This window comes from Granulicatella elegans, assembly GCF_020735385.1.
In the GTDB taxonomy this organism is placed as follows: Bacteria; Bacillota; Bacilli; order Lactobacillales; family Aerococcaceae; genus Granulicatella; species Granulicatella elegans_B.
On sequence record NZ_CP085953.1, the window covers coordinates 1,555,285 to 1,785,970 of the forward strand.

The window sequence follows — 230,686 nt, forward strand, 5'->3', positions numbered from 1 at the left end:
TAAATCCTAATTGTTCTAACGTATCCTTAGCAGCCCTATTTGCTTCAAATCCGCCAATTCGTTCAATTGACGAAGATGGACTTAGTACACGAATATGCATTCCTTTTTGTAATTTTTTCATTCAATGACCTTATTTTCTATAACTCAATCACGTGAGGTTCAGATCCAATTGCTTTTAAGAAGGTAAACAAATCTTCCGTATTGACAAAAATCGTCTTATCATTTGTATTTGGATGAAAGCTCATTCGTTCTTCAGATACAATTTCTTGGTCAAAATATACTTGAATATCTTTGTCTTCATTATTTAATAAGCCAAATGGAGAGACAACTCCTGGTGGGAGCATCATTTTGTCATTTAGCGTTTCTGCTGAAGCCATTTTAATTTGTTTTTCTTCTACAATTTCTTTAAAGACATCCATATCTAATCGTTTCGTATCATCCATAATGACTAAATAAAAATTACGTTTCTTCTTATTTGTTAAAAACAACGTCTTTGTACGAACACCTTCAATTCCTTCGATAAAACGATCTGCTTGTTCTGTTGTTAGCGCTGGTTCATGTTCCACCATTTGAAATGGAATGCCTAATTCATTTAATTGATCTACTACTTTTTGATACATGTCAAAAGCCCCTTATAGTTTGTTTTCTTTATTATAAACACTTTGTATACTGTTTTCAATGGCTTCTACTAGTCAGATAGTATTAAAAATGTTATGATGAAAAAAATTCACATAGGAAAGTGATTATATGACAAAAAAAGCAATTTTACTCATGACATTTGGGTCACCTGAAGGATATACTTTTGAAGATATTGCAAGATTTTTTACAAATATTCGACGTGGCGTTCGTCCAACGGATCAAGAAATCCAACACTTGTATGATAATTATCGAAAAATTGGCGGAAGTCCTCTACAAGAAATTTCAAAACAACAAGCAGCAAAATTACAAGAACGAATACAAGAAGAATATACAGTCTATTTTGCCAATAAATTCTCCTCACCATTCATTCCAGAAGTCGTTAAACAAATGGAACAAGACGGAATTGAAGAATGCTTGTGCTTAGCTCTTGAACCTCACTACTCTTACTACTCCATTTACGGATATGAAAAATTTATCGAAAGCAAAACGATTCGCTTCCACGTTGTAAAAGATTGGTATCATAATATAAACCTACTACAATTCTGGGAACAAGAAATTCAAAAGATTTTGACTAAAGACATCAAAAAAGATAGTTTTAAAGTCGTTTTCTCAGCACATAGCGTACCCGTAATTGCATTGGAATTCGAAGATCCTTATATCGACCAAATTTATAAAAATGGACAAATCATTGCAGAAAGATTAGGATTAGAAAAACATCAGTACACTCATACATGGCAAAGTGAAAGTGATATTGGACTACCTTGGATGAAACCAGACGTTCTAGAATACTTACGAGAACAAACGGAACACCCTGAACATTATATCTTCATTCCAATTAGCTTTATTAGTGAACATATCGAAGTTCTATACGACAATGATATCGAATGTAAGGACTTATGTGATGAGTTTGGTGTACACTATCACAGACCACCAATGCCGAATGCTCATCTACTACTAGTCGAAGCCTTACACGAAACTGTTCGAGCTCACGAAACAGAAACATTCACTCTTAAAACAAACGAAGAAGAAACACTAGATGAAATGGTTCCACCAGAAACATCAAAAGACATTCTAGACCATGAATCTGATATTCAAATGCCAGAATTTGTGAAGAAGTTAATCGCTAAAAAAGGCAGAGAGAATGTAAAAATGCCGGAGTTCGTCAAACGTATGTTAGAACAACGTGCGAAACAAAAGAAACGATAAGGGTTCTATAATTTATAGGGTTGATGGAGAAAATCCACCAACCCTATTTTAGTGTATACAAAAAGGGCTTCATCCCTTATATTAAAAGCGTCTAAACTATTTAAGAGGAGATGAAACCCTATGACTACTATACAAGAAGTTGTGCTACAAATCAAAGATAAAAATGTAAAATGGGAAGATAATGTAGAAGAAGGGTATTTTAAGAAGAAAAAAAGCTTGTTTTTCTTCGCTACCTATACCTATTGCCCAGACGCTTGCCCTAACTGTAGTTGTGTAAATCGTGATTTTTCTATTGTTAAAAACGGTACTCGTACTTCTAGAATTACGCTTAATCCGGTTTCTGGATTACCTGCTTTTCTTAAATTAAGAAAACAGCGTTTCTTCTGCCGTGAATGCTCTCATAGTTTTACTGCTGATACAACTAGTATCGTAGACCTTAATGCTTTTATTTCTAAAAATGTAAAAAATGAAATGAAAGTCAAAGCTTGCGAAACAGTTTCTGAATCTCATATCGCTAAAGAAATGAATGTTTCTGTTCATACTGTTCGCAGAGTTGTCAATGAAACTGCTGAATCTCTTAGAATTAAGCCTTTAAATGAGTTACCTGAACATATGTGTTGGGATGAATTTAAGTCTGTAGCTTCCGCTGAATCTAGTATGAGTTTTGCTTATTGTGACGCTATTACTCATCAACTTGTTGATGTTGTTCAAGATAGAAAAATGGGGAATTTAGTTCGTTATTTCAACCGATTTCCTTTACAAACTCGCTTAAATGTTAAAACAATTTCGATTGATATGTATGCTCCATACATTAAAGTGATGAAACATTTATTCCCTAAGGCTAAAATTATTATTGATTCATTCCATATTATTCAAGCTTTAAATAGAGAATTAAACAAGACAAGAACAAGAAAAATGAATCAAGTACGTTATAAAGACAGACGTCTTTATAATAAATTAAAACGTTACTGGAAACTAATCTTAAAAAATCGAGATAACCTTCAATCCTATCACTACAGCTATTACCGATTATTCGATTGGTTAACGCATTCTCAAGGAATTGTAGATTATTTATTACAAGAAGTACCTTCACTTAAACTAGAATATGAAACAGTACATCAATTAAGAGAAGCTTTTAAAGAGAGAAATTTCATTGAATTTAAAGAAGAATTGATGAGTGTACAACCAAAACTTCTGTCTGATGGATTAAATCGTGTTCTCCAAACATTTAAGAAATTTTTACCGTATTTACAAAATTCTTGTGAGTATCCAACACTTTCAAATGGACCTATTGAAGGGATTAACAACAAGATAAAAGTACTTAAAAGAAATGCATATGGCTACAGCAGTTTTACTCATTTTAGAAATAGAATTCTACTAATGTCTAAACTATTTACTCCAACAACTAAAAAAGGAATTAAGCAACCTGACGCTGCTTAATTCCTTCACTAAAATTGTTTCATCAACCCTATTTGACAAAGAGCCACTTTTTTTAACCTTATCTCAATGTGCAAAAAAACAATGCCTACCAAGGATTTCTCCCTAGTAGGCATTATCTAATATTTTGTTGATTACTACGCTAGCTTATTTCGCGTGTTTTTTTCTGAAGTATCCTGTGATAGCAAATACAAGTCCGGATATTCCTAGTATCATTCCATTCAGGAATGAATTTGAACCCTCTCCGGTCTTTGGTAGATTTGTGTTTTGCACAGGCTTCTGTAGATTATTTTGAGCATCTGTTTTATTATTCTGTGCTTGTGCCATTTTCACAACCAAATCGCTAACATTAATTGTATCTTTAGAATTATCTGGATATGTTATTGTTACATTTCCGTTTTCATCTACTTCTACTTGTGTATTTTTCGGGAAATTATTTTTGTTTAATTCTTTTATTTTATTTTCGATTTCCTCTTTTCCTTTTTCTGTTAATTTTTCTAAATTTTTAACTTTTAGTTTATTTTTTGGAAGAATAGGATTAATTGTTTCAGCAATTGGTTTTTCTTCTAAACTAGCCAATAGTAATTTTTTCTTTGCAATCTCATCTCTTAGATTTTTAATTTCTATATCTAATTTTTTGATTTTTTCATCGATAGATTTTAGTTTTTCTTCAAGGTCTTTTTTCTCTGATTTTACTTGGTCTAGTGATGCTGACCTTAGCTTAAATCTTTCAAGTCCCTTTTTTTCTTCTTCTAGTTTTGAAAGTTTTTCTTTAAGAGTTTTTATCTCATTTGCTGTATTTTCACTTAAAGCCTTGCTAGCATTTTTTTCTTTTTCTAATTCTTCTATTTTTTTATTATTTGCGTCAATTTCTTTTTGAATTTCTGCTTTTTCTTTTTCAAGATCTTTAATTGCTTGGTCTTTGTTACCTACAGCCTTTAATTTATTTTGGTTTTCTTTAATAGTATTTTGAATATTTTTAAGATTTTCTTCTTCTGCTTGCAATTCATTTTTTGCGTTTTCAAAAATATGTTCTTGTTCTTCTTTTGCCTTCTTAAGTTCTTCAACTCTTGTTTGAGTTTCTTTTTTAGCCTCTTTTGTACTTTCAATCTGTTTTTCTAAATACTTTATTTTTTTATCAAGTTCATCTAAAGCTATAAAATCTTTTATTAATTCCTTGTTTTCTTTTAAACCTTTTTCAAATTTCTCTTTTAATTGTTCTGAAATTCTAATAGCAGTTTCTCCACCCACAATTTTATTTTCAAGCGTTTTTATTTCTTTTTGTAATTCTTCAATATCTGGCTTATAGCCTGGATTTCCATCCATAATTTTTTTGAGTTCAGCTTTTTTTATTTCCAAATCAGCCTTAGCCTTATTATATTTTTTTTCGGCATCTTTTTTGGTTATATCATTGATTGCATTATTCTTTTCTATTTCTGCAATATTTTCTTCAATTTTTGCCCTATCTATCTTAGAGTTGTTCGTTTTTTCTTTAAGTTTTTCTTTTTCTTCTTTTAACTTAGACAAGTCTTTTTCAGCATTAACTAAATCCAAATCATATCTTTCAATAAGGGCATTTTCCTTATTATAATCCTTTGTTTTCTTAGTTAAATTTTCATTTTTCTTATCTACATTCGCCTTTAAAGCTTTTGTTTTTTCCAAAAATTCTTTTTCTTTTTCCTTATCTTCTTCTATACTTTTTTCAAGACCCTCTTTATCCTTTGCTGGATTAAAGTTTTTTACATCCTCAATTTCTTTTTCCTTTTGTTCAAGTTCTTTTCTTAAATTTTCTTTTTTCTCATTAGCTTTTGCTAATTTTTCATCAAAAGTTTTAAGTTTTTTTTGGTTTTCAGCTTCTTTATCCTCAAGTTCCTTGATTTTATTTTTTAATTCATCAATTTCCTTAGCTAAATTGTCATTTTTCTTGGATAATTTACCAGAAATTTCAGATTTTTCTTTAAGCAATCTTTCTCTTTCATTTATTTTTTCTGATAATTCTTTTTCCATTTGTGCTATTTCTTTTTTTATAATCTCAATTTTATTTTCAATCTTAGCCTTGTAGTCAATTTTTGTAGGATTTACCTCAGCATTTTCTTTAGCCTTTACCAAATCTACTTTTGAAATAAGTATGCTTGATGACAGGGCCGCAACCATTGCGTATTTTGCTATTTTTTGTTTTTTCATGTTTTATACCTCTTTTTTTATATTGTTTTTGTTGTGTTTTATATATTGCTTTTTGATATTAGCAAACTGAAACTAAACTGTCAACAAAATCCAAAACAAACTATATAAAGTACAAAAATAATTCATAATTCTGCTTTTTATGAATTATTTTTTAATTTTTATAAATTTTATATATTTTTAAAAATTAAGATAATAAAAAATTTTACTCTTAAATTTCTAGTAATAAAATTAAGCTACGTACCATCTCGAGAGCAGTTGATACATCTGTATTATTAAGTTGAGCAAACTTTATGAACTTACCGGATAAGGTTTCAAGTTTTTGACCAGTAAGACAAAACCTAGTATTTACTTCACCAATAGCAGCACCCATCGCTACGATAGGTGCTGTAACATGAGTAGATAAATCTTTACCAACTTCTTTAATTTTATCTCCTACCTCTTTCATAGAAACAGATAATGCTGATGGTACTTACTTTGCTTCTTCCTGAAGGGATTTCAGATTATTTTCTATTTCGATGATTTCTCTTTGAAGGGCATCATGCTTATCTTGACCAAGTTCTCCATTTTCAAATTCCTGAATGTGTGCATTGTTATAGTAGCACTTATAGTCTGTTTATACTCATCGTATTTTGCTTGCAGATTTCCAAATAAAAAGAAGTGATTTCTTTTATCTTGTTCTTGATGGTTTTTACTAAAGAATTATGCTTTTTAATTTCTCTGTTGATATTTCCTTTGTCGGTTTCAAATCTTTTTTTCTCTAAGGTACTGGCACTTGCTCCTAAATGAATGGATGGATGGGATTTCTTCTATCCCTTGTCTTTTCTAGGAGCGATAATCCGCTCTCTTTTCCTGATGATTTTTTCTAAATACTGATTACAAAGGTTTGCAAAATTCTCTCGTCATTTCTCTTCGTTTCCCTTATCGTTCCAGTCCGTCAGTTCTACTTTTCTTGTTTTGTAGTTACCGCTTTTTAGTTTTATCTTTTCTCCCTTTTCTAATTTTGTTCTTCTTTTTTCATTTTAGACAAATAAAAACAGTAAACCTTTTTTTGATTTACTGTTCTTATGGTATCTCTTATCTAATTATTAAATTGTTTATGCAACTCTAAATTTATCTTCCTAAAAAGCCAACAACCAAAGCTTGAATTGTAGCTATAATTGGTATAAGAAAAAATGGAACTAATAAAAAATGTTCTTTAACTGCTAAATGTTTCATCCAATTATTAAACTCATAATCTTTGTGTCCCTCTGTTCCCGGAATAACTATCTTTTCTTTATATTTTCCTTGAAATAAGAGACAATCCAATAACAAAAAATCTCCTATATTTAATATACTCCAATGAATGTATCCCATCCAAAATATATTCCAAAAGCCAACAACTCCTGAATATAAAATACTTATTGTTGAATAAATAAAACAAACTCCCACAATAATGATAGTAAGTGTCATATTTATCTTTTTCTCTTGCTTTGTCATTTGTTTCGGAGCTGTTTTCTGGATAGCCTTTGGATAAGAATCCAAAAAGAATCTTGGATTAATAAGTACTAGAGAAGCCACTGTACCGTTAAAAATAGCTGCTATAGCAATTCCGACAAGAATTGCTTGAAATAAATCCATAAAATCAACCTCCTTCATATAATCCTAATTGTTCACATTTGATTCTTAGTCTTATCTCCAACAATCCAATAATCACATATTTCTCCCCCGGATGCTAATGTCTGTTTTCTATGAAGCACTGCTTTCCTTTTCTCAAACACAATGTGATCAACATCACAGCACAAAGGCAATAAATCAAGATAACCATTTTCTCTAGAAAATTTTTCCATAGGACACCTTGTAAAGTAATAATAGAACCATCCTTAAGAAGATTTTTATCAAAATTAAAATCCCATGTATTATTCTTATATTTCTGATGTTTATCGGTCCATTCTCTCATTCATCACCATAACAAGCAATAATGTTAAAATCAAAATTTTCCCTCCTTCCTCTTAAGTAAGAATCCTAAAATTAGTATTATTTTTATAACGTGCTTGTCCTGTTTCGGTAAAATATTCCTTGTAATAAATGATCTTTCAGTTTTGATTTTCATTTGTGTAACAGTTCCACATTTTAATTCACGACTAATCGTAGAACGATTTCTACCAAGTTTTCATGCGATTTCTGATTGAGATTTTCCTTATTTATAAAGTACCTCGATTTTTCCTCTTTCGATGCTGAAAGATAATTGTAAGATTATTTTGTGGTACTATTTTCTTTAAATATCACTATCACTCCTATACTTTGTTTTCTTCGACTTAAGTCTATCAGATAGTTATGTCTTTTTGTTGCACTTCATTTTACAATTCAGCAAATCTTTTTTATTATTTGCTAATTTTATACGAATACACTGCAGTAATACCAATCGTTAGCACCAAACCGATACTCACAAGAACCAATGCTAATTTGTTTCCCACAAATAATGAGATTAAAATAAAGATGATTCCACTAATCATACTCGCAAATCCAAAGAATCGTTGTGTTTTACGGAAAGCTTCATCATTGTCCATAATCCATGGCACACGGAATCCAAAGTGCTTATTCGTTTCTTTAATTTTAGGACTAACATTTCCAATCACTATCGTAAATCCCCCAATAAGAAATGCCATCAAACGTCCCATTTGAGAACCCATACTAACTCCTGTCAAAATTAAGACAAATTGGAAAAAGGCGATTGCGTTAAAGAATAGTAATGAAACTCTGAAAATATAACGACTAATTTCTTTATTTCGACTTCCGACCAATTCTTTATAATCAATCCATTTGAACAAACCAGAAAAACATAAAATAAAGATTGGTAATATGACAATCGTCCAACGTGAAGCAGTTGCAATTACATTTCCTTCTAAATCAAAACGAGAGGGGATTGTCTCGGGTGCATACCAAACAACGCATAAAGCAAGTAATATAGGTAAAAAAGTCAAAATGACATCTAATAAATAAATTTTTCTTTGTTCAACTAACATATTATTTTCCCCCAATAATTGAATTCATCCAAACAATTGCCTCTTCTAAAACGGTTAAATTTAATTCATAAAAAATGAAGTTCTTTTCTTTTGTTTCATAAATTAAATCCGCCTGTTTTAACTTTTTTAAATGGTACGACAATGCTTGCGGTGTGATTTGTAATCTATTTGCTAAGTCACCTGTATTCGTTCTTCCCTGTCGTAAAATCTCTAAAATCTTGCGACGGTTTTCATCCGATAAGGCTGACAAAATTTCATTAACAGACATACCCTCATCTCTTTCTATTTAAAATTTCCTTTAAATAGATAATACTCCTTCTGAAATCAAAAAGCAAGAGTTATTTAAAAATATTTTTAAATAGGTGGTTCGATTTTTTCGCATAAAAAACACCGGTACTTTAAGTCCGGTGTTTTAGATAAGTTCCAAAAAACTTTATCGCTATTAGTGTATTTATATGATCACTCATGAATTCTAAGATCACGATTGGATAACGGATAATTCTCATTCAACAATAAATTTTTAAGAAATAACTCTAGATACTCCGTCGTTTCATGAATTCCTTTTGGTAAATTCGTATAATTCGCACGAAGAAGTGCATTTCTAAAATACCAAGAATGCTCTGCAAAACTCTTATTTGTCACAGTAAATCCAAGAGTTCTTAAATATTTAATAAAAAATACGGCAGTCGTTATTGTATTTCCTTCTCCAAAAATATGAATTTGCCATAATCTGGAAATAAACACCGCTAAATGATGAATGATTTCCTCCATTGTCAACCCTTTATAACTAAACTCTCTTTCTCTAGAAAAATCATAGTCAAGGGTTGCTTCTAATTCAGAAGCACTTCCGTACAAAATGGTGTCTCCATCTAGTACCCATTCTTTTTTAGTAATATTATATACTCTTATCTTACCCGCATGTGGATAAATTCCTTGAAATAATTTTCGATGAATAGAAATATACTCCTGTGGTGTAAATGAAAATGCTGTTTCAGAAAGAAGTTGAGCAATTCGAGAAGCTACTTTATCGGCTTCTTCTGTACGTTCACTTTCAGGTGAGTGTACTTCTTTTTCTTCATAATAAGAATCAATTCGGTCTAATGCTTCTTCAATCGTAATGTACCCTTCAATATTCTGAGTAGCTGTTTCGATTAAATATTGAGATGGTTTTAATCCATCGACATCTTGTAAACCAATAGCTGTACGCCATGCATAAACTTTTTTCTGTTTATCTGGCTCTGATTCTTTTAAGTATTCTTTAAATGGATCAATTTCCACCCCATCATACTCCTTTCCTAGAACTTTTACTTATTAGTATAACATTTTTTAAACCATTTATCATCTGTAGGAACGTTAATGCATGAAAACAAAAAATTTTCACAGTAGCATGAGTAAAATAAGACATTCAAACGCCAATCCATAAAAGAATGACACAATACAAATGACTTTTTACCGTAGTAGAAGTAATATAAGGCTGAATGTCTTATATTACAGGAAAACTTGAGACCTTAGGCTCAAGTTTTAGCAATGAGATTCGCTTTAGCGAAGCTGCTTGCGTCCTTTACTACAGTAAAAAGTCATTTAAAAAACTACTTTTCTTCCTCGTTAAGGTTAAGTACTGACATAAACGCTTCTTGTGGTACTTCAACGGATCCCACTTGTTTCATACGTTTCTTACCTTCTTTTTGTTTCTCTAATAACTTACGCTTACGAGAAACGTCTCCACCATAACATTTTGCCAATACGTTCTTACGTAACGCTTTAATGTTTGTACGAGATAAAATTTTGTTTCCAATTGCTGCTTGAATTGGCACTTCAAATTGTTGACGAGGAATTAATGTTCTTAATTTTTCAGTAATAGCTTTACCACGATTATAAGCAAAGTCTTTATGAACGATAATACTTAAGGCATCGACTACTTCGCCATTTAACATAATATCCATCTTCACTAGTTTGCTTTCACGATAGCCGATTAAATCATAGTCTAGTGATGCATATCCTTTTGTACTTGATTTCAATGAATCGAAGAAATCAAAAATAATTTCAGATAGAGGCATTTCATAAATCACATTAACACGATATTCATCCAAGTAATCCATTGTTACAAAAGTACCACGTTTACGTTGGCAAATATCCATTACACTTCCCACATACTCATTCGGTACCATAATAGACGCTTTTACATAAGGTTCTTGAATCGATTGAACACTTGATTGGTCTGGCATTTCAGCAGGGTTTGAAACCACTACTTCTGTTCCATCTGTTTTTTGAACATGGTAAATTACCGATGGAGCTGTTGTAATTAAGTCTAAATCAAATTCACGTTCTAAACGTTCTTGAATAACATCCATATGTAGTAATCCTAAGAAACCACAACGGAAACCAAATCCTAATGCCTGAGAAGTTTCAGCTTCAAATTGTAATGCAGCATCATTTAATTGTAATTTTTCCAATGCATCACGTAAATCATTATATTTAGAAGAATCAATTGGATACAAACCACAGTACACCATTGGATTCATTTTACGATAACCTGATAAAGGTTCGCTTGCTGGATTGTTCGCTAATGTAACCGTATCCCCTACACGCGTATCTTGAATAGTTTTAATAGAAGCGGTAATATACCCTACATCTCCAACCATTAAATAGTCACGACTTATTGGTTTTGGAGAGAAAATACCAACATCCACAACATCAAAAGTTTTCCCATTACTCATTAATTGAATTTTGTCCCCTGGTCTAACAATCCCGTTTTGAATTCGAACATTTAAGACTACCCCACGGTAAGCATCATACACTGAGTCGAAAATCAAAGCTTGTAATGGCGCTTCTAAGTCTCCAGTAGGTGCTGGAATTTTATGAACAATTTGTTCTAAAATTTCTGGAATTCCAATTCCCACTTTAGCACTGGCAAGAACGGCTTCACTTGCGTCAATCCCAATCACATCTTCAATTTCCGTGCGCACACGTTCAGGATCTGCAGCAGGTAGGTCAATTTTATTAATAACTGGAACAATTTCTAAGTCATTATCAATCGCTAAATACACATTCGCTAATGTTTGAGCTTCAATCCCTTGAGCAGCATCAACTACAAGAATTGCTCCTTCACAAGCTGCCAAGCTACGGCTCACTTCATACGTAAAGTCCACGTGCCCTGGAGTATCAATTAAGTGGAAAATATACTCTGTTCCATCATTGGCATCATACGTTAATTCCACCGCATTTAATTTAATCGTAATACCACGTTCACGTTCTAAATCCATAGAGTCTAATAATTGATCCTGCATTTCACGATCAGCAACGGTATCTGTTGCTTGTAAAATACGGTCAGCTAAAGTTGACTTTCCATGGTCAATATGCGCAATAATTGAGAAGTTTCTGATGCGCTCTTGTCGTTTTCTCATTTCTTCTAAATTCATTCATAATCTCCTTCATGTCTAAATTAATAACGGTAAAAAGACTTGTGCAATGCCTAGGAAAAAGAAAAATCCTAGAACGTCTGTTGCCGTTGTTACAAAGATGGTTGATGAAATGGCCGGGTCTAATTTCATAGCTTTTAATACTAAAGGTACAAAGAACCCAAAAATCGCTCCCACCATTAAATTCATTGCCATCGCTAAAACTACAATAATTGATAAATAAAAGTTTTGATAAGGAATATATAGCGCTAGCGCAGCTACAACTCCAGTAATAAGTCCATTCATACAGCCCAGAACAATTTCATTCCAAACATACTTTTTATCTTTTTCCAATGATAATTGTCCTAATGCAATTTCTTGAATTGCTAGAGCAAGAGTTTGAGAAGCTGAGTTTCCTCCCATTCCAGTAATAATCGGCATAGCAACCGCAAGTACAACCACTTGTTCAATCGTTGATTGGAACATACCAACAACCGCTGAAGCCATAAAGGCTGTAATTAAATTAATTAATAACCAAGGTGTCCGTTTCTTAATAGACTCAATAAATGGGCCACCAATTCTTTCTGACCCTTCAACCCCGCTAATTAAAAGCATATCTTCATGATGCTCTTCTTGAAGAACGTGGACGATATCATCAATGGTAATAATCCCAATTAAAACGCCCTTTGTACTTACTACGGGAACAACTGATAAGTCATATTTTGAAGATAGACGAGCTACTTCCTCTTGGTCTTCTTCAGGTACAACAGAAATAATATTTGTATGCATTAAATCGTGTAAACTGACATCTAATTCATTCGTAAATAAGTCACGAATATCAATCCAACCAATTAATTGATTTTGGAATGTTGTGACAAAAATCGTATGAATGACTTCTGTATTTGGAGAAATTTCTCTTAACTTCGATAAAGTTTCTTCAACGGTTAAATGTTCCTTCACAGAAATAAATTCTGTCGTCATAATCCCTCCGGCAGAATCTTGAGGATATTTTAACATCGTTTGAATTTCATCTTGAGAAGAACCCTTCATCATATTCAAATATTTTTTACGAATTCCAATTGGCAGATTTCCTAAAATATCCACGATATCGTCATTAGACATTTGTTGAAATAATAATCCTACACGTCGGAACGGTAGTTTTTCTAACATTCGAATTTGAAGTTCAGGGTCACTCACTTCCAAAATGGAAGCTAATCGTGTATTGGAAATGGTATACATGAAGTTTTTAAGCACTTCATCAGTTACTTCTTCCAATCCTAGAGCAATATCGATTGGATAATTCTGGTTGAATAATTCCCTAATTCTTTTGACATCTTTCGATTCAACCATTTGTTCAATGACTTTGGACATATCCATCATTTATCACTCCATTCTGTAAACATACTATTAGTAGTATACCATATTTTAACAATATAAAAAAAGAGATACCCTCAAGATATCTCTGTTGTTTGATAGATTATTTTACATGAAAAAGCACACGAAGAACAAAAAAGACTTCCTAAAGTAGTATGAGCAATGAGACACCAAAGGTGGCTACTGGCGTCCTATTGCTACAACGGAAAAGTCTATTCTTTACTTAAAACTGTCCTTAAACGCATCCTTCATTTTATCGAAGAAAGTTCCTTCACCCTCAACATGAGTACCCGCTTCTTTTGCGAAAATCTGCATCGCCTCACGTTGCTTATCCGTTAAATGCTTAGGCGTTACAACACGGACCGTAACATGCTGATCACCCATGCCGCCACCATGAAGTCTAGGCGCACCTTTTCCTCTTAAACGAAGAACCGTACCAGATTGAGTACCCGCAGGAACTTTTAATTTTACCTTGCCGTGAACAGTTGGTACATCCACTTCATCTCCTAATGCAGCTTGAGCAAAGTTGATTGGAAGTTCGTAGAAAATATCCGCCCCTTCACGTTCAAATGTATCACTCTTAGCAACACGGAAAATTACATATAAGTCGCCATAAGGGCCGCCATTAACTCCAGCTTCTCCTTGTCCACGTAATGGCATTTGGTTTCCATTTTCAACACCGGCTGGGACTTTCACTTTCACTTTATGCGTTTCTTCTACATGTTTGTGCCCATGACAAGTTTCACATTTTTCTTTGATTTCTTGACCAGTACCACCACAGACATCACACGTTGTTTGAGACATCATTCTACCAAATGGTGTTGCTCTTTCAACATTAATCACACCTGCGCCATGACATTTCGAACAAGTTACTGGATCTGTACCAGGTTTTGCACCCGAACCATGACAAGTTTCACATTCTGCATTACGATGGTAATGGATCACTTCTTCCTTACCAAAAATCGCTTCTTCAAATGTTAAGTCCATGACATATTGTAAATCTGCGCCTTGACGTGGCATATTGGCACGATTTCCACGACGAGCACCGCCGCCACCAAAGAAAGTATCGAAAATATCTTCGAATCCACCTGTGTAACTTCCAGAGAATCCTTGACCTCCGAATCCACCAAAGCCTCCAAAACCTCCACCAGAAAATCCAGAGTTTGGATCATAGGAAGCATGCCCATATTGATCATACGCAGCACGTTTTTGACTATCACTTAAAATTTCATAAGCTTCTGCTATTTCTTTAAATTTTTCTTCCGCTCCAGCTTCTTTATTAATATCTGGATGGTATTGTTTGGATAATTTACGATAAGCTCGTTTTATATCTGCATCAGAGGCATCTTTGGAGACTCCGAGTACTTCATATAAATCACGTTTTGCCACCATCATCCCTCCTTATCATATCATTCTACAAAAGAGCGAGTGGAAGAATTTCTCCCACTCTTATTTGCTCTATATTGCTATATTAGTCTTTTACTTCTTCAAAGTCAGCATCTACTACGCCATCTTGTGATTGAGAGCTTGCTTGTTCAGCACCTGCTCCTTGAGCTGCTTGGCTAGCTGCTGCTGCTTGTTCATATAATTTTACTGATAAGTTTTGAACAACTTCATTTAAAGCGTCACGTTTAGCTTTCATTGCTTCTAAGTCATTTGCTTCTACAGCTGCTTTTAATTCATCACGAGCTGTTTCAGCTTTCTTAACATCTTCAGCATCTACTTTGCCTTCTAAGTCTTTCAATGTTTTATCTACAGTGAAGATTAATTGATCCACTTCATTACGTAAATCTACTTCTTCTTTACGTTTTTTATCTGCTTCAGCATTAGCTTCAGCATCTTTTACCATGCGTTCGATTTCTTCGTCTGATAAACCTGATGAAGATTTAATTGTGATTGTTTGTTCTTTTCCAGTACCTAAGTCTTTTGCACGAACATTTACAATACCGTTTTTATCAATATCAAATGTTACTTCGATTTGTGGCACACCACGAGGTGCAGCTGGGATATCTGTTAATTGGAAGCGACCTAAAGTTTTATTGTCTGCCGCCATTGGACGTTCCCCTTGTAATACGTGAACATCTACTGCTGGTTGGTTATCTGCTGCTGTTGAGAACACTTGTGATTTGCTTGTTGGAATTGTTGTATTACGATCGATTAATTTAGTAAATACACCACCCATTGTTTCAATTCCTAATGATAATGGAGTTACGTCTAATAATACGATATCTTTCACATCACCTGAGATAACTCCACCTTGGATTGCAGCACCCATAGCTACTACTTCGTCAGGATTTACTGATTTGTTTGGTTCTTTACCAGTTTCTTTACGAACAGCTTCTACAACTGCTGGAATACGAGTTGATCCACCAACTAAGATTACTTGGTCGATTTCACTTGCTGATAATCCAGCATCGCTTAATGCACGACGAACTGGTTCTTTTGTACGTTCTACTAAATCTAATGTTAATTGGTCAAATTTAGCACGTGTTAATGTTACTTCTAAGTGTAATGGTCCAGCTTCACCAGCAGTGATGAATGGTAAGCTGATTTGTGTTGAAGTAACACCTGATAAATCTTTTTTAGCTTTTTCAGCTGCATCTTTCAAACGTTGCATTGCCATTTTATCTTGTGATAAATCAATTCCATTATCACGTTTAAATTCAGCAACTAAGAATTCAATAATTTTATTATCGAAATCATCTCCACCTAAGTGGTTGTCTCCTGCTGTTGATAATACGTCGAATACGCCGTCTCCTAATTCTAAGATAGATACGTCAAATGTACCACCACCAAGGTCAAATACTAAGATTTTTTCTTCGTGGTCTACTTTATCTAAACCATATGCTAAAGCTGCTGCAGTTGGTTCGTTAACGATACGTTCTACTTCTAAACCAGCGATACGTCCTGCATCTTTAGTGGCTTGACGTTGAGCATCATTGAAGTAAGCTGGTACAGTAATAACTGCTTTTTCAACTTTTTCTCCTAAATATTCTTCAGCATAGCCTTTTAAGTATTGTAAGATCATTGCTGAAATTTCTTGTGGTGTATATTGTTTTCCTTCGATTTCAACTTTATGAGAAGCATCTCCCATATAACGTTTAATAGAGGAAATTGTATTTAAATTTGTTACAGCTTGACGTTTTGCAACTTCCCCTACTTGAATTTCACCATTTTTGAACGCTACAACTGATGGTGTTGTACGATTTCCTTCTGGATTTGGAATAATTTTAGCTTCATTTCCTTCTAATACAGCAACTGCTGAGTTTGTAGTTCCTAAGTCAATACCAATAATTTTACTCATAATTGTTACACTCCTATAATTTATAATTTTTTACTTGGCTTATTGAGAGACGATAACCATCGCTGGTCTTAATACACGATCTTTCAATACATAGCCTTTTTGAAACACTTGAACAACGACATCACTTTCTTGTCCTTCTTCAGCTGGAACAGCTTGAACAGCGTGATGTTTATTTGGGTCAAATGGTTGATTTAATGCTTCGATTTCTTCAATGCCTTCTTCTTTTAGGGCATATAAGAAACCTTCATATACCATTTCGACTCCTTTTTTCAGATTTTTCGCTTCTTCTGATTCACTAGGTGAAGCAATCGCTCTTTCTAGATTATCAATCACATTCAATAAGTTTTGTGCTAAAGATTGACTACGATACTTTGCTGCATCTTGTCGCTCTTTTGCATTTCGCTTTTGAATATTCGCAATTTCTGCAGATAAGCGATATACTTGGTCATTTAATTGAGAAATTTCTTGTTGTAATTTTTCTTCAACAGAAAGTTCAACTTCTTCGGTTTCTTCGACAGTTTCTTCAAACTCTTCTACTTCAGGAGATTTCTCTTCTTCTACTTCTTGAGTTTGTTGAACGTCTTTTTCTTCATTTGTTTCCAAGCTTCCATCTCCTTTTATAAGTTTCTATAATATTGCTCCATTGTTGTTGTGAGCTCTTCTTGTAATCCTTTGACAATTGATAGAACATTCGAATACGGCATATTTTTAGGTCCTAATAAAGCGATGATTCCTTTATCGTGTTTTGGAGTTTCATAGCTTGCTGTAATAATACTAAATTCTCCTAATAATGGGTCGTTCATCTCAGATCCTAAACGAATTTGGATATCTCGGTTAGAAGGCATCACTAATTCGTGCATCTTTGATTGGTCATCCATTAATCGATAAATTTCTTTTAAATGATGGACATCGGCATGTGAGTCGAAGTAATTTAATAAATATCTTCTTCCTGCAACATGGAGTCTATCTTGTTCAAATTGGTTCATCATATCTTGAATCACTTTGACAATTTGAATTTGAGAATTCATATATCGATTCATTAAAGCTGGTAAATCAGTCTTCAAACGTTGGAGAACAGTTTCTAGTGGCAAGCCAATCAATTCCTCATTGATCATTCGAACGACTTTATCTAAGTCGGAATCATCAATCGCACTTGGAATCGAGTACACTTTATTTTCAACTAAACCATTGCTCATGACTAAAATTGCCATTACTTGGTTTAACCCTAGTCGAACGAGTCGAAATCCAGATAATGTAGCACTCCTTACTGCGGGTCCGATGGAAATCGTTGTGTAATTCGTCAGCGTCGACAATATATCTGCCGAAACTTTAAAGACATCTTGAATTTCCATGGTCGATTGCTGGAAAGTTTCACGGATTTGATTTCGAATGCTTAATGAAACAGGACTGTTCTGAACAGGTAAAATATTATCTAAATAATATCGATACCCTTGATTCGATGGAACTCGTCCTGAAGAGGAATGATTTTTTTCAAGGTATCCCATCTCTTCTAGCTTCATCATTTCATTTCGAATGGTTGCAGAACTTACTGCTAAACCCGTATGCTGCATCAACTTTTTTGATCCAACTGGTTCTAATGTTTCCGTATATAGTTGAATAATCGATTGTAAGATTAGCAATTGTCTATCGGTTAACATTTTGGTCACCTCTCTTTAGCACTTGACTAAGACGAGTGCTAACCACATGTATAATTTATCATATTGGTCAAAGTAAGTCAATAATAAAACACTCGGTCTTTAGTCTGATTTTAAAAATATTTTTGTTATAGAAAAAAGGCTATGTATCGGGATTTCTCCTTTACATAACCTAAAAATATTAAAAATTTTGACTAATAGATGTAGTAGCAAGGTCGCAAGAAGCCAGCTAAAGCTGTCTCATTGATAAAAAACTTATTTTCTACTACATATCCTAATCTTGAATCAACAAGCGTTCCACCCTTTACTGCAATTTTCATCTCTATCACCTCTTGTTCACTTTTTGCTAGTGTAACATAGGATGGTAGAAATGGAAACAAAAGCGTATCAAAAAAACAGTTTGCTCTCGCAAACTGTTTCTTCTCTTTATTCATTATTTAGTTGCACGACGTACGTATGTACCTTCTGAAGTGTTTACTTCTAAGTACTCGCCAGCTTCGATGAAGTCTGGAACGTTTACGACTAATCCTGTTTCCATTGTTGCTGGTTTACCAGAACCTGTAACAGTAGCACCTTTAATTGATGGTTGAGTTTCAGTTACTTGTAATACAACTGTTGAAGGTAATGAAACCCCAATTACTTCTGTTCCGTAGAATTGGATTTTAACTTCCATGTTTTCCAAAATGTATTTCAATTCGTTTTCGATTGTTTCTTCTGGAATTTCATACTGTTCATAGCTTTCTAAGTCCATGAATACACCAACATTATCTTGGCTGTATAAGTATTGAACGTCTTTTGTATCGATGTGAGCACGTTCTACTTTTTCATCAGGTCTCATTGTAGTATCAACTGTTGATCCATTACGAACGTCACGGATTTTCATACGCATTACAGTATTTCCTTTACCTGGTTTGTGGTGGCTGATTTCCAACACTTTAATTAATTTTCCATCAAGAATGAAAGTCATTCCTGCTTTTAAATCACTTACGTTAATCATGTTAACTCTCCTTCGTATTTTGTTTACTATACGTTTATACCATATTTTTTAGAAAAATGCACTAGTCAAGTCCAACTCTGTGGAAAATTTCATCAACTTGTCGAATATGATAGTGATAATCAAAGGCCTCATTCAATTCTTCAGCTGTTAAATGGGACATTATTTCTTCGTGGTTTTCAATAATTTCTCTAAATGAACGTTGTTCATCCCACGCTAAGGCTGTACATGGTTGTACTAAGTCATAAGCTTTTTCACGGCTTAATCCTTTATCAATTAATTTTAATAGAACACGTTGGCTATAAATTAATCCAAATGTTGCATCCATGTTTTTAAGCATACGATCAGGGAATACCGTTAAGTTTTTTACAATATTACCAAAACGATTTAACATATAATTTAATAAAATCGTGCTATCTGGAATAATGATACGTTCTGCAGAAGAATGCGAAATATCTCGTTCATGCCATAAGTTGACATTTTCATACGCTGTTATCATATGTCCACGAATCACTCTTGATAAGCCAGCCATATTTTCTGAACCGATTGGGTTTCTCTTATGAGGCATTGCAGAAGAACCTTTTTGACCTTTTGCGAAAAATTCTTCAACTTCACGTGTTTCTGATTTTTGCAAGCCACGAATTTCTGTAGCGAATTTTTCAATACTCGTTGCAATTAAAGCGATTGTTGAAATATAGTCCGCATGTAAATCTCTCGATAAAATTTGTGTTGAAATTTCTTGTGGCCGAATTTGTAACTTCTCACAAACATATGCTTCTACTGAAGTTGGAATATTGGCAAAAGTTCCAACGGCTCCACTAATTTTACCAGCTTCTACGCCCTGAGCAGCACGTTCAAATCGTTCGATATTCCGTTTCATTTCTGAATACCATAATGCAAGCTTCAACCCAAAAGTCGTTGGCTCTGCATGTACCCCATGCGTTCTTCCCATACATACAGTATATTTATGTTCAAGCGCTTTTTGTTGGACAATCTCTAAGAAACGTCTTAAGTCTTTTCGTAAAATATCATTCGTTTGCTTTAATTGATAGCCATAGGCAGTATCGACAACATCTGTACTTGTTAGACCATAATGAACCCATTTACGTTCTTCCCCTAACGTTTCACTCACAGCACGAGTAAAGGCTACAACGTCGTGTCTTGTTTCTTCTTCAATTTCTAAAATTCTTTCCACTGAAAAACTAGCATTATCACGAATTTTTTGAACATCTTCTTTAGGAATCTCTCCTAACTCTGCCCATGCTTCGCAAGCTAAAATCTCAACTTCTAACCAACAACGATAACGATTTTCATCTGACCAAATATTGGCCATTTCCGGTCTTGTGTAACGAGTAATCATACAAATGCCTCCTATTTTAAAATCATATCTATATGTTCAATTCCAACTAGCTGATAAGGTGGTGACCAAACTTCAAAGCCTAATGATTCGTAAAACTGTTGTAAATACGTTTGTGCATGAATCATAATCGGCTGATCAACATACCATTCCTGACAAATTTCTATCGCTCTTTCTATCAGAGCTCTTCCTTTTCCTTGTTTACGATGAGCTTCATCCACAATGACACGTCCAACATGAGCTCCATCTACTTCTTGGAAGATTCGTAAATAAGCAATTACTTTACCAGTTTCATCTGTTTCGAATAAATGCCACGCTCGTTTATCAATCTCATCTATTTCTTGATAATTTAATTGTTGTTCAACCATAAAGGTTTGAATTCTTGCTTTATAAATTTCAATAACTTCATTTTTCGATAATTCGTCAAAATTTTTCAAGTACCACATATTTAACCTCATTATTTTTCAAAATATTTTTTAGTATTTACTTCATCTTCTTTTAATTGTGCAATAAGTGCTTCTAATCCATCGAATTTTAATTCGTCTCGTAAATAATGCAACCATTTTACTCTTACTGAGAATTCATAAATATCTCTTTGGAAATCTAAAATATAAACTTCAATTGTAATTTTCGTTACATCATTAAACGTTGGATTCACTCCAATCGAAGCCATCGCAGGATACCACTTATCTTCTACTTGAATTTCTACTATGTAAACTCCCTTTTTTAATAAATAAGTGTCCGTTGAAACATCAATATTCGCTGTTGGAAATCCTAATAAGGCACTCCCACGTCCAAAACCATGAACCACTTTTCCAATCATCGTATATTCATAGCCTAATAGTGCATTTGCTTCTTCGATTTGACCGGTTTCTAAATATTGTCGAATAGCGGTTGAACCAATCTTTTGCTCTTCAGTTTGTTGTTCTGAGATTGTTACAATCGAGAATCTTTCTTTTGCATATGTCGGTAATAATTCCATATTGGCAATATCTTTTTTCCCATAAGTATAATCAAATCCAGCTACAACTGCTACAGCATTTAGCCCAACTATGTATTGATCAACAAATTCTTGAGGACTTAATGAAGCAAATTCTTTTGTAAAATCAATAACGTAAAAAATATCTACACCAAATTCTTCTAATAACTCTACCTTTCTTTCAAAGGGTGATAGATATTGTAATTCGTCTGGATCTGCTCCTTGGACGATAATGGAAGGATGATGGTCAAATGACATTAATGCTAATTTAACGCCTAGTTCTTGAGCTTGTTCCTTTGCTTGTTGAATCACTTTCTGATGCCCTAAATGAATCCCATCAAAAAATCCAAGTGCTAACACAATCGGTTCTTGAACAATTTGAGAAGACTGATAAGGATGGGTGATTTTTATAATTTGCATGTTATCTCTCTTTCTTTAAAACATTTTAATCGGTTTTAATAGTCCTTTTTTCTCAGGATGAGGTCCGTATAAGGCTATTAATTCACCTTCAATATAAAAAGTTGAAGGTTCTATCACTTGAGGTAATTCTGCTGTTGTTAAAATGGCTCCATTTTTCACTTTTGTAACGAATTCTTCACTCACATCCACTCTAGGATATGTTTCAAATACTTCTTCTAAAGGTCGAAGGATGGATGAAGCTTGATGTTGTTCTACTAAAGCCTCTAATTGTGATAATGTCACACATTGTTCTGACATAAATGGGCCACTTTTAATACGAGTTAATTGCGACATATGAGAAGGTACTCCTAATTTTTCTCCTAAATCAACAGCTAATGTACGAACATAAGTCCCTTTACTACAGCTAACTTCAAAGGTCCATTTTTGTGTTTTCGTCGCTTCATCATATTCAGGAGTCGAAGTACGTTTAAACTCGTATATATTCACTTTTCTTTCTGGACGTTCAACGGATTCTCCTTTTCGAGCATATTCGTATAGTCTTTTACCATTAACTTTCACAGCAGAATACATTGGAGGAATTTGAGTAATTTCTCCTTGAAAAGTTTCCATCATAGCATCAATTTGATTAATGGTAAATGGAGTCATTATCGCTTCTTGTTTCACAATTTCTCCATGAGCATCTTCTGTTGCAGTAGCAATCCCTAAACAAATCTCTCCTTGATAGACTTTATTAGATTCTAATAAATACTCTACCACTTTTGTTGCTTTTCCAACACAAATTGGCAAAACACCATCTACTTCTGGATCTAAAGTACCTGAATGACCTACTTTTTTCGTTTGTAATAAGCGTCTCACTTTAAAGACACAGTCGAATGAAGTCATCCCTTTTTCTTTCCATAATGGTAAAATTCCGTCCATTGTTTTCTTCCTTTTTCCATAAATTTTACTTAATAACTTATCATATTTTATCATAGATTTTCTTAAAAAAAAACAAATCCTATGCTGGAACGCATCTCTTATCTTAGTAAAAAATATTATGCTAGGTGTTTTGTAAAAAATATGCTATGATAGAAATATATTAAGTTAAAAGGAGTGACAACATGTCTCGTATAATCATAGTGACAGATTCAACTGCTGATTTAACCGAACAAGAAATCCAAGATTTCAATATCCATGTAGTTCCATTAAATATTACCATTCAAGAAGAACATTATTTAGACGGTGAAACTATTACAAAAGAAGAATTCAAAAATAAAATGATTGCAAGTTCTGAATTACCAATGACTGCTCAACCTTCCATTGGTCGTTTTGTAGAACTGTATGACAAATTAGGAAAAGACGGTTCTGAAATTATTTCTATTCACTTAATGAATTCGATTAGTGGAACTGTTAATGCTGCAAGACAAGCAGCAGATCTTACGGAATCAACTGTAACGGTTGTTGATTCAGACTTCACTTCTCGTTCAATGGGAATCATTGTTCGTGAAGCTGCGAAAGCTGCCAAAGAAGGCAAAAGTGTTGAAGAAATTTTAGAAGTTATTGAAAGTACTCGTCAACGTACAAAATTATATTTAACCGTTTTAAACCTAGATAATTTAATTAAAGGTGGTCGTATTAGTCGTGTCATGGGAGCTTTCTCTAATTTATTAAACATCAAACTATTTTTAGAAGTAATTAATGGTAAAATTGAGATTGTTCAAAAAGGGAGAGGTTTAAAGTCTCTTCAGAAGAAATATGATGAAGTTTTTGAGGAAATGAAAGCTTGCCCTAATGGTATCCAAGAAATTGGCATTATGCATGCTGGATTGAATGAGTTTAATCAATCTCAAATTGATACATTACGTGAGTTATTCCCTGATGCTAAACTTACAATTGTAATGACTTCACCAATTATTATGAGCCATACAGGTGTAGATGCAATGGCGGTTACTTACCTAGAGAAAAAATAAATCTTTAATAGACTTCCTTAATAGTAGTATTAGGACCTTACAGGTCTCTTGCCTGCTACTATAGGAAGTCTTTTTCAATAAAATAAGACAAACATCTTCTTAGGTCTTCTTTCTAAATTGATGTTTGTCTTTTCTTTTACATTAGTAAGTTTCCTGCTAATATTCCAATATAGGTTCCTAGTATATAGCCTAATGTTCCTACTAACATGGTTGGTGCTACGAAGCGATGCCAGCCTTTTGATACTGCCATGGCTGCTGCCGTTGTTGGTCCTCCAATATTTGCATTTGATGCTAAAATAGCTTCTTCAATTGTAAAGCCAAATACTTTTGCCCCTAAGAATGTCACGAACATATTTACAAAGACCATAATGGCACAGAACACTAAAAGTAATGGAGATTTCGCAATAATCGCCTCAATTGAAGCAGGAATCCCAATAACTACGAAGAATAAGTAAATTAAGAAAGTTCCAATTTCATTTGCTCCATGAATTTTCTTAAAAAATGAAGAAAAAAATGTCGAAGCTGCAACGGTTAAAGTGGTTAGAATTAAATACTTATTCGAGATAAATTGAATCACACTATTTTGTCCAAGAGTAGCAATCCCTTTTGATAAACTAAAGCTTACCGTTACAATCACTACTGCAATCGCAAATACAAAAGCAATATCTTGTAATGTAACGACTGTTTTAGAACGATACTCTTTAGAGTCTTCTAACTCTTTATTTGAATAAGCAAATTTAAAATGCTTCTTGAAAAATGCCATAGATGGAATCATTAATAAAATTAAGAAATAAAATACCATTAATAAATTATCCGCTACAGTAGCGGCAGAAATTAATTCTTTTGGAATATCAAATGCAGAAGCAACTGCCACAAAGTTAACTCCACCACCGATATAACTTCCAACCATCATTCCGGCAATATGATTCAATACAGGAATCATTTTGACTAAGAAAGCATATCCTACTAAAGCCCCTAATATAGTTCCGACAGAACTAATTAAGAAAATCAATAATAGACGTCCACTTTCTTTCCAAATTTGTTTTAAATCACATGTAAATAATAACATCGGAATCGCTAATGGAACTACAACACCCCATACTTGATCATAAACAGGAGATTCAACAGGAATGATGCCAACATTGCTTAATGTAGCTGCTGCTAATAAACCAATAATCGGACCACTAATTTTCGATGCCCATTCATAATGATTTTCTAAATAAATACTTGCTGTTGCAATGACAATAATAATAGACCAAAGAATCCAAGTCTCATTTGCAGAAATCATAACACACCTCTTTTATTCATAGTGTGTCCATTATACCACAGTAATTTAATTTTTTATAAATAAAAATAGACTTCTCTGTAGTTGCTAGGGACGCAAGCAGCCTCGCTTTTGCGAGTCTCATTGCTTTAGCTACTACGGAGAGTTTTTTTATTTGTTATAAAATAAAAGACTATCCAAAGTAGTAAGCAGTCAATTAAACCTATTTTACGTTTCCTACTAAAAAAGTAATAGTTCTTAAAGGTAAATACAAATAAAAAATTCTATAGTAATATGCGTAAAAGTAGCCATTTGGCTACTTTTACTAGGGAAATTTGAGACCATGGCTCAAATTTTAGCCAAGAGACCCCATAGGGGGCTACTGGCGTCCTTTATTACTATAGAAAAACTTTTTTTATTTGTATTTAACGTTCCTCATCCTCTTGTTGGATACTCTTCAACAATTCTTCGATATGGTTTCCATAATCAACAGACTCATCACGTTTAAAAATTAATTCAGGCGTTTTATAGAGAGATAAACGTTTCCCTAATTCACGACGAATTAAACCTTTAGATTTTTCCAATCCACGTTCAGTTGCTTGGCGTTCACTCGCTAAAGTTTGCAAAGTTGTATAATAAACCGTCGCAATTTGCAAATCGCCCGTTACATCGACCTCGGTAATAGTAATTTCTTGCACACGAGGATCACGAACTTTTTTTGACAAAATATCATTCACTTCTCTCAAAATTTCTTGAGAAACACGACCAACACGGAAATTCGCCATTTGATACTCTCCTCTCTTCATTCCATCATTTCAGACTATTTTCTTTTAATTTCAACCATTTCAAATGCTTCGATAATATCATCTACTTTAATATCATTGTAGCCTTCAATCATAATTCCACATTCAAATCCTAATTTCACTTCTTTAGCATCATCTTTGAAACGTTTCAAGCTTGCTAATTCACCTTCGTAAATAACAATGTTATCACGGATTAAACGAACTTGACTAGAACGTTTTACAACCCCTTCAGTAACATATGAACCAGCAATTGTACCTAATTTAGAAACTGTATACGTTTCACGAACGATAGCAGAACCTGTAATTTTCTCTTCAAATTCAGGATCTAACATACCTTTCATCGCTGTTTCAATTTCATCAATAACATTATAAATAATACGGTGTAAACGAATATCTACTTGATCAGATTCAGCTTGAATCTTCGCTTGAGGTGTAGGTCTTACGTTGAAACCAATAATAATCGCATTACTTGCTGTTGCTAAAGTAATATCACTTTCATTAATTGCCCCAACAGCTGTATGAATAATTTTCACACGTACGCCTTCAACTTCAATTTTTTGTAAACTTGAAGCTAAAGCTTCAACAGAACCTTGTACGTCAGCTTTAATAATCACGTTAACTTCTTTCATTTCTCCATCTTTTAATGTTGAGAATAAGTTATCTAATGTAATACGGCTTGATGCATTACGTTGTTCAATTAAAGCACGTTTCGCACGTTCTTCACCTGCAGCACGAGCCGATTTTTCATCTTCAAATACTACGAAGCGATCTCCTGCTTGTGGTGATGCATTTAACCCTGTAATTTCTACTGGAGTTGCTGGAACAGCTGTTTTCACACGGCGTCCTTGGTCATTCACCATTACACGAACACGTCCGAATGTATTACCAACAACGATTGGGTCTCCAACTTTAAGAGTTCCTTCTTGAACTAATAATGTTGCGATAGGTCCTTTTGTTTTATCTAAACGAGCTTCAATAACTGTACCTAATGCTAAACGATTAGCATTTGCACTTAATTCTTGCATTTCAGCTACTAATAAAATCATTTCTAATAATTCTTCGATATTTTGATTAAATTTAGCAGAGATTTCAACGAAGATTGTATCTCCACCCCATGCTTCAGGAACTAAACCTAAATCAGATAATTCTTGCATCACACGACCTGGATTAGCAGCTGGTTTATCAATTTTGTTTACAGCAACAATAATTGGAACATCTGCTGCTTTAGCATGGTTAATTGCTTCAATTGTTTGTGGCATTACACCGTCATCCGCAGCAACTACAATAATTGTAATATCTGTGATATCCGCACCACGAGCACGCATTGTTGTAAACGCCGCGTGACCTGGTGTATCTAAGAATGTAATTGGTTTGCCATCAATTTTAATTTGGTAAGCACCAATATGTTGTGTAATTCCTCCAGCTTCTCCAGCTACTACAGAAGAATTTCTTAATTGGTCAAGTAAAGTTGTTTTACCATGGTCAACGTGTCCCATGATTGTAACAACTGGAGGACGAACTGCATGTGAGTCGATCTCAGCAGCTGCTTCTTCAAAGTATACATCTAAATCAGAAATGTCTTTTTCGATTTTTTCTTCAGCATCCATACCATAGTCTGCTGCTAATAATTCAATCGCATCTTTTGATAATCCTTGGTTTAATGTTGCCATTACACCTAATAAGAATAATTTTTTAATAATTTCTGCTGGTTCACGTTTAATCTTTTTCGCTAATTCAGCTACTGTCATTCCATCTGTATACACTAATACATCTGGTAATTCATGGAATTTACGTGCTGGAACTGCTGGTTTTTTTTCAGCATTCTTTTGTTGTTTACGGTTATTTTTTTGATGACGATTTTTCTTATTGAAGTTTTCTTGTGGATTACGTTCGCCACCACGTTTTTGATTTCCACGTTTGAAATCATTATTCTTTTTAGATTCACGATGATTTGAATATGATTCTGCATCACGTGACTGATGTTTTGGTCCTTTGTTTACTACTTTTTCTTGTTTTTGCATAGATTCCTTCTTATGTCCATGTTTATTTTGATTTTGGTTTGGTTGATGATTTTTATCCTGTTGTTTTGGTGAATGTGTTGGTTTTTGTTCAGCTTTTTTCACTTTTTCTTTTTTTCCAGTTTCCTTTTTAGGTTGCGCTGCATCTTTTTTTGGCTCTACTTTTTTAGGCGCAGGAGTTTCTTTCTTTTCAACAACTTTCTTTGACTTTTCTTTCTTTGTAGAAATAGAAGCTTTAATTGTTATTACTTCTCCATCTTCCATTGTTGACATATGACTGTTATAAGTAATGCCTAATTGTTTTGCTTTTTCGATAATGTCCTTACTAGGTAGTTTTAATTCTTTTGCAAGTTCATATACACGTGTTTTTGACATACGTTCACCTTCCTATTCGTTCATATCGTTAAATCCTTTCATCTTCATCAGACTTTTTGTAAAACCTTGATCAGCAATTGCGATAATCGAACGTTGTTTTCCAATCGCCTGCGAAACTTCTTCCGTTGTAAATTGCTGAATAAAAGGGATTTCATAATATTCACATTTATTTTTGATTTTCTTTACGGTATTCTCACTACTATTTGTTGTACAAATAACGAGATTCACTTTTTCTTTTTGAATACTTTGCAGTACTTGCTCTTCTCCAGATATTAGTTTACGAGCTCTTGTTGCCATTCCTAATAAATTGAGAGCTTTCTTTTTATCAATGTTTTCCATCACTAAATAACTCTTTTCTAGCTTTTTGGTGATCCACATATTGCAATAGTTCTTCATAGAAACTATCTGGGATTTCAATTTCTAATTGACGTTCAAATAAATGATTCTTCCACGCTTTTTCAACAAGAGTCGGTTCTAATGTAATATAAGCTCCTCTTCCATTGACTTTTCCAGTAGGATCAATTTGAGCGACACCTTCACTGTTACGAACAATCCGTACCAATTCTTTCTTAGGCATCATTTCTCCAGAAGCTATACAACGACGCATTGGAATTTTTCTTTTTTTCATAAGATGCCTCCTTCTTGATTATTCTTCAGTTTGGACTTCTTCATTTGCAGTTTCTTCAACTGTCGGTAATTCTGAATCTAATTGGTTTAAATATTCTTGATAAGCTGATTCTGATTTAATATCAATACGGAAACCAGTTAATTTAGCTGCTAAACGAGCATTTTGTCCACGTTTCCCAATCGCTAATGATAATTGATGATCTGGAACTACAACGATGCAGCTATTACGATCTGAATCAAAATCTACTTTCACAACTTGTGCAGGATTTAATGCATTCGCAATGTATACAGATGGATCTTCGTTCCATTCAACGATATCCATATTTTCACCATTTAATTCATTTACGATATTTTGAACACGTTGACCACGTGGCCCTACGCAAGTACCAACTGGATCTAAGTTTGTATCTCTAGAACGTACTGCAACTTTAGCACGATCTCCTGCTTCACGAGCAATCGAAACGATTTCTACAACTCCTTCATAAATTTCAGGAACTTCTTGTTCAAATAAACGTTTTAATAAATCTGGATGTGTACGACTTACGAAAATTAATGGACCTTTAGTTGTATTATCCACTTTAGATACTAATACTTTAATACGTTGATCTGGTAAATATTCTTCAGTAGGAATTTGATCTTGTTTTGTCATTCCTGCAACAATTTTACCTAAATTCACATATACATAACGGAAATCTTGACGGTCAACTACACCTGTCATAATTTCATTTTCGTATTCGATAAATTCATTATAAATATTTGTACGTTCAGCATCTCTTAAACGTTGCATAATCACTTGTTTGGCTGTTTGTGCAGCAATACGTCCAAAATCTTTTGGAGTTACTTCAAAACGAATTTTATCTCCAACTTCATAAGCTTTATGTAATTCATGAGCTTCTTCGATACTCACTTCAAGCGTTGAATCAAATACATATTCCACAACTTCTTTCACTGCATATACATGCATTTTTCCTTTTTTAGCATCAAATTCAACTTCAACATTTTGTGCTTGTCCATAGTTTTTCTTATAAGCAGAAACAAGAGCCGCTTCTAAAGCTGTAATCACAACTTCTTTAGAAATCCCTTTTTCTTCTTCAAGAATATTTAATGCTTTAATCATTTCTTTACTCATAATGTGACTCCTTTGTCAAAAATGTTTCTCATTGATTCCTAGAATTGAATCGCTAATCTAGCTTTTGCAATATTTTCACGTACAATCGTAACTGATTTTTTACGTGTTTTAATTTTCACTTCTAAAGTCACTGACTCATCAGTTACTTCCGTTAAAAATCCTTCTAAAAACTTCTCGCCTTCGATTTGTTGATAGAATGATAAATGAACATATTGTCCAATCGCTTCTTTCAAATCTTTCTCAGTTTTCAGAGGACGTTCAGCACCAGGAGAAGATACTTCAAGGAAATACGCTTGAGGAATCGGATCTGGATCTTGTGCATCTAATAATTCACTAAATTTTTCACTCATAAACGCACAATCATCTAAATCAATTCCACCTGGTTTGTCAAGGTAAAAACGTAAAAACCAATTTTTCCCTTCTTTTACAAACTCTAAATCGACTAATTCAAACCCTTCCGCTTCAATAACTGGCAAAGCGAGTGTTGAAACTAATTCTGCTACTTTACTCATAGATAACCTCCTTTACATCACTGCGTAAAAAGAGTGAGCATTCCTGCTCACTCTCCTTTCCACATCACCTTAATTCATAAATAGTATAGCACAGATAAAATTATCAATCAAACAAAACGCTCAGAACCAATAAGAGACACCAAACTAGTTCTAACAACTAACCCAAAATAGCCAAAAAATAGGCAGACAGCGAAGCGCCTCTGCCTCACGTCAGCACGTAAAAGGCATTTCCGTACCCCAGATCCTAAACGTACCCTCATGTTATGACCGAAGCACCTGGGATTGGGCGCCGTTGTGAAAATGAAAGTACTCTGTTTCCAGAGTACTTTCATAGGCAATTTTTGAGACCTTAGGCTCAAAAATTAGCCATGAGACTCCGCAGGAGGCTGCTGGCGGCCTCACAACATCAGCCCAATCCCTATATATATCACATTCTCGTTTGGTACATAAGTACCCCACTAGCAATGGCAACATTCAACGATTCCGCTTGACCAAACATAGGAATCTGAATGATACAATCCGCAGAATCAATCAATTCTTGACGAACTCCATTTCCTTCATTTCCCACCACAATCGCAACAGAATCTCTACCCGTTAACCATTGAAAATCTTTTGCTTCACGATGCAAAGCCGTTACTGCAATTGGAATATTATTTTTCTTTAATTTTGTATATACATCCATTAAATTCTCATGATAAATCGCTACGTGAAATTGGCTTCCTTGCATGGAGCGAATCACTTTATCATTATATAAATCTACACAGCCTTCCCCTAAAACAACTGCATCAAATCCTGCAGCATCAGCAGTACGAATAATCGTGCCTAAATTACCTGGGTCTTGAACCGCATCTACTAAAAGATAACGCCCCTTAGAAACTTCGACCAATGTTTTCTTTTCTAAAGGAACAATTGCTAAAATACCTTGATTCGTTTGCGTCATCGATAACTTTTCAAACACCTCTTTTGAAACAAACATTGTTAGATAGCTTTTTGTCCATTTTTCATAAAAATGAATCGTGTCCTCACTGACAACTAAACGTTGAATAGAAACATTTGATTGAATGGCTTCTTCCACTAAATGTTCCCCTTCAATCATATACGCTTCGGCCTTTTTTCTACCTTTGGAAGTTTGTAATTTTTGATAATTTTTAACCATTGCATTTTGGTGCGAACGAATAATTTCCATGTCCGTCTCCTTTATTGTTCCATCAACTGACGGAACAGTTTTAATTGTTCTTTTTGATTTGAAAAATATTTAGAACGATGAGGAATTTCAAATTGAAACTTTTCTCCTTCAACTTCAAAACTTAATTCATCATTTGATAAAAATTTCTTTTGATACTGCACTTTCTCTACTCGTTCAACCGGAAATAGTAACGGTCTTATATCAGAAAAAGTCGTATCATCTTTTAACCAAAAAAATACACATCCCATTGAAGACCAATAACAAATCGCATGTTCTTCGTGGATTAATCTTTTTACTTGAAACAACACAGCTTTGTCTTCATAGGGTAAATGGTATTCTGCTAAATGATTTTTTAAAAACTCCAATGTAAGCATCTAAGAATCTCCTTTTTACTTTTTCTTTCCTGATGATTTTTTAGCTTTAAAGGATTTTTTATCTTTTGATGGATAAGCTTTTTTAGCTGTTCCTTTTTTCTCTTTTGCTTTATAGAGTTTCTTTTCTACAAGCTTTTTCTTTTCTGCAACTTGTAGTTGGCTCGAATGAATTTGGAACGCTTCTAGTTTTGCATCAGCTGGTATGAGTTTTTTCAAGTCTCTCACTTCTTTTTCTGTTACAAAACTAATGACTAAACCATCTTTTCCCATTCTTCCCGTTCTTCCTGAACGATGCGTGTATACCTCTTTATTTTCAGGTAAATCATAATGAATCACGACTGGTAAATCTTCAATATCTAATCCACGTGCTGCCACATCTGTCGTTAATAAAATAGGAACTTCGCCTTTTTTAAAGGCTTGAATGGCTGCTTTACGATTGATTTGATTTTCTTGGCTTGTTAATAGGGCACATGGGATATTATGGTATTGTAATTTTTCTGCTAAAATCCCTGCATTTGCCAATGAATTAACAAATACTAATGCTTGATATTGCTTCATATTTGCAAATTTTCTTAACAATTCATCTTTTTTACGAACCGGAGATTCAATATACACATGTTTTACATTCCCTTTTCCTGACATTTTCTGTTCATTTTCAACCCAATTTGGTGTCATATTAATCCATTGATGGATCGATTCTAATATTTCATTTTTAGTGGCTGAAAAACAAATCATTTGTCGTTGTGATGGACATTTTTTAATAAAGGAACGAGTTTGTTCTAAATGTTCTTGTGCTAATAAATAATCAGCTTCGTCTAAAACAAGCGTTTGAACTTGATGAAGTTTTAATTTTCTTTGATTCGCTAATTCTGTTAATCGTCCTGGTGTTCCAACAACTAATTCTGGTTTTTTCTTTAAGTTTTCAATTTGACGCTTTACATTAGCTCCTCCTGCTAACACTAACATGGTTAGTTCTGGCAATTTCCATTCACGAATAACTTCACCAATTTGTTGTGCTAATTCTTGACTAGGTACTAAAATGACTGCTTGTAGTTCATGATTGATTTCAATTTTTTCTAATAAAGGTAACAGATAAGCTAATGTTTTCCCTGTTCCAGTTGGAGAGACGGCTACTACATCTTCCCCTTTTTGAATCAATTCCTTTGTTGCTTCTTGAATCGGGGTTAAGTCTTTAAACCCTTTTTCATTCCATTTGTTTTGAATATATTCTTTCATGATTTCTCCTTAATTAAATGTAATTCCTGCTGAATTTCTTAATGCTTCAATCACTTCTAAAACATTTCGACTTATTTTTTTACTTTGTTCATATTGTTTTAGGGATTCTGGTGTGCGTTCTAATATTTTTGCGAAAGCAACGGCTTCCCATTCTAATGGATTATTACGAAGTTTGTATTTCTTTGTTTCTCCAACTTCACTCATATATAGTGTTTTGACTTCTTTAATTTCTTGACAGTCATTGATTTGCAATGTTTCTTTACCAAAGTAAATTTCTTGAGGTAGACATACGTTTAACACTTTCCCAACAAAAATCGTTACATCAAATGTTGGATACTCCAATGATATGATTCCTTGTCCATCTGCTTGATTTTGTAATTTACGTGCTTGATAATGAGCCTTCTCCGGCATTCCGAACCAACTAATCGCATTGTAAATTGGATAAACTCCTAAATCCATTAAAGCTCCACCACCAGAAGCTAATGAAAATGAATTCGCAATCTCGCCTCTTAAAAATGCATCATATTTTGAAGAGTATTTTGCATACGATAGAACAGCTCCTTTTACTTCATCCATTTTAGAAGCAATCATTTTTCCAACTTCATGAAAGGCTGGTTCATAATAATGACGAATAGCTTCAATCACTAATAAATTTTTTTCCATCGCTAATTGATGAACTTCATCCCATTCTTCAACAGATAAAAAGGATGGTTTTTCAACAATAATATTTTTCTGATGCTCTAATAATTGTTTTGAATAGTCCCCATGTGTATGGTTTGGTGCTCCGATATAGACAACATCCCAGTTATTTTCTAATAAAAATTCACTCCATTGATTTGTCCAAGAAGGAATTTGGTGTTTTTCAGCAAATTCTTCTGCTTTTTCTAGTGTTCTACTGTATACAGATACTACTTCAAAACTCAACGTTTCTTTAACGGCTTCCACAAAAGAAGAAGATATCCACCCTGTGCCTATAATCGCTAATTTTTTCATCATCACCACTCCTTTTCTTCCTGGATAGTCTATCATATTTTCCTTAAAATCTCTAGCAATCCTCGTTGCATACAAAAAAGAGGCTGGAATTCCAACCTCTACATTTCTAATATAATGATAAACTTTTTTCTAAAATTTTCTGACCTTGTTCAAACACTAAACAGATACTCCAGTAAATTAATGCGACTAAAATATACATCGTCATATAATCGAATTCTCGACCTCCAACAATTTTAGCGTTTTGAAAAATATCAGGAACCGTAATCATCGCTACCAACGACGTTCCTTTTATCATATCTAATAAAACATTACTTAAAGGAGGTACTGAAATTCTAACTGCTTGAGGAACAATAACTCTTCTTAATGTTTGGAAATAATTCAATCCCAAGGAAGTAGAAGCTTCCCATTGTCCATAGTCCACTGCATCAATAGAAGATCGTAAAACTTCACAAATATATGCACTACTTGCAATACTGAAGCATAAGATTGCACAGACTATAGCTGGGAGTTGAATTTTTAAATAAGGTAATCCAAAATATAATAAGAATAAAAATACTAATGTAGGAGTTCCTCTCATAAAAGAAACATGGAAATTAGCAATCATTCTTAAAACTCTTATGTCCGATCGTTTCATTAATACAAGCATGAACCCTAAGATCGTTCCAAAAATAAAACTTACTCCAGCAATTCCTAATGTATATTGTAAACCACTTAATACAAAGGAAAGACTATGAATCGCTAACTTAAGATTAAACAATCGTCATCGCCTCTTATTCTACATCAGAAAAATCAATTTTTTCTAATTTCAAGTCTTTTGGTTGAGTTACATCTTCCCCAGCAAAGAATGTTTTAGAAATTTCTGTTAAAGTTCCATCTTCTTTCATTGATTTTAATGCTTCATTGAATTTTTGTTGGATAACGTCATTTCCTAATTTTATAGAGAAGCTTACGCTATATGGGTTTGCGAAAACACCTTCGTTAATTTTAATTGGGAAAGTATCTTTACCGAATGCTACAGCAATTTTTTGTAAGTAATAGTCATTGATAATAACATCTGTACGACCATTTACTAAATCAGACATATAAACATCATTTGTAACATTGTCATAGATGACTAATTCTGCACCTAATTTTTTAGCAAGTTTCATATAGTTTGTACTTGCAGCACCTGCAGCTTTTTTCCCTTTTACATCAGCCCAAGAAGAAATTCCTGAATTGTCGCTTTCACGAACTACCATTGATGTAAATGAATATTTATGAGGTTCAGTACGTAAATATTTATCAATATTTTTTGCCCCATCTTCAATTGAATAATTGGCAATATCCACTTGACCGCTATCTAAAGCAGTTAACATACCGTCAACACCCATTTCAGTGAATTCAACTTCTAATTTTAATCGTTTAGCTACTTCTTTTACAATCTCAACATCATAACCCGTTAAAGAGTTGTCTTTATCTGTATGGAATGATTGTGGATATAAAGTACCTGCTGTTGCAACTTTAATCTTTCCTGCTTTTTCAATTGCATTCCAATTTTTTTGAGCTTGTGATACAGTACCCTTGCTTGTAGTAGTACTTGTTGAAGTTGAGCAAGCTCCTAACAATAATGTTGCAGCAACTGCACCTAGTTTAAGCCATGTATTCATGATTTCGCCTGCCTTTTTTTCATATATTTTTGACTAACCTAACATAGCACGCCCTGAGAAATAAATCAATCATTTTTTACTTTTTTATAAAAAAATATAACAGATTAAAAAATCTGTTATACAAACAATTAAACAATACTAAAACCTTTTATAACAATTAAAGATACAGAAGTGAATATGAATTAACACTAATTCTCCCCCCTCATGTACACTAATAGGCAAACAGCGCAACGCGCGCATTTACCACATGATAGAACATATATGAGTTTAACGTAAAAATATCTTATACGAAATATCCGTTAATGAATGACACACATGCTCTTTCACACCGGTGTGAAAGAGCACGAGCCTCACCCCCATATGAGAAATCCCTATACACATACCTAAACTGATTCTTTGATACGCTTCGCCACTTTCTCAGAAATCCCCAGTTTTTGAATCTCCTCGACTGTCGCCTCCTTAATTCCCTTCATCGTTTTAAAATGCTGTAATAATTTCGTACGAGTCTTCGGTCCAACTCCTTCAATCTCATCAAGTATCGAAGAAAAAGCATGTTTACTTCGTACCTGACGATGAAACGTAATCGCATATCGATGGACTTCCTCTTGAATTCGTTGCAATAAATGAAAAGCATGACTCGTTGGATCTAGTTCGATTTGTTCATACTCTTCTCCGTAAAGCAAATGAGCGGTCTTATGTTTCTCATCCTTTACCATTCCTGCAATCGGAATTGATAAGCCAAGTTCATCTTTTAAAACTTCCAGGGCAGCTCTCATCTGAACTTTTCCACCATCCATCAAAATTAAATCCGGTAAAGGTTTCTGTTCTTTTAATAATCTTGAATATCGTCTTCTAACGACTTCTTGTGTCGTTAAAAATTCATGACTCCCTTCTACCGTTTTTATGTTGAATTTTCGATAACTTTTCTTCTCCGGTTTCCCGTCTCGATAAACGACCATTGCTGATACAGGATTTGTCCCTTGAATATTCGAGTGGTCAAATGACTCAATCACGCTTAAACGGCTTAAATCAAGTGCTTGTCGTAATTGTTCCACCGCACCTAAAGTTTTTTGCTGACTATTCTCATCAATCTTGAATTTTTCAAATAAAGCTACTTCACTATTTTGTGTCGCTAAATCAAGCATTCGCTTCTTCGATCCTCTTTGAGGGGTTAATACTTTGACTTCTAATACTTCAGATAATAATTCCTTATCAATTTCTTCTGGAACTAATATTTCTTTAGGTAAAATATGATTTTGTTCTTGATAAAACTGAACAATAAATGACGTTAATTCCTCTTCAGCCGCATTGTAAATTGGAAATAATGCTGCTTCTCTCTTGATAATTGTGGATTGTCTAAGTAAAAAGACTTGAATAGAAATCCAACCTCTATCCATATGGAATGAGAATACATCCCGATTTGTAAAGTCTTGAGACATAATATGCTGTTTTTCTACTGTTGTTTCAATATATTGAATTTGATTTCTGTAATCAATGGCTCGTTCAAACTCTAATTGTTCTGAAGCTTCATCCATTTTCTTTTGCAAATCTTGCTTAATTTCTTTTACATTACCTTCAAGAAAACGTTGAATTTTTTTCTTTTGTTGTTGATAAATTTCTGGTGAAACTTCATGGTCACAACAACCAATACATTGTCCTAAATGGTAATAGAAACAAGCACGTGTTTCATTTTTTCCACATTTTCTTAATGGATAAATTTTTTGAATGAGCTGTTGCGTTTCTGTTGCAGCATAAACATTCGGATAAGGTCCAAAATACATGCCCCCATCTTTTTCAACATTACTTGTAATCACTAGTTGAGGATCTCGCTCATTTGTAATTTTTAAATAAGGATACATCGTTCCTTGTTTTAATTTAATATTGTAATAAGGTTGGTATTTCTTAATTAAATTAATTTCTAATAATAACGATTCTTTATTAGTTTTTGTGACAATAAATTCAAAATGATGAATTTCACTCACTAATTTTTCAGTTTTAGTATTATGTGCTCCACGGAAATAGGAGCGTACTCGATTTTTTAAGTTTTTTGCCTTACCAATATAAATAATTTCATCCTCTTGATTCTTCATCAAGTAACATCCTGGTAAATCAGGCAATTGTTTTAACTTTTCTTCAATTAATTCACTTGCCATCTTTTCGCTCCTTTCCCCCACTATAATGCAGTATGATAAATGATTCTTGCATCTTCTAATTCTAAATTATGATGCTCTGATAAATGAATTTTCTCGTGACGACCTAATCCTTCCACTAATGCCTCAATAACTGATTCATCTAATGAAACATCTTTAAATCGAATCGGTGCACCTAATGATGCAAAGAATTCTTCTGTTTTTTCAATCGCTCTATTTACAATTTCTTCTGGTGTTCCTGATAAATCCCACACTCGTTTTCCATATTGAATGAGTTTGTCCCATTTTTGTTCTTTACGAACTTTCATCATTGCTGGTAACACAATCGATAATGTACGTCCATGGTCAATTCCATGATTTAATGTAATTTCATGTCCTAATGCATGAGTTGCCCAGTCTGTCGGTACTCCTGCAGAAATGGTTCCATTTAATGCATTTGTAGCACACCACATAAAGTTCGCTCTTGCAGCAAAGTCATGATTATCCTCATCAATGACAGTTGGGGCAATTTCAATTAATGTTTGTAAAATCCCTTCTGCATAACGATCTTGTAATTTTGCATCTACAGGATAAGTTAAATAATTTTCCATCGTATGAATAAATGTATCTAATACGCCATTAACTAATTGACGTTTTGGTAATGTATACGTTAATTCAGGTTCTAGTACTGAAAACTGAGGGAATGTAACATCTGGTCTAAAACTAACTTTTGCTTTTAATGCTACAAAGGTAATCACTGCACCACTATTCATTTCTGAAGCAGTTGCAGGTAATGTTAAAATCGTTCCAAATGGAACAGCTTTCGTAACAGGAAGTCCTTTCCCAAATCCACCTCTAAACATATCTAATGGATTTCCATCAAAAACACTTGCTGCAGCTACAAACTTTGTTCCATCAATGACAGAACCACCACCAATCGCTAGTAAGTATGTAAACCCTTCTTCTTTTACACGTGCAACAGCCTTAATTAATGTTTCGTATGTTGGGTTTGCTTCGATTCCTCCAAACTCATCCCATTTGCGATTCCCTAACGCTTGTACAGCACGGTCAAAAGCTCCATTTTGTTTAACAGAACCTCCACCGTATAAAATTAATACTTTTGCATCTTTTGGAATTTCTCCATCAATATCCTTAATACGATTTTTTCCAAATAAAATTTTTGTTGGGTTTCTAAATGTAAAATTACGAATTCCTAATTCCATAGTATCTCCTACTTTTCTATTTGATGATATCAAGCTCTAACTCTTGAGGCAAATCACACGACTTAAAAAGAAAAAAACTCCTGAAGGGAATTCCAACAGGAGTTGATATAGATTATACTTCATCCATTTCTCAAAAATATCTTAATTAAAATAAATTTCTAAATATTTATCCAATCTCTCGGCTGAAATTTCTTTTTCTAATTTTGATATTTCAGTTGGACTTAAACTAATCTCACCATGACATACACCAGCTTCATCATATGCTACAATTACTTCGCCAATATCTTCCCGTTGTTCTCGTTGAACTTTCGCAAAGTGCTGTAATAAAGTTTGTTCTACTTCTGTTGCACAATGCTTACGTAATAGGCAAAAATGCTCTGCAATTGCTGTTGGAATGTAATAACAATCCACTAATGTCATAGATTCTTTTAAATTTTTAGACGCTTTACCTTTAGGTTTATTTTTCTGACGCTTCATGAATAACCTCTCTTGATTTCTCTTCATCTAGTATACAAAAAAATTACCCATAAGGCAAAAAGTTATCTTTGAATTTTCAAATCTTTCTTAAGATTTTACTAGCTATTTTCCAAATGGTTCATTTCATGGTAAAATAGTAAACGAAATTGTTTCTTAAAGGAGTCAATATGTTAACGATCAATATGCTTACACGAGCAGATAGTGTAAAAGGACAAGGTGTTCTATCTGCTACAGAAGAACAAATTAATCTCGTAACAGAAGGTTTAAAAGACTATCAAGTCGTTGTGAATCAATTAAAAACTTACGATATTACTCATATTCATACAATTAATCCAGATTTTTTAATTAAATCTGTTATCACAAGACAAAATCGTCCAATGATTGCTTCTGTTCATTTTTTACCGGAAACTTTAGAAAAAAGTATTTCCTTGCCTCGTCCCTTAAAAGAATTGTTTTATAAATATGTTCTTCAATTTTATAAACAAGCAGATTATTTAGTAACCGTTAATCCACGTTTTATTGAAGATTTAGAACATTATGGTATTTCAAAAGAAAAAATCACTTATATTCCAAATTTTGTATCACGTGATACTTTTTATAAAATTACTGATCGTTCAAAAGCAGCTCTTCGAGAATCTTTTGGATTAGATCCAAATAAATTTACCGTTGTATCTGCTGGACAATTACAGATGAGAAAAGGTGTTTTAGAATTTATTGATTTAGCGAAAAAAATGCCTGATATCCAATTTGTTTGGGCAGGTGACTTTGCATTCAAAGGGATTTCTGAAGGTCGAAAAGAAATTATGGAACATATGGATGAATTACCAGGTAATGTTCATTTCTTAGGACTTGTAGAAAGAGAACGAATGAATGAATTCTTTAATATGGGAGATGTGATGTTGCAACTTTCGTTTGAAGAGTTATTCCCTATGACGATTTTGGAATCTATGAACGCCAATATTCCCTTATTATTAAGAGATTTAAGAGAATATCGCCCTATTTTATTCGATTATTATTTAAAAGGAAATTCTCAAGTACAATTCCAAGAGATTTTACGTCAATTACAGCAAGATGAGGCTTTCTATCAAGAAGCTTGCGAAAAATCTAGAAAAGGAGAGCAATTTTACTCTAAAGAAAATGTACTCCAACAATGGCAAGCGTTTTATGATAAAGTAGCTGTTGAAAATCATTTAAAATAAAGGAGAATTTATGACTGAAACACATATTAAACAAGGTAAGCCTTTATCTCCCTTTGCACAAAAATTGCTGCATGCTTCTTCTATTGCTGGAGCAATTGCTACTGTTATCTTTTGTATTTGGGCGTATCAAAAAGGTTTATTTACTTCCCAAGAAGCACTTAGCGAATATATGCAACGTGCAGGCATTTGGGGACCACCTGTTTTCATCCTATTACAAGTTTTGCAAACCGTTATTCCGATTATCCCGGGTGCTTTAACAAGTATTGCTGGTGTCTATATTTATGGAATGTTTATAGGAAATCTCTACAACTATATCGGCATTATCATTGGTTCCATTATAGCTTTCCATTTAGCTCGAATTTACGGACAACTCTTTGTAAAATCAATGGTCAATGATAGTACGTATCATCGTTATATTGGATGGATAAATCGTGGAAATAAATTTGATTACTTTTTTACTTTCATGATGGCTTTTCCTGTTTCACCTGATGATTTCCTATGTATGCTTGCAGGTTTAACAAAAATGAGTTATAAAAAGTTCATCATCATTATTTTAATTTGTAAACCTATTACTTTAGCGGCATATACTTATGGATTAACTGCGATTATCGATTATATTTGGGCTTTTTTCAAATAATTATTGAATTAAGGCTTATCGATTCGTTAAAATAAAAATATTTTTAAATTTATTTATTGCTGTAGCAAGGACGCCAGCAACCCCTTCGGGTTTATGGCTAAAAAAGCTTAAAATCATTCATTGTCGATGATTTTAAGCTTTTTTTATTTTTTTAAAATAAATACAATACAAACAATAATGGCACTAATAACACAAGCTAATCCAATAATAATTGCACCTAATAAAATTGGCTGATCAGAAAGGCTTAATAAAAATTTTTCAAAATTAATCGTTAATTCTGATTTAGCTTCCACAGTTGTATTTTGTTTACTTTCTTTATTCTCTTTTACTTCTTCTGGAATAATTGTAACAGGATAAGTTAATGGTTCTATTTTTGAAGTAATACGAGGAAGGTCTGTATCAATAACAATCTTATCCTCCTTCAAATGATATTTAGGAGTTTCACCAATTCGAACTAATGTCTTAATATCTTTATCTAGTTGAACTTTCACTCCATCAATCGTATGTTCTCCTGCTTTAAGAATTGTTTGAGTCTCATATTCAGAAAAAGCTTTTCTCAGTAATCCATTTCCGATTTGGCTCTTGAAGAAAGAACTATTCTCCTTATCTTCCCAAGATCCTACTCCTAAAATAACTTGAATAAAACGTGTTTCTTCTTGTTTAGCAGTTAGTAAATGGTTAAATGCTGCACTAGGACTTGAACCTGTTTTAAACCCATCTACTCCTGGAAAGCCTTGAGTCATTCCTGGAATCGAACTGTTATAAGTGTAAAATGATTCTTCATAAGGTGTTCCCACCATAACCGTAATTAAAGGATTTTTCGTAAAATTTGTAATTTCTGGAAAATCTTTTAAGAAATGATACGCTAAAATAGCTAAATCTCTTGCTGTAGTTTGATTATAATGATTGTTATTATATCCCTCTGGTGCATAGTATCCTCTAAATGCAGAAGCAACTGCCCCACTAGCATTATTGAATTTTGTATTCTCCATGCCCCATTCTTTAAATTTAGCGTTCATCTTATCTAAAAATTCTGTGTCCGTTAAACCTGTCGCTCTTGCCACCATTAATGTAGCAACATTTGAAGACGGATAAAACATCATATACAATAATTCTTCAATTGGATAATCTACTCCAGCAACAATAATATTATTACTAATATCTCCAATCGTGGAAATTGCTCGATCTTCTTCTGTTGCAGTGACAATTGTATTTAAAGATAACTTGCCTTCTTTCATCGCTTCAAACGCCATATAAGCCGTCATCATTTTTGAAATACTAGCTGGATCCCATGGTTGGTCAATATTACTGCCAAAAACAATCTCTCCCGTATCAGCATCCACCATAATGGTACTTTCTGGTCTATAATATTCATCGACACCATAGCCTTGTTCTGCTATAGCATCCATTACATCTTCCCTAAATGGAATTGCAACAGTTGTTTGTTCAATTTTTTCAGCTTCTTGAGTTTTTTCTGATTCTACGGTAGTTTCTTGCGTAGCTTCTTTTGTAGTAGAAACATTTTCCTCCGCTAAAATAGCACTTGTACAAAATAATGAAGCCATAAGGAAACTAAATCCCAAAATATGTTTAATTTTCACAAATGATCCTCCTCTATAACTCTATTATTCTACTCTTTTTTGCGGAATTTAGCAAAAATTCTTACTAAAGCATAAAAATTGCCGATTCAATTTTACTCGAATCGGCATTGAATCTTTTTTTAATTTTAAATAGAATCTCCATTAAAAATTGAATTTTTAACAATAACGTAATCCACTTTACGAATTGATTCTAAGTCTGAACCTCCCGCATAAGAAATAGAAGATTGTAAATCTTGTTGCATTTCTACTAAAGTATCCTTTAATGAACCTTTATAAGGAACAATGATTTTTTTACCTTCAACATTTTTGCGTTCGCCTTTTTGGAATTCTGATGCACTACCGAAATATTCTTTGAAACGTTCTCCATTAATTTCAACTGTTTTACCTGGTGATTCTTCATGGCCAGCAAATAATGAACCAATCATGACCATTGTAGCTCCAAAACGAATTGATTTGGCAATATCCCCGTGAGTACGAATTCCTCCATCCGCAATAATTGGTTTACGGGCTGCTTTTGAGCACCAACGAAGGGCTGCTAATTGCCAACCACCAGTACCAAATCCTGTTTTAATTTTTGTAATACATACTTTACCAGGTCCAATACCCACTTTTGTCGCATCTGCTCCTGCATTTTCTAATTCACGAACGGCTTCTGGTGTACCAACATTTCCAGCAATGACAAAAGTATCTGGTAAATGTTTTTTAATATGTCCAATCATATTAATAACTGAATTAGCATGTCCATGGGCAATATCAATGGTAATATAATCCGGAATTAAATTTTTCTCTTTTAATTCTTCAATAAATTCATATTCATGAGGTTTTACACCCACACTAATTGAAGCAATAAGATTTTTTTTATGCATTTTTTTAATAAATGGAATTCTTCCTTCTTCATCAAACCGATGCATAATATAAAAATATCCATTTTCTGCTAGAAATTCTGCAACTGATTCATCAATAATCGTTTGCATATTAGCAGGTACTACAGGGATTTTAAAAGTGTGTTTTCCTAATTGAACACTTGTATTGCATTCTGAACGACTATTTACAATACATTTATTCGGTACTAATTGAATATCTTCATAGTCAAAAACTTTCATTTCAAACATGAGGTAACCTCCTTAAATAAGCATTTGTTCCATATCTGTTACCACGAATTATTTTAACTTATTTCGACCAAAATGTAAACTAAAATCTATATTTTCTTGAACATTAATTCGTACAACGTTTGTATTATATAGTAAAACACGAACAAAAAGGTTAAGGAAAATAAAAAAAGACTTTCTAAAGTAGCAGTTTTAGCCATGAGATTCAATTGAGAACCTACTACCGTCCTTGCTACATTTAAAAAGTCATAAAAAATAAATAATACTATTTTAACGAATCCTTCACTAATCCGAAGATAAACTGTGTTGAGTCAAATGGTTGTAAATCGTCCATTTTTTCCCCTAATCCAATAAATTTAACAGGAATATTCATTTCATGACGAATCGATAAAATTACGCCACCTTTTGCAGTGCCATCTAATTTTGTTAAAATCAAACCTGTCACGTCAATCGTTTCTTTAAATTGTTTTGCTTGAACTAAAGCATTTTGTCCAGTTGTCGCATCTAATACTAATAAAGTTTCATCTGCTCCCTTTTCGATTTCTCTAGAAATAATACGGTTCATTTTTTCTAATTCTTTCATTAAGTTTACTTTATTTTGTAGACGACCAGCTGTATCAATTAATAAATAATCGATATTTTCTGCTTTCGCTTTTTTAATGGCATCATACACAACAGAAGAAGGATCTCCACCTTCTTTACCACTAACTACTGGAACACCTACACGTTCGCCCCAAATTTCTAATTGTTGAATGGCTCCAGCACGGAATGTATCGCCCGCTGCTAATAATACAGAATGACCTTCTTGTTTTAATCTCCAAGCAATTTTACCAATCGTAGTTGTTTTACCAACACCATTTACTCCGACAAATAGTAATACCGTTGGTCTACCTTCAGCTTTTGCTAAAGTTGCTAAATTGTCTTCACCTTTTTCATAAATATCTACCATTTTTTCAATAATAACTTGTTTGACATCATGAGCATTTTTAGCATTTTGTAAACGAACTTCATCTCTTAAAGCATCCGTAATCGCTAACGTCATTTCAAAGCCTACATCTGAAGAAATAAATGTTTCTTCTAAATCATCGAAAAAATCTTCATCAATTGTTCTAAAATCAGCTAAAAATTCATTTAAATGATCCGAAAAACTTTTACGAGTTTTTTGCATTCCTTGGTCATATTTATCAATAATAATCGAAGTTTCTTGTTCCTGCTGTTTAATGACAGCATCTTCACCGGTAAAGGCACGTTTAATACGATCAAATAATCCCATTATTTCACTCCTTCTCTTTCACGTTTATTTTGTTCTAAAATGTGATAAATAGCATGAGCTACCCCAGATTCTTCATTTGTCTTCGTAATGAATTTCGCCACTTCTTTTACTTTTGGAGAACCATTTCCCATTGCTACTGGGAATCCAACAGTTGTTAGCATTGATAAATCATTTTCTTCGTCTCCACAAGCTGCAATTTCCTCTACTGTAATTCCTAAAATTTCAGCTAAATGCGTTAACCCTGTTCCTTTAGAAACTTCTTTTGGAACTACTTCTAATAAGAAAGTACGTGACTTCATACAATTGAATTTTTCAAAGAAAGCTTCTGGTAATTGACGAATTCCTTCATCTAATAGTGATTCTTCAATACATAGCACTGCCTTATAAAACACATGGATTTCTTCAAATTCCGATGGATTTTTTGTAATGAACTCAATTGGATGAGGTAAGCCTGGATAAATAGAAGGTCTTCCTTCCGGATAAGTTCTTTCATAAGCTCTTTCTAAATCAATCATAACAAGAGGTAAGCCAACTTTATACGCTTCTTCATAGCAGTATTGCATATCATCTTTTGAATGACCTTGTTTAAATAAAATTTCTTGTGATTTTGTTTTTTGAATAATTCCACCATTGTAATTGATAGAAAAATCATCATCACCTAATAATTCTAATTCTTCTAATAAATGATATATACTCATTAAAGGACGACCTGTACAAAGAACAATTTTTACTCCTTGTTCTTTCGCCAGTTGAATGGCTTTTTTATTTTCAGGTGTTACTTTTTTATCATCTGTTAGTAATGTTCCATCTAAGTCTAGTGCAATGACTTTTATCATACAATCTCTCCTTTTTTTACTCTAGGGGGGTGCATTTTGCATCAGGGGGGTGCATTTCCTAGAGCTCGTCATTCTTTTGATTTCATTCTTGTATTATACCAAATTTTTAGGTTTGTGACTATTCCTAAAGAAAAAGCCATATCACAGGGATATAGCTTCTTTGTTTTTATTGAATGAATCATTTAATTAATCACTAATGAAGTTTATACAAAATTATTGGCACTTTTATTTTACCTATAATCGATATGATAAAATCTTACAAATTATATCCACCAACAAGATTTGTCGAACAACCGAAAAAAACAGGGTGTCATTTCCATTTTTGTATTTTTTGTTTTTTTATAAAAAAATACACTTAAAGGCTCTTTTTTGTCCTCCAAGTGTATATTTTTCTTTTTCTTTTTACTAAGTTTTCATTTCAAAGGTTATTCTTAATTAAATTAAACACCATTAGGTTTTATAATTTTCTCTATAAGTGTATTTTCTTCCTTTATCCTAATGTATAATACAATAGCATATAACGGAAGAACAATGATACTTGTAATCTTACTATGGCAAATCAGTCCTATTCCAATAAGTTCTGGAACTATGTTCAAAAAATAATTAGGGTGTTTCACTTTTTTAAATAGCCAATGGTTATTAAATTTATGATTTTTAGCTATCATAAGTTTTACTGTCCATATTCCATCTAATAAATGTACTACTATGTATAACATAAACATTGAAAAGGTTAATAGAAAAAGTCCAATTAGGCTTATTTTGTCAAACTCAGCTTTTGTTATTATTGCCTCTGCCAAGCTACCAAAATAGAATATAATATGAAGTATGGTAATTCTTTTTGAGTTTTTTACTCCATACTCCTCTCCGCCATTTTCAAGAATAGCTTTTTCATTTCTTTTAGAAATTTTCAAAAATGCCAACCTTATTGCAAAAACCAATAACACAATTACATAAATAATGTATTTCTCCATCACTTATAAAATCTCCTCCTTAAATTATTATTCCTACTTTTGTCATTTTTTGATGGGTAAAATTTGTCTTATTATAGCAAAAAACAGTCTTTCTTTCAACTATTTGAACTACTTAATAATATATATTTTACATAAAAATGTTTTATGTTTTCTTAAATCAAAAAAATAGCTCAGACTATGCAAAGCTATTACATACATAATCTGAACTATTTATTTTTGGGAAATTCAAAATACCTTTCATATCCTTCTGATGTTACTACTGCTTTATCTACAACATTTATAACACACGACATTTTATCATCACTTTTGGGATTTCTAATTCCTATGTGCCAAGCCTTAACTAAGAGATAAATAGTTATATCCAATAATCCGTTTGTACTTTTGCATAACTGTAGGGCTTCTTATCCTTACCATCTTTTCTCCTTTACTTTCTGTAACATATTTAAGGGAACTAGCATTTTGTCGTGTATATATTAGTGAGAGGCATTTGAAATACTAGTTAACAACTCTTGCGAGTTTTCCCTATTTATTTATCGCAATATAAATTGAAAATAGGCATGAAAAAAGACGATAGATTTTTTCTTTCTATCGTCTTTAATATCTTATATTCAGTTCGACAAACTGGGATTTATTTATGATACTCCTCTATTTTATCTCCATATTCGTTTAGGAGTTGTCTCGAATAAATTTTTTCATTTTTTGAGTCTCTAACTTCTTTCCATATAACAGCAACTTTTAACTTGTTAGAATAATAGTCGCTAAATTCATCTGAGCAAAAGTCCTTTAGGAATTGATTCCATTGACAAGCTGAATTATCATACTTAGCGTAATCTGACTCGCCATAATATACTTTGAGCATATCTTGAATTGTAAAATTTAAGTCATTTTCTGTTTTCACTTTTCTCCATGCCGTTGCCATATCGGCATGGAACTTAAATGGATTAACACCCGTTACTGCAGAAAAATAGTCCCTAAATTTTTGATTAAAGGAAAAAGCACATTCAAGTAATGGTGTACATAATGTTACAACTTCTATTTGATTTTTGTTTCCATTTCTCTGTGACTGCTCTATTCTATTTCCCATAAAATATTGTTCTATGATATGATTCAGTTCTTGCTTTGTACTTCTATATTCTAATCCAAGTGACTGGCAAATTTTTGAAAGTTCCTCTCTGTACCAATAATATCTAGAAAATTCTTCAAATGACTTTATATCTCTGAAATCAGGTCTAGCGTTCTTCAAATAGCCACATCCCATAAATTCAAATTTATTTACTCAATTACAAACTAACAGTTATTATTACTTTCCTTCTAATCTTTTAATGCCACTATCACCAAGTTTTTGCAGTGACATTAATTGTGTTCTCGCAAGCTTTCTCAGTTCTATCATTCTTTCTTTTTGTTCCATACCTTTACCGATAAGAACCGCATTATAGCTTTCCATATTGGCGAGTACAAGTAACTCATTCAGACTTGCATAGTCTCTCATATTACCTTTCAAATCTGGATTTCCTTCACGCCACTGTTTTGCTCTTTTGTTAAACAAGGCAACATTAATCATATCTGCTTCACTTGCGTACTTATAGGATAGCTGTTCGTTGGTAAGATCCTTTAAGAGATATTCTTTGATTGCATCTGTATGAATTTTGTAGTTAATCTTAGAAATTTCTCTATTCAGATTCCATCCCAGTGACAATCTTGAATTTTCATCTGATTTAAGTCTCTTATAATCTTGAATAATGTAAAGCTTAAATTCTGGTGAAATCCATGAAGCGAATTCCATTGCTATATCACTATGAGCAAATGTACCTCCATATCTTCCAGACTTTGAAATTATGCCAATAGCATTTGTAGAATCAATCCATTTTTGTGGTGTCATTGTAAATCTATTAAGTCCTGCCTCATTTCTAAACGTGTCGAATTGCACACGGTTAAAATTTGCATTGTTCAGAATTTCCCATAGTCCGATAAATTCCAACGTATTTCTGTTTCTCATCCAGTTCTGAATAACAAACCTCGGATCATCAGTATTTTTATACTTAGCAATATCCGTTAGACTTATATAGTCGTTTTTAAAGTCTTCAGTATAAATTTGAATAGCAAAACCTTTTGCTTCAATCATCTCTTTTTTCACCCTAGACATATGAGTTCCTCCTTTATGCTGATGTACTGTTTACAACATTTATTTTCATAATAACTGCTCTAAACAGCACACCAACGATTCATTTTTTTGATTTTAAACTTTGGTAGAAGTCTTGAACTCCATGTATTTACATAACCATTTGCCTCTATCACTATTATGACTGATGAATCAATTAGTTCCTAAGCTTCAACAACGAGAACACCTTCTATGCCAGCTGGAATTTCACTTTCTATCTTCCCCTGACTAAATAATGCTGCACCTCCCCTGGCTATACCTTGACTATTTTGGTCTAGACAATATGAGTTGACATATAGTATATTATTCCCACATTTCTCCGCTTGTTCAGCATATTCGTGTTTCATACTTTCATTCCATTCTTGAGAGTCAAAATCTGTATATACTGGCCAAAGAACTATATCAGAGTCCAAATTCTTCATTTGAATGCAGTTGTCTTCATACCATAGGTCTCCACACAATGCGACTGACACAGTTTTATCTAAATAAGTAAATTGTCCAAATCCTTTACCTTCAACATAATGGAAATCTGCAATTGGCTCTTTCCATCCAATAGAAACACGCCTGAAATTATCTACTGTTTCCCCATTCTTATCTATAGTTAATTGGCTACTATATAGATTATCTTCATCTTTTTCAATATATCCAAAAGAAACTGATACCCTATTAATTTCACACATAGCTCTAATATCATTTATTAATTCTGAATCTTGGTGCACAGCTATATTTACATCTTTTGCATAGTCCCAACTTAAGCATTCAAAGCCTTGTAGAAAGCTTTCACCAAACAAAATAAGATCAACTTCAGAAGCATATTTTTCTATTAGAGTCTTTATTTTTTCTACATTATAAGCTGTATCATTTGTTATAAAACCTACTGCTGCTAAAGCTATTTTCATAGAAAGCACCTCCTTTTATTTTTACTAGAGAGTCTGAAATCTAATATCCATCGTTACTATCTGCCGTTGTCACAATTATAACAAGAGACTATTCAGAAAAAATCTTATAGTATTCTCAATACTTTTAGCCACTAAAATTTCTATCTATTCAAGTGGACTGTTAATCAAATTATCGGAAATTTATGCTGTTGGATTTTTTTATATACTTTTCACCATCGTTATATTCTTGTATCATGTGCCATCCTTCAAAATAAAGGCATTAGGCATTTCTCCCACTTTGACAAATCCTAGTTTCTCATAAAGAATCTGTCCTCTTTCATTTCCTGAGAAATAATCCAGTTCGAGTTGAGAAAGATCCCATTCTTTAGCAAAGTCTTCAAGACAAAGGAGCATCTTCTTTCCTATTCCTAAGTTCCAAAATTCTTTCAGAACTGTAACAGCAACATTTCCTCTATGACGCATTTTCATTTTTTTGATCTTGAAATCTGAGCACTTGCAATCAATCTTCCATCAAACTCAGCTATAATCATAAGAATATCTTCAGATTCATTAAAACTTTTTATCATCTTTTCTTCCTGTTCAACAGTCAAAGTTATTTCTTCTGGATAAGAGTATAAAAAATTAGATTCTCCAATAACGATTTTCAAATATTCAATAGTTTTTGAAGCGTTTTAAATATTTTTTCAAAAACCTTTTTATAGACATCGTCAATATTGTGGTCAAAATCCGACAAAGCATCTCTTACATTCTTTATATCAAAATCATTGCCCTTATCTAACCAAGTAGAAAAAAGATTATCATAGGCAATAAAATATCCCAATGTCTCCCTTACGAGCTTTGCATACTGGAAATCAGTTTCATCAATCTTTTTGATTTCTTCGTCACTCAACTTTTCTTTGCGAAACAATTCGAGTTCACGATCCGATAAATATGTATAAAATATAAAACCAAGAATAAAATCCATATACTCATTTGCTTCTATTTTGGAACGCATCTGATTTGCAGACTCCCAACTTGTCGATGCAAGTTGGTGCTTGTTCATAAATCAATCCTCCTATAACGCCATGTTTGACGTGTCTTTTATTCGTCAGCCGCTCTGCCACTACGGGCTCATTCCTCTAACTCAGAATACTTAAACTTTCATACTTTTCCGATTTTACGTCTTAGAATATCTTTTCCTTTGCGTATCAAATCACGAATAGTAGCGGGTTTAACTTCAAGGAACTCTGCAGCCTCATTTATCCCTATCAAATTTTCTTTTTTGATTATTGCACTCATAGAAATCTCCTTTTACATGACTCTGTTCTGCATATAATACTTCACTGAACATTATACCCGTTCGATATTAAGTTTTCGATGGTTTGATATAATTTCTGTCTGTTTTCGTGATGGTTTGAGTAAAAAAAAGTTCCGAGCATTCACAAAAATATAGAGCCAAAAAGAAAAGCTTTCCAGCAACCAATCGTACTCAATAACGATAGCTCTCTGAAAAGCCTTTTATTTACTACATTATTTTTACTTCTTAGAGTTCACATTTGACAGCAAGACTACCGTCTCCACATGGAACGATTCGTCTGTATGAATAAAGTTGCATATTTCTCAAAAGCCTCGTATGTGGGAAGCTATCAATCAATAAACATTTTATAATTTATTATATTATTCCGGAGCAAAGAAAAAGCAGCCCATAAAAGATCTGTTTGAGTTATGTACTGACCTCCAAAGGTTGGATTTCTTGGTTCAACTTTTGGAGGCCAGTGCAAAGTGGTCAAATCTTAAGCCCTTTTTTAATGCAAATCAGTTATTATTTAGCCAGTTGACAACGGCTGTAAGCATTAGCCCCAGCCCAATTGGCATCATATTCTCGTCAAAATTCACTCCGGGATTGTGGTGGCTAAAGTTGTTGCCCGGCAATTTGCAGTTTACATTGAAATAGGCGGTTGGAACTTTTTCAGCCACAAGAGCCATATCTTCGCTTGCCATTATTTTTGTGTCCGGAATGAGTTCGCCATCAAAATCACTATTTTTTATATAGTCCACAATTTCTCTTGTGAATTCCGGGTCTGAATAAAGGCTTGGAACTCCGGTGAAGAAGTCAAGATCGATTTCAGCTTTTGTTGAAATCTTTAATCCTTCAATAATATCCAGCATTCTTGATTTTAATTTATTTCTAACCTCCGGATTGTATGTACGAAGTGTTCCTTGCATTTCTGCAAGATCCGGAATAATATTTGAGTTTGAACCGGCACTTAGCATTCCAAAGGTCAATGTACTCGTTTCTTGAGGTGGACATTCGCGAGCGATTAGCTCTAAGAAATTTGTGTAAATATTGACAGCTACATGTATCGGATCAATGGTAGTGTGAGGATATGCGCCATGGCCGCCTTTACCTTTAATTGTAATTTTAAAGTTATCTGAGCTTGTAGCAACATAGCCTTCATTGTAACAAATTGAACCTGTTTCTCTGTCAAGAGCTGTGTGAAGTGCAAGAGCACTATCCACTTGAGGATTTTCTAATAGTCCGTTTTCAATCATCATTTTAGATCCTGCAAAAATTTCTTCAGCCGGTTGAAACATAAATTTCACTGTGCCTTTGAAATTTGCCTTTTCTTTTAATAGAGCTTTTGCAGCAGTTAGGGCAATAGAAGAGTGGAGATCGTGGCCACAAGTGTGGGCAGTATTTCCGGTTGAAGCAAAGGGCAAACCACTTTCTTCATTCATTGGAAGGGCATCCATATCTGCCCTAATCATAATGCATTTTCCTTCACCTTTTTCACCTTGAATAAGGGTAGATAAACCGGATGTACCATATTCTTTTACTTCAAGGCCAAGTCCTTCGAGCTCACCCTTTACATATGCCTTTGTTTTTGGTAAATCCAGTCCAACTTCCGGAATTTGGTGCAAAGCTCTTCTTTTTTCAATTAGCTCATCTTTGTATTCTAAAGCTTCTTTAAAATAATTAGTCATAATTCATTCCTCCTTACATGTTTAAACTTCTCTTTTACATCTTGCGTTTCCTTGCATATTTTTCAGTTAATATTGGAGTGATAATGCTCGTTAGCACCACGCCAAATGCAATTGGTGCAACCGCAACCCTTGTAATTTCAGATACACTCGGGTCAGCTGCGGCGATTATCGTAGGCACAGAAACTTTCTCATATCCATCCTTTTCAAAAAGTCTAAATGGCAGGCAAAAACAGTATGAATAACAAGTCATAGTGTCCGTTCGTGGAAACGTATCAATCATACTTTTTAACGATAAGAGAAGGCTATCGTTAAAAGGTTTAAGCTGGCTTGGGAACGGGTATTTACTAACATCTTTATTTCTTCTTAATTTCCTTCGGTGCAAACTTGTTGGAATTTTCAACAGATTGAATTTTATTCAAGATCTTCCTCTGATATTAGCATTCCTATAAATTCTTCAAATTTATTTGCAAGGACTTGAATTTCATAATCATATTCTTGAAAACAAACGGATACTTTGAATTCTCCATCTTTTCCACATTCACGATAATCTAAATAGATTATATCATATCCACCAGATTCTGTACCTGCAATAATAATTCCTATATTTCGTGGATATTCCCATATTTTCCAAATAAAGAGTTGTGCTTGTTACCCCCTATTCCAAAAAATCCTTTAAATCATTATTTTCAAACATTGTTAGTTCCTCTTCTTCCTTGCTCTCCCTCCTTGTCTGCTTAATAAATATATACCTATCCAACAATAGTTGCTTCTTTGACAATCAGATTTTCAAAATCCATGGTAATCAGTTGTTCAGCAGCTTTTGGGGAACACATAAACCAAGTAGTCTCTCCCCAAGCATCCATTCTTGTAGCGGTAAAAAAATCCGTCTGAATTGGGACAGGGTTTCGAGCGTCAATATAGCAGTCAGAGTAGAGGTACACTAAATCCACCTCACGCTCCGGCAGCCACTTGACCCTGCGCATGCGAGGGTTTCCATTTTTCAGTGTTTTTTCTCTGGGGTTCTCAAACCACTCCAATTCCTTGATTTTCAAACCGGAGAAAGTTTCAGCTAAGTACTGGGCAATTCCCCTACGGGCAAATATCCCACAATTAAGACGCTCACTCCCCATCAACCAAGTCATAATAAAATCTCCGACTTTACAACCGGGGGCGGGCGGTCCGTAGACACTTTCGTCCGCCCACATAACCTCCATCTTTTCGCACTGCTCTGGTCTTGGGCAGTTCTTCTTGTTACCATAGCGATACATGATATTCACATAGCCATAATCATCACTTTTTCGGTCATGTCCATGTGCTTCAACCGTATAACCACTTACTGACATGGTTGTTTCCTCCCTACACAAATTTTTCTAAATTTTGAAATGAGCGGGAAGCCATTTTAGGTTTTCCCACCTTGATTGACCACTAGCAAAGACGGGCGGGGCTGTAAACGGTGGCGCATTTATGCGCCATTTATCTTGACCCTTGACTGGCTCGTGACTGGCTCGGCTGGCTTTGCTATTTCCGCAACAGTTGAAATTGTACAGTTAATAGATTGACACTAAAACGGCGCTCTCTTGTGCTGCCATTTTCTCATAAAATTTTTTCATTCTTTCAAATTTGATTCTTAAATCATCTTTAATTTCATCAGCTTCTTCTTCGTATTCCCAAATATCAGGGTAAATATCGTTTTGGCGAAACGCACTCATATCGAATTTATCAATATATGTTTCAAAATCAATCTCTTGCAACGCTTTTGCAATTTCTTTCACTCTATCAGTTTTCGTTCCAGATATAAATTCTTCGATTTCTTCCCCGGAAATATTAAACTGTCCTACAATCGCTTCGCTGATTAAATTATCTTCAATCGGTTCGTTGGCAGATTTTCCTGTCAACAAAAAATGAAGTGCGTCCCACGTTTTATCTATATCACAAATTTCTAAGTTCTCATTTTCCTGTGCTTCTTCCACATCATCAAGACACATAAATTTTTCTAACTCAATGTCAGTAGTTGACTGATAATTTGCAATCAATCCCATTTATTTTTCCTCCATATTTGTCTTTACCTGCTCAGATACCTAGATAATTTCTTCTCAAGAAATTCATTCATATCATTGCAAAGCTTCTTTACTTTATTCTGTTCATGGGCATAGTACCAAATTGTTTCTTCATCATGACAAAGCAATAGCTGATCTCCGTCTGCCTCTTTCCAAAACTCTCCAAGAACCAAATATTGCTTCTCTTTTATTTCCATTGAAAACATTTCGTTTAGCACAACTTTTATGCCAGTTGAAAGATCAATGCCGCTTGTGATTAAGAAAAACCTTTGTACTTGTTCAGGAAAGGCAAAACTTAATTTTTCTTCTGCTTTCCGAATTTCCTCTTGTGTAGCACCTTATTTTATAACGTCATTTTCATCAAGAGATTTCACTAAAGCATTTGTAAACTTTGGATAATGCTCAAACAAATTTGGATGCTCTTCTTTAACCTTCTTTTTCTTTTCTTGCTCTCTTTTTTTCTTATCCTTACAATAGATATCCAGCTCCTCTAAATATTTCTCTTGATACAGATTGCTTTTAGAAAAAGGTAGCCCTTTCCTCTCCAGTATGGCTATGGCTCCTTTTTGGCTTGTTAAAATCGGCACCCAGAGGAAATCATGGTCTTTTGGCTTAAGTCTTAAAAATTCTCCCCTATTTAAAACCCTCTCTAATTCATGTTCGTGTTTTAGCCACCAATTTTGATAGCTTTCAGGGGTTTCTCTGCCCTCTACCAAGGAAAGTAGCTTCTCATTTATAGTTTTCTCATTCAAATCATCCATGAAAACCATCCTCCTCAGGTCATCTCTCATTAAAATTAAATTTCGCTGTTTCGAGCTTGTCTTTTGATTTTCACCATTCTCTTTCACGAATTGCTTCTTCAACATCATTAGGAATTTCAAACCACTTTAAAATATGAGTCACATCACCACCGATACACTCACGTGCATTAGAAATTGTCTTTGTTTCAAACGATTTATCAGTCGCTCTATTTCTATGCTTCGTAGCTCTTTACGAAAGTTATCTACTCCCAATTTTTTTATAATATCTAAATATATATTGCTCTCTAAAAATTCTTTTATAGTTTCCATCATCATATCCCCTCACAAATTCAAATTTGTTTCCACCTCACAATAAACTGAAATTATCACTTGAGTACTTAAGTATATAAAATCCCCATACATTACTACTAAATTCACCAGCAGCAAATTTATGAAGTTCATCGTTAATATACACAACATAAATAGGAAACCTACAACTCTGATGATATAGTGGCTCCGTTACTGATACGTATTCCCCTGTTTCATGCCAGTCATACTCAAAAATATTTGTATCAAACAGAATTACATTCCCTTCTACACCTGCAATTTCAAATTGCCATGTCATTTGTTTGTATCTTTTCAATTTTATTCACTCCTCTTAAAACTGGGAGTTATTTGCGATGAGATTGCATTCTTTCTATATCTTCTGCATATTCTAAAAGCTTAACAATTAGTGGATTATCAAGCTCCCATTGGTCAATTATATATCTTGGATAAGAAAGTACATATGTAGGATTTTTTTCTAACTGCTTAAGTTCAAACAAAATTTGTTTAAGATTATTAATTCTCCATTCATCCAAATCCATCATATTATTTTTTATCTCATTTTGTACAAGTTCCTGTATTTCTTTATTTTTCATTAAGTCCTCTAAATTCAAATTTTTATAACCCAATAGTCTCTTAATCCTCGTATCTAAATTTATAATATCCCATTTGGTATATTTAATTCTTCATAACACCTAATCAATTTATCAAACCATTCATCCCTATAATTTAAAATAATACTATCGAAAATTAAACCGAAATCATCAGAAACATAAGCTGCTAAATCATCTGAATTTGAGTTCTCATACACTATTAAATAAGCCAATTCTCTGATGTGCGTATTGTCAGTTATTTTCACACTATTTTTTAATTCTTTAATTTCATCAAATACTCTTATCCATTCGCTATCAAAGGTTTTGTTATCTCTTCCGGTCAAGACCTCATCAAGATTAAGATTTTCATAATTTATTTTTCTTAAATTATTTATCAACTGTTCCATTTTAATACCTCTACTCAAATTCAAATTTATTCAAATGTTGTAAATACGCATTTTTATTAAATTTAATATTGTTATTTTATAAATCCAATGCAGCTTCATCTAAAAGAAAGTCCTCTACACCAATATATAAAATACCATCATCATCATATCTTGGCACAATATTATTTCTAACTATAACAACCTTCTTAAAGGAATCTCTGGTTCTCCTCAAAGATTCTGTTTCTTGTATTCGCTTTTCTTCTGTATCAACATTAAGTGCCGATTGAATATAATATCTGTTACTTCCCCTATTTATAACAAAGTCGACTTCTAAGTTCTTTTTGACAGTTTTTTTACTCTTATCTTTATAGTTGTATTCCACAACACCAACATCTACATTTAATCCCCTCATTCGAAGTTCATTATATATTACATTCTCCATGATATGTGATTGCTCATTCTGCCTGAAATTCAACCTTGCATTTCTAAGTCCAATATCTGAAAAATAGTATTTGTACGGAGATGATATATATTTTCTCCCTTTCACATCATATCTTCTGGCTTTCTCAATTAAAAAAGCATCTATAAAATAATTTAGGTAAGTGCTTACTGTAAACTGAGATATCTTTATATTTTTTTCTGACATAAAAGTATTAGCTAATTTTGTTGGATTAGACAAAGAGCCAATAGATGAAGATATAATATCTAGCAAATCATCCAATATAGATGTGTCTTTTAAGATTTTATTACGCTCTATTACATCTTTAATATAGGTACTTGTAAAAATATTCTTCAAATACTCACTCTTTTTTTCATGATTACTAAACTGTACAGACATTGGCATTCCGCCATATAGACAATACTCGTCAAAAGCCTTTCTTTTATCCCCTTCATAACATGAATAAAACTCTGCAAATGAAAATGGGTATACCCTTATTTCATCACCACGATCTCGAAAATGCGTCAATACATCTGATGAAAGCATTTTGGAATTACTCCCTGTAATATACACATCAACATTTGGTATTTTCATTAATCCTAGTACCAAATCGACAAATGTAATTTTTGAACAACTTCCTTCCAAATATGGATTGGGAATTTCTTCTACAAACTGAATCTCATCTATAAAAATATAGTGCTTAATTCCATTATCTTCAATTTTACCTCTTAAAAAGTTATCCAGCTCAATTGGATTCCTATACTTAATATTCTGTAGACTGTCAAGTGCAATCATTATCATTTGATTTTCACTTACTCCACAAGAAAGTAGGTGCTTTTTATATAATTCAAATAAAAGATATGATTTCCCACATCTTCTAATGCCTGTAATAATCTTTACTCTTCCGTTATCTTTTTTATCTATAAGTTGGTTTAAGTATCTTGGTCTTTGCACTTCCATCTATACACCTCATTTAAAACTATGTTGTAAATACGCATTTTCATTAAATCTATTTATAATATTATAGCATCCTTCAGCGAAGATTCCAATGCATACTTTTAAAATAAATGCGTATTTACAACTTTTATTAAATCAGAGTTAGAATCTATCAAACTCCTCTTGTCCTGCCACCTGCTTATACACTTCACGCTATCATTGGCTTTTTCTGTCCAAATATCAATCAAAAAAGCCCAAGCTAGTTAAAGCTCAGGCCATTCTTACATTCTCTCAATTTTTATTTCTATTCCAGACTTGAAGGTAATTTCAAATTTATCATCAAATATTTTTATCTGTTTGATGTATTTCCTCACAAGTTCTTCATCATATTCTGTTATCTCTCTGCTCTGACTTTTGAGAAATTCTTCCATATCCTTGATGCGTCTTTTGGTATCTTCATCTAGTGCCTTTTTTACTAGCATTTTGTGTTTCTTGCCTTTTAGCGTCTCAACTTCATTAGCGATATCCGTATAATCTTTCTTCGTTCTTACCTGTTCAAGCAATTACCCCATCAATGATTTCGATTTCTTTTGTGTTATTACCTGCAATCACTTCTTCAATGTTTTTCATGAGTTTGACATAAGTTTCTTCAGAGGTTTTAAGTGTCATGTTCATCGCTTTAACGACAACTTCTTGCAATTCTTCTTCCTTTATAGTTGAAGCGTTGCAGGCTTTTGGCCCATGTTCAACTCTGGTGCAACATCTCCAAACTACCGAGCGTTCACCTCGATTGCTCCAGACAATACGCCTGTAAATATCACCACACTTTGAACACACACAAAGGCTGGATAGGGCATACTTGCTTGAATAAACTCGCTTTTTTCTTTTCCCTTCACCACTAAACATATTGGCACGTCTTAACATTTCTTCTTGCACTTGTATAAAAATATCTTTAGATATTATCGCCTCATGGATGTCTTTGACATCTTCCATCGTGTTGATGTTTTCCTTTTCAAATATGATAGATATATTCTTTTCTCTTAGCTGTCTTATATACTTTAGGCAGTCGATGGTATTTCTTGCAAATCGGCTGATAGATTTTGTAATGACCATATCTAGCACATATAATAAATGACTCGTACATCTCCTATTTGGGTTGTTCGACAAATCTTGTCGGTGATTTCTCACCAACAGGATTTGTCGAACAACCATAATAATATAAGGGATGACGTCTGTCATCCCTTAATTTTTACCCCTAAAATTATTGATTTTTTCAGTTGCCCCCTAAAGTACTCCTAAAAAGTTCTCGGGGAAACCCAAAAACTTATTGGATACCCTGCTTTTGCATAAGAGCGGTTATTTTTGTTTTTGAATATATGGTTTGCTTTTGTTTAATAGATCTTATTTTTCTTTTCTATAGACTCTATTTATAACTAGTACACCGCATGCTACGAATGCAAGTCCAAAAGCATAGTGCATATTCATTCCATTATCACCAGTGTCTGGTAATCTGTTATTTTTTGAGTTCAAACTTGAAGTTCCACGAGACTGTGTTCCATTTTTATCCTTTGATTCTGGTTCACTAGGGTTGACATCAGGTGTACCCGGTTTTTTATTATTTGATCCCGGTTCACTAGGGTTGACATCAGGAGTGCCTGGTTTTTTATTCTCTTCCCAAACAGCTATGAAAGTATGATCTTCAAGTGCCGTATAGTTATCTCCTGGCTGATACTCTGAACCCTTCCAATACTTGAATTTGAATCCATCCTTTACAGGAGCTTCCATAATCATAATTGTAGTTCCCTTTTTGACTTCTATTGTCTTATTTGCACTGTCATTATTCCAGTTACCACCATTAGGATTATATATGATTTTAATCATAATATCTTTCCAGATGGCTTTTACTTCTGTATCTTTTTCTATAGTGATTTCTGTTCCTGGTGCTACTTCTTTACCATCTACTTCCCATGTTTTGAATTCTTGGTTTTCTGATGGTGCTCCGAAAGCATTTTCTGGTAATTTGTATTTTTCACCTTTTTTAACGGCTGCAGAATCCATTGAACCTGTTCCAGTATTTCCGTTAAATGTTACTTTGTATTTAATGTCTTTGTGTTCAATGTCTTTCCAGGTAGCTTTTACTTCTGTATCTTTTTCTATAGTGATTTCTGTTCCTGGTGCTACTTCTTTACCATCTACTTCCCATGTTTTGAATTCTTGGTTTTCTGATGGTGCTCCGAAAGCATTTTCTGGTAATTTGTATTTTTCACCTTTTTTAACGGTTGCAGAATCCATTGAACCTGTTCCAGTATTTCCGTTAAATGTTACTTTGTACTTAATGTCTTTGTGTTCAATGTCTTTCCAGATGGCTTTTACTTCTGTATCTTTTTCTATAGTGATTTCTGTTCCTGGTGCTACTTCTTTACCATCTACTTCCCATGTTTTGAATTCTTGGTTTTCTGATGGTGCTCCGAAAGCATTTTCTGGTAATTTGTATTTTTCACCTTTTTTAACGGTTGCAGAATCCATTGAACCTGTTCCAGTATTTCCGTTGAATGTTACTTTGTATTTAATGTCTTTGTGTTCAATGTCTTTCCAGATGGCTTTTACTGTTGTATCACCAGTAATTTTTATTTTTTCTCCTGGTTGTTTTAGATTTGTAGAGTCATCTCCAATTTGCCAACCAGAAAATTCTTTGTTAGCTGGTGGGGTAAATGTGTTAGATGCTGGTAATTCATACTCTGTATTTGCTTTTTGAGTTACTTTGTCTTTCGTTCCACCACCAGTATTTGCATCAAAAGTTATATCATATGTCTTTGTTGCTGTTGCTGTAAAAACATTATTGCCAGCAGTTGCCACGAAGTTATTTGTGTTCCATGTTGGATCAGTATATCCATCTTGCGCTGATAATGTTATAGAATCAACAACAGATGCATTAACAACAGGAAGTTTATAATCTTTTAAATTAGTATTTGGTTTAACTTTATATTTTTGATAACTTACAGGATTATCTTTATTTCCTTCAATTGCTCCAGATCCAGTATTATCAACTTTTGTTCCTTCACCTAATTTAAATTCAACCACTCAAGCATCATCAGGAGTGTTTTCTCTTTTTTCTGATGTTACAAGATCGCTGACGTATAGTGTTTGTTCAACCTCTAAGGAAGAACCGTCATCAAATGTTACTTTAATCTTACCTTTGTAGTCTCCTTGTATATCTGTATTTCTTCCTGGAGTTGCCTCATCAATAAATTTTGTTCCTGCTTCATCTAAGAACTCTTTTATTTTTGCTTTGTTATCATCTGATGCATCGTCTTTAGCTTTTACACCGTCTTTCCAGTCAACTTTATCTCCAACCCATTTTTTTATATCTACCGGGTCGAGACCGCCTAGTTTTTTAACTTTTTCAGCTTTTGTTTCTTCTTTTGTTTCTTCTACAGTTAAAGTTCCAAAATCTGATGTAAGTGGTGTTTTATCGTCATCCGCTACTCCACCCTTATCTGTTACTTTAGCTTTTACATCTGTTTTGCCTTTTACCTTGTCTTTAGAAAGAGTTATAACGCCATTTACTACTGTTCCTTCGCCAGCAATAGACCAAGTTCCATCATCAGCTTTTGTAGCTTTAGTTGTTTGAACTTTACCGTCTTTATCTGTATAAGAAACAGTAATAATATTCGCATCTGTATCTTTTTCATTTGGAGTGATTATGATGTTTTTCTTATCATCACTTAATGCAACTGTTGGTGCTTCTGGTTTGATATTTTTTAGAAGGTCTTTGGCCGGAATTGTTATTTTTGGATTAGCTCCTTCTTTTACCTTTAATGAACCATCTGCGTTTTTTCCCGGAACATAATGCCCATTGTCCCAAGTACCTGCTACATCATTACCACTAAATATTTTGGCATTGCCACTGTCATCAAATTGTATAACTGCCGGTACTTCATTCCAATCTCCGGTTCCGTTTGGTAATTTAGATGTGCCATCTGGTGCTTTATATGCTTCTTTAATAGCATTAATTATAGTTGTTTTATCCTCTGCTGTTAATTTTCTAGGGTCTTTAACTTCTGTCTTTTCAGGTATTACTGGTTTTACAGTAGTTGTAGAACAAGATACAAATTTATGGGGTTCTTTTACTGTAACACCAACTATTTGGTCGAGAGTTAAACTTTCCTTATTTTGTTCTTGTAAAGTATAGGAAAAAGTTCCATCATTTTCTAAAGTTACTCCTACCGGATTAGATGAGTCTTTGTCAATTCTACATCCTTTGTCAGTACAAAAGTCTCCTGATTTCTCCTTTTTAACATTAATGATTAATTGTACTTTTATGCCGTCAAAAGGTCCTTCACCCTCTAGTTTTCCCTTAATTACATTGTCTACAATTGTAATTTCATTAAGATTAGCTCCTCTTGAATTTTCTGTAACTGTTTTTATTTGTAAATTTTTAGCTTCAACTATCCCTGATGTCGAACCATCAGTATAAGTTACTTCATAATAAGCATGGTTAGTACCATCAATAGTAAACTTAACTGATTTCATATCACCAGCTACTGCAGTATTTGCATCTTTCAACATTTTAACAGCTTCTGCTTGTTCGTCTTCATTAACTATGTTAGAACTTGTTTGTTCTATCCAAATTTCGCCTTCCGGCATTTTAAGAGTAACTGTAGATGCCTTAGATGGTTGAGCAATCGCAGTTACCTCTGGTGATTTATTTTCACCTATTTGTTGGTAAACAGTAACAGTATCGCCTTTTTCAACTTTAACTTCTCCAGGTAATTTTACTGACCATGTTGTTCCACTTGTAGGTGTAACAGAAAGAGTAGCTTTTACAGTACCATCTTCACCCTTTAATGTTACATGGACTGTTGCTATTACAGTCTTTTTATTAACTTTATCTCTATATTTAGCTAGATTGCCTCCTGAAATAGTTGTGGCATCGTATAATACAGGGTTAACGGTCGGCTCCTTAACCTTGATCTGCGTATCCATTTTTGTTGTAACAGAATTAGGCTGGAAGCCATTTGCATTTGCGAAAGGTGCCAGTGATGACAACATAATCATAAATGAAAGTAGCCCAACTGAAATTTTCTTGGAGATATTAACATTCTCCCTGAATAAATTCATAAATTTTGATTTTAAATTCATTTTTTCCATCCCCTCATATTTTTTTATATTAACAGCGCTTTAAAAATTTTCTGTTTTATCTTATAACTATGAATAGTATACCACAGTTTCAAGCATTCGTTAATCTTTTTTGATATTAAAATACCCCCGAGTTGTAAAATAAATGGAAAGACATTTAAAAAAGAATCAGATGTCAGATTATGAAATTTATACAAAACTAGGGATTTCTAAGGCAACTTTTTATCGTGAAGTAAAACGTGGTGAAGTGGAACAATTAGCTAGTGATTTAGTAGCTTATACGATCTATTCTTCTCAAAAAGCACAAAAAGAATATGAATTTAACGCTACTGCAAAAGGTTCCCAATTAAAAATAGGATTCTCACTTTCTTTATATGCCAGATCAACAATCGCTCCGGCAATTCTATCTGCCACCTTATCCAGATGGCTCGGATTTACTTTTTCAATCATTTTTTCTTTCTCTCCTTAGTAACTGTTCCATAGAATCATCACTTTCCTCTTCAAAAAACTCTGTACAATTTTGTTTGACAATATCATATATTTCATACCAAATTAGATTCGCTGTCTTTTGAAACTGAGATGACATCTGTATAAATGGTGAACTAACTACACCTCCTGTTGTAGGATGCTAACCAATCATACCGTATTTACTAATGGCATCTTCACACTGTATATATCTGGCAAAATCCTGTGAATATGCTTCTATCAGTCTTTTGTTTACCAGCTTTTCACCTTTTCTTTCTTTTAACCACAAGCATATCTCTTTATATATTTCATCCGCACCCAGCGGAATTCCATTTTTTTGTTTTTTCTGATAAGTACTCACTTGGCTTTGGCATATCATATGCTTCAAGGTTGACTTTGTCCGGTAGGTCTACCGCTTCCAACTCTATATATTCCAGTTCCTAAACTATTTACTCCAACAACTAAAAAAGGAATTAAGCAACCTGACGCTGCTTAATTCCTTCACTAAATTTGTTTCATCAACCCTATTTGACAAAGAGCCGTAATTCTTTATATAGATTTGGAGGTGAATTTTTCACCCACCTCCAGCACTATCATTTTGGTTACAGTTCCATTGTCAATTGGTTTTGTACCTACTATTCTTCGGATTCTGACTCAAATTTTTACTTAAATATTTCAAAGTAATTTATACTTGTTCATCTTCCTTTTTTCCTTTTTTGAAACCAATAAGGGCTAGTAAGCTTCCTGCCATACCCATAATTCCTGCAAACATGCTTAGATTATTAGTAGCGCCTGTCTTTGGTAAGTTCTTAGATGGTTTGTCTTGTTTGTCATCTGTTGGTTTAACTGGTTTCTTACCGTTTTCGTCAACTGATGTTTTTCCATCTTCTGGTTTTTTGTCAGAACCGTTGTCGTCTTGACCCTTCTTGTGACCTTCAACTTCAACTACAACTTCGACTTTTCCACCTGGTAGGTCTGGATTTTCTACTGTTACTGTAATTGGTCCATCTACGTTCTTACCTGGTGTTACTACGATATTACCATTTCCGTCGATTTCTACTGGTACATCTTTACCATCTTCGTCTTTGGCTGATACTTTTGTATCTTTATCAGGGTTTATAACTTTAACGCCAGTGTCTTGTTTGTCATCTGTTGGTTTAACTGGTTTCTTACCTGTTTCGTCAACTGATGTTTTCTTGTCTTCTGGTGTTGTGTCAGAACCGTTGTCGTCTTTGCCTTTCTTGTGACCTTCTACTGGTACTTCAAATGTTTTGTCTTTATCAAAGTCACCGTCTTTTACTGTTACTGTGATTGGTCCATCTACATTTGTGCCTGGAGTTACTTTGATCTTTCCATCTGCACCAATTTCTACTGGAACTTTGTTTCCATCTTCATCAACTGCTTCTACAGTTGTTGGTGTTTTGTCATCTTTGTTGGTTACAGTTAGACCTGTGTCTTGTTTTGTTCCATCTGGTTTTACTGTTGTTGGTGTGCCTGTTACGTCTGTTTTTGCACCTGTGCCTGGTTTACCATCGTTGTTGTCGTCAACACCTTTTGTATGACCTTCTACTGGTACTTCAAATGTTTTGTCTTTATCAAAGTCACCGTCTTTTACTGTTACTGTGATTGGTCCATCTACATTTGTGCCTGGAGTTACTTTGATCTTTCCATCTGCACCAATTTCTACTGGAACTTTGTTTCCATCTTCATCAACTGCTTCTACAGTTGTTGGTGTTTTGTCATCTTTGTTGGTTACAGTTAGACCTGTGTCTTGTTTTGTTCCATCTGGTTTTACTGTTGTTGGTGTGCCTGTTACGTCTGTTTTTGCACCTGTGCCTGGTTTGCCATCGTTGTTGTCGTCAACACCTTTTGTATGACCTTCTACTGGTACTTCAAATGTTTTGTCTTTATCAAAGTCACCGTCTTTTACTGTTACTGTGATTGGTCCATCTACATTTGTGCCTGGAGTTACTTTGATCTTTCCATCTGCACCAATTTCTACTGGAACTTTGTTTCCATCTTCATCAACTGCTTCTACAGTTGTTGGTGTTTTGTCATCTTTGTTGGTTACAGTTAGACCTGTGTCTTGTTTTGTTCCATCTGGTTTTACTGTTGTTGGTGTGCCTGTTACGTCTGTTTTTGCACCTGTGCCTGGTTTACCATCGTTGTTGTCGTCAACACCTTTTGTATGACCTTCTACTGGTACTTCAAATGTTTTGTCTTTATCAAAGTCACCGTCTTTTACTGTTACTGTGATTGGTCCATCTACATTTGTGCCTGGAGTTACTTTGATCTTTCCATCTGCACCAATTTCTACTGGAACTTTGTTTCCATCTTCATCAACTGCTTCTACAGTTGTTGGTGTTTTGTCATCTTTGTTGGTTACAGTTAGACCTGTGTCTTGTTTTGTTCCATCTGGTTTTACTGTTGTTGGTGTGCCTGTTACGTCTGTTTTTGCACCTGTGCCTGGTTTACCATCGTTATTGTCGTCAACACCTTTTGTATGACCTTCTACTGGTACTTCAAATGTTTTGTCTTTATCAAAGTCACCGTCTTTTACTGTTACTGTGATTGGTCCATCTACATTTGTGCCTGGAGTTACTTTGATCTTTCCATCTGCACCAATTTCTACTGGAACTTTATTTCCATCTTCATCAACTGCTTCTACAGTTGTTGGTGTTTTGTCATCTTTGTTGGTTACAGTTAGACCTGTGTCTTGTTTTGTTCCATCTGGTTTTACTGTTGTTGGTGTGCCTGTTACGTCTGTTTTGTCAGTTGCACTTACAGTTTTGCTAGCTTCGTCTGATGGTTGTTTTCCATCTTCTTGTTGGATAGCTTTTATTGTGTCGCCTTCACCAATTCTAACATTATCTGGTACTGCTACTTCCCATGTCCCGTCGTCATTTATTGTTGCTTCGCCTATGATATCTTCGCCATTTGTTACAAATAATGTTGCGCCTTTGACGCCACCCGTACCTGTAATCTTTGTAGCACCAGCTTTTGTATCATCAATTACTGGAGTAGCACTCTTTTCTTTTGGAGCAACTTTTATTGGAGCATTTACTTCATCTGTTGTTCCATCTGAGTATTTTACTACTACTGGAATATTTACAGTTTTTCCAGCATCTCCGTCAACTGGTGTATATGTTACACTTCCATCAGTATTCACTTTTGCACCTTGAGGAGCGCCTTGTCCTAATTCGTATGTTACGTTCTCTGGTGTTGCAGCTTGTCCATCTTTGTCTGTAAATGTTGGAGCAGCTACTGTTGCTGGTGTGCCTACTTTACCTTCTACTTCTGTATATTTTGGTTGTACTTTATCAGCTATTTTTTCTGCAACTTTTATTGGAGCATTTACTTCATCTGTTGTTCCATCTGAGTATTTTACTACTACTGGAATATTTACAGTTTTTCCAGCATCTCCGTCAACTGGTGTGTATGTTACACTTCCATCAGTATTCACTTTTGCACCTTGAGGAGCGCCTTTTCCTAATTCGTATGTTACGTTCTCTGGTGTTGCAGCTTGTCCATCTTTGTCTGTAAATGTTGGAGCAGCTACTGTTGCTGGTGTGCCTACTTTACCTTCTACTTCTGTATATTTTGGTTGTACTTTGTCAGCTATTTTTTCTGCAACTTTTATTGGAGCATTTACTTCATCTGTTGTTCCATCTGAGTATTTTACTACTACTGGAATATTTATTGTTTTTCCAGCATCTCCGTCAACTGGTGTGTATGTTACACTTCCATCAGTATTCACTTTTGCACCTTGAGGAGCGCCTTTTCCTAATTCGTATGTTACGTTCTCTGGTGTTGCAGCTTGTCCATCTTTGTCTGTAAATGTTGGAGCAGCTACTGTTGCTGGTGTGCCTACTTTACCTTCTACTTCTGTATATTTTGGTTGTACTTTGTCAGCTATTTTTTCTGCAACTTTTATTGGAGCATTTACTTCATCTGTTGTTCCATCTGAGTATTTTACTACTACTGGAATATTTATTGTTTTGCCTTCTTCACCAGCTTTTGGTGTGTAAGTTACACTACCGTCCGCATTTACTACTGCGCCTGTTGGAGCATCTTTACCCAAAGCAAATGTCATGCCTGTTGGTTGTGGATTTGCTTTCGGTTTTGGATCTGTTGTACTCTTTTGGTCTAGGAATGTTGGAGCAGCTACTGTTGCTGGTGTGCCTACTTTACCTTCTACTTCTGTGTATTTTGGTTCGTACTTAGTCGCTTCACTATCTTTAATGGATAGAGGAACCTTGTCTACATGGCCTTTTTTCAATAAGAATTTATTACCATCAGGTCTTAATTGATAAATGTCATATGTTACTTCCACATTGGGATTTTCTTGAGTTGCATCAACGTTTGATTTTGGTGTACCGGAAATCTTATCATCTGTAATTGTTAGACCTGCAATTTCTTTACCATTTATAAATTTAGCCTTTACATTTTCAAAGACATAACCGTCAATAGGAGTTGGTGCAATTGTTGCGTCATAGGCAATATCAACTGAACCATCCTTTAGTGGTGAGTCTGTGATTATATATTCGTCTTTCTTGTTTATGGTGATAGGTCCTGCTTCGTCTTTTTGGGAAGCTGTTACAGTTACGTCAAACTTTCCAGCTTTAGTTGGAGTTCCTGATACCTTACCTGTTGATGAGTCAATAGTAAGTCCTTCGGGAAGACCTTTCGCTTTATAAGTTGCATCTTTAATTGCTTTGTTTTTAAATTCAACTTTTTCATAAAGAGAACCGATTTTGTCATTAACTTTAACTGTAAATGAATCTTGAGCTAGCAATTCTGCATTATTACCTAAGCTATCTACCCTATATAGCTTAGCTGTATAATTAGTTGTCTTTGTTACTTTGCTTGTGTCAAATTCTGCTGATTCTAGCGATCCTGTGCTTGATGGTTTTTGAGCTGATGATTCATGAACTTGATTTCCCTCTTCGTCATACCAAACTATTCTAAATTTCTCACTTGATTCTCCATGGTATGGTAGGCCTTCTGTTGATGTTTTAGCAACATCTCCTGGTAGGGCTTTGTTGGCACCTGAGTCATAATTTGTTATATTAAATTTAATTTCTCCTGGAGCAACCGCAAAGTCTGCACGTAAAATTTGTGGTACAGCATTAGTTACACCAACTCCAAATCCAGTTCCAGACCAACTACCATTGATACCAAATACATTACTCATTTGTGTATATTGATTATTATTATATGGTGTCATAACACGGAGATGGTCAGCATTTTCTACAGATACAAATAACCAGTCATAGTTTACGTGTTTTACTTTGTTTGTTGGGGTTCCTGCATAATTAAAGCTTCCATTGTTTGCCTTATCTGCAACTTTACCAAGTCTGTCAATTTGTTCTTTAGTCCACCTATTCCAAACTTGTCCACTATAAGGCTGGCCTGCCTTATAAGTATAATTTTTTAATCCAGCATCTCTATTCTTTAAATCTCCCCAAGTTCCCTTAAATTGGATAATATATTTTCCATCAGCATTTGTTTTTGCAGATACTGTTTCAGCTATCCACTTGTCTGGATCTTTTTTAACTTGTTCTTTTATCCAATCTTGTAATTTCTTTTCTTGCTCAGCTGTCCAGCCAGCTCCACGAATATCTGAAGGTTTCGCAACGCCCATCATAACAGCAGTAGATTCGCTATAAATTTCTTTTAGCGCATCATCTGATAGATATGAAGCTTTTATGGTTATATCTTTAGCTGGAGTACCCGTATCAGCTACTGTATTCCATTGGATTCCACCAACTCCTGATTTGTAATCCCAACCAACAGTACCTGTAAGATATCCACCATCATGTTGTTTTTCTGTTGGTGTAGCTTTTTTATGCATTTGTTCAAGTGGTTTTTGCATTAATAATATTTTCCAATTACCATGAATATTTCTTGCAGTGTTTGATCCTGCACCACCTTGTGTTATTGGTAAATCTTGATTAGGGAATATTACAGATTCACCTGTTATATATTGAAGTTGGTAGCCTTCTGGAATAGTTGACTCATCAATCCAGAATCTATATCTTTCACGACCAGCAGATACTGTTGGATCTGCATCAAATTTAATTAAGCTTCCATCTTCGGCAACATATGGTTTTATTCCCATGTGTATTTGACCATCTGCTCCTGATGTAGCTGTATAAACTGGTGATGAATATCGTTTATTTCCCCATGTTTCAAACCATTGGAAATAAGCCTTAACACCTGCAATTGGCTTAAATTGATGATCACTTGCCTTAGATAGGTCTGCATCAATATTTAGTCCATTAACCACGCCAACATAGGCATGCACAGCATTGTTTGCATCTTTCCCTACAGTTGTATCTTCAGGCTCAGATGCATCTCTAACTCTAGTGTTTTCATTTTCAGATGCATTGACAGGTTGAATCTTATCTATCTCTGCGATTCTTTCTTCTATGAATTTTGGTATGTCAAAATCCTTGTTCTTCGCTAATTCAGCCTTGATTTCATTGACAATAACTTGTATTTGTTCTGAATCAAATCCAGCATCTTCAAGTTGTTTTTTTGTTCATCTGTTAATTTGAACTCAGTGGCTTTTTCATTTGTTTCAGATGCAGCTTCAGTAGTTGTTGTTGATTTTGGTTGAACTGCTGATTCTTTTGCAACAGAGGAAGATTTTGCTAGGTCAGTAGCTTTTGTTTCTGTTGGTTTAACAACTTCCTTGTTAGGTTGTTCTACTTCTTCACCAGCGTTGGCTTTAGTTGATTCAACATTCGCTTCTACAGCTTGTGGTGCATCCACATTTTCAGCAAATGTTACATTAGGTGCCATGAACATCATGTAACCTAATAGACAAGAAACCATTCCTACTGTTAATTTCCTTAGACCATATTTTGGTCTTTCGTTAGAGCTTTTTGCTCTTTTTTCAGTAATGATTTTTTTAAATAAATTTTTGTTATTCATTACTACTTCTCCTTTTCTTAAAAATAAATTCTACGCCGTTAATTTTGATCAATAAATAAAGGAATAATTAAAATGCCTTTAATTTTTAATTACTGATTAATACAATTCATAAATTCACACACATTAACATAAGTGTTATTTTAATTTTAACTATAATTTAGCGGTGTGCAAGATATGATTTTTCACAATATTAAAGCATAGATAATATATATAATTCTATCACATCGAATGAATAATGCAAGTAATTTAGAATCAGAATCATTTACGCTATCTAAGAAACACAAACATTTGTGACACGAACCAGTGTCAATACAACTTGTGGGACAATTGGCTTAGCCACAAAATCCTTGTTTTACGGGATTTCATGGTGTCGATTTTTATTTTAGCACTACTTCTAAAGTATTGATTTCATTGGCTTTATTTAACTACGAAAATAATTCCATATATATTACCATATTTTCTTGTTTTTTTCAATCAGCTCCAAAATTACTGAAATCTACGAAGAATGATTAATTATTTTAGACTGTTTTGAAGATATTTTTTTGTGAAAAATCCATTGAAAGTGTGCTTTTACGCACACTCTCAATAAATATTGTAAAATTCTTTCTACAGAAACAGCTTCCCATGAACTCATCTTTTAACTCTTATTCTAAAAAATCCTCATCTGCACATTTCTCGATGCCATCATTTTTATTTACAAACTTTAATAGCTTTTGAGCTTCACTTAGATGTGTTAAATCGCCACTTACTAATGGCAGAAAGACTTGGTTTTTCTTTTTCAAGTTCTTCTAATGATATTAGCATTCCTATAAACTCTTCAAAATTATTTGCAAGTACTTGAATTTCAAAATCATATTCTTGAAAACATTGGGTTCTCCATCTTTTCCACATTCACGATAATCTAAATAGATGATATCATGTCCACCAGATTCTGTATCTGCAATAATACTTCCTATATCTCGTGGATATTCCCATTCATTAAACCAAAATTCATTTTCAAATTTTCCAAATATTAGCCCCCTAAGTCCGCTAAATACCTTAATGATTGAGAGTCATCCCATAATCACCCGTTCATTACCTTCAGCTCCTTAACCATATCAATTTTTGAAAGCTTTATATGCTGGCTAAGCTGGATAGTGATAAATATTATGATGCTGTATAGGATGGACTTTAAGTACATCATTAGCGGTATATCAGCAATTATATAGGCATCAAGTTTTGTCATTGATACATAGATAAGGTACTTCATAAGCATGTCCAAGACAGGGATCATAATAAATTGTAAGGCAATAAGTAGAATGAAAATACTGCTTACATAGGTTCTTATGATCTCCCCGTCACTAAAGCCAAAAACCTTTAGGTAGCTTATATTTATCCTAGACCTGTCAAAAATAGTGTTCATAACTATAAAGCATATTATTAAGTAGAAACCTATCCCCACATAGAAAAGCATATCAAATACAGCCCCGAAGCCGTCCAGAAAATGCTCGGTTGTCTTTGACATCTCCTGTCCATTGATTTCTGTAATGAGCTTATCTTTTGAAATACTTAACTGATTGTCTGATAAGTAGCTGTTAAAATAACCTTCTTCCTTATCCAGCACCTTATTTAAATGTTCTTTAGGTATAAAAAGCTGGAAAAAGTTATTTTCCTTATCGATATCCTTTATCCTTAGGCTGATTGTCCGGGCCTTATAGGGTTCCTTTATCCTTATTTCATCACCAACATTGATTGAAAACCTTTTAACGAAGCCTTGGCTGGCCACAATTTCATTATCCTTTAGGCTATCATAGTCCCTTATATTAAATTTCGATTCCCTCTCAAGTCCGAAGACCTTGACTTTCTTATCCTCATGGTCAATAAGCTGACCCTCTATAATGTGGGCCATTTCAGCCTTTACCCCCTCCTGCGGCATCTTTACCAGGTAGGTGTAATTGTATTTCATAGAATCGCTCATCTTTTTTGCATAATCATGTATGATTGGCTTTATTGAAAGACCGAATATTAGGAGGATATTGGCCAATAAGATACCGAAGATAAGGGCAAATATATTTAATTTATTATCCAGGACCATCCTTATTTTAAGTCTACTTATAAAGCTAATGCCTTGAAGTTTCAACTTGCTCTTTCTCTTTTCCTCTACCAACTTCCCTCTTAAAAAGTCCAGAGGACTAAAACGCAGGGACATTGAAATAACGAAAAAGTTAACAAGAAGGTATATTAAAAGGGGTATCATAGTTGTAAGTAGGAAAGACCTAAAGCTAATTTTTGCTTCAAAATTAGGGAGGTCAAAGCTATTATAGTAGAGGGCCACATACTTCCTAAAGGCATATATGTAAGCTACTATATTCCCAAGAATTCCGGCAAGTAGGGTTAGGAAGATGGGCATCTTCATATAATTAACCAGAAGCTCATTTTTCTTGTAGCCAGAGGCTAGGAGGGTCCCTATGACAGGGGCTTCACTTTCAATTAGGCTCTTTACCTGAACTGCACTTATAAAGGCTAATGCTATAAAGAGGATGCACATGAAGGTGGTCATGGTCGGTACATCACCCTCCATATCATCCATTAAATAGCTTATGCAATGGTTGTTGGCCCTTATTACCCCATCTATTACCATATTTTCATTATTAATGACCTTTGCTATTTCTCTAAGTTGGTCTAAAGCCTCTTCTTCCCCCAACTTGCTGTCATTATGGTAACTATAGTTATATTTAACTGGTAATTCATCAAAACTTTCGAACCCCTCCCTTGTAAGTAAACAGATCCCGAAATAGCCAGTATCCATAACAAGGTCATCCCTGTTGCGAAGGAGGCTTGAATAATCTGGCAGGGAGACCAGGCCGACTATCTTAAAAGTCCTGTCCTGAACCTTAATTTGATCATTTATTTTAAGCTTGTTAGCCCGGGCATAGTTTCCTGAAATAGCCAGCTCATCCCTACTTAAAGCCAGCCTGCCCTCAAGGATCTGTGGAAGGTTGATTTCCTCCCTATTTTCAAAGGCCCTAATCTTCTTCCCCTGGCCCTGGTCCCCTTCAATATAGAAGTTTTTGTAGACCTTTATATTTTTCTCTTCCAATTTTTTTATTAATTTGTCAGTCAGGGGATTAATTGTAGTGAATTGTCCATCTTCTACCTTACCCTCTTGAAGCTGCTTGTAATAGAGAGACTTGACAGAGTCCTGAGAGGTGAAAAAGGCGGATGAAAATACTATAACAAATAACATGGCTAGGAAGATCGCTATTATCCTTACAGGCCTGTCATATATCTGCCTAAAAACTCTTTTATTTATGGGGTTTTTCATTACCAGTTTACCTCCCTTGCTGTGATCTTATCCTTGTTTTCTTCGTAGCTTTTGATCTTACCGTCATGGAGGGATAGGACAAAGTCGCACATCCTTGCTATTTGATTATTGTGAGTGGCGATGATGACTGTAGTCCCATAGGTGCTATTAAGTTTTTCAATTAATTTTAAAACATCTTTGGCACTTTCATAGTCAAGGGCTCCAGTGGGCTCATCGCAGATTAAAAGCTTTGGTCTCTTTACTATAGCCCTGCCTATGGATGTCCTCTGGGCCTGGCCGCCTGAAATCTCATTTGGGTACTTGTAAACCTGATCCCTTAAACCCAAATCATCAATTAGTGTTTCAATATCTAGTGGATCCTTAGATAGGTACTTACCCACCTCAATATTTTCCTTAACATTTAAATTACTAACCAGGTTGTAAAATTGAAAGACAAAACCCAAGTAGTTTCGGCGGTATAGTTCAAGATCCTTCTTATTCATTGACCCCAGGTCATTGCCAAAGACATCCACCTTGCCCTCATCAATAGACTCGATCCCACCAAGAATATTCAAAAGAGTTGACTTGCCCGACCCTGAAGGTCCTAGGACACATATAATTTTATGATCCTCCAAGTCCAGATTAATCCCCTTTAGGACTTCAATCCTCTCTTTTTTGAAACTATAATATTTATGTAAATTTTCTATCTTAATCATTTTATTCCTCCATTTCTAATTAAATAAGGGTCTACTTACAGGGCAGCTATTTTGATGGTCAGACCTCTAATCTCAGACTGGAAGCTTCGTTAGCCACTCCTAATCAATTTCATATTATTACTCATATATATAGATGTCAAAGAATAATGATTGTCTAGGGGTTAAATTCACCTGTTCATAATAAGGATAGTATGGCCAAGGACACTATTAAACAATAAGGCATTGATTTTCTTATAAAAAATTTTTTTAAAATTGCTATTTTCCAATAGATAGCTTTCCATTTCTTCAGACTCGTCTGCTTCATGTAGCTCTTTCATTAGATTGATTTTCTCATCTTCTGTTAGTAAATTAAATTCTTTAATCGTTATTCCTTTGTTCATAAGTGAAAATCCTCTCTTACACATAACATTCTATTTTTCATTTCTTTTTACATATGTTATCTCTATATCATAGCCCAAAGCTTCCAGCATAGAAACGAAGGTCTTGTTCATTACAGAATCCGATTTTTTTACGATACGATTCACATACTGCCCTGTAGATCCTATGCTTTCTCCAAGTTGTGCTTGAGTCATACCGGCCTCAATACACTTTATTTTTACATCGACTTCAATATTATTTTTTATCATTATACCCCAATCACTTTTCTGTTGTAATATTATCCTATTAGGATTATTGATTGCATATTAGCGTTATATAATACATAGTGTTATTAAGCAATTAAAAACAGCATACATAAAATTGTTGTTGCATCTTGCTAACTATTCCAAAAGAAAAAGCCATATCTCAGGGATATAGCTTCTTTGCTTATAATGAAGTTTATACAAAATTATTGTAATTTTTATTTCATCTATAATCGTTATGATAGAAACTTACAAATTAGATTTACCAGCAAGATTTGTCGAACAACCTAAATGACTTCATTATTTATTCACTTAAATGGACTCCAAGAATTTCTTTAATGTCTTCCACAGTTAGATTATTCTTACTTTCTTGGCCCTCTAGAACTGTATTCACTAATTCTTTTTTACTCTCTTATAATTGCTGAATTTTTTCTTCAATTGTACCAAGAGTTACTAAGCAATAAACATCTACCTGTTTCGTTTGTCCAATACGATGGCTTCGTCCGATAGCTTGCATTTCTACTGAAGGATTCCACCATAAATCACATAAAATAACTGTATCAACACCCGTTAAATTCAACCCAGTTCCCCCAGCTTTTAATGAAATTAAGAAACAATCCTTTTCACCTGCATTAAAGGCATTCACCATTTCTTGACGTTCATCTGATGGCGTTTGACCGGTTAATTTAAAGTAAGTCCTTGTTTTTCTAATTCCAACTCAATGAGTTCTAACATCTTTGTAAATTGTGAGAAAATTAATGGACGAGCACCTTTTTCACGAAGTGTTGTTAACAATTCCATTAAGCTATCCATTTTTCCACTTTCTCCTGAGTAGTCATCAAGGAATAAGGATGGTGTATTACAAATTTGACGTAATCGTGTTAATCCCGGTAATAATTCTATTTTTCTCTTTTGTAATTCATCATCTGAATGAGATTCTACGATATCTTGCATTCGTTGAACTTGAGCGATATACAATGATTTTTGAGGAGAAGTTCATTCATTACTATATAAATATTCATTTAATGGGGGGAATTCTAAAACAGCTTCTTCTTTTTTCCTTCTTAAAATAAATGGTTGAATTAATTTTGCGACCATTTCTGGTGTTAACTTGCTAAATTCTTTTTTACTTGGTAATAATCCAGGAAGAACAAATTGAAAAATCGACCAAATTTCTTCTAATCGGTTTTCAATGGGTGTTCCGGATAAAGCAAAACATGTTTCAACATCAAACTCTCTTAATGCGTGTGCAATTTTCGTTTGGCTATTTTTCACCATTTGTGCTTCATCTAAAATTAAATAACGATAATGATATTTTTGATATTCTTGTTTCAATTGTCTAAATAAATATAAACCTACTAAATCTATATTTTTAGCATACGGAAAACTCCTCTTGACTTCCTCCTCTTACTATGTGTTTACATTCATACATTTTCTACTCCATACCATCAAAGTCTTCGAATTTTACTGAGGCTAGTTTTGAAACTCCAGATTCTTGCATTGTTACTCCATATAATACATCTGCTTCTTCCATTGTTCCTCTTCTATGAGTAATAACAATAAACTGTGTATTTTTAGTAAATTCTTTCAAATATCGACCATATCTAGCGACATTTGCCTCATCTAAGGCTGCTTCTACCTCATCTAGTAAGCAGAATGGCACAGGCTTCACTTCTAAAATTGCAAATAATAATGCAATGGCTGTAAAGGCACGTTCTCCCCCAGATAATAGACTTAAGGATTGCAATTTCTTACCAGGTGGTTGAGCAATAATCTCAATTCCTGTTTCTAATAAATTCGTAGGATCTGTTAATTCAAGAGATGCACGTCCTCCTCCAAACAATCTTGGGAATGTTTGTTGGAATTGACTTGAAATTGCATCGAAAGTTTGTTTGAATCGACTCGTCACTTCCGTATCCATTTCTGTAATCGTGTCTTCTAGATTTTTCTTTGCATCTAGTAAATCTTGTTGTTGGATGGTTAAAAATTCAAATCTTTCTTGAACTTTATCATATTCCTCAATCGCCATTAAATTTACTGCACCCATTTGTTCGATTTGTTGTTTTAAGATGCGAACCGTTTTTGAAGCATCTTCAATGGACATCGTTAATTCTGTTTTTTCGATTGCTGCTTCAAATGTTAATTCATATTCTTCACTTAAATATTGTAGTTTTTGATCAATTGCTAATTCAAATCGATTGGCTTTTGTTTCAACTTTTGATTGCAGTTTCAAATACTCTTGTAATTGATGTTGCGCTTGATTTCGACCGACTTCTGTTTCTTTATTCAATACTTCCAATTGAATTCTTTCTTCTTTTAGTCTATCTAAATCTGCTTCTAATGCTGTAACAGTTTCTTTAATCGCTTCGTAATCTTTTACAATTTGGTTGTAATCTGCTTCATTTTTCTCTTTTAAGTCCTTCTGTTCATCTTTTTTCGATTCCAATAAATGAACTTGTTCTTCTAAACGTTTTAATGACAGTTTTTCTTGCTTGAATTCTTTCTTTTGATGTTGGACTTGCTCTTGAATACGAGCTTTTTGTGTCCCCACTTCTTGTAATTCTTGTTGTTTTTCTTGAAGCTGTTGTGTACGGTCTTCTTGAGACAATTGTAAATAATCCAATTCTTTTTTAACCGTTTGATTCTCTTTTGTAATCCTTCTTAACGCTTCATGAGTTTCCACATATTGCTGTTCTAATTGTTCATATTGCTCAATTGATTCATCTAATTCATATTGTTGACTTAATGTTTGACGACTAATTTTATTAAATTCATCTTTTGAGAATTGTAATTCTAATCTTACTTCTTGTAATTGTTGTTTTAAAAAGGTTTCTTCTTCTTGAATTGCTGTTCCTTTTTGAACAATTTCGTTCCATTTGGTTTCCAACTGATTCCATTTTTCTAAAAACTGCTTCTCATATTCTTTCAACTGATGCAATTGTTGTTCTAACGTTTCTAATTGACTATTCCGTTTTACAAGAGATTGTTGTTGATGATTTTTAGAAGCTCCACCGGTCATCGAACCACCAGCATTAACAACATCTCCCTCTAAAGAAACGATACGATAACGGTATTGCAAGACTTTAGCAATTATCATAGCATCATCCAATGTTTTGGTAACGACAGTTGTTCCTAAAATATTTCTAACAATGGATTGATACGTTTTTTCTACATGAACTAAATCACTGGCAATTCCGACATAGCCTTGTAAAGAGAATAATTGTTGTTGAACCGCATCTGGCATTCTTTTCTCTTTAATAATCGTTAATGGTAAAAATGTTGCTCGTCCTAAACGGTTCATTTTTAAATAGTCAATCGCTTTTGCAGCAGCTTGTTCATGTTCTACTACAACATGTTGACTACATGCTCCTAAAGCAATATCGATGGCTAATGTCACCTCATCATCTACTCGAATTAATTCAGCAACTGAACCAATGACACCTGCGATTTGTTTCTTTTGTTTTAAGATTTCACGAACCCCTTGATAGTAACCGGCATAATCTTCAGAAACTTGTTTCAAACTATGATAGTTAGCTTGTGTTTGTTGTAATTGTCGTTCAATTTTTTGTTTTTGTTCTTGCATGGTTTGACGTTCTTGACGCAAACTGTCTACTTGTTGACGATGACTACTTAAGTCTTCTTGTTTAGAATTTGCTTGTTGAGCTAAATTTTCTTCTTTTTCCACTAACTGGGCAATCTTTTGATCTAATTGTTTCGACTGTTCTTCAAATAATTCTTGTTTTTCTAGTAATTTATCATGTTGATTTTGATTTTGTTCCATCGAACGTTCCAAGTGTTTTTCTTGGTTCGTTAATTTTGAAATTTCTTGTAATTGCTCGATATAGTCACTTTGTAATTGCTTTTGTCGCTCTTCATTTCCTTGACTTAATTGTTCTAATTCTTCTACTAATTTAGACCATTGAGCCTCGATTTCATTCAGTTCCACTTCTTTAATGGCAACTACTCTCTCTAATTCAGCCACAGTTTTTTCTGTTGATTCTAACTGACGTATCACTTCTACTAATGCTAATTGATTTTCTTCATTGGTACGATTCGCAAACTCTTGTTTTTGTTGATAAACTTTACGTTCCCCATCTAATTGTTCCATTTTTTGAATCATATCCACGTATAACACTTGTTTTTCATCTAACTCAGTATTTTTTACAGCAAGTAATTCTTGTTGATCAGACACTTTCTTCTCTAGCTCTACTAATCTTTGTTCTGTTTTCGTTACAGTTTCTTGTAACTGTGCCACTTCTCGTTTAGCAACCGTCCATTGAGTGTTTAATGTTTCAATTTCAACGGCTAATAAGGCTGTTTCAATGCCTTGTAATTCTTCTTTTTTAGATAAATAAACAATCGCTTTTTCTTTTTGTTCTAATAAAGGAGTTAATTGACTGTTAATTTCATGTAAAATATCTTCTACACGATTTAAATGTTCTTGTGTTTGGTCTAATTTTCTTTGCGCTTGCGTTTTACGATCTTTATATTTTAATACCCCTGCAGCTTCTTCGATAATCATACGACGATCTTCAGGTTTATCATTGAAAATTTGTTCGACTTTCCCTTGAGAAATTAACGCAAATGAATCCTTCCCTAAACCAGAATCCATCATTAAACTTGTAATATCTTTTAAGCGACAGGCTTTCTTATTAATAAAGAAGTCACTATCCCCATTACGGTTCAACCGACGAGTTAATACAACTTGAGAATGCTCAATTGCCAATTTTCCATCTTCATTGTTAATATGCAAATTTACTTCAGCAATATTGACCGGTTTACGAGTTTGAGAACCTGCAAAAATAACATCATCCATTTTTTTACCACGTAAACTTTTAGCGGATTGTTCTCCTAAAACCCATTTAATTGCTTCTGACAAATTAGATTTCCCACTTCCGTTTGGACCTACAACTGCTGTAACACCTTTATCAAATTCGATAACGGTTTTATCCGCAAAGGACTTAAATCCAGACATTTCAATTTTCTCTAACTGCATCCTTGACTCCTTTTTAAAAAATAACGTTTAATTTTTCTAATGTTCTTCTAGCAGATAATTGTTCTGCTGCTTTCTTCGTCTTACCTTCACCAATTTCATAGCCTTTATCATTAACATGAACTTGTACTGTATAAAAACGTGCATGAGAAGGGCCTTCTTCTTTTAGTAATTCATAACGAATGTTCACATTACCATTTCTTTGGAAATATTCTTGTAATTCTGTTTTAAAATCACCAACTAAAGTAAATCTTCCATCTTTCATTTTTGAGATAATAACTTTTGTTAGAAATTGACTAGCACCTTCAAACCCTTGGTCTAAATAAATAGCACCCACAAAAGCTTCAAAAACGTCACAGAGAACTGCTGGATTTTCATGTCCTTTTGATGCTCGTTCTCCTTTTCCTAATAAAAGATATTTATCTAACTCACACTCTTTTGCAAGTGTCGACAAACTTTCTTCGCAAACGATTTGCGCTCTTAATTTTGTTAACTCGCCTTCTTTTTTCGTTGGCATTTGACGGTATAACCAGTTAGAAATGAATAATTCTAAAACAGCATCGCCTAAAAACTCGATACGTTCATTATAAATTCCTTTGCAAGCTTTATGTTCATTTGCATAGGATGAATGAGTTAATGCTTCTTTTAGATAGTTTTCATTTTTAAATTGTATTTGAAATTCTTTTGCTATTTTTTCTTTAAATTGTTCAATTGAATACATGCCATTCGGCTCCTTATTATTTCTCTATCTTTTTATTATAAAAGGTTTACCATCACATTACAAACGATTTTGAAAAAATGAGCGTATTCTAAGACGTAAAGCAATAGAAAAGACTTTTACATATTGTAGTAAGGTCGACAGCAGCCTCGCTTTGCGAGTCTCATGTCTAAACTTTGAGCCTTGGTCTCAAAGTTTCCCTGTAATATTATCCAAAATCGGATAATATTACTACTACAATAACAAGTCTTTTCTATTGCTTCACTTTTTGTCTCCCATTCATTATGTAATCATACCTAAACACACGAAAAATGTATTATCCTTCAAAAATAATTATAATTTATTTCACATAAAGTTTCAAAGTAACTTCTAGTTAAGTATCAAAACTAGAAGTTAATCTGGAACTGAAATTTATGGTAGAATTAAGTATGAGAAAAATGATGGTATGGAACGATGAAACATAAACATTTAATTTTATCTGATCATAAGGACAAAGAGAAAATCGCCAATGCCCTTCAACTACCCTATTCCAACGCAAAATTAGAAGCAACGAATAATCTCATCAAACTTATCAAACGAAATGCCTTTGGATTTCGGAACTTTGAAAACTTCAAAAAACAGATTTTTATCACTCTGAATATCAAAAAAGAAAGGACGAAATTTGTCCTTTCTCGATTTTAGCTTTTCTTCAACCCACTACAGTTGACTATATTATGTGTTTTATTGTGTAAAGAGTTACTTGATTTTTCCACGAATCAAGTATTGTTTTGTCTCACCTTTATTATATTTTTTCAAGCAATTCTTGTATCATTCTATTTATTTCTTCTATCTTCTCAGATTGTTTCTCTAGTAATAATCTTTGACTAGATAATTCGTCTTTGAGTTTATCAAGTTTTATCTGTTCATCTGGATTATCTTTTACAAAAAAGTGTGTCAAGGCACTTGTTAGCATTCCTATTGTACCAATCCCTACCAACATTAATAAAACAGCTATCCATTTCCCAAAAAGAGAAACTGGTACAATATCACCATAACCAACAGTGGTTACTGTCACAAGAGCCCACCAAAGACTATCTGAAAAGGATTTTTCTTCAACTACAGATAAAATTGAACTTCCTACTAGCACGATAAAGATATTAACATACAAGATATAAATCAGGCCATTTGTCCGTAAGAATCTACTAATTTTTCTTTCTATTTTACTTGTAAGTTCAATTATTCTACGTAAACGTTTCAGTTTCAGAAATTTTGTCATCCTTGCTAAGCGGAAGATACGCCCTAACCGAAATACTGTAAAAATAGCATTTAAAGGGGGAATAGCCAATAAATTAAAAATATTTTCTAGAATAAAACTCCATATTTTCTTCAAATTTTTACTTTCCTTCTTTCTATACTATTATTACTCAGCTTTAATTCAATAAATATCTCTGCGATGACCAACTTCTAGAGTAGCAACGACTAATTCATTGTCTAAAATTTGTACGATAACTCGATAATTACCAATTCTATAGCGCCATTGACCAACGCGATTACCAACCAAAGCCTTTCCGTGTCGTCTTGGGTCTTCCAAAACATTGGTTTGTAAATAGTTTGTAATTAGCTTCTGCGTAAAACGGTCCAATTTTTTCAATTGCTTGATGAAACGTCTTGTTGGAACTAATTTATACAAATTATTCTTCCTCCAAGCCTAAATCATGCATCATTTCTTCCCAAGTAATGGGTTCAACTCCTTTTCCCAAGTCGTCTAAATACTCTTGATAGGCTAAATCTGCCACACGAGCGTCGTATTCGTCTTCTAGAGCTTCAAGAGTTTTGGTGCGAATAAGTTCCGACAGGGAAACTCCTTCAAACTTAGCCATTGCTTTCATAAATGTTTTATCAGCTTCAGAAACTTTTAATGTAATAGTAGTCATCTTTTGTACTCCCTCCTCTAATAGTAACACCATTGTATTACTTTTTAGGTGTTCAGTCAATATAAAAAGAACACCTTCTCAGCGTTCTTTTTTTCTCATAAAGTTACTCTAAGACTACATTTTACGGTAGAATTAAGTATGGAACAAATGATGATATAGAACCATGAAACAAAAACATTTAAGAAGTTTTTACCGTATTTACAAAATACTTGTGATTTCAAATGGATCTATTGAAAGGATTAACAACAAGATTTAAGTACTTAAAAGAAACGCTTATGGCTACACTAAAATTGTTTCATCAACCCTATTTGACAAAGTGCCAACATTCTAACACGAAAAACAATAGAAAAAATTTTTTATTGCTTTACTTTTTGTCTTTAAAATCGAACCTTTATCATAATTATTGCCGATTACTAAAATATTCTGCCCAATAAGGATTTTCAGAATTAAAAATTTCCACTTCAACATCTGTCATATTATGAGGATAATCTTGAAAGAGATTATAAATGTGCTTTTTATCAAATGAAAAAAGATGTTCACCAAATGATTCTAAATTATCAATCCACCAAATTGTATCAGTTTTATTTTTCTTATAAAAATCACTTAACATCTCAAAAATTCCTTTCAATTATTTATTCGTTTTATATAGATTAAAACCACTATAATTTAAACTCCATAATTTTTTCGTAACAAATTTAGGCATGAGACCGAAGGGCTGCTGACGTCCTGGCTACTTTTAGAAGAGTTCTTTTTACTTTAAATGCCCTTAATGATTTCTGAAAAGTCCTACATCCCTTTTTTACGATAGCCTTTTACATAATATTGGTTTTTCTCTTCATTAAACTCCAAAATTTCTACTAATGTATTTTGTTGGAGTTGTGAAATTTTTTGTGCTTCGTAAACTTCTACCCATTCTTCATAATGGTCCATTTCTGCTTTCATTTGAACTTCAAGAAATTCTCTTAATCGTTCAATATCTGCTGAATTTTCAGCAGATATCACTAACGAAGGATAAGCATTCGGTTGAAACTCCCCAACGATTAAATCTGATTTATTATAAATCGTCACCATCGGAATAGTTTCCATCTCTAATTCCTCAACTAAATCACGAACCGTTTTTTCATGCATTAAGAAATTCGGAGATGATGCATCTACTACATTCACTAGTAAATCAACATCCGCACTTTCTTCTAAAGTTGACTCAAAAGCATGAATTAAAGTTGTTGGTAAATCTTGAATAAATCCAACTGTATCCGTTAATGTTACATCATATTGATCGGCTAAATCAACTTTTCTTGTTAATGGATCTAATGTTGCGAATAATTGATCCATCTGATACGTTCCAGCATCTGTTAATTGGTTTAGAATTGTCGATTTTCCAGCATTCGTATAGCCAATTAATCCCATTCTAAAACCATTCGAACGATTTCTCTTCATTCTTGAACGTTGACGATGTAACTTCGTTTGCTCTAATTGCGCTTCAATATCTGAAATTTGTTTACGAATATGTCGTTTATCCGTTTCTAATTGAGTTTCCCCTGGTCCTCTTGTTCCAATTCCCCCACCTTGTCTCGATAAGGCTGTACCTTGTCCTGATAAACGTGGTAATAAATAATTTAATTGGGCCAGTTGTACTTGAAGTTTTCCTTCTTTTGAACGAGCACGCATCGCAAAAATATCTAAAATTAATTGAACACGGTCAATAATACGTGCCTTAATCATTTCATTTAGATTTTTCGTTTGAGAACCCGTTAGAGATTGGTAGAATACAATTAAATCAATTTCTAATTCATCGACTAAATGACTAATTTCTTCTACTTTCCCTTTTCCAATCATTGTACGACCACTATAAGTTTCTCTTTTTTGAGTAACTGTTACAACAACTTCCCCTTGAGCAGTATCTACTAATTGCTTCATTTCTTCTAAAGCATATTGAAATTGCTCATCTGATTGTGTTGTTTGAACAGCAACAATCATTACTCTTTCTTTTGTGTTTTCCATTTATTCACTTCCCAGTAAAAACTGCTGACAATCTAAAACAACTTGAGAAATTGTATTAGGATTTTCTACTAAATCATACCAATGTACAGCTTCGAATCGGTTTCTAAACCAAGTTAATTGTCGTTTGGCATATCGTCTAGAGTTTTGTTGAATTTTTTGAATCGTGGCTTCTTTTGATAATTGACCTTCAAAATACTCCCCCCATTCTTTATACCCAATACCTCGAATCGATTGAACATCTAATCCTTTTACAGCATCATATAAATGTCTAGCTTCTTCTTCTAAACCATTTTGCATCATCATGTCTACTCTTGTATCAATTCTTTCATAAAGGACTGCTCTATCCGTTGATAATCCGATCATATAGACATCAAAAATAGCTTCTTTTTGTTGTTGGTCATTAGCTGAAAATGGTTTCCCACTTGCATGTGTCACTTCTAATGCTCGAATGACCCTTCTTGTATTATTGGGATGAATATTTTCAGCACTGATAGGATCGACTGCTTTTAACTGTTCCCACATAGCTTGAGGTCCAATTTCATCTAATTCTCTTTCCTTTTCTAGACGATAAGTTGGATTGTTAGAATCTTCACCACTAAAATGAAAATCAAATAATAACCCTTCAATATAAAGTCCAGTTCCTCCAACAACAATTGGAATCTTTCCACGACTTGCAATCTCTTGAATCGCTTTTCTTGCCATTTGTTTGAAATCACTAGCAGTATACTCTTCTTTCACATCACAGATGTCTAATAAGTAATGAGGAATCCCAAGTGATTCTTCGGGCGTTACTTTAGCTGTTCCAATATCCAATGTTTTATAAACTTGCATGGAATCCCCATTAATGATTTCTCCATTTAATTGTTGTGCTAATTTGATACTGAGAGCTGTTTTTCCAACACCAGTTGGTCCAACAATGACAATGATTTTTTGTTTTTCTACCATATTACTCCTTTATTTCCGAACGTAGCTCTAGTGCTTTTTGTGGATAATCTGTAAAAATCGCTTCTACATGAAGCTCAAAACAATGGTTCATCTCTTCTTCTCGATTCACTGTCCATACACGTTTTGAATATTGTGAATGAATCTCAAAAGCTTCTTTTAATAAACGATAGTCCGGATGAACCGCTTCAAAATTTACTTCTTTAAATTCAAAATTTGCCATTTCTACACTTTCATATAAAAAGGCAATTTCTTGATTCGGTCGTAATTGTTTCATTTGAATAATGCTTCTTGGATTAAAACTAGAATAAATAATTGCAAAATTTGGTTGCATTTTTTCTTGTAATGCCACACATTTTTCAACAATCCCTGCATATTCAATTTGATCCGTTTTTAATTCAATATTTAATTCACCTTTAAAATTCAGTTCCTTTAACAACTGGAAAACTTCTTCCAATGTAGGAATTTTTTCTCCGGTAAATGATTCATGAAACCAACTTCCTGCATCTAATGCTTGAATTTCTTCTACTGTTAAGTCTTGAATAGAACCACTACCATTCGTCGTACGATCAACTGTTTCATCATGAATCACGACTAATTCTCCATCTTTTGAAACATGAACATCTAATTCAATCCCATCACTTTGAACACGTACTGCTTCTTGAAAAGCAGCTAATGTATTTTCTGGATGAGTTCCTCTACTGCCTCTATGCGCAAAAATTTTAGTCATTTGCAATCACCTGTTTCTTTTGAACTTTATTTTGTTGACGAATTTTTTGAGATAATGCAATCAGTTCTGCTGCATGTTGTTTCGTTAATTCAGTCATTTCTTCTCCAGACAACATACGACCAATTTCTTCGATACGCTTGTCTTCTTCTAATGTTGTAAGAGTCGTACGAGTACGATCATCTTTTTCCATTTTTTCAATGAAAATATGAACTCCCGCAATACTTGCCACCTGTGGTAAGTGAGTGATACATAATACTTGAGCAAATTCTGAAATATAATGCATTTTATTCGCAATCGCTTGTGCTACTCGTCCACTAACTCCTGTATCTACCTCGTCAAATACAATTGTTCCCACTCCACGCTTACGAACGAAAATAGTTTTCATGGCAAGGGTAATTCTAGATAATTCCCCACCAGATACAATCTTTTGTAATGGTTTAACCGGTTCACCTTTGTTTGTTGAAATATAGAAGTATACTTCATCCATCCCCGTTTCAAGTAGTTGTTCACTAGGTAGGACACGAATTTCAAAAATAGCTTGTTCCATATATAATTCATGCAATTGTGTTTCAATTTTTTCAGCTAATTCAAGGGCAATTGCCTGTCTTTGTTTCGTCAATTCAAGCGCTACTTCTTTTGCTTTTTGTTCGATTTGTGCTTTTTCTTGGATTAATGTTTCAATAATACTTTCTTTATTTTCAATTTGATTTAATTGAGCTTGTGCTTGTGCTTGAAATTCTAATATTTCTTCTGCATTATCTCCATATTTACGTTTTAACTGATAATAAACATCTAGCCGTTCTTCAATATAGGCTAATCTTTCTTCATCATATTCTGCATGATCTAATTCATGACTCATATGAGAAACAGCATCTTGTAATTGATAATAAGATTCTTGTAATTGCTGATACAATTGTTGGTAATTCTCACCAATTCCTTGTAAAAATCCTATTTCTTGAGAAGCTTGACTAATGGCATCTACTGCAGCATATTCTTCTGTTTGTAAAACCGATAAAGCAGACATTAAGTGTTCTTGAATTTTTTGGAAATGAGTAAAATATTCTTTTTCTTGAACTAATTCTTCCTCTTCTCCAATATAAATATTTGATAATTCAATTTCTTCTACTTGGAATTTTAACAAATCAATTTTTTGCGCATCTTCTTTTTCAGCAGTTTGTAATTTTCGTAGTTGCTCTTGAATACTACAAAAATGTTCATAATACTTACTATATTCGTCTTTTAACGCTTGCAATTTTTGCCCAGCATAGACATCTAAAAGACTTAAATGATGCTCTTCATTTAATAATAAGAAATGTTCATTTTGCCCATGAATATCAATCAAATACGGTCCAACTTGTTTTAATAACGAAACGGTAACCATTTGTCCATTAATGCGACAAGTAGATTTACCTGTTTGATATAATTCACGTTGAATCATCATTTCATCATTTTCGATTTCAATGCCTAATTCTTCGATTTTTCTTTTTGTCTCTTCTGAGTCAATGGTAAAAACTGCTTGAATTGTCGCTTTTTCGCTGCCATATCGAATCATTTCTAAACTAGCACGTTCTCCAGCGAGTAATCCGACTGCATCGATAATAATTGATTTACCTGCACCTGTTTCCCCAGTTAATACCGTCATGCCTTTTTCAAATTGACAGCGAACTTCTTCAATAATTGCAAAATTTTTAATAAACAATTCTTGAATCATCGTTCCACCTCTATTTTAGATTTTTTAATTGTTGATGAGCTTCTTTCACGACTGCTTGAATACCGTTTTTCCAATCATAAGAAGAAGTAACGGTTTCATGTAATTGTAGATGTGCTAAAAACTCGATATTGCCACTTCCTCCCGTAATTGGAGAGAAAGTAAGTTGTTGAACAGAAAAACCAATTTGTTCGCAATATTCTAAAATTTCTTCTAATACATCTTGATGCACTTTTGGATCACTAACAATCCCTTTTTTCCCAATACGTTCTCTTCCAGCTTCAAACTGTGGTTTAATGAGTACAAGAACGTCACCATCCATCTCTAAAATATCTTTTAATGGTGGTAGAATTAATTTTAACGAAATAAATGAAACATCAATCGATGCTACTTGAGGTTTTCCTTTTGTAAAATCTTCAGGCTTACTAAAGCGGAAATTCACTCTTTCCATAACTTCCACTCGTTCATCTTGTCTTAGTTTATAATCTAATTGATTATATCCAACATCTAGTGCATAACTTAATACAGCCCCATGTTGCAGAGCTGCATCCGTAAACCCACCTGTTGAAGCACCAATATCTAATAAAATTTTACCTTCTACACTTACATCAAATGTTTCAAGAGCTTTTTCTAATTTCAAGCCACCTCTTGAAACATAGCGAAGTGTTTCTCCTTTAATATAAAGTTCAGTTGTGATTGGAATTTTTTCTCCTGGTTTATCATAGCGAATATGTTTCACTGCGTCGACAATTTGTCCTGCCATGACAAGTCTTTTCGCTTTTTCCCTAGAATCCGTCAATCCTTGTTGTACGACTAGAAGGTCTACTCGTTCTTTTTCCATTCTTTCTCCTTTAAATCTCTACATATGAGAGAATTTTCATAAATATTTCTTGTACTTGTCTTTGAACCGTTGTTTCATTTTGAATAGATAGAATCGCTTGTTTTGCCTGGTTAATTTCTTGTTCTAAGGCAAGTTTTGCTCCATCAATTCCTAAAATGCTAGGATAAGTATTTTTTTCTAATGCTGCATCTTGTCCAGTAATTTTACCTGTTTTTTCAGAATCCCAGCAAACATCTTGTAAGTCATTTTGAATTTGAAAGGCTAAGCCAAAATGAACTCCGAATTTTAAAAGAGCTTCTTCATAAGGTGTCGCATCCTCTAATACTAATAATCCTAAACGAATGGCAGCTAATAATAATTGTCCTGTTTTATCTGCATGAATTTGTTTTAATTGCTCTAATGTAATTTCTTGATGTTCACTAGCAATATCTCTCATTTGACCTGTGATCATACCGCTAGCTCCAGAAGCAGATCCTAATATTTGGATAACACGAACTTTTTTCGCATCAGATAATTGACATTGTGCTAATTCTTCAAATGCAAGGTTTAATAATGCATCGCCTGCTAAAATGGCAGTTGCTTCATCAAATTGCTTATGAAGTGTTAACTTGCCACGACGATAATCATCATTATCCATCCCTGGTAAGTCATCATGAATCAATGAATACGTATGAATCATTTCTAGAGAAGCTGCTACTGGTAATACTTTTTGAAGCTCAACTTCTTCTAAATGACTAATTAAAAGGACGAATAATGGACGAATTCTCTTTCCTCCACTACTACACGCATACAGCATGGCTTCTTTCAATCTTGTTGAAATATTTGGAATCTCTTCTATTCGAATGAATAAATAGTTTTCTATTTCTTGTTGCCAATATGAAATCATTTCACTCATGAGTTACTCCATTAATCTTCTTTTACAACAATCATTTTGCTGACTGTTTCTTCTGCTTTTGTTAATGTTTCATTACAATATTGACTTAGAGCCATTCCTTCTTGAAACTTAGCAATGGCTTCGTCCAAAGGAACATCTCCTCTTTCCAATTGCTGTACAATTAGTTCTAATTCACTCATTGCTTCTTCAAATTTTTTCTCTTTCTTTACCATAATTGATTTCCTTTCTCTACAGAAGTCACTTTAGAACGAACCGTTCCATCGACTAATTGAATCGTTAATTCTTGTTCTACTTTTAACTGATCAACACTTTTAATGATTGTTTCCTCTTGTTGTAAAATCCCATACCCTCGATTCATAATCTTTAATGGACTTAATAAGTCTAATTGCTGAATCACTCTTTGGAATTGTTGTTTTTTATCTTTCATCAATTGAACTTGTGCTTGTTCTAAACGTTTTGCTAAATATTGGAGTGCTTGTTTTTCCGTTTGCACTCTTCTACTAGGCGAACATAATTCTAAACGATGTTGACTTTTTACTAATTGCTGACGTTTTTGCTGAACATTTTGCTGCATCATTTGCTGCAATCTCATTTCTAATTGGTCCACTCGCTGTTGATATACTTGATAAATCCGTTCTGGATTTTGGAAAATACTTGCATTAGCTAATGCTTGCATTCTTTCTCGTTTAATTTGTAATTGACGAGTTAATGATTGTTCCAGACGTGTTTGCAAATTTCTCAATTGTTGATGAATCTCCATTAAAACAGGCGTTGCAATTTCTGCTGCAGCCGTTGGAGTGGCAGCTCTCATATCAGATACAAAGTCAATTAAAGTCGTATCTGTTTCATGCCCTACACTTGAAATAACTGGAATCGACAATTCAGCAACTCTTCTTACTACTGGCTCTTCATTGAATGACCATAAGTCCTCAATCGATCCCCCACCACGTCCAATAATGACGACATCATAATCTTCTTGTTCTACTAAGTCTAAATTTTTCAAAATACTATTAACAGCATGCACTCCTTGGACAACTGTTGGATATAAAACTAATTGAACAATAGGGAATCTTCTAGCCACTGTTGTTTGAATATCTTGAATAACCGCACCGGATTCGCTCGTTAAAATCGCAATTTTTTTAGGAAATTGTGGGATTGGTTTTTTAGGAAGAGAAAATAACCCTTCAGCTTCTAATTTCTTTTTCAATTGTTCATAGGCTAAATAAAGAGCCCCAACTCCATCCGGTTCCATATGTTCAATATTAATTTGGTATTGTCCTGATTTTTCAAAAACGGAAACTTTACCAATCACTAATACTTTCATCCCTTCTTCAGGACGGAATTGAATCTTTTTAAAGGCAGATTGAAACATCGCTGCAGAAATAATCGCCTGTTCATCTTTTAAATTAAAATATTGGTGAGTCGGACGTAAACGAAAATTTGAAATTTCCCCCGTCAAATATACTCTTCCAAGATGAGGGTCTTTATCAAATTTATATTTTATATATTTCGTTAATGCCGAGACTGTTACATATTCTTCACTCATGATTTATTTCCCTCTTACATGCATTAAGATACGTTTGTTCTAATAACATCGCAATGGTCATTGGACCAACTCCCCCTGGTACTGGAGTAATGGCACTGACTTGATCTTTAACTCCTTCAAAATCTACATCTCCAACGAGTTTGCCAGATTCTAATCGGTTAATGCCCACATCAATAATGACAGCATCTTTTTTAACATGTTCTTTTAAAACTAAATTTGGTTTCCCAACCGCACTAATAATAATATCGGCACGAGCGATTTGTTTCTCTAAATCCTTTGTTCGACTATGACAAACGGTTACCGTTGCTCCACGATTTAAGCCTAACAAAGCCATTGGACGACCAACAATTGTACTTTGCCCAATGACAACCATTTCTTTTCCTACAAGGTCGATTTTGTACTCTTCTAATAATCGAATAATTCCTTTTGGGGTACATGGAACAATACTTTCATCTTTTTGAAGTAATTTCCCTAAATTCACAGGATGGAAGCCGTCTACATCTTTTTCAGGAATAATGGCTTCTAATACCGCCTGGCTATCAATCTGTTTTGGTAATGGTAATTGAACTAAGATTCCATGAATAGCTTCATCATTATTTAATACTTCAATTTTACGCAATAATTCTTCTTGAGAAATGGTTTCAGGTAGTCTTTCTACAACAGAATGAAAGCCTACTTCATTTGCGGCACGTTCTTTATTTCGTACATAAATTTGACTAGCAGGATCTTCTCCTACTAATAATACGACTAAACCGGGTTTTACTGCCTGTTCTTCTACTTTTTGTTTCAATTCTTGACGGATTTTTAAAGCTAAACTTTTCCCATCTAATACAATCGCCATTTACTCACTCCTTTAAATAAAAAATTGAGCAAAAAGTGTTCCTGGAAGCAAATCATTGCTTCGGAGCGCCTTCTTGCTCAACCTCCTATACTGACTTACCCTTCAACAAAGTTTGATAAGACACCATTAATAAATTTCGCTGATTTTTCATCACTATATAATTTTGCAATTTCAATTGCTTCATTCAATGCAACTGTTTGAGGAACTTCCAATTCAGGTGAACGCATTTCGCAAACTGCTACACGCATAATCATTAAATCTAAGCGAACGATTCGATTTAATTTCCATCCTTTTAAATGTGAGGAAATTAAAGCATCAATCTCTTCTAATTGATTTTGAACCCCTTGGATTAAATCTAATGAATAATGAATTTCTGGAAACTCATCTAATAATGCTTCATTAGAATAGACTTCTTCATCAAATGATTGTTCATCATGCAATACGTCTAACGCTAAGCGAACAGCATCAAATGAGTTTAAATCTTTACAAATATCCATTTGATACAAAGCTTGAATAGCAATAACACGTAGTGCACGTCTTTTCAATGGGTTACGACTCACTCTTCATCCCCCAATTCGAAAAATTCTGAATCAACATTTTTTGCTGGAATAATTGTTTGAACATGAATATTTACTTGGGAAATTTCTAATTCACAACTAAATAATAATTGTTCTTTAATTTTATTTTGTAATAATAATGCTAATTTTGGAATAGATACTCCATAATCTACATTCCCATATACATCAAGAATAAATTTCCCTTGTTCTTGTGTTAAATAAGCACCTTTTGCTAATTCTTCACGTCCAAAAAGTGTATTTACACTTGTTTTAATAATTCCTGATAAAGGATGGAATCCTTCCACTTTAGAAGCAACAATTCCTGCAATGCTCTCAATCACTTCAGGGGCAATTTCAATAGCACCTAAAACGGCTGTTTGATTTGAATATTTTTCCATAATGAACCTCCTTTTACAAAGATTCTGAATCGCTATCTGTCTCAATGAGCATCACGAATCATGATCTTCACTCTCTTTTACAGTTTACCATGATTTTTGTTCTATCACAACTCACAAGGTAATTTCTTATAAAATAATCAATTCACGTGGAACTTGTTGAATCACTTCTCCACCAGTTGGCGTAATAATAATATCATCTTCAATACGAACACCACCAACACCTGGAATATAAATACCTGGTTCATTTGTAATGACATTTCCTGGAACAAATGCTTGAGTCGCTAAACGACTTACATTTGGAGCTTCATGAATTTCTAATCCAATTCCGTGTCCAGTTGAATGAGTGAAGTATTTTCCATATCCTTTACTTGCAATATAGTCACGAGCAATTTTATCTAATTCTACTCCGGTTTTACCAGGTCCTGCTGCTGCACTTACTAATAATTGAGCTTGTAATACAACATCATGAATTTCTTTTAATTGATCTGTTGGTTCACCTACAGCAATTGTACGAGTCATATCGGAAACATAACCTTGATAGTAACATCCAAAGTCTAATGTTACTAAATCACCAGTTTCAATTAATTTTTCACTAGCAACACCATGTGGCATTGAAGATCGAACACCACTAGCAATAATCGTATCAAATGAAACTCCAGTTGCTCCTTGTTTTCTCATAAAGAAATCTAATTCATTTGCCACTTCAATTTCACTCATGCCTGCTTTTAGCACATTTAAAATATGTAAAAAGGCTGCATCAGAAATCGAACAAGCTTTACGAATCGTTTGAATTTCTGCTTCATCTTTAATTTCACGAATTTTTTCTACTAATCCTTGAGTTGGAACTAAATCTGTATCAAATTCATCTTCAAAAACTTCTAGCATAGAAACAGATAAGTGATCCGCTTCAAAACCAACATGTTTTAATCCATGTTTTTCAATTAATTCACGGAATACACCTAACCAACCTGTTTTATGTTCAATAACAGTAAATCCTTGTGCTTGTTTTTGAGCTTGTTGAGTATAACGAGCATCTGTTACAAAATATGCCTCATTTAATGTAATTAATGAAAAACCTGTTGTACCTGTAAAATTCGCTAAGTAACGTAAATTATATGGACTATAAACAATCAATCCATCAATTTCTAAATCTTTCATCGCATTTCTTACTTTTTCAACTCTAATCATATAATCACCTTCCAAAATCTTTTGTATCTACTAGTATAACAAAAAAAGTACAAAATATATATGATTTTCAAGAAAAAACTCAAAAAGTTAGGCGTGCCGAAATGGTGTTTCATTAGTAGTAAGAACCATTCTATACGTTATAAAAAATTCGACACTCTAATTTGCCACAAGAGTGTCGAATTTGTTTCATAGTATTTTTGAATTTAAGCCATCATATAAGCAGGTAAAGCTTCTAATAATTCTTGCGTACTTGAGAAGACTTCCCCTCTTAACTTAATGAGCCCTACTGTATATAAATTTGCATATGGGAATTGAGATTCAGCAACTTCTTGTAGTGCTACTAATTTTTCTGCATTTTCAGCCCCATATTGACGACTATCACTATATAAAGCCAAAATTGGAATACCCGCTTGATACGCAATTCCAATCTCACTAGCAACTCCTGCATCAATAATAGCTCCATCTAAAATGGCAATGACTAATTCTGCATCTAATAAAGCATCTGTATCATATCTAGCAATCATTGTTGAATCTGCAAAAGAATTTTTATCATTAATCGCCATTTGTTCTTGCGGAAGATAAACTTCCAATTGCGGATATTCTTCTCGAATTCGTTTGACAAAACTTTCGTTAAAAGCTAATTCCATTTCTGAAAATAATGGACTGGCAAAATAAATTTTTTTCATAGCGCTTCTCTCCTATAGCAAATTAAAGTCTATCTTATTGATATAAAGCATCTACACGTGCTTGAACTTCATCATTTTCTAAGAATTCATCATATGTTGATTCTAGACGATCCACAACACCTTTAGGTCCGATTTCAATAATACGGTTTGCTGTTGTTTGAATAAACTCATGGTCATGACTTGAGAATAATAATGAACCTTTGAAGGCAATTAACCCATCATTTAATGCTGTAATGGATTCTAAGTCTAAGTGGTTTGTTGGGTCATCTAATAATAAGACATTTGCTTTTGATAGCATTAATTTAGATAACATACAACGAACTTTTTCTCCACCTGAAAGAACTGTTACTTGTTTCATAACATCGTCTCCAGAGAATAACATACGACCTAAGAAGCTACGTAAGAATGTATTATCTTGTTCTTCAACCGGTGCATATTGACGTAACCATTCTAAAATATTTAATTGAGGATTTGAGAATTCTTCCGTCATATCTTTTGGTAAGTATGCTTGGCTAGTTGTTACTCCCCATTTGAATGTACCGCTATCTGCTTCCATTTCTCCTGTTAAAATTTTGAATAATGTTGTCATCGCAATATCCGAACGACTTAAGAAAGCAACTTTATCATCTTTTTTCAATTGGAAGCTAACATTTTCAAAAATCACTTCGCCATCAATAGTTTTTGATAACCCTTCAACCATTAATAAATCATTTCCAATTTCTCTTGCAGGAGTAAATCCAACGAATGGATATTTACGGCTAGATGGTTGAATATCATCTAATGTAATTTTATCTAACATTTTTTTACGAGATGTCGCTTGTTTTGATTTAGAAGCATTCGCAGAGAAACGAGCGATAAACTCTTGTAATTCTTTAATTTTTTCTTCTTTTTTAGCATTTTGGTCTGCCATTAATTTAGCTGCTAATTGACTTGAATGTAACCAGAAATCATAGTTCCCTACGAATAATTTAATTTTACCAAAGTCAACGTCAGCCATATGAGTACATACTTTGTTTAAGAAGTGACGGTCATGAGAAACAACGATAACAGTATTTTCAAAATTAATTAAAAATTCTTCTAACCATGCGATTGATTTAGCATCTAAACCGTTTGTAGGCTCGTCTAGTAGTAATACATCAGGTTTACCAAATAATGCTTGAGCTAATAATACCTTAACTTTTTCAGCTTCCACTAATTCACTCATCAATTTGTAGTGTAAGTCTTCTGTAATTCCTAAACCTTGTAATAATTGTGAAGCATCACTTTCCGCTTCCCAACCATTTAATTCTGCGAACTCTCCTTCAAGTTCAGCCGCACGAATTCCATCTTCATCAGAAAAATCTTCTTTCATGTAGATGGCATCTTTTTCTTTCATAATATCAAATAATTGTTTATGCCCCATAATAACAGTATCGATAACCCGTTCATCTTCAAAAGCGAAGTGATCTTGTTTTAAGACTGTTAAACGTTCATGAGGATCTAAAATAACTTCTCCTGTTGTTGGTTGTAATTCACCAGACAAGATTTTTAAAAATGTAGATTTACCCGCACCATTTGCACCAATAACTCCGTAACAGTTGCCAGGTGTGAATGTAATATTTACTTCGTCAAATAATTTACGATCTGAAAATAATAAACTTACGTTTGAAACTTTTAACATGAAATTCTCCTTTTAATAACAGTTTTATCCTTATTGATTGTACTATAATTGTCTATAAATAACAATGAATCACTAAAAAAGATGACACCAAGGCATCATCTTCTCATCAGTTTATTCTGTCACGACCACGGGACGTGCTAATTTTTGAACAGTCTCACCAATATTTCTAAAGTGGTCACTAATACGCTCTAAGTTACTTAATAAATCCATGACGAAAATACCTGAATCGGCACTCGCAATACCCTTGTTCATACGTTTCATATATTTATCACGAATTTCAATTTTCAATCGGTCAATTTCTCGCTCAATGGTAATGACTTCTTTAACTTTTTCAATATTACCTGTCGATAAAGTATCAATCGACATCATAAATCCTTTTTGAACTAATTCAAATACATGTTCTAATTCTGATAATGTCTTTTTATCCAATACAATATCACGTTCCAATACCGCTTTTGCAAAGTCTGCAATATTTTCAGCATGGTCACTAATACGTTCCACGTCATTTACAGTACTAAATAATTCATCGATAGTTTCTTGGTCAGCAATTGAAACATTTTGTTGAGAAATTTCTACTAAATATTCAATAATTGCTTTTTGGAACTGATTTACTTTTTGTTCTGAAACAAAAGCTTTTTCAATTTTTTCTTGACTACGTAAACGAATGGCATCAATCGCATACGTTAAAGTTTTTTCTGCCGCATGAGACATCATTGCAAATTCATACATTGTATTTTGTAAGGCAATCGATGGTGTTACTAAAATACGTTTGTCTAAATAAGATACGAGTTGTTCTTCCTCTTCCATTGTTTCAGCTTGTGGTTCTGGAATAATGAAGTCCGCTAATTTCACTAATAGATTTGCGAATGGGAATAATACAATCACATTAACAATATTAAAAATAGTATGAGCATTTGCAATTTGTCTTGCTATATCAGTAGCATTCATAGAAGTAACTATATTTGTTAAAATTCCCGTCAAAAACAACATGAAATAGATAGTACCAATAATATTAATAGTTAGATGAATCACAGCAACTTGTTTTCCACGTCTTGAAGTACCTAAACTACTAATTAACGCTGTTGTACATGTACCAATGTTGTCTCCAAAAATAATATATAGAGCTGTAGCAAATGGTAAAACGCCTTGTGAAGCTAAGGCAATTAATACCCCAATCGTTGCGGATGAACTTTGTAGAGCTAATGTCATAATAAATCCAAGCGCTATCCCAAATAATGGATTATGTCCATAATTGATAATCCATTCTGTAAAGGCTGGTAAATCTTTTAGTGGCGCTAAAGCGTCTTTTAAATAGTTCATACCGATGAACAAAATTCCAAACCCTACTAAGATTTCAGCAAATTCTTTTACTTTAGGATTCTTTGCCATTGCTCCCATTAAAATTCCTGTACCAATTGCAATAGGTGCCCATTGAGAAAGATTAAAGGAAACCATTTGTCCTGTAATTGTCGTACCAATGTTGGCCCCAAAAATTACACCAACTGCTTGTTGAATCGTCATAATACTAGCATTCACAAATCCGACTACCATTACTGATGTAGCACTTGAACTTTGAATTACCATTGTGACGAACACCCCAACTAAAACAGCCATCAAACGATTTTTTGTTAATGTACGAACGATACTTTTTAGCTTATCTCCTGCAAATTTTTGCAATCCATCTGCCATTAATTTCATTCCATACAAGAACAAACTTAAACCTGCAACTGCACCTAAAAACATCTCTAAATACATGGTGTTTTTAACTCCTTTGTTGTCTATTAAATTTTAAACAGTTTATATTCTATAAACAACACGATTGTAACATAGCCACTACCTCTTGAAAAGAGAATTTTGTGCAAAACATACAAATAACTCCAATCTCTAAATAGACAGAATCTATTCAGAAATTGGAGTTATTCAATTTATAGTTACTGTAAACCTTTTATCAGTTTTTCTAAATTGCTTGAAGGATGAAATACTCTAAGTACAGTAACTATATGATTCTCATATTTATAACATACAGCATGGTTGTTTACAAATTCATTGCTAGAAGTTACTGATAATTTAATACTCATTTTAAGCTTCTCAGGTTAAGACAACTCTCGTTTAAGCGGTTGAGTTTCAAAATTCTTCACGTACGGTGCAATATTTTGGACATATTCTAATACGCCCATATACTCTCCTTGTGCATTTCGTACAGCATGATACGTTACATGAATCATTTTATCTTCTTTTTTAAACCACATTTCTTCTTTTTCTTTTTGACCGGAACGTAATTGTTCAAATAATTGAGTGACGATAGCGTGGCTTTTTGGTGGATGGCAATTAATGACATCTCGACCAATCGCACTCTTTGTCCGTTTGAAGATTTTTTCTTCTCCGTTACCTTCGTTGTAATATTTGACAATATTATCCTTATCGACAAATGACAGTTCCATTGGAAGTAGGTTTAATAATAAGTCTAATTGCTCTAAGGATAAGGAGCCAGTTGATAATGGGATATCTCCTGTTTCTTGAATTTCTTCTTTAGACTGAATTGGAGAAGGTTTCTTTTCTACTTTCCATTCTGCTTCAGGTGTGACAATACAATAGCCGTATTGAGGCGTATCTTGTGCCATCTTCTCCCAATCATCCACATGAAAAGCTTGCGCCACCATTGGAATTAAAATATTTTCCTCTTTAAAAATCATTTCAAGCAGTTCTTCTTTAACTTCTAGAAACTGTTCCATGACGTCATCCGTTTGGTTGTGAAAAGCTTGTTTGAAATTTTTATAAATTTCTCTAATTTCATCATGAACTCCCCACATTACTTTAGGAGGGGCTGTGATTCCTTTTGATTCCATAATCGGAAATAGAGCATATTCTTTTCTTAAATAATGATTTTCAAACTGATCAAGTAAGCCGATTTGCCGTTTTAGTCCTTTTAACAGTTCTTCATCTTTTGAAGATAAATAAGCTTGTAACAAACGTTCAATACGATCAATAGCTCCTCTGAGAGCTAAATTTTCCTTTTTTAGAACCATTACTGGATGTCCTTCTTTTTCAAAATCAGGCATTCCTTCTCCAGCTTCTACTTTTGCACTCATTAATGAAGCATGAATTTTACAAAGACGCATAATTTCTTCATAAGTAATTCCTTCTTGCATCAAGTTTCGTTCCATCACTTGAATTTCATAAGGAGAAATAGAATCAAAATATTGGTTAAATTCTTCTTGAATGATTTCTTCTTTTTCCCCTTGATGTAATCGGAGCATTAATTCTTTTAGTTTTTCTTGACGTTCTAATGGTGTCATAGCATCATTACTCATTGCTCTCCCTACTTTCTTTTACAATATATCCATTCAATTCTAATTGACGAATAATTGTATCTAGTGGGATTTTGGCAATTTTAGATCCTTTTTTTAAGTTTGTAATTCTTCCAATTGTTTGAACCATCTGTGGCTGAGATAAAGGCGTAAATCCTAACTCAATAAGTAAATCTTTTACCTCAGGATGATTTTGTAATGTTGTATATACTGAATCTTCTAAATAAATCGTATTCATCAAAATCTCTCCCATCTTATAATCGTTGTAACCCTAATAACCCAAGTAATAAACAAATTACAATATAAATCCATACAACCATTGTTGTAAACACAACTGTATATGTCCCTTTTGGAGTTCTATTAGCTTTCATATATGACATAATTTCTTTACGGTAAAGTCCAAAAAATATTACAGACATACAGCTTGTAATTATTAACAGCATATTTGTTACAATATCTGCTAATTCTACTCCTAAAAGTGCAGGCAAACCATTTTCTACTAATAAACTAAATCCAAAATTATTTAATATATGGAAAAATACTGCCCATAAAAAACTATATTCCAGAGCAATATACGCAAACAATATTCCAACAAAGAAAGCAAAAACTCCTTGAATTAAATTCATATGGAATAACCCAAAAGCCATTGCGGAAATTAGAATACTAAAAATTTTTCCATAATGTTTTAATCGATAAACAACCCCACCACGAATCAATAATTCTTCTACAAATGGACCAACTAATGATGCATAAATCACTAACATAAAGGAATCATCACTACTTGTGGCTGCTTCAATCGCACCTTGTGTACTGAATCCAAATCCATTCAGAAAACTCTCAAATAATTGAGCGCTTTGAGTAAAAATAAATTGACAACCAAACAGTATAATCGAAAATACTGTAAAATATTCCAATGTCATCTTCTTTTGACGATAAAAAATCGTTTGGAAAAAATTAATTTTTTGAGTTTTATAAAAAATAGTAATGCCAACAATCACTGCAACGATATAACCAAAGTCAGATAAATTTTGAAGATGAGTCTCTGTTACCATTGGTAAAAAATCTGGTCTCACAGTTTTCACCATTTTAATCAGTTCACTACTAAGTACAAATAGAAAAAGAATCCCCATAAAAATAGCGGTATACACTAATAAATGTTTAAATAGTTGTTTACTTAATTGTTTTAACGGAGACTCCGTTTTTTTCACTTCAACTGGTGTAGGAACATCCATTATTTCGATTGATTCATTTTCCATTTACTGCTCCCCTTTTATCATATTTCTTTTGCACACTTCTTAATCGTAACATTAATAAGAAACAGTTTGACATTAGACCTACAATTAATGCAATCCAATAAGCATACGGCCCTAAATCGGTCATCCAATCTAACACAATACCAACTGGAAGACCAATGACCCAATATCCTAATAAGCATAAAATAAATGGCATTTTTGCATCTTTATAACCACGTAATATTCCTTGAATCGGTGCTGCAACAGCATCAAACATTTGGAATAATAAACTATAGGATAAAAATACCATTGTTAATTGAATAAAACTTTCTGAAGTTCCATATAGTCCAGCAATCATTGGACGGTTGAAATATAACCATACTAATGTTAAAAAAGCAATGATGACAGAAGTAGTAATTCCTAATCGAATATACTCTTTTGCGGACTTTTGATTTTTTTGTCCAATCTCATACGATACAATAATCGTCAATGCGTTAGAAATACTCATTGGGAAGGCATACGCCAAATATGAAAAATTCATAGCAGCTTGGTGCGACGCAATGACTTGTGATCCAAATTTAGCCATTAATAAGCCAACAAGTGCAAAAATAGCTACTTCCCCAAAAACATTAAATCCAATTGGTAGACCTAATGCAAAAGGCTCTTTCCACAAAGCTAAATGCGGTCTTTCAAAACTTAATACATTATAAGGTTTCAATTTTGGATGTTTTTTAAGAACAACAATCGCTACGATTAATAACACCCAATAAGCCATCGCCGTTCCAAGACCTGCCCCTGGACCGCCTAATTCAGGGAGACCAAATTTCCCATAAATTAATGAGTAATTAAAGAACATATTTAATGGAACAATTAAAATCATTAAAAACATGGATACTCTTGTTAACCCTAATGCATCAATGAATGATCGAATCACACTAAAGAGTAAAAATGGAATAAATCCAATCGATAAGAGTAATAAATATTCTCTTGCAATCGTGGATACTTCAGTTTCTAAATGCATTTGATTTAATGCTGGATTCAATCCAATTAAACCAATACAAAACAAAATAATCGCTAATAAAATGCCAATATACATAAATTGGAATACAATTTTTTGAATTCCTTCTTTATCTTTCTTCCCAAGCAATTGCCCTACAATTGGTATAAGTGCTGCTACAATCCCATTTAACAATGTAAAAAATGGACTATATAGACTTCCCGCAATGGAAACTCCTGCTAGGTGCATTTCATGATATTGCCCTGTCATAACCGTATCAATGAATTGCGCTGAAAAATTTGCTAATTGATAAATTAAGACTGGAATTAAAATTTTAAATAATAATTTCAATCGTTCACTTGTATGATTTGTTTCGTACATAGTCACTCTCCTATTACAAAATCTAGTAATTGTTCTACAGAATCTAACACTAACACAGATTGTTCTTTCATTTTGTGGACATCACTCCCACTCGTTAAAACAGCAATTCCTCCACCACAATGTTTAGCATATGCCATATCTAAATAAGAATCACCTACATAAAAAATTTCATTCAATGGTACTCCTAATTGCTGACTCGCACCAATGAGGGAATCTGCCACCGGTTTAGCAGGATATTCATCTGGAGTAGCAACAAAATCAAATAAATGCCAAACTTTCAATATTTCAAAAATTGTTTTTGTAGGGATATAACTATCATTTGTGACAACTCCTACTTTGATTCCTTTATGTTTTAATTCAGAAACTAAAAAAGCTACATCGCCAATTGGAACAATCATATCTGGATGTGCTAATAGATAATTTCTAAAATCTTGCAATACTTCATCATATAAAGCCTTTTTATCAATTGGAAAATAGTTTGCAATCTCGTCTAACATGTCTTCAACTGTTCCTGAAGCAATGACACTATTGGGAACAATCTCACCTTGAACAATCCCTAATAATTCTATCATCTGCTTAATCGTTATAGCTGAATCTTCTTTGATATGTTGCTTTAAAATTTTACGGATGACCATTTCTGTTGGTTCAACCCACAGATTGTCTATATTAGTTAAAGTGCCATCCTTATCAAAAAGAATGGCCTTTACTTCGAGATTTCCTTTATTCGTTTGTAATTTCATTTGAATTCCTACTCTACATTTTGTAATTCAACACCGATAATATTATCCATCGCTTCAACTTGCTTTAAAATCACGGATAAATCAGTCGTTGATTCAGATATATCTAACATTAATTGAACAATCGCTACACTATGGATTGCTAATCCTTGGAATATCGTTAATACATTCATATTATAACTCGCAAATAAATCTAATATTTTAGCCAATGTTCCTTTTTCATTTTTCATATGAATATTTAACGAAGCTTTTCGCCCATAAGTCACAGACGAGAATCCTTGAACTTTTCGATAATACTTATAATAAACACTACGTGAAATTCCTACTAATTTTACTGCTTCTGTAACATCCTTTGCTTGTTTAGTTGCTAATAATTCTTTTGCTTTTAGTACTTTAGAAAACACAGGAGGTACAGCATCTGCTGACACTAAAAAATGTTTTTGGTTTTCCATAACTTTCACCTCGGTCTTATTGTATACGATACAAGGAGAAAATACTATAATTTTTATATAAAATCATAAGGCGTTAACCCTTCCATTCCAATCATTGGATCAATTTCACAAGAATCGATTAATGCCATTGTTAAAATAAAAGGTTTCTTATCGGGTGCAACAACTTTTTTGGAATTTACAGAGTAAGTTTCTGTTTCTTCTGCAACGGTACTCTTTTCAATAACCGTTTGTTGTTTACTTTGTAGGTCCGTAATCAAATCTTTCGTATTTTCTAACGATTCTACTGAACGAATTTCATGACTCTCTTCCTCAATCGTAAAACTTTCAAAACTATTTCCTACCAATAAATCTTTTAAGCACGTTTGACGTCTTGCACTTTGACGATTTGCAGCTTCTTGGAATGCTTCATATTGCCCACACATAATTAAGAATTTCTTACTTCTTGTTACTGCCGTATACAGTAAATTCCGCTGAAGCATTCGTTGATATTGACCTACCATTGGTAAAATCACCATTTGGAATTCACTACCTTGTGCTTTATGAATCGAACAACAATAAGCATGCGTCAATTGAATAAAGTCATTGCGTTTATATTCTACTTCTACATGATCAAAGGATACATAGATTTTATCGACTTGATCTTCATTTTCTTTAGCAAATATAATCGCACTAATTTCACCAATATCTCCATTATAAATATTTTCTTCAGCAACATTGACTAATTGTAATACTTTATCCCCTACACGGAATACTCGGTCGAATGATTCAATTTCTCGAACTGAATTTCCAATTTTTGGATTTAAAATATTTTGCATCATTTTATTAATTTCATGAATACCAGCTTCCCCTTTGTACATTGGAGCTAATACTTGAATATCTTTCTTCTGATAACCTTTTTTAATAGCTTTCACCACAATTTGTTCAATCACATCTAAAATCTGAGTTGAACGACATGGAATAAAGGTACGGTCTGGTTGGTTTTGAGTAAAGTCCATTGGCAAATTCCCATCTTTAATGGAGTGTGCTAATGGAACAATACTTGAGGAATCTTTTTGTCTATGAATATGCGTTAATTCAATGGATGGAATCTGATTCGATAATAGTAAATCTGTTAATACTTGCCCTGGTCCTACAGAAGGCAATTGATTTTTATCTCCTACAAATAAAATCTTCGTTTTAGCAGGAGTCGCACGAAGCAATCGATTCATTAGCCAAGTATCGACCATCGACATCTCATCAATAATTAAAAAGTCACAACTTAACGAACGAGTATCATCGGAATCTTCACCTTCTAATTCAGAATTTTCTTCTGCAGAAATTCCTAACATTCGATGAATGGTAGAAGCAGAAATTCCCGTTAACTCATTCATACGCTTCGCTGCCCTTCCAGTTGGAGCCGCTAATTGAATGGCATCAGAATCTAATTCAACGTCTTCTAAATAACGATACATTTCTACAACACCATTAATAATCGTTGTTTTCCCCGTTCCAGGTCCTCCTGTTAAAATAAACAAAGATTCTTGCATAATTTTACTGAGCGCTTGTTTTTGAGACGCATCATAGATGATGTCAAAGTTCTTTTGAACATGGTGAATTGCTTCTTCTATCTGTTCCTCAGTATAGTGAGATTTTTTTGACAATTCTAAACGATGTTGAATCGCATTGACAATTCCAATCTCCGCATAATATAACGAAGCTAATGATAAGTGATTTTCTTCAGAAATAATCATTCCTTCTCGAATTAATTCATTTAACGCATTCACGATTTGATCTGGTTCAATTAGAAACGAACGAGTTTGCTCTAATAATTTTTGAGTTGCAAGAACAACTTCTTTATCAATTAAAAAGGTATGGCCTTCTTGATAAGATAAATCTCTCACCACAACATAAACAGCACCTTTAATACGATATAAACTATCTGCTGCAATCTCTAATTGTTGCGCAATGGCATCAATTCTTCTAAAACCAAGTCCTTCAATGGACTGTAATAACACATATGGATCTTCTTTAAGAATATCCATTGTTTTCTCTTTATAGAGCATCATAATTTTTTGGGCAAATACTGGAGTAAATCCCATATTCGTCAATTCAAATAAAATACGTTCTGTACCTTGATTTTCGATAATAATGCTACGAATACTCTCACATTTTTTTGCGGATAATCCTGGAACATTTTTTAAGCAATCATCGTCTTGAATAATTTGCTCAATCGCATTTTCTCCTAAACAGTCTACGATTTTCATGGCTGTTTTTTCACCAACTCCTGGAAAACGTCCGCTTGAAAAATAAGCAATGAGTCCTTTTTTCCCAGTCGGTTGATGTTGTTGATAACTTAAAACAGAAAATTGTTGCCCGTATTTTGGATGCGAAACAACTTTTCCATTAAAACGATAAGGGGAATGATCATGAATGGTGCCAATAATTCCTGTTACAACAATCTCATCTGAGTTTAGTTGTACACTACTTTCCTGCACTCGAATTAATAATACTTTGTAAAAATTTTGCGGATTTTCAAAAAATGTCGCTAAAACTTCTCCTACAATGTATTCTTCACTCATGACTTCCCCTCTTTTCTATCAATTATTAAACGTATTGACGTTCGTTTCCTTCCATATAAGCTTTGTCGATAATACCTCCACCTAAACAAATATCTCCATCATAAAATACAACTGCTTGCCCAGGTGTAATCGCACGTACTGGCTCTTCAAAGTATACCATAGCTTTTGTCTTGTCGTCTTCTTGAAATACAACACGAACTTTTGTATCTTGTTGACGATATCTGAATTTAGCAGTACATTCGAATTCATTGGCTCTTTCTTCATCTGTATTAAATTGCAAATCTGTCGCAAATAATGAATCCGAATAAAGGTTAGGATGATGGAATCCTTGTCCAACATATAATGTATTCGTACTTAAATCTTTTCCGATAACAAACCATGGATCATTGGTTTTACCACCACCACCAATTCCTAATCCTTGACGTTGACCAATCGTGTAATACATTAACCCAGCATGGTCTCCTTTAACTTCTCCATCTAATGTTACCATTTTACCAGGTTTAGCTGGTAAATAATGAGATAAAAATTCATTGAAGTTTCTTTCTCCGATAAAACATACACCAGTTGAATCTTTTTTCTTAGCAGTTGCTAAGTTGAATTCTTCTGCAATTTTACGAACTTCTTTTTTCTCTAAATGCCCAATTGGGAATATGGCTTTAGATAATTGTTGTTGATTTAATTGGCTTAAGAAATATGTTTGATCTTTATTATTATCCACTCCACGTAATAAACGAACAACACCATTCTCATCTGTTTCTACACGAGCGTAATGTCCCATCGCTACATAGTCTGCTCCTAGTTGAAGGGCATATTCTAAGAAAGCTTGGAATTTTACTTCCTTATTACACATGACATCCGGATTAGGAGTTCTCCCTAAACGATATTCTTTTAAAAAATATTCAAACACACGATCCCAATATTCCTTTTCAAAATTCACAGAATAATACGGAATTCCAATTTGTTCAGCTACTGCTGCCACATCTTTATAATCTTCCGTTGCTGTACATACACCATTTTCATCTGTATCATCCCAGTTTTTCATGAAGATACCAATCACATCGTATCCAGCTTGTTTTAATAAAAGAGCCGTTACAGAAGAATCAACTCCACCACTCATTCCGACAATTACTCGGATATTTTCCTTATTCATTCATTCACCATCATTTCTAATTTTTCTCTTTTTTAACGATTTGAAGGTCGCTGTATCAATTTTATATCATTTTCTAAAAATTTTTTCAAAAAATTTTTCTCAAAATCTTCTTAAATACGATAACGATAGGATTTTTTCCTTATATACATTTGACAAATAAATTTATTTTCACTACAATTATTATTAATAAAAGGGGGGCATAAGTGTATGATAATATCTTTACGAGCAGCGCGGGTTAATCGTAATTTAACACTCTTAGAAGCCGCCAAACACCTAAAAATTAATAAAGATACTTTAACGAAGTATGAAAAAGATTCTACGAATCTTCCATACTCTTTAAGTAAACGCATGCAGGAACTCTATGAGATTCCAGGCGAAAATCTTTATTTTGGCGATACTTTAAGCTTCGTGGCGCAGTTTAAGCCACTCCCTCACGAAGAAGATCAACACTAGTGATTGGAATACCTTCCCGTGCTATGTATAAAAACGAGACAGAGTAAACTCTGTCTCGTTTTTTTATACTTCTTCTAACACGCCACGTTCTACTAATCCTTCTAGAATAAATTCTAGTTTTTCAATCGCATATGCGTTTTTTTCATTTCCATATAATTGAACAGTTTGAAGTCCATCTTTTGTTGTTGTTGAAATTTTTAATTGTTTCATTGCTTTATCCACTGAAACTTTTAATTTTAATCCACGATGTCCAACTACTAAGTCATCTAAACTGCGAATGAATTGAAAATTTCCAGATTTTGTTTCGACAAATCCATTATCTCTTAATGTATATCCTTTTACAGTTGGAGATACACGATACACATGATTTGAATGTTTTAATGTTGCTGTTTGAGTAAATGCCATATCAACACTTCCTTTCATCACTTTCTACTAGTTTAGCATACTATGGACGTTTAATCGAGGATATTGAGGAAATAAATGCATCAATATCTTCCGTAGTTGTCTCTCCTCCAAAGGATAAACGAACAGATTCACTCACTCTACTCTTATTTTCTGGATACATGAGTGATAATACAGGACTTGGTTCTAAACTTCCTGCAGAACATGCCGAACCTGCTGATACAGCTACTTGGTGTAAATCACACATAATTAATGTTTGACTTGCAGGAATTCCTTTTAACCAAACATTACAAATATGCGGACTCTTTCTCCATTCATCCCCATTTATTTCAAAAGGAATTTGGCGAACCGTTAATTGTTCTTGTAAATACTTTGATAATTCAAGGTATCTGTTCTTTTTCTCATTTCTAGTTTCAATGGCCAATGCCAAAGCCTTTTGGAAACCAACAATATAAGGAACATTTTCAGTTCCTGCTCTCCATCCTTGTTCTTGTCCGCCACCTTTAATGAGTGCATGAATTGGTGCATCATTCTTCTTATATAAGAATCCAATTCCTTTCGGCGCATGAATTTTATGCCCTGAAGCAGATAAATAATCAATGTGAGCAGCCGTTACATCAATTTCTTCTTGAGCGAATGCCTGAACTGCATCTGTATGGAAATAAGCAGAATGTTCCACTAATAACTCACCTATTTCTAGAATCGGTTGATACGCTCCTGTTTCATTATTAACCGTCATAATCGATACTAAACAAGTATTTTCTGTTAAAGCTTCTTCCACTTGTTTAACAGATATACACCCTGACTCATCAGGAACTAACACAATAATCGTGAATCCTAATTTTTCAGCATGAGCAGCAGATTTTTTAACCGAGGGATGCTCGATTCCTGAAATGATGATTTCTCCTTTTTCTTCTGAAAATTGCTGACAAATCGATTCAAACACTAAATTATTCGCTTCAGATCCTGAACCTGTAAAAATAATGGAATCAGTCGTAGCAGCGTGTAATTCTTGCAATATATCTTTTTTAGTTGCTTGAATCTTTTGTTTTTGACTACGACCGATTTGGTAAACACTAGAAGGATTGCCAAAATATGCCATTTCTTCAAAAATTGCCTTTTTTACTTCCTCTACAACCGGTGTAGTAGCAGCATAATCTAAATAATGCAACTCTATCGTCCTTTCTTTATTTTCTACTCTTACTAGTATAGTATATTTTTCAAAATAAGGTAACTATTTTTGACTCACGTAAGTATGGAAACTATGCTACAATAGAAATGATAGAAAGTGAGGAGAATTATGAAAAATCAACCATTAGCATACAGAATGAGACCCACTTGCTTAGAAGAAGTTGTCGGACAACAACATTTAGTAGCACCTGGAAAAATTATTGCTCGAATGATTGCCGCCAAACAACTCTCTTCTATGATATTATATGGCCCTCCTGGAATTGGCAAAACAAGTATTGCCAGTGCCATTGCTGGAACGACAAAGTATGCCTTTCGAACATTAAATGCTGCCACAGATACAAAAAAAGAATTACAAATTGTCATTGAAGAAGCAAAAATGAGCGGAACAGTCATTCTATTACTAGATGAAATTCACCGCTTGGATAAACCAAAACAAGATTTCCTTCTTCCACACTTAGAAAATGGACGTGTCATTTTAATAGGAGCCACTACTGAAAATCCATATATTGCCATTAACCCAGCTATTCGTAGTCGAACACAAATTTTCGAACTCATCCCACTTACACCAGAAGAAATTCATCAAGCACTCAAACGGGCATTAACCGATGAAACAAAGGGATTAGGAAAATATGATGTAGAAATCGAAGACGGAGCGATGCATACATTAACGCATTTTTCAAATGGAGATGTGAGAAGTTCACTAAACGCTTTAGAATTAGCTGTGAAATCTACCCCAGAAAATGAAGACGGGAAAATCATTATTACAGAAGAAATCGCAGGAAACTGTCTACAAAGAAAAGTATTCGCCCATGATAAAAACGGAGATCAACATTATGATGTCATCTCCGCTTTCCAAAAATCAATTCGAGGAAGTGATGTAAATGCAGCACTACACTATATGGCAAGACTCATCGAAGCAGGAGAACTCATTACATTAATCAGACGATTATTAGTCATTGCTTATGAAGATATCGGATTAGCAAACCCAGCAGGAGCAAGTCGAGCCGTATTAGCCGTACAAGCTGCCGAAAAACTCGGCTTACCCGAAGCAAGAATCCCACTTGCGAATGCAGTGATTGAATTAGCCCTCTCCCCTAAATCAAACACAGCAATGCTCTCCATTGATGCAGCACTCTCAGATGTTAGACAAGGAAAATCAGGAAACATCCCTTCCCACTTACAAGATGCACATTATCAAGGAGCCCAAAAATTAGGACGAGGAATGAATTATCAATACCCACATAACTATCCAAACCACTGGGTAAAACAACAATACTTACCGGACACACTCAAATATACACAATACTTCCACCCAGACCCAACTTCGAAATTCGAAGAAGCGTTGAAGGAACAGTATAAAAAGTTTCAATAAATGGAAATATCCCCCGACAAGAAATTCTTGCGGGGGAATGTTTTCATTAGTCACTATCATTCAAATCAGTAATCATAGTCCATTTCTTTTTTTAAACTATCAAACCAAAATCTCTATCACTACATTTCTCAAATTTTTATCTACTAAACCACAACGTCCATCTAATATAGTTACTTAAATCTTGAGAGTACAAAAACTTAGCGGATTTCAAATTGATTTACTAGAGGGTTTTATAGTTACTTAAATCTTGAGAGTACAAAAACAATCATATTCGTAAGTTTTAAGTTTATTAAGTTTTATAGTTACTTAAATCTTGAGAGTACAAAAACTCGATGAAGGAGATAAACCTAAATCAGTTTGTTTTATAGTTACTTAAATCTTGAGAGTACAAAAACGCATCAAAACCTAAATCTTTATAGACCTGTGTTTTATAGTTACTTAAATCTTGAGAGTACAAAAACATGGGCAACGCTCTTGCATTCTCTCTAAAAGTTTTATAGTTACTTAAATCTTGAGAGTACAAAAACTGGCTCAAATGATTATTGAAGAATTACAAGGTTTTATAGTTACTTAAATCTTGAGAGTACAAAAACGTAGAAGGTTGGTGTCATATAACTAAAGAAGTTTTATAGTTACTTAAATCTTGAGAGTACAAAAACCGTAAAGTGTGCGGTCTGCCGACAGCTTGAGTTTTATAGTTACTTAAATCTTGAGAGTACAAAAACAACTGAGCGTTCTTATCGATTTCATCTTGTGTTTTATAGTTACTTAAATCTTGAGAGTACAAAAACCTAATGAAATAAGCTCTGCTAACTCATACTGTTTTATAGTTACTTAAATCTTGAGAGTACAAAAACGCATAGTATCTGGGGACCCAAATACAACTTGTTTTATAGTTACTTAAATCTTGAGAGTACAAAAACTTGACGAATTGGAGAATCTGAATGAAGTACGTTTTATAGTTACTTAAATCTTGAGAGTACAAAAACCTTTAATCAAGCCTACATAGTCAATAACAGGTTTTATAGTTACTTAAATCTTGAGAGTACAAAAACATGTGATAAGTATACACCTTTGACATCTTGGTTTTATAGTTACTTAAATCTTGAGAGTACAAAAACATGAGTCGTTAAAACTAGAATTAGAAGAATGTTTTATAGTTACTTAAATCTTGAGAGTACAAAAACTATATTTGAAAAAAGTTTTTTAAATAAGTAGTTTTATAGTTACTTAAATCTTGAGAGTACAAAAACGTACTATTATAAGCGTACGCTTTTAAATTGGTTTTATAGTTACTTAAATCTTGAGAGTACAAAAACAAACTGCTATAGTTGTTCTCATATGGGGGCGTTTTATAGTTACTTAAATCTTGAGAGTACAAAAACATATTATATCGTGATATAATCATATTGTCAGTTTTATAGTTACTTAAATCTTGAGAGTACAAAAACAAAGTTCGTATTTTGATGTGTTATCTGTTAGTTTTATAGTTACTTAAATCTTGAGAGTACAAAAACGTAGTATACAGGAATATAAAACTATTTCAAGTTTTATAGTTACTTAAATCTTGAGAGTACAAAAACATAGATTAGCAACTTTCTTTTCAATCTCTTGTTTTATAGTTACTTAAATCTTGAGAGTACAAAAACATAAAGACTTACCAGTACCACCGCCACCAGGTTTTATAGTTACTTAAATCTTGAGAGTACAAAAACCTCAAATAAAAAATTCGGATTTTTATCTCTCATGTTCATTATATAATTCCTAACTCAATTGTCAATCATCTTCATGAATAAACATTTGTAAAACAGAATTTCTTATATAAGAAACTTCTTTTAAATCATAATCATATAGTTGATGGAGTACTTTTAATATCGTTTGATCTTTAATCGATAAACTTATCTCCCTCGACTCCTTATCAAACAAATAATAAACAATTCTTTCTAAACTAGAACAAAATTCCTCCATAGTTGGAACAGTATTTAACGGATAAGATTGTATAAATCGATGATAAAGAAATTCCAGTTCTGGCAAAGATTCTATTCTCTCTCCTATAATTGTTATCTCTTCCACTACTTCCCTTTCAAAAATGATTGGTTCATGGTATCCAATAAAATTAATGACGGATAGATTGTCATGATGGTCTGTTAAATTTAATAATCTTGTCTTAATGATTTTCAATTCTTTTCTAGAAATAGAATTTCCTAAATTCCGTAGTACTAATAAATAATGATCCGTACTATCTGTTAAGATTTTTTCTAAAATACTAATCAATAGATTTAACTTACATGAATTGTTCAATAAATCCACTGAAATATTTTTATTCATCTGATGAAATTTTGATTGTAAATGAGCCTTGATAATAGTTTCTTTTATAAATTCTATGGCATCCGTTTCGTATTCTATAGAATCTTCTTCAATTTGGATTGCAACATTAATATTACAAATCATTTCATGTAAAATATCATTCATTTTTTCAATTTGAATTGCTAAATCCACTTGATTCATAATTTGACAAATATAATTAAATGCTAGAGTTCCCTTTTTAAGACTTAATTGTTCAGCAATATCAGACATTGTTTCAATACTAACTACTCTATATTTTTTGCGGCTTACAATATGATTGTCGATTACAATAGTTGGTTCATTAAAATCAAATATCGCTAAATCATCTTCCGAATATTTCTTCCCATCAAAATACCAATTAATTAATTGAAAAATATAAAATTTTAATTCTTGATTTCCACCGACAATTTGAGCAAAATGATTCAATTCAAATTCAACAAATTCTCGAGACGGATGTGTCACTTTCATTTTCATATAATCACCAATTTCTTATTCCCAACAATTGTTTCTTGTCTTGTTTGATGACCAATTAATAAAACCATATCTTCATATTGTTTTTCAGTTACTGCTAAGAGGCGAATATTCCCATCTTCAATTGGACATTTTTGTAATTTTTTATAAAATTTTGAAGCAAAACTTCGATTAGGACACGTACGAACATAAACAGAAAATTGTAACATTTCAAATCCATTTTCGATTAAAGTTTTTCGAAATAATCGATATAATCTTTTTTCTTTTAGTGTTTCCATTGGTAAATCAAAAAAGCAAAATAATCTCACTGCATCATACCTCATCTATTTTCTCCCATTCTAAACTAGAAACAATTGGATAATTCATTCTTTTAATCATTTTTGTATCCATATTTTTCATAAATGCTTGAACAAATTTATCCATTGCTCCAACAACTGTACAATATTCTTTTCCAAACTTTACTTTTGCATTCATTAAATTAATTAATGACAATCGATGTGAAAACTTCAAATAATCTTCATCTTGCAGGTTTTCATAGACCCATCTATCCACTAATTGACGAAAAGGTTCCATTAAATCATCTGCTAAATTAAATTGATTATATTCATTTCTATGAAAAATCCCCATAATTGGATTCAAACCATATCCCATAATTAACCTTGCCATTTGTGCCCGAATAATTGTATAACCATAATTTAATCCAGCATTAATGACATCTGTTTCCGTTTGTGTTTGTCGAGTAAATTTCATACCAAATAACTCATTAAAATAAACTTTTGCTGCATGTCCTTCTCGATTCGTTTTGTCTCCTATTTCAATTTCATCCATGTAGCTTGAAATTAATCGAATAGTATCTTCCGATTTTTCTGTAATAATTAACAAATCTAATTGATTCGCTAATTTCATTTCGATAACCATTTGCCACAACTTACTTTTACGGTAATCACTCCAGCTCAATTGTTTCATTTGTTTCTTATAAGATTTAAAATGCCCATTATAAGCAGTATAAATCCCTGTTGGAATATGATTTTGATCACATACTACTAAGGCAATGTTATATTTACTTAATGCACTTAATAATCTTAAAGTCACAATAGTATCTCCACCTTCTGCAACTATCATAGAAATATCGCTTAACGGAATGGTTATATTTGTACCCTGTTTCTTTACAAGTAAGTTATCTAACTTCAACCGTATTTGTTCACTATCAGAAATATGCACAGCTCTCCACGTCATGTCCCTCACTCCTTTATATACGAAAAGACCCCAGTCAAAAGACTGGGGTCTCGATTTCGGCATGAAGCCTTATTTTTGTAGCTTCAGCAAGATTTAAGTAACTATGTAAGGCGTCCCTTACAATTGTTATTCTACACCTTGCTTCATAAAATTGCAACCCCTTACTTTGCATTAAAATGTCAATTTAGGTTCGTCGCCTTCTTTTTTGATGATGAATCTATTTCCTAGAACATCTGTTTCGATTTTGTAAATAGAGGTATTTGAAATTCCAATATTTTTAATAAATCTACCAGTAGATGCAACTGCTCCAAATTTTACAGTTATTTCTTTAGAATCAAATGTCTTTTTATCAAATGGTTTAAATTCTACATAATTTAAATCCGATCCCGTTCTAGAATTGAATCTAAAGTATTGTTGTTCCCCTGTTTCAGTATCTTTCACCAATATCACATTGTTTTTATATAATGAGAATTTAAATTCTGATTTTGAAGAAATTCCTTCTCTTTCTTTTATCTCTAAATATTTCTCCCATGTAATTCCATAGTCTCCACCTTTTTGATAACACAAATCAGAATATTTCAATCCCATGATTTCATATTTTAATGTTTCAGGATTAAAATAAACATCTCCTCTCCAAGGTTTTAGTGATTGTAAAATAACTTTTCTTGTACTATTTTCTGGAGTAATATCGATATACTTTCCAACTGCCTTATCTAAGTATTTTAATACTCGAATAATTGGTCCATTTCCTTTTTTACTATACTTTCTTACATAGCCATGTTCATCGTAATATTTCTTAAATGGGCTTACTTTTACTTCTTTTCCACTATCGTTCATTTCTTTATTAGGATAAGTTTCCAAAATCACTTCAATAATTTCTTTAAATGTACGTGGATCATGTTGAGCCATTAAAAATTTATTTGGATCTTTTTCATAAATTTTAAGAAAATCCTCGTACCCTTCAATAGTATAAATATCTCTTGTTTTTGAAACCGTCATTTCTTTATCATCTTGTTTTCTAGTAGAGTAAATTGTCGCATTCGAAACAGCTCGATTTACCTTAGAATCTTGTTGATAAGAAAATAGAATTGACTCTTCTAATTCTTTTGATTGTAAGGTTTTCTTGAAGTCAACATATGGTGTTTGATACACTAATTCTTTATATTCACTATCTGGAATAATTTCTCCAGTTTCTACATCTAAAAGTTCTGTTTCATTATAACGAATGAAAACATTATTCGATTTTTTCCACAAACGTAATTGACTTGAAGCTGCTATAATTAATGCATCTACAGCATGATGATGATAAGTATCCCTTGTTTTATCAATCTTCCAATTTCTTCTTAATTGAGCTGTAAACTGTCCTCTTACAACTGTAACTTTTGTACCACTATTTTGTTGTTTAAAGAAATCTTGTAATGCATTCAAAACAACCCTAGACGCATAACGAGTATCCACTAAATTACGAGCAATAAATTTTGAACGAACTTCATACTTATTAATGTCTTCTTCGAATAATAGATACTCTTTCTTTTTATTACTAAAATTTTTATTTCCTACTACATATTTTTTAAAATCTGTCCAATTCCATGAATTAGTCAATGTTGGAATTGCTTGATAAGGTGTTCTTTGTCCTTTATCTTGATTTGCTGTACTTTCCACTAAGACTTTATTTTCTAAACCATCATCAAATGTTAAAGATAATGGTAATATATGATCAATTTCATACTGTCCCTCATTATGGATTAATTTTGAAATTGGAATCATTCGTCCTGAATACGCACAACGTTTTTCTTGTTGGTACCATAATCTAATTTTCAAAGCTAAATCTTTATGTCCATGGAAGACAGTAGCAGGTAATTCTTTAGATTGATTATATTCCAAAGCAGCTGCTGTCATTGCTGCACTTTTATCATTTAAATTTTTCTTTTGACGATTTTGAATTTGTTTTCTTTCTTCCTCTTCATTTTTCTCTCTTGCCATTTCAACCACAACAGTATCAGGCATTCCATATTTATGCAAAATATAATTTACAGCTTTAACAGTTTGTCTAACTGCTTTTCCAGCTACCGGATTATAAATTTCATCAGTAATAGCTTTTCCATCAATATATACAGTTTTAGGAGAATCTTTTCTAACTTTTTGTTTTCCTAATCGTGTTAATATAGTCATTTGTTCTTCTGAAGTTGCATATAATTCAGGAATTAATTCATTCAATAATTTTAATGAAAAACTATGCCACCCTTGATTAAATATGAAGTGACCCCAAAAAGTTAGACTTTTTTGAGACGACTTAAGTCGTCTCTTTTTGATTAATAAAACAAAATGTATGAATAACCCCCTAGGGGGTTCGCGCCAAAATTTTTGGCGCGTTTTTTCTTGGAAATATTATTAAACTTTCAATTAGATTTACTAGTTAAGCAATACGAGCAGAGTTTGAATGAGTTATTCTGTAATTTACAGGACTTAGTCCATCCAGTTTAATTTTTATACGTTTGTTGTTGTAATAATCAATATAATCGATAATAGCTTTCTCTAATTCCTCAAGAGACTTAAATTCTTTTTCAAATCCATAAAACATTTCTGATTTCAAAATACCAAAGAAAGATTCCATCATACCATTATCTGCACTGTTCCCCTTACGTGACATAGACGGCTTTATATCTTTACTTTCTAAAAATCGATGATAAGAATCATGCTGGTATTGCCAACCTTGGTCACTGTGGAGAATAGTATTTTTGTATTTTTCATCTGTAAATGCCTCGTTTAACATTGCCTTTAGTTGATGTAAGTTAGGTGAACGAGAAAGATTGAACGCAATAATTTCACTGTTAAATCCATCTAAGACTGGTGATAAATATAGTTTCTGTTCACTACTTGGAATGGCAAACTCCGTTACATCTGTGTAACATTTTTCCATTGGTTTAGATCCTTCAAAATCACGTTGAATCAGATTATCTGATTTCTTTCCAACATCTCCTTGGTATGAATAATATTTGCGTTTACGACGAATACGGGCAATTAAACCAAGTGCTTTCATTAAGCGTTGTACCTTCTTATGATTCACTTTAAAGCCACGATTTCTTAATTCTAAATGAATTCTACGGTAACCATAGTTTTCCTTATGTTCTGTAAAAATATCTTGTATTTCATCTTTAAGCTGTTGATCCTTATCCGGTTGGTTCATTTGTTTTAAATGGTAATAGTACGTTGAACGAGCTAAATTAATTACTTTAAGAAGAATATCCAATGGAAATTCATTGATTAATTCTTGAACAATTTCAGTTTTTCTTCTTTCTCTTTTTCCTCCTTCAATCGTAGTTCCCTCAACTTTTTTAGAACAGCAATTTCCGCCTTTAAGTATAGATTTTCTAATTCAAGATGTTCTAATTCTGTCATTTCTTCTAATTTTTTCTTTGGCTTACGTCCCATTGAATTTGGTCTCCCTCTTGTTTTCTCAACAATAGTATACCCATTTTTCTTATATTGTGCTAGCCAATTTGAAAGTAGGGAACGATTAGGAAGTGCATAATCAATAGCCACACTTGTTTGTGAACGACCTTCTAAAAGAACTTTATTCATTATTTCCTGCTTTAGTTTTGGTGAATAGTAACGATTTTTTTCTTTTTTAACAATTTCTATTCCATATTGATCAATCAATCGAACTAAGTATTTAATATTAGAATCGGCAATATCGTATTTCTTTGAAAGATTCTTTAAACTTTCACCTTGTTTTCTTAGTTGATAAATTTCTATTTTATCTTCATAAGTTAATTTCATTAAAAAACACCCCAAAAGTTAGATTTTTCATGTCTAACTTTTGGGGTGCAGTACAATACTGAGGAGTTTTTCTTTCTAAATAAAATCAATTCATCCGTTTGTTCTTGAGAAAACACTTCAGGCAAGTAATGTTGTAGAGCTTCTTGAATTCCTTCCTTATCTGTGTTCAATGTTAAGATTCTTCCAAGAATATCTAATTGTTCTCTAGTTAGAGAATCCATAATAATGGTTTCTAATTGACACATTTTTCGATAAATTTCAAATGTGTGCATCTCTGGTTTATTATTTTTATCGATTCGGAATCCTCTAATTTCATCTACTTTACAATCAATCATTTTAGCAATTTTAGTTAAGATCTTACTTGCACCAACTGCTGTAGAATTTTTTACAAATTCAATGATTTCTTCTTTTTGCTCTGTACTTAATTTTTTTGTTTCAGTTGGTACTGTTAAATTATTTAAATCATTCAATAAATTAAATTCTTGTGCACTATGCGAAGCTTTTGCTGCTCGATATTCTTCTGGATAAAACGTACATTTCCCTATTAAAATACTAAAAATATTATCTAATGTTTCACCATTTGTTCTAAAGCGACCGTAATCCGTTCTAGATTTTTCATTACCTGGACCTTCATAGTATTTACGTTTTCTAGTTAAAATTTCTAAATAGTCTTCTATAAATTCGTCAGTAATTTCAGAATAGTAATGTTGTTGATTTTTTAAGATTCTCTCTGCTTCTTTTTTGTATTCTGAAGTTGAAAACACATTTATGATTCTTCTCTCATTACCTTCTTCGTCCTTAACGGAGAAATCTCCACGAAGTTGACCATATCGTTCTAAACGTTCTAATTGAATTTCTCCTGGTGTTTTCTCTTTCAATTGTTTCAAGTTGAAATCAATTGCTTTTTTATAAGCTGAACCACTATTTACTCCAGTACCTTCTTCATCAATGGCATCATCTAAGTAACTAATTCCTCTATGTTTCACCATATTTCTTAATGCAATGAATAATTCTGTTAAAGATACTTTTTCTCTTAATGCTCGAACACGTATTTCATATGGATTTAAATTAATTGGTATATTTTTAAAATCAAGATCTATTTCATAAGTCTCAAATAATTTCTTAGTACTTTTAATTCTTACTTTTCTTCTTCTAGGTAATCGTCTTCCTCCACGATTTTTTCTTCTTTCACCATTATTTGCAGGGTCTCCTGAAGAAAATAGTAAAGAACTCGCATGAATCACTTTCCCTGTTTCTTTTTCGATTAGTCCAATACCAACTGAACCAATCCCAATATCCAATCCTAAAATATAATTTACCATAGTAAACCTCCTTTAACACTCAGATTTTATACGCTTTCATTTTACTATTAGTTTTTGTAGCTTTCAATAGAATTTAGGAGAAATTCCATGTTTTGTATATTTTGCGAAATTTGACCAACAAAAAACAGTAAACCTATTTTGATTTACTGTTTCTCAAATCGTTATATTCGTTAAACAAACTGCGATTTTTAGCTATCTTGTTATTATTTTTCCCTACTTAAATACCAAAACGAAACATACACAATCATTGCAATGAGAATATTATGGGGCAGACCTAATTACATTTGATTGAAAACAAAATGATATATCGTAAAAACTAACGCAATCACAATATTACTTTTAATGATTTTTTCAGACCAAACTGTTCTTTTCCAATCAATATAATGAATAAATGACCTAATAATATCATTATAATTGAAACTATTATAAGAAACTCTGTTGACCTTAACAAAAACGTGTTCCCTAAAAAGAGTAGAATAAATCCGTAAAACCATTTTTTATTGTGTACCATAATACTTATCTCCTTTACAATTTATATTGTAAGTCTAGTATGTCACCTGTTTTTATGTGATTTCATTTTCGATTGGCTACAAATTATAGCCAACTCACTAAAAAAGGAATACAACTCTCCAACAGTAAGATTCATGACAAAACACACTGTCATCCTCTCCTACATCGAAAAGTCATATTCCTATTTTTCTTACGCTTCAATTACTCGAACACTCTCATCTAGCTTCGCCCAGTGGTTTGTTGGGCCGTGTCCATTTCCTACATAGATTGGTTGAGCAATCGCTCCTTGTATAAATTTACGAGCTGTAATAATGCTCTCTTTCAAAGGTTGTCCTTTTGCTAATTCAGCAGTAATACAAGCGGAGAATGTGTCTCCTGTTCCATGGGTAGAAGCTGTTTGAATTCGTTTAGCTTCTGTCCAAAATGCTGTTCCGTCTTCTAATAAGATGAAGTCTTTTACAATATCTAGTGCTCCATGTCCGCCTTTAATAATGACAGTTTTTACGCCAAGATTTTGTAATACATCAGCTGCTTGCATCATATCTTTTTCTGTTAAGATTTTCTTGCCAATTAATTCTTCCGCTTCTGGTAAATTTGGTGTACATACTGTGGCAATTGGTAATAATTCTTTTTTAATCGTTTCAATCGCTTCTGGTTGTAATAATGGATGTCCGCCTTTAGCAATCATTACAGGATCCACAATTAATGGACCAAAATTTACTTTTTTATAATTTTCTACTACAGTACGAACGACTCGGCTATCTGCTAACATTCCTGTTTTTGCTGCACGAATATGAAAATCACTTGCTAATGATTGAAATTGTGCATCAATGAATGCACTAGGTACTTCATGAACTGCTTGTACTCCTAAAGTATTTTGCGCTGTTAAAGCTACAAAAATACTCATTCCAAAAACTTCTCGAGCTTGAAATGTTTTTAAATCCGCTTGAGCTCCTGCTCCGCCTCCTGAATCTGATCCAGCAATAGTCACTACTTGAATGGTTTCATTACTCATTTGCTTCCCCTCCTAAAATTTCCGTTACTTTTTTTCTTAGACAGTAACATTTTTCTTTGATATCTTTAGCTTTCATAATCTCACTGACAATAGCAACACCTGCAATCCCTGTCCCTTTTAAAGGTTCCATATTGTCTTCTTTAATACCACCAATGGCTACGATTGGAATCGATACTGTTGTGGCAATTTCCCGAAGAGTAGCAATAGATGTTGGTTGAGTAATCACCTTTGTCGTAGTTGGATAAATAGCTCCTACTCCTAAATAATCCGCTCCATGTTGTTCTGCTTCTAATGCGCGTTCAACTGTTTTAGCTGTAACTCCTAGAATTTTGTCTTTACCAATGAGTTTTCGTACCACTTCAACAGGCAGTTCATCTGCTCCAATATGCACTCCACTAGCATCCACTGCTAAACAAACATCCACTCGATCATCAATCATAAGAGGAATGTGATACTTGTCTGTTATAGTCTTAACTTTTTTTGCTAATTCAAAATATTCTCTTGTAGTACATTCTTTTTCTCTTAATTGCACAAGAGTCACACCAGACCTACAAGCTTCTTCTACTTTTTTCAAGAAGTCTTCCTCTTTCCAATCATAACGAGCCGTTACTAAATAAAGGGATAATGTTTTATCTAAGTTCTTCATTTGTCCAATCCTCCATTTTTAACATTTCTTGCCAATTTTCTTCGTATAGTTTGGATAATTGATTACAAGTTTCGATACGAAAACTTTCCATTCCTTTCTGGAGTACCCCGCTCGCTTTTTCTCCACATACATTAAAATAAGTAATCGCTCCAATCGTCGCTTCTAGTGGTTTAATTCCACTTCCTAAACCACCTGTAATTAAAGCTCCCACTACATCTCCTGTACCGGTGAATAATTCTAAAGAATTCACTCCATTTTTTAGGCAAAAACAGTTTGAATCAGTAACGACTAAGTCTTGTTCACCTGTTGCTAGAAAAACTGTTTGAGGGTAAGTTTGAGCTAACTTTCTTAATGCGTAAGCCAATTCTTTTAATTCCATCAAACTTTGGTCTTCCTTAGCACTATCGACACCTTTGGCACTACTTTTTAGTCCAGCTAATCGTCTCATTTCTGAAATATTTCCCTTTACAACGGTAACACCAATGTCTAATAAACTTTGTACTAAAGTAAGACGATTGGATAGCCCTACTATTCCAACAGCATCTACGACAATTTGTTTTTGATAAGTATTCGCAAGTTTTGCGGCTTTTATAATGCAAGCTTCTTTTTGTTCTGTTAAATGTCCTATATTTAGCAATACGGCGGATGAAACTTGAATAACCGATTCAATTTCTCGTTCATCTTCTGCCATAATTGGTTTTGCCCCTACATATAATAATACATTTGCCACTAATTCCTTTGTAATCCCATTCGTGATGCAATGAATCAGAGGACGTTGTAAAGGAAATACTTTTTCTAAAACTTTTCGCATAATGGACATTCCTTAGTTGGCGCAAATAATTTTTGAATACGTTGGATAGTTGATACGTTTTTTAATTTTGCCCAAACTAACCAAGCAATCGTTGAACCAATCATCGCTCCCCCACAAAAACGTGGTGTATAAACAAACCAGAATAAACCAGTTGTTGTTCCAGTAAACCAAACCATTACAGGATAAGATAATAAAGAACCAATTAATCCTGTTCCAATAAATTCACCAATCATCGCTCCATAGATTTTCTTAGTCATTCTTGCTCCAATCCCAGCTAATAACGCTCCAAATACTGCACCTGTTAATGCTAAAGGTGGAATTGCTAATAAAGTCATACGTAGAATCGCTGTTAAAAATGCCATAGCTACTCCGTATACTGGTCCCATTAACATTGCTGCAATGACATTAATCGTACTAGACATTGGTGCCATTCCTTCAATACGCATTAATGGGGATAACACCACATCTAACGCTACCATCATTGCTAAAAACATCAATTTTTTATTTCTATTCATTTTTCTAACCTTCCTAGCCTTCTAATTTCCACATTTCGTGTGTATATGCCATTTCCCAAAATAGGTACTCAAATTGGCAACTACGATAAAATGCCTCTATCATTTCTTTTTTTGTTTGTTCTGTTGCTTCTTCATACAATCGTTCGATAATACCACATTCATATTGAACGGCTTCTTTACTATCTTCACCCGCATACGTCATAATCCATCGTTGATACATTTCATGAGGGGAACCTTGTTTCATTAATTGTTCCCCAATGGCTTGATATAACCACGGACAAGGTAACATTCCTGCACAAGCTACAACAACATTTTTTTCTGTTAATTGTCGATACAAATGCGATACATAATGATAAGCAGTTGGAGCAATCGGTGTATTTTTGATTTCTTCTTCATCGATTCCCAATTCTTTAAAAAATTCTTCTCGAATTAATTGTTCTCCTTGTGCTAAATGTTCAGAATTGCGTCTCATCAATTCTTTGACTTCTGCATCATCAGATGCATCAGAAATGATTTGATATAATTTACTAAAATGTTCTAAATAATAACGATCTTGTAATAAATAATAACGAAATATCGAATCACCTAATGTCCCATCTTGTAAACCAGTTACAAATGGATGCTCAAAACTTCCTTGCCAATAACGTTTAGAAACTTCCATGGCTTTTTCTGTAAATGTCATTTTCCTACCTCCATAACCATCCAATACTATTTCCTACTACAAATAATAAAATCATCCATCTCAAAGCTTTACCATCATTTTTCCAAATAATCGATGGTATTCGTTTTCCTTTTTCATCAAATCCATGGCTAATCATCGCTTGTTCATATTGCTCTTGTAAGTGATAAGCTGTAAAAATGACCTTAATATAATACAAGCTTGACCAAAAATATAAAGGACGGCCTCTTAATTGACTCGCTTCCTTCATTTGCACAACTTCTCTTCGAATATATGGAAAAGCATGAATAATCACTAATAAACCATAGACAAAATGAGGAGGAAGACCTTTTTGCTCCAAGACTAATAATAATTCTTCCAAATCCACACTAAAGGCTAATAGAAATCCTAATAAAGCAAATGCAAATGTTCTTGTAAACATCACTGAAGCTAACTCTAGATGAATTCCTTGAACACGGATTGACCAATAACTCCCAATCGCTGGAAATAATGGAACAATGATGGTCGCACCAATAACGCCCCACTGCTTTTTCCAAAGAAGATACAAGAATCCAACCACTAATACAAAAATATTTAAGACATTCGAAGGAACAAACGATAATTCAATCGTCACTATAATTAGAAAAAGAGAAAACGCTAAACTTTTAGACTGTTTTTCCATCTTGAATTCCCCCTTTTTTCAATGTCTGTTCAGTAATTTGAATATGATGCTGACTCACACCTTCTAGAGGGGCTAATCGATGAGAAACGACTAATAATTGTTGTTCATGTGTTTGTTGATTCCACTTCATCCATTCTCCCATCAATTGGCAACTTTTTTTATCTAAGCCAGTAAAAGGTTCATCCAATAATAAAAATGGAATCTCCAAACTTAGCATACAGATTAGCTGAATCAGCTTTTGTTCTCCACCACTTAAATACATCAAACTTGTATCCAATTTTGAACCTAATGGAGTTTCTGTGAGTATTCGTTCTTGCCATTCTTGAGTATGAACAAATCTCTTCATTCCAAAATTTAATTCATCCTTTGGCATTAAAGTAACAAATTGATGCATCGCTTCTTGAACAGTCAGCGTTAACCATTTGGAACGATTTCTCTTTGTGATTTTTTGCCCTTCATACAAAAAATTACCCTTTACTTTGGACAATTGAACCATCGCTCTGAGTAAAGTTGATTTTCCAACACCATTATCTCCCGTTAACGTCGTAATCCCTTTTTCTAAAGAAAACTGTGGAATCGACCATAAACCTTCTTTTATAACATTTTGAAAGGTAAAAAACTTCTCTGTAGAAGCTCCGACTTGTTCTAATGGAATCATTGAATGATTCGACAAGGTACTAATCGGAACCGTCTGCAAACTCCCTTCATGAATATGTAATACACGACTAACATATTCGCTGTAACCATTTGTATCATGATCACTGACAATAACTAATTTTCCTTTTTTAGAAAGCTCAAATAATAATTTCATTAAGGAACGTCTACTATTCTCGTCAACACTAGCAAATGGCTCATCTAATAATAAAATTGGTACATCCATTGCTAATAAAACTGCAATCGTAGAACGTTGTTGCTCCCCTCCAGATAATTGAACAAAAGGTCGATCTAATAAATGTTGGGTTACTGTATCCATCGTAACGTGATGAATTCGATCTTGAATTTCTTCAAAATCATACCCTAAGTTTTCAAGAGTAAACGTTAATTCGCTCCGTAAATTTTTCATCGTAAATTGACGATAAGCTTTTTGGAATACAGTTCCGGCAATTGTTGCTCTTTGAACAGGTGTCATGGAAGAAATATCTTTTCCTAACAAGGAACATTGACCTTCAAAAACCATCGGTTTAATGCCTGATAAAAATTGAAACAGAGTTGATTTTCCACTCCCCGTATCTCCTGTTAATAAAATGAATTCGCCCATTTCTATTTGGCAATGAAGTTGATGAAGAATGTTAGTTTTCCCTTGCCAAACACTGACACCTTCTAAAGTGATTCCATTCATTGATTAATTTCCTCTTGTAGCTTTTACTTTTTCTAATAAGTTCATTACAATTTTTACAAATACTACACCAAAAACAAAAACAGAAATAAAACGAACAACAATTAATGCCACTAAAAATCCTAAAGAATAAGCGCCATATCCTAATTTAAAATACTCATAAAGAAAGCTAAAGACAACTGTACCAATCGCACCTAATGTAAGTGAAAAAGTATCATATCGCTTATAACCCGTTGCAAAAAATCCAACTTCTGTTCCTAAACCTTGTACAAATCCAGAAACTAAGACACCAACTCCAAAATGAGAACCCATTAACATTTCAGCTAAAGCAGCTAACATTTCTCCAAGAGTCGAACTTCCCTTTTTCTTCAACAGTACCCCAATCATTGGAGCAGCCATCGTCCATAATCCAAATAAAATTTCATTCGCAAAAGGTTGATACCCTCCAGGCGTTAATGCCACTTCCAATGCGACATACAAAAATCCTGCTCCCATAAATACGCCCCCAAAAAGAAACGCTAATAATGCCATTAAAATGACATCCTTCAAACTCCATTTTTCCATAAAAAAACTCCCTTCGTTTTCAAAACAAAAGGAGGCTCATTCACTAACATAATGAACATAAGCAATGGAAACTAAATCTTTGACTTCCGACATCAAAACAGCCTAAAAACACTATCTTTTATATCGAGCAAACAAATCATTAGAAAACATTACTATTGTAACATTCCACATTTTCCTTCGCTGGTACTATCCAGATCAGGTTCAATGGGTATAATCTCAGCCAATTGGCACCCCAAATGTTTTGGTTTTATTAAATTTTCTTTTATCATATCATATTTGAAATCAATTTCAACTTATCTGCTTAAAAAACATTTACGCTTCAGACGTAAGTAAACGCTATCAAATTTAGGGTTGATTTTTTTCCTAATGAGTGCTACTATAGTGACATAGAAATCTGAGATGTGCGCGGTATTTACTATGTGTTGACCGAACAATTAATGACTATTTAGGGATTCAGGTTGTTGTTATGGATAACAAGCCATTGCACTTGGAAGTTAAGAAGTAACTCATAGAAGCCCACCTGCTTAGAATGCGGGTTCAAAACTATCAAATACATCAAACGGCATCACCGGAAATCTATCAATAAAGTTTTTACTTTGGACCACTCTTTCGAGTGGTTTTTTCTTTATGAAACCCCTTTAAAAACTATTTCAGAGTGGTATAATAAAGATATAAAGATGAAGGAGTGATTGTTATGTTCCATGAATATTCAAAAATTTTAGTTCCGGTAGATGGATCTAATGAAGCTAGATTAGCTTTTGAAAAAGCAATTGAGGTCGCTAAAAGAAATCGTGCTCAAGTTTTAATTGCTCATATTATTGATACACGAGTCCTTCAAACTCCTACTGGTTTCGAAGGAAATTTTAATGAAGAAATTCAAAGACAAACAGAAAATTTATTCCAAGAATATCGTCAGTATGCCCAAGAACATGATTTTAATGATATCGATTTTGTTTTAGAATATGGTTCACCAAAAGTTTATATTTCTAAAAATATTCCAAAAGATTATCAAATTGATTTAATTATGATGGGTGCTACAGGACTAAACGCAGTCGAACGACTATTTATCGGTTCTGTATCAGAATATGTCATCAGAAACGCCAGTTGCGACGTCTTAGTAGTTCGCACCGACCTAGAAAACCAACGTCAATAAAAGTATAAAAATAAAAAACAGGAAAGACTCTCCTATTAACAAGGAACTTCCCTGTTTTAATTTTTATGCAATATAGTTTTCAACGCAACTTACATGAGTGACACTTAAAAAGTATAGAAAAAGAGAACAAAAAAGACTTCTCGTAATAGCTCGCGTAATCGAGACCTTAGGCTCGATTTTTAGCCATGAGATTCGCTTCGCGAAGCTGCTGGCGTCCAAGCTATTACAATTGTAAGTCTTTTTTGTTCTCTTTTTCTATTACTCTCCATTAACGGTTTTTTGAATCCAACTGGATTGTCACTGGTCCGTCATTTAGTAACTCTACTTTCATATCCGCACCAAACTGACCCGTCTCAACAGGAATCCCAGTATCTCTTAACAAACCATTAAACTGCTCAAACATCTCAAGCGCAACATCCCCAGGAGCCGCCTTTGAAAACGAAGGACGATTCCCCTTCCTCGTATCCGCATATAAAGTAAACTGCGAAACCGATAAAATCTCACCGCCAATATCCTGAATACTACGATTCAACTTACCCTCTTCATCTTCAAAAATTCGCATCTGAACAATCTTACGAACAAGATATTCCATATCTTCTTTTGCATCATCATGCGTTACACCCACTAATAAAAGAAAACCACGTTGAATCTTTCCAATGACTTTCTTCTCAACTGTAACACTCGCATGAGAAACACGCTGTAAAACAACTCTCATAACTCTTCCCTCTTTCTCGCATCCGATTATGAAATCACACGACGAACACTATAAACATCAGGAATTTGATTAATCTTCTTCACAATAAACTCTAATTGCTCCGTATTATGAATCCCAATATTAACCGTAATCGTAGCCATCTTATTAGAATTCACTTTCCCATTCACAGAATTTAAAGATTTCGTAATACTATTGATAACATTTAATACCCTCATTCAATAAACCATTACGATTGTATCCTTCAACGACTAATTCCGTATCATATTGTTGCTTAGAATTTCCTGTATCTTCCCATTCTACATCAATTAAACGAGTTTGTTGATCTTGTTGAACTTTAACATTCGGACAATCTTTACGATGGACAGAAATACCACGCCCCTTTGTAATATATCCAACTATTTCATCCCCAGGAACCGGATTACAACAACGACTTAAACGAATTAATAAATTATTAACGCCTTCAATAATAACACCATTTTCATGTTTAATACTCATTTTTTGAGTATCTTTCCGTTGAATTTTCTCAGACATTTGTTCAAATGCTTCTTCTTGCATTTTTTGTTTTTCAATTTCTCGACGTGCTTTATCCGTTAATCGATTCGCAACTGTTTGAACAGAAACTTCTCCAAATCCAATTCCAGCAAATAAATCATCTTCATTCGCAAAATTAAATCGGCTCAAAATTTCTTTTAATTGTGTCTTCGTTAAAAATTCTTTTGGAGAAAATTCTAAATCAACAATTTGTTTTTCTAATAAATCACGTCCACGAAGAATACTTTCTTCACGATTTTGTAATTTAAAGAATCGACGAATTTTATTTTTTGCACGAGTCGTAAAGACTAAATTAATCCAGTCTCTTGAAGGACCAAATGAATTCGCAGAAGTTAATACTTCTACAATGTCTCCTGTTTTTAACTGATAATTTAATGGTACAATTTTATTATTAACTTTTGCACCGACCGTTTTATTTCCAACTTCGGTATGAATATTGTAAGCAAAATCTAATGGTCCAGAACCTAATGGTAATTCAGAAACATCTCCTTTTGGAGTAAAAACATACACTTTATCTCCAAAAATATCTTCCTTCACACTATTCATAAAGTCATTCGCATCTTTTGAATCATCTTGCAATTCAATTAAATCTTTAAACCAATCTAATTGTTTTTGAAGTGGATCATTGGATACTTTTTGAGTATTTCCTTCTTTATACGCCCAGTGAGCTGCAACCCCGTATTCTGCAACAGCATGCATTTCAAATGTACGAATTTGAATTTCTACCGGTTTACCTTCTGGTCCAATAACAGTTGTATGAATCGATTGATACATATTTGCCTTTGGCATTGCAATATAATCTTTAAAACGACGCGGCATTGGTTTCCATTTCGTATGAATTGCCCCTACAACTGCATAACAATCACGAATACTATTGACTAAAACACGAATCGCTAATAAATCATAGATTTCATTAAACTCTTTCTTTTTATCTTTCATTTTACGATAAATCGAATAAATGTGTTTTGGTCTACCATAAATTTCAGCTTCGATTTCTAATTCTTGTGTAGCTTCTTCAATATTTACCACGGTTTCATGAATATATGCTTCACGTTCATCTCGTTTTGAATCCATTAATTGAACAATACGATAATATTGTTGTGGGTTTAAATATCTTAATGAAGTATCTTCTAATTCCCACTTAATTTTATTCATCCCTAGTCGATGGGCTAAAGGTGCATAAATCTCCAATGTTTCATTGGCAATCATGCGTTGTTTTTCTGGTTTATGGAATTTTAAGGTTCTTAAATTATGTAAACGGTCAGCTAGTTTTACCATAATAACCCTTAAATCGTTCGCCATTGCTAATAACATTTTACGATGATTTTCTGCTTGTTGTTCTTCATGAGATTTATATTTAATTTTCCCTAGTTTTGTAACACCATCTACTAAAAATGCAACATCTTTGCCAAAAACATAATCAATGTCATCGATGGTAAATCCTGTATCTTCTACAACATCATGCAAAAATCCTGTTGCAATTGTATCTGGATCTAATCGCAATTCTGCTAAAATTCCAGCTACTTGAATTGGGTGAACAATATATGCTTCGCCAGATTTTCTTACTTGATCTTTATGGGCATAAGTTGCATATTCAATGGCTTTTTCTATGAACTGAATACTTTTTTCATTCATATATTCACGACAAAGTGAAACAACATCTTCAGCCGTATAATTTTTATTTTTTGACATATACGTTTTTCCCCTTAATTCATTACAGTAACCGTATAAAAATGATTTTTGTTACTGTTTTCTTAACTTTAGTTAATACATATCCTATCTCTTTCTTTGCCTTCCGTCAACTATTTCTAAACTTTTAAAAGCTCGAAATGATAAGATAATGTAGCTAGTGCATACATGGGTGCTGTTTCAGCTCTTAAAATTCTTGGACCTAAGGCACAAGAATGTACTTCCTGGCTATTTAAGTACTCAATTTCTTGAACATCAAATCCACCTTCCGGACCAAAATAAAAGGCAATTGAATCTCCTTTTTTTAATGAAGTCAATGTTTGAACGAATACTGCTGCTTCCCCTTGTTTAGCAACTTCTTCAAAAGCGACTAATGCTTTTGTCGATTGCTTCGCTAAGTCGACACTTTCTTTTAATGTCATCAAGTCTAATACTTTCGGAACATGTAGTCGGTGAGATTGTTCTGCTGCTTCTTGAGCAATTTTTTGTAATCTTTCAATTTTCTTTTGCGATTTATCTTTTGTCCATTTGACCATATTCCGTTTCATTTCTACGGGAACAATTGTATGAACCCCTAGTTCTGTTGCTTTTTGAACAATCGTCTCTAATTTATCTCCTTTAGAAAGTCCTACAAAAATCGTAACTTCAATCGGTAATTCCACCTGTTGTTCTTTATGCTCTTCAATGGTTAACTCGAATGGGGATAGTTGTGTCATTTTTGCAATATATAATTGTTCTTGTTCATCTACAATTTCACAACGTTCCTCAATATTCATACGCATCACTTTTACCATATGATGCTCTTGCTCTTTTAGAACGGAAATCTTTTCTCCAATTGATTGAATGACTTGATTAATAAAATAACGTTGCATCCTTTTTCACCTAGTCTTTCGCTTTTGTCATGACAAATGTATTCCATTCACCCATTGTTAATTGTTGTTTCAAAGTAAAGCCTACATTTTCATAAGCAGAACGTACTTCCTCTGCTTTTGATTGAATAATTCCTGATAAAATTAAAACACCATTCTCTTTTAAATTATGATAAGCATCCGTAGGCATCATTAATAAAATTTCTGCTAAAATATTTGCCACGATGATATCAGAAGGTTGATGAATTCCTTGTAATAAATTATTTTCATACACAGCAATTTCTCCAACTTCTGGATTTAATGAGATATTTTCTTTTGAAACTCTTGTTGCCATTTCATCAATATCAAAAGCTGTAACCGTACTTGCTCCTAATAATTTTGCAGCAATACTTAATACACCTGAACCTGTTCCAACATCTAATACACTCTCTCCACCACGAATATATTGTTCTAAAGCTGCTAGCGATAATTGAGTCGTTGGATGTGTACCTGTTCCGAATGCTAAACCTGGATCTAATCGAATGAAGCGTTCATCTTCTTGCTGTTTTTGATACTCTAACCAACTTGGTACTACTGTTAAATATCTAGTTACACGAACTGGGAAATAATATTTTTTCCAAGCTTCTGCCCAATCTGCTTCTCCTATTGTTTGTAAAGTAACAATTCCTTTTCCAATAGTTAATCCGAAAGATTTTAGTTCCTGAACTCTATTGGTAACTGTTTCCGTCATTTCGTCATTCCATTGATTTGGTTGGAAATAAGCTTTGACAAATACTTCATCTGTTTCATATAAAGACTTTCTTTCTACTGAAAGCCATTCTAATTGTTCTTGATTTAATTGATCATAATCGAGAGGATCTTCAATCGAAACTCCTTTAGCTCCAATTTCCATAAAAATTTCACTGACTGCCTCTACACTTTCTGTATGAGTTACTACTGTAACTTCTAACCAATCCATTTATTAACTCTCCTTTTACATATATCATTGTTCACAAGACATTATAGCAAAGAAAATAAAAATTACCTAAAAATTTAATGGAACATATTTGTAATTTTCCCGATTTTTTAGTATGATATTGAAGATAGAAAAACAAAAGATTTTTCACTGCTTGCAAAAGACAATTATGCATCGAGTAGCAAGCATACTTGACTGTACTATAGAATGAATGATTGATATTAAGGAGTAATGAAACCATGGAAAGACATTTATCAACAAAAGATATTTTAAACAAACAATTTAAACGCTCATTTAGAGGCTTTGACATTGAAGAAGTTGACGCATTTTTAGATCAAATTATTCGTGATTATGATGCTTTTCAAAAAGAAATTAGCTATTTACAAAGTGAAAATGAACGTTTATTAAATAAAGTAGATGAATTATCCAAACAAACAAGTGTACCAAAAGGTACTCGTTCTGCAAGCATCCCTTCTGCTGGAGTGACAAACTTTGATATTTTAAAACGTTTAGCAAATTTAGAAAAACATGTCTTTGATGAAAAATTAGAAGAAGACGATGATGATTTAGATAAAACTCGTGTTATTACCCCAATCAAAGATTAAAAATTCTTGTAAACTTTGAGTAATCGCGGTAGTAATTTTACTACTGAGGAAAGTCCATGCTCGCACAGACTGAGATGTCTGTAGTGTTCGTGCTTAGCGAAACAATAAGCTAAGGCAACAACTTGTTGACGGCAGAAAAAATGGCTAAGGATTTCTATGCCAAAGTATTCTTGAAAGTGCCACAGTGACGAAGCATTTCTGGAAACAGAAATGGTGGAACGCGGTAAACCCCTCGAGCGAGCAACCCAAACATATGGTAGGGGCACTCTTTATTAGGAAATGAACGAAAAAAGAGGCACATTTGTGTAGACAGATGATTACTGAAATCAATTAGAACCTGATAATTGATGGAACAGAACATGGCTTATAGAAGTTTGCATTCAGGTTATTTACCGGGGTCTCCCGGTATTTTTTTTGAAAAACAAAAACTTTCATAGAAAGGAAATCATTATGACAACTTATAAATTAGTCGCCACTGCTGCAGCTGGCATAGAAGCACTTGTTGGAAAAGAATTACGAACTCTTGGTTATGAGTGCCAAGTAGAAAATGGAAAAGCTTATTTTTCTGGAGGCGATTATGATATTGCAAAAACAAATATTTATTTACGTACTGCAGATCGTATTAAAATTGTTTTTGGTCAATTTACCGCTAAAACATTTGATTCATTATTTGAACAAACAAAAGCACTCCCTTGGGAACAAATTTTACCAGTTGATGCAGAATTTCCCGTATCAGGAAAATCAGTTAAATCCACTTTACATAGTGTTCCAAACTGCCAATCTATCGTAAAAAAAGCAATTGTGAATCGTTTAAGTGCAGCTTACGCTCGTAGAACACATTTACCAGAAACTGGAGCACTCTATCCTATCGAAGTTTCTATCCTAAAAGATGTCGTAACTTTAACTATTGACACTAGTGGAACAAGTTTATTTAAACGTGGCTACCGTACTGAAAAAGGTGGCGCTCCATTAAAAGAAAATATGGCGGCTGCTCTTGTTATGTTAACAAATTGGTTCCCAGATAAACCATTTTATGACCCATGTTGCGGTTCTGGTACAATTCCAATCGAAGCTGCTTTAATTGGATTAAATATTGCTCCTGGATTAAATCGCTCATTTGCAGCTGAAAAATGGACATTCTTTGATCCAAAAGCATTTGAGACTGTTCGTCAAGAAGCAAGAAAAGAAATTCGTACTGATATAACATTAGATATTCTTGGAGCTGATATTGATGGTTCTATGATTGAGATTGCAAAACAAAATGCGATTAAAGCCGGTGTTAGTGAGCATATTGAATTTAAACAAATGCAATTGAAAGACTTCCGTACGAAGAAAGAACATGGTGTGTTAGTCGCTAATCCACCATATGGTGATCGTTTATTATCAGAAGAACAAGCTCAAAATATTTACCGTCAAATGGGACAAACGTATGAACCATTAGAAACGTGGAGTAAGTATATTTTAACAAGTGATTTAAGTTTTGAAGAGCATTATGGAAAACAAGCCACTAAAAAACGTAAACTATACAATGGTGCAATTCGTACCGACTACTTCCAATTCTGGGGTGTACGTAAACGTAAACCTGCGTCTGAATAAATAAAAAAGAAAACTTTTCTATGTAGAAAGGACGCCATGAGCTTCGCAAAGCAAATCTCATGGCTAAAATTTGAGCCTAGGTCTCAAATTTCCCTGTACTATAAGCCACAGTCATGTGGCTTATAGTACTACTACATTGAAAAGTTTTCTTTTTGTATTTATTTGTTAAATTTCCATATTATTCTTCAACTACATGAAACGTAACGTGGTCTGCTACTACATCACATTGTACGGTATTTCCTGGTAAAATACTTGAACGAATTAATTCTTTTGCTAGTGGTGTTTCAATTTCACGTTGAATAAAACGAGCAATTGGTCTAGCACCATAAACAGGATTATAAGCATTTTCAGAAATCCAATCTTTCAATTCATCCGTGAACACTAATTGAATCTCTTGCTCTTGTAAACGAAGATTCAAATCTTTCAACATCTTACCAATAATGCCATGAATATGAGTTTTTGACAATGGTGTGAAGAAGATTGTTTCATCAATACGGTTTAAAAATTCAGGCTTAAATGTACTCTTCAAGACACTATCCACTGCTTGTCTCGTTTCTGTATCAATTGTCTCCCCTTGAATTTCTAATAAAAATTGAGAACCGATATTACTTGTCATAATAAAGACAGTATTTTTAAAGTCAACAACTCTACCTTTTGAATCTGTTAGGCGACCATCATCTAATACTTGTAATAAAATATTGAAGACATCTGGATGTGCTTTTTCAATTTCATCTAATAATACAATCGTGTATGGATTACGACGAACAGCCTCTGTTAATTGACCACCTTCTTCATAACCAACATATCCTGGAGGTGCTCCGACTAAACGACTCACTGAGAATTTCTCCATATATTCACTCATATCAATTCTGACCATATGGTCTTGGCTGTCAAATAAGTTTTCTGCTAATGTTTTTGCTAATTCTGTTTTACCAACCCCAGTTGGTCCTAGGAATAAGAAGCTACCGATTGGACGATTTGGATTTTGTAATCCTGCACGAGAACGTAAGACTGCATCTGCTACCTTTTGAACCGCTTCATCTTGTCCAATCACACGTTCATGTAACGTATCTTCTAATTGAAGAAGTTTTTCTCTTTCTCCTTCTACTAATTTAGTCACTGGAATACCTGTTAATCGTCCTACAACACGAGCAATTTCTTCATCCGTTACAGCTTCTTGTACTAATCGATTATCTTCTTGGGCATGAAGTTTTGCTTGAGCTTCTAATTCTTGAATTTCTTTTTCTAATTTAGGAATACGACCATGGCGAAGTTCAGCTGCTTTTTCTAAGTTATATTCAGCTTCAGCTTCATCTAATTCATGTTTTAAGCGATCAATTTCCTCACGTTTATCACGAATTTTATTCACTTCTTCTTTTTCGATTTCCCATTTCATTTTTAAGTTATTGGCTTCTTCACGTAATGTTCCTAATTCTTCTTGAAGAATCGATAAGCGCTTCTTACTTGCTTCATCTTTTTCCATTTTTAATGCTTGTTCTTCAATTTCTAATTGCATTAAACGACGAGTCACTGTATCCAATTGAGTTGGCATTGAATTCATTTCTACACGAATTGTTGCACATGCTTCATCGACTAAATCAATGGCTTTATCTGGTAAATAACGGTCTGTAATATATCGATTTGATAAAGTTGCTGCTGCTACTAAAGCATTATCATGAATATTTACACTATGGTGAATTTCAAAACGTTCTTTTAATCCACGTAAAATAGAAATAGTATCTTCTACCGTTGGTTCATGAACTAATACTTTTTGGAAACGTCTTTCTAAAGCTTTATCTTTTTCCATATTTTCACGATATTCATCTAATGTTGTTGCCCCGATACAGTGTAATTCACCACGAGCTAACATTGGTTTCAATAAGTTACCAGCATCCATTGAACCTTCTGTTTTACCAGCTCCAACAATCGTATGAATTTCATCGATGAATAAAATGATTTGTCCTTCTGATTTTGTAACTTCTGCTAAAACTGCTTTTAATCGTTCTTCAAATTCTCCACGGAATTTTGCTCCTGCAATTAACGCTCCCATATCTAATGAGTAAATGACTTTATCTTTTAAATTTTCAGGAACGTCTTTTCGTACAATTCTTTGTGCAAGACCTTCTACGATTGCTGTTTTACCTACCCCGGGTTCCCCGATTAATACAGGATTGTTCTTTGTTTTTCTAGATAAAATACGAATGACATCACGAATTTCTTCATCACGTCCAATTACTGGATCTTGTTTTCCAGATTTTACTGCTTCATTTAAATTTTGTGCATATTGTTTTAATGCTTCATATTGATTTTCTTGATTTTGACTAGTCACACGACTTCCTCCTCTCAATTTTTCAATTCTTTCTTGTAATACTTGTTTTGTTACTTGATGTTTCAATAAAAATTCTTTAATTGGATGATTGGTTTCCATTAAAGCTAATACAATCACTTCAGTTGCTAAATATTCATCTTGAAATTGTAGTCGAATTTCATCAGCTTTTGTTAGTAATTGATATAAAGATTGACTTAAGCCTTGACCATATTGGACTTGACTTCCTTCTACGACTGGTAATTGATCAATCTTTTCATCCACAAATTTTTCTAATTCTGAAATTGGAACATGGACATCTTCATATAGATTTCTCACAAAATGATTTGGCGTTAAAAATACTTTCCACAAATGTGAGACATCGATTTCTTGATGTTTTCTATTTTGCGCAATTTCTTGTGCCTGAGCAAGTGATTGTTGCATCATTGTTGTCATTTTTTCAATATTCATCTTGCTTCCCCCATTCTTTTTCTTCCATTTCTTGTTATCAAATCTCTTTGATGTTTATAGTATACATCTTTAGTCAATAAAGGTCAAACATTTTCTTTGACTTTTTTTGACTTTTTGACAAAAAAATAAAAGACCAGTTCATAGAAGCCTTTATCAACCAATGAAACCGTCAGGTTTGCTTTCGTCCTTTGCTACTATGAATAGTCTTTTCGATGCCATATCAATTCGAATCGATACGCAACACTTTTCTTACGCAATAATATCCAGGAATTAACTCCTTCTCCTTATCCTCAACACCCTCACCACGATAATAAGACGATAATGGCAATAAATTAATAATCGGTGCCTTATGAGTCTCTTCTAACCATCCACCTTTCGTATAACGCTCATCATCAATTAATTCCGGACCAAATTCAGCATTTGCAATCGTCAATCCGAACATATTCTCTTTCCATAAAGGAGAAATATTTTTATGGAATAATTGACGTTTCAACTGATTCCCCCATTTAAACAACCGACGACAACTTGCACCACAACAATATTCCCACTCATCTTCCCGTAATAAACTAAATCCATTTCGCTCTACATCTCTTTTTAATTCTGAAAATGAAACAGCATCATCTATATAACAATCAAACAAATCAGGATTCCATTGATTTTGTTGAATAAACAAAGGTGATTTTCTTCCTACAGTTGGATACTCTCTTAAAAAATGATTTCCTTGTCCTTCTGGCAGTAATAATTCTTGAATATTTTGAATGATTTCCTCTGTTTGATTTTCTGCTATTGATAATTGTCCTGAAATGACATTATAATGCCCAATAAATTTTAAGCCTATAAACGTTGGCTTTTTCTCAACTAATAAAGCAGGAATATCAACTTCTCTTAAAGGTGAAGTCGAACCATTAATTTTTTCATCGATATATTCAGTCGTTAAGTGAATATGAGAACAATCTTGATTCAAAAAGCCTTTTTCCATTAAAAGTGAACTTGTCAATTGTTGATTGTAGTATCTTTTTAACTCATATCTTAATTCTTGTCTTTCTTCACTGCAGTCAAGACCAGATAGCCCTGATAAACCACTGTCCCATCCTAAAATACATTTCTTTTGACCTGGTACGAAGACATACTCTACACCATCAATGACTATTTCAAATGTATCAGTTTTAATACCTCCAAATTGATAACTGACAGGAGTGATTTTCGTAACCTCTAATATCGGATCAACAAAATGTCTGAGAACATTTTGTATGACAACTACTTTCATTTCACTCGTTAATGTTTTCCAAGTTGGATTAGAAACTGCATCCAAAAAATTATTAGACATCTATATCACCTCAATCTTATTCTAAAACAATTTTAACACTTCACCATTTAAAAAATCAATTTGATTTGTTATAATACATTGTACATTAAAGGAGAACGCTATGCATTTAATTATTATCGCAAATCCATATTCCGGTGGCGGAAATGGAAAAAAACAATTCGACTGCTTAGTCAACTATTGCCTAAAAAACAACATTACATTTTCAACTTATTTAACACAATATGCCGGAGAAATGATTGAAATTATTCCACGTATCATTCAAAACTTAACTTCAGAACATAAAATCATCATTATTGGTGGAGATGGTACATTGAATGAAGCTATTTCTGCATTAATTCAATGCAATCAAAAAATTCCTGTAGCTTACTTACCTGCAGGAACAGGAAATGATTTTGCAAGAGAAATGATATTAACACATGATATTACGACATTTATTAAACATCTATATAATGAAACGATTAAAAATCTTGAAATCATTTCATATCATGAAAAAATGAGTCATAAAAAAGGGATTGCCATAAATTCACTAGGATTCGGAATTGACGCTGCTATTTGTCAGCTGAATACTGTACAAGCAAAATCACAAAAAAAACGATTCGGCTTAAACAAATTATCTTATTTAACACCTATCATAGATGCCTTTAAAAATCATCAAGAATTTCAAGCTTCCATACAAGTTGATGATGAACCTGTTCAAATTGCAGATAAAAATTTATTAGTAGGACTATTTAATCACTCTTATTTTGGTGGTGGTATTCAATTTGTACCCACTGCAAAACAAAATTCGCATCATTTTGAAGTAGTTGTTGCAAGGGATGTGACTACTAAAGTCATTCTTAAAGCATTTCCATTTATTTTATGGAATAAACAACATTTTGAACGATTTCCAAATCACTTAATGAAGCAGACCGCTACTAAAGCTTGTATCAAAATTCAACAACCTATTCTTATGCAAACGGATGGTGAAGTCACTTCTTTTGAAGCAGTTGATTTAGAAGCTGAATTAATGACCTACCCAATCTATTTAACCTAAAAAAACTGGAGCCAATAACGACTCCAGTTTTCTTTTTCTAATATCCTCTCACTTGTGCAACATATTGTTGGATTGCGTCACAGGCATATTGTCCAACACCTTTTCCATAGTTATCTAAATTAGTTCGAAACTCGGCATTATGTGCATACTCTAATCCAATACTTGAAAATGCATCAATCGAACAATCAAATGCGTATTTACACATATGCTCATGTAATTCTTTTGCAAGAGTTACGTTTACTTCATCTGTTGCTGGAATTCCTTTTTGAATATTTTCTGCATAAGCAAAGAAAATTCGATTGAATCCTTCAGCTACAATATCTTCCTTCCCTTTTTGCTTTTCTTCAACTTCGTTAATCACTTCTTCACCATATTTTTTTATGGCTTCATTTTTATATTTTTTATTATCTGAAACACTAAATCCTTTAAATTTTTCTTCTGATGACATTCTAATTTTCCTTTCTGTAGACAGAATTGTCTTTTCTAATGTATCAATTAATGTTAGAAGTTTTTCCTTTTCATTTTGCATTAACATTAATTGTTTTTGTAAGTGTGGTAATAAGTCCTCTTCCTTTTGTTGCAAAAGTGATTGAATTTCTTTTAGAGAAAATCCTAAATATTTATAATAAAGAATCGTTTGTAGATAAGATAAGTCTTCTTCACTATAATATCGATAACCATTTTCGTCTTTTTGTGGTGAAAGTAAACCTATATTGTCATAATGATGTAAAGTGCGCACCGATACACCACTAAGTTCACTCACTTGTTTAATGAAATACATCTTTATTCCTCCTAACAATTACAGTATACGGTATGACGTTAGGTCATAGTCAAGCTTTTTATAAAAAAATACACCTCCAAAATGGAAGTGTATCCTATTTATGATTTTGTTTGATAAGTAAATCCTTCTCCAATAACATGGGTGACTTCAGTAATAATTGTAAATGCTTCAGGATCTACATCATGAATGATTCTTTGTAATGTCATCACTTGAAGACGGTTAACTGCTACGAATAATACTTTTCTTTCTTCACGAGAATAAAAACCATGACCATCTAAAATCGTTGTACCACGACCAATTTTTTCTTGAATTTGGGCACCAATCTCTTCATATTTCTTAGAGATAATCATAAAGGATTTCTTAGAGTTAAATCCTTCTAATACAAGGTTAATCATTCGACTTGCTGTAAATAAATAAATTAACGTAATAACTACCTTTTCTAAATCAGAAATAATCGATAGTGGACTGACAACAAAAATGTCTAATAGTAATAATGAAACTGATACATTCCATCCTAAATATTTCTTCATCATCATCGCAATAATATCCGTACCAGCAGTAGTACCATTTCCTAGCATCACAACTCCTAAAGCTGCACCAGCCACAACTCCACCACCAATAGCCGCTAATAATGAATTATGCGGAACAAATTGATACAAACCTCTTGTAATATCTAAAAATACCGACATCAAAATAACCGCATAGATAGTATAAAACATCGTTCTTCTCTCTAAAAATTGATAGCCTATTAATAGTAAAGCAATATTAATGACTAAGTTAGAAGTCCCCGGATTAATACCAAATATATAATATAGTAACAAAGTAATCCCTGTTACACCACCACTCCCAAACTGATTTGGAATCACAACTGCATTAATCGTAAAAGAAAAAATAAAAGAACCCATGGTAACCATTAGTATTGAAGTAATCGTTTCTTGATTAATATATTTTTTCATAAAGACTTCTCCTTTCTCTTACTCTGGGTCTCTATGGAATCTTCCATAGAAGTTTTCCGTTGCAAATTGATTAATGATAACGCGAGGATCTGCTTCTTTTAAAACAGAAATTGCATCAATCAATTCATAAGAAGACAACACGGTATGTAATAAATACATCTTTTCATGACTAAATCCACCAATCGCTTCTACACATGAAATACCATGACGAATATTTTTTAAATAAGCTTGCATGACTTCTTCACCATAACGCGTTGTAATTTGTAAAGTTACACGATGATAGCGTTGATGGAAATTGCTAATGACTTTCGTTGAAATATATTGGAATAAAATAGAATATCCTGCATATTTCCAACCAAAAATAGCACCGAATATTAATAACAATAATGTATTAAAGAAAAATACTTCTTGCCAAATTGTTTTACCATTTCGATTAGAAAAGAATAAGGCGATAAAATCCGTTCCACCTGTAGAAGCATTCCCTTTTAGCGCAATAGAAATATAAATCCCGTTCAATACTCCTCCAAAAATAACATTTAATAAAACATCATCAAAAATAGGAGCAAAGTTTAATACTCGAATGAAAAAAACTTCCACATAAAACTTGTAAAATTGAAAAAAATGTAAATCTAGGACTAATTCCTCGATAACAAATAATAGCAACAGGAATATTTAAAGCTAACATCATTAATGAAATGGATAAATCCAATCCAACTAACTCCCCAATTTGATGAATTAAAATAGAAATCCCTAAAAATCCACTTGAAAGGAGATTCGAAGGTTGAATAAATACTTTTAACGTAAATGCTTGTAAAAATCCTGATACTAAAATAGCTAAAAAGCTTACTAGATGACGAACTTTTGGATCTTTACGATATTTACGATACATAGCGGGATTCAATAAACTCATAGACGTTCCCCCACTTTAAAGTGATAACGAATATGATCCGGTGTTAACACTTTTAATTCAGAATCTTGATATAAATAAGGCCATTCCATTTCTTCTAAACGATCTACAATAGACTCCAGCACTTTAATTTCAGGGACAAAGAACATAATTTCTCTAACACCATACATCGTATGATTCGAATCAATTACTTGCCACTCATTAATCGCAATCGAATAATAATGATCATTAAATTGAAAATTAATTCGTTCTGCAACATAATCATAAGTCGTTTTAAACTGAAAAGTGTTTGTTAAAAAATCAGATGTCTTTTGAATATCTTCCACAATATAATGGACTTGATTCAAACGTGTTTTAGCAGGTAATCCATGAATTCCAGTATCCCCTAGTTGAAGAAATTCTTGAATAGGAATCGTCACTTCATTTCCTTCTAAATATTGCATTTCATGATTCACATCTTCTAGTAACAAATCTTTTTTTACACAGTAAAATTTCAAACGATTTTGCTCAGGATCCATAATATAAAACCCTTCACTATAACCATCATCACAAGTTGCCATAATCATTTGCTCTTCTAGTAAAAAATGATTGCTTAAATCTCCTAATAACTGTTTCTTAGGAATTTCAAATCCTAAATAATACGTTAAATTAGTTTTACGAGAGCCAGAATTTTCAGCTGTTATTAGACGAATCATTGGAATACTTCCTTGAGGTAATCCTAATAAAATTTCCGTTTCAAAATCTTGTAAAATGGTCATTCCTAAAACTTGCGTATAAAATCTCTTCATACTATGAATATTTTCTACAAATAACGTTACTTGGGCAATATCCCATTCTTTTTTTGAACCAGAAGGCAATAAATTTTTTACATAGTCAAATAAATTTTTCACTACTCTTCATCCTTTATTGTTCCATTTTTAAAATAAAATAATCCGAACATCATATCAGATTTGTAGTCATCAATAGTTCGGATTCAACATAAATTCATTCTAGTTTTCGAAAGCAACTGTTAATGGTGGTACAACTTGTTTTTTACGAGATACAACACCTGGTAAAATCAATAAACCATTTTCATACTCAGTATTAAATGCTTTAGCAACAGTATCTAACGCTTCCCCTACCACTAATCCAGTAGATACACTTGTTAAAATATTAGTTACTACTAATAAGAAAGTATCGTAACCATGAGTTGCATTTGCTTCTTTCATGCTAAATTCTAATGCTTCTCTACGAGATAATAATTCTTGTTCATCCACAACATTCACTTGTGCAATACGCATATTGTAAGAACCCATTGGGAATGATTTAGCATCTAAATCAATTAATTCTGCTTCAGATTTAGTAGATAAATTTGTACCTGCTTTTAACATTTCTAATCCATAAGAGTTTACATCAATTTCAGCAATACGAGCTAATTCAGTTGCTGCTTCAATATCTTGTTGTGTACATGTTGGTGATTTGAATAATAATGTGTCAGAAACAATAGCTGAAACCATTAATCCTGCAATTTCTTTTGGAATTTCGATTCCGTATTCTTTATACATTTTAAATAAAATCGTATTTGTACATCCTACTGGTTCACAACGATAGAATAGAGGATTTGCCGTTTGGAAATTCGCAATACGGTGATGATCCACAACATATTGTACTTCAACTTTTTCAACATCACTAGCACTTTGTTGAACTTCGTTATGGTCTACTAATGCTACACAATTTGTTTCTTCACTTAATGAAGTGACAACACGAGGAGCTGTTCTATTAAAATAATTTAATGCATATTGAGTTTCCTCATTAGGCTCACCTAGTGCAACTGCTTCTGCATCTTCTCCTAATTGTTTTAATAAATAAGCATACGAAATAGCTGATGTAATCGCATCTGTATCTGGATTTTGGTGTCCAAAAACTAATAATTTACTCATCTTTTATCCTCACTTTTATAATTTTTATACTGATTATTTTACCACACAATATTTAGAAAACCAATCTAAACATCTAAATATCCTTTGTATTCTTGCGTTCTTAAAATACGATTCGCATTTGCAACACGTTCTTTTGTTGGTGGTTCAATATGTTCTAATTTGTATGGAATCCCTAAGTTTTTCCATTTATAAACGCCTAAACGATGATATGGTAAAACTTCGAATTTTAATACATTTTTCAATCCTGCTACAAAATCACTTAATCTTTGTAAATATTCATCATAATCTGAGCGTTCAGGAACTAGTACGTGACGAATCCAAACTGGTTGACCTTTTTCTGATAAATATTCTGCTAATTGTAAAATATTTTTATTAGTCCAAGCAGTTAATTTCTTATGTTGTTCATCATCAATATGTTTAATATCTAATAAAATTAAATCTGTATATTCTAATAATTCTTCGAATTTACTAAAGAATGGTTCATCATACGTAAATGGCATTCCGCAACTATCTAATGTAGTGTGAATTCCCATTGCTTTACAACGTTTGAAGAAATCAATTAGAAAATCAACTTGTAGTAAAGGTTCTCCTCCACTCACTGTTACGCCACCTTTTTTCCCCCAAAAGGCACGATAACGTAATGCTTCCTCTAATAATTCTTGACTTGTAATTTTTTGTCCCGCTCCAATATTCCAAGTATCTGGATTATGGCAAAACTCACATCTCATTCGGCAGCCTTGCATAAATGTTACAAACCGAATGCCAGGTCCATCAACTGACCCAAAACTCTCTGTAGAATGAATATATCCAACAACTGGTTCACTCATTCATAATCCCTCCATTTTTTCGATTCTCTTTTAACATGATTTGTTACCATTATAACACATTTTTCATAAAAACGGTTAGAGGCTTGTTTCGTCAACTACATTTTTCAGTGCGTAATGTTTCAAAGTAATTTCTAATTCAGTATCTAAACTAGAAATTAGTATAAAATTCTTCTATTTTCAAAAAGACGTTCAATAATTTTTCTTGTATGATTTCTACTTTATTTTTATCAAGTTTATTTTCAAATAAATATATAGAATAAGGTATTTCAATTTGAATTGCTTCTACATTCGGTTGTTTGGATAATTCATGAATAATATTTCCACCTTTAAATGGTGTATCTACTTGAATAGAAAGTTTTTCTTTTTCAAAACAACTTACAATAAATTCCAACGATTTTTTTGAAATGGTTGCTTCATTCCTAGTACTAATAATAATTTTTTCTGTTTTAAAATATTTATCATCATAGCTATGTAAATCTAGTAAACAAATTTTTGTAAAATTTTGTTCTTTTAAGGATATTTGTTCCAATATTGCATCGTAATAAGGGGTATAAAATTCCTTTAGCCATTGTTGCTGGATTGCTTTAGAAGGATATTGTTTAAATAATGGATTTCCAACTTCATCATATTTTGGAATGATTGATCGTGTGGAAGTTTTAGAAGTATATTTTGATCGATTCACATCTACGATATATCTCGTAAGTTTCGAAGAAATACTTGTAAATGGAAAGTCTTTAATGAATGTATCCATTTCCCAATCAGTATGAATTCGTTTTGCTTTTGGATTTATTCGTACTTGAATTTCTTCAGGAATTTTTAATCCAGAATGAGGAATAGACAATAAAATAGGAGAAGCATGATTTACTTGTTTTACAGTGATATATGAATTCATGAAATCCTCCTAGTAATACTGAGATTATTAAGTAAATTTAGTATACTTTATTTTAGAGAGGTGAATCAAATGAGTCAACGTGAAATTGATGAAATGTATTCTTATTTATTAGAATTTACAGCTGATGTATTATATTGTGCAGCTCCATATAGTGAAGATAGAAAAGGATTAGCTGCCATTACTTATAATCCAGAGTTTAAACAAAATTTTCTTTTATCGTATCGTAATGAACAAGATACTGTTGAAATGCCTGAAGAAACAAGACAAATAACTACAGAAGTTTGAATGACTTTTGGTGAAGTGATTGATTATGCCTTAAATCAATTACAAGAGTTCCGACTAAAGTATTATCCAAAGCAACAAATGAAACGGTCTCTAAGATTATAATAGATTTTGGAAAGCAAATTTTATTCATTCCAAGTATTGACAGTTATTAGACATATTGCTATAATAACTCTTGTACTGTTCTAGTAGCTCAGCAGGATAGAGCATTCGCCTTCTAAGCGAACGGTCGGGGGTTCGAATCCCTCCTAGAACGTAAGCAAGGAACGTTGATATTTCAACGTTCTTTTTTGTTTTATGATAAAACTTTTACAGTTCAAAAAGAGACGACTCGAGTCGTCTCTTTTTCGACTAAAAATCAAACAAGGATAATTGATTTTCATCTGGTAAGTCCTCTAATACTTTATTCTCAGTCATATAATCAATTAAAGTTTTAGAAACTTTCCCACGTGTTGCTAAATCTTTTTTAGAAATAAATGGTTGTTCTTGTCTTGCTTCAACAATTTTGTTGGCTACGTTTAACCCTAATCCTGGAATTGATCTAAATGGAGCAATTAAACTATCTCCTTCAATGACAAAATTCACTGCATCAGATTTTTCAATATCAACCATTTTAAAATTAAATCCACGTTCACACATTTCATTCGCTAGTTCAAGTACGGTTAATAAGTTTACTTCCTTCGCACTTGCATCATTTCCTTTGTCACGAATTTCCTTCATTCTTTGCTTAATCATTTCTTTTCCTTGTGACATTGCCACAATATCAAAGTCTTGAGCACGAACTGAGAAATAAGCACAATAATATAATAAAGGTTTATGAACTTTAAACCATGCTACACGTAAAGCCATTAATACATAGGCTGCCGCATGGGCTTTCGGGAACATATACTTAATCTTCAAGCAAGATTCAATGTACCATTCTGGAACATTATTTTCTCGCATCATGGCTTGATAGTCTTCTGGTATTCCCTTTCCTTTACGTACGCCTTCCATAATTTTGAAAGCAGCACCGTTTTCGACACCTTTATGAATTAAGTACACCATAATATCATCACGACATCCAATTACTTCCGAAAGTGGAATGCCATGTAGTCGAATTAATTCTTCGGCATTTCCAAGATATACGTCTGTTCCGTGAGATAGTCCTGAAATTTGTAGTAACTCTGTAAATGTACTTGGTTTTGTTTGTTCTAACATTCCACGTACAAATTTTGTACCAAACTCAGGAATTCCGAGTGTACCCGTATTAGAATCAATTTGTTCTGGCGTAACGCCTAACACTTCTGTTCCACCAAAGATTTTCATCACTTCTGGATCATCAGGTGGAATATCCTTCGGTTCAATTCCTGATAAATCTTGTAGCATTCTAATCACAGTCGGATCATCGTGTCCAAGTATGTCGAGTTTTAACACATTATCATGGATGGAGTGGAAATCAAAGTGTGTCGTTTTCCACTCTGCATTTTGGTCATCAGCTGGAAATTGGATTGGAGTAAAATCGTAAACATCCATATAATCTGGAATTACAATAATTCCCCCTGGGTGTTGTCCGGTACTTCTTTTTACTCCTGTACATCCTTTTGCTAAACGATCAATTTCCGCTTGTCTAAATTCTAATCCTAAATCTCGTTCATATCCTTTTACATATCCGAAGGCTGTTTTATCTGCTACAGTACCAATGGTTCCTGCACGATATACATAATCTTCTCCGAATAACACTTTCGTATAGTTATGCGCTTGTGGTTGATATTCCCCTGAGAAGTTTAAATCGATATCGGGTACTTTATCCCCGTAGAACCCTAAGAACGTTTCAAATGGAATATCGTGTCCATCTTTTGCAAGACGTGTTCCACAGTTTGGACAATTTTTTTCTGGTAAATCAAATCCTGAACCAACAGAACCATCATCAAAAAATTCTGAATAACAACAGTTTGGACAACGATAGTGAGGTGCTAATGGATTTACTTCGGTAATTCCCGTTAATGTTGCTACTAAAGAAGAACCAACAGATCCACGGGAACCTACTAAATACCCATCTTCATTACTCTTATGCACTAATTTTTGAGAAATTAAGTAAATAACCGAGAATCCATTTCCAATAATACTCTTTAATTCTTTATCGATACGTTTCTCAACGATTTCTGGTAATTCTTCTCCATACCATTCATGAGCTTTATCATAACTTAATTTTGTAATTTCATCTTCGGCCCCTTCAATTTTAGGCGTATATAAGTCATCTTTAATTGGAATAATCACTTCTAGCTGATCATTAACCCAATGAGTATTTGTCACAACGACTTCAAAAGCTTTTTTTTCTCCTAAAAAGGCGAATTCATCTAGCATTTCATTCGTCGTTCTAAAGTGAACATCTGGATAATTCAATTTTTGTCCATTATTCACAGATGTTAGTAAGATTTCTCGATAGATTTTATCCTCAGGATTTAAGTAGTGAACATTCCCTGTTGCAACAACTGGAATATCCAATTCTTCTCCTAATTTCACGAGATTTTTAATAATTTCTTCTAGATGGTGTTCATTTCGAATTAATTCTTTATCAATTAATGGGCGATAGACTGCTTTTGGCATAATTTCAATATAATCATAAAATTGAGCCTTTTCTTTTGCCTCTTCATAGCCTTTTTGCATCATTGCTTCAAAGACTTCCCCTTCGCTACATCCAGACCCAATTAAAAATGAATCTCTATTTTCAATTAACATACTACGTAAAATTCGAGGAACTCTATAAAAATATTGTACATTTGAAGCTGAAACTACTTTAAAGAGTTCTTTCAATCCTGCTTGATGTTTTGCAAAAATCGTTGCATGGAACGGACGACCATTTTTGAACACTTCTTCTGGATGTAAGTTCGTATTCAATTGGTCATGATAAATGAGTCCATGATCATTGGCTGCTTCTTTTAAGAAAATATGACATAAATGTCCAGTTGTTTCTGAGTCATATACCGCACGGTGATGTTGTTCTAAGGCAACATTATAACGTTTTGCTAATGTATTTAATCGGTGAGATTTTAATTGTGGATGTAATAATCTGGATAACTCTAATGTATCAATAACCGGTTGAGTTGTTTTTTCCAAGCCCTCTTTTTCATATCCAGTATTTAAGAATCCCATATCGAAACTGGCATTATGCGCTACTAAAATAGTATCTTTTGTAAATTCTGAAAATTCCTTCAACACTTGTGCTTGTGATTTAGAGCCACGAACCATATCATCTGTAATACCTGTTAATTGAATCGTTGTCGCAGATAATGGATGTCCTGGGTCAATAAATTCTTCAAACTTATCGATAACATTTCCTTTATGCATTTTAACGGCTGCTAATTCAATAATGGAATCATAAATAGCTGATAAACCAGTTGTTTCCACGTCAAATACGACATAAGTCGCATCTTCTAATAAAATATGTTGTGGATTATAGGCAACATTCACTTGGTCATCGACAATATTTCCTTCTAATCCATATAAAATTTTAATATTATTTCCTTTTCCTGCTCCATGAGCTTCTGGATACGATTGTAAGTTTGCATGGTCTGTAATGGCTACAGCAGGATGTCCCCATTTAGCTGCTTGTTTCACTAAATCACTAGCAGAATTCGTTGCATCCATGACCGACATATTGGTATGTAAATGCAATTCAATTCGTTTTTGGTCTTCTGGAGCGCGATCGATTCGACCAATATGATCGACTTTCTTCATATCTCGAATAATCATGTTTAATTCTTGAGAAAATTTATTATTCTCAATATTTCCGTACGCTTTGACCCATGTTCCTTTTTTCAAGTCTGCTAAACGTTCTTCATCTTCAGCTGTTGAGGGAAATAAAGTCGCCCCAATCGATGAAGTGTAGTCCGTCATTTTAATATTCGCAAAGGACTTTCCACTTGCTTTTCTTGTACGAATTTCAATATCAAAAATTTGCGCTTCGACTAATACATTTCGCTCTTCTTCATAAATATCTGCAATATCTTTTGTTTCTAAATTACTACGAATTGCTTTTCCATATAAAATGGATGAATCTGTATCGACTGCAGCAAGTTTAGACGCTGCTGTTTCTTGATTTTCCTTTTGTTGAACAGCTTTTTCTTGATATACTTGTTCAATCGTTTCATGTTTGATCCGTAACTCTTCTTCTAATTGACTACCTAATTCGTCATTGACAATAATTTCAACGCCCAATTTTGGAAATCCAAAATTCTCAAAATATTGTTGAATTTTTTTGATGTAATTTTCATTGACATGAGATTTGGTAATTTCATTTGGGCAATGAAATTGTATTTTTTTCTGATTCCAAATAGGGATTTGTCCAGAAAGTAATTGTACAACTAACGGTGATTCTTGTTCTAATTGAAAGAGAACCATTTCCCAATACGCTTGAATTTGTTTTTGGGTAATTGCAGATTCTTCTCTCGTATTCACCATTAATCTCACTTGAGCAATTTTTTCATAAGTCTGTTTTAATTGTTCATAGAAACGTTTGAATTTTTCGTACTGAATGACTTGATTTGTCTCAATATGAAAACACCATTCAGGAATACTTTTTGTAATATCAATTTTTGTTAATAAGGCTTGATCAAAATCTGGTTGTAAAAACTCTTCATTGTCTAGCTGCAATTGATTCATTAACGTTAAAAATAATTGTTGTTGATGTTCTGACACTTGATCACTCCTCTCTAAAACTGAAAAAATAAGTGTGGTTTTCTATTCTGTTATTATAGAAAACCATCACTTACCTCCTGTTACTTGTTAAAATAATTTACTAATATCATTCCATGTCACTAAAATCATTAAAATGATTAAGAATACTGCCCCAGCAATTGTAATATACGATTCTTTTTCAGGGCTTAATGGTTTCTTACGAATCCCTTCAATTACATTAAGAACTAATTTTCCACCATCTAATGCAGGGATAGGTAATAAATTCATCATTCCTAAATTTGCACTAATTAATCCTAAGAAATTCAAAATAGAAATAAATCCACTTTGAGCCACTTGGGAAGTTACTGAGAAAATGGCTACTGGACCACCTAATTGATTAATCGAAAATCCTTTTGTAAAGAAGGATGCAATCGTTAAGAATACTGAACTGATCACAAACCAAGTTTGAGTAAATCCATACAGTACTTTAGACAATACATCTGTTTTCTTCGCCGATTCAATTCCTAAAACCCCAACTTTAGATCCATTTGATAAGTCATACGCTTTAGGCGTTACTACAATCGTTTGTTGAGTTCCATTTCGTTCAATGACAAGTTTTGTTTCAAGATCAGCTCGTGGGGAAATTTGTTTACTAATATCTCCCCATTTTTGTACTGGTTGTCCTTCAATTTCAATAATTTTATCTCCAACTTGTAAACCAGCTGTTTGAGCAGCAGATTCACTTGCAAAGTTTCCAACTACTGCTTCCTGAGAAGGAACTCCTCCTGCTAGAAATGCCACGATTATAAATGTAATAATCGATAAAATAAAATTATTCATCGGACCCGCAAAATTTGTTAACATACGGTTTTTTAAGCTGGCTGAATTAAACTGACGTTCAATTGGAGCAACGACAACTTCTGTTCCATCTTCTTCTATAATGGTTGCTTTTTTAGAAACCTTTAATATATCTAATTCTTCTTTTTGAGGTTTATATCCTCTTACTTCCATCTTTTCTTGTAAATCACAAGATTCAATTTGGAAAGGAATTCCTTGTTCTAATCCAGTTGATGGATCAAATGAAATTTGCTGAACCATTCCATCTTCCAAACGAAGTGTCACCATCATACCCGGCTTAATATTTTGATCATCTTCCTCATGACCTGCCATACGAACATATCCACCAACGGGTAATAATCGTAATGTATAAACTGTTTCACCCTTACGCACTTGGAATACTTTTGGTCCCATTCCAACGGCAAATTCCTTTACTAAAATACCTGCACGTTTTGCAAAATAAAAGTGTCCAAATTCATGAATGATCACAATAACACCAAATACAAATAAAAATGCAATAATTGTTTTAATCATATGTCCTCCTTAATGAGTACCAAAAAATTTCAATACAATTTGAAACATGAACATTGCAAAAAATGTTGAATCAAATCGGTCTAATACTCCTCCATGACCTGGAAAAATCTTTCCAGAATCTTTTACATTAAATCTACGTTTATAAGCAGATTCCACCAAATCTCCTAATTGCCCAAATACAGATAAGGCAATCATTAAAATGGTCATTTCGATAAAATGAAATCCTAATGGATTAAATAATTTTAAAGCGATAGTTCCTAAGCCTATAGCTCCAATCACTCCACCAATAGAACCTTCAATTGTTTTATTCGGACTAATCGCTGGAGCTAATTTATGTTTACCAAAAGCTCTTCCTGTAAAATAAGCAAACGTATCTGTACCCCAAATAATACAGAAAACAAAGACTACCATTCCAAAACCATATTCTCTAACAAATAAAATTCCGGAAAATCCTCCACCAACATATAAAGCTATCAGTGATAAGAAACTGACATCTTCAATGGAAAGAATCTCACTTTTATATACCGTTAACGACATTAACAACATGACGCATAAGAAGAAAATATAAAAGAAATCTACTCCTACTGGCAATTCAATTATGGGTGCTCTTGCAAAAATAATCGATAGTGTAGCAATAATCGTTAAAAATCCTTCAAAAGAAAAAATCGATAATTTCTTCATTTGGAAAAATTCAAAAACCGCAACAAATGCTAAAAATGCAATAACTGCTTTTAATAAATGCCCACCAATGATTAAAATAGGAACAAACAACATCAAGGCAACTATGGCAGTGATAATACGTGTCTTCATGAAATTAATCCTCCATATCGTCTCTGACGTTTCTGGTACGTTAAAATCGCTTGTTCTAAATCTTCTTTACTAAAATCTGGCCAAAAAATATCTGTAAAATAATATTCACTATATGCTAATTGCCATAAAAGAAAATTACTTAACCGTTGTTCACCACTTGTACGAATCATTAAGTCTGGTTGCGATAAATCTCCTAAAAAATTCGTTTGTAAATGATTCGCAAATACTTCTTCATTAATGGATTCTGCATCATACTCACCGTTTGATACATCTGCTGCAATTTCTTTTACTGCTTGAAGAATTTCTGCTCTAGAACCATAATTTAAAGCAAAACATAGAGTCATTCCTGTATTGTCTTTTGTATCCTCGACAGCTTTTTCAACGACTCTTCTTGTCGCTTCTGGTAATTGATCGGTAAATCCAATTAAACGAATACGCATATTTCTCTCTTGCAATTCAGGCATAAATGAACTAAAAAAATCACCAGGAAGTTTCATTAAAAAGCTTACTTCTTCAGTAGGTCTCTTCCAGTTTTCTGTACTAAAAGCATACATTGTCATAGCCTTTACACCTAATTCATCTGCAGCAATAGCTATTCTTTTAACCGTACTCATTCCCTCTTTATGACCAGCAATTCGAGGTAAATTTCTACTTTTCGCCCAACGTCCATTACCATCCATAATGACAGCAATATGTTGAGGAATATTTGTTTTATCTAATTCAATCATTTTTGTTTCTTTTTTCTTTTTCCAAAAAAGCATCATTTCAATTCCTTTACTTATGAAATACTCTCTCATTGTAACAGAAAAATAGCACATTGGGTAGTTTATTCCTCTGCTTTTAACCCATTCTTAGACTTTCGTAGATAAACTATTGAATCAATGTTTCTACCATGGTGTTCTTCGGAAAAAAATGCTATAATGCTAAAGGAAAAGAAGCAAATAGGAGGTAGAAAAAAGAAAATGATTACGATGAAAGATATAGTACTAGAAGGTCATCCAGCTTTAAGAAAACGAGCGGGAAAAATTACTTTCCCATTGTCAGATGACTTGCAGCATTTAGCTAAAGAAATGCTAGAATTTCTACATAATAGTCAAGATGAAGAAATTGCTGCAAAATATGAATTACGTGCTGGAGTGGGATTAGCTGCTCCACAATTAGGAAAAGAAATTCAAATGATTGCTCTTTTAATTCCAGGATATCAAGACGAACCCGCTTTACTAGATGAAGTTTGGATCAATCCTCGCATTTTAAGAGAATCTGTTAAGAAAACTTGCTTAAAAGAAGGCGAGGGATGTTTATCCGTTAATCGTGAAGTTCCCGGAGTGGTTTTAAGACCACAGCGAATAACAGTGAAATATTTCACCCCAGAAGGTGAAGAGAAAGTTAAAACATTGACAGACTATGAAGCCATTGTAGTTCAACACGAAATTGACCACTTAAACGGAGTCATGTTCTATGATCATATTAACCAATCTCAACCACTTTATATTCCAGAAGGAGCTGTCGTAATTGGATAAAAGAATTGCAGTGATATTTGATTTAGATGATACCCTTTATTCTAAAAATGAAGTATTTTTTAAAACGTTTTGCCGGTTTGCAACACCTAATATTGATGAAAAAATGCTCTACCATTTTTATCAAGTAAGAAGCAACGAAGCTTTTGAACAATTTACAGCAGGAAGTATGACTTTAAAAGAGTCTCATAACGATAGAGTTTTTAAAACTTTTAAAGATGTAGGAATCAACTTATCTCCTGAACAAATTCAAGATTTTCATAAAGCTTATCAAGACACTTTAAATGCAATTACTCTTTGTAACGATTGGATCGAAATATTTCAACAATGCAATAAAGAATCATATCAAATCGCTATTTTGACGAATGGTCCAACCAACCATCAGAAAAATAAACTGTACCAATTAAACTTATCCAAATGGATTCCTGAAGATTTTTGGTTTATCTCAGAATCTATTCAAGCTAAAAAACCAAGTATTCAAGCTTTTCATCATGTCGAATCAAAAATTTCTGCTGATGAGTATTTTATGATTGGAGACGATATCCATACAGATATTAAAGGGGCTATTCAAGCGAATTGGCATCCGATTCAATTTACAAAATATCATCAAATGGATGCAGGAAATTTATCGTGTGATGTAGCTAAAGAACCGAAGGATGTATTTCCTTTAATTCAACAAATATTACACAGATAATTGTACTTAAAGTGTACTTTTATGTTAAAATAATTTTGAATATAAATTGAACAAATAAGGAGTTATAAAATGATTTTTAAAATTACATACCAACCATCAAAAAATGAAGCACCACGTCGTGAAAATACTTTATCTCTATATGTAGAAGCTCAAGATAAAGTTGAAGCTCGTCGTTTAGTAGACGAAAACACTGAATACAATGTTGAGTTCATTCAAGAATTAGATGAAAAACATTTAGCATATGAACAAAAGAATCCTGATTTCAAAGTTACGGTGTTTAACTAATGAAACCAACAATCAAAAATAATGAAACGGGCATATTCGCTTTTGGTGGTTTAGGTGAAATCGGAAAGAATACCTATGGCGTCCAATTCCAGGATGAATTAATTATTTTAGATGCTGGAATTAAGTTCCCTGAAGATGATTTATTAGGAATTGACTATGTTATTCCTGACTATAGCTATATTATTCAAAACCAAAGTAAAGTTAAAGGTCTCTTCATCTCTCATGGACACGAAGACCATATTGGTGGTATTCCTTTCTTAATTAAACAAGTAAATATTCCAATTTACGCGACTAAATTGGCAATGTCACTCATTCGAAACAAACTGGAAGAACATGGCTTACTTCGAGATGCTATCTTGCATGAAATTGATGAAGATTCAGTTATTAAATTTAGAAAAACTCAAGTAAGTTTTTACCGCACTACTCACTCTATTCCAGATGCATTCGGTATTGTCATTAAAACTCCTCCTGGAAATATTGTATTTACAGGAGACTATAAATTTGACTTCACACCTGTAGGACAACCGGCTAATTTACACAAAATGGCTCAAATTGGTGAAGAAGGTGTACTAGTTCTTTTAGGAGATAGTACAAACTCAGAAGTTCCTGGATTCACTAAATCAGAACAAGTCGTTGGACAATCGATTAAAGAAATTATCCAACGTGTTGAAGGTCGTATTATTTTTGCTACTTTTGCATCGAATGTTTCTCGTTTAAAACAAGTAACAGATGTTGCGGTAGCAACTGGACGTAAAATTGCTGTCTTCGGACGCAGTATGGAAGCTAGCTTTGCTACTTCTCGTGAATTAGGATATATTTCTGCGCCAGATGATACATTTATCGATGGTCGTGATATTAACCAATATCCTGCTGAAGAAGTAATTATTTTATGTACAGGATCGCAAGGTGAACCAATGGCCGCTTTAAGTCGTATTGCAAATGGAAATCACCGTCAAATTTCTGTACAACCTGGAGATACGGTCATCTTCTCAAGCTCTCCTATCCCTGGAAATACAGCTGCAGTAAATCGTGTGATTAACTTACTATCTGAAGCTGGAGCTGAAGTTATTCATGGTAAATTAAATAATATTCACACTTCAGGACATGGTTCTCAAGAAGAACAAAAATTAATGTTACGATTAATGAAACCGAAGTATTTCATGCCAGTTCACGGTGAATACAGAATGCAAAAAATCCAAGCTAACTTAGCAAGTCAAGTTGGAATCCCTAAAGAAAATTCATTTATTTTAAGTAATGGAGATATTTTAGCAGTAACAAGTGACTCTGCTCGTCGTGCTGGACATTTCTATGCTGGAGATGTTTATGTAGACGGAAATGGTATTGGAGATATCGGAAATATCGTGTTACGCGACCGTAAAACTTTATCTCAAGACGGTTTAGTGATTGTCGTTGCAACCGTGGATTATGACGGACGTGAATTAGTAACAGGCCCTGAAATTTTATCTCGAGGATTCATTTATATGCGTGAATCCGGTGAATTATTGAATCAAGCTCAACAAATATTAAAAGAAGAATTACAAGCCTTCATCAATGAAGCTGACGAACCTTTAAATGAGAGATCATTACGTAATCTCATTATCGATACGTTAAATCCTTATTTATATAAACAAACAGCTCGTCGCCCAATGATTTTACCAGTCTTAATGGGTGTTAGCGCAGAAGATGTTGAAGAATAAAAAAAGACGACTTGCGTCGTCTTTTTTTATTGAAATACATGTTGTAAGTCTTGTAACATTAATTTAGTAGATTCTAGTCCTCCACCACTTAAATACCATAAATCAGAAGTTAAGTTTACCACTTTATTATTTTTTACAGCATTTGTAGCTTGAATTAATTCATTTTTCATTAAGGAATCTGCTTTAGAATTATCTCCACCAATTGCTAATGTACGATTTAATACAAATAAAATATCTGGATTTAATTCACTAACACCTTCAAAACTAATTTCTTGTCCATGTCTGCTTTCTTCAATTTTAGCATCTGTTGGACGGAATTTTAAATCTTGGTATAAGAAGCCAAAACGTGATTGTGCACCAAATGTAGCCATTTTACCTTCGTTTAACATAATCGCTAAACTTTTTTCGCTATGTTTTTCATTTTGAGCTGCAATTGTATCAATCGTTGTTTGTAATTCTTTCACTTGAGCACTTGCCTTTTGTTGAGTTGCTTCATCAAATAAGCTCGCTAAACTTTTAATATTTTTTTGAACAGAACCCCAATAATCTTTGCTATCTACATTAAAGATAACTGTTGGAGCAATTTCTTTTAATTGAGGAATAAAATCTTTTACACGTGCAGAAGCAATAATGAAGTCTGGTTGCATTGCTGCAATCGCTTCGATATCCGGTTCTTTCATGCTACCTACATTTTGAACTTTTCCCCCTAAATCTTTAATATAAGTTGGTAATGGTTTTGTTGGCATTCCGACGATTGTTTCACCTTGTCCAATTGCACGTAATGTATCTGCTGAACCTAAGTCAAATGTCACAATTTTCTTTGGATTTGTGTTCACTTCAACGTTTTCTGTTCCATCTGTTAGTTGTACTTGTTTCACTGTATTCTCTTGTGTTGTTGATGTCACAGTTGTTGTTTTTGTACCACAAGAAGCTAATAAAAATGTTGCTCCCATCATTACTGTTGTTAATAATTTTTTCATTATTCTCTCCTACTTTACTGTAATATATTTTTTACCAGAAACTTCTATCACTTCAATATCAATTTCATATAAATCTGATAAGGTTTGATTCGTAACCACATCCATGGTATTACCATGAAACTCACATTTTCCTTCCTTAAAGGCTACTAAATAATCAGAAAAGTTAATTGCCATATTTAAATCATGCATCACGATAACGACTGTTTTATCGAGATTTTCTACCATATAACGCAGTAATTTCATAATTTCTACCGCTTGTTTTAAATCTAAATGATTTAAAGGTTCATCTAATAAAACAATCTCTGTATCTTGAGCTAATACCATTGCAATAAATACTCTTTGCATTTGTCCACCTGATAAAGTTTGTATCGAACGATCTCTTAACTCTAACAAATTCGTATGTTTTAATGCTTGATCAATCATTTGATAATCAAGTGTCGATAACTTTCCTTTTGAATAAGGATATCGCCCAAAGCTAACTAACTCTTCTACAGTTAAACTTACTTGAAAAGATTGATTTTGTTTTAAAACGGATAATTCTTTTGCTAGTTCTTTAGAATTCCAAGCTTCAATTTCTTTACCTTTAATCCATAATTGACCAGAATCTTTCTGTAATAATCGACTCATAATAGAAACTAAAGTTGATTTTCCAGCTCCATTTGGTCCGATAAAAGCTGTTAACTGATTTTTTGGAATCGTTAATGAAACGGAATCGACAACTACCGTATCATATGCTTTATGAATATTTTTTAATTCCACTACGGTACCTTCCTTTCATTAACAATACAAAGTATAATAATCCTCCAAACCATTCAATGACGACACTGATTGGAATATTTAAATGAAAAAGCTTCTCGATAACAAGTTGTCCTCCTAGTAATAAAATACTTCCTAATAAAAATGCGATCGTCCACATATGTAAGTGTCGGTAATCTTTAAGCCATTGATACGTTACATTTGCAATCATAAAACCTAAAAATTGCATCGGACCTACTAATGTTGTCGATAGACTTGTTAGTAAAACAATTACTAATAAAATCCACTTCTCTTCTTTCGCTACATTTACACCTAGTATTTGTGCTTGAACTTTCCCAAGGTGAAATACATTTAATACCATATGTTTTCTTATTAAATAGATTACTGAGATAGCTGTTAGAATAACGACTACAATGACTAATTCGCTTTGATGGTGCATTCTTTGAAAAGAAGGAAATAATTTTCCTTGCAATTTATCAAATTCATTTGGATCCATTAATACTTGAACAAATGTACTTAAACTTCTAAATAATGTTCCAAAGGCTAAACAAATAAATAATAACATCGAAAATGGAATCGATAATAAATCATTAAAGGCTCGATAAATGAAGAAGAAAAAGATCATCTGCAACACAATCGTCAACATTGAAATCCATAGATTTGGAGCTGTTTCCATTCCTAGACTTAATTGTCCCCAATAAACCATCGTTTGAAACAATACAAAGACACTCTCAATTCCAAGAACGCCCGGTGTTAAAAATCGATTTTGTACAATTGTTTGAAAACTAATAGTAGATATTGAAACACATAAACTAACCAATAAAATGACTAACCATTTTAAAACTCTCTTTTTAAATAAGAGAACAGAGAAATTTCCCATATTTCCGATTGGAAAAAATAAGAAAATTGCACTGATAATGAGTAATAAGCTTACTAATGTGATTGTTAATAGAAGGGTTCTTTTCTTCATCGAATGCTCCCCCTTCTTTGCGAGCTAATTCTTAATATCTGACTCATTAAAAGACCGGCTCCGACAATCCCTAAAATCAGACTAACCGATACTTCATAAGGTGGAATGACTAATCGAGCAATAATATCGCATGCTAAGACTAGTACTGCACCTAATAGGGCTGTTTGTGGTATCGTCTTTTTTAAGTCGTCTCCTGATAAATAGCGTACTAAGTTTGGAATAATAATTCCTATAAAAGGAAGTGAGCCTACCGTTATCATCGTAACACTCGTTGTAAGTGATACTAATAATAAGGTTAACCATTCTAACTGCTTATAAGAAATTCCCAAATTCAAACTAATGGATTCACCTAAATTAGCAATTGTATAAACATGCGCCAATTTTGTAGAAACTATAATGATGATTAAACCAAAGAATAACCATTCATATTGATTTGTTTGAATCATGGAGAAGGATCCTTGTGTCCATGACGTTAAACTTTGTACAAGATGAAATTGATACGATATCATATTTGTAAAGGCTGAAATCATTCCACTAAAAATTAATCCTACTAAAGGAATCATCCACTTCTCTTTCAATTGTAAGGATTGCTGAATCATAATAAAAACAATTGTGAAAGCAAATGAACAGATAAAGGCACATAGCATTTTCTGAAATAAGCTAGGTCCATTAAAAAAGAATAAACTTAATAATAGTCCTAATTTTGCTGCTTCAGTGGTACCAATTGTACTAGGTGCTGCAAATTCATTTTGAGTCATTGTCTGCATTAATAATCCTGCGATACTCATGGAGCTTCCTGCTAAAATTACACTTAATAGTCGAGGTACTCGAGATAACCAAAAGACCTGTTGCATTTTAACATTATGTTGGATGAATAATTCCCAAGAAAATGTTTGTGCTCCAACTGATAAAGAAATTAATGATAGGATGAGTAAAAGGATGCATAAATGTTTAAATTTCATAATCTCTCCTTCCTAATTGATAATCATTCTCAATTACATAAATATCAGTTTACCAAAAATTTCTGTGATTGCAATGGGTTTTGGGAAGATTTGACTTATTCTAATCACGAAAAAATTATATAGACTTCTGGGATACAGTAGTATTTGGACAGCAGCAGCCTTGCTTTGCAAGTCTCATGCCTAAAATTCGAGCCTTGGTCTCGAATTTTCCAGTAATAGAATCTGATTCTGCAGATTCTATTACTCATACTACTGTAAGAAGTTTATCGTGTTCTCCACAAAAAAGGTATAAAAGTAGAGCTATAACTCCACTTTTATACCTTTTTCTTATACAAATCTTCTATGTTTTGATTGGCTCCATTTTACGGTGAGCCACCCACTGAATGTTCCTACGATTGCTCCTACTAATACATCTGTTGGATAATGAACGTATAAGTACATTCTTGAAAAAGCGATGAGGCTTGCTAAAACGAAAGCCATAATCCAGTACTTTTTCATACGAAGGAAATACAATACACTAACAACTGTAAATGAAATAGCGGTATGTCCGGATGGGAATGAATAATCTAATGGTTTTGAAATTAATAAAGAAACCGCAGAATTAACCTCATAAGGACGAGTTCTTGCTACGATTGGTTTAATCAAACCATTACACAAAATCGTGTTAACTACTACCGCAATCCCTAAAAGAATCCCTAAAGATCTTGTTTTCTTATTCATTAACAAAACTGCAATCAGAGCTAGCCAAATGAATCCAACATTCCCTAATGAAGTAATGAAAATCATGATAGGATCTAATAATGGATGATGCAATTTTTGAAATCCATCGAGAATTTGTAATTCTGTCATCTATTTAGAATCCTTTTCTTTTAATTTTTGTAATCCTAATACTAATAACAAACCAACTAAAGCTGCAATTGGCGAAAATGTTGAAAAATTCATCGCTTCTTGAGGAATTTTTAAGGTTGTTGGCCCCATTACAATCGCATAAAATGACCCAATCATCATTCCAATAATGCCATAAATCATTTGACTACGATAATGTTCTAAACAATATTTAATGGCTTTAACAACAAATAAAGCTCCTGCTAATACCCCTAAACTAAAAATAGCTAAACTTGGAACATATGCTAATTGGAAAGTTAACACTGCTTTCACTGCAAAAACAACTGGAATATAAGCTCCAAAAATTAATAATAATGTTGAACCAGAAATTCCCGGTAAAAACATTGCAGAAATAGCAATCATTCCAATAAAAAATAATTTAATGGAATCTACAATAGAAAACTGGCTTAAATCAAAACTTCCTTTACCTGTACGAGAGTTCATCCAAGTAATTCCTGCAACAATAGCCACTCCTAGTAAAATATAAAAAATTCCCATTAATGGTTTTTTCAAAGATTCTTTTTCTTCTATTATCATTAATGGAATCGCTCCTGCAATAAATCCAATAAATAAAGAACTGACTCCATAAATATGAGATTCAAATAATGAAGATAATACTAAAATGGCACTCACCATTCCAATTGCCCAACCAATTCCTATTTTTACTAAATAAGTAAAAGCATCTTTCTTTTCCTTTTTACTTCCAAATGCCATATCATGAATAGAACCAATAAATTGGTCATAAAACCCCATAATAAAAGCTACCGTTCCTCCAGAAACACCAGGAACACTATCGGCTAACGCCATACAAAATCCATTTAAAATTTGACGAAACATAAGTTTCTCCTTTCACTCTAAAAATAAAGAGACTAGGCTACTGCCCAGTCTCCATCAATACTAGTCTAAGAAATCTTTCAATTGTTTTGAACGACTTGGATGACGTAATTTACGAAGTGCTTTCGCTTCAATTTGACGGATTCTTTCACGAGTAACTCCAAATACTTGACCTACTTGCTCTAATGTGCGGATTTCTCCATTTTTGTCTAGGCCAAAACGTAAACGTAATACATTTTCTTCACGATCTGTTAATTGTTCTAATACTTCATCTAATTGTTCTTTTAATAATGCATAAGCTGTATGTTCAGCTGGACTTGTTGCATTATCATCTTCAATAAAGTCTCCTAAATGTGAATCATCTTCTTCCCCGATTGGAGTTTCTAATGACACTGGTTCTTGAGCAATTTTTAGAATTTCTCTCACTTTTTCTGTTGGTAAATCCATTTCTGCTCCAATTTCTTCAGGAGTAGGTTCGCGTCCTAAGTCTTGTAATAGTTGTCTTTGGATACGAACTAATTTATTAATTGTTTCTACCATATGAACTGGAATACGAATCGTACGTGCTTGGTCAGCAATCGCACGAGTAATTGCTTGACGAATCCACCATGTAGCATATGTTGAAAATTTAAACCCTTTTGTATGGTCAAATTTTTCAACAGCTTTCATTAAGCCCATATTCCCTTCTTGAATTAAATCTAAAAATTGCATTCCACGTCCTACATAACGTTTCGCAATGGATACTACTAAACGTAAGTTGGCTTCTGCTAATTCTTGTTTTGCTTCTTGATCTCCTTGTTGAATACGTAAAGCAAGGTTTACTTCTTCATCCGCACTTAATAATGGAACACGTCCAATTTCTTTTAAATACATACGAACAGAGTCATTAATTTTTACATTTGACGATAATGCTGTTTCGTCTTCTGTCATTTCCACTTCAGGTTCTTTTTCAGATTCTGAAGATAATTGACGACTAGTTGGCCCGCCATCTGCATCTACTACACTCACACCAGCATCTTCGAATTGTTGAATTAATTTATCCATTCCTTCTGCATCTAATTCGTATGGAATCGCAATTTGTGCTGATAAATCATCATATAAAATTTGTCCAAACAATTTTCGTTCTGCTAGTAATTTACTTGTAGCTTCTTTTAGCGTTTGACCATTCTTATTTTTTTCAACCGTCATCCACTATTCCTCCATTCATGATTTTTTTAATTGTTTCTGAATATTGACTAACTCTATCATCAATTGATTGGCTCTTGTTGCATCATTTGATAATTGAGCTTCTTTCATTTCTTGCAAACATCTTTGATACTGTTGTTTTAAATCTTCTTTTCTTGATAAAAAATACATTAAGTCATGAATCTCTTTTTCCGTACATTCTTGTGGCATTTCTAGCCATTCAATCATCGATAATAAATTACGATTCACGGTATCCGATTCATCTAAAAAATTCATAAATTCTTGAACAAGTAACTCTTCAAGATGTTGCTCACGATAACTTTTCAACAAAATATAAAATTGTTGATAGTCAACAAAAGGAAATTCGAACTCTTCATCTTCCCTTAATAAATAACTCCATGCTTCCGGAGAATGTAACAGACGATAGAGAAGTTGTTTCTGAGAAATTTCCATCGGACTTTCCTGAGAAATTTTTACAGAACTTGTTGTCCACTGTCTTGTTGATTGAGAAGATTGTTGCTTAAATTTTCTCTGAGCAAAATAAACTTGACTAGAAAGTAAATCAACCGAAATTCCAAACTCATCCGATAATGATTTTATCGCAAACTCACGCTCAATAGGTTTAGAAATTTTTGCTAACTCCAGTGTCATTTGTTCTAAAAATTGCACTTTCTCTCGTTCAATTTCTAAGCGATATTGTTTTGAAAAATATCGTTTTTTAAACTGAAAAACAGATTCCGTATAATGAAACAATTGTTCTAAATAAGCTTCCGCTCCTCTTTGCTGGATAAACTCATCTGGATCTTTTCCAGCATCTAAAGACAAAATTGAAATCGTTAAAGATGAATTTTCTTGCAATAATTCAATCGCCCGATTTGTTGCATCCAATCCCGCTCTATCACTATCATAGGCAATAATAATTTCATTTGCCACTCTCGATAAGATTTGAATTTGTTCTTTTGTTAATGAGGTGCCCATGGATGCTACCCCATTTTTTGCACCGGCTTGCCAAGAAGCAATGACATCCATATAACCTTCATATAAGACAACTTGTCCTGATTTACGAATCGCTGATTTGGCTAAATCATAATTGAACAAGAACTGTCGCTTATTGAAGATAGGAGTTTCTGAACTATTTAAGTATTTAGCTTCTTGTTCATCACCCATTTCCTCATCCTGTGGTAATATTCGACCAGAAAAAGCAATCACTTTTCCTTGTTCATTTCGAAGAGGAATCATGATTCGATGATAAAATCGATCGATAAAATCATCATTTCTTGAAATGAATAATCCTGATTCTTCCATCTGTTGAGGTGTTAATGGAATTTGTTTGATTAAATTCGTCACATACGTGCGATCTTTTAATGCAAGTCCCATTTTAAATGTTTGAATGGTTTCTAATGTATATCCTCTATTTTGTAGATAATCTAATGCTTTTTCACCGCCACGTGTTTGTAATAACACATGTTGATAAAATTCAGCCGCTTTTTCATGTGCTGTTATGAGCGGTTGATGCGTATCTTGAACAGATGGTTTAGAAACCGAATATTTATTATCAAATGGAATTTGTGCTAATTCTGCAACTTTTGCTACAGATTCAACAAAAGAAAGTCCTTCGATTTCTGCTATAAAAGAAAAAATAGATCCTCCTCTACCACAACTAAAGCAATGATAGAGTTGCTTTTCCTCTGTTACTGAAAAGGAAGGTGTGCGCTCATCATGAAAAGGACAATGGCCAAAATAATTCTTTCCTCGTTTTTTCAAAGAAACATACTGACTAATAATATCCACAATATTTACTTGTGATTGAATCTGATTCAGTGTTTCTTCAGGAATAACTTGACTCATAAAACTGCCTCCTTTTCCTGAAATATTAAGGAACTTCTCCTAACACGCCTAATATCCCTAATAATACAGGATATATAATATCATCAAATGAAAATTGTTTCAACTAATTTTACTTTTCTTTTAAAAATAAAAATAAGAGGGCAAAAATGGGGCAAACTTTTGTCATTTTTCAATTTTGAGCTAGTTTTGACAAAAAATAAAAACCCAAGAATGCAATAATACCGCAATTCTTGGGCTACAGCTAGTATAAAAAATGACTAGCCTAATTTGTTATAATATTCAACGATGAATGATTCGTCAATATCAGATGTTAACTCATCACGTAATGGTAGACGGTTTAATGAACCTTCTAATTTTTCTTCATCAAATGTAACAAATTCTGGACGACCATATAAAGATTCTAAAGATTCTTTAATGATTGTTAAGTTACGTGATTTTTCACGAACACCAACAACATCTCCAACTTGTACTTGGAATGAAGGGATATCTACACGTTTACCATTTACAGTAACGTGACCGTGGTTTACTAATTGACGAGCTTGACGACGAGTTGAAGCTAATCCTAAGCGGTAAACTACGTTATCTAAACGTTGTTCTAGAAGGATCATGAAGTTTTCACCATGTTTACCTTCTTTAATTTTGCCAGCTTTTTTGAATAAAGTAGCAAATTGACGTTCGTTCATACCATACATATGACGTAATTTTTGTTTTTCTTGTAATTGTTGACCATACTCAGATAATTTACTACGGTTATTTGGTCCGTGTTGACCTGGTGCGTATGGACGACGAGCGATTTCTTTTCCTGTTCCTGAAAGTGAAATGCCTAAACGACGAGATAACTTCCAGCTTGGTCCAGTGTAACGTGACATTGAACATTCCTCCAATAATAAAAAATTTTTTTGGAGTAAAATAATTGCGAAACAGTAGATTCGTGCAGTCTCTACTAGGGTTCACCTTTGCAGCCGTGGTTACTACCTTCCTCTTAATGGATAGGACTGTTGACGAGCTTCTCTTATTTCTGCTGCATATTTTACACAAAAATTATTTTATCAGATGTTTGAATAAAATGCAAACTATTTTATACGATTTCTTCCCATTCCATTTGAATATTCGCACATCGATTTCCATCTTGCGAAATTAAATGATACGTTTGTTTTCTCTTTTGATTTTCTTCCCATAAAGTAAAACACGAAATCGTTGATTCTGGTAATACTTCTTTTTCGTATTTAATGACAACTTGTTTCAACTGATGCCTATTAAAATACTCCATTCCTAATTCACTAAAAGCAAAATCAAAGTAACGAGCATTATTGACGTGGAGATTAGCATCAATATCATGGATTCGTATTTTGTATTCTCCCGTTTTAGCATCTGAAAAATCTTTTTTAGGAATTCGAGTTGCTTTTCTCATTTCTTTTCCGATTGATAGTGGATATTCCAACACAACTTCTTCATCTATTGAAACAATTTTACGTACCTTCATATCAAGCATTGCAAATGTCGTAATACATTCAAACAACTCTTCTCTTTCTTTTGAAAGAATGCGATATTCACGGTAAGTAAAAAATTTATTGTAGCTAATCGCTTGTGTTTCAATAATGACTTCTTCGTCTACTTTTGGCATTCGATGAATCGAAATTTCATGTCGAATCACGATCCATGTATAGCCTTTTTCATAAATCAAGTTGGGATTTTCTAATTGTTGTTGTTGCTTTCTAGAAGCTAACATCATCATTCCTAAAGCTTGACTTAATAGTAAATTTCCATTCCAATCACATTCATAAGGAAGAATAGTACGCTCTATTTTGCAAATTACATCAACCGTCATAGCTCCCTCCTATAAATTCCAAATATCTTCACTATCTTCATTTAATACCGATACAATTTCTCCTTTGTGGAAAATCACAATTGTATCTGTTGGTAAGTGCATCATATCATAAAAACTTGGATAATCAGGGAAAATTTCATAAGCTTTTGCTCCTGATAATGGTTGAGATTCAATTTCTTGATCAACTGGCGCTACATACCATGTTTCATCATCAAAACGATGCGCATAAAAATCTTCTACTTCAAATGTATGATTTGCAATAATAACAGGACTATCAAAACGGAACGGAACTAACTTCCCTAATGTTTTCGTACGTTTCCCTGCTTTAAATGTTTTTTGAACAATCTCTAAGAAATAACTACAATCTGTAATCCACTCCTCTAATTGTTTTTGTTCATAATTTGGAACACAAACATGATACTCATTTTCAATGGAAACAACTTTAATATCTCCGTAATGAATTGGAATCAGTTCATTTAATTCTTCTAAATTTTCTTCAAAATAATCTTCTACAATCGTTAATAAATCTTCTGCTTCTTTTTGGTAAGCCTCTTTTGCTTCTACAATAAATAAACATTCTTGAATTGTTCTCGTAAATTTCATTTCATCACTCCTTGTATTCTAGTATACAGTATTTGAAACATTTTTTCTTGTATCTTCCCCTCTTCCTGATAAATTTGTTATACTAGAATCAACTAAGGGGGCTTATTATGAACGAGCATTTATTTTATAAATTTTATCAAAAAACACCACTAGAAAGAAAAAATATTTTAACAAACTTATCTCATTTATCAGATGAAAAAAAATCAAACTTATTAGATGGATTTAACTTACCAGAGTCAATAGCCAATCAAATGATTGAAAATCAAATCGGACTATATGACATACCACTTGGAATTGTTCCTGAAGTTATCGTAAATGGTAAAACTTATACCGTTCCTATGGTAACAGAAGAACCTTCCGTCATTGCTGCAGCAAGTAATGGCTGTAAAATGATTCATCGTTCTGGGGGATTTACTACTACTCAAGAAAAGAGAGAAATGATTGGTGAAATTGCGATATATGATTCCCCATATTCTATTGAAGAAATAAAGGAAAAACTTTCAAAGGAAATCGAACGTTTATTTTCTATTGCTTATGAAGCTCACCCTTCCATTGTCAAACGTGGTGGTGGAATTCAATCAATTTGGGTAGAAGAAAAACAACATCCGAATCATACGTTTTATGTATTTTATATTTCTGTAGATACAAAGGAAGCAATGGGGGCAAATATTTTAAACACCATTTTAGAAGCTCTAGTTTCTCCTATTGAAACTTTCACAAAAGGAACTTGTATTATGGCAATTTTATCAAATCTAGCAACGCATTCCGTTGTCAAGACTACATGCCGTATTCCTCTTGAAAATTTAGAAACAAAGACAATCTCAGGGGAAGAAATTGCCCGTAGAATTGAAATTGCCAGCGAACTATCCCAAGTCGATGCTTATCGTGCGGCAACTCATAATAAAGGAATTATGAATGGAATTGATGCAGTCGTTATTGCAACTGGAAATGATTGGCGAGCGATTGAAGCTGGTGCACATGCATATGCAACTCTTAACGGAATTTATCAACCATTTAGTCAATGGTACATCCATGATGATAAGGAATTAGTAGGAACATTAAGTATTCCAATGCCGATTGGAACTGTTGGAGGTTCAATTTCCATTCATCCTGCTGCTCAATTTGCTCATGAATTATTGATGAATCCATCCGCTAAAGAACTAGCTTCTATTATTGCTTCTATTGGTTTAGCACAAAATTTTGCTGCATTAAAAGCATTAGTAACCGATGGGATTCAAAAAGGTCATATGAACTTACAAGTAAAATCTCTAGCTTTAACGGCTGGCGCAACAGAAGAAGAAATCCCTCAAATTGTACAACTATTGAAAGAACAAAAACATTTTAATTTAGAAACCGTTCAAAATATTTTAACCACTATTAGAAAACGATAAAGAATAATCTTTTGTTTTATTCGTTCTCTTGTTTATTCATATAAAAAAGAAAAAGATTTTTCGCCGTAGCAATGGTACTAGAAGCTGAATGACAGCTTCTAGTACCATTGCTACCTCAGAAAAATCTTTTGTTTATCTTTCGTCTTCTGTATATTCCATCAATGTAAAGATGTCATACCCTTCAATCTTTTCACGACCTTTTAAGTCAGTTAATTCCACTAAGAATGCTAAACCGACTACTTCTCCGCCTAATTTTTCAACTAATTTTGCACAAGCATCCATTGTTCCACCTGTCGCTAATAAGTCATCACAAATTAATACTTTTTGGCCTGGTTTTACAGCATCTTTATGTAAATGTAATTCTGCAGTACCATATTCTAAATCATATTCTACAGAAACTGTTTCACGAGGTAATTTACCTTTTTTACGAGCAGGTGCAAAACCAATTCCTAATTCATAAGCAACAGGACATCCAACGATAAATCCACGAGCTTCAGGACCAACAATCATATCAGCTCCTTTACTTTTCGCATAATCTACGATTTGTTGTGTCGCATATTGGTATGCTTTCCCATCTGCCATTAAAGGAGAGATATCTCTAAAAATAATTCCTTCTTTAGGATAGTTTGGTACACTTGCAATATAATTTTTTAAATTCATGTTTATTCCTCCATATTTGTCAGCCAATTTGTTAATTCAGAAAATTGACTATAGATAAATACTCTTTCGAGCCAAAGTTCTTCTTGCAATTGTTTCATTAAGGTAGACTGCATTAAATCCATTGATGTCGATTCTGGATTTAATCTTAAACAGCCGTTTTCTATTATAACAAATTTTAATTCAAAAAACACTTTTAAAATCACTTTAAATTGATCTAATGGAATTTTCAAATAAGTAGCTAATTTTCCTGTTTTTTCATTATAAGGTACATTAGAATGTGTTTTTAAATATTGATAAACAGCCACAAATCTTTCCCTTGTCGGAATCCCCATTGTCATAATTGATTTTTGCGTATACGCAATGATATACATTTTTTGCGTATAGGAGTGTTTACGAAATTCTTGAATCACTTCTTTAGATTGCGGACAATCAAATAATACAATCGATTCAAACTCTGCTTTTTTTTCTTCTTTTATCCATTCTTCCATCGAAAAGACTTTAGAACTTGTATCAATTCTTACACTCACTAATGGTTTAAGAGCATCTCTTTCCACTAAATAAGCCGCTCTCTTCACCGATAGATGCTCTGGGCGAATTTTATTGGTACGCCAATCGAAAATTAATGCATCTTTAACAGCAATATCTTTTAACATTAATTGAGACAAACGATTTTGTTGCCATTCATTAATTTCTAAAGTTCCAACGACTTCAACGTCTGCTTGAAGATTTAAACTATCCGCCCATTCTCCTTTATTAAACATTAAAGCCTGTAACTGATTCTGTTCAGAATTTAACGTTAATTTTAAATGCTGTTGTTGAGCTCCAATCTTTTGTTTTTGACCTACTGTTACGGAACTAATTTTAAAAATCGGTTCAGCATTATTTGTTCCATAAGGTTTTAACGCTTGAAGAGCATCAATAAACTCAACACTTACTTGAGAAAGTGATAATTCTTCTTCAATAGTGATCACTTTTTCCTCTTCAAATAATTCAGGATGTTGTTTCGCATAAGTCTCAATAGCTTCCATAAATCCTGGTAGCATCACTGTTTCAATACTGAGTCCAGCCGCCATATGATGTCCACCAAATTTAGCTAAAGTATCTTGGCAAGTGGATAATGCAGCATAGAGATTAAACTGTGCACAAGATCTTGCAGAACCTTTTGCCATTAATCCATCTGATTGAATTCCTAAAACAATTGTCGGCTTTTGTAATTGTTCTACAATTCTACTTGCAACAATTCCTAATACACCTTCATGCCAATTAGATTGAGCTAATACTAACACTTTGTGATTCATTTGTGCTTTGGCTAATTCCAATGCTTCGGCTGTAATATCATCTACAAATTGTTTTCTCTTAGAATTTTCTTGTTGCATTAAAGTCACAACTTCTTGAGAAACTTCATCGTCAAAAGTTGTAAAGAGCACTACTCCTGGAGTCGCATCTCCAAGTCTTCCAAGAGCATTTAAACAAGGACCAATTTGAAATCCTATTGTTTTCTCATCGATGGTACCAGGAGTTAATTGTAATTCTTGGAATAAGTAACTTAACCCAATTCTTTCTGTTTGATTTAATTGTTGTAAACCTAACTTTACTAAACTACGATTTTCATCTGTTAAGCTAACAAGATCTGCGATTGTTCCAATACAAGCAATTTCAGCTAATTCAACAGGAAGTTCGCCTAATAATGCATGCGCTAATTTAAAAGCAACTCCTGCTCCAGATAAATCTCCAAATGGATATTCACCATCTGGATGGCGAGGATGAATCACTGCATAAGCTTTAGGGAGAACAGGAGGAATCTCATGGTGATCTGTTACAATGACATCACATTGTTGACTCATTGCCCATTCAACACTTTCATGAGCAGCAATTCCACAGTCAACCGTTATAATTAAAGAAACTCCTTTTTCAAGATACTCTTCAAAAACACGAATATTCGGACCATATCCATCTATAAAACGATTTGGTAAATAATATTCAACTTGTGCTCCCATCATTTCTAACGTTTCGTATAATACCGCTGTACTAGTAATACCGTCCGCATCATAGTCCCCGAATATTAAAATACTTTCATCCGTTTCAATCGCTTGTTGGATTCGTTGAATCGCTTTTTCCATATCATACATTAAATATGGATCATGCCATAATGATGGTGAAGATGATAGAAATTCTTGAATTTGTTCCTCAGTTTGATATCCTCTTCTCCTACAAATTTGAATCAACAAAGGAGAAAGACCTAATTCTTTCGCAATTTCCTTAGAACTTTCCTCTATCTCTTTATTCATTAAATTCCATTTAGCATTTGCAAAAGACATCCTATCACCTCCAGAACTTATTTTTTATTAAATAATTTTAAAATACTCATGTCTCCAATTTTTGGAAAACAAAAATTTAATTTTGCTGCAAAATTCATACTATATGGTAAATTCACTTCTCTTTTTTGAAGTTTCATTCCTTGAACAATTTTTCTTGCCACTTCCTCACTTGTTAAAACATACTTAGAAATACTTGCTAAATATTTTCCTGTTGGTTCTGCTTTTTCAAAAAATTGAGTAGCTATTGGTCCAGGATTGACCGTCATTACATGAATGCCTTGTTCTTTTAATTCTAATCGTAAAGCATTAGAATAACCTAATACGCCAAATTTCGATGCAGAATAAACGGATGTTTTAGGTGTTGCTGTTTTCCCTGCTTGAGAAGCAATTTGTACAAACATTCCTGATTTTTTCTGAATAAATTTTGGAAGAAAATGTTGAGTCATTTGAATTAAAGTATATAAATTCAATTGTAACATCTCTTCAATTTCTTCTTTTGATAAATCAACTGCTTGTTTTAAATAGCCTCTTCCTGCATTATTAATGACTACATCTACATCAATAGATTGTATTTTTTCTAATAGCAATTCTACTTCATTTGCATTCGATAAATCACAAGCATAATAATAAACTGGTTGATTTGTCCATTGTTGGCATGTATTGGCTACTTGTTGTAAAACTTCTTCACGTCTTGCCACTAATATTAAACCGGCTTGTTGTTTGGCACATTCATAAGCTAATTGCTCGCCTAAGCCTCCACTAGCACCTGTAATGAATACCATTTTCCCATTTATTGAAAACTGTTCACGTTTTACCATATTAATTTCTTCCAATCGTAAATATATCAAAATCTTTGACCACTTTTGTTTGTGGAAATACTTGTCGAGCTTCTTGCTCTAATTGACTCACTTGATGTCCTAAATAACGGGCACTAATATGCGTTAAATATAATTGTTGAACACTAGCTTCTAGAGCAATCGTTGCCGCTTGTTTACTTGTTGAATGAAAATGTTGACGAGCAGTTTTTTCTTTATCCGCTTCATATGTCGCTTCATGAACAAGAACATTTGCATTTTCCGCTAAGGTAATCGTTTTAGGAGTAAATCTTGTATCTCCACAGATTACAACAACACGACCTTTAATATCTTCACTAACAAAGTCTTTTCCATCAATCACACGACCATCTTCTAATGCGACAACTTCCCCACGTTTCAAGCGACCAAAAATAGGACCAAATGGCACTCCTAGTGCTTTTAATTCATCTGCTTTTAATTCCCCAATTTGGTCAGCTTCTGTAATTCGAAATCCATATGAAGGAATTCCATGTTCTAACTTCATCGCTTCTACACTAAATTGTTTATCAGAGAATAATACTCCATCCTCTTCAAATTCCACAACTTTCAATGGATAGCCTAATTTCGAATATGAAACAGAAACACTTGCATCAATAAATCGTTTAATGCCTTTTGGTCCATAAACTGTTAATTCATCTTCTCCACCTTGGAAAGATCGACTTGTTAATAAGCCTGGTAAACCAAAAATATGGTCTCCATGAAGATGGGTAATAAATATTTTTTTTATTTTTCCTGGTCGAATGGTTGTGTTTAAAATTTGTTGTTGCGTTGCTTCTCCACAATCAAATAACCAGATTTCATTTCTTTCATCTAATAGTTTCAAAGCGATTGACGAAACATTTCTCATTTTGGCTGGAACTCCAGCACCTGTACCTAAAAATTGTAATTCCATACTTGCTCCTAACTACCTCTTAATGTTTGATAAATCATTTTAGCAATCCATAATCCTTGTTGATGGGCTCCAGTAGTATTTACAATTGATGCTTTTTCATAGAACCAATCTGGATGTGTGCTTGCTTCAGTTTTCCAATCAATATAATAAACATTTGAATACTTATTAGCTAATTGACTTGCAATTTGATTAATTTCACGTTGCCATGTACGATTAATCGTATTTGAGACTAAAAATATTTGTTTATCCATTCCGATATTTTTTAAAATGGCATCTAGTTGTCCCTTCGTATAAGATCCATTACTTCCAACCATTAAGACAATGATATCACCCAATTGTTTTTGTTGTTTCAATTGGTCAATCATTCCACCTAGTTCATACACTTGAAGATTTCGATCTGCACTAATTACGGCATTTGGATATAATGTCGGAATTTCTTGTGCCATTGCTAATAACATCGTATCCCCAATAAATGTAATAGAAGTATTCGAACTAAAAACTGTTTCTTCTCGACTAAGTCCTTGAATATTATTAATCGTTTTAACGATTTTTTTATCTGCATTCCGAGTATTTTTTGATAAAGATTCACTGGCTAGTAAAACTTCTTGTAAAGCTAATTCTTGAGCAGACAATCTTGGACTTGCTTGAATAAATCCAATCGCTAAAATCATAATAATCGAAATAGGATACACTACGTTCACTGTTTTACGTGTTGAAACACTCCACTGTGACGTTAATCGTTGCATTACTTTAGTGAATTTTCCTCTTTCAAATAATTGATACCAAAGTTCTCCTAAAATAACTAATAACACAATTTCTACCATTCTATGTAAAACGGGAGTAGAACTTGTATCCCCAATCTTAGCTTGGTATAACACCGATAATGGTAAATACCATAAATAATAAGAAAGACTCCTTCTACCGATGACCGTTAAAGGTTTTAAACGGAAGAACAATGAGGTCACTGATTTAGGATGTAGGGAAATCATCATTAAAACTGCTACAATGACATCAAAAATAAACATGCCGCCTCTAAATGTGATAGAGCTATGTTCTTTCATTGTAAATAAGAATAAAACTAATAATCCAATGGGTACAAAACGAATCACTGATTCATAACGATATTTTTGCTTGTATTCTCCATAAAACTTTTGAATTGGAAATACTAACGCTACAACTGCTCCGATTAAAACAGAAAAAGCACGTGTATCCGTTCCAAAGAAAATTCTTAAGAAATGAACATTTGAAACATCTTTTGTCATCATTAATACAACAGAAGCTACTAACAGTACAATAACAACCTTTTGTAAAACTTGATGTTTTTTAATTATCACACTTAAAAACACAAATAAAATTGGCCACAATAAATAATATTGAACCGCTAATGACATGTACCATAAATGAGAAAATGGCGATTGCGTTAATACCGTTATTGCATGATCATTTTCCTGAATAATTTGCCACCAGTTATTCATAAAAAATAAATTGGAGACCATCGTACTTCTTAAATTCACTAAGAGTTCCCTTTGAAATAGTAGTAAATATAAAATTACTGCTACTATCATCGCAAAAGTCGGAACAATAATTCGTTTTAATCTTCGTGTTAGAAATGATTTTAAAGGTACTTTCCCATTTTTCATTAAAGAATCCATTAAACTAGCGGTCATAAAATAGCCTGATAATAGTAAAAAGATATTTAAACCTAGAAATCCACCTGGAATACGGTAAGCCATCATTTGATGGCCTACTATACTCATAATCGCAATCGCTCTTAATCCATCAAAAGCTGCGATATAATCTCGTTTTTCAATTTCAGTTCTATCAATCATGACATCACCTAATCGACAAACTCAAAGACAAATTTACGAATTCGAACCATATCTCCATTTTCAGCGCCTTGACTACGTAAGGCAGCATCGACACCCATTCCACGTAATTGACGTGAAAAACGCATCACAGATTCATCATGTTCCATATTCGTCATTAAGAATAATTTTTCTAGTTTTTCACCATATAATACCCATGTGCCATCAGGATCTCTAGTAATATCAAATGGACGTTCTTCTTCTTCCAAGCCATAAACCATATGAGTTTGGGTTTCTTGTACTTCATCTAATGGGAAGAATTCTGTTTTTTCTAATATTTCTGCTGTTCTTGCTAGTAGTGCTTGTAATCCATCTTTACGATAAGCAGAAATCGGGAAAATTTCAGGCATTTCTTGACCATCTGGTAAGTTTTCTTGTAAATCTTTTTTAAATTGTTCTAATAATTCTTCAGACTGTGGCTGATCCATTTTATTTGCCACAATAATTATTGGACGTTCTAGTAATCTTAAATGATAAGAGCCTAATTCTTGCATAATCACTTGATAATCTTCATAAGGATTTCTTCCTTCCATTGAAGCCATATCAATGACATGAAGTAATACTTTTGTACGTTCAATATGTTTTAAGAAATGAATTCCTAAGCCAACACCCATATGAGCTCCTTCGATTAACCCTGGAAGGTCAGCTACAACAAATTGTTCTCCGTTTGGAGCTTGTGTCATCCCTAATTGTGGATTTAACGTTGTAAAATGATAATCCGCAATTTTTGGTTTCGCACTAGAAATTACCGATAATAAGGTTGATTTCCCTACAGATGGGAATCCAACTAAACCAACATCGGCTAACACTTTTAATTCTAATTCAATTTCAAACTCTTCTCCCGGTTCTCCATTTTCAGCAATATCTGGAGCAGGATTTTTATGAGTAGCAAAACGAATATTTCCACGGCCTCCACGACCACCCTTTGCTACTACTACTTCTTGATCTACTTCTACTAAGTCTGCAATCAATTCTTTTGTTTGAGCATTTCGAACAATCGTTCCAGCAGGGACTTTAACAATTAAATCATCTGCTCCACGACCATACATACTTTTACTCATCCCATTTTCACCAGGTTTTGCCTTAAAATGACGTTTGTGACGGAAATCTAATAACGTTCTAAGTCCTGAATCGACTTTAAAAATAACACTACCGCCTCGTCCGCCATCTCCACCAGCAGGACCTCCATCTGGGACATATTTTTCTCTTCTAAATGCTACCATACCGTTACCACCGTCTCCGGCTTTCACCCATATCGTCGCACGATCATAAAAAACTGCCAATAGGATTCTCTCCTTTCATATTTTTAATGACTATTTAACAATTAACTCTGTGAAGTCAGCAAACTCTAAAATCATTAGTGCTAATTCACGTAAGAAACGTAAACGATTTGTACGAATTTCTTCATTATCAACCATTACCATGTTTTCATTAAAGAATTCATGAATTTTTGGAGTAATCGATGCAAATGCTGCAAATTTTTCTTGAGCTGAATAGTTGTCAAATTCTTTTCTTAGACTAATAATCGCTTCTACTAATTGACGTTCACTTTCTGTTTCCACTTTCTCTAATTGGAATTCAGAAGAATGACGCGCTTCATCAAATTCTTTTGCACTAATATTAATCACTCGGTTTAAAGCTTCTGTAATATCTTTGATTTCTGAAGTAGTCACTTCTTTTTCTAAGACCGCTACTGCTTTCATTTTTTCTGGAACACTATTAGAGTAAGAATTTAATACCGCTTCAATGACATCATGACGTTTTGAAACAGAAGTCATTCTTTGAGCAAGTCTCTCACGAATAAATCCTAAAATAAATGCTTGAACATCTTCTTTCTTATCAACTAAGAATGCTGCATAATCTAATGATAATAGAGTTTTAGCAAAATCATAAATTCCCAAGTTCCATTCAAATGCTTCTAAAATTTGCACTAATCCCATTACTTGACGACGTAATGCATAAGGGTCATTGGATCCTGTTGGTAACATTCCTGCTGCTGTAAAGCTTAAGAATGTATCTAATTTATCTGCAATCGCTAATAATGCCCCTGGTACTGATGAAGGTAATTCAGCATCTGCACTAATTGGCATGTAATGTTCACGAATCGCTCTAGCGACTTCTGGAGTTTCTCCATAATTTTTCGCGTAAATTTCGCCCATAATTCCTTGTAATTCAGGGAATTCACCCACCATATTTGTTACTAAGTCAAATTTATAAATGGCTGCAGCACGTTGTGCTGTTTCAACATCTTTTGCATCGATATTCAATTCATTTGCAATACGTCCAACTAATAATTGAACACGATTCATTTTTTCAGTCATTGAACCAATTTTAGCATGGAAGTTTAATGTTTCTAATTTCTTCAAGAATGCTATCATTGGAACTTTTTTATCTTCTTCATAGAAGAATAAAGCATCTTCTAAACGAGCTGTTAATACTTTTTGGTTTCCTTTTGCCACATTTTCAATCATGTAGTCATTCCCATTACGAGCAGAAATGAAATAAGGTTGTAATTCACCTTGAGCATTGTATACTACAAAATAACGTTGGTGTTCTTTCATAGAAGTTACTAATACAGGTTCTGGAACTACTAAATATTTTTCATCAAATGTTCCAGCAAATGCTGTTGGATATTCTAAAATAGAACTTACTTCTTCTAATAATTCTTCATCAATTGGAACTGTCCAAGCATTTTTCGCCGCTAACTCTTCAATTTGTTTGCGAACTAATGCTTTTCTTTCATCTTGATTTACAATAACAAATTGTTCTGCTAAAGCTTTTTCATATTGTTCTGGAGTTGCAATCTCAGTATCTTTCCCTAAGAAACGATGTCCTCTTGAAACTCGACCAGCTTTTACATCTAATACTTGAATTTCTTCAATGACTTCTTCCCCATATAAAGCAACAATCCAGTGAATTGGACGTAAATACTCAAAAGTATGAGCAGCCCAACGCATTGTAACTGGGAATTTCATATCAGTAATGACTGAAGATAATTTCTTAACAACTTCATTTGTAGATTTACCTTTTAATAATTGTTTAACATGGATATATTCCACATCTTTAATCGTTTCTACGTAAATATCGTCTGTTGTTAAACCTTTTCCACGAACAAATCCTTCAGCTGCTTTTGTCCATGCACCATCTTTTTGAGCAATCGCTAGAGAAGGCCCTTTAAAAATTTCAACACGGTCTTCTTGCTCTTCTTCTAATCCATTGACACGAACTGCTAATCTTCTTGGTGTTGCAAAAGCTTCTACAGACTCAAACGCTAAGCTTTCTTGTTTGAAAAAGTCTTCTACACGGCTCGCTAATTGTTCTGAACTTGTACGAACATATTGTGCTGGTAATTCTTCTAAACCAATTTCTAATAATAATGATTTTGTCATAATTGTCCTCCTAATGTTACTAGTCTATCCTATTAGTCTTTTAATAATGGGAATCCTAAAGATTCTCTTTCAGCTACAAATGTTTTAGCAATTGTACGGGCCATTTTACGAATACGACCTAAAAATCCTGCACGGTCTGTCGCAGAAATAATGCCGCGTGCGTCCATCAAGTTAAAAGCGTGAGAGCATTTTAATACACAGTCATAAGCTGGGTGAACAAGACCTTTTTCCATTAGGATTGTTGCTTCTTTTTCAAATTCAGTAAATAATTGCATTAATAATTCAGGATTGCTTTCTTCAAAAGCATATTTAGAATGTTCAAATTCTGGTTGTTTGAAAATATCACCGTATTTTACATCGCCAGTCCACACTAAATTATAAACACTTTCTACTTCTTGGATATAAGAAGCTAAACGTTCTAATCCATAAGTAATTTCACTTGTTACTGGGTGACATTCTAATCCACCTACTTGTTGGAAGTAAGTAAATTGAGTGACTTCCATTCCATCTAACCATACTTCCCATCCAAGACCAGCACAGCCTAATGATGGATTTTCCCAGTTATCTTCAACGAAACGAATATCATGTTCTAATGGGTCAATTCCTAATGCGACTAAACTTCCTAAATATAATTCTTGAATGTTTTCTGGAGATGGTTTCATGACAACTTGGAATTGATGATGTTGAAATAAACGGTTTGGATTTTCACCATAACGACCATCAGCTGGACGACGAGATGGTTCAACATAAGCAGCATTCCATGGTTCTGGTCCAATGGCGCGTAAAAAAGTATACGGACTCATTGTTCCAGCACCTTTTTCAGTATCATAAGCTTGTAATAATAAACAGCCTTGATTTGACCAATAATTTTGTAATGTTAAAATAATTTCTTGTACTGTTAATTTTTTCGACATAGTATTCCTACTTTCTATAATTTTTATGGCAGGATAAAATCCCTCTAGAATCTCTTATTGTAAAACGAAGTCTTTCCTCCTTTTCCCTATAAAAAATCCCTATGTACACTAAAAAAGCATATATAGGGACGATTCATCGCGGTTCCACCCTAATTTCTTAGAACAATCTAAGCTTCATTGTTGATTGACTCCAATGTGCCACAATTCATTCTCTATCAAACGGCTTCCACCTATCCCGTTCTCTCTATCCATATTTAGAATGATTGTTTCATTTTCTACGTCATATTTACTGCATTCATATTACTGATTTTTCCTTCAAAAGTCAAGTTATACCAATCATTGTTAGCTTTTACCAGTTCATCATGATATAATTTTTTCATTCTTAAGGAGGCGAATTTTATGAGTTGTGCTTGGGCAACTATTTCTGAACTTGATCAAAAATATCATGATGAAGAATGGGGAGTTCCTTGTTTTGATGATCAAAAATTATTTGAAATATTAACATTAGAAGTGATGCAAGCTGGTCTTAGTTGGTCGACCATTTTGAAAAAACGTGAAGAGTTTAGAGAAGCTTTTAAACAATTTGATATTCATAAAGTTAGTCAATTGACAAAAGACGATGTAGACAACTTACTCCAAAATCCTAAAATCATTCGTCATCGTCAAAAGATTGAAGCCACTGTTCAAAATGCAAACATCATTTTACAACTACAAAATCAATACGGAAGTTTTCATGAATTTTTATGGAGTAAGTTTGACCACACTCCCATCATCAATCACTGGGAAACAATGGAAGAAGTTCCCTCTTCTACACCACTTACAGAACAGTTATGTAAAGAATTTAAAAAACTAGGATTCAAGTTTATGGGACCTACTACCCTCTATTCATTTTTACAAGCATCTGGCATCATCAATGATCATCTTGATTCTTGTCCATTTAAACACAAATAAAGACTTTTATGCGCTGCACAAAAGTCTTTATTTTGATTACATCCATTTAGAATAATCGTCATCGTCCATGGCTTCTACTGTTCCAAGTAAATAACCATTCCCTACTTGAGAGAAGAAGTCATGGTTACTTGTACCTGTTGAAATACCATTCATCACAATTGGATCCACATCTTCAGCTGTATCAGGAAATAATGGATCAAAGCCTAAATTTTGTAACGCTTTATTCGCATTATAACGAATGAATACTTTTACTTTTTCAGTCCAACCAACTTGATCATAAATTGATTGTGTATACTTCACTTCATTTTGATACAATTCTAAACATAATTGATAGACCCACATTTTAAGAGTTTCTTGTTCTTCTTGTGGTAATTCATTGTATCCTTGTTGGAATTTATAGCCTGTATAAGTTCCGTGAACTGATTCATCACGAATAATTAATTTAATAATTTCCGCAACATTGGCTAATTTATTGTTTCCTAAATAATACAAAGGTGTAAAGAAGCCACTATAGAATAAAAATGTTTCTAACATCGTTGAAGCAACTTTCATTTTTAGTGCATCTCTACTTTGATAAATTTCATTAATTTTTTGAGCTTTATATTGTAAAAATTCATTATTATTTGTCCACTCGAAAATATCTTCAATTTCAGCTTTTGTATGTAACGTACTGAAAATTGTTGAATAACTTTTCGCATGAACAGATTCCATAAATTGAATATTATTCCATACAGCTTCTTCATGTTGGGTACGAACATAGTCTTTCATCAAACTAGCACCTTCTTCAGATTGCAATGTATCTAATAAAGTCAATCCTCCAAATACTTTCCCTACAACATCTTTTTCAGCTGGGGATAATGTTCTCCAGTCATCTAAGTCATTTGAAACAGGAATACGAGTATCTAACCAAAATTGCTCGGTTAACTTTTCCCATGTCATTTTATCAATCATATCTTCCACTTGGTTCCAGTCAATCGCTTTATAATAAGCTACTGGTGCAGAAGCATTTTGTGACAAAATCTCATTAAAATATCGTTTCTCACTCATGATAAGTCTCCTTTTTTGAATTAAATACTACAACTTTCGCAACCATTACTTCCAATTTCATCATTATTTTCCGTAAATGTACGAACATAATAAATGGATTTGATTCCTTTATTCCAAGCATAGTTTCTCAAGATATTTAAATCTCTTGTTGTCATTTTACTTGTACGTCCATTTTTCCACTCATATAATCCTTCAGGTAATTCTGAACGCATAAATAATGTTAAACTCATTCCTTGGTCAATATGTTTTTGAGCTGCTGCATATACATCAATCACTTTACGCATATCAATATCATAAGCTGATTTATAATAAGGTAATGTCTCATTTGATAAGAATGGAGCTGGATAATAAGTTTTACCAGTTTTCTTTTCTTGACGTTCTTCAATTAAACGAGTAATTGGATGTAAGCTTGCACTTGTTTCATTAACATAACTAATCGATCCAGTTGGAGCAATCGCTAGACGATTTTGGTGATATAGTCCATCTGCCATCACATCTGCTTTTAATTGTTTCCAATCTTCTGCAGTTGGAACTGGTAAGTTTGCAAAAATTTCTTTTACTTTTTCAGATGTAATTTCTACATCTGACTCTGTATAAGCATCAAAATAAGTTCCTGATGCATAAGCAGATTTTTCAAAGCCATCAAATGTTACGCCACGTTCTTTAGCAATTTTATGACTTGCTTTTAATGTATAGAAATTCAACAGACGGAAGTATAAATCTGTCACTTCAATTGATTCAGGTGAACCATATTCCATTTGATTTAATGCAAAGAATGTATGTAATCCCATTGCTCCTAAACCAATTGTATGAGCTTTTTGGTTTCCATTTTTCACCGTTGGAACTGCATCAATACTTGAGTGATCTGTGACAAATGTTAATGCACGAACTGCTACTTCAATCGAACGTTCAAAATCAGGTGATTGCATTAAATTAACAATATTCGTAGAACCTAAATTACAACTAATATCTGTTCCAAGCACTTCATATTCTTGCGCATTATTAATTACAGAAGGAGCTTGTACTTGTAAAATTTCTGAACATAAGTTACTCATAATGATTTTTCCATCAATTGGATTTGCTTTGTTCACTGTATCAATATTTACGATATACGGATAACCAGATTCTTGTTGTAATTTACTAATTTCTTGTTCTAAATCACGTGCACGTAATTTTGATTTACGAATTTCTGGATTATTCACCATATTTTCATACTCTTTTGTAATATCTACATAAGAGAAAGGAACCCCATAAATACGTTCCACATCATATGGACTAAATAAATACATCATATCATCATTCTTAATTAACTCGTAAAACTTATCTGGAACTACTAGTCCTAATGATAATGTTTTAACACGAATTTTTTCATCCGCATTTTCTTTTTTAGTCGACAAGAATGATACAATATCTGGGTGGAAAACATTTAAATAAACAGCACCTGCACCATTACGTTGTCCTAATTGGTTTGAATAACTGAAACTATCTTCTAATAATTTCATAATTGGAACAACACCACTAGAAGCATTTTCAATTTTCTTAATTGGGTCTCCAGCTGCACGAACGTTTGATAAACTTACTCCAACTCCCCCACCAATTCTAGAAAGTTGTAATGCAGAGTTAATCGTACGACCAATACTATTCATATCATCCGTTGTTTGAATTAAGAAACAAGATACTAATTCACCACGACGTTTTCTTCCCGCATTTAAAAATGTTGGTGTCGCTGGTTGATAACGTTGATGAATCATTTCTTCAGCTAAGTCTCTAGCTAATGGTTCATCCCCATCTGCTAAAAATAAAGCATTAAAGACGATACGATCTTCAAAACGTTCTAAATAACGTTCGCCATCATTTGTCTTTAAAGCATATTGCTTATAAAACTTAAATGCTGACATAAATGAACGAAAACGGAATTTTTTCTTATAAATTTCTTGCATTAAGCTTTTAACAAATTCACGGTCATATTTATTTAAAAACTCTGCTTCTAAATAATCGTGCTCAATTAAATAATCTAACTTTTCATCTAATGTATAGAAAAACACCGTATTTGGATTAACATGTTCTAAGAAGAATGCACGTACTGCTTCTTTATCCTTATGTAAAGGAATTTTCCCATCAACCGGACGGTTCAACTCATTATTTAATGAAAAATATGTTACTTCTTGAGATTTACTAATTAATTTTGGACTATCCAAGTTTGCTCACCTTTTCCTTTATTAAAATTACATCATTCCAATAGAAAAATTTCATCTATAATAGTCACTAGTTTAACCTTTAATAAAAATCTGTAAATGACTATCTAAAACTACTTTTTCTATTTTTCATTCTTTATCATTATAGCTACTTTCTTCGCTTATATCAACCTATAAATTCTATATTTAGTATTTCAAGCAAAATACAACACAAAATATAGTAATAATTTTTAACTTCTATCAACATATTGACAAAGAGATTTTTCAGATTTACACTTATGCATATCAAAGAAAGGAGATTAAAAATGACACTTTCTCATACCATTAGCGCATCTGAAAGACAAGTTCTTCGAGTGATATGGGCAAACCCAAAATGCACGAGTAGTTTTATCATTGAAGCATTAGCTAAAAATTTCAACTGGCAAGCTGCTACCATTAAAACTCTTATCAATCGACTGTTGAAAAAGGAATTTATTATCCCAACTTCAAAAAGACCCTATCAATATGTCGCAACTTTAACAGAAGAAGAATTACTAGATTTAGAATGCAGTGAGTTATTAAATCATGTATGTCAGAAAAAACAAGGTGAATTATTATCATTCCTCATTCAAAAAGCTCAATTATCCAAACAGGACACTCATCAATTACAGAAATTATTACAAGAAAAAGAAATAAATGCTCCTGAGCATCTAGCTTGTACTTGCATACCAGGTCAATGTCGTTGTTGTCATCACTAAAAAGCCTAACCACCATTTACGGTAGTTAGGCTTTCCTTTTCTAATACCATACGCTGACGTCTACTCGACCGCTAATCCCTTTTAAGTATTCGCTTGAAGTATATTGCCAACCTTTAGAACCTGAATAATGTGGATTATTCCAATCTAATGCATCTGTATATGCAGCAACCCAGTCCACATATTTTAAAATATCTGGATGATTTAAACGAGTTTGTAATAAATGTCTGTAACTATAAACTCTTACATTCGTATAGCCAGCTTTATGCATCGTTTCCATATATTTATTCACAATTTTCACCCATGTTTTTGTATCTTTAGGTGCAGCTTTTGCTTTATTCACATATTCCCAATTTTCAACATCATAATAAATTGGATATGTTGGTTTAATATGATATTTTTCAATTAATTTAATCGTATGTTTTGCTTCTAATTCTGCGTCTGTTTCATTTTCTGCATACGTATATAAGTACACTCCATATGGAATTCCTAGGCGATTTAATTCTTTAATATTATACGCTAATTGTTTATCTTCATCATAAGCATAATAACCTAGGCGAACAATTACTCCATCAATGCCATTTTCACGAATAACACTACTCCAGTCTTGGATTTTTCCATTATGTTCACTGACATCGATGACTTTCTTCGCATCACTTCCGCCGACTTGTTCTTGACGGCGATTTAAGAAATAACGTTGGCCATTCTTTTGTACCCAACCCCATTCTAATCGTTCTTGCTTTTGAATCTCACCAGTATCTGAGAAAGTATATTTCGTATCTCCAATCGTTACAACTCCTGTTGCCATTACGCCGGATTCACCTAAATAATAATTGCCTGCCCATTCTTTTTCAGCTCTAGCACCATTCGCTTTGAAGTAATACCATTTTCCATCAATTTGAGCCCATTGACTGCGTACATATTTTCCATCAGCATTTAAATAGAACATCGCATTATATTGTGGATCAAATAACCATTCTTTTGCCATCATGGCACCTTCACCATTCACAAAATAATCACCGACCCATTGACGAGTTGCTAAGTAACCACCTGACAGTAGGTAATACCATTTATTTCCATCTTGAATCCATTCTTTATCGGCATATTTCCCATCCGCTTTCAAATAGAAATAAGACTTATATTTGTTATCATAAATCCATTCTTTTGCCATCATGGCACCTTCACCATTCACAAAATAATTACTGACCCATTGACGAGTTGCTAAGTAACCACCTGACAGTAGATAATACCATTTATTTCCATCTTGAATCCATTCTTTATCGGCATATTTCCCATCCGCTTTCAAATAGAAATAAGACTTATATTTGTTATCATAAATCCATTCTTTTTTCACCATGGCTCCACTTGGATTTAAATAGTAATTCCCTTTCCATTCACTTTTAGCCATATAGCCCCATTCTTTGAAATAGTACCATTTGCCACCAATTTCTAACCATTGATTTTCAGCGTAGTTTCCATCTGCTTTCAAATAGAAATAAGACTTATACGTTTCATCATAAATAAAAGACCCAACAACTTTTTTACCGTCTTTATCTACATAAGAGCGATCAATCCATGAAGAAATTGCTTTTGATCCATCTTCTTTTATAAAATATTGTTGTCCATTAATCGTTTGCCACCCTTTACCTTGCGCAGACTTTTCTTCTTGAGCGCCTACCGTTGGTAAAGTGAATAATACTAACGCAGATAATGATAATGCGATATTTCTTAATTTCATTTACTGTAAATCTCCTTTTTCTTAAACTCTTACTTTGCCATTGTATAATTAAACACATAAAAACTCAAACAAAATCCTAAATTCTACACTGTAATGCTATAAAAAATATGCAACATAAAAGAGGAACTTCTACTGCATAGAAAATTCCTCTTTTAACGATAAATGAGCTTAACTTTAAAAATTAGTCATTGAATAATGAACGAATTGTTTTAAAAATTTCTTTATGTTGTTCAATTTTAACATCATTTCCTACTACCACGAAGGCATTTTGAACTAATACTTTTTCCATTGTTGGTGCAAATGAACGAACTTTTTCTGGAGTCACATTTAACACTTCATCACGAGTTTTTTGAACAAGTTCATCTGTTACATGAGTAAAGTAACGAGTAAAGGCAATATTTCCTTTTTGATTTGCCGATAACGGACGATCAATACTGCTAAATGTTCCAATAAGATTTTTCTCAAATTCTTCCTTAGAAGGATTGTAATTTTCTAAATATTGGACTTGTCCATCATAAGCTTTTAGAGTTTCTACTAAGTTTGGATCGCGGTATGATACAGCAGCTACTTCACCTTTTCCACCAATCACACTCATTCCACCATAAGCTCCACCTTTAACACGAACAGTATTCCATAAATAATCTAAGCCTAAAACCGTTTGTAAGAATGCATTGGATCCTTCAAATGGAACTCCTAGTAATGTTTGATTGTAACCTTTTGCTACATATTGAATTTCTTGAGCAGTTTTAAATCCTTCATTCAACACTTCAACAGAAGTTGTGAATTTTTGTGGTGTTACTACTTCTTGTGAGAACTGTTGGAAGAATGATTGTGATAAAGCTTTAAATTGTTCAAAATCTTCTTTACTTCCGACAAATGTTGCAGTCACTCCATGAATATTCAAGATTTGACGAAGTACTGTAATCATTTGTTGACTGAAGCTTTCTTTTCTCTCATCATAATGCTTCACTAAATCAGAAATATAATCATAGTAATCAATACCTTCTAATGCTTGAGCATATTTTGCACCTTCTGAATAGTAAGATTCTAATCGACGTACGGCAATGGTATGCGAAGCATAATTCATATGCATTTCTAAATTCGCTTTTGTATTTAATAACAGTTCTTTAATTTTATCATAATCTTCCAAGTTTGAACGTAAGACAATTTCTTCCACTAATTCAATTAATTTTGGTAAATATTGAGATAAGGCTTTTCCTGATACTGTGAAAAATGGATAATAGACATTTTTTTCAACATCTTCTGTCATGACAAAAGCATTTGTTGAAATTCCACCAGTATAGAAATCCATCTCTGTATTTAAATCTTCATCAGCAAAATGTTCTGTACTAATTTCACCTAATAATTCTGTGACAAAGGCTGCTACTGGAATTTCTTCTGTTCTTATCCCTCTCATATCAAAGAAATATTTCGCATATGAAATACCCGCTGTGAAGTCTTCATAATGTAAGAAAGTCGGTGTATCTTTACCTTCTTCAACTGTTAATGGATAATGCGTTGCTTTCTTTTGAATATCATCAATTGATAGTGTCGGAATTTTTGCTAAATCTTCTGGTTTATCAGGAGATTCTTGTCTTTCGATTAATTTTTGAGTCGTTTCGACTAATTGGTCAACTTCTTCTTCATTTAGACTTGCTTTATACTCTGCTAACTTTTTAGCTAATTCTGCTTCTTTTTCTTCTAATAAACCTGGTTCTGGTTTCAAAGTAATAATTGCAGCATGAGTATTGTCTAATAAATATTTTTGAATAATGTTTTCGAAATACCCTTCTTCAACTTTAGCTTGAATGGCATCTAAATGTTGTTGGTATTCAAATGATACATATGGACTTCCATCATATAACCAACTTGTTAAAGCATTCATTCCATACATCACACCTTTTGGCGTACTACCTTCTAAAGCTGTTAATTCTTTATAACGGAATGCTGTTTTATTTAAGGCAGCTTGAATTGCTTTTCTAGAAATGCCTTCTTTGACTAATCGTTGTAATTCCTGTTGAATAATTTGAACAAATTGCTCTTTTTTATCAGCATCTGTATCTTTAAGAACAACTTCAAATGTTGGAGAATACGTATAAGCAGAATATCCACCCATAACATCACTACCGATATTCGCTTTTAATAAAGCTTTCTTCAGTGGTGCTGTATTACTACCTAATAACAATTCATCTAAAATGCTTAAAGCAATACCTTCTTCCCCATTTGTACTTGTGCCCGTAGCCCAAGCATATTCTAACAATGTTTTATTTTCGGTTGAGTCTCCTTTAGAAACAGAATATGTACTTGTTACTTCTTTGATACTTGTAAATGGTTCTTGTTTGTATCCTACGAATGGAACTTCTTTTGCTTCAAACGCATCAAAGTATTCTGATAATTGCTCCATTGCTTTTGGTAAATCTAAATTCCCATATAAAGTTACTCGAGCATTGCTAGGGTGATAATACGTTTGATGGAAATCAATAAATTTTTCTTGAGTCAATGTTGGAATTGAAGCTGGCATTCCTCCAGAAATATGTTTATAAAATGTATCAGGGAATAAGGTTGGTTCAACTAGACGGTTTAATTCTGATTCTGGCTGAGAAAATGCTCCCTTCATTTCGTTATAAACAACGCCTTTATACGTTAATTCATCTTCTTTATTTTCTAAATGATAATGCCATCCTTCTTGCATTAAAATTTGTGGGTTCGATAAAAGATTTGGATAAAATACTGCATCTAAATACACGTCCATTAAATTCTCAAAATCTTTTTGATTTCTTGAAGCTACTGGATACATGGTTTTATCAGAGAATGTCCATGCGTTTAAAAATGTTTGTAGGGATCCTTTTAATAATTCTACGAATGGTTCTTTTGTTGGGTATTTTTTTGATCCGTTTAATACGGAGTGTTCGATAATGTGAGCAATTCCGTTATCGTCATATGGTGGTGTACGAAATGCGATAGAAAATGCTTTATTGTCATCGTCTGTTTTTAGGTACATGACTTGAGCACCTGTTTTGTCATGTTTGTATAAATAGTAATCGCAACGGATATCTGGTAATGGTTTTTGTTCTACGAGTGTAAAACTGTTAAATTCTTTTGTCATGAAATGACCTCCATTTCTTAAATAAATCTGCTTGTCTTTTATTCAAACATGATTTTTAACAATAAGCAAGAAAAAATCATTGGAGCGTAGAATAAAGAAATCTCCCCCATCAAAGTACGCCGATGTCCTTGGTACTTTTTTATATTTTTCATCTCCATTACCTCCTCTATCAGTAAACGGACAGAAAAGATGATGTTAAGAACCAAAATTTTAAAAAAGAATAAAAAAAAATAAAGCCTACCAAGGATTTCTCCCTAGTAGGCATTATCTAATATTATGTTGATTACTACGCTAGCTTATTTCGCGTTTTTTCTGAAGTATCCTGTGATAGCAAGTGCAAGTCCAGATAATCCTAATACAATTCCATATATGAATAGATTTGAATTATCTCCTGTTTCTGGTAACTTGGTGTTTGCTATAGGTTTCTTTGGATTATCGCTTGGCTCTTCAGGTTTTTGTGGGTCTGGATTTACAGGTTTTTCTGGGTTGTCGCTTGGATCTTCAGGTTTTTCTGGATTATCGCTTGGATTTACAGGTTTCTTTGGTTCTGGTTTTACAGTTTTTTTATCATAAATTGCATAAACTTTCATATCTTTATTTACAATTGTATCACCAGTAAACGCTGTACCTTTTCCATCAGACTGTGTATTCCACTCTTTGAATACGTAGCCTTCTTTAGCTGGATTTTTCGGCATAGATTCTGTATATAATGCGTCACCTGAAATAGACTTACCATTTTCTACTTTTACCTTAGCGTATTCCTTATCACCATTGATAAATGTAACAGTATTTTGTGTTGGTTCTGGTATTGGTACATAATCTTTTGTATAAATGGCATACACAGTCATATTTCCATTTACAACAGTATCCCCTGTAAATGCTGTACCTTTTCCATCAGCCTGTGTATTCCACTCCTTGAAGATATATCCTGCCTTAGCTGGATACTTCGGCATGGACTGGTCAGTCAACGCATCCGTATCAATAGCCTTACCAGTTTCCACTTTCACAGTTGCATGCGTCTTATCGCCGTCTTTGAAAGTAACAGTGTTTTGAGCTGGTTTCTTCACTTTAAAGCTATAAGAAATCAAGTTAGGCTTTGTTTTATCTGCCGCACTGTCACGTCCAGCCTCACTTTGCTTAGCAGCGAAATACAAATGCACGTGCGCCGCATTTGTATTGTTAGAAGACAAGTCTTGGCTTCGAGCTGTAGCCCATTCAAAGAATCCGGAAGCAGTTCCACGAAGAGTAATATTTTTATTCTCTGTGGCAGTTGAACTAACTGATAAGCCAGAAACCGAGATCTTTATATTACTCGTGTCAAGCTTCCTTAGCTTTTCAATAGTATCCTTCCACTTCGCTGTTTTCCCTCGTTTATCTTCTTTTAATCTAAGTGATACTATAAGGATTTTTTTACCGTTCTCATTCTTAACTTCGGTAGTAACATCAAACCCATCAAGACCCGATAGAGTTGCACTTGGATTGTTTACATCAACACCCTCTGGAATATCAAGTGTATAAACAATTTGAGAATCAAAAGTACCATAAGAATCATGCTCTTGTTTAATCTCTTCATCGCTCATATACCCGGTACGTGTTCGATCCAAGGTAAATCCCATAATATAACGTTTAAACCATGAAGCATTCACTGTGAAATCTAACGGTAGTGCTTCACCAGGCTTGTATTCATCAACTGAAGTAGAATCTTTCGAGTCTTTCTTTTTAATATCCGCATAAACAGTCAGTTTCATAGGATTTTTTATTTCATCCTGCGTTAGCAATTCTGCAGCTGTGAACTTATAAGGATTAACTCGATCAGGTATAGGTTCTGTTGAAGGTCTATCTTTAAATGGTGGTGCATACGTATCCTCACCAACCAAATAGCCAAACCTATAAAATGCCATATAATCCAAAATTTTGATTCCGTATTCTGTTTCAGAAATACCTGTGCTCGGGAATGCATCAACGCTGCCATTTCCCCCTGCGTAGATTCCTAGCTTGCTTAATGCAGTTTGTCTTGGCTTCAAAACATATTTTGGCAAAACACCATAATACGTTTTGTTTTGTGAATTAGTGATGCTGATCTTTTCTAAATCCGACCAATAAGTGTCATTGATTACTTTAGAAGGCTGAGCTATAGTCGGTTGCCCGTTTGCGTCCAATTGAGCAAGACTAGTCAACGCGTTATCATTAGTAACAGTATCACTGCCTTCAGCAAACGCTGAAGTTGCACTAGCTCCAATAAGTAAGACCGATGTAGCCATCAATAGACCCATTGTCTTTTTTACTAATGTTTTCATCTTATACCTCCATATAATTTTTATTTTGTTTCTTCCATATAACCCCCACCTATTTCATGGAAAACACCTCCTTAAAAGTGTTAGCATAAAACAATCTAGATATAAAAAAATGTGCATTTTCCAATGCTTTACGCACAGAAAAATGCACACTAAATAAAAGGTTGTTTAAGCATATTACAACCTTGTCTTGTCTTGTCTTGTCTTGTCTTGTCTTGTCTTGTCTTGTCTTGTCTTGTCCATTATGGTCACTTCCTTAACATAAATGTCAACACTTTTTCAAAAATATTATAACATTTTCTTATAATTTCTTCAATATGCTAATATTCTCACGAATTTTCTTTCAAAAACAAGGGTGCAAAAATAAAATTTTTCATAAGTGCAGTTGCACCCTTACTTTTTCTAACCCTATCTCAATGTACAAAAAAAATAGGTTGTTCGACAAATCCCAAAATAAAGAATGATTTTAAAAATATTCTTTATTTATCTTTCACACGATTCGCAATCCATTTAAACAAAGCTGTTGCGAAAATGGCAATCAAAATTGAATTCATCATACTTAAAATCCAACCATTAATAAAAACAACTGCCGTAGAAGCTTGATAGAAAAAGACCTCTAAGGTCGGTAAAATCAAACCAAAAATAATTACATTCGCAACCACTTGAATCACATTAAACCGTAAAGCATCATGACGAGAAAAAGTACCCGATAAAAACGACTTACGACGAATGCCTAAACCAAAAACATACCCAAGCATCCCTACAGAAATCGCAATCGCAACCCATTGCTCTGTCGTTCCTAATAACAAATCAATTAAAATCGTTGAAACACCAACAACAGCAGCAAATAACGAACCAGCTAAACCAGCTACAATCGCTAATAAAATATAAAAGAAGTTGATTTCCACTCCTTCAAAAAAAGGCACTGTAATCCCTACATAGTGATAACTAAGAACTAAAACAATTAATGAAACAATATGAAGAAGACCAGTTTTTATGAATTTATTTTCTTTCATCATTTTTCTCCTCTACTTTGACTCTTCACCAATAATTTTTACTTCTGGTTCTAGCGTTACTTGGAATTGTTCAAATACAACTTCTTGAACATGTTGAATCACCGCTAAATAATCCGTAGCAGTTGCATGATCAATATTCACAATAAAGCCTGCATGCTTTTTAGACACTTGAGCGCCCCCAATTTGAAATCCTTGAAGTCCAGCATCTTGGATTAATTTTCCAGTAAAATGCCCTTCTGGACGTTTAAAGACACTTCCACAAGAAGGATATTCTAAAGGTTGTTTACTTTCACGTAAATGCGTTAATTCTTCCATTTTAGCTTGAATCATTTCCTTTTGCCCTGCTCTTAGATTAAAGCAGACGTCAATGACTAAATCTCCACTTTCTTGTAAGGCACTATGACGATATGAAAACTTTAATTCTTCATTCGTTAAACGTTTGATTTCACCAGTACGAGTTACAACATCGACATATTCAACCACTTCGCAAACTTCTCCGCCATAAGCACCTGCATTCATATACATGGCTCCCCCAACACTTCCTGGGATACCACATGCGAATTCTAATCCTGTTAAAGAATGTTCTGATGCGCATTTTGTCACTTCAATTAAAGATACTCCAGCTTCCGCTAAAACTTTATTTCCCATTACTTTCATAGCAGTCATTTCATTTAATAAAATAACCGCTCCTTTAATACCACCATCTCTAACGATAACATTACTGGCATTCCCTAGTACGGTAATAGGAATTTGTTTTTCTTGCAAGGCTGTAATAATTTTTGCTGTTTCATGTTTATCTTTTGGAAAAATTAAACATTCAGCTTCTCCACCTGTTCTAGTAAAAGTATATTTTTTTAAAGGTTCATGGAAGCATACTTTTACTTCTGGAAATTGCCCTTTCCACCATTCTTTCATCTTTTTCTCTCCTATTTTGCAATATCTTTTTTATGATACTATTCATCAGTTTCTACGTCAAATGATAAAAATCCTTCAGGTGCTTTTGCATGTGCTAATCTCTCACAAATAAAATGACTTAATAAACTAGACATAGGAGAAACTGGGTTATCCTCCTGCGTTTGAACAGCAATAATAAAGGAATGAACAATACTTTCAAATCCTCTCTTATACAAAGTTGAATCCCATGATGAAAAATGATCTTTAATTTCTTCTCCGCCTTGATAAATGGTCAAATCTGTTAAATTTTGTAATGAAAAAGTACCCGTTTCAGCTTGAACTTCAATTCTTTCAAGATTAGCACCCGAAGCTGTATTCATCATTACAATGGCTGATTGTTCTTCATTTTCTAAATAAATTGTGCATTGTTCAATCATACCACGATTTTTCTTATAATAAAATGACCCACGTTTTGGTTTTTCATCCATTAAAAATAATGCTGTATCTAAAGGATGAATAAAAACATCAAAAATACGTGTACGATTATCAAAACTTGGAATCGTACAATTCTTTTCTGTAATAATTCTCTTCTTATGAGGGACATTTTTTAATTCCACTACTTTTGGAGCGAAACGTCGATTCAATCCTGCTGTTAAGAAAGTTTGATTTTCTTTGGCTAAACGATATAATTCAACTGTTTCATCATAACTTGGGGCAATTGGTTTATCTAAATAAACAGGTATTCCTTTTTCTAAAAATTGCTTTGCAACTTCAACATGAGCCTCTGTTGAAACATGAATCATAACCCCATCTAAGTCAAACTGTAATAATTCCTCTACACTACTACACGGAATACAACGTCCTAATAATTTTGATTCTCGTTGTAAAACTTCTACATTTCTAGTACACATATACCATTTCACATTGCCAATTGAGCGCATTACTGGTAAATAGGCTTTTTGTGCAATCGCACCAATCCCAACTACTCCAATATTTAACACGAGAACTCCCCCTAATCATTAATCTTCTTTTAAATGATGTAATAATTGATGAACAATCAACGCTGATTTACGACCTGCTTCAACAATAAATGTATCAAAATCAACGGCTGATGTTCCTTTTTGTGGCATATCCGAGATTGCTCTAACAACAATGACTGGCGTTTGTAAGGCATAACAAGCTTGCGCAATAGAAGCTCCTTCCATTTCAGTTGCTAAAACATCCGGGAAATGTTTTAAAATTAATAATCGTTGATCTTCACGATGAATAAAACTATCTGATGAAACGACTAATCCTTTAAATACAGACAAATTCAATTCTGACTGAATTTCTTTAATGACATCATCTTCAATTACTTGAGCTTGGAAACGTGCAGGCATCCCTGGCATTTGTCCATATTCATATTGAAAGGCTGTTACATCAGCATCACTATACGCTAATTCTGTAGCAACAACAATATCTCCAATATTCATTTCTGTTCCAAATCCACCCGCTGATCCTGTATTAATGACCAGTGTCACATTAAAATGATGAATTAATAAAGCAGCTGTCACACTCGACATTACTTTGCCAATACCTGATTGCACTAATACAATCGATACGCCATTTAAACTTCCTTCTAAAAATGTCCATCCTGCAATTTTGACTTCTTTTTCAATTGTCATTTCTTCAGATAGAAGACGTTTTTCCTCTTCCATCGCTGCAATAATTCCGACTTTCATGTATTACTCCCTCTCTAAAAAATAGGCCATTTGAATGACATCATAATATTGACCATTTACTTTCATTTCTTTTTCTTCAATCGCTACTACTTCAAATCCATACTTTTTATATAAAGCAATCGCTGCAACGTTTTCTTGAACAACTGTTAATTTAATTTTTTCAAGAGGTGAATAGTCTTGTGCCCATGACAATAATTCTTCCATTAAGGCACTTCCTAACCCTTGCCCCCAATATTCTTTTAAAATACTAATGCCTAATTCACCCACATGTTGGAATTTTTCTTTTGAATTTCCTCCAATTGAAGCGACTGCAATAATTTCGTGTCCTAATTTTGCAAGCAGCATCATTTGATTATCACTTTCTAAAACAGATTGAATATATAATTCTTCTTGTTGGATACTTAACTCTAATCCTTCTTCACCAAAACTTAAAAATTCCGTTTCTTTGCCAACTTTTTTCGTGTATTCGATTAAAGCTTCTGCATCTTCTACTGACACAACTTCAATTTCTAATTCAACTTTCTCTTGCATTTCTCCACCAACTCTCAAATTGATTCAACCATTTTTCGTATTCTTCACCTATAGCATCAAGTGTAATGGTGCGAGTAGTGAGGGTAGTTTGTTCGATAGAAATAATTAATCGATTCATAGGTAATTCTTCTTCGATAAAATTTGCCCATTCCACCATTACGACACCTTCACGATGAAAATACTCCTCTAACCCAATTTCACTCGCTCCTCCACTTTCTTCAATACGATACATATCCATATGAAATAAAGGCAAGCGACCTTTAGTATACTCACGAATTAAAGTGTAGGTTGGACTTTTAATGACACGTGTAATGTCTAATCCTAAAGCAAATCCTTTTGTAAAAGTCGTTTTACCAGCTCCTAAATCTCCAGATAAAATGATGGTGCTGTTAGCAAAGGCACCTTTTGCTAATAATTCGCCGATTTTCATTGTTTCTTCTTGTGATGTCGTTTGAATTGTAATCGTCATATTGTTCCTCACTTCGGTGAAAATTCCTCAAAAAAAGACAAGAGGTTTACTCCTGTCATTATACCATAATTATCTATTTTATTAGAATTGTTTTTCAAATCCGTTGTATTTAAAAATTAGATTTACATACAATACACTTATATCCCACCAATATAGTAAGTGGCTATATTTATAAAATAGTTGTGTTGAAGACTCCAGTCAATTAAATTTCATTTTTTGCTAAACGAATCAATTTTTGAACTTCAAATGCACGAAGTTCACGATAATCTCCCGGTCTTAAATTTTCTAATGTTAAAAATCCGAATTCTTCACGTTTTAATTTTTGAACGGGTAATTCTACCGCTTCAAACATTTTCTTCACTTGGTGATTCCAACCTTCATGAATTGTTAAAGAAACAATCCCAGTATTTTTTTCCGTATCAACGGATAAAATTTTGGCAACTGCTTTAGAAGTTTTCTTGCCATCAATCCAAATACCTCTTTCTAATTGTCTCATATGACGTGGTGTTGGAACACCTTTTACTTTAGCAATATATTTCTTTTCTACATGATGTTTTGGATGCGTCATTAAATTCGCAAATTCTCCATCATTCGTTAATAAAATTAATCCCGTTGTATCATAGTCTAATCTTCCTACCGGATAGACACGTTGAGAAATATCTTTAAAATAATCACTAATAACCGTACGTCCTCTATCATCTGTTACACTTGATAAAACAGATTTTGGTTTATAAAACATAAAGTAAACAGGCTCTTCTTTATAAATTGGAATGCCATCTACTTCAATTTTATCGGATTGAGATACTTTGTATCCTAATTCTCTAACAACTGTGCCATTTACTTTTACACGACCTTCTTCAATAAAGGCTTCACATTTTCTACGAGATGCAATTCCAGCATGCGCCATGACTTTTTGTAATCTTTCCACTAGATACTCCTTCTTCCCTTACGAAATGTTTTCTTCCTCTTGATGCATTTGTTCTAATTCTGCAAACAAGTCTTCATTATTTTTAAATAATTGCTTACTTTCTTCTTGATTTAATTCTAGTAATGATTCAACATCTGGTAATTGATCCAATGTTTCTAATCCAAAATAATCCATAAAATAAGTGGTCGTACGATATAATTTTGGACGCCCTGGACTATCCATTCGACCTGCTTCTTCAATTAAATCTCTTAATAATAATTTTTGAATCGATCCACTACATTGAACTCCACGTATGCTTTCCACTTCTAATCTTGTGATTGGTTGCTTATAAGCAATAATGGCCAATGTTTCAAGAGCTGCACTAGATAATTGAGAAGAAAATGGAGAAACAGCATATTTTTCAAGGTATGGTTTTAATGATGCTTTCGTCACAAACTTATATCGTTGTGCCGTTAAAATCAATTCTAAACCACTTGTTTCATCTTTTAATTGTTCCATTAATTCTTCCAATAGTTGTCGAACTGCCGTTTTATCAATGCCAACGACATAACTAATTTCTTCTAGTGTTAAGCCATCATCTCCTGCTACAAATAATAAAGCTTGAATTGCTGCTAAATAATTATTCACTAAATGCACCACCTTTATCGAAAGTTTCTAAAACAATATCTTCATAAGGTACATGTTGTACCAATCGAATTTTATGTTCCCTTACTAATTGTAACATCGCCAAAAATGTTGTTACAATGGCATGACGATGAAACGAAGGAAAACATTTATCAAATCGAATACTTTTTTGAGGATTTTCTTGAATTTTTGTTAAAATCGAATCCATCATTTCCTCTACCGTATGTGTTTCATGTTGAATATTTGCTTGTAGAGGCATTTTATCAAGATTTCTTCTTGCGATTTTCTTTAATGCATTCCATAAATCTTGAGTCGTTACTTGACCTTCTTGTAATGGAATAATTTCTTGAAGAGCAGATAAATCACTTGCTTCTTTTCCATAATGCATGCCTCTTTGAACCGAAAGTTCTTCCAGTTTTTTGGCACCTTCTTGGAATTGCTTATATTCCATTAATTTTTCAACTAACTCATCCCTAGGATCTTCTTCTACCTCAACTTCATCCATTTCCACTTTTGGTTTCGGTAAAAGCATTCTTGCTTTAATTTCTAATAAAGTTGCTGCCATTAATAAATACTCGCTAGCGACTTCTAATTCCATTTCTTGCATGGAATGAATATAGGATAAATATTGATGCGTTAATTCCACCATTGGAATGTTATAAATATCAATTTTCATCTCTTTAATTAAATGTAATAACAAATCCATTGGGCCTTCAAATTCCCCAATTCGTAGCGTTAACGCATCCACTTTCTCTACTCCTATTCTAATTAATAAATTTCAATGACTTTACGAACTAAACCTTTGAATGATTCTTTCACACGTTGAGTTGTTTCTACAACTTCTTCATGGTTTAAGTTTGCTTGTAATCCTGCTGCTAGGTTTGTAATACAAGAAATACCAATCACTTTAATTCCTGAATGGTTCGCAATAATAACTTCAGGAACCGTTGACATCCCAACTGCATCTCCACCTAATACTTGGACCATACGAACTTCCGCTGGTGTTTCATAAGTTGGCCCAGATAAACCTGTATAAACTCCTTCTTGTAATGGTACTCCTACTTCTTTAGCTGCTTTACGAACAACTTCTTGTCCGTATACATGATAAGCATGTGACATATCAGGGAAACGAGGTCCAAAGCGGTCATCATTTGCACCAATTAATGGATTTGTACCTGTAATATTCATATGATCTGTAATTAACATTAAGTCACCAGGTTTGAAGTTTGGATTACTTCCTCCAGCTGAATTTGTCACAATCATCGTTTCCACTTCTAATAACTTCATTAAACGAATTGGGAACGTAACTGTTTCCATTGGATATCCTTCATAAAAATGGAAACGTCCATCCATAATTAAAACTTTTTTACCTGATAATTCTCCGTATACTAAACGTCCAGCGTGACCTACTACTGTCGATACTGGGAAGTTTGGAATATCTTTGTAATCGAAGATAACTGAATTTTCAACTTCCGTTGCTAATTCTCCTAGTCCAGACCCTAAAATTAATCCAAAATCAATCCCTTGAACTCCATTACTTTGTAAAAATTGTTTTGTTTCTAATAATTGATCATATAAAGCCATGCTATTCTTTCCTCTCTTTTTTTAGATAATTTAAAAAAGAAGTGGAAATCCAATAATGGAACTCATTGAATTTCCACAATGTATTATTGTAATTCATTTAAGAAGCTTTGTCCGTTTCCTGTTGAAGATACGCCAAAGTTTTCAGAAATTGTTTCAGCAATATCTGAGAAATGTCCTTGAGTTAAACGTGTTGGATGTTGAAGTGATTTGCTAATTGCTAAAACTGGAATATACTCACGAGTATGGTCAGTTCCTGGGAATGTAGGGTCATTACCATGGTCAGCAGTAATAATTAATAAATCATCTTCATGCATATGTTCTAAAATTTCTGGAATACGTGCATCGAATTCTTCTAATGCTTTACCATATCCAACAGTATCTCTACGGTGTCCATAAGCAGCATCGAAGTCTACTAAGTTTAAGAAGCTCATTCCAGTGAAATCTTTTTTCAAGATATCTACGAATTTATCAACACCATCCATATTGTTTTTAGTACGTACAAATTCAGTAATTCCTTGACCATTGAAAATGTCATTAATTTTACCAATCGCAATAACATCAAATCCTTTTTCTTTTAAGAAATCTAATGTTGTTTGACCAAATGGACTTAATGCATAGTCATGACGGTTTGAAGTACGTTGGAAGTTACCTGGTGTTCCAATATATGGACGAGCAATAATACGACCAATCATATATGGATCGTCTTTTGTAATTTCTCTTGTATATTCACAAATACGGTATAATTCTTCTAATGGAATAATTTCTTCATGAGCTGCAATTTGTAATACTGGGTCAGCACTTGTATAAACGATTAAATCACCTGTTTCCATTTGATGTTTACCAAAATCATCAATAACAGCTGTTCCACTATATGGTTGATTACATACAATATTTCTTCCAGAAAACTCTATAATTTTATCTAATAAATCTTGAGGGAATCCATCAGGGAATACTCTAAATGGTGTTTTAATATTTAATCCCATTAATTCCCAGTGACCTGTCATTGTATCTTTTCCTACAGAAACTTCTTCTAATTTCGTATAGCTTCCTTTTGGATTTTCGACTGGTGGTACAGTTTTTAATGAAGCGATATTTCCTAATCCATAAGCTTGCATATTTGGAACATTTAATCCAACAGTTTCAGAAATATGTCCTAATGTATGAGAACCTGCATCATTAAATGCAGCAGCATCTGGTGCTTCTCCAATCCCTACTGAGTCCATTACAATTACGTGAATTCTTTTAAATTTCATCTGACATTCTTCTTTCTGTATAAAATTTTATTTTTTCGCACGAGGGTGCGCTTGTTGATAAATTTCCTTCATACGTTCATTTGTTAAATGCGTATAAATTTGAGTCGTACTAATATCGCTATGTCCTAATAATTCTTGCACAATTCTCAAATCAGCCCCGGCTTCTAAAATATGCGTTGCAAATGAATGGCGCAATGTATGGGGGCTTACTTCTTTATGAACGCCTGCTTCTTGAACAATTTTCTTTAAATTTTTCCAAAAACCTTGTCTTGTAAATCCATTTCCACGATGATTTAAAAACAAATATTCCACTGGATTTGACTCCTGTTCTAACACCACTCTTGCATAAGTTAAATAATGCTGAACCCAATTAGTGGCAGCTTGCCCAATTGGAATAATTCTTTGTTTATTTCCTTTACCAATTGTTTGAAGAAATCCTAATTCTAAATGCAAGTCACTAAGTTTTAAAGTAATTAACTCACTAACACGCATTCCAGTTGCATAAAGGAGTTCTAACATAGCTTTATCTCTTAATCCTAATACGGTTGAAGTATCACAGGAATTTAAAACTTGAGTAACTTCATCAACCGTTAGAGCTTTTGGCAACGTCTTACTCGTTTTAGGAACTTTCAGGGGTTGTACTGGATTTGTTTCCACCAATTGTTCCTGTTGTAAAAATTTAAAGAACTTTTTTAAGCAACTAATCATTCTACTCGTAGAACTTGTCGCATAGCCATCCTGTTTTAAAGCTTGTAAAAATAACACAATCAGAGAATAATCGACTTCTTTCCAATCTCGAATCTGATGTTCTTTCAAAAATTGGTAAAATTTCATTAAATCTCTTTGATAACTCATGACTGTATTTTGAGATAATCCTTGAATTGCTAATGAATCTACAAAATAATCCAAATTACGTTGCATGAGTTTCACCTTCTCTACATTTTTGACAAATACCGTGGAAAGTTAAACGATGATCTTCTACTTTAAAATGAAATCGTTCTTCAACGATTTTCTCTACTTCACCTAATAAGTTTTCATGAATTTCTTCAATATTTCCACATTTATTACATAGTAAATGATGATGGAAGCGATTCGATTCATCTCGTTTTAAATCATAACGAGCTAATCCATCATCGAAAACAACTCGATAAGTAATATTTAAATCTGTTAAAATTTCTAATGTACGATAGACTGTTGCTAATCCAATATCAGGATATTTCCGTTTAACAAGCATATATATAGCTTCAGCACTCAGATGGTCATCTTCTTTTTCTAATAAAATTGCAACGGTTGCTTGTCTTTGAGGAGTTAATTTAAAACCCTCTTCTTGCAATTTCTTTTTGATGCCTTCCATTGTTAACACAGTCCTATCCCTCCATTTCAATTCTTATTCTTCTTCGACTAATTGAATAAATCCTTCTGATTGTGTAATCTTTTTCGCTTTTAACAAGGAACCAATCGCACGTTTGAATTGTCCCTTACTAATTCCAAAAATTTCTTTTATAATCGTTGGATCTGTTTTATCCCAATATGGCAAAGTATGTGTTGGACGATTTCTTAACATTGTTAAAATCATTTCAGCATCATCCCCAATTGCTTCAAAGGCTCTTGGTCTCATAGACACATTTAATACACCATCTGGTCGAACACCAATCACTCGTACATTGATGAATTCACCAAGTGTTGGTTCATATAATCGTTCACTTGGATGTAAGAAGCATCGATACCCTTCTTCTGTCATTAAAAATGTTCCTACTAATTTTACATTCGTTACAGTTGCAGATACATCTTTATTTTTCAACGTTTGATTCGCTCTAATAGATTTGGCTTTTAACTCTGTTCCATCCCCCATAGTTGCCCAAGTACGATTTTTCTTATCTTTAATTAAAGTTACATATAATCGATTATTTTTCTTTGGCCATAATTCTTTTAAGTTTGGTAATTCATCTAATGAAACAACCATGTCTTTATCAGGCAGTCCAATAGATACAAATACGCCCAAATCTTTTCTTACTTGAGTAACCGTTGCCCATCCATAAGTTTCATTGGTTACTTCTGGAATATCAAGGGTCATGATTTTCTTACGATCACTATTTTCATATACAAAGCCTGTCACGACATCACCGATGGCTAAAGTTACATCGGATTTTTTTGAAACACGATACGTTTCACCTTGTTTTTGAACAAAGTAAGCTTTATCATTTTCATCCGTCACAATAGCTTGAATAATAGTAGATAAATCACTTGTCATCGCTTTCCCTCCTTTACTTATTTAGCATTCCTATTCTAACACAGAAATCATAAAAGCGAAAATAAAAAAAGCAGTCCCATAGTAGTATAGGAATGTTTTTTTATTTTCGCTTTAGCAAAGCTGCTGGCGTCCTTTTGCTACTTTAGAAAAGTCAATTTCTATTCTATATAAGCTTTCAAATCTTTTAAGAAGCTTGCCACAATTAGAACAATAATTAATCCGATTGGGAATGCTGCAATAATCGCCACAGATTGTAAATTATACATTGAATTTTCTGAGAAAATTAATGCAATCGGTAAAATAATAAACACTACTGCCCAAAACATACGAACACGCTTATCAGAATCATGCGTATCCTTTAAAGTCTTATAAGAATAAGCAGAAATGACTAAAGTCAACGCATCAAATGTTGTTGCATAAAAAGCAATCATTGTCACAGCCAATAAAATCAACCCTAACTGACTTAAAGGCATCGTATCAAAAATTTTCAAAATGATACCTGCATAATCTGGGGTATCCTTAACTAAACTGCTCGAAATATCTAAACCATGTTTTAATTGTTGTGATAAACCATAGTTTCCTAAAATAATAAATGAAGTAAATGTTCCGGCAATCCCACAAGAATAACCCCCTAAAATGGTTTGCTTAATGGTACGACCTTTACTAATACTACCAATAAAGAATGGAGTTGCTACACACCAAACCATCCAATAAGCCCAATAATAAATCGTCCATTTTTGTGGGAATGATGTTTCACGCAACGGATCTAACCAAGTCGCTAATCCAATAAAGTTTTGCGCTAAATTCCCAATAGAGCTGAATCCAGTTTCTAAAATATAAACTGTTTCTCCACCGGCAAATAAGAAGTATGCTAATAAAGCAAAGAATAAATAGGAACAATAAGTTGCTAATTTAGAAACAGCTTCTATTCCTAATAACACTGTTGAAGTGTAAACTAAAGCAATTAATAATAAAATAACAATCGTTGCCCCAGTTGAGTTTTCAAACCCAAAAACATGACCCATTGCTGCTGATAATAAAGGAGTTGCTAATGAGAAAGTTGTTGCAGTTCCAGCAATTAAGGCAAAAATTGCAATTAAATCAATAACTTTACCCATCCATCCATCTACTTTATCTTTTAAAATAGGACGACAAGCTTCAGAGAATTTTTGTTTTTCTACTTTCCTCACATGTAACATAAAACCAAACGCCACAGCTAACATAATGTAAAATCCCCAAGCAATTGGTCCCCAGTGGAATAGTGGAAATGTAGGAGCCCATCTTTGAACGCCACCTAATTGAGCTACATAGTCTTCATTGGCATATAGTGCCCATTCACATAAAGAATAGAACAAAATATCCGCAGCCATTGTAGAAGTAAAAATCATCACTCCCCATTGGAATGAAGTGTATTCAGGTTTTTCTCCTTTCCCTAAAACAATAGAACCATATTTTGAAAAAGCAACATACATACTACAACTAAAAATCCCCACTCCTAAAAGCGCATAATAAATACTAAATTGATCTCCTAGCCAAGTACGAATACCTCCTAAAATCAATGATGATTGTTCTGGAATTACTAAAAATAGTACTCCTAAAAATAGTACCCCTAATAAAGGTATGATGGTAGAAACCCAGTCAATTTCTTGATGTAATCTCTTTTTCATGTTAAACTTCCTCACCTTCAAGCAAGATACTTTGATAACTTGGATCTAAATCTAATAATTCTTCTAAATTATCAATTTCAACGATATCCGTTTTCTCCATTGGATAAATTCCTATTTCATATTCTTCTGGATAGCAAAACATCGCTACATCATCCCAATAAATTTGACGATTTTGTTTCACATCAAATTCTTGTTCTAAATGATGCGCTAAACGCTGCCCATCTTCTTTATTCCAACGAGAAATACTATATAATTGCCACCCTTTTTCTCCACCAGTACGTGAACAATGAATGACTTTTTCCTGTTCATCGACTGTCATTAACCATTCATCAGTATGCCCCTCAGTCCACACACAGTTATATCCTGAATGAGTAAAGTCAGCATGAAGAATTTCCGGATTATAAATTAATTGATCACTATCTAAAATAACAACATCTTCTAAATATTGTCTTGCCACATACAAAGAAGAAATATTATTACAAGAATCATAATAAGGATTTTCAATAATTTTTAATCCTGGATATTCTTGCTCTAATGGATAAAATTGTTCTTTTAAATAACCAACTACTACATAAATTTCATGAATGCCATTCTTATGTAGTGCCTGAATAACCGTATCAATCATTCGAACTCCATTGACCTTTACAAGCGGTTTTGGAGTATGGTTTGTAATAGGTCTCATTCTTGTTCCTTGACCTGCAGCCATTAAAATAGCTCTTTTAATTGTATTTGTCATAATTCTCCTCTTTTCATAGTTCCTCTAATGTAGCTAACACTAATTTAGAATATTCTTTTGCATAACGATACTGACATAATGAATATTCTCCAAAATCAATTCCTAAACTGCGCTTATATTCGCACCAATTACTCCATAATAATCCTGCACTTGCAATATACGCATAAATTTTAGTGCGAATCATTCGCGTAACTTCTCCTTTGAAGTATAAATCAATTAAATAATCCACTTGATTTCTTGAATACAATGAATAAATACAAAACATCGCAATATCAACATGGGGATCTTGCATTCCTGCATATTCCCAATCAATAATTCGAATGCCATCTTTTGTAAATAAGAAGTTATCTGGAACAGCATCAATATGAACAAGAGTCTCTTTCTTCTCTAATGTATCAATCCATTTCTTTAATTCAAAAATAGCTGCTTTTGTTTTTTCATAGTCTTTAAAATAAGATTTTTCTCCATTCCATAAACTTTCATAAAAATCAATTTGACCAAAAATATCAAAGCGATGATTGACTGTTAAGTTTAATTCATGGAATTCTCTTAGTTTAATCATACAAGCTTCTACTTCATTCCAGTTTTCTGCATCACAGTTTGTAGCATCTTCTAAATAAGCTGTAATTTTATACCCATTATCTGGATTCATGTATAAAACATCATCACAAATTTGTCGATTTTCTAAAGCTTGATAAACGTCTGCTTCTTCTTTTCGATTAATTAGATGATCCGTTCCTTCACCAGGAATTCGCATAATATATTTTTGATTTTGACATTCGAATAAGAACGAACGATTCGTCATTCCTTTTTTCAAAACGGTAATATTTTTAATTTCATCAACTTTGACATTAAAACAATCTTGAATAATTGAAATGGCATCTGTTTGTAAGTTCGCAGAATTTTCATCTATTTCTCGTAGTTGTTCATAGGTGTTAATCTCAATCAATTGTTTAGAGTTCACCACTTTAGAAGGAATGAGCCATTTATTTTTATTTTGTAAAGTACATTCCCAAAATTCATGATCATAAGAAGCTTTCTTTGAAAACTCTTGTAATTTTTCTTGAACAAGCGTAGCTTCTTCTCCCATTAGATAAGATAGACCAATCATTTGGTTCCCTTCCTCAGTTTCGTCAATCATCACTAATTCTCTTTTACGATTCACACGAACGGTACTGTCAGCAGACATTGCGTCACTAACCATATACCATGAATATGGTTCAAAATCACTAAACGGATTTTCTTCGGACCAAATATCACAAGGGATAATATAAGTTTTGTCTAATGATGATTTTACTTTACTTAAAGAATGTAAATTATTTTTTACTTGGTATTCAGAATTTACAACTAATTTAACTTGGAATTCATCGATTAAATATTCATATTTTTCTTTCATAAAGCCAACTACTACTTGAATGTCTGTAATGCCTACTTCATGAAGATGACGAATCATTCTTTCGATTAAGACTTCTCCTTTTACTTCCATTAATCCTTTTGGAATTTCCGTATTAATTGGAACCATTCGCATCCCAAATCCTGCTGCTAAAATAACCGCGCGCTTTGGTTGATTTTCTTTTATAAATGTTTTAGCCTTTTCACTTAATTCTCCTGTTGAAAAAAGCCATTTTTCTTCCTGTAATTCTTTTACTACACGATTCACAAATCCTAATGAATATCCTGATTGATTTGCAATTTCTCGTTGATTCACGTTAGGATTCTTTCGAATTGCGTTCAGAATATCTAGTTTTTGAACGTTCATGTAATCACCACTTTCTGTTTTTGTGAACTAAAGATAGTTTACACCCAACATCTTTAAATAGCAACAATGAAATGTATAAGAAATTATAAAATAAAAAAAGTGGATGACAACATAAAAGTTATCAATCCACTTAATTTAATCAGCTTCATCCACACTACCCATTTGAAGAATCACGCTAACAAAATGATGATGATTCTATTTAATACTGTATTACTAATACCCAACACAATAATAGTATAGTTTTAAATTAGACTAAACTGATGATTATCGTATAGACAGAATTTTTAACTTTTTCCAAATCTTTTGGAAATTCAGTCCACTATATTCTTCTTCCATTGCTTCGTCAATTGAGTTGAAGTGTAATTCATTTTTAGTCGTGTTATTAATTAATACATATTCATCATTAACGAATGAAAAACGATAATGATTTCCATTAAATTCAAATTCAATACTATGACCTTTTTCAATAATTTCTATTAATAAATTCAATGATTTTAACTGACGATTCATCGCATACATAGCTATCACCCATACCAAATTAATTGTGAATAAAGAATGATTTACCCTTCAATTCCCTGTTATTTCTTAATCAAACTATTTCTTTCTAAATCTCCATTTTGTATTAAATAATTATCATTACGGTGCTAGAGGGATTTGAACCCCCGACCTAACGTTTAGGAAACGTTTGCTCTATCCTACTGAGCTATAGCACCCCACGAGTGTATTTTGTCATAAAATACACACAATGTCTATCCTTAATTTAAGATTTTAATCAAAAATTTTCCGTTCAACACTTTTCTTTTTTCTTTTTTTCATTCTACGATTTTTTGCTCGATGTTCTCCCCATAAAACTAATAAAAATAAAATAGAACCACCTAATATGACTGCAAAAGCAAATGCATTTTGAATAATATACACTTGAAGTGTTTGTTGTCTTTTCTCAGGTTCTTTTGGTAAATCAGCAAAACCACTTTCTGCAACTACGTCTACACTCGGATTTTTTTGATTTTCTTTTAAGAACTCTCCTTTTAACGTTACACTCACCTTTTTATTAGCTACTTGCCATTCAGGAGTTTTCCCTTTTTCCAAAATCATCTCAAGGGATTGATTCGTTGTTATTTTATGACCATCAAAATCATGTTCACCAGCTGGTAAAATTGTTTGATAAGAAAAATGTTCTAATACATAGTTTAAAATCGCATTTCCAAATGTATGTCGAATAAATTCTCCATTTTGATTTGACCAATCTCCTACACCAAGAACAACTTCTACCAGTTTCATTTTATCTTTTTCATAAGTTGCAACGTAGTTAAAAGCTCCATATCCACTCGATCCTGTTTTTAATCCATTGACACCTTCGATTCCATATTTAGCACCTGGAATTGAATAATTATACGTATCGAATTTTTCTTCATAAGGTGTACCTTCCATTGTTTTTACAACAGGTGAATTAGTATATTGTAATACTTGTGGATATCGATTCATTAAATCCATTGCTAAAATTGCTAAATCTCGAGCTGTTGTTTGATTCGGTTTGGAAGCATCATAACCTTCTGGTTGATAATATCCTTGGAACAATTCTGCTACAGCACCAGAAGCATTATTAAAATGTGTATGATTCATTCCTAATTCTTTTGCTTTAGCATTCATTTTTTCAATAAATTTTGCAGAATCAGTTGTAATTGCATTAGCTAACATTAGTGTCGCTACATTTGAGGATGGAACAAGTGCCATTTTCAACAATTCTTCAATCGGATACTCGACACCTTCCACAATTTTATTATTACTAATCGCATAAATAGTTGAAATTGCTTGGTCTTCTTTTGTAGCTGTAATTTTTTGTTGAATTGATAATTCACCTTTAGCAATAGCTTCCATCACTAAGTAAACGGTCATCACTTTACTAATACTTGCTGGATCACGCACTTCATCAATATGATCTTGCCACAAAATTTTTCCTGTGTAGGCATCTACGACAATGGAAGCTTTCGGTTTATCTGCTGGATTAACGTCATAACCTGCATTTTTTGTTAATTCAACAATATCTACTGTTTCTGCTCCAATAGTATTCATGGAATATCCTAAAAATAGTAACGAAACAGCCACCAAAACTTTCGCTAATTTTTTCAATTTTTCTCCACCTTTGTCTATATAATCTAGAAATAATTATAGCATATCTAGCAAAAGAAAAAAACTGCAAGAGAAAAGTCTTCTCTTACAGTTCGTAAATGATTTCTTATACAGATTCAATTTTTGTAATTCTTACTTTCATATCTCCGCCAGGGGTTTGGATGACAACTTCGTCATTTAATTTTTTACCAAGAATTCCTTTTGCAATTGGAGAATCATTTGAAATTTTTCCTTCAATAGGATTTGCTTCTGCGCTTCCTACAATTGTATAAGATTCTTCTTCACCATTTGGTAATTCAATAAAAGTAATTTTACGTCCTAATGAAACGATATCTTTTTCGACATTATTATCATCAATAATTTCAGCAAAACGAATCATTTTTTCAAGAGTTGTAATTCTTCCTTCAACAAAGGCTTGTTCATCTTTAGCTGATTCGTACTCTGAATTTTCAGATAAGTCACCATAACTACGAGCAATTTTAATACGCTCAACGATTTCTTTACGTTTAACTACTTTTAGTTCTTCCAATTCAGCTTCTAATTTAGCTTTACCTTCAAGTGTCATTGGATATAATTTCTCAGTCATTTAGCTTCTCCCTCTTTTTCATTTTACTACTTTGACAGTGGTAAAAACATACCATTTTATAAAGAAGAATGCAAGCATTATTTATAAATTTCTAAGAATTTTATGCTAAATCACTTAAAATAGACGCAATTTTTGTTGTCATTAAGTCAATTGCAACAGCATTAGAGCCACCTTCAGGGATAATAATATCCGCAAATTTCTTAGTAGGTTCAATAAATTGATGATACATTGGTTTTACAACTCCAATATATTGCTGAATAATCGAATCCAGTGTTCTACCACGTTCAACCATATCTCGTTTAATACGTCGAATAATACGAATATCATCATCTGTATCAACATACACTTTAATATCCATTAAATTACGTAAACGTTCATCTTCCAAAATTAAAATTCCTTCAATTAGAATCACATCTTTTGGTTCTTGATGAATGGTACGGTCACTTCTTGTATGATTTTCATAATCATAGACTGGCTCATCAATCGATTCGAAATTAATTAATTTATTCATATGTTCAATTAATAAATCCGTATCAAATGCAAATGGATGGTCATAGTTCGTTTTTAAACGATCTTCAAAAGGCATATCACTTTGGTCTTTATAATAGAAGTCTTGGTCAATTTTCACAATACTTAATTCTGGAAAATGATCCAAAATCTTTCTACTAACAGTAGTTTTACCACTACCAGAACCACCAGTCACTCCAATAACAATCGGCTTCTTTTTCATAAATTACTCCTTATCAACGTATTTGGCTTTTAATACTAAGTGTTCATCATATGTTTTTGCAAAATAAACTTCTTTTGTTTGAATATCTGCTACGAAATATTCGTAATCAGTTTGAGCTGGATCAACAGCCGCTAAAATCGCTTCTTCACTTGGACTATTAAACGGTCCAGGTCCTAAACCTCTATACTTGTATAAATTATATGGAGAATTTACTTCTAAATCTTTTAATGTGACAACTTCTTTATGTTCACCTAGAGCATAAAGAACTGAAATATCCGTTTGCAACATCATATTCTTTTTCAGGCGATTATAGAAAACACTGGCAATATTTTGACGGTCTTCTAATTTATATCCTTCTTTTTCTAGTAAAGAAGCCATCGTTAAAATTTCATGGACATTATAGTCTCCTTGAGAAATTTTTGCATAATATTTGGATAAGACACTATCTGTTTTAGCAACCATTTCTTCAATAATCATTTGTAATGTTTTATTTTCATCTGCATCATAAGTTGCAGGGAATAAATATCCTTCTAGGAAATAACGAACATTTTTGGCTTTTTGAGCATCTTTCAATAATCGTGGAAATTTTTGTACTAATTGATCAATAAAAGCTTGTTCTTGTACTTTATCCATAAAGTCATCTTTCGAATATTTCGTAGATTTTTCAATTTCTTCGGCAATTCCTATTAAAGTTTCACCTTCACGTACAACTACTTTTGCTACATTTGCAGATTTATCTTTCCCACCATCTGTTAGTTGCCCTAAAATTTGGTCTAAATCCATCGATGGAGATAATTGATAAAATCCTGCTTTAAATCCAGCTACATTTTTGAATTTAATATAGAAATTAAAAATTTTCGCATTTCGAATAAGCTTATTATCTTCTAATATTTTAGCAATTTGCTTCACGGAAGATCCTGCTGGAATTTCAACTTCTACTGTTTGGGTTTGTTTTACGTCTACTGGTTTCAATGATTTAGAAACATAATAATAACCATATGCTCCACCACAAAGGATTACTACTGTAAATATCAACGCAAAAAATCTAACAATATTTCGTGTGATTTTAGATTCTTTCTTTCGGATAGCTCTTAATTCATCATTTTCATAGATGAATTCTGTTCTAAAACGTTCTTTTTTTGACATATTCCGCCTCCTTTTAACTTCGTTGTCATTATACATGAATTCCTATAACATTTGAAGACTCGGAGTTATACAATTATGTTACAAATTCTAACAATGAGAGACGAATAGACGAAATTTAGGCATGAGAACGAAAGGCTGTTGCCGTCCAATGCTACTTAAGTCAAGTCCAATCATTCAAACGCCACACTCATAAATACACGGCCATCTCGCCCCATAAAAGAGAAGAAGACACCAAATATCCTCCTATCAGGTGTCTTCTATAATATTATTCTTCTTCTTCATCTAAGAAAGTATTTAGAACTTCCTCAATCATATCCCATTCTTCATCCGTTTCAATAGGAAGTAAGTCACCTTCAGTACCATCTTCAGCTTCAACATATGAAAATGCTTGAAGTTCAACTTCTTCTCCCTCTGGAATTCCTGCAGGATATACTAAAACATATGATTTACCAAAATCTTCTGAATCAAAAGTAAATAAAACCTCATGTAAGACTTCATTTCCCTCTTCATCAATAATTGTAATATGTTCATGTCCATCATGTTCATGTGTATGTTCTGTCATTACGCTTCCTCTTTTCTATTTAATATTTAAATCTAAATAATTTTGTAAAATGATGACAGCTGCTAACTTATCAATAACTTCTTTTCTCTTTTTACGAGAAACATTCGCCTCCTCAACAAGCATCCTTTCTGCTTGCATCGTTGTTAACCGTTCATCATGAAAAACGATAGGAATTTCTAATCGCTTTTCTAAACTTCTACCATATTTTTGTGAAGCTTCCGCTCTTGGCCCAGCTGTATTATTCATGTTTTTTGGCATACCGATAACAATCTTCTCAACTTCATATTCTTTAACCAATTCCACCACACGGTTAAAACCAAATTCACTTGCAGCCTCATTAATCGCAATCGTTTCAACACCTTGAGCAGTCCAACCAAGTGGGTCACTAATCGCAACTCCAACCGTTTTACTGCCGACATCTAATCCCATTACTCTCATTAACAATCTCTACCTGTCGAACGAATATAATGGCGGATTAATTCTTCGATAATTTCATCACGTTCGTGACGTCTTACTAGATTTCTAGCATCACGATGTCGAGGAATATAAGCTGGATCACCAGATAATAAGTACCCAACAATTTGATTCACTGCACTATAACCTTTTTCGTTTAATGCATCGTAAACAATTGTTAGTGTCTCTTGTACTGTTTTTTCATCTTTATTATGAAAGTTAAATAGAACTGTTTCATCCATTGAACTCATATTAACACCTCATTTCTTTGTATCTTCATTCTACTAGATTTTTCATAAAACTACAATCAATTCGATAGAGATTAAACTTTCCTTTAAATATTAAGCTTGAGCCAAGAATTCTTCTACCGCTTTTAACGCAGCTGGAATACCTGCTGGATTTTTACCACCCGCTTGAGCCATGTCTGGACGGCCACCACCGCCACCTTGAATATGTAAAGCAATGGCTTTAATAATATCTCCTGCTTTAATTCCTTTTTCATTCGCATCTTTAGAAACTGCAGCTAATAAATTCGCTTTTTCACCTTCATTTGTAGCAACTACAAATACATCACTTGCTGCTTTTTGTCTCCAAGTATCCGCTAATTGACGTAATTCATTCATATCTTTATTAGGTAAATGAACTGTAATAAATGAATAGTTTCCTGCTGTAGATACAGATTCAAATAGGTCTGCTACTTCAGATTTCATTAATTTCGCTTTTAACGCAACAATTTCATGTTGAGCTTCTTTTAATTCTTGTTGTAAATGAGAAACTCGTTCAGGTGTACTATCTAATTGAACAGCTTTAACATCACTTGCAATTTGTTTTAATAACAATTCATGCTTTGCTAATAACTCAAATGCTTCTTGACTAGTTACAGCTTCAATACGGCGAACGCCCGCACCAATACCAGATTCAGAAATAATCTTGAATAGACCAATTTCTTGCGTATTTGAAACATGAACCCCACCACATAATTCAATAGACCAATTTGCAATGTTTACCATACGAACTTTATTACCATATTTTTCGCCGAATAAAGCCATTGCTCCTAATTTTTTCGCTTCTTCTAATGTAGTTTCAATTGTCACTACATCTAAAGCTGCCCAAATTTTTTCATTTACAATACGTTCCATTTCAGCCAATTCTTCAGCTGTTACTTGTCCAAAGTGGCTAAAGTCGAAACGTAAGTATCCTGGAGCTACTAATGAACCTGCTTGGTTTGCATGTGTTCCTAATACTTCTTTTAATGCTTGGTGTAATAAGTGAGTTGCAGTGTGGTTTTTAATTAATTTAGCACGCTCTTGTTGATCTACTTCTAATACATAAGTTGAGTTTAATTGCATTGGAGCAATTACATCAATTGTGTGTAATGGTTGACCATTTGGAGCTTTCTTCACTTGAACGACAGTTGCAACTACTTGACCTGATTCATCTTTAATCACACCATGGTCAGATAATTGTCCACCCATTTCTGCATAGAATGGAGTTTGCTCGAAAACAACTTGTACTCTTGTGTCTTCTGAAGCTGATTCTACTAATTCATCTTCAAATACAATAGCTTTTAGTACACCTTTATCTGTTGTACGGTCATATCCAACAAATGAGCTTTCTACTGTAATATCACGTAAAACAGCTGATTGAACATTCATAGAAGTTTCTGTATTACGAGCTGCACGAGCACGTTCTTTTTGCGCTTTCATTTCAGCTTGGAATCCTTCTTCATCTACTTCATAACCATTATCGCTAGCATATTCTAATGTTAATTCATAAGGGAAGCCATAAGTATCATATAGTTTAAAAGCATTTTCACCTGATAAAACTGTTTGATTTTTCTCTTTCATTTCAGCAAATACTGTTTCTAAAATTGCAAGTCCATCATGAATGGTTTCTTGGAAACGATTTTCTTCATTTGCAATTACTTTTTGAATAAATTCAAGATTTTCAGTAACTTCTGGATAGTAACTATGCATAATACTTGCCACAGTTGGAACTAATTTTGTTAAGAATGAACCTTGAATTCCTAAACGTTGACCATGCATTACTGAACGACGAATTAAACGACGGATAATATATCCACGTCCTTCATTTGAAGGTAACGCACCATCACCAATCGCAAAGCTTACTGCACGAATATGGTCAGCAATAACTTTAAATGAAACATCTAAATCTTTTGAAGTATTATATTTTTTACCAGCACTTAGTTGTTCTAATTGTTGAATAATTGGCATGAATAAATCTGTTTCAAAGTTTGTTGGAGTATCTTGAATTACAGAAACAACACGCTCTAATCCCATCCCCGTATCGACGTTTTTATGTGGTAATGGAGGATAAGTACCATCTGGCATATGGTTAAATTGAGAGAATACTAAGTTCCAAATTTCTAAGTAACGTTCGTTTTCTCCTCCTGGATAATTTTCAGGATCATCTTCAGCTAATGTTTGATATTTTTCACCACGGTCATAGAAAATCTCAGTATCTGGTCCACATGGTCCAGCACCGATATCCCAGAAGTTATCTTCTACTGGAATAATATGGTCTTCTGGTAATCCCACTTTTTCCATCCATAATTGTTTTGTTTCTAAATCTTTTGGATAATACGTTACATATAAACGATTTGGGTCTAATGCTAACCATTTTTCACTTGTTAAAAATTCCCAAGCCCATGGAATTACTTCTTCTTTGAAATAATCTCCAATTGAAAAGTTCCCCATCATTTCAAATAATGTATGGTGTCTTGCAGTGTGACCTACATTTTCAATATCATTTGTACGAATACTCTTTTGAGCATTTGTAATTCTTGGAACTTCTGGAGTCTCTGTTCCATCAAAATATTTTTTTAACGTAGCCACCCCTGAGTTAATCCATAATAATGTTGGATCATTAACAGGAATTAAACTTGCACTTGGGTGTACCTTATGTCCTTTCTCTTGGAAAAAATCAAGATACATTTGACGAATTTCGCTACTAGATAATTTTTTCATCTTTACCATCCTTTTCGTTTATTATAAAAAAATAAAAACTGCCCCATTGTTACAAGGGCGTCTACCACGCGGTACCACCTTGCTTACAATGAAACAGCATTTTCATCCTCATTCATTCCGATAACGCGGGAAGCGTCTGTATTTCTACAAAAAATCCAATCAGGAGCATAAATTTCGTGGTCATTTTCACCGGCTAGACCTCTCTACTGTTAAAATTCTTTTATCTGACTGGGCAATACTCATTTAGTATAAGAAAATCTCTAACATTTGTCAAATGATTCAGTAGGATATCTATTACTTTGTCAAACACAAGTGATAATGTCTCAATGAAACACAAGTAAAAATGTCCCAACTAATGTTACAATAAATTCATTCTAATATTATGGAGGGCTTGTATGGAGGATTATCTAAATATGAACGAAAAAATTAAATATGAAGTCATTAAAAAAGTTGTAGAAGGAAAAAAATCAAAACAAAGAGCAGAATGCGAATTAGGATTATCTCGTAGACAAATTAATCGTTATATTCAACGATTTTCTGCTGAAGGTCGTCCTGGTTTTAAACATAAAAATGCTGGTAGGAAATGTTCCTTTGCCATTTCGTCTGAAATAAAACAACAAATTATTGCTCTTTATAGTTCTAGATATAATGGGTTTAATTTTATTCATTTTCATGAATTTCTACGTTCTCATGAGAATATTTCAGTGTCTTTAAGTTCTTTAAGAAATATTCTTGCTGAAGCAAATTGCCTTTCTCCTAAAGCTCGTAAAGCAACGAAAAGAAAGATGAAGAAAAAATTAGTACTCGAAAAAAAACAAAAGAAGGAAAACTATAGTGATAGTTCTGATTCCTCTGTTAAAGAAAATATCGTTCCTTTAGAAAAGGCTCATCCATCTCGTCCTAGAAAAAAATACGCTGGTGAATTATTGCAGATGGATGCTTCGCCTTTTGTTTGGTTTGGAGAAGAGGTGTCGCATTTACATATCGCTGTTGATGATTGTACTGGGATGATTGTCGGAGCTTATTTTGATCATCAAGAAACGTTGAAAGGCTATTACGAAGTAACCGCTCAATTTTTAGAAAAATACGGAATTCCTGTTAAAATTTTAACGGATAGACGTTCTGTTTTTATATACAATCAGAAAAAAAAGAAGGATTCCTCTTCCGACGGAGAAACCCTTACTCAATATGGATATATGTGTAAAACTCTAGGTGTTTCCTTAGATACTACCTCTGTTCCTCAAGCAAAAGGACGGGTTGAACGTTTCTTTGGCACCTTACAAAGCCGCCTCGCAAGCGAATTGTATCTTTACAATATCCAAACTTTTGAAGAAGCAAATCTTTATTTACAATCCTTTGTTGAAAATTTTAATAAACAATTTGCTTTCCCTCTTAAGGATACACAAAATGCTTTCGAAAAGCTAGATACAACATTATCGATTAATCAATTATTGTCAAAACATACATTTAGAACGGTATCAGCAGGGCATTCTATTAAATATAAAAACAATGCTTATCGTTTTATTGATGCGAATGGTGAACAAATTTATTTACTACGAAACTCTAGAGTAATGGTTATAGAAACACTAGATGAACAATTATTCGCTAGTTTAAATGATAAATTATATGCTTTAGAAGTTATTAAAGAGCATGAGGCTGTGTCTAAGGATCTTGACTTAGAAACGATCGAACAGGTAGAAAAAAAGCTAAAAAACCTCATATTCCACCTATGTCACATCCTTGGAAAGCACAGTCTTATCAGAATTATTTAAATAAACTGAGTAAGAAACACTAACCCCCCTTTTTTTCCGAAAATAAAACATTAAAATATTTATATTTTGATGTTTTATTTTTGGGCAGAGGCTGGGCAAAAAGTCTCAAAAATAGAAGAAAGCACGTCCCGATTTTGACTGAAATCAAAATTAGGACGTGCTTTTTAATAAATTCAGTAAAATCAAGGGGGATAAACCACCCTTGATTCATATTATTTAAGATATATTTCCTTAATCTCTGCAAATTCATCCCTAAAAAGAGCAGACCAATGTTATTATGAACTGCATTTTTACCTCTAACATGAGTTCTGCGCATGCCAAAATTGCGCTTCATTTGACCGAAAACTGGCTCAACTTCAATTTTTCGTTGAGCATATATACTACTTCCACGGTCACTATGTAACGCTTCTTTAATCGTTTCTTTATAAGATTCCCAAACTTGGTTTACACGGATTTGACGTTGTTGTCCAGTAGGAGTTTTCGCTAATTCATCCAATGCTTCTGTTTCTTGAATTGAATCTGTCTCATACACTTTAAATCTACGAGTAAATCCATTCTTATCGTTTCTTGTTGAATAATATTTAAAACTAAATTTTACACCTAAATGATCAATATAATAATCTTCCTCTTCATTGTAATACCAATTTTGTCTATTAGATGGATCATTTTTAAATTTCTTCGTTTGTTCTTTTTCGTACATTGTGTAAGGAATCAAAGGTGTCTTTTCATACTCTTCAAGAATCAATTGATAGTTTTCTTCACTACCGTATCCAGCATCCGCAATAATAATAGAAAATTTGTCTAATAGTTTAAATGAATTTAAAAATGGTTTAAGAGTACGCATATCTGTAGGATTAGGAAATACATCAAAACCTAAAACATATTGATGATTCGTTGCGATTTGAAGATTATAGCCAGGTTTTAATTCTCGATTTTTCATGGCATCTTCTTTCATACACATAAAAGTAGCATCGTTATCTGTTTTAGAATAACTATTCCGGTTATCAAATGTTTCCTTAGCTATCGTATATTTTTCTTTACGAGGCAGAAAATCTTTTTCAAGTTGACGTTTAAAAGAATTTAACAAGCGTTTTTTCTGTTTGTTTTTAGAACCACCAACAATATGTTTAGGTTCTTCTTCAATGAGTTCTTCTAACTGTTCTAGAGAGTTATTAGTAGCTTCAATCATGGCATGAACACCATATTCAGTAATTTTTTCTTCTTCTGATAAAGCAATATTCACTTGATTTTGAATTAATTGATCATATAATGTACTAATTTTTTCATTTAAAGCTTCATCATATCTTTCAATAGCTTTACGCCATACAAATGAATAACGATTGGCATCTGCTTGAACTTTTGTACCATCAATAAATAAACTATCTGAATCAATAATATGATAGTGTTGGAGTAATAAAGTAAAGTATACGAAAATGTTTTTAATGATAGAGGAAAACTGTTCATTACTTCTAAAATTATTAATAACATGGTAACAGACATAAGTTTGTTGAGAAAGCCACTGCATCGGAATATTTTCTTCATTTAATTGAACAATTTTTCTACCACTATACGTAGAACGAGTATAAGCGAAGAGAATCATTTTTAATAACATACGAGGATGATGAGCAGGTCTACCCATTTTTGATGTTGTATTAGGAAAGATAATAGAATCTGGAATAGAATCTACAAACTGATTAATAAATTGAGCAATGTGGTTTTTAGGGACGGTTAATGTAAAATTTAGTTCTAAAGTATCTGTTGGTGTGGTATAATTTTTGTACATAGGAGTCACCCTTTCTTATTTTATTTCATTCAAACTTATTATAACAGAGGTAGACTCCTATGTTTAATTTAGGCTCATCGACAAATTCTGTTGGTGGATCAAATTTAACACCAAATTAAGTCTTTCATTTTAAATGAACAAGGTGGAAGAAAAGTAACGATTTAATCGATTTAACAATCAACCACAAACATAACTATGAACGAAATCTAGTTTTAACTTTATAATGAGCAGGGGCATGTTATCCGCGATTAGCGGTTTGGGGGCTGTGAAATTTGATATTATTTTTCGCTTCCCCCAATTCAACATGCCCATGGAGGCTCATTGTCAAGTTAAAACGACTCTATACATACTTTTTTAACTCATAATGACTTTCTATTGACCGGGGTAAAGAAACAACCTTTAATAATCTTGATTCTTAATTTCATATTCTCAAAATTTCGATATCCATATGCAACACGTTTAATTACTTTAATGAGATTATTCGTTCCTTCAATAGCTCCATTGGAATATCCTGTCGTAAAAGCTTGATAAATCCCATTCTTAAAACGTTTAAACACTTCAAACTTCTTCTTAAATTCATAAGGTAATTGTTTTGGAATTTCCTTTATACATGTCATAAATGCCTCGTAATTTTTCTTTTTATAGGCTTTTCTAAGTTCTTGAATGAAATCATATGCATCTGATAACACTTCGTCAAAACTCAATAATTTTTCTACCAATTGAGCTTGAGTAAGATAGGTTTTGAAGTGATAATTGTACCTTAATTTTTCTTCATCTAATTCATCACTAGGCTTTAAGAGTACTTTCCAGTATCGCTTTAATGTCTTCTGTTGTGTTGATTTAGGAGAGAATTGCTTCATAATCACAATGCGCAGTTGATTAAAATTACGATTCATATGTTGAACGATATGGAATCGATCTACTACGATAACAGCATTTGGAAATACTGTTTTAATAAGGTTTTGATAAGAAGCATTCATATCCATCACTAAATATCTTACTTTTAAACGTTGTTTACGAGAAAACTTCATAAAGAATGAAATCATTTCATGAAGTGTTCTACCAGGCAAAATATCAATTAATTGGCGATTTTCTCCATCTAAACAAATGAAATTCATTTTCCCTTGTTGCGTTTTAACGCCTCTAAATTCATCTAAACAAAGCACTTTAGGTAAATAATGATACTGCTGCATTGTTTTTATTTTAAACTTTTTCATCACTCTTTCAACAGTCTTATCAGAAATTGAAAGGAGTTTAGCGATTGCTTTTCTAGAGAAGTTTTCTTTTAAATACAACATAATTTGACACTCTAAATCATAAGAAATATTACTATTTTTTGGAACAAGAGGGCAATCTGCAACCCATGTTTTATGACAATCTTTACAGATGAATCGTTGTACTTTAAGGTCTAAAATAGTCTTATGTCCAAATAGGTGTGGAATTCTAATTTTATGTTCCATAGGAGAATGTTTCATCACATTTTCGCTAGAACAATATAGACAAGAAGTACAAGTATTTGTCCAAGTTCCATTAATTTTATGAACTATTTCATTATTTTCTGTCACGATTTCTAACCAATTTTCATCCGTAATAAAATTTTCTTCTGTTAATCTTAGTAATTTTCGTATACAATAGTCCATGAGAGAAATCCTCCTTTGATTTGTTTTAGTCGACTTAATCATAACTCGGATTTCTCTTTTTTGCATGTAAAAAATCCTGTCGGTAATTTCTCACCAACAGGATTTGTCGAACAACCTTAATTTATAAGACTAAAAAGCACTATAAAATCCTGTTTCAGAATTTTATAGTGCTTTCTTCTATTTTTGAGACTTTTTGCCCAGCCTCACACCTGTACTAAACTAATTTTTTCAGGACATTTTAACTTGTGCTTGACAATGATTCAGTAGGATATCTATTACTTTAACACCTTCGCTAAACTAACCAAGAAAGGTTGCTTTTGTACTTTTATTTTAAATTTTTAACGGTACAGAAGAAACACGCTAGAAATCTTTCTTGATATTCTATTTAATTTTTCTTTCGACAATTGCTTCCGTTAATATTTGAGAAAAATTTAAACCTAACTCTCTATCAAACTTATCAGCCCATCTCGGTATCGTTAAAGTCTTTTTTACTAGTTCTTGATTTCCTAAATAGTTATTTACATTTACTCCTACCATAGAAACAAACGATTTTTTTGAATCAAATTTTAATTCAATATCTTTATCATCTTTGAAAGGATTATGTTCAACTAAAGATAAAGAATTTATATCAGATGATTTAGGTAAATCTATATCATTTTCGATACAATCAGCAGCATTCATTCCTAGCTACTCACTTGCCATTTCCAATGCATCACTAATATCTTTTCCTTGAGTACCAGACATATTTTAAAAATCTGGAAATATACAAAGTAAGGTGTACTAGTACCATCTGAATCATCATAATAAAATAACGCTGGGTAAGTCACTAACATGTTCATACCTCCAATTAAAAAAGCAGAGGCTGAGTATTATAACTCAGCTTGCTTTCTTATCCCTTTTTCAGTGAATTTATTTAGCTCACCATAGGGAATTATGATAGGTCTTTCTTCTTGTTTCTCCATTTTTACATAGGAACCTTTACCACCCTTTGTTTTTAACCAACCATGAGTGATAAGAAGTTTGAGCATCTCATATTGCGTCATCGGCATAGCGCTCTACCTCCTGACACAAATATTACAACACGTGTTACACGCATCAACCAAGAACAATGACCTTTCATCTCGCACGTTGCTATAACAAGAGTATATCTCCTAGACGTACCCTCGTTCCCCTACGTAAAACGGAGAAAGACTTCCTATAGTAGCATGTATAAAACAAACCGAAACTCGGTTTATTTTATTAGGAAATTTCGAGACCCAGGCTCGAAATTTAGCAATGAAACCAAAAGGAGTTGCTTGCGTCCTATGCTACTATTTTGGAAGTCTTTCGTAGTTTCCAACAAAAATTCTATCCTACTTCAATTCCGGAATATACTCCTCATCCCCATAATTGAAAAACAATTCAGTAGGTCCCTTTTGTTCAAAAATCTCTAACATTTGATCCAAATGCCATAATAGTTCCCGCTTCTTCAAATCTTCTAAAGAAATCCAAAACATATCTCCCTCAGAAGAAGAACGAAGCTTGCCAGTGTAATGACTTGTCTTGTATAAAAAGACAATATAACGTGTTCCATCTGGACGAATCCAATCTTTAATTCCACAAAACTCTAGCTGACTAATCGTTAGTCCTGTTTCTTCTTTAATTTCTCGAATGGTCGAGTCTACAATCGATTCCATTGGTTCAACATGACCTCCAGGAAAGATTAATCCTTGTGCATAACTCAAATTTTTCTCTTGCACTAAAACATTTCCCTCTTGATCATAAATCATACACATATTCGTCAATTCAGTATGAACGGTACGACTCATTTCCTAACTCTCTTTCTCTTTAAAAATATTGCAGAAATTCTCCATAACCTTCTTTTTCTAAATCTGCTTTTGGAATAAATCTTAATGCAGCAGAATTAATACAATAACGTAATCCACCTAATTCTTCAGGCCCATCTGGGAATACATGTCCTAAATGAGAATCCGCTTTTTGACTACGAACTTCTGTACGAACACGATTTAATTTATGATCTTCTTTTTCTGTTAATGTTGTATTTTGAATCGGTCTTGAAAATGATGGCCAACCACAACCTGCATCAAATTTATCTTTTGAACTAAATAATGGTTCACCACTCACTACATCTACATAAATACCTTCTTCAAAAAATTCATCATATTCTCCTGAAAAAGGACGTTCTGTCGCTTCATTTTGCGTCACTTCATATTGAATTTCTGTTAATCGTTGTTTTAATGCTTCTTTTGAAAAATCTGACATTTTTCTTCCTCCTAATCTTCAAACTTCCACTTCGATTGATGTGGATCTTGAATTCGTTTAAATAATTTTTCTAAATCTTTATTGCTTAAATGAACTAATACAGGTCTACCATGAGGACAATTATACGGATTTTTACATTTTGCTAAGTCCACTAATAATTGTTCCGCTTCAAGCGTTGTTAAACGATGATTCGCCTTAATCGAACCTTTACAGCTCATCATAATAGCAGTTGCCTTACGTAACTGTGCAACAGTTACTTTTTGATTTGAGAGAATTAAATCAATAATTTCTTCGATAATCTCTCTTTCTTCCCCCTGTTTCATCCAACTAGGATGGGATTGAATTTGAAACGTATGCGTACCAAATGGTTCGATTTCAATGCCAAATTCACGAATCATTTCTAATGATTCTTGTAATTTTAGCGCTTCTTTTTTTGAAAATTCCATGACAATTGGAATTATTAATGATTGACTTACTGGAGCTACTTCTCCAATAGAAACTTTAAAAATTTCATATTTAATCCGTTCCTGAGCAGCATGTTGGTCAATCATGTATAATCCTTTTTCATTTTGCGCAAATAAATACGTTCCATGCATTTGTCCAAAATAATGTAATTCTGGAAAATCAGTTTCAAAATTCTCTTCTTCCAAATCTTGAGATAATTTCCAATAGTTCGCTTTTTCTTGGTGGAAATCTATTCTGCAATCTTCACAGTTTTCTTTATTATGAGCCGTTATTTGGACTGGAATTTCCTCTGTGAGTGTTTCAGAAATATCTCCCTCAAATAAACTCTCTTCAGTTTCTAAAGGTAACTCTTTAGAACTCACCTCTCCACTCATATACGAAGAAGTTTCCTCCTCTTGTATCCACTCACTAGGAGTTTCTACTCGAATGGACGGCTGAACAGGTTTTAAGTCGAAGTTTAACGTTTTTTGTTCCACTACCGGTCGAGCAGTTGTCGATTCCGTTGATTTACGTTTAAACGATAAATCTTCCAATGATTCAGGAATTCGTTGTACCCCTTGAATTGACTCATGGATTGCTTTTTGAATAAGCGCTGAGAGTTCCACTTCTTTACTAATACGCACTTCTTGCTTAGTTGGATGCACATTGACATCGACTAATTGGAAATCCATTTCAATATCAATGACGGTAATTGGAAAACGTCCAACCATTAAGGTAGAACCATATCCTGCAACAATTGCTTTAGAAATAGCAATATTCCGAATCGAACGACCATTGATAAAAATCGAAATATAATTTCTATTAGATCTTGTTAATTCTGGTAAAGAAGTATATCCACTGACTTTGAAATCATCCTCTTCCCCACTAAACGCTAACATTTTACGAGCATTAGCAGGCCCTAAATTACCCGCAATGGCTTGACGTAAGTCACCATTTCCTACAGTTCGAATTAATTCATTTCCTTCATTTCTTAAAACGATGGAAATTGCTGGATGGCTGAGAGAGATTTTGCTCACAACATCTGTAATATGAGCAATTTCTGTTTGCAGTGTTCGAACAAATTTCAAACGAGCAGGTGTATTATAAAATAAATCTGAAACTTCAATGGTCGTGCCTTTTAATGGAGGTACTTGCGTTTCTTCTACAATAGTTCCTGACTCTACTTTTAACTGTATTCCTACTTCTTCTCCAGTTGAAGTCGTTACAGTTACTTTTGAAACTGCTGTAATACTCGCTAAAGCTTCTCCTCTGAATCCTAATGTTTTAATGCGAAATAATTGTTCAGGAGAGTAAATTTTACTCGTCGTATGACGGCGAATGGATAATACGGCATCCTCACGACTCATCCCCGAACCATTATCCGTAATTCGAATCAATTTTAATCCTGCTTCTTCGATTTCAATGACAATTCTTGTACTGCCAGCATCTACCGCATTTTCCAATAATTCTTTGACAACAGATGCCGGTCGTTCAATAACTTCCCCTGCTGCTATTTGATTGGTTAATAAAGCACTTAATTCTTTAATTTTCCCCATAGACTCACCCTTTCAGTCTTGTTTGCCATTGGTCGATACATTGTAACGCTTGAAGTGGCGTTAAATTCATCACTCGAACAGATTTTATCTCCTCTAACACTTCTTGGTCGAGATTACTTGTAAATAAATCCAATTGTTCTGATTCGACACATGGAATTTCAACAGTAGCACTACTTTCCACAACTTCCACTTCATCCTTTTCCACTGGAGCGTCTTCATGAAGACTTACATTCGCTTGCGAATTAGTTTCTAAAATCATTAAAATATTTTCCGCATGACTTAATAATGATGACGGTAATCCAGCTAATTTAGCGACATGAATTCCGTAACTCTTATCTGCTGGTCCTTCCATAATTTTATGAAGGAAGACCACTTCACCATCTTTTTCAATGGCTCCTACATGGACATTTTTTAAATCTTCATACGTATCACTTAAAGCTGTTAATTCATGATAATGAGTTGAGAAAAGGACTTTCGCACTTAAATGCTCATGAATATATCCAATAATGGCATGAGCTAGAGCCATCCCATCATAGGTAGCTGTTCCTCTTCCGATTTCATCAAATAATAATAAACTTGTTGAATCAGCTTGACGTAATGCTGTATTGGTTTCCATCATTTCTACCATGAAAGTACTTTGCCCTGAAATTAAATCATCTGCTGCTCCGATTCGTGTAAAGATTTTTGTAAAAATTGGAATTTTCGCACTTGTTGCAGGAACAAAGCAGCCAATTTGAGAAAGAATCACACACAGCGCCAACTGTCGCATATAGGTTGATTTTCCAGACATATTCGGCCCTGTAATTAATAAAATATGATCTTCTGGTGTCATTTGAATAGAATTAGGGACATAGCTAGAACGTCCCATTACCTTTTCAACAACCGGGTGACGACCATCGATAATTTCTAAGGAACGATCCATTAATGAAATCGTTGGTCTTGTTAATTGATATGCTTCACTGACGGTGCTAAACGACTGCAATACATCAATTGTTGCAACTGCTTTTGCTAATTCTTGTAATTGCTCCGTATAAGTTTTCACTTCTTCACGAACAGACACAAATAATTCATATTCTAGTAAACTTGATTTCTCTTCTGCTTCTAAAATCAACGCTTCTTTTTCTTTTAATTCAGGCGTAATAAAACGTTCCGCATTACTTAATGTTTGTTTTCGTTCATAGCGAGTATCATCTAATTGAGAAAGGTTCGCTTTTGTCACTTCGATATAATATCCAAACACTTTGTTATAACTAATTTTTAACGATTTAATTCCTGTAGTTTCTCGCTCCGTTTGTTGTAATTGAGCAATCCATTCTTTTCCATGCGCCATTGTTTCACGGTAAAGATCTAATGTTTCATGATAGCCTTTTTTAATAATATTTCCATCTGATAAAGAAACTGGAGCATCTTCATCAATCGCTCTTTCAATGCGTTCATATAATTCTGGGATGGCATGTAATTGTTGTTTTAACTTTTGCCATTTTGGATGGTTCAAACTATCTGCAATCGCTCTAAAGACAGGAACTTTCGCTAATGTTTGTTTTAATTGTAATAAATCTCTCGCATTAGCCGTTCCAAATGAAACTTTCCCAACAATTCGCTCTAAATCATACACACCTTTTAAGGCTTCAATGAAATCAATCCGTTCAAAATAATGTTGCGTCAAGCTTTCTACTAAATCATGTCGTTCTTCAATATCTGTTTGAAGCACTAATGGTTTTTCAATCCACTGCTTTAATAAACGAGCACCCATAGCTGTTTGAGTTTCATCTAGGAACCAATACAGAGAACCTTGTTTTTGCTGTGTACGAATCGTACTCGTTAACTCTAAGTTTCTTTTTGCTTCATAGTTCATGAATAAGTAAAAATCACGTTCATAATAACTCGCTTTTTGAAGGTGAGTGAAACTTTTCTTTTGAGTTTTTGCTAAATAAGACAATAACCCTTCCAGCACTTCATAGACATCTTCCTGTTCGATATCTTCTAGTAACGCATCAAAAGTTCCTTTTTGAATGTCTTCAGTTGATAAGGTAGATGGTAAAATATCAAAATACAGGCACATTTCTTCTAATGCTTCCGAAGAAAAATCCCCTACTTTCACTAATTCTCTCGTTTTTAAACTCGAACATTCACTACGCACTTCTTCCATCGATTGGACACAAGTCCCTTTTAATTCCCCTGTCGCAACATCGACATAGCCTAGGGCATAAGAATCTTGCGCCAATAATTTTAATGCTACTAAATAGTTATTAGCATGTTGTTGAGAATACTCCGTATAAGTCCCCGGCGTTAAAACTTGGACAACATCTCTTTTGACCATTCCTTTAGTAAATTTAGGATCTTCTAATTGTTCGCAAATGGCAACTTTCTTTCCATATTCAATTAATGTTCGAATATATTCTTTAGCAGAATGATGAGGAACTCCACACATCGGAATTGGATCTTTTGCATTTTTATTTCGCCTTGTTAATGTAATTTCTAATAGACGAGCTGCTTCTAGCGCATCATCATAAAATAATTCATAAAAATCTCCCAAACGATAAAACAATAAACAATCCGGATATTGTTCCTTAATCGAAAAATATTGTTCCATCATGGGCGTTCTCTTCGTTTTTTGAGGCATTTGTAAAATTTTCTCCTTTACTATTCCATAAATGGTTGATCTGGTGAAATTTTAATCGGTAAAATTTTCTTCACTTTTCCCGTTGCATCATCACATTCAATGAAACAAGCAGATAATTGAATATCATCAGGATCATATACTTCGAATCTTGTTGGTAATTGGTTTAAAAATTTACCAATAATCGCTTCTCTTTCCATTCCTAAAATTCCATTATACGGACCTGTCATACCAACATCACACATGACTGCCGTTCCCTGAGGTAAAATACGAGCATCATTCGTTTGTACATGCGTATGCGTTCCAATTACAGCTGTCACTTTTCCATCTAAAAACCAAGCCATCGCTTGTTTTTCACTTGTTACTTCAGCATGAAAATCCACAAAAATAATGGGCGTTCTCTTACAAGCAGTTTCAATGAGTGACTGAATCACTTGGAATGGATCATCTAATGTATTCATAAAGACACGACCTTGTAAGTTAATCACACAAACTTCCACTTGATTACACTTCACAAATACCATCCCTTGCCCTGGAACTCCTGCTGGATAATTTGCTGGACGAACCAACTTCTTTGCATCATCAATAAATTCAAAAATATCA

The 230,686-nt window shown here is 33.3% G+C and carries 211 protein-coding genes, 2 tRNA genes, 2 other RNA genes, 11 pseudogenes, 1 CRISPR repeat array and 1 riboswitch (2 of these 228 running past the window's edge); of the genes and pseudogenes, 25 read left to right on the top strand and 201 right to left on the bottom strand.

All coding sequences use genetic code 11. From position 1 onward, the window contains the following. Positions 1-121 carry the start of a S66 family peptidase gene (locus LK443_RS07710; protein WP_227931348.1) on the bottom strand. The gene continues 854 nt to the left of window position 1, outside the view, so 121 of the gene's 975 nt are visible here — the first part of the coding sequence; the start codon lies at positions 119-121; its stop codon lies beyond the left edge, outside the window. 16 nt (positions 122-137) lie between these two features. Further along, positions 138-620 carry a prolyl-tRNA synthetase associated domain-containing protein gene (locus tag LK443_RS07715; RefSeq protein WP_227931349.1) on the bottom strand — a complete coding sequence of 161 codons (483 nt, stop codon included), beginning with the start codon at positions 618-620 and terminating at the stop codon, positions 138-140. 127 nt (positions 621-747) lie between these two features. Between LK443_RS07715 and hemH the strand changes: the two genes are divergently transcribed. Together hemH and LK443_RS07725 are read left to right on the top strand one after the other, a co-directional pair. Beyond that, positions 748-1,845 (top strand): ferrochelatase, encoded by a 1,098-nt coding sequence (gene hemH / locus LK443_RS07720; protein WP_227931350.1) that lies wholly within the window; start codon positions 748-750, stop codon positions 1,843-1,845. Between the two features lie 120 nt (positions 1,846-1,965). Then, positions 1,966-3,285, top strand: coding sequence for an ISL3 family transposase (locus LK443_RS07725; RefSeq protein WP_227931351.1), 1,320 nt, complete (start codon positions 1,966-1,968; stop codon positions 3,283-3,285). 144 nt (positions 3,286-3,429) lie between these two features. On the opposite strand, the gene LK443_RS07730 is transcribed toward LK443_RS07725, so the two are convergent. The 20 genes and pseudogenes from LK443_RS07730 to truB form a co-directional block, all read right to left on the bottom strand. Then, complete coding sequence (locus LK443_RS07730) at positions 3,430-5,466, bottom strand: LPXTG cell wall anchor domain-containing protein (protein ID WP_227931352.1); 2,037 nt, start codon at positions 5,464-5,466, stop codon at positions 3,430-3,432. A 208-nt stretch (positions 5,467-5,674) separates the two neighbouring features. Beyond that, positions 5,675-5,911 carry a hypothetical protein gene (locus tag LK443_RS07735; RefSeq protein WP_227931353.1) on the bottom strand — a complete coding sequence of 79 codons (237 nt, stop codon included), beginning with the start codon at positions 5,909-5,911 and terminating at the stop codon, positions 5,675-5,677. A gap of 161 nt (positions 5,912-6,072) precedes the next feature. Next, positions 6,073-6,484 (bottom strand): annotated as a pseudogene (locus LK443_RS07740) (MobA/MobL family protein); the annotation flags it as partial. Between the two features lie 92 nt (positions 6,485-6,576). Beyond that, positions 6,577-7,083 carry a hypothetical protein gene (locus tag LK443_RS07745; RefSeq protein ID WP_227931354.1) on the bottom strand — a complete coding sequence of 169 codons (507 nt, stop codon included), beginning with the start codon at positions 7,081-7,083 and terminating at the stop codon, positions 6,577-6,579. A 32-nt stretch (positions 7,084-7,115) separates the two neighbouring features. Further along, positions 7,116-7,292: an L-2-amino-thiazoline-4-carboxylic acid hydrolase gene (locus LK443_RS07750; protein ID WP_227931356.1), complete on the bottom strand. Its 177-nt coding sequence runs from the start codon at positions 7,290-7,292 to the stop codon at positions 7,116-7,118. Between the two features lie 534 nt (positions 7,293-7,826). After that, positions 7,827-8,468, bottom strand: coding sequence for an SdpI family protein (locus LK443_RS07755; RefSeq protein ID WP_227931357.1), 642 nt, complete (start codon positions 8,466-8,468; stop codon positions 7,827-7,829). A gap of 1 nt (position 8,469) precedes the next feature. Then, a complete protein-coding gene (locus LK443_RS07760) occupies positions 8,470-8,736 on the bottom strand; it encodes a metalloregulator ArsR/SmtB family transcription factor (RefSeq protein WP_227931358.1) in 267 nt (88 codons plus the stop codon). 191 nt (positions 8,737-8,927) lie between these two features. Beyond that, the gene (locus tag LK443_RS07765) at positions 8,928-9,746 is read right to left on the bottom strand and encodes a Fic family protein (RefSeq protein ID WP_227931359.1); all 819 of its coding nucleotides are present in this window, start codon (positions 9,744-9,746) and stop codon (positions 8,928-8,930) included. Positions 9,747-10,057: 311 nt separating this feature from the next. Continuing rightward, the gene (lepA, locus tag LK443_RS07770; RefSeq protein WP_006702614.1) at positions 10,058-11,887 is read right to left on the bottom strand and encodes a translation elongation factor 4; all 1,830 of its coding nucleotides are present in this window, start codon (positions 11,885-11,887) and stop codon (positions 10,058-10,060) included. 18 nt (positions 11,888-11,905) lie between these two features. Continuing rightward, positions 11,906-13,237: a magnesium transporter gene (gene mgtE / locus LK443_RS07775; protein WP_322563577.1), complete on the bottom strand. Its 1,332-nt coding sequence runs from the start codon at positions 13,235-13,237 to the stop codon at positions 11,906-11,908. Positions 13,238-13,459: 222 nt separating this feature from the next. Continuing rightward, a complete protein-coding gene (gene dnaJ, locus LK443_RS07780) occupies positions 13,460-14,632 on the bottom strand; it encodes a molecular chaperone DnaJ (protein WP_322563556.1) in 1,173 nt (390 codons plus the stop codon). Positions 14,633-14,711: 79 nt separating this feature from the next. Next, on the bottom strand, positions 14,712-16,544 hold the full coding sequence (gene dnaK / locus LK443_RS07785) for a molecular chaperone DnaK (protein ID WP_227931363.1): 1,833 nt from the start codon (positions 16,542-16,544) through the stop codon (positions 14,712-14,714). A gap of 39 nt (positions 16,545-16,583) precedes the next feature. Next, positions 16,584-17,147 carry a nucleotide exchange factor GrpE gene (grpE, locus tag LK443_RS07790; RefSeq protein ID WP_227931364.1) on the bottom strand — a complete coding sequence of 188 codons (564 nt, stop codon included), beginning with the start codon at positions 17,145-17,147 and terminating at the stop codon, positions 16,584-16,586. 14 nt (positions 17,148-17,161) lie between these two features. Beyond that, on the bottom strand, positions 17,162-18,202 hold the full coding sequence (hrcA, locus tag LK443_RS07795) for a heat-inducible transcriptional repressor HrcA (RefSeq protein ID WP_227931366.1): 1,041 nt from the start codon (positions 18,200-18,202) through the stop codon (positions 17,162-17,164). A gap of 191 nt (positions 18,203-18,393) precedes the next feature. Then, positions 18,394-18,519 carry a hypothetical protein gene (locus LK443_RS09390; RefSeq protein ID WP_265416415.1) on the bottom strand — a complete coding sequence of 42 codons (126 nt, stop codon included), beginning with the start codon at positions 18,517-18,519 and terminating at the stop codon, positions 18,394-18,396. A gap of 113 nt (positions 18,520-18,632) precedes the next feature. Then, a complete protein-coding gene (gene efp, locus LK443_RS07800; protein WP_006702601.1) occupies positions 18,633-19,196 on the bottom strand; it encodes an elongation factor P in 564 nt (187 codons plus the stop codon). Between the two features lie 61 nt (positions 19,197-19,257). Beyond that, complete coding sequence (purB, locus tag LK443_RS07805) at positions 19,258-20,553, bottom strand: adenylosuccinate lyase (protein WP_227931367.1); 1,296 nt, start codon at positions 20,551-20,553, stop codon at positions 19,258-19,260. A gap of 11 nt (positions 20,554-20,564) precedes the next feature. After that, a complete protein-coding gene (locus tag LK443_RS07810) occupies positions 20,565-20,996 on the bottom strand; it encodes a GNAT family N-acetyltransferase (protein ID WP_227931368.1) in 432 nt (143 codons plus the stop codon). Positions 20,997-21,007: 11 nt separating this feature from the next. Further along, positions 21,008-21,949, bottom strand: a complete 942-nt coding sequence (gene ribF / locus LK443_RS07815; protein ID WP_227931369.1) for a riboflavin biosynthesis protein RibF — start codon at positions 21,947-21,949, stop codon at positions 21,008-21,010. Positions 21,950-21,964: 15 nt separating this feature from the next. Further along, on the bottom strand, positions 21,965-22,867 hold the full coding sequence (gene truB, locus LK443_RS07820; RefSeq protein WP_227932476.1) for a tRNA pseudouridine(55) synthase TruB: 903 nt from the start codon (positions 22,865-22,867) through the stop codon (positions 21,965-21,967). A gap of 182 nt (positions 22,868-23,049) precedes the next feature. Here truB and LK443_RS07825 point away from each other — a divergent pair, with 182 nt between their 5' ends. Then, positions 23,050-23,898 (top strand): DegV family protein, encoded by an 849-nt coding sequence (locus LK443_RS07825; protein ID WP_227931370.1) that lies wholly within the window; start codon positions 23,050-23,052, stop codon positions 23,896-23,898. 136 nt (positions 23,899-24,034) lie between these two features. Here LK443_RS07825 and LK443_RS07830 read toward each other — a convergent pair whose 3' ends face one another. From LK443_RS07830 to LK443_RS07905, 16 genes are all read right to left on the bottom strand, one after another. Next, the gene (locus tag LK443_RS07830) at positions 24,035-25,186 is read right to left on the bottom strand and encodes a DUF819 domain-containing protein (protein WP_227931371.1); all 1,152 of its coding nucleotides are present in this window, start codon (positions 25,184-25,186) and stop codon (positions 24,035-24,037) included. Positions 25,187-25,587: 401 nt separating this feature from the next. Next, complete coding sequence (rbfA, locus tag LK443_RS07835) at positions 25,588-25,947, bottom strand: 30S ribosome-binding factor RbfA (protein ID WP_227931372.1); 360 nt, start codon at positions 25,945-25,947, stop codon at positions 25,588-25,590. 35 nt (positions 25,948-25,982) lie between these two features. Beyond that, the gene (infB, locus tag LK443_RS07840) at positions 25,983-28,358 is read right to left on the bottom strand and encodes a translation initiation factor IF-2 (protein WP_227931373.1); all 2,376 of its coding nucleotides are present in this window, start codon (positions 28,356-28,358) and stop codon (positions 25,983-25,985) included. A gap of 12 nt (positions 28,359-28,370) precedes the next feature. Next, positions 28,371-28,697 (bottom strand): L7Ae/L30e/S12e/Gadd45 family ribosomal protein, encoded by a 327-nt coding sequence (locus LK443_RS07845; RefSeq protein ID WP_227932477.1) that lies wholly within the window; start codon positions 28,695-28,697, stop codon positions 28,371-28,373. Next, positions 28,684-28,986 (bottom strand): RNase P modulator RnpM, encoded by a 303-nt coding sequence (gene rnpM, locus LK443_RS07850; RefSeq protein ID WP_227931374.1) that lies wholly within the window; start codon positions 28,984-28,986, stop codon positions 28,684-28,686. The genes LK443_RS07845 and rnpM overlap by 14 nt, the downstream gene beginning before the upstream one ends. 18 nt (positions 28,987-29,004) lie before the next feature. Next, positions 29,005-30,114, bottom strand: a complete 1,110-nt coding sequence (gene nusA, locus LK443_RS07855; RefSeq protein WP_227931375.1) for a transcription termination factor NusA — start codon at positions 30,112-30,114, stop codon at positions 29,005-29,007. 38 nt (positions 30,115-30,152) lie between these two features. Further along, positions 30,153-30,626: a ribosome maturation factor RimP gene (rimP, locus tag LK443_RS07860; RefSeq protein WP_227931376.1), complete on the bottom strand. Its 474-nt coding sequence runs from the start codon at positions 30,624-30,626 to the stop codon at positions 30,153-30,155. Positions 30,627-31,053: 427 nt separating this feature from the next. Continuing rightward, a complete protein-coding gene (locus LK443_RS07865; RefSeq protein ID WP_227931377.1) occupies positions 31,054-31,812 on the bottom strand; it encodes a TrmH family RNA methyltransferase in 759 nt (252 codons plus the stop codon). An 11-nt stretch (positions 31,813-31,823) separates the two neighbouring features. Continuing rightward, on the bottom strand, positions 31,824-32,186 hold the full coding sequence (locus tag LK443_RS07870) for a hypothetical protein (protein ID WP_227931378.1): 363 nt from the start codon (positions 32,184-32,186) through the stop codon (positions 31,824-31,826). A 15-nt stretch (positions 32,187-32,201) separates the two neighbouring features. Continuing rightward, positions 32,202-33,422 (bottom strand): DEAD/DEAH box helicase, encoded by a 1,221-nt coding sequence (locus LK443_RS07875; RefSeq protein ID WP_227931379.1) that lies wholly within the window; start codon positions 33,420-33,422, stop codon positions 32,202-32,204. 9 nt (positions 33,423-33,431) lie between these two features. Next, positions 33,432-34,418 carry a Gfo/Idh/MocA family protein gene (locus tag LK443_RS07880; protein ID WP_227931381.1) on the bottom strand — a complete coding sequence of 329 codons (987 nt, stop codon included), beginning with the start codon at positions 34,416-34,418 and terminating at the stop codon, positions 33,432-33,434. 103 nt (positions 34,419-34,521) lie between these two features. Continuing rightward, on the bottom strand, positions 34,522-35,172 hold the full coding sequence (locus tag LK443_RS07885; protein WP_227931382.1) for an amino acid ABC transporter permease: 651 nt from the start codon (positions 35,170-35,172) through the stop codon (positions 34,522-34,524). Between the two features lie 13 nt (positions 35,173-35,185). After that, positions 35,186-36,061: a transporter substrate-binding domain-containing protein gene (locus LK443_RS07890; RefSeq protein ID WP_227931383.1), complete on the bottom strand. Its 876-nt coding sequence runs from the start codon at positions 36,059-36,061 to the stop codon at positions 35,186-35,188. Between the two features lie 383 nt (positions 36,062-36,444). Continuing rightward, positions 36,445-38,214 carry an excinuclease ABC subunit UvrC gene (gene uvrC, locus LK443_RS07895; protein WP_227931384.1) on the bottom strand — a complete coding sequence of 590 codons (1,770 nt, stop codon included), beginning with the start codon at positions 38,212-38,214 and terminating at the stop codon, positions 36,445-36,447. Between the two features lie 20 nt (positions 38,215-38,234). Next, positions 38,235-39,413, bottom strand: a complete 1,179-nt coding sequence (locus tag LK443_RS07900; RefSeq protein WP_227931385.1) for an iron-containing alcohol dehydrogenase — start codon at positions 39,411-39,413, stop codon at positions 38,235-38,237. A 141-nt stretch (positions 39,414-39,554) separates the two neighbouring features. After that, positions 39,555-39,890 carry a hypothetical protein gene (locus LK443_RS07905; RefSeq protein WP_227931386.1) on the bottom strand — a complete coding sequence of 112 codons (336 nt, stop codon included), beginning with the start codon at positions 39,888-39,890 and terminating at the stop codon, positions 39,555-39,557. Between the two features lie 167 nt (positions 39,891-40,057). Between LK443_RS07905 and LK443_RS07910 the strand changes: the two genes are divergently transcribed. Both LK443_RS07910 and LK443_RS07915 read left to right on the top strand, forming a co-directional pair. After that, complete coding sequence (locus tag LK443_RS07910; RefSeq protein ID WP_227931387.1) at positions 40,058-41,089, top strand: glycosyltransferase family 4 protein; 1,032 nt, start codon at positions 40,058-40,060, stop codon at positions 41,087-41,089. Positions 41,090-41,099: 10 nt separating this feature from the next. Beyond that, positions 41,100-41,726: a TVP38/TMEM64 family protein gene (locus LK443_RS07915; RefSeq protein WP_227931388.1), complete on the top strand. Its 627-nt coding sequence runs from the start codon at positions 41,100-41,102 to the stop codon at positions 41,724-41,726. Positions 41,727-41,869: 143 nt separating this feature from the next. Here LK443_RS07915 and LK443_RS07920 read toward each other — a convergent pair whose 3' ends face one another. From LK443_RS07920 to LK443_RS08000, 19 genes and pseudogenes are all read right to left on the bottom strand, one after another. Next, positions 41,870-43,327, bottom strand: a complete 1,458-nt coding sequence (locus tag LK443_RS07920; RefSeq protein WP_227931389.1) for a serine hydrolase — start codon at positions 43,325-43,327, stop codon at positions 41,870-41,872. 125 nt (positions 43,328-43,452) lie between these two features. Next, complete coding sequence (gene guaC / locus LK443_RS07925; RefSeq protein ID WP_227932478.1) at positions 43,453-44,430, bottom strand: GMP reductase; 978 nt, start codon at positions 44,428-44,430, stop codon at positions 43,453-43,455. 271 nt (positions 44,431-44,701) lie between these two features. Then, the gene (gene ftsY / locus LK443_RS07930; protein WP_227931390.1) at positions 44,702-45,709 is read right to left on the bottom strand and encodes a signal recognition particle-docking protein FtsY; all 1,008 of its coding nucleotides are present in this window, start codon (positions 45,707-45,709) and stop codon (positions 44,702-44,704) included. Beyond that, entirely contained in the window at positions 45,709-46,545 is an 837-nt protein-coding gene (locus LK443_RS07935; RefSeq protein WP_227931391.1) for a Cof-type HAD-IIB family hydrolase, read from the bottom strand. Before LK443_RS07935 ends, ftsY begins: the two co-directional genes overlap by 1 nt. Before the next feature lie 440 nt (positions 46,546-46,985). Further along, entirely contained in the window at positions 46,986-47,516 is a 531-nt protein-coding gene (locus LK443_RS07940) for an isoprenylcysteine carboxyl methyltransferase family protein (protein WP_227932479.1), read from the bottom strand. 206 nt (positions 47,517-47,722) lie between these two features. Next, on the bottom strand, positions 47,723-47,809 hold the full coding sequence (locus LK443_RS09550; RefSeq protein ID WP_416217913.1) for a hypothetical protein: 87 nt from the start codon (positions 47,807-47,809) through the stop codon (positions 47,723-47,725). A 335-nt stretch (positions 47,810-48,144) separates the two neighbouring features. Further along, entirely contained in the window at positions 48,145-48,759 is a 615-nt protein-coding gene (locus LK443_RS07950) for an SAP domain-containing protein (protein ID WP_227932480.1), read from the bottom strand. Positions 48,760-48,816: 57 nt separating this feature from the next. Continuing rightward, positions 48,817-49,659 carry a KilA-N domain-containing protein gene (locus LK443_RS07955; protein WP_227931393.1) on the bottom strand — a complete coding sequence of 281 codons (843 nt, stop codon included), beginning with the start codon at positions 49,657-49,659 and terminating at the stop codon, positions 48,817-48,819. A gap of 59 nt (positions 49,660-49,718) precedes the next feature. Continuing rightward, a pseudogene (locus LK443_RS09555) lies at positions 49,719-49,820 on the bottom strand (restriction endonuclease subunit M); the annotation flags it as partial. Between the two features lie 18 nt (positions 49,821-49,838). Next, the gene (locus tag LK443_RS07960) at positions 49,839-50,573 is read right to left on the bottom strand and encodes a carbon-nitrogen hydrolase family protein (RefSeq protein WP_227931394.1); all 735 of its coding nucleotides are present in this window, start codon (positions 50,571-50,573) and stop codon (positions 49,839-49,841) included. Positions 50,574-50,804: 231 nt separating this feature from the next. Beyond that, positions 50,805-51,041, bottom strand: a complete 237-nt coding sequence (locus tag LK443_RS07965; protein ID WP_227931395.1) for a GNAT family N-acetyltransferase — start codon at positions 51,039-51,041, stop codon at positions 50,805-50,807. After that, complete coding sequence (locus tag LK443_RS07970; protein WP_227931396.1) at positions 51,038-51,220, bottom strand: hypothetical protein; 183 nt, start codon at positions 51,218-51,220, stop codon at positions 51,038-51,040. The genes LK443_RS07965 and LK443_RS07970 overlap by 4 nt, the downstream gene beginning before the upstream one ends. Then, a complete protein-coding gene (locus LK443_RS07975; RefSeq protein ID WP_227931397.1) occupies positions 51,217-51,615 on the bottom strand; it encodes a type I restriction-modification system subunit M N-terminal domain-containing protein in 399 nt (132 codons plus the stop codon). The genes LK443_RS07970 and LK443_RS07975 overlap by 4 nt, the downstream gene beginning before the upstream one ends. Before the next feature lie 98 nt (positions 51,616-51,713). After that, complete coding sequence (locus tag LK443_RS07980; protein ID WP_227931398.1) at positions 51,714-51,851, bottom strand: helix-turn-helix domain-containing protein; 138 nt, start codon at positions 51,849-51,851, stop codon at positions 51,714-51,716. Positions 51,852-52,367: 516 nt separating this feature from the next. Beyond that, the gene (locus tag LK443_RS07985; protein WP_227931399.1) at positions 52,368-53,537 is read right to left on the bottom strand and encodes a M20 metallopeptidase family protein; all 1,170 of its coding nucleotides are present in this window, start codon (positions 53,535-53,537) and stop codon (positions 52,368-52,370) included. Positions 53,538-53,571: 34 nt separating this feature from the next. After that, positions 53,572-53,817, bottom strand: coding sequence for a 2-keto-3-deoxygluconate permease (locus LK443_RS09560; protein WP_416217133.1), 246 nt, complete (start codon positions 53,815-53,817; stop codon positions 53,572-53,574). A 131-nt stretch (positions 53,818-53,948) separates the two neighbouring features. After that, the gene (locus LK443_RS09565) at positions 53,949-54,170 is read right to left on the bottom strand and encodes an SMI1/KNR4 family protein (RefSeq protein WP_416217915.1); all 222 of its coding nucleotides are present in this window, start codon (positions 54,168-54,170) and stop codon (positions 53,949-53,951) included. A gap of 116 nt (positions 54,171-54,286) precedes the next feature. Next, positions 54,287-54,880: a hypothetical protein gene (locus LK443_RS07995; RefSeq protein ID WP_227931400.1), complete on the bottom strand. Its 594-nt coding sequence runs from the start codon at positions 54,878-54,880 to the stop codon at positions 54,287-54,289. A gap of 204 nt (positions 54,881-55,084) precedes the next feature. After that, a complete protein-coding gene (locus LK443_RS08000) occupies positions 55,085-55,576 on the bottom strand; it encodes a YfbM family protein (protein ID WP_227931401.1) in 492 nt (163 codons plus the stop codon). 65 nt (positions 55,577-55,641) lie between these two features. On the opposite strand from LK443_RS08000, the gene LK443_RS09570 reads away from it, so the two are divergent. After that, a complete protein-coding gene (locus LK443_RS09570; protein ID WP_127165946.1) occupies positions 55,642-55,725 on the top strand; it encodes a hypothetical protein in 84 nt (27 codons plus the stop codon). Here the strand turns inward: LK443_RS09570 and LK443_RS09575 are convergent. From LK443_RS09575 to rnc, 23 genes and pseudogenes are all read right to left on the bottom strand, one after another. Beyond that, positions 55,687-55,914: pseudogene (locus LK443_RS09575) on the bottom strand (SMI1/KNR4 family protein); the annotation flags it as partial. The gene LK443_RS09570 and the pseudogene LK443_RS09575 overlap by 39 nt on opposite strands. An 18-nt stretch (positions 55,915-55,932) precedes the next feature. Then, positions 55,933-56,355: a hypothetical protein gene (locus LK443_RS08010; RefSeq protein ID WP_227931402.1), complete on the bottom strand. Its 423-nt coding sequence runs from the start codon at positions 56,353-56,355 to the stop codon at positions 55,933-55,935. A gap of 70 nt (positions 56,356-56,425) precedes the next feature. After that, positions 56,426-56,497 (bottom strand): hypothetical protein, encoded by a 72-nt coding sequence (locus tag LK443_RS08015; protein ID WP_265416445.1) that lies wholly within the window; start codon positions 56,495-56,497, stop codon positions 56,426-56,428. 204 nt (positions 56,498-56,701) lie between these two features. Beyond that, complete coding sequence (locus LK443_RS08020) at positions 56,702-56,977, bottom strand: hypothetical protein (protein ID WP_227931403.1); 276 nt, start codon at positions 56,975-56,977, stop codon at positions 56,702-56,704. A gap of 28 nt (positions 56,978-57,005) precedes the next feature. Then, on the bottom strand, positions 57,006-57,254 hold the full coding sequence (locus LK443_RS08025; RefSeq protein ID WP_227931404.1) for a hypothetical protein: 249 nt from the start codon (positions 57,252-57,254) through the stop codon (positions 57,006-57,008). A gap of 59 nt (positions 57,255-57,313) precedes the next feature. Next, positions 57,314-57,658 carry a hypothetical protein gene (locus LK443_RS08030; RefSeq protein ID WP_227931405.1) on the bottom strand — a complete coding sequence of 115 codons (345 nt, stop codon included), beginning with the start codon at positions 57,656-57,658 and terminating at the stop codon, positions 57,314-57,316. Positions 57,659-57,734: 76 nt separating this feature from the next. Next, entirely contained in the window at positions 57,735-59,036 is a 1,302-nt protein-coding gene (locus LK443_RS08035; RefSeq protein ID WP_227931406.1) for an ATP-binding protein, read from the bottom strand. Between the two features lie 257 nt (positions 59,037-59,293). Beyond that, positions 59,294-59,575, bottom strand: a complete 282-nt coding sequence (locus LK443_RS08040) for a hypothetical protein (protein ID WP_227931407.1) — start codon at positions 59,573-59,575, stop codon at positions 59,294-59,296. After that, entirely contained in the window at positions 59,568-60,125 is a 558-nt protein-coding gene (locus LK443_RS08045; RefSeq protein ID WP_265416417.1) for a zinc ribbon domain-containing protein, read from the bottom strand. The genes LK443_RS08040 and LK443_RS08045 overlap by 8 nt, the downstream gene beginning before the upstream one ends. Positions 60,126-60,413: 288 nt before the next feature. Then, positions 60,414-62,093: an InlB B-repeat-containing protein gene (locus tag LK443_RS08050; RefSeq protein ID WP_227931408.1), complete on the bottom strand. Its 1,680-nt coding sequence runs from the start codon at positions 62,091-62,093 to the stop codon at positions 60,414-60,416. Further along, a complete protein-coding gene (locus LK443_RS08055; RefSeq protein ID WP_227931409.1) occupies positions 62,094-64,154 on the bottom strand; it encodes a Rib/alpha-like domain-containing protein in 2,061 nt (686 codons plus the stop codon). 351 nt (positions 64,155-64,505) lie between these two features. Continuing rightward, positions 64,506-64,601: pseudogene (locus LK443_RS08060) on the bottom strand (S-adenosylmethionine synthetase); the annotation flags it as partial. A gap of 178 nt (positions 64,602-64,779) precedes the next feature. Then, complete coding sequence (locus LK443_RS09580; RefSeq protein ID WP_416217138.1) at positions 64,780-64,977, bottom strand: hypothetical protein; 198 nt, start codon at positions 64,975-64,977, stop codon at positions 64,780-64,782. A gap of 324 nt (positions 64,978-65,301) precedes the next feature. Beyond that, entirely contained in the window at positions 65,302-70,905 is a 5,604-nt protein-coding gene (locus LK443_RS08070; RefSeq protein WP_227931410.1) for a Rib/alpha-like domain-containing protein, read from the bottom strand. 176 nt (positions 70,906-71,081) lie between these two features. Further along, positions 71,082-71,555, bottom strand: a complete 474-nt coding sequence (locus LK443_RS08075) for a YSIRK-type signal peptide-containing protein (RefSeq protein WP_227931411.1) — start codon at positions 71,553-71,555, stop codon at positions 71,082-71,084. Positions 71,556-72,275: 720 nt separating this feature from the next. Continuing rightward, positions 72,276-72,446, bottom strand: a complete 171-nt coding sequence (locus tag LK443_RS08080) for a hypothetical protein (RefSeq protein WP_227931412.1) — start codon at positions 72,444-72,446, stop codon at positions 72,276-72,278. A gap of 172 nt (positions 72,447-72,618) precedes the next feature. Beyond that, positions 72,619-74,859: an FtsX-like permease family protein gene (locus LK443_RS08085; protein ID WP_227931413.1), complete on the bottom strand. Its 2,241-nt coding sequence runs from the start codon at positions 74,857-74,859 to the stop codon at positions 72,619-72,621. Beyond that, complete coding sequence (locus LK443_RS08090) at positions 74,859-75,554, bottom strand: ABC transporter ATP-binding protein (protein ID WP_227931414.1); 696 nt, start codon at positions 75,552-75,554, stop codon at positions 74,859-74,861. Before LK443_RS08090 ends, LK443_RS08085 begins: the two co-directional genes overlap by 1 nt. Before the next feature lie 167 nt (positions 75,555-75,721). Continuing rightward, positions 75,722-75,934, bottom strand: a complete 213-nt coding sequence (locus tag LK443_RS08095; RefSeq protein ID WP_227931415.1) for a hypothetical protein — start codon at positions 75,932-75,934, stop codon at positions 75,722-75,724. Positions 75,935-75,964: 30 nt separating this feature from the next. Beyond that, positions 75,965-76,180 carry a helix-turn-helix domain-containing protein gene (locus LK443_RS08100; protein WP_227931416.1) on the bottom strand — a complete coding sequence of 72 codons (216 nt, stop codon included), beginning with the start codon at positions 76,178-76,180 and terminating at the stop codon, positions 75,965-75,967. A gap of 298 nt (positions 76,181-76,478) precedes the next feature. Then, positions 76,479-77,518: pseudogene (locus LK443_RS08105) on the bottom strand (DEAD/DEAH box helicase); the annotation flags it as partial. A gap of 91 nt (positions 77,519-77,609) precedes the next feature. After that, entirely contained in the window at positions 77,610-81,170 is a 3,561-nt protein-coding gene (gene smc / locus LK443_RS08110; RefSeq protein WP_227931417.1) for a chromosome segregation protein SMC, read from the bottom strand. A 13-nt stretch (positions 81,171-81,183) separates the two neighbouring features. Continuing rightward, on the bottom strand, positions 81,184-81,888 hold the full coding sequence (gene rnc / locus LK443_RS08115) for a ribonuclease III (protein ID WP_227931418.1): 705 nt from the start codon (positions 81,886-81,888) through the stop codon (positions 81,184-81,186). Between the two features lie 483 nt (positions 81,889-82,371). Between rnc and LK443_RS08120 the strand changes: the two are divergent. Beyond that, positions 82,372-82,566: pseudogene (locus tag LK443_RS08120) on the top strand (transposase); the annotation flags it as partial. A 100-nt stretch (positions 82,567-82,666) separates the two neighbouring features. Here the strand turns inward: LK443_RS08120 and LK443_RS08125 are convergent. The 27 genes and pseudogenes from LK443_RS08125 to mnmA all read right to left on the bottom strand — a co-directional run. Continuing rightward, positions 82,667-83,251: pseudogene (locus LK443_RS08125) on the bottom strand (potassium channel family protein); the annotation flags it as partial. Positions 83,252-83,299: 48 nt separating this feature from the next. Next, positions 83,300-83,554: a type II toxin-antitoxin system RelE family toxin gene (locus LK443_RS08130; protein WP_227931419.1), complete on the bottom strand. Its 255-nt coding sequence runs from the start codon at positions 83,552-83,554 to the stop codon at positions 83,300-83,302. Between the two features lies 1 nt (position 83,555). Further along, positions 83,556-83,798 carry a type II toxin-antitoxin system RelB family antitoxin gene (gene relB / locus LK443_RS08135; RefSeq protein ID WP_227931420.1) on the bottom strand — a complete coding sequence of 81 codons (243 nt, stop codon included), beginning with the start codon at positions 83,796-83,798 and terminating at the stop codon, positions 83,556-83,558. 400 nt (positions 83,799-84,198) lie between these two features. Next, positions 84,199-84,408: a hypothetical protein gene (locus LK443_RS08140; RefSeq protein WP_227931421.1), complete on the bottom strand. Its 210-nt coding sequence runs from the start codon at positions 84,406-84,408 to the stop codon at positions 84,199-84,201. A gap of 176 nt (positions 84,409-84,584) precedes the next feature. Beyond that, on the bottom strand, positions 84,585-85,799 hold the full coding sequence (gene hflX / locus LK443_RS08145; protein ID WP_227931422.1) for a GTPase HflX: 1,215 nt from the start codon (positions 85,797-85,799) through the stop codon (positions 84,585-84,587). Then, positions 85,800-86,744, bottom strand: coding sequence for a tRNA (adenosine(37)-N6)-dimethylallyltransferase MiaA (gene miaA / locus LK443_RS08150; protein WP_227931423.1), 945 nt, complete (start codon positions 86,742-86,744; stop codon positions 85,800-85,802). A gap of 1 nt (position 86,745) precedes the next feature. Further along, positions 86,746-87,471 (bottom strand): glycerophosphodiester phosphodiesterase, encoded by a 726-nt coding sequence (locus LK443_RS08155; RefSeq protein ID WP_227931424.1) that lies wholly within the window; start codon positions 87,469-87,471, stop codon positions 86,746-86,748. Beyond that, the gene (gene recN / locus LK443_RS08160) at positions 87,464-89,182 is read right to left on the bottom strand and encodes a DNA repair protein RecN (RefSeq protein ID WP_227931425.1); all 1,719 of its coding nucleotides are present in this window, start codon (positions 89,180-89,182) and stop codon (positions 87,464-87,466) included. The genes LK443_RS08155 and recN overlap by 8 nt, the downstream gene beginning before the upstream one ends. A 10-nt stretch (positions 89,183-89,192) precedes the next feature. Then, positions 89,193-90,020 carry a TlyA family RNA methyltransferase gene (locus tag LK443_RS08165; protein ID WP_227931426.1) on the bottom strand — a complete coding sequence of 276 codons (828 nt, stop codon included), beginning with the start codon at positions 90,018-90,020 and terminating at the stop codon, positions 89,193-89,195. 10 nt (positions 90,021-90,030) lie between these two features. Further along, a complete protein-coding gene (locus LK443_RS08170; protein ID WP_227931427.1) occupies positions 90,031-90,915 on the bottom strand; it encodes a polyprenyl synthetase family protein in 885 nt (294 codons plus the stop codon). A gap of 11 nt (positions 90,916-90,926) precedes the next feature. Beyond that, positions 90,927-91,127, bottom strand: a complete 201-nt coding sequence (locus LK443_RS08175) for an exodeoxyribonuclease VII small subunit (RefSeq protein ID WP_227931428.1) — start codon at positions 91,125-91,127, stop codon at positions 90,927-90,929. After that, entirely contained in the window at positions 91,121-92,461 is a 1,341-nt protein-coding gene (xseA, locus tag LK443_RS08180) for an exodeoxyribonuclease VII large subunit (protein ID WP_227931429.1), read from the bottom strand. The genes LK443_RS08175 and xseA overlap by 7 nt, the downstream gene beginning before the upstream one ends. Continuing rightward, complete coding sequence (gene folD / locus LK443_RS08185) at positions 92,454-93,302, bottom strand: bifunctional methylenetetrahydrofolate dehydrogenase/methenyltetrahydrofolate cyclohydrolase FolD (protein WP_227931430.1); 849 nt, start codon at positions 93,300-93,302, stop codon at positions 92,454-92,456. The genes xseA and folD overlap by 8 nt, the downstream gene beginning before the upstream one ends. A gap of 95 nt (positions 93,303-93,397) precedes the next feature. Further along, the gene (nusB, locus tag LK443_RS08190; protein ID WP_227931431.1) at positions 93,398-93,862 is read right to left on the bottom strand and encodes a transcription antitermination factor NusB; all 465 of its coding nucleotides are present in this window, start codon (positions 93,860-93,862) and stop codon (positions 93,398-93,400) included. Beyond that, positions 93,859-94,257, bottom strand: coding sequence for an Asp23/Gls24 family envelope stress response protein (locus LK443_RS08195; RefSeq protein WP_227931432.1), 399 nt, complete (start codon positions 94,255-94,257; stop codon positions 93,859-93,861). The genes nusB and LK443_RS08195 overlap by 4 nt, the downstream gene beginning before the upstream one ends. Before the next feature lie 126 nt (positions 94,258-94,383). Next, the gene (locus LK443_RS08200; RefSeq protein WP_227931433.1) at positions 94,384-95,445 is read right to left on the bottom strand and encodes a M24 family metallopeptidase; all 1,062 of its coding nucleotides are present in this window, start codon (positions 95,443-95,445) and stop codon (positions 94,384-94,386) included. A 203-nt stretch (positions 95,446-95,648) separates the two neighbouring features. Next, positions 95,649-96,131: a nucleoside 2-deoxyribosyltransferase gene (locus LK443_RS08205; RefSeq protein WP_227931434.1), complete on the bottom strand. Its 483-nt coding sequence runs from the start codon at positions 96,129-96,131 to the stop codon at positions 95,649-95,651. A 34-nt stretch (positions 96,132-96,165) separates the two neighbouring features. Further along, the gene (locus LK443_RS08210; RefSeq protein ID WP_227931435.1) at positions 96,166-97,791 is read right to left on the bottom strand and encodes an ABC-F family ATP-binding cassette domain-containing protein; all 1,626 of its coding nucleotides are present in this window, start codon (positions 97,789-97,791) and stop codon (positions 96,166-96,168) included. A gap of 111 nt (positions 97,792-97,902) precedes the next feature. After that, positions 97,903-99,546, bottom strand: coding sequence for a Na/Pi cotransporter family protein (locus tag LK443_RS08215; protein ID WP_227931436.1), 1,644 nt, complete (start codon positions 99,544-99,546; stop codon positions 97,903-97,905). Positions 99,547-99,884: 338 nt separating this feature from the next. Continuing rightward, on the bottom strand, positions 99,885-101,102 hold the full coding sequence (locus LK443_RS08220; protein WP_227931437.1) for a DUF438 domain-containing protein: 1,218 nt from the start codon (positions 101,100-101,102) through the stop codon (positions 99,885-99,887). Beyond that, positions 101,095-101,337 carry a DUF1858 domain-containing protein gene (locus LK443_RS08225; RefSeq protein ID WP_227931438.1) on the bottom strand — a complete coding sequence of 81 codons (243 nt, stop codon included), beginning with the start codon at positions 101,335-101,337 and terminating at the stop codon, positions 101,095-101,097. Before LK443_RS08225 ends, LK443_RS08220 begins: the two co-directional genes overlap by 8 nt. Before the next feature lie 16 nt (positions 101,338-101,353). Next, positions 101,354-102,355 carry a CPBP family intramembrane glutamic endopeptidase gene (locus LK443_RS08230; RefSeq protein ID WP_227931439.1) on the bottom strand — a complete coding sequence of 334 codons (1,002 nt, stop codon included), beginning with the start codon at positions 102,353-102,355 and terminating at the stop codon, positions 101,354-101,356. Then, complete coding sequence (locus LK443_RS08235) at positions 102,345-103,709, bottom strand: MATE family efflux transporter (protein ID WP_227931440.1); 1,365 nt, start codon at positions 103,707-103,709, stop codon at positions 102,345-102,347. Before LK443_RS08235 ends, LK443_RS08230 begins: the two co-directional genes overlap by 11 nt. Positions 103,710-103,711: 2 nt before the next feature. Beyond that, positions 103,712-104,449 carry an HAD family hydrolase gene (locus LK443_RS08240; RefSeq protein ID WP_227931441.1) on the bottom strand — a complete coding sequence of 246 codons (738 nt, stop codon included), beginning with the start codon at positions 104,447-104,449 and terminating at the stop codon, positions 103,712-103,714. Between the two features lie 8 nt (positions 104,450-104,457). Next, the gene (locus LK443_RS08245; protein ID WP_227931442.1) at positions 104,458-104,898 is read right to left on the bottom strand and encodes an ACT domain-containing protein; all 441 of its coding nucleotides are present in this window, start codon (positions 104,896-104,898) and stop codon (positions 104,458-104,460) included. A 53-nt stretch (positions 104,899-104,951) separates the two neighbouring features. After that, positions 104,952-107,456: an ATP-dependent RecD-like DNA helicase gene (locus LK443_RS08250; RefSeq protein ID WP_227931443.1), complete on the bottom strand. Its 2,505-nt coding sequence runs from the start codon at positions 107,454-107,456 to the stop codon at positions 104,952-104,954. Positions 107,457-107,481: 25 nt separating this feature from the next. Next, positions 107,482-108,606, bottom strand: a complete 1,125-nt coding sequence (gene mnmA / locus LK443_RS08255) for a tRNA 2-thiouridine(34) synthase MnmA (RefSeq protein WP_227931444.1) — start codon at positions 108,604-108,606, stop codon at positions 107,482-107,484. A gap of 207 nt (positions 108,607-108,813) precedes the next feature. On the opposite strand from mnmA, the gene LK443_RS08260 reads away from it, so the two are divergent. Continuing rightward, positions 108,814-109,059 (top strand): helix-turn-helix domain-containing protein, encoded by a 246-nt coding sequence (locus tag LK443_RS08260; protein ID WP_227931445.1) that lies wholly within the window; start codon positions 108,814-108,816, stop codon positions 109,057-109,059. 63 nt (positions 109,060-109,122) lie between these two features. Here LK443_RS08260 and LK443_RS08265 read toward each other — a convergent pair whose 3' ends face one another. Together LK443_RS08265 and LK443_RS08270 are read right to left on the bottom strand one after the other, a co-directional pair. Further along, positions 109,123-109,464 (bottom strand): DUF1831 domain-containing protein, encoded by a 342-nt coding sequence (locus LK443_RS08265; RefSeq protein WP_227931446.1) that lies wholly within the window; start codon positions 109,462-109,464, stop codon positions 109,123-109,125. Positions 109,465-109,504: 40 nt separating this feature from the next. Continuing rightward, complete coding sequence (locus LK443_RS08270; RefSeq protein ID WP_227931447.1) at positions 109,505-110,632, bottom strand: cysteine desulfurase family protein; 1,128 nt, start codon at positions 110,630-110,632, stop codon at positions 109,505-109,507. A gap of 129 nt (positions 110,633-110,761) precedes the next feature. Between LK443_RS08270 and LK443_RS08275 the strand changes: the two genes are divergently transcribed. Continuing rightward, positions 110,762-112,024, top strand: a complete 1,263-nt coding sequence (locus LK443_RS08275; RefSeq protein WP_227931448.1) for a replication-associated recombination protein A — start codon at positions 110,762-110,764, stop codon at positions 112,022-112,024. A gap of 161 nt (positions 112,025-112,185) precedes the next feature. Continuing rightward, positions 112,186-113,739: direct repeats of the CRISPR family, unit length 36 nt; unit sequence GTTTTATAGTTACTTAAATCTTGAGAGTACAAAAAC. Positions 113,740-113,800: 61 nt separating this feature from the next. Here LK443_RS08275 and csn2-St read toward each other — a convergent pair. From csn2-St to LK443_RS08345, 14 genes and pseudogenes are all read right to left on the bottom strand, one after another. Beyond that, positions 113,801-114,844: a CRISPR-associated protein Csn2-St gene (csn2-St, locus tag LK443_RS08280; RefSeq protein ID WP_227931449.1), complete on the bottom strand. Its 1,044-nt coding sequence runs from the start codon at positions 114,842-114,844 to the stop codon at positions 113,801-113,803. Further along, a complete protein-coding gene (gene cas2 / locus LK443_RS08285; protein ID WP_227931450.1) occupies positions 114,841-115,164 on the bottom strand; it encodes a CRISPR-associated endonuclease Cas2 in 324 nt (107 codons plus the stop codon). The genes csn2-St and cas2 overlap by 4 nt, the downstream gene beginning before the upstream one ends. After that, positions 115,154-116,077: a type II CRISPR-associated endonuclease Cas1 gene (gene cas1, locus LK443_RS08290; protein ID WP_227931451.1), complete on the bottom strand. Its 924-nt coding sequence runs from the start codon at positions 116,075-116,077 to the stop codon at positions 115,154-115,156. The genes cas2 and cas1 overlap by 11 nt, the downstream gene beginning before the upstream one ends. A gap of 171 nt (positions 116,078-116,248) precedes the next feature. Next, positions 116,249-118,333 (bottom strand): annotated as a pseudogene (gene cas9, locus LK443_RS08295) (type II CRISPR RNA-guided endonuclease Cas9); the annotation flags it as partial. Between the two features lie 160 nt (positions 118,334-118,493). Continuing rightward, positions 118,494-119,857, bottom strand: a protein-coding gene (locus tag LK443_RS08300) for an IS3 family transposase (protein ID WP_227931110.1) whose coding sequence is annotated in 2 segments (ribosomal slippage) — positions 118,494-119,416 and positions 119,416-119,857 — 1,365 coding nt in all. Because the reading frame shifts where the segments join, the coding sequence is not laid out codon by codon here. Positions 119,858-119,913: 56 nt separating this feature from the next. Continuing rightward, positions 119,914-121,179, bottom strand: a pseudogene (gene cas9 / locus LK443_RS08305) (type II CRISPR RNA-guided endonuclease Cas9); the annotation flags it as partial. Between the two features lie 700 nt (positions 121,180-121,879). Further along, the gene (gene thiD / locus LK443_RS08310) at positions 121,880-122,704 is read right to left on the bottom strand and encodes a bifunctional hydroxymethylpyrimidine kinase/phosphomethylpyrimidine kinase (protein WP_227931452.1); all 825 of its coding nucleotides are present in this window, start codon (positions 122,702-122,704) and stop codon (positions 121,880-121,882) included. Next, complete coding sequence (gene thiE, locus LK443_RS08315) at positions 122,697-123,350, bottom strand: thiamine phosphate synthase (RefSeq protein WP_227931453.1); 654 nt, start codon at positions 123,348-123,350, stop codon at positions 122,697-122,699. Before thiE ends, thiD begins: the two co-directional genes overlap by 8 nt. After that, on the bottom strand, positions 123,334-124,161 hold the full coding sequence (locus LK443_RS08320) for a hydroxyethylthiazole kinase (protein WP_227931454.1): 828 nt from the start codon (positions 124,159-124,161) through the stop codon (positions 123,334-123,336). The genes thiE and LK443_RS08320 overlap by 17 nt, the downstream gene beginning before the upstream one ends. Then, positions 124,146-124,676, bottom strand: a complete 531-nt coding sequence (gene thiW / locus LK443_RS08325; RefSeq protein WP_227931455.1) for an energy coupling factor transporter S component ThiW — start codon at positions 124,674-124,676, stop codon at positions 124,146-124,148. Before thiW ends, LK443_RS08320 begins: the two co-directional genes overlap by 16 nt. A gap of 13 nt (positions 124,677-124,689) precedes the next feature. Further along, positions 124,690-125,358, bottom strand: a complete 669-nt coding sequence (tenA, locus tag LK443_RS08330; protein ID WP_227931456.1) for a thiaminase II — start codon at positions 125,356-125,358, stop codon at positions 124,690-124,692. Positions 125,359-125,362: 4 nt separating this feature from the next. Continuing rightward, positions 125,363-126,016 (bottom strand): energy-coupling factor transporter transmembrane component T, encoded by a 654-nt coding sequence (locus LK443_RS08335; protein WP_227931457.1) that lies wholly within the window; start codon positions 126,014-126,016, stop codon positions 125,363-125,365. Beyond that, complete coding sequence (locus LK443_RS08340; RefSeq protein ID WP_227931458.1) at positions 126,000-127,355, bottom strand: ABC transporter ATP-binding protein; 1,356 nt, start codon at positions 127,353-127,355, stop codon at positions 126,000-126,002. The genes LK443_RS08335 and LK443_RS08340 overlap by 17 nt, the downstream gene beginning before the upstream one ends. Positions 127,356-127,358: 3 nt before the next feature. Beyond that, entirely contained in the window at positions 127,359-127,916 is a 558-nt protein-coding gene (locus LK443_RS08345; protein WP_227931459.1) for an ECF transporter S component, read from the bottom strand. Positions 127,917-128,071: 155 nt separating this feature from the next. Beyond that, a riboswitch (TPP riboswitch) is annotated at positions 128,072-128,161 on the bottom strand. Between the two features lie 143 nt (positions 128,162-128,304). On the opposite strand from LK443_RS08345, the gene ssrS reads away from it, so the two are divergent. Both ssrS and LK443_RS08355 read left to right on the top strand, forming a co-directional pair. Continuing rightward, a non-coding RNA gene (ssrS, locus tag LK443_RS08350) (6S RNA) lies at positions 128,305-128,495 on the top strand. A gap of 115 nt (positions 128,496-128,610) precedes the next feature. Further along, positions 128,611-129,069 (top strand): universal stress protein, encoded by a 459-nt coding sequence (locus LK443_RS08355; protein ID WP_006702749.1) that lies wholly within the window; start codon positions 128,611-128,613, stop codon positions 129,067-129,069. Positions 129,070-129,337: 268 nt separating this feature from the next. Here the strand turns inward: LK443_RS08355 and dtd are convergent, their stop codons facing one another. The 4 genes and pseudogenes from dtd to prmA all read right to left on the bottom strand — a co-directional run bounded on the left by dtd (position 129,338) and on the right by prmA (position 133,852). Beyond that, complete coding sequence (dtd, locus tag LK443_RS08360) at positions 129,338-129,784, bottom strand: D-aminoacyl-tRNA deacylase (RefSeq protein WP_227931460.1); 447 nt, start codon at positions 129,782-129,784, stop codon at positions 129,338-129,340. Positions 129,785-129,810: 26 nt separating this feature from the next. Continuing rightward, positions 129,811-132,028, bottom strand: a pseudogene (locus LK443_RS08365) (RelA/SpoT family protein). A 116-nt stretch (positions 132,029-132,144) separates the two neighbouring features. After that, positions 132,145-132,897, bottom strand: a complete 753-nt coding sequence (locus LK443_RS08370; RefSeq protein ID WP_227931461.1) for a 16S rRNA (uracil(1498)-N(3))-methyltransferase — start codon at positions 132,895-132,897, stop codon at positions 132,145-132,147. Positions 132,898-132,907: 10 nt separating this feature from the next. Continuing rightward, positions 132,908-133,852, bottom strand: a complete 945-nt coding sequence (gene prmA / locus LK443_RS08375; RefSeq protein ID WP_227931462.1) for a 50S ribosomal protein L11 methyltransferase — start codon at positions 133,850-133,852, stop codon at positions 132,908-132,910. A 236-nt stretch (positions 133,853-134,088) separates the two neighbouring features. Between prmA and gpsB the strand changes: the two genes are divergently transcribed. The 3 genes from gpsB (at position 134,089) to LK443_RS08390 (ending at position 136,050) form a co-directional block, all read left to right on the top strand. Then, positions 134,089-134,454 carry a cell division regulator GpsB gene (gpsB, locus tag LK443_RS08380; protein WP_227931463.1) on the top strand — a complete coding sequence of 122 codons (366 nt, stop codon included), beginning with the start codon at positions 134,089-134,091 and terminating at the stop codon, positions 134,452-134,454. Positions 134,455-134,465: 11 nt separating this feature from the next. Continuing rightward, positions 134,466-134,826, top strand: an RNA gene (gene rnpB / locus LK443_RS08385) — RNase P RNA component class B. 78 nt (positions 134,827-134,904) lie between these two features. Further along, a complete protein-coding gene (locus LK443_RS08390; RefSeq protein ID WP_227931464.1) occupies positions 134,905-136,050 on the top strand; it encodes a THUMP domain-containing class I SAM-dependent RNA methyltransferase in 1,146 nt (381 codons plus the stop codon). 178 nt (positions 136,051-136,228) lie between these two features. On the opposite strand, the gene clpB is transcribed toward LK443_RS08390, so the two are convergent. Then, entirely contained in the window at positions 136,229-138,826 is a 2,598-nt protein-coding gene (clpB, locus tag LK443_RS08395; protein WP_227931465.1) for an ATP-dependent chaperone ClpB, read from the bottom strand. A 220-nt stretch (positions 138,827-139,046) separates the two neighbouring features. After that, positions 139,047-140,153 carry a hypothetical protein gene (locus LK443_RS08400; protein WP_227931466.1) on the bottom strand — a complete coding sequence of 369 codons (1,107 nt, stop codon included), beginning with the start codon at positions 140,151-140,153 and terminating at the stop codon, positions 139,047-139,049. A gap of 100 nt (positions 140,154-140,253) precedes the next feature. On the opposite strand from LK443_RS08400, the gene LK443_RS08405 reads away from it, so the two are divergent. After that, entirely contained in the window at positions 140,254-141,186 is a 933-nt protein-coding gene (locus tag LK443_RS08405; RefSeq protein WP_227931467.1) for a diacylglycerol/lipid kinase family protein, read from the top strand. A 37-nt stretch (positions 141,187-141,223) separates the two neighbouring features. On the opposite strand, the gene LK443_RS08410 is transcribed toward LK443_RS08405, so the two are convergent. From LK443_RS08410 to LK443_RS08445, 8 genes are all read right to left on the bottom strand, one after another. After that, the gene (locus LK443_RS08410; RefSeq protein ID WP_227931468.1) at positions 141,224-141,967 is read right to left on the bottom strand and encodes a MerR family transcriptional regulator; all 744 of its coding nucleotides are present in this window, start codon (positions 141,965-141,967) and stop codon (positions 141,224-141,226) included. 98 nt (positions 141,968-142,065) lie between these two features. After that, positions 142,066-142,923 carry a YitT family protein gene (locus LK443_RS08415; RefSeq protein ID WP_227931469.1) on the bottom strand — a complete coding sequence of 286 codons (858 nt, stop codon included), beginning with the start codon at positions 142,921-142,923 and terminating at the stop codon, positions 142,066-142,068. Positions 142,924-142,941: 18 nt separating this feature from the next. Then, positions 142,942-143,520, bottom strand: a complete 579-nt coding sequence (locus tag LK443_RS09400; RefSeq protein ID WP_265416418.1) for a YitT family protein — start codon at positions 143,518-143,520, stop codon at positions 142,942-142,944. Next, positions 143,474-143,833, bottom strand: coding sequence for a YitT family protein (locus tag LK443_RS09405; RefSeq protein WP_265416419.1), 360 nt, complete (start codon positions 143,831-143,833; stop codon positions 143,474-143,476). Before LK443_RS09405 ends, LK443_RS09400 begins: the two co-directional genes overlap by 47 nt. Continuing rightward, positions 143,830-144,720, bottom strand: coding sequence for a VOC family protein (locus tag LK443_RS08430; protein ID WP_227931470.1), 891 nt, complete (start codon positions 144,718-144,720; stop codon positions 143,830-143,832). Before LK443_RS08430 ends, LK443_RS09405 begins: the two co-directional genes overlap by 4 nt. Before the next feature lie 99 nt (positions 144,721-144,819). Further along, positions 144,820-145,749: a manganese-dependent inorganic pyrophosphatase gene (locus LK443_RS08435; protein ID WP_227931471.1), complete on the bottom strand. Its 930-nt coding sequence runs from the start codon at positions 145,747-145,749 to the stop codon at positions 144,820-144,822. Between the two features lie 65 nt (positions 145,750-145,814). Next, positions 145,815-146,576, bottom strand: coding sequence for a pyruvate formate-lyase-activating protein (pflA, locus tag LK443_RS08440; protein ID WP_227931472.1), 762 nt, complete (start codon positions 146,574-146,576; stop codon positions 145,815-145,817). Positions 146,577-146,724: 148 nt separating this feature from the next. Next, entirely contained in the window at positions 146,725-147,468 is a 744-nt protein-coding gene (locus LK443_RS08445) for an N-formylglutamate amidohydrolase (protein ID WP_227931473.1), read from the bottom strand. Between the two features lie 69 nt (positions 147,469-147,537). On the opposite strand from LK443_RS08445, the gene LK443_RS08450 reads away from it, so the two are divergent. Both LK443_RS08450 and LK443_RS08455 read left to right on the top strand, forming a co-directional pair. After that, positions 147,538-147,753 (top strand): hypothetical protein, encoded by a 216-nt coding sequence (locus LK443_RS08450; RefSeq protein ID WP_227931474.1) that lies wholly within the window; start codon positions 147,538-147,540, stop codon positions 147,751-147,753. A gap of 179 nt (positions 147,754-147,932) precedes the next feature. Then, positions 147,933-148,006: transfer RNA gene (locus tag LK443_RS08455), tRNA-Arg, on the top strand. A 95-nt stretch (positions 148,007-148,101) separates the two neighbouring features. Here LK443_RS08455 and LK443_RS08460 read toward each other — a convergent pair. The 4 genes from LK443_RS08460 to LK443_RS08475 all read right to left on the bottom strand — a co-directional run bounded on the left by LK443_RS08460 (position 148,102) and on the right by LK443_RS08475 (position 155,351). Continuing rightward, positions 148,102-152,427, bottom strand: coding sequence for a PolC-type DNA polymerase III (locus tag LK443_RS08460; protein WP_227931475.1), 4,326 nt, complete (start codon positions 152,425-152,427; stop codon positions 148,102-148,104). An 87-nt stretch (positions 152,428-152,514) separates the two neighbouring features. Further along, a complete protein-coding gene (gene rseP / locus LK443_RS08465) occupies positions 152,515-153,777 on the bottom strand; it encodes an RIP metalloprotease RseP (protein WP_227931476.1) in 1,263 nt (420 codons plus the stop codon). 9 nt (positions 153,778-153,786) lie between these two features. After that, positions 153,787-154,587 carry a phosphatidate cytidylyltransferase gene (locus LK443_RS08470; protein WP_227931477.1) on the bottom strand — a complete coding sequence of 267 codons (801 nt, stop codon included), beginning with the start codon at positions 154,585-154,587 and terminating at the stop codon, positions 153,787-153,789. Then, positions 154,584-155,351, bottom strand: a complete 768-nt coding sequence (locus tag LK443_RS08475; protein ID WP_416217918.1) for an isoprenyl transferase — start codon at positions 155,349-155,351, stop codon at positions 154,584-154,586. The genes LK443_RS08470 and LK443_RS08475 overlap by 4 nt, the downstream gene beginning before the upstream one ends. A gap of 198 nt (positions 155,352-155,549) precedes the next feature. On the opposite strand from LK443_RS08475, the gene def reads away from it, so the two are divergent. The 4 genes from def to rnjA all read left to right on the top strand — a co-directional run bounded on the left by def (position 155,550) and on the right by rnjA (position 158,780). Further along, a complete protein-coding gene (gene def, locus LK443_RS08480) occupies positions 155,550-156,107 on the top strand; it encodes a peptide deformylase (protein ID WP_227931478.1) in 558 nt (185 codons plus the stop codon). Next, the gene (locus tag LK443_RS08485) at positions 156,100-156,798 is read left to right on the top strand and encodes an HAD family hydrolase (RefSeq protein WP_227931479.1); all 699 of its coding nucleotides are present in this window, start codon (positions 156,100-156,102) and stop codon (positions 156,796-156,798) included. The genes def and LK443_RS08485 overlap by 8 nt, the downstream gene beginning before the upstream one ends. Before the next feature lie 69 nt (positions 156,799-156,867). After that, positions 156,868-157,083, top strand: coding sequence for a DNA-directed RNA polymerase subunit epsilon (locus LK443_RS08490; protein WP_227931480.1), 216 nt, complete (start codon positions 156,868-156,870; stop codon positions 157,081-157,083). Further along, positions 157,083-158,780, top strand: a complete 1,698-nt coding sequence (rnjA, locus tag LK443_RS08495; protein WP_227931481.1) for a ribonuclease J1 — start codon at positions 157,083-157,085, stop codon at positions 158,778-158,780. Before LK443_RS08490 ends, rnjA begins: the two co-directional genes overlap by 1 nt. Positions 158,781-158,806: 26 nt before the next feature. Here the strand turns inward: rnjA and LK443_RS08500 are convergent, their stop codons facing one another. From LK443_RS08500 to LK443_RS08550, 11 genes are all read right to left on the bottom strand, one after another. Beyond that, complete coding sequence (locus LK443_RS08500) at positions 158,807-159,760, bottom strand: siderophore ABC transporter substrate-binding protein (protein ID WP_227931482.1); 954 nt, start codon at positions 159,758-159,760, stop codon at positions 158,807-158,809. A 9-nt stretch (positions 159,761-159,769) separates the two neighbouring features. Continuing rightward, the gene (locus LK443_RS08505) at positions 159,770-160,519 is read right to left on the bottom strand and encodes an ABC transporter ATP-binding protein (RefSeq protein ID WP_227931483.1); all 750 of its coding nucleotides are present in this window, start codon (positions 160,517-160,519) and stop codon (positions 159,770-159,772) included. Continuing rightward, positions 160,497-161,486 carry an iron chelate uptake ABC transporter family permease subunit gene (locus LK443_RS08510; RefSeq protein ID WP_227931484.1) on the bottom strand — a complete coding sequence of 330 codons (990 nt, stop codon included), beginning with the start codon at positions 161,484-161,486 and terminating at the stop codon, positions 160,497-160,499. Before LK443_RS08510 ends, LK443_RS08505 begins: the two co-directional genes overlap by 23 nt. After that, entirely contained in the window at positions 161,483-162,448 is a 966-nt protein-coding gene (locus LK443_RS08515; RefSeq protein ID WP_227931485.1) for an iron chelate uptake ABC transporter family permease subunit, read from the bottom strand. Before LK443_RS08515 ends, LK443_RS08510 begins: the two co-directional genes overlap by 4 nt. 327 nt (positions 162,449-162,775) lie before the next feature. Beyond that, positions 162,776-163,297, bottom strand: a complete 522-nt coding sequence (locus tag LK443_RS08520) for a phosphatase PAP2 family protein (protein WP_227931486.1) — start codon at positions 163,295-163,297, stop codon at positions 162,776-162,778. Next, positions 163,298-164,170: a DUF368 domain-containing protein gene (locus tag LK443_RS08525; protein WP_227931487.1), complete on the bottom strand. Its 873-nt coding sequence runs from the start codon at positions 164,168-164,170 to the stop codon at positions 163,298-163,300. 60 nt (positions 164,171-164,230) lie between these two features. Next, complete coding sequence (gene rpoD / locus LK443_RS08530) at positions 164,231-165,355, bottom strand: RNA polymerase sigma factor RpoD (RefSeq protein WP_227931488.1); 1,125 nt, start codon at positions 165,353-165,355, stop codon at positions 164,231-164,233. A 15-nt stretch (positions 165,356-165,370) separates the two neighbouring features. Further along, positions 165,371-167,200, bottom strand: a complete 1,830-nt coding sequence (dnaG, locus tag LK443_RS08535; RefSeq protein WP_227931489.1) for a DNA primase — start codon at positions 167,198-167,200, stop codon at positions 165,371-165,373. Between the two features lie 257 nt (positions 167,201-167,457). Next, the gene (rpsD, locus tag LK443_RS08540; protein WP_227931490.1) at positions 167,458-168,069 is read right to left on the bottom strand and encodes a 30S ribosomal protein S4; all 612 of its coding nucleotides are present in this window, start codon (positions 168,067-168,069) and stop codon (positions 167,458-167,460) included. A 209-nt stretch (positions 168,070-168,278) separates the two neighbouring features. Further along, positions 168,279-169,028, bottom strand: a complete 750-nt coding sequence (locus LK443_RS08545; protein ID WP_227931491.1) for an acyl-[acyl-carrier-protein] thioesterase — start codon at positions 169,026-169,028, stop codon at positions 168,279-168,281. A gap of 9 nt (positions 169,029-169,037) precedes the next feature. Then, positions 169,038-169,631, bottom strand: coding sequence for a hypothetical protein (locus LK443_RS08550; RefSeq protein ID WP_227931492.1), 594 nt, complete (start codon positions 169,629-169,631; stop codon positions 169,038-169,040). Between the two features lie 107 nt (positions 169,632-169,738). Here LK443_RS08550 and LK443_RS08555 point away from each other — a divergent pair, with 107 nt between their 5' ends. Beyond that, a complete protein-coding gene (locus tag LK443_RS08555) occupies positions 169,739-171,022 on the top strand; it encodes a hydroxymethylglutaryl-CoA reductase, degradative (protein WP_227931493.1) in 1,284 nt (427 codons plus the stop codon). Between the two features lie 132 nt (positions 171,023-171,154). Here the strand turns inward: LK443_RS08555 and LK443_RS08560 are convergent, their stop codons facing one another. Genes LK443_RS08560 through glyQ form a run of 8 tightly spaced genes read right to left on the bottom strand, consistent with a single transcriptional unit; the run spans position 171,155 to position 181,914 of the window. Continuing rightward, on the bottom strand, positions 171,155-171,682 hold the full coding sequence (locus tag LK443_RS08560) for an adenine phosphoribosyltransferase (RefSeq protein ID WP_227931494.1): 528 nt from the start codon (positions 171,680-171,682) through the stop codon (positions 171,155-171,157). A 2-nt stretch (positions 171,683-171,684) separates the two neighbouring features. Beyond that, entirely contained in the window at positions 171,685-174,000 is a 2,316-nt protein-coding gene (gene recJ, locus LK443_RS08565) for a single-stranded-DNA-specific exonuclease RecJ (protein ID WP_227931495.1), read from the bottom strand. Positions 174,001-174,017: 17 nt separating this feature from the next. Continuing rightward, entirely contained in the window at positions 174,018-174,818 is an 801-nt protein-coding gene (locus tag LK443_RS08570; RefSeq protein ID WP_227931496.1) for an SDR family NAD(P)-dependent oxidoreductase, read from the bottom strand. A gap of 1 nt (position 174,819) precedes the next feature. Then, the gene (rnz, locus tag LK443_RS08575) at positions 174,820-175,746 is read right to left on the bottom strand and encodes a ribonuclease Z (protein ID WP_227931497.1); all 927 of its coding nucleotides are present in this window, start codon (positions 175,744-175,746) and stop codon (positions 174,820-174,822) included. Between the two features lie 8 nt (positions 175,747-175,754). Beyond that, positions 175,755-177,575 carry an acyltransferase family protein gene (locus tag LK443_RS08580; RefSeq protein WP_227931498.1) on the bottom strand — a complete coding sequence of 607 codons (1,821 nt, stop codon included), beginning with the start codon at positions 177,573-177,575 and terminating at the stop codon, positions 175,755-175,757. 8 nt (positions 177,576-177,583) lie between these two features. Next, positions 177,584-178,894 (bottom strand): GTPase ObgE, encoded by a 1,311-nt coding sequence (gene obgE / locus LK443_RS08585; protein WP_227931499.1) that lies wholly within the window; start codon positions 178,892-178,894, stop codon positions 177,584-177,586. A gap of 30 nt (positions 178,895-178,924) precedes the next feature. Next, positions 178,925-181,000, bottom strand: a complete 2,076-nt coding sequence (gene glyS, locus LK443_RS08590; RefSeq protein ID WP_227931500.1) for a glycine--tRNA ligase subunit beta — start codon at positions 180,998-181,000, stop codon at positions 178,925-178,927. Positions 181,001-181,032: 32 nt separating this feature from the next. After that, entirely contained in the window at positions 181,033-181,914 is an 882-nt protein-coding gene (glyQ, locus tag LK443_RS08595) for a glycine--tRNA ligase subunit alpha (RefSeq protein ID WP_227931501.1), read from the bottom strand. Positions 181,915-182,313: 399 nt separating this feature from the next. On the opposite strand from glyQ, the gene LK443_RS08600 reads away from it, so the two are divergent. Beyond that, on the top strand, positions 182,314-182,865 hold the full coding sequence (locus LK443_RS08600) for a DNA-3-methyladenine glycosylase I (protein ID WP_227931502.1): 552 nt from the start codon (positions 182,314-182,316) through the stop codon (positions 182,863-182,865). A 36-nt stretch (positions 182,866-182,901) separates the two neighbouring features. Here LK443_RS08600 and nrdF read toward each other — a convergent pair whose 3' ends face one another. Continuing rightward, positions 182,902-183,912, bottom strand: a complete 1,011-nt coding sequence (gene nrdF, locus LK443_RS08605) for a class 1b ribonucleoside-diphosphate reductase subunit beta (protein ID WP_227931503.1) — start codon at positions 183,910-183,912, stop codon at positions 182,902-182,904. A 20-nt stretch (positions 183,913-183,932) separates the two neighbouring features. Beyond that, a complete protein-coding gene (gene nrdE / locus LK443_RS08610) occupies positions 183,933-186,110 on the bottom strand; it encodes a class 1b ribonucleoside-diphosphate reductase subunit alpha (RefSeq protein ID WP_227931504.1) in 2,178 nt (725 codons plus the stop codon). Positions 186,111-186,412: 302 nt separating this feature from the next. Between nrdE and LK443_RS08615 the strand changes: the two genes are divergently transcribed. After that, positions 186,413-186,844 (top strand): BlaI/MecI/CopY family transcriptional regulator, encoded by a 432-nt coding sequence (locus tag LK443_RS08615; RefSeq protein WP_227931505.1) that lies wholly within the window; start codon positions 186,413-186,415, stop codon positions 186,842-186,844. Between the two features lie 40 nt (positions 186,845-186,884). Here LK443_RS08615 and LK443_RS08620 read toward each other — a convergent pair whose 3' ends face one another. From LK443_RS08620 to alaS, 30 genes are all read right to left on the bottom strand, one after another. Beyond that, complete coding sequence (locus LK443_RS08620; RefSeq protein WP_227931506.1) at positions 186,885-188,579, bottom strand: GH25 family lysozyme; 1,695 nt, start codon at positions 188,577-188,579, stop codon at positions 186,885-186,887. Positions 188,580-188,760: 181 nt separating this feature from the next. Beyond that, complete coding sequence (locus LK443_RS08625; RefSeq protein WP_227931507.1) at positions 188,761-191,685, bottom strand: insulinase family protein; 2,925 nt, start codon at positions 191,683-191,685, stop codon at positions 188,761-188,763. Positions 191,686-191,981: 296 nt separating this feature from the next. Then, positions 191,982-193,982 (bottom strand): InlB B-repeat-containing protein, encoded by a 2,001-nt coding sequence (locus LK443_RS08630; protein WP_227931508.1) that lies wholly within the window; start codon positions 193,980-193,982, stop codon positions 191,982-191,984. Positions 193,983-194,458: 476 nt separating this feature from the next. Further along, on the bottom strand, positions 194,459-194,995 hold the full coding sequence (locus tag LK443_RS08635; RefSeq protein ID WP_227931509.1) for an ECF transporter S component: 537 nt from the start codon (positions 194,993-194,995) through the stop codon (positions 194,459-194,461). Between the two features lie 12 nt (positions 194,996-195,007). Continuing rightward, positions 195,008-195,910 (bottom strand): UDP-N-acetylmuramate dehydrogenase, encoded by a 903-nt coding sequence (murB, locus tag LK443_RS08640; RefSeq protein ID WP_227931510.1) that lies wholly within the window; start codon positions 195,908-195,910, stop codon positions 195,008-195,010. A gap of 38 nt (positions 195,911-195,948) precedes the next feature. After that, the gene (locus LK443_RS08645; RefSeq protein WP_227931511.1) at positions 195,949-196,890 is read right to left on the bottom strand and encodes a Gfo/Idh/MocA family protein; all 942 of its coding nucleotides are present in this window, start codon (positions 196,888-196,890) and stop codon (positions 195,949-195,951) included. Positions 196,891-196,908: 18 nt separating this feature from the next. Next, complete coding sequence (locus tag LK443_RS08650; RefSeq protein ID WP_227931512.1) at positions 196,909-197,610, bottom strand: 5'-methylthioadenosine/adenosylhomocysteine nucleosidase; 702 nt, start codon at positions 197,608-197,610, stop codon at positions 196,909-196,911. Between the two features lie 3 nt (positions 197,611-197,613). Then, complete coding sequence (locus LK443_RS08655) at positions 197,614-198,141, bottom strand: GNAT family N-acetyltransferase (protein ID WP_227931513.1); 528 nt, start codon at positions 198,139-198,141, stop codon at positions 197,614-197,616. Then, positions 198,125-198,610 carry a tRNA (adenosine(37)-N6)-threonylcarbamoyltransferase complex ATPase subunit type 1 TsaE gene (gene tsaE / locus LK443_RS08660; RefSeq protein WP_227931514.1) on the bottom strand — a complete coding sequence of 162 codons (486 nt, stop codon included), beginning with the start codon at positions 198,608-198,610 and terminating at the stop codon, positions 198,125-198,127. The genes LK443_RS08655 and tsaE overlap by 17 nt, the downstream gene beginning before the upstream one ends. Before the next feature lie 202 nt (positions 198,611-198,812). After that, a complete protein-coding gene (locus LK443_RS08665) occupies positions 198,813-199,538 on the bottom strand; it encodes a pseudouridine synthase (RefSeq protein ID WP_227931515.1) in 726 nt (241 codons plus the stop codon). Positions 199,539-199,556: 18 nt separating this feature from the next. After that, positions 199,557-200,165: an SMC-Scp complex subunit ScpB gene (gene scpB, locus LK443_RS08670; RefSeq protein ID WP_227931516.1), complete on the bottom strand. Its 609-nt coding sequence runs from the start codon at positions 200,163-200,165 to the stop codon at positions 199,557-199,559. Continuing rightward, positions 200,158-200,910, bottom strand: a complete 753-nt coding sequence (locus LK443_RS08675) for a segregation and condensation protein A (RefSeq protein WP_227931517.1) — start codon at positions 200,908-200,910, stop codon at positions 200,158-200,160. Before LK443_RS08675 ends, scpB begins: the two co-directional genes overlap by 8 nt. 20 nt (positions 200,911-200,930) lie before the next feature. After that, entirely contained in the window at positions 200,931-201,746 is an 816-nt protein-coding gene (locus LK443_RS08680) for a purine-nucleoside phosphorylase (RefSeq protein WP_227931518.1), read from the bottom strand. An 83-nt stretch (positions 201,747-201,829) separates the two neighbouring features. Continuing rightward, positions 201,830-202,999, bottom strand: a complete 1,170-nt coding sequence (gene deoB / locus LK443_RS08685) for a phosphopentomutase (protein WP_227931519.1) — start codon at positions 202,997-202,999, stop codon at positions 201,830-201,832. A gap of 27 nt (positions 203,000-203,026) precedes the next feature. After that, positions 203,027-203,920 (bottom strand): site-specific tyrosine recombinase XerD, encoded by an 894-nt coding sequence (gene xerD, locus LK443_RS08690; protein ID WP_227931520.1) that lies wholly within the window; start codon positions 203,918-203,920, stop codon positions 203,027-203,029. After that, the gene (locus LK443_RS08695; protein WP_227932487.1) at positions 203,910-204,353 is read right to left on the bottom strand and encodes a Fur family transcriptional regulator; all 444 of its coding nucleotides are present in this window, start codon (positions 204,351-204,353) and stop codon (positions 203,910-203,912) included. The genes xerD and LK443_RS08695 overlap by 11 nt, the downstream gene beginning before the upstream one ends. Before the next feature lie 33 nt (positions 204,354-204,386). Next, entirely contained in the window at positions 204,387-205,250 is an 864-nt protein-coding gene (locus LK443_RS08700) for a S1 RNA-binding domain-containing protein (RefSeq protein WP_227931521.1), read from the bottom strand. A gap of 158 nt (positions 205,251-205,408) precedes the next feature. Then, positions 205,409-206,917 (bottom strand): BCCT family transporter, encoded by a 1,509-nt coding sequence (locus LK443_RS08705; RefSeq protein ID WP_227931522.1) that lies wholly within the window; start codon positions 206,915-206,917, stop codon positions 205,409-205,411. A gap of 1 nt (position 206,918) precedes the next feature. Continuing rightward, positions 206,919-207,653 (bottom strand): NTP transferase domain-containing protein, encoded by a 735-nt coding sequence (locus LK443_RS08710; protein ID WP_227931523.1) that lies wholly within the window; start codon positions 207,651-207,653, stop codon positions 206,919-206,921. A 13-nt stretch (positions 207,654-207,666) separates the two neighbouring features. Beyond that, positions 207,667-209,412 (bottom strand): phosphotransferase, encoded by a 1,746-nt coding sequence (locus tag LK443_RS08715; protein WP_227931524.1) that lies wholly within the window; start codon positions 209,410-209,412, stop codon positions 207,667-207,669. Between the two features lie 264 nt (positions 209,413-209,676). Continuing rightward, entirely contained in the window at positions 209,677-209,940 is a 264-nt protein-coding gene (locus tag LK443_RS08720) for a hypothetical protein (RefSeq protein ID WP_227931525.1), read from the bottom strand. Between the two features lie 111 nt (positions 209,941-210,051). Further along, a tRNA-Arg gene (locus LK443_RS08725) sits at positions 210,052-210,125 on the bottom strand. Between the two features lie 55 nt (positions 210,126-210,180). Beyond that, entirely contained in the window at positions 210,181-211,542 is a 1,362-nt protein-coding gene (locus LK443_RS08730; RefSeq protein WP_227931526.1) for a serine hydrolase, read from the bottom strand. A gap of 106 nt (positions 211,543-211,648) precedes the next feature. Next, the gene (greA, locus tag LK443_RS08735; RefSeq protein WP_227931527.1) at positions 211,649-212,128 is read right to left on the bottom strand and encodes a transcription elongation factor GreA; all 480 of its coding nucleotides are present in this window, start codon (positions 212,126-212,128) and stop codon (positions 211,649-211,651) included. Positions 212,129-212,228: 100 nt separating this feature from the next. Then, positions 212,229-212,858 (bottom strand): uridine kinase, encoded by a 630-nt coding sequence (gene udk, locus LK443_RS08740; RefSeq protein ID WP_227931528.1) that lies wholly within the window; start codon positions 212,856-212,858, stop codon positions 212,229-212,231. 3 nt (positions 212,859-212,861) lie between these two features. After that, entirely contained in the window at positions 212,862-214,004 is a 1,143-nt protein-coding gene (gene mltG / locus LK443_RS08745) for an endolytic transglycosylase MltG (RefSeq protein ID WP_227931529.1), read from the bottom strand. A gap of 265 nt (positions 214,005-214,269) precedes the next feature. Then, the gene (locus LK443_RS08750; RefSeq protein WP_006702829.1) at positions 214,270-214,566 is read right to left on the bottom strand and encodes a DUF1292 domain-containing protein; all 297 of its coding nucleotides are present in this window, start codon (positions 214,564-214,566) and stop codon (positions 214,270-214,272) included. A gap of 15 nt (positions 214,567-214,581) precedes the next feature. Continuing rightward, positions 214,582-215,004 (bottom strand): Holliday junction resolvase RuvX, encoded by a 423-nt coding sequence (gene ruvX / locus LK443_RS08755; protein ID WP_227931530.1) that lies wholly within the window; start codon positions 215,002-215,004, stop codon positions 214,582-214,584. Further along, the gene (locus LK443_RS08760; RefSeq protein WP_227931531.1) at positions 215,004-215,270 is read right to left on the bottom strand and encodes an IreB family regulatory phosphoprotein; all 267 of its coding nucleotides are present in this window, start codon (positions 215,268-215,270) and stop codon (positions 215,004-215,006) included. Before LK443_RS08760 ends, ruvX begins: the two co-directional genes overlap by 1 nt. A gap of 90 nt (positions 215,271-215,360) precedes the next feature. Next, positions 215,361-218,006 (bottom strand): alanine--tRNA ligase, encoded by a 2,646-nt coding sequence (gene alaS / locus LK443_RS08765; RefSeq protein ID WP_227931532.1) that lies wholly within the window; start codon positions 218,004-218,006, stop codon positions 215,361-215,363. Between the two features lie 413 nt (positions 218,007-218,419). Between alaS and LK443_RS08770 the strand changes: the two genes are divergently transcribed. Next, entirely contained in the window at positions 218,420-219,778 is a 1,359-nt protein-coding gene (locus LK443_RS08770; protein WP_227931533.1) for an ISNCY family transposase, read from the top strand. Between the two features lie 19 nt (positions 219,779-219,797). Here the strand turns inward: LK443_RS08770 and LK443_RS08775 are convergent, their stop codons facing one another. The 9 genes and pseudogenes from LK443_RS08775 to LK443_RS08815 form a co-directional block, all read right to left on the bottom strand. Further along, complete coding sequence (locus tag LK443_RS08775) at positions 219,798-221,561, bottom strand: IS1182 family transposase (RefSeq protein WP_227931534.1); 1,764 nt, start codon at positions 221,559-221,561, stop codon at positions 219,798-219,800. 359 nt (positions 221,562-221,920) lie between these two features. Then, entirely contained in the window at positions 221,921-223,267 is a 1,347-nt protein-coding gene (locus tag LK443_RS08780) for an ISL3 family transposase (protein ID WP_227931025.1), read from the bottom strand. Positions 223,268-223,582: 315 nt separating this feature from the next. Next, positions 223,583-224,034 (bottom strand): annotated as a pseudogene (locus tag LK443_RS08785) (type II toxin-antitoxin system HicB family antitoxin). A gap of 36 nt (positions 224,035-224,070) precedes the next feature. Next, positions 224,071-224,250: a type II toxin-antitoxin system HicA family toxin gene (locus LK443_RS08790; protein WP_227931535.1), complete on the bottom strand. Its 180-nt coding sequence runs from the start codon at positions 224,248-224,250 to the stop codon at positions 224,071-224,073. Between the two features lie 303 nt (positions 224,251-224,553). Next, positions 224,554-225,009: an 8-oxo-dGTP diphosphatase gene (locus LK443_RS08795; protein WP_227931536.1), complete on the bottom strand. Its 456-nt coding sequence runs from the start codon at positions 225,007-225,009 to the stop codon at positions 224,554-224,556. A gap of 19 nt (positions 225,010-225,028) precedes the next feature. Then, on the bottom strand, positions 225,029-225,463 hold the full coding sequence (gene msrB / locus LK443_RS08800; protein ID WP_227931537.1) for a peptide-methionine (R)-S-oxide reductase MsrB: 435 nt from the start codon (positions 225,461-225,463) through the stop codon (positions 225,029-225,031). Positions 225,464-225,474: 11 nt separating this feature from the next. Continuing rightward, positions 225,475-227,463, bottom strand: coding sequence for a DNA mismatch repair endonuclease MutL (gene mutL / locus LK443_RS08805; protein ID WP_227931538.1), 1,989 nt, complete (start codon positions 227,461-227,463; stop codon positions 225,475-225,477). Positions 227,464-227,467: 4 nt separating this feature from the next. Next, entirely contained in the window at positions 227,468-230,086 is a 2,619-nt protein-coding gene (mutS, locus tag LK443_RS08810) for a DNA mismatch repair protein MutS (protein WP_227931539.1), read from the bottom strand. A gap of 20 nt (positions 230,087-230,106) precedes the next feature. Further along, positions 230,107-230,686 carry the 3' portion of a TIGR00282 family metallophosphoesterase gene (locus LK443_RS08815; RefSeq protein WP_227931540.1) on the bottom strand. 218 nt of this gene lie beyond the right edge of the window, so the window shows 580 of its 798 coding nt (coding positions 219-798); its start codon lies beyond the right edge, outside the window; it ends in the stop codon at positions 230,107-230,109.

Excerpts from the sequence above, each read along its gene's own strand:
- LK443_RS07715 (WP_227931349.1), bottom strand. The coding sequence starts at position 620 with ATGTATCAAAAAGTAGTAGATCAATTAAATGAATTAGGCATTCCATTT.
- hemH (WP_227931350.1), top strand. The coding sequence starts at position 748 with ATGACAAAAAAAGCAATTTTACTCATGACATTTGGGTCACCTGAAGGA.
- LK443_RS07725 (WP_227931351.1), top strand. The coding sequence starts at position 1,966 with ATGACTACTATACAAGAAGTTGTGCTACAAATCAAAGATAAAAATGTA.
- LK443_RS07730 (WP_227931352.1), bottom strand. The coding sequence starts at position 5,466 with ATGAAAAAACAAAAAATAGCAAAATACGCAATGGTTGCGGCCCTGTCA.
- LK443_RS07735 (WP_227931353.1), bottom strand. The coding sequence starts at position 5,911 with ATGAAAGAGGTAGGAGATAAAATTAAAGAAGTTGGTAAAGATTTATCT.
- LK443_RS07745 (WP_227931354.1), bottom strand. The coding sequence starts at position 7,083 with ATGGATTTATTTCAAGCAATTCTTGTCGGAATTGCTATAGCAGCTATT.
- LK443_RS07750 (WP_227931356.1), bottom strand. The coding sequence starts at position 7,292 with ATGGAAAAATTTTCTAGAGAAAATGGTTATCTTGATTTATTGCCTTTG.
- LK443_RS07755 (WP_227931357.1), bottom strand. The coding sequence starts at position 8,468 with ATGTTAGTTGAACAAAGAAAAATTTATTTATTAGATGTCATTTTGACT.
- LK443_RS07760 (WP_227931358.1), bottom strand. The coding sequence starts at position 8,736 with ATGTCTGTTAATGAAATTTTGTCAGCCTTATCGGATGAAAACCGTCGC.
- lepA (WP_006702614.1), bottom strand. The coding sequence starts at position 11,887 with ATGAATTTAGAAGAAATGAGAAAACGACAAGAGCGCATCAGAAACTTC.
- mgtE (WP_322563577.1), bottom strand. The coding sequence starts at position 13,237 with ATGTCCAAAGTCATTGAACAAATGGTTGAATCGAAAGATGTCAAAAGA.
- dnaJ (WP_322563556.1), bottom strand. The coding sequence starts at position 14,632 with ATGGTGGCAAAACGTGATTTATATGAAGTACTCGGAGTCTCCAAAGAT.
- dnaK (WP_227931363.1), bottom strand. The coding sequence starts at position 16,544 with ATGAGTAAAATTATTGGTATTGACTTAGGAACTACAAACTCAGCAGTT.
- hrcA (WP_227931366.1), bottom strand. The coding sequence starts at position 18,202 with ATGTTAACCGATAGACAATTGCTAATCTTACAATCGATTATTCAACTA.
- LK443_RS09390 (WP_265416415.1), bottom strand. The coding sequence starts at position 18,519 with ATGAAAATTGCAGTAAAGGGTGGAACGCTTGTTGATTCAAGATTAGGA.
- efp (WP_006702601.1), bottom strand. The coding sequence starts at position 19,196 with ATGATTAACGTAAGTGATTTAAAAGCAGGAATGACTTTCATTCTTGAT.
- purB (WP_227931367.1), bottom strand. The coding sequence starts at position 20,553 with ATGATTACTCGTTACACAAGACCGGAAATGGCCAATATTTGGTCAGAT.
- LK443_RS07810 (WP_227931368.1), bottom strand. The coding sequence starts at position 20,996 with ATGTGGTACTTGAAAAATTTTGACGAATTATCGAAAAATGAAGTTATT.
- ribF (WP_227931369.1), bottom strand. The coding sequence starts at position 21,949 with ATGCAAATTATAAAAATCACCCATCCTTATCAGTCTTCTCAAATTGTT.
- truB (WP_227932476.1), bottom strand. The coding sequence starts at position 22,867 with ATGGACGGAATTTTACCATTATGGAAAGAAAAAGGGATGACTTCATTC.
- LK443_RS07825 (WP_227931370.1), top strand. The coding sequence starts at position 23,050 with ATGTCTCGTATAATCATAGTGACAGATTCAACTGCTGATTTAACCGAA.
- LK443_RS07830 (WP_227931371.1), bottom strand. The coding sequence starts at position 25,186 with ATGATTTCTGCAAATGAGACTTGGATTCTTTGGTCTATTATTATTGTC.
- rbfA (WP_227931372.1), bottom strand. The coding sequence starts at position 25,947 with ATGGCGAATTTCCGTGTTGGTCGTGTTTCTCAAGAAATTTTGAGAGAA.
- infB (WP_227931373.1), bottom strand. The coding sequence starts at position 28,358 with ATGTCAAAAACACGTGTATATGAACTTGCAAAAGAATTAAAACTACCT.
- LK443_RS07845 (WP_227932477.1), bottom strand. The coding sequence starts at position 28,697 with ATGGAAAACATTGATAAAAAGAAAGCTCTCAATTTATTAGGAATGGCA.
- rnpM (WP_227931374.1), bottom strand. The coding sequence starts at position 28,986 with ATGAAAAAAAGAAAAATTCCAATGCGTCGTTGTATAGCTTCTGGAGAA.
- nusA (WP_227931375.1), bottom strand. The coding sequence starts at position 30,114 with ATGAGTAAAGAAATGATTAAAGCATTAAATATTCTTGAAGAAGAAAAA.
- rimP (WP_227931376.1), bottom strand. The coding sequence starts at position 30,626 with ATGAGTAAAGTAGCAGAATTAGTTTCAACACTCGCTTTGCCAGTTATT.
- LK443_RS07865 (WP_227931377.1), bottom strand. The coding sequence starts at position 31,812 with ATGGAAATTATTCGTTCGCACCAAAATGCAATGGTTAAAAATTATCAA.
- LK443_RS07870 (WP_227931378.1), bottom strand. The coding sequence starts at position 32,186 with ATGCTTACATTGGAGTTTTTAAAAAATCATTTAGCAGAATACCATTTA.
- LK443_RS07875 (WP_227931379.1), bottom strand. The coding sequence starts at position 33,422 with ATGAAAGAATATATTCAAAACAAATGGAATGAAAAAGGGTTTAAAGAC.
- LK443_RS07880 (WP_227931381.1), bottom strand. The coding sequence starts at position 34,418 with ATGATGAAAAAATTAGCGATTATAGGCACAGGGTGGATATCTTCTTCT.
- LK443_RS07890 (WP_227931383.1), bottom strand. The coding sequence starts at position 36,061 with ATGAATACATGGCTTAAACTAGGTGCAGTTGCTGCAACATTATTGTTA.
- uvrC (WP_227931384.1), bottom strand. The coding sequence starts at position 38,214 with ATGGCAAGTGAATTAATTGAAGAAAAGTTAAAACAATTGCCTGATTTA.
- LK443_RS07900 (WP_227931385.1), bottom strand. The coding sequence starts at position 39,413 with ATGGAATTAGGAATTCGTAATTTTACATTTAGAAACCCAACAAAAATT.
- LK443_RS07905 (WP_227931386.1), bottom strand. The coding sequence starts at position 39,890 with ATGAAGCGTCAGAAAAATAAACCTAAAGGTAAAGCGTCTAAAAATTTA.
- LK443_RS07910 (WP_227931387.1), top strand. The coding sequence starts at position 40,058 with ATGTTAACGATCAATATGCTTACACGAGCAGATAGTGTAAAAGGACAA.
- LK443_RS07915 (WP_227931388.1), top strand. The coding sequence starts at position 41,100 with ATGACTGAAACACATATTAAACAAGGTAAGCCTTTATCTCCCTTTGCA.
- guaC (WP_227932478.1), bottom strand. The coding sequence starts at position 44,430 with ATGAAAGTTTTTGACTATGAAGATATTCAATTAGTACCGAATAAATGT.
- ftsY (WP_227931390.1), bottom strand. The coding sequence starts at position 45,709 with ATGGGATTATTTGATCGTATTAAACGTGCCTTTACCGGTGAAGATGCT.
- LK443_RS07935 (WP_227931391.1), bottom strand. The coding sequence starts at position 46,545 with ATGATAAAAGTCATTGCACTAGACTTAGATGGAACATTACTAACAGAT.
- LK443_RS07940 (WP_227932479.1), bottom strand. The coding sequence starts at position 47,516 with ATGGAGAAATACATTATTTATGTAATTGTGTTATTGGTTTTTGCAATA.
- LK443_RS09550 (WP_416217913.1), bottom strand. The coding sequence starts at position 47,809 with ATGTCGTGTGTTATAAATGTTGTAGATAAAGCAGTAGTAACATCAGAA.
- LK443_RS07955 (WP_227931393.1), bottom strand. The coding sequence starts at position 49,659 with ATGTCTAGGGTGAAAAAAGAGATGATTGAAGCAAAAGGTTTTGCTATT.
- LK443_RS07960 (WP_227931394.1), bottom strand. The coding sequence starts at position 50,573 with ATGAAAATAGCTTTAGCAGCAGTAGGTTTTATAACAAATGATACAGCT.
- LK443_RS07965 (WP_227931395.1), bottom strand. The coding sequence starts at position 51,041 with ATGAAAATGCGTCATAGAGGAAATGTTGCTGTTACAGTTCTGAAAGAA.
- LK443_RS07975 (WP_227931397.1), bottom strand. The coding sequence starts at position 51,615 with ATGAACAAGCACCAACTTGCATCGACAAGTTGGGAGTCTGCAAATCAG.
- LK443_RS07980 (WP_227931398.1), bottom strand. The coding sequence starts at position 51,851 with ATGAGTGCAATAATCAAAAAAGAAAATTTGATAGGGATAAATGAGGCT.
- LK443_RS07985 (WP_227931399.1), bottom strand. The coding sequence starts at position 53,537 with ATGACTAATTATTTTAAAGAAGCTTTAGAATACAAAGATGAGCTAATT.
- LK443_RS09560 (WP_416217133.1), bottom strand. The coding sequence starts at position 53,817 with ATGATTGATACGTTTCCACGAACGGACACTATGACTTGTTATTCATAC.
- LK443_RS07995 (WP_227931400.1), bottom strand. The coding sequence starts at position 54,880 with ATGTCAGTAAGTGGTTATACGGTTGAAGCACATGGACATGACCGAAAA.
- LK443_RS08000 (WP_227931401.1), bottom strand. The coding sequence starts at position 55,576 with ATGGGATTGATTGCAAATTATCAGTCAACTACTGACATTGAGTTAGAA.
- LK443_RS08010 (WP_227931402.1), bottom strand. The coding sequence starts at position 56,355 with ATGGATGATTTGAATGAGAAAACTATAAATGAGAAGCTACTTTCCTTG.
- LK443_RS08025 (WP_227931404.1), bottom strand. The coding sequence starts at position 57,254 with ATGAAAAATAAAGAAATACAGGAACTTGTACAAAATGAGATAAAAAAT.
- LK443_RS08030 (WP_227931405.1), bottom strand. The coding sequence starts at position 57,658 with ATGGAACAGTTGATAAATAATTTAAGAAAAATAAATTATGAAAATCTT.
- LK443_RS08035 (WP_227931406.1), bottom strand. The coding sequence starts at position 59,036 with ATGGAAGTGCAAAGACCAAGATACTTAAACCAACTTATAGATAAAAAA.
- LK443_RS08045 (WP_265416417.1), bottom strand. The coding sequence starts at position 60,125 with ATGGTCATTACAAAATCTATCAGCCGATTTGCAAGAAATACCATCGAC.
- LK443_RS08055 (WP_227931409.1), bottom strand. The coding sequence starts at position 64,154 with ATGAATTTAAAATCAAAATTTATGAATTTATTCAGGGAGAATGTTAAT.
- LK443_RS08075 (WP_227931411.1), bottom strand. The coding sequence starts at position 71,555 with ATGAATAACAAAAATTTATTTAAAAAAATCATTACTGAAAAAAGAGCA.
- LK443_RS08080 (WP_227931412.1), bottom strand. The coding sequence starts at position 72,446 with ATGTGGAAAAGATGGAGAACCCAATGTTTTCAAGAATATGATTTTGAA.
- LK443_RS08085 (WP_227931413.1), bottom strand. The coding sequence starts at position 74,859 with ATGAAAAACCCCATAAATAAAAGAGTTTTTAGGCAGATATATGACAGG.
- LK443_RS08090 (WP_227931414.1), bottom strand. The coding sequence starts at position 75,554 with ATGATTAAGATAGAAAATTTACATAAATATTATAGTTTCAAAAAAGAG.
- LK443_RS08095 (WP_227931415.1), bottom strand. The coding sequence starts at position 75,934 with ATGAACAAAGGAATAACGATTAAAGAATTTAATTTACTAACAGAAGAT.
- LK443_RS08100 (WP_227931416.1), bottom strand. The coding sequence starts at position 76,180 with ATGATAAAAAATAATATTGAAGTCGATGTAAAAATAAAGTGTATTGAG.
- smc (WP_227931417.1), bottom strand. The coding sequence starts at position 81,170 with ATGCAGTTAGAGAAAATTGAAATGTCTGGATTTAAGTCCTTTGCGGAT.
- rnc (WP_227931418.1), bottom strand. The coding sequence starts at position 81,888 with ATGTATTCAATTGAACAATTTAAAGAAAAAATAGCAAAAGAATTTCAA.
- relB (WP_227931420.1), bottom strand. The coding sequence starts at position 83,798 with ATGACTACTATTACATTAAAAGTTTCTGAAGCTGATAAAACATTTATG.
- LK443_RS08140 (WP_227931421.1), bottom strand. The coding sequence starts at position 84,408 with ATGTTAAGTGATTTTTATAAGAAAAATAAAACTGATACAATTTGGTGG.
- hflX (WP_227931422.1), bottom strand. The coding sequence starts at position 85,799 with ATGGAAAACACAAAAGAAAGAGTAATGATTGTTGCTGTTCAAACAACA.
- miaA (WP_227931423.1), bottom strand. The coding sequence starts at position 86,744 with ATGGTAGAAAAACAAAAAATCATTGTCATTGTTGGACCAACTGGTGTT.
- LK443_RS08155 (WP_227931424.1), bottom strand. The coding sequence starts at position 87,471 with ATGACTAAAATTTTTGCGCATAGAGGCAGTAGAGGAACTCATCCAGAA.
- recN (WP_227931425.1), bottom strand. The coding sequence starts at position 89,182 with ATGATTCAAGAATTGTTTATTAAAAATTTTGCAATTATTGAAGAAGTT.
- LK443_RS08165 (WP_227931426.1), bottom strand. The coding sequence starts at position 90,020 with ATGGAAAAAGAACGAGTAGACCTTCTAGTCGTACAACAAGGATTGACG.
- LK443_RS08170 (WP_227931427.1), bottom strand. The coding sequence starts at position 90,915 with ATGAGTGAAATGATTTCATATTGGCAACAAGAAATAGAAAACTATTTA.
- LK443_RS08175 (WP_227931428.1), bottom strand. The coding sequence starts at position 91,127 with ATGGTAAAGAAAGAGAAAAAATTTGAAGAAGCAATGAGTGAATTAGAA.
- xseA (WP_227931429.1), bottom strand. The coding sequence starts at position 92,461 with ATGAGTGAAGAATATGTAACAGTCTCGGCATTAACGAAATATATAAAA.
- folD (WP_227931430.1), bottom strand. The coding sequence starts at position 93,302 with ATGGCGATTGTATTAGATGGGAAAAGTTTAGCTTTAAAAATCCGTCAA.
- LK443_RS08195 (WP_227931432.1), bottom strand. The coding sequence starts at position 94,257 with ATGGAAAAATATTCAAATCAAACAGCCGTTTTAGGTGCTATTGAAATT.
- LK443_RS08200 (WP_227931433.1), bottom strand. The coding sequence starts at position 95,445 with ATGATTAGAGTTGAAAAAGTAAGAAATGCGATGAAAGATTTAGAAATT.
- LK443_RS08205 (WP_227931434.1), bottom strand. The coding sequence starts at position 96,131 with ATGAAAAAAATTTATTTTGCCAGTCCATTATTTTCAGAAATGGAATTA.
- LK443_RS08210 (WP_227931435.1), bottom strand. The coding sequence starts at position 97,791 with ATGTTAAAAGTTTCAAACGTAAGTTTATTATTTTCAGATCGTAAATTA.
- LK443_RS08215 (WP_227931436.1), bottom strand. The coding sequence starts at position 99,546 with ATGTATTTAGAGATGTTTTTAGGTGCAGTTGCAGGTTTAAGTTTGTTC.
- LK443_RS08220 (WP_227931437.1), bottom strand. The coding sequence starts at position 101,102 with ATGAGTAATGATGCTATGACACCATTAGAACGTCAAGAAAAACTAAAA.
- LK443_RS08225 (WP_227931438.1), bottom strand. The coding sequence starts at position 101,337 with ATGAATACGATTTATTTAGAAGATTCAGTATATACAACATTACAAAAT.
- LK443_RS08230 (WP_227931439.1), bottom strand. The coding sequence starts at position 102,355 with ATGGAAAATGAATCAATCGAAATAATGGATGTTCCTACACCAGTTGAA.
- LK443_RS08235 (WP_227931440.1), bottom strand. The coding sequence starts at position 103,709 with ATGTACGAAACAAATCATACAAGTGAACGATTGAAATTATTATTTAAA.
- LK443_RS08240 (WP_227931441.1), bottom strand. The coding sequence starts at position 104,449 with ATGAAATTACAAACGAATAAAGGAAATCTCGAAGTAAAGGCCATTCTT.
- LK443_RS08245 (WP_227931442.1), bottom strand. The coding sequence starts at position 104,898 with ATGGAAAACCAAAAACATTTTTTAGTGTCAGCAGATGCTGTACCTCCT.
- LK443_RS08250 (WP_227931443.1), bottom strand. The coding sequence starts at position 107,456 with ATGAGTGAAGAATACATTGTAGGAGAAGTTTTAGCGACATTTTTTGAA.
- mnmA (WP_227931444.1), bottom strand. The coding sequence starts at position 108,606 with ATGAATAAGGAAAATATCCGAGTAATTGTCGGAATGAGTGGTGGAGTT.
- LK443_RS08260 (WP_227931445.1), top strand. The coding sequence starts at position 108,814 with ATGATAATATCTTTACGAGCAGCGCGGGTTAATCGTAATTTAACACTC.
- LK443_RS08265 (WP_227931446.1), bottom strand. The coding sequence starts at position 109,464 with ATGGCATTTACTCAAACAGCAACATTAAAACATTCAAATCATGTGTAT.
- LK443_RS08275 (WP_227931448.1), top strand. The coding sequence starts at position 110,762 with ATGAAAAATCAACCATTAGCATACAGAATGAGACCCACTTGCTTAGAA.
- csn2-St (WP_227931449.1), bottom strand. The coding sequence starts at position 114,844 with ATGAAAATGAAAGTGACACATCCGTCTCGAGAATTTGTTGAATTTGAA.
- cas2 (WP_227931450.1), bottom strand. The coding sequence starts at position 115,164 with ATGAGGTATGATGCAGTGAGATTATTTTGCTTTTTTGATTTACCAATG.
- cas1 (WP_227931451.1), bottom strand. The coding sequence starts at position 116,077 with ATGACGTGGAGAGCTGTGCATATTTCTGATAGTGAACAAATACGGTTG.
- thiD (WP_227931452.1), bottom strand. The coding sequence starts at position 122,704 with ATGAGTAATGAAACCATTCAAGTAGTGACTATTGCTGGATCAGATTCA.
- thiE (WP_227931453.1), bottom strand. The coding sequence starts at position 123,350 with ATGAAGAACTTAGATAAAACATTATCCCTTTATTTAGTAACGGCTCGT.
- LK443_RS08320 (WP_227931454.1), bottom strand. The coding sequence starts at position 124,161 with ATGCGAAAAGTTTTAGAAAAAGTATTTCCTTTACAACGTCCTCTGATT.
- thiW (WP_227931455.1), bottom strand. The coding sequence starts at position 124,676 with ATGAATAGAAATAAAAAATTGATGTTTTTAGCAATGATGGTAGCGTTA.
- tenA (WP_227931456.1), bottom strand. The coding sequence starts at position 125,358 with ATGACATTTACAGAAAAAGCCATGGAAGTTTCTAAACGTTATTGGCAA.
- LK443_RS08335 (WP_227931457.1), bottom strand. The coding sequence starts at position 126,016 with ATGGAAAAACAGTCTAAAAGTTTAGCGTTTTCTCTTTTTCTAATTATA.
- LK443_RS08340 (WP_227931458.1), bottom strand. The coding sequence starts at position 127,355 with ATGAATGGAATCACTTTAGAAGGTGTCAGTGTTTGGCAAGGGAAAACT.
- LK443_RS08345 (WP_227931459.1), bottom strand. The coding sequence starts at position 127,916 with ATGGAAAAATGGAGTTTGAAGGATGTCATTTTAATGGCATTATTAGCG.
- LK443_RS08355 (WP_006702749.1), top strand. The coding sequence starts at position 128,611 with ATGTTCCATGAATATTCAAAAATTTTAGTTCCGGTAGATGGATCTAAT.
- dtd (WP_227931460.1), bottom strand. The coding sequence starts at position 129,784 with ATGAGAGTTGTTTTACAGCGTGTTTCTCATGCGAGTGTTACAGTTGAG.
- LK443_RS08370 (WP_227931461.1), bottom strand. The coding sequence starts at position 132,897 with ATGCAACGTTATTTTATTAATCAAGTCATTCAATCAATTGGAGAAAAG.
- prmA (WP_227931462.1), bottom strand. The coding sequence starts at position 133,852 with ATGGATTGGTTAGAAGTTACAGTAGTAACTCATACAGAAAGTGTAGAG.
- gpsB (WP_227931463.1), top strand. The coding sequence starts at position 134,089 with ATGGAAAGACATTTATCAACAAAAGATATTTTAAACAAACAATTTAAA.
- LK443_RS08390 (WP_227931464.1), top strand. The coding sequence starts at position 134,905 with ATGACAACTTATAAATTAGTCGCCACTGCTGCAGCTGGCATAGAAGCA.
- clpB (WP_227931465.1), bottom strand. The coding sequence starts at position 138,826 with ATGAATATTGAAAAAATGACAACAATGATGCAACAATCACTTGCTCAG.
- LK443_RS08400 (WP_227931466.1), bottom strand. The coding sequence starts at position 140,153 with ATGTCTAATAATTTTTTGGATGCAGTTTCTAATCCAACTTGGAAAACA.
- LK443_RS08405 (WP_227931467.1), top strand. The coding sequence starts at position 140,254 with ATGCATTTAATTATTATCGCAAATCCATATTCCGGTGGCGGAAATGGA.
- LK443_RS08410 (WP_227931468.1), bottom strand. The coding sequence starts at position 141,967 with ATGTATTTCATTAAACAAGTGAGTGAACTTAGTGGTGTATCGGTGCGC.
- LK443_RS08415 (WP_227931469.1), bottom strand. The coding sequence starts at position 142,923 with ATGAAAAAATATATTAATCAAGAAACGATTACTTCAATACTAATGGTT.
- LK443_RS09405 (WP_265416419.1), bottom strand. The coding sequence starts at position 143,833 with ATGAGTTTATTGAATCCCGCTATGTATCGTAAATATCGTAAAGATCCA.
- LK443_RS08435 (WP_227931471.1), bottom strand. The coding sequence starts at position 145,749 with ATGAGTAAATTATTAGTTTTTGGACACCAAAATCCAGATACAGATGCG.
- pflA (WP_227931472.1), bottom strand. The coding sequence starts at position 146,576 with ATGAGTGAACCAGTTGTTGGATATATTCATTCTACAGAGAGTTTTGGG.
- LK443_RS08445 (WP_227931473.1), bottom strand. The coding sequence starts at position 147,468 with ATGAATTCATATATCACTGTAAAACAAGTAAATCATGCTTCTCCTATT.
- LK443_RS08450 (WP_227931474.1), top strand. The coding sequence starts at position 147,538 with ATGAGTCAACGTGAAATTGATGAAATGTATTCTTATTTATTAGAATTT.
- rseP (WP_227931476.1), bottom strand. The coding sequence starts at position 153,777 with ATGATTAAAACAATTATTGCATTTTTATTTGTATTTGGTGTTATTGTG.
- LK443_RS08470 (WP_227931477.1), bottom strand. The coding sequence starts at position 154,587 with ATGAAGACACGTATTATCACTGCCATAGTTGCCTTGATGTTGTTTGTT.
- LK443_RS08475 (WP_416217918.1), bottom strand. The coding sequence starts at position 155,351 with ATGATGCTTTTTTGGAAAAAGAAAAAAGAAACAAAAATGATTGAATTA.
- def (WP_227931478.1), top strand. The coding sequence starts at position 155,550 with ATGATTACGATGAAAGATATAGTACTAGAAGGTCATCCAGCTTTAAGA.
- LK443_RS08490 (WP_227931480.1), top strand. The coding sequence starts at position 156,868 with ATGATTTTTAAAATTACATACCAACCATCAAAAAATGAAGCACCACGT.
- rnjA (WP_227931481.1), top strand. The coding sequence starts at position 157,083 with ATGAAACCAACAATCAAAAATAATGAAACGGGCATATTCGCTTTTGGT.
- LK443_RS08500 (WP_227931482.1), bottom strand. The coding sequence starts at position 159,760 with ATGAAAAAATTATTAACAACAGTAATGATGGGAGCAACATTTTTATTA.
- LK443_RS08510 (WP_227931484.1), bottom strand. The coding sequence starts at position 161,486 with ATGAAGAAAAGAACCCTTCTATTAACAATCACATTAGTAAGCTTATTA.
- LK443_RS08515 (WP_227931485.1), bottom strand. The coding sequence starts at position 162,448 with ATGAAATTTAAACATTTATGCATCCTTTTACTCATCCTATCATTAATT.
- LK443_RS08520 (WP_227931486.1), bottom strand. The coding sequence starts at position 163,297 with ATGACAGAATTACAAATTCTCGATGGATTTCAAAAATTGCATCATCCA.
- LK443_RS08525 (WP_227931487.1), bottom strand. The coding sequence starts at position 164,170 with ATGTTTCGTCAAATTTTAAATGGATTTTGTATGGCGTTAGCCGATAGT.
- rpoD (WP_227931488.1), bottom strand. The coding sequence starts at position 165,355 with ATGACGGTTGAAAAAAATAAGAATGGTCAAACGCTAAAAGAAGCTACA.
- dnaG (WP_227931489.1), bottom strand. The coding sequence starts at position 167,200 with ATGAGTCAAGTTATTCCTGAAGAAACACTGAATCAGATTCAATCACAA.
- rpsD (WP_227931490.1), bottom strand. The coding sequence starts at position 168,069 with ATGTCACGTTACACTGGACCAAGCTGGAAGTTATCTCGTCGTTTAGGC.
- LK443_RS08545 (WP_227931491.1), bottom strand. The coding sequence starts at position 169,028 with ATGACGGTTGATGTAATTTGCAAAATAGAGCGTACTATTCTTCCTTAT.
- LK443_RS08550 (WP_227931492.1), bottom strand. The coding sequence starts at position 169,631 with ATGAAATTTACGAGAACAATTCAAGAATGTTTATTTATTGTAGAAGCA.
- LK443_RS08555 (WP_227931493.1), top strand. The coding sequence starts at position 169,739 with ATGAACGAGCATTTATTTTATAAATTTTATCAAAAAACACCACTAGAA.
- LK443_RS08560 (WP_227931494.1), bottom strand. The coding sequence starts at position 171,682 with ATGAATTTAAAAAATTATATTGCAAGTGTACCAAACTATCCTAAAGAA.
- recJ (WP_227931495.1), bottom strand. The coding sequence starts at position 174,000 with ATGTCTTTTGCAAATGCTAAATGGAATTTAATGAATAAAGAGATAGAG.
- LK443_RS08570 (WP_227931496.1), bottom strand. The coding sequence starts at position 174,818 with ATGGTAAAACGTGAACAGTTTTCAATAAATGGGAAAATGGTATTCATT.
- rnz (WP_227931497.1), bottom strand. The coding sequence starts at position 175,746 with ATGGAATTACAATTTTTAGGTACAGGTGCTGGAGTTCCAGCCAAAATG.
- LK443_RS08580 (WP_227931498.1), bottom strand. The coding sequence starts at position 177,575 with ATGATTGATAGAACTGAAATTGAAAAACGAGATTATATCGCAGCTTTT.
- glyS (WP_227931500.1), bottom strand. The coding sequence starts at position 181,000 with ATGACAAAATCATTATTATTAGAAATTGGTTTAGAAGAATTACCAGCA.
- glyQ (WP_227931501.1), bottom strand. The coding sequence starts at position 181,914 with ATGTCGAAAAAATTAACAGTACAAGAAATTATTTTAACATTACAAAAT.
- LK443_RS08600 (WP_227931502.1), top strand. The coding sequence starts at position 182,314 with ATGAGTTGTGCTTGGGCAACTATTTCTGAACTTGATCAAAAATATCAT.
- nrdF (WP_227931503.1), bottom strand. The coding sequence starts at position 183,912 with ATGAGTGAGAAACGATATTTTAATGAGATTTTGTCACAAAATGCTTCT.
- LK443_RS08615 (WP_227931505.1), top strand. The coding sequence starts at position 186,413 with ATGACACTTTCTCATACCATTAGCGCATCTGAAAGACAAGTTCTTCGA.
- LK443_RS08620 (WP_227931506.1), bottom strand. The coding sequence starts at position 188,579 with ATGAAATTAAGAAATATCGCATTATCATTATCTGCGTTAGTATTATTC.
- LK443_RS08625 (WP_227931507.1), bottom strand. The coding sequence starts at position 191,685 with ATGACAAAAGAATTTAACAGTTTTACACTCGTAGAACAAAAACCATTA.
- LK443_RS08630 (WP_227931508.1), bottom strand. The coding sequence starts at position 193,982 with ATGAAAACATTAGTAAAAAAGACAATGGGTCTATTGATGGCTACATCG.
- LK443_RS08635 (WP_227931509.1), bottom strand. The coding sequence starts at position 194,995 with ATGAAAGAAAATAAATTCATAAAAACTGGTCTTCTTCATATTGTTTCA.
- murB (WP_227931510.1), bottom strand. The coding sequence starts at position 195,910 with ATGAAAGAATGGTGGAAAGGGCAATTTCCAGAAGTAAAAGTATGCTTC.
- LK443_RS08650 (WP_227931512.1), bottom strand. The coding sequence starts at position 197,610 with ATGAAAGTCGGAATTATTGCAGCGATGGAAGAGGAAAAACGTCTTCTA.
- LK443_RS08655 (WP_227931513.1), bottom strand. The coding sequence starts at position 198,141 with ATGCAAGAGAAAGTTGAATTAGAAATTGAAGTTGTGTCAGTAGAAGAT.
- tsaE (WP_227931514.1), bottom strand. The coding sequence starts at position 198,610 with ATGACGATTACAATTCAAACGACATCACAAGAAGAAACAATGAAAATC.
- LK443_RS08680 (WP_227931518.1), bottom strand. The coding sequence starts at position 201,746 with ATGGCTTTATATGATCAATTATTAGAAACAAAACAATTTTTACAAAGT.
- deoB (WP_227931519.1), bottom strand. The coding sequence starts at position 202,999 with ATGAAATTTAAAAGAATTCACGTAATTGTAATGGACTCAGTAGGGATT.
- xerD (WP_227931520.1), bottom strand. The coding sequence starts at position 203,920 with ATGCAACGTAATTTGGATTATTTTGTAGATTCATTAGCAATTCAAGGA.
- LK443_RS08695 (WP_227932487.1), bottom strand. The coding sequence starts at position 204,353 with ATGGAAGGCATCAAAAAGAAATTGCAAGAAGAGGGTTTTAAATTAACT.
- LK443_RS08700 (WP_227931521.1), bottom strand. The coding sequence starts at position 205,250 with ATGACAAGTGATTTATCTACTATTATTCAAGCTATTGTGACGGATGAA.
- LK443_RS08705 (WP_227931522.1), bottom strand. The coding sequence starts at position 206,917 with ATGAAAAAGAGATTACATCAAGAAATTGACTGGGTTTCTACCATCATA.
- LK443_RS08710 (WP_227931523.1), bottom strand. The coding sequence starts at position 207,653 with ATGACAAATACAATTAAAAGAGCTATTTTAATGGCTGCAGGTCAAGGA.
- LK443_RS08715 (WP_227931524.1), bottom strand. The coding sequence starts at position 209,412 with ATGAACGTTCAAAAACTAGATATTCTGAACGCAATTCGAAAGAATCCT.
- greA (WP_227931527.1), bottom strand. The coding sequence starts at position 212,128 with ATGACTGAGAAATTATATCCAATGACACTTGAAGGTAAAGCTAAATTA.
- udk (WP_227931528.1), bottom strand. The coding sequence starts at position 212,858 with ATGAAAAAGAAGCCGATTGTTATTGGAGTGACTGGTGGTTCTGGTAGT.
- mltG (WP_227931529.1), bottom strand. The coding sequence starts at position 214,004 with ATGTCAAAAAAAGAACGTTTTAGAACAGAATTCATCTATGAAAATGAT.
- LK443_RS08750 (WP_006702829.1), bottom strand. The coding sequence starts at position 214,566 with ATGACAGAACATACACATGAACATGATGGACATGAACATATTACAATT.
- ruvX (WP_227931530.1), bottom strand. The coding sequence starts at position 215,004 with ATGAGAGTAATGGGATTAGATGTCGGCAGTAAAACGGTTGGAGTTGCG.
- LK443_RS08760 (WP_227931531.1), bottom strand. The coding sequence starts at position 215,270 with ATGAGTTCAATGGATGAAACAGTTCTATTTAACTTTCATAATAAAGAT.
- alaS (WP_227931532.1), bottom strand. The coding sequence starts at position 218,006 with ATGAAAAAATTATCTAGTAGCGAAATTCGTCAAATGTATCTTGATTTT.
- LK443_RS08770 (WP_227931533.1), top strand. The coding sequence starts at position 218,420 with ATGAACGAAAAAATTAAATATGAAGTCATTAAAAAAGTTGTAGAAGGA.
- LK443_RS08775 (WP_227931534.1), bottom strand. The coding sequence starts at position 221,561 with ATGTACAAAAATTATACCACACCAACAGATACTTTAGAACTAAATTTT.
- LK443_RS08780 (WP_227931025.1), bottom strand. The coding sequence starts at position 223,267 with ATGCAAAAAAGAGAAATCCGAGTTATGATTAAGTCGACTAAAACAAAT.
- LK443_RS08790 (WP_227931535.1), bottom strand. The coding sequence starts at position 224,250 with ATGCCGATGACGCAATATGAGATGCTCAAACTTCTTATCACTCATGGT.
- LK443_RS08795 (WP_227931536.1), bottom strand. The coding sequence starts at position 225,009 with ATGAGTCGTACCGTTCATACTGAATTGACGAATATGTGTATGATTTAT.
- msrB (WP_227931537.1), bottom strand. The coding sequence starts at position 225,463 with ATGTCAGATTTTTCAAAAGAAGCATTAAAACAACGATTAACAGAAATT.
- mutL (WP_227931538.1), bottom strand. The coding sequence starts at position 227,463 with ATGGGGAAAATTAAAGAATTAAGTGCTTTATTAACCAATCAAATAGCA.
- mutS (WP_227931539.1), bottom strand. The coding sequence starts at position 230,086 with ATGCCTCAAAAAACGAAGAGAACGCCCATGATGGAACAATATTTTTCG.